We start from the raw sequence: 184,493 nt of genomic DNA, 5'->3' as shown, positions 1-184,493 counted from the left end.
CATGAGAAAGCGGGTCTCCTTCGAAGAGCTGGTCGGTGGTCAGAGACCACCAGCCTCGAAGGAGACCCGCCCTCATCGGCGGAGCCACACAGGTGGGGAAATTCGATGAGCGTCAGTGGGGAGTTTCAACGAGCGCCGTCATCGTCGGTCGCGGTCGCGACGAACTGGGCCAGGAGCGCCTCGAGCGACGTCACAACGACACCCTCTGGGCTGTCGCGATGCTCAACCACAGTCGAATCGACTGCTGAGCGCTGCATGACTTCACGTGACGCCCGACGCCTTCCATGACACAAATCCCTCGTCTCCCTGCTGACGGCACGTTACCCGGAGGCGGACACCACGCCGCGGTACACCCAAGTCAACGCGCCGAGAGGGCTCCGGTGGCGGCAGCCAGGACCCCATGGCGGCTCTCTTCAGTTCTCAGGCTGCGCGTGTGGAAGCCCTTGTTCGGCTCGGAGCGACCACGCATCCGCCGCCACCAACTGCCGCACTACCGCGGGCCGGCCGGCCGGCCGCCCAGGGAACGTGAAGCCCCGACCTCCCGTGTCCTTCGGGTGACAACCAGCCACGCGAAGGACTAGCTAAACGTGGTAGGTCGAGCCGGAGTCCTGGCGGTCCCTAGAGCATCTTGAGCCAGGTACGTAAGCACTTGGGAGCCCGTACCCAAGGGAAGACTTGCAAAGTTGTGCGCGAGCGCCACTGGGATGACCGCGTCCTTGTACAGAAGGGTTCCCACGCGGTCGAGAAGGCTGACAACGGTGCTGAGTTGCGGATACCTCTGAAGATCGATTCCGCCGGCGTCGTCCGTAGTCTCACCCAGGGGTAGGGGAGGTGTGCTGAAGACGATCATGCGCCCGTCGACGGTGTGATACATGAACCGGCGACCGTAGTCGGTGTCATACCCATACGCACGGTTCCCGCTGCGGTGTTGAACGTGAGTTCTGATGTAGGCGTCGGGAAGCGTCAGTAGGTAGCCCCTCGGCACGTAGTCACGGATCGCACGGGCGTGCTCGGCGAGCACTCCACCCTTCTCGATTCCAACCACCACCGGCAGGCCCGGGCCACCGTGCGCTAGAGACTCGGCGTGTATCTGCTGAAGGAACCTCAGTGCCGGCCGCTTGAGACCCGCAGGACGACCGAACATGGCCAAGGGGCCATCCATTAGGAAGGCACACTTCGGCAGCAAACGACCATGATCCGCATCTGCGAATATCCGGATCTGCCACAGGAAAGACAGAAGCTCAAGAACCGACATGAGCCTTCCCAAAGCCGTCTGGTTCGACCCGTCCTGAACGACTTCGTCGTGAGTGCTCGTCGCATCGGAGAAGTAGAGCGACGTGCCGCAGGCCTCGCAGCGCCCCCCGGCCACGGGGATCGTCAGATCTCTGGCATCGCAGTCTCGATCGTGTCGGCCAGGACACCGTTCAAGAGTCACCGCTTCGACGGCGGAGCCAGGTGCGCCCAGCAGCGCGGCGAGGATGTCCATCAGTGACGATGATTGGCGGCTCGGCCCTTCCAGGCGACTCTCCTCGAACATGAGCGACACGGCTTCCCGCCACGCCTCGTGCATCGTCTGTCCACGACGGATTGTCACGACGCTGGTTGGTACCACGCCCTTGACGATCGCCGCAGTGGTTGCCCGCGCTATTGCCACTGGGTCGACGAAACCCCCGGGCGCCGGCGGCCTCAAAGCATCCAACTGGCTGAAGACTCCAGCAACCTGCGTGAATCCGACTCGGGCCGAGGGGAAGTCGGGCCTGACTTCCACCTCCTGCACGGAGCCGTCCACGGAGATCGCGAAGGAGGGTGCCGGTAGGCCGCTAATGGGCAGGACGGCCGCCTCGACCAGCAAGTCGTCGATTGGCGGTGGACCAGAGGCAGCCGGCGGCAGGAAGTAGGACTCCAGGGCGTCACGAACGGAAGGATCCATCGCTGTGCGAACGTGCCCGAGTCGACTGGCTCGTTCCGGAGCACCCTGCGGCTTGATGTAGGGCACGCTAAATCCCGTTCGTCGCTGGCGGCAACGGATCCAGGCCGGCCTCGACGCGTGCCTCGTTGATCATCGATCGATCGAACTTCGCGACCTGGACTGGGACGATGTACTTGCCCGAGCGAGTCTTCATGCGGACGAAACCCCGGTCCTCGGCCGACAGGATGGCAGCTTCGAAGGATTTGAAGTCGTAGTACTTCGACAGCGTGCGGATCTCGTCCGTGTTGTTGAGATGCGCGACGATCCAATTGCTCGTGTTGGCCAGAACCGCCGGCGCTACTGCGGTGACCTCTTGCGTGGCGTAGATGAGCCCAATCTTCAGTTTCGCCGCTTCCTTTGCGAGCCGCACATATGGATTCGGACTATCAGAGTCATACGCCTTGCGGTCGAAGAGGCGGTGGGCTTCTTCGATGACGATCTGCATCCGGTGCGGCTCCTGGCCGGATGTAAAGCGTTCGGTTGCTTGAGCGAGGATGTGATTGATGATCCGCTCCGAGAGCAGCTGCAGGACCTGCTCAGTCCCGCGTGAAAGGTCGACGATGACGACGCGACCACCGATGAGATCCCGATAGATCCGGTCCGAGTAGTCCTCAGTCGCGAGTGGGCTATGGAACGGTGCCAAACGCCGCAGCCATCGCCAGCCGAGTCGGCTTCCCGTCGGGTTGTACAAGGCCAGGACGGCGTCGATTGAGGGGTCCTCCAGCCACCGCGAGGCGTCGCCGTTCCCACTCTCAGCTTCCGCCACCAGCCAGTCCACAACCGCCTGAGCGGCATCGACACCCCGCACAGTGACGCTTCCGCGACCACCAGACGTCATCGTGTACCCCGTGTCCGCACCGTTGAACGCCGTCACAAGTGGTGCGGTCATCACAGTCTGGAACACGGCATTCGTCGGAGTCGCGAATCCGGCCTTCCCCAACAAAGCGTAGAAGCACAATCGCGCCTTACGTGCGCGGTTCTGCCGCGAGTAATTGACCTGCCCGTCCGGGCCCGGCTGGGGATCGGACAGTTCCGCACCGATGAAGTTGTCGATGTAGGCACCCGAAGCTGAGCCGGCCAGCACACTGCCGATCAACTGCTGCGTTGCATCGATCTGCGCGGGGTCATAGAAGTTGATTTGCAGGGATCGAGCCCCATCACCGTCCCGCGCTGTCGCTCCGAATCGGTAAATCGCGACGTCTTCGCCCAGTTGGACGAGGGCGGTGTCGTCATCCTGTTCGTTGGGGTTCGCGTACTCGCCTTGAGGATCAAACAGCAGTTGCCCGATTGGCTGGCTGAGCAGTTTGCTGTGCCGGTAGGTCGCCACGGCGAGGGTCTTCATCGTGTTGGACTTGCCCATGCGAGTCATTCCGAACACGGCCGTCTTCATTTCGATGAAGTCAGCCACGCGAACGCTGACCGGTACCGCGTTCTCACCGTGATCGCGCGCCCGGCGCCGTGTGGAGGAGTATCGAACGCTCCCGATCTGCAGCAAGTGAGGGAGCGTCCCAGCGCGCACTTCGTCCTCGGTCAATTGTGGGTATGAAGCTAGGATCGACAACGCAGCTGGGGACGGTTTGTAGACGCGGTATCGGCTTGCCGCATAGATGTTGTCGATGTCCGCACCGAAGTCGAGCAAGGCACGACCACCGAGCGTGTCAGTCTGGTAGAAGGTGCCGAGGATCTTGCACTCAAGCCCTGACCGCTGCATCTCCTGCTGGGTGAGGGCGTCCACCGTCAACGAGCCGTCAGTCAGCATCTGCCGCATGGTGAACTCGCGCACTTCGATCAACTCAGTCTGCCGCGGCAGCACGCACGTGTCGTCGATGCGGAGGAGCATCACTTCTTCGTCTTCCGGATCACCTGGTCGATCCAGCGGCATCACCGTTGCGAGGAGGAAACTGTGCTGCGCGAGACCTCCCGCGTCGGCCTTCCACTTGTCGTCTGTGGAGACCAGCGCCGTGTGGTAGTCGAGGTGGTACACGCCACCGATCGGGCGAGCACCCGCCAGCAACAACTGGTGGAGCACCGACGACTCGAGCCGTGCCGTGTGCGTCAGGTCCGTCATGATTCCCCTTTTGTGGCTCTGCACCGATCTCCTGCGTGATGCTAGCCACGCGGACCGACAGCGCCCGGTTCATGGGCTCCACGATCTGCTGGCGCCCCCACCGTCAGTGGTCAGCGCTAGGCTGGGCGCTCGATCGGCGGCGGAGGGGTCCGGGCAAATGGTTCGCGTGGCACGCGCCGAACAGGCTGTCGGTACCGGCGGCCAACACGGCCTCGTCGCCGCGATCGATGCCCGCCCCCGTCCGATCCAGTTCCAACTTGACGATCTCGATCATCCCGGAGCCAGCGCGCGCTACCTCAGCCCGCTGCGCTACCCAGGAGCCAAGGCAGGATTGAATCGGGTTCTCCAACAGCTGCTCGCCAACGCCGACGCCCTGCTCGCACGCGAAGTTGACCTCCTCGTCGAGCCATTCGCGGGCGGTGCGAGCGCCAGCCTCCACATGTTGGCGAATGGTGCCGTGAAGCGTGCGCTGCTAGCAGACGCGGACCCCATGGTTTCGTCGTTCTGGCAGGTAGCCGCCGCACAGACAGAGCCACTTATCGCCCGGATGATGGAGGAGCACCACGACTTCGTCGCGCCTGGCGGCGACACCGCTCTCGACCGATGGGACTACTGGAAGAGCTGGACGCCCCGCGCAGGCATGCGACGCGGGTCCGAGCGCTTCGAGCTGGCCGTGAAGTGCCTCTTTCTCAATCGCACCACTTTCTCGGGGATCCTCCACGGTCGGGCCGGCCCGCTCGGCGGGAGAAGTCAGGCCTCCGTGTACACCATCGGCTGCCGGTTCTCTCCCGATGCGTTGGCAGAGCGGCTACGCCTCGTCGGTCACCTGTACGACACAGGCAGGATCCTCGACGTTTGGTGCTCAGACTGGCGCGTGACGCTGGATGAGGTGGCGTCCCGCTACAAGACACTCTTGCCCGACAACGTCGTGGCCTACCTGGACCCGCCCTACTTTGAGAAGTCTGAGCGGCTTTACGCGCTGCCCGAAGCTTCCAAGGGCTTCGACCACATTCGACTCGCTGACTACCTTAGGGAGTCAGCCCGGTACCGCTGGATTCTGTCCTACGACCACCATCCTGAACTCCTGCAGGCCAGCCACTTTGGCTTCCATCGGATGCGTTCTAACCCGCTGTTTGGCGTTCACGGCTGGCCCGTCTCGAAGCGTCTCGTGACACTGAACTACACAGCTTCCTCGGGTCGCGGTCGCGGCCCCAAGCAGGAGTTGCTCCTCACGACTCTCCCACCGTCAGCCGTGCCTACGGACGGTCCGTTCCAGCCTCTGCCGGGCGAAGTGGAGTAGACCAGTTGCGAAACGACCCGGCGCGACGAGTCCTCGAAAGCCGTTTACATCGTTTTCGCTGTCCGGTATTGCCCTGGACGTCTGGTCCGTTCGGCGAGTTGAGAATGAATCCGATACCCGCTATCCCCTACCTGCAAGAGGCGTGCGCCGGGTAGCGAGCTGGCTCGGGTCGGCAGATGTGGCCAGGGGCCAGATCTCATCGTCCGGCACTGTGCGAGCGAGGCCGTAGGACCGCTCGAGCGATTGGAACTGTTCAAAGGGGACGGGCACGAGGCTGTCATCGAGCTTGGCCCGCACCAGGGCGGGGCTTTCGCTCACTTGCTCCCCCGTGAGCCTGTGCCCCGGGGCGTAGATCTGGTCTGTGGCGGCGAGGTCACGGAACACGGTGGCGTTCCAGCCAGCGATCTGGGTGAAGACGCGCACCGTGTCGTGGGCCAGAGCACGAACCTCGCGTGCCGGCCCGCTTGCGTGGACACCGGCCGCGTCGCGACGGAGGGGCATGACGGTTTGACACAGATCACGCACCGCCGCCACCTCGCGCCGGAGGGCGACCGATCCAGGTGTGGCGGTCCGCAGCTCGCGTAGTTCCAGGTGGATCTGCGCCCACACTGCGCGGGCGTCCCGAGCCCGACGGGCCATGGAATGGACTGGGGGTTCCTCGCCGGGCTCTGCGGCGTCCATGGCCAGGTGGGCGGCGATATGGGTATTGACGATCACCGCTGCGGCGGCGTACTCGGTCAGGCAGTCGACGCCAACGTGGGGTTGGTGGGTGAGTTGCCACGCGTTCTGGCGGAGTCGGTCGATGCGGTCGCCGAGCTCGAGGACCGGGTCGCCGGTGCGGATGCCCGGGCGAGCCGTGACCAGGTCGGCGTCACGGGTCCGTCCTCCGGTGGCCAGGGTCGATTCGCGGGCCAGGTCCCTGGCCGTGGACGCCATGTCCTCGAGGTCGGGAAGGCGCCGGGCGACCTCGCGCCAGGGGACGCCGGCCTGGCCAGAGCGCAGGGCCAGGTCCCGGTCGGCTGCGGCGACCGTGATGGCCAGGTCCGCCAGGGTCGCGTACCCGGCGGCGCGGAAGCGGGGATCCTCGAGCAGCACGCCGTCGGGTGAGCGCAGCTGCCCGTGCGGATCACGGTGGGTCGCGAGTAGGTCGTTCGCGGTCCCGAGCGCGCGGGCCGCGGACAGCCACGAAGCGCCGGCACAGTCTGTCGCTGCCGCTGGGTCCCAGTCCGGGGAGTGGCGTGCGGCCCGGGCGAGGGTGTCGATGAACCGGACCGCGGCCCGGTCGGCGGGCTCCGGGGTGGTCGACGCGGTGATCCCTTCGACTCGGCGGGTGCCGCCGGCCAGCTGCCAGGCGTGGCCGTGGATCGCGCCCAGCAGCCTCCAGTACGCCTCGAGGTTCGCCCTCGCGGACGCCGCGTCGGCGAACCACTCGCTGGTGAGGGCCGTCGAGGCGGTCGCGACCTGCCGGGCGGCCAGGCTGGTGAGCTGGCGGTAGGTGGTCCTTCCGGTGATCGCGGTCATGACGGGCGACCGGTGAGCCGACGGTGCGTGGCGGCGAGCTGGTGGGCGGTGCGGGCCAGGCAGAGCACGTCCGCGGTGTCCAACGCCTCGGGATGCTCGCGCAGCATCCGTACCGCGGCGTCCAGTCCCCCGGTCAGCAGCAGGCCCAGCGCGGTGCGGGCGTCCCCGACGTCGTCTCCGGGCAGTTCCCCGAGGTCGACCGTGACGGCATCCGCGGCCAGGTCGGGGTGGACCCACTCGAGGTCCTCGAGCGCCTCGCCGAGGTCCATCGCGGCGAACGTGAAGGCCAGGTCCCGATCCAGCTCCGCGTCGGTTGCGCAGCGCAGCACACCGCGTTGCGCGGTGCGGATCAGCGACCACAACCCCGCCATCCCCGGTTCGACCCGATCGACCAAGACCCCCGCCGTCGTCGTCCACGGCACCGTCATGACGAGCTCCTCTCCTGCGGGACAGACCCCGCCGGCCAGTCCTCGATGTCTCGAACGTGGACCCGTCACCCACCTCGCGCTCGACCGTGAGCACCCGCGGTGGGCAACTCGCCCCCTACTAGGAGGAGTGCAGAAGCACCCCCTCAAACCGGGGTGCCGATCAAGATCATTTGTTCGGACTCGTCTGGCTCCTGCGGAACTCGGTGGCGCGCGACCCCGGTTTGACCCCCCTGTCGTGCACTCCTCCAGATATGGGGACTACTTCCGCGAGCGACCTCGACGGCCGCTTCGCGCTCGTCATGCGAGGTGGTTCGTCGTGATGTCGCTGCACCGGCTCTCGGCCGGCGCGGGCTACCGGTACCTGCTGCGCCACACCGCGTGCGGCGACGTGGAGCGCGACCCGGCGACCCCGCTGACCGCGTACTACACCGACGCCGGCTACCCGCCAGGTCGCTGGCTCGGCACCGGCCTGGACGGCCTCGGCGATGGCACCGGGATCAGGCCCGGGACGGCGGTGACCGAAGACGCCATGAGCGCGGTCTTCGGGGCCGGTCGCGACCCGATCACCGGGGAGCCGTTGGGTCGCGGGTACCCGACGTTCCGGACCCTGGCCCAGCGGATCACCGACCGCTGCGCGGCCCTCCCCGACGGCATGGACGCCGAGGCGCGGGCGTCTGCGGTGGCCAAGGTCACCGAGATCGAGACGGCGCGCCGGACCCGGGTCGCGGTGGCCGGGTTCGACCTGACCTTCACCGCTCCCAAGTCCGCCAGCGTCCTGTGGGCGCTTGCCGACCCCAAGACCCAGGCCGCTGTCGTCGCCGCGCACCGGGCTGCGGTGGACGAGGCGTTGGTGTTGGTGGAGGACCGGGGCCTGTTCACCCGGGTCGGGCAACGCTCCTGCGCCCAGGTCCCAACCCGGGGCATGATCGCCGCCGCGTTCGACCACTGGGACACCCGCACCGGTGACCCGAACCTGCACACCCACGTCGTCATCGCGAATAAGGTCCAAGGCCCCGACGGCGGGTGGCGCTCGGTCGACTCCCGCGCCCTGCACCACGCGGTCGTCGCCGTCTCCGAGGTCTACGACAACCTCCTGGCCGACCACCTGGCCCGCGACCTGCCGGTGAGCTGGTCGTGGCGACCGCGCGGACCCCGGCGGACCCCGGCGTTCGAGGTCGACGGTGTCGGCGACGAGCTGCTGACGGAGTTCTCCACCCGCTCCGCTGGCATCGGTGCCGCACTACAGGACGCCGTCGTCGACTTCCACGCCACCCACGGGCGCGGACCCAGCCGGGTGGAGATCCTGCAGCTGCGTCAGCGCGCCACCCGCGCCACCCGCCCCGAGAAGACCGCGCACCCCCTCATCGAGCTGCTCCGGTCCTGGCGTGACCGGGCCGCCCGCCTGACCGGGCGCACCCCCGCCCAGCTCACCGACGCCGCGCTGGGTGGTTCACGGCGCGGACGTGCCGCACGTCGCGGTCTGCGCGCAGGCGACCTGTCCGAACCGGTGGTGGCCCGGCTAGCCGGTGAGACGTTGGACGCGGTGATGGCCAGACGGTCGACCTGGACCCGGTGGAACCTGCTCGCCGAGGCCGCCCGCACCACCCGCGGGCTGCGCCTGGCCACACCCGCGGAACGCCACGCCCTGCACGACCGGGTCATCGACGCCGCCCTGGCCACCTGCGTGGCATTGGATCCCGGTGAGGTGTTCACCGTCCCCGCCGGCTACCGCCGCCGCGACGGGACCAGCGTCTTCGCCCGCCCCGGTGAGGACGCCTTCACTCACCAGCGCATCCTCGACGCCGAACAACGCCTCCTGCACGCCACCACCGACCCCGGTGCCCCGACCGCGAGCGAGGCCACCGCACGCCGCATCGAGAGCAGCGCGCAGCCCGCCCGCGACCCCGGTGGTGCACCGGTGCGGCTCGCCGACGACCAGGTCGACGCGATCATCGCCATCGCGACCTCCGGGCGTCGACTCGAGGTCCTGGTCGGACCCGCCGGCACCGGGAAGACCACCACACTGCGCGCCCTGCGCTCCGCCTGGGAGACCACCTACGGCCACGGCTCCGTCATCGGACTGGCCCCCTCCGCCACCGCCGCGCACGAGCTCGCCGACGCCCTGCACATCGGCTGCGAGAACACCGCCAAGTGGCTCCACGAAACCGCCGGCCCCGGCGCCCTGACCCGCACCGCGATCCTCGACGGGCTCACCGCACGCCGCGAACGCGCCGTCGCCGCCGGCGACATGGCCGCGCTGCGCACCATGGGCGAGGCCACCCTCGCCCTGGAACGCGAGCAAGCCCTCTGGGCGCTGCGACCCGGGCAGCTCCTCATCGTCGACGAGGCCTCACTGGCCGGCACCTTCACCCTCGACACCCTCACCGCTCAAGCCACCGCCGCCGGCGCCAAGGTGCTCCTCGTCGGCGACCACCGCCAGCTCTCCGCCGTCGACGCCGGCGGTGCGTTCGGGCTCCTCGCCGAACACGGCACCGCCCGCGAGCTGAGGTCCCTGTGGCGGTTCCGGCACCGCTGGGAAGCCGGCGCATCCCGGCTCCTGCGCCACGGTCACCCCACCGTCGTAGACACCTACGCCACCCACGACCGAATCCACGCCGGCGAGGCCGACACCATGGTCGAAGCCGCCTACCAGGCCTGGCAGCGCCACACCCAGACCGGACAGTCCGCGGTCCTGCTCGCCACCGACGCCCACACCGTCGACGCCCTCAACGCCCGCGCGCACGACGACCTCGTCACCACCGGGCACGTCGCACGCGACGGCATCCCCGCAGGCGGCGGCGTCACCGTCGCAGTCGGGGACACCGTGCTCACCCGGCGCAACAACCGCCGCCTACACGTCCCCGGCGGCGGGCACGTCCGCAACGGAGCCCGCTGGACCATCACCGCCACCCACCCCGACGGAGCCCTCACCCTGACCCCCGCCGTGCCCGGCACGCATCACCCGAGGAGCGAGCAGCGAACTGTGATAACCGTGCCCGCCGACTACGCCGCAGAGCATGTCGAGCTCGGATACGCAACGACGATCCACCGCGCCCAAGGCGTCACCGTCGACCACGCCCACGTCCTGGCCACCCCCGGCATGACCCGCGAAGCCCTCTACGTCGCGATGACCCGCGGCCGGAACACCAACCACGCCTACGTCGCCACCGACGCCGTCGACCCCGACTGCGACCAGCTCCCCGACCCCGCCGGCGCACCAGGCCCGCGGGAGATCCTCTCCCGGATCCTCGCCACCACCGGCGGTGAGCTCTCCGCGACCCAGACCCTGGCGCAGCGCCACGCCGACGAGACCTCTCTTGCACGGCTTGCACCCATCCGAACCACCCTCATCGCCGACCAGCAAGCACGTGAGCAAGGCCAACACGCCTCCTTCGACCACGCCGACGGCCAGTCCACATCACCGGATGCGGAGACGGCGGGGCAACTCGTCACGGCGTCGACCACCGACGGGTCGCAGCGGCCCGCCCCAGAGCGCAGACTCGAGCGGGACATACTCGACTGGGCCGAAGATGGCCGGCCAGTTCAGGACGCGGCCGCGATCCGCCCGCAAGAGAGCACGGACTCCGTTGCCAACGCGATCCGCGAGATCGACGACCTCCTCGGTGACCGGCTCAGCTCCTCCGCGACAACCGACGTCGCATCCCGTCCCAGCTGGATGCCCCCATGGCAGGGACCACCCGCCAACCCGAGCGACCGTCAGAAGTGGGGCGCGGACCTCGCACTCCTCGACCGCTACCACGGCCTGACGCCGACCAGCACCGTCGAACCCGGTCAGGCCCGACCCGACCAACTCCACGCAACTGGGCGGATCCGAGGACCCGAGCCGTACGTAGCCGAGGCCTCCCCCGACTCCCCAACACACGACCCCTGGGTGGTGACGCGATGAAGAACGAAGCCGACGTCGAACGCGCGTTCCTCGGAATCCTGCACCCCACGGGCAGGCCCAAACCAGCCGATCCCCAGTGCTGGCCCAGCATGGAGGGAACCGAGCAGGACGCGCTGTTCGGTTGGCTGGAGGACTGGGTGAACTGGGCGGTCGACCGCTACGAACTCGACTACCGCACCATCCCGCCCTGCTGGGCCTGCCACGGCGCCCTGGTCGAGGAACTCTCCGCCCTGCACTCGGCCTGGATCACCGTCTTCCAACCCAGCAGCCGCGGTGACGCGCCCATGGCCTGGCACGACGGGTTCGCGAAGGCCCGCCTGCGACTCGCCGACTGGGTGGCACGCAGCGGATGCCGACCCGGCGAACACCGCGGCGCACTCGGCGACAAGGACGGCCGACCCGACGGCGACCCACCCGCCTACCGCACCGGCGCCGGCCTCCTCGAGCCGAAACCGACGCAGGATGCGGAGTCACAGGCGTAGCGTCACGCGAGCTGGCCCCGGTGTGCGTCTCCCCCGTCGTACACCGGGGCCGCACCATGTCCTGCGGCAGCGGTATGCCGAGCAAGCCCACCCCAGTTGCTCTGTACTCATGCAGGCCACGCGGACCTTGCTCTGCCGTCCCTGCCGTGGACGCTGGCGGACTCCCAGCTCTCCCCGGACGTAACGGCCATCGCGCTCCCCCCCCACGTGCCGGCTCCGGCCGAATCGTGGCCGTGTGCTCGAGCCTGAGCACACGGGGGGTTGCATCTGCGACTATTCCGTAACAGAATGGTCGCATGAGCATCCTTCTGGAGAGCCTCACGGAGTCCCCTGGCCGGTACCTGGAGAAGGTCCCGGTCGGTACCTACGTGCGCGTCTCCGAGCTCCCCGGCTCGACCAGTGCCGCGAAGTCGGCCGCATCGCGGGCCGCCGCTCGCGGCGAGCTCAGTCACGTCAGCAAGGGCCTCTACTACAAAGGTGCCAAGACCCGATATGGCTCACTCACCCCGCCGGTCGAGGACGTCGCCCGCGAAGTTCTGGGCTCTGCGGGGGTAGGCCCCGCCGGGGTGTCCGCCGCTCGTGCTTTGGGCTTAACCACCCAGATCCCCGCCGTTACCGAGCTCGTCACGATCGCCCGTGTCCCCGAAGGCCTGCGCCACGTGCGAGTCAGCACCCGCAGCAACGTCGCACGGCTCGATCTCACCTACACCGAGATTGCGGTGCTCGAAGTGCTGCGGACCTGGCGCACGACCGTCGACGGCGGCTGGAGCGCCACAGTCACCGCGATAGCCGCCCTGGTCGCCGACGGCACGGTCCGCCTAGATGCACTGCGCCGCGCGGCCGCACGCGAGCACCACCGGGAGCTCCGAGACCGGATGCGCGACCTGCTCGGCGAGCTGGCAGCGACCGAGCGTTCGGCCGCGTAGCCCGTGTCCACGCCACCCCGGCTGCGGGAGGATCTAGACGCACTGTCCGTCCTGGTACGGCGCGCAGCCGACCACCTGGGAATCCTGGACACGTTCGTGGAGAAGGACTTCTGGGTCACCGAACTCCTACGCGCGGTTGCACCCGGCTGGGACATCGACGGACAGCACGTCGGAGCCGTGTTCAAGGGCGGGACGAGCTTGTCTCGGGTGTACCGGCTCACCGAACGGTTCTCCGAGGACGTCGACATCCTCCTCGTCTACCCCGACAGCCTCAGCACGGGGCTGCGCGAGCAGGCGCTCAAGGGCATCGCCGAACGCGCGCGGACGCACCTCGGCCTCGACCTCGAACAGGCCGTGAGCAGCAGCCCCACGCGCGGGGTCAAGCGCAACGTGTCCTACTACTACCCGCGCCGCTTCACCAGCCCTGCCGCCCGGGAGCACCTGCTGCTGGAGATGGGCTCACGTGGTGGACCCGACCCGCACCTGCCGGGGACCGTCACCTCGATGGTCGCGGAGTACGCCCGCGACGTCCTTGGGGAGGCCGAGGACACCTGGCAGGAGTGGGAGCCTGTCCAGGTTGCGGTCCTCGGCGCCGAGCGGACACTGCTGGAGAAGTGCGCGCTGTTGCACGACCTCGCGGTCCGCATCAGCGAAGGCGACGCCGACGCGCTCAGCAAGATGCACACCGCCGGTCGTCACTACTACGACCTGCGATGCCTCATGAACTCCCCGCAGGTACTCGCTGACCTCGCCGCCATGGGAACTGCCGGCGTTATGGCTTTGACCGCCGACATCGACGAGCGCAGCAGCGGCGCTGGCTGGTCGTTCCGAGCGCGGCCGGCTGGCGGGTTCGCGACGAGTCCCGCGTTTGACCCGTCGGGCGCGTGCTACGAGGCAGCTGTCACGTCGTACGCGACCGCGATGGCCATGGTGCACGGCGACCGGCCATCACTCGACGACTGCTTGGCCGCCATTACTGCGCACCCCCACCTGCTGTAGCCGTAACTCCGGCCAGGTGGAGATCCCCCGCGCCGAGGGGATCCGCGAGCACTTCCTCATCCACGTCGTCTGCGACCACCTCGATGACTTCTCCATCGTCTTCATCGTCGTCATCATCGTGATCATCCTGCTTGTGTCCTTCGTCGTGTACTTCGACGCGACCTTCTCGTACCCCCTACGCGCCGCGGTCGATGTCGCCGTCACTGTCGCTGTCGAGGACGTCGACGTCGACGTCGTAGTTGCTGCCCTCGATACGACCGTCGCGCCAGAAGCGGGGGAACTCCCTTAGAGCTGCCAGACGTCGACCATCGGCGGTTCTTGCTCCCGTGGCGCAGGCTGCCACCGTGGTGTGTTCCAGGCGATCGTCCGCGTCGTCTCGGCGCGGAGTTTGGTGAGCTCGTCGTCGATCTCGGTGGCCGTGGCAAGGACGAACGTGGCGGTCGAACGCAGCAGCGCGGGGTCGCCGCCGGACCAGCCTGCGACGTAGGGGACGGAGTAGCCGCCGGCGTCGACGCCCGCGGTGGTGGTGATCAGGTAGGCGATGGATTCGGCCTCGATCTCGGCGATGCCGCGGCAGTCCACTGACCGGTGGTAGGCATCGGCGAAGCGTGTGTCGTGGCCGGCTCGGATGTGCCCGAGCTCATGGGCGAGGGTCTTGACTGCCTGCGCCGGGTCGACGTCGTCGCGGATCCGCACGGTGCGGTCGTCGAAGCGGGTGTAGCCGTTGGCGCCACGGCAGTCACCGCGTTCCACGGTGAACCCGTCGGCACGGACCAGGGTGCTCAGCTGTTCCCAGAGCCGGTCCGGGGCTGCACCGGTGAGGAGATCGGGCGCAACGTCGGGGAGCGGGTCCCCATCCGTCTGAGTGACGTCGAAGACGTGGACGATGCGAAACCCGCGCAGCACGCGCTGTTCCGCCTCGTGCTCGGGCGTGACCAGAGGCGTCGCAGGCTGTGTCGCAGGTGTGGTCCCGGCCTTCTGGTAGAGGCAGGGCGCGAGGATCGCGATGCCCTTCTCCCCCTTGCACACCGACCGGCCCAGGCTCTTCCAGGTCCGGAAGCCGGCGACCCGGGTCGCGTCGGGTCGTTGCACGGTGATGAGCAAGACGTTGGACGGGCTGTAGGTCGGGAGCCGCGCAGCGACCTGGAGCATGGCACGCCACGCGTCGCTGTTCGCGAGGTCCTCGACCGCGGTCGTCAGTTGGGCGTGGAGTGCGACGAGCCGCTCGACGCGTTCGGCGCTGTGGGTGGGCACCATGGTTTCCTCCAGGCACCGGTCAGGTCCCGGCCGCGGTGGCGGCGGGCAGGTGGACACCCGCGCAGACGGGGTCGGACCAGCCGAGGTACCCGGCCCGGGAGACGAACCCGGACTCGATCTGGGCCAGCGTGACGAGGTAGACGCCGCCGTCGAATCCTGTGCGGTTGTTGAGGACGTCGTTGCTGACCAGCTTGATCCGTGACGGGTCGCAGCCCGGGTCGGTGGCGACCACGAGGGAGACGTGGCCGTCGGGTCCGTGGGTGGCCCAGAACACGAACGCGCCGACGGGTGGGCAGCGCTGGCCGGGGTGGGCGTGCCCGGTGGCGACCATGACCGCCCAGTGCGCGAAGGCCGAGTCGTAGCCGCTGTTGGCGAACCCGTAGGCCCGGCAGGCGAGCCGGTCGCACTTGTTGTTCCAGCCGGACCGTGTGCCGACGAGGTCGAGGGAGGTGCGGATTGCCGCGGCGACATCTGCCGGAGTGCCCGCTGGCACGACGACGCTGCCCACCGACCCCAAACTCGCGACGCAGGACGCGTCGACTGTGGACGGCGCTGTGGATGAGCCGGTGGACGGTGGCGTCACCGATGGGTTGGCAGCGACCGGGGCGGTCGTGGCCGACCAGGTGCGGGTGTCGGTGCGAACGACGCTGAGGTACTCCTGGGTCGAGGTCGGGAGCGCCGGGTAAGCCTCCAGCGCCGGTTGGCCAGCGTGGTGGAGGAGGGCAAGGTCCTCGAGGTCGGTCAGGTCTCGCGTCGAGGCCCAGTCCGGGTGCGCGGTGCGGAGTGCGTCGACCTGGTCGAGCAGGTTGCAGAGGTACTTGCCGGCGACGGCGGCGTGGATCTCAGGGTCGGCGACATCGGAGCTGCCGTTGTGGTTGAGGTCCGCTCCCCACGGCGCGCCGTAGGCCGAGGACCAGGTCGCGGCGTCGAGCGCGAACAGCCCCCGTCCGCCGTTCGTGCCGTGCGCGTCGGGGAGGAAGCCGGAGTCCTGGGCCATGACGGCGGCGATCCACGGCTCGGGCAGCAGCGTGCAGGTCGAGTGGGTCAGGGCGATCCACAGGCGTGCTGGCGGGGGCACCGGCGCGGTCGAGGACAGGGCGGTCGCGGGCAGCTGCGCGCAAGCGATCGCGTTGCTGCTCAGCCCGATCAGGGCGAGCAGCGCGAGGGCGGGTGCGGCGAGGAGTCCGGCGGCCGCGGTGCCGATCGCGAGGACTCTGCTCATGACGCCTCGACCAGGGTCGGCGCCTTCGAGCCTGCGGCGGTTGCCTTCTCGATCTTGGCCTGTCCCTCGCGCAGTGCGGCGGCGTCGGGCCGGTCGGGCCAGGGCGCCAGGTCGATCACGGCGGGTCGGGCCTGGCGCAGGAGCAGCACCCCGGTGCCGAACGGAAGTGTGCGCAGTACCGAGGGCGGCATCACCGGGACCTGCCGGAGGCTGGTCGAACTGGAGCGTTCCCCGGCACGTCCCTGCGACAGGGTCTGGGTGGGTTCGTCGATCTCGCCGAGGAGGCGGGAGACGTCCTCGAGGTCACGCAGCTTCGCCAACCCGCCCAAGACGAGCTTGACGGTCGCGGAGTCCCAGATCGCATCCGCGGCATGCTCACCCCACCGGTGGCGGGCCTGGGCCAGGGATTGCAGGACGGCCAGGGTCGTGATGCCCGACCCGCCACCCTCGGCCATCAACGACGGGAGCGAGGGCAGCGGGCTCAGGTTCGCGATCTCGTCAAGGGCGAGCAACAGCGGCGGGTCCAGCCGTGCACCCTTTGACCGGGCCGCCACGGTGCGCGCGGTCTCGGTGATGTCCTCGACGAACGCGGCCACCAACGGTGCGCACGTCCCCGAGGCCACCGCGGACGCGAGCAGGAACAGGGTCCCGGACTCGCTCAGGAACTTCGCCGGGTCGAACGCGTCCTTCGGGTCGGGGTCGACGGCGGCCAGCACAAGCGGGTCGGCCAGTGCGGCGAGGGACTGCCGGACGCCGAGCCACACGCTGTCGCGGGTGCGCGGGTCGCAGTGGATCGCCGCGTCCAGGGCGTCAGCCCAGCCGGAGGCGGCGTTCGGGTGGCGGGTCAGGATGCTGATCGCGTCCTCCGCGAGGACCGGGTTGAGTGACCACCGGTACAGGTCGAGGGCGCCGCGGCCGTCTAGGGCGGCGGCGTGGAGCAGGCAGCGCAGCGCGCTTTCGCACTGCCCGGCCCAGAATCCCGAGTCCGACACCGATCCGCCGAACCCGGCGCCGGACGCCATCCCGCGGGCCCGGACGAGTGCGACCCGGGGTTGCTCGCAGCCCCGCACCGGGGACCAGCGCAACCCGCCCTCGAGGCCGGCGAGGCGTTGCGGGTCGAAGATTGCCACCGGCCCCTTCGCTTGGCGGGCGTGGAAGGTGACGGCGAGGGTGTCCGGGCGGGTCGAGGTCGCCACCACCGGGCCCGGTGCGTCCAGGACCCACGGGATGACGACGTGCAGGCCCTTGCCCATCCGGGGTGGTCCGACCAGCAGTGCGGAGTCCTCGACCGAGCACCACAGCTCGCGACCCTGGACCCGCCCAAGTACGTAGCCGGCGTCGCGTGGTGTCAGATCCCGGTCGAGGGAGGGGCGGGCGTGCGCGGCGCGGGCCAGCACGGTCGCCGGCCCCGCGGCGGCCTGCGCCTCGCTCGACGTGGCAAGCCCCGGCAGTGACCGCACCCGGTCGGCGTCGGACCCCGTTCTCGCGGTGACGCGCCGCCACAGCACCGTCGCGAACCAGGAGACAGCGACGACGGTCGCGATGACGAACAGCGTCGCGGCCCAGTACACGACCGGGCCGGGGACACTCTTCGGGTCGGGCCACGCCCACCCGGGATCCCCGAGGTGCGCGAGTGCCTTCACCGCGGGGACGAGCTTCGTGGGCGGGAGCCCATGGCCGGTGAGGACGCTGGCCAGCGCGGCACCCAGCCACAGCACGACCGCAAACGCCAGGAAGACGACGAGCGCACCGAGGGCGAGGGACGTGTGGTCCCCGCCCTGTCCGAGCATGGCGCCGCGCGGGCGCACCAGAGGGCGGTGTCGGGGCGTCATCGCGACACCAGCCCCAGGTCGTGAGCCTGGCCCTGCGATGAGTGCGGGACGCGATCGGGGCCGAAGTCGTAGCCGGCGATCCCCAGGTAGGGGACCTCGTCGCGCGGTGCCGCCGGCAGTGCCAGGGCGCTCTCGCGTAACGCGGAGGTGAGCAGGTGCCCGGTGGCCAGGACGTCGGTGAGGTCCACGCCCGGGTTGCCCGCGGCCGCACGCAGCGCGTGCGCGGCCCGGTCGGCAGTGATCCGGACGTGGTCGCTCGCGACCGCGCGGGCCAGGTGGGCGGGGTCGGTGCAGGCGGCGGACTCGACCGCGTCGCGCAGTTCCCGGGTGCCCGGTCCCGGGCCGAGGCGGGAGCTGGCGCGGTGGACCTCCCAGGACACGGTCACGACGTCGACCGGCTCTCCCAGCTCGGCAAGCTGGATCACGGCCGCGTAGACGGGTCGCCAGGCGGTGTGGGTGAGCGCGTCGGGTCGCAACCAACGGGCGACCTCGCCGATGTGGTCGGGACGGGCGATCAGCGACGCAACCAGTGCCTCCTCACCGCGGCGCACCGCCGCAGGATCCAACGCGGGGTGCGCCTGCAGGAGCCGGTCCGCGCCCAGCGCCGACACCGGAACGCCCAGACCGACGACCTCGACATCGGTGCGGGTCGGGACGGGGTCATTCGTCGCGTAGCGCCACCGGAGCTCGGCGTTGTCGAGGCTGGCATCGACCTGCGCGACGACTGCCGTGACGGGGCGGCTGTGCTGCGACAACCCCGCCGAGAGTGCCGCTGCCTGCAGGAGCACGCCCTGACAGGCGGTGTCGCGACGCAGGGATGCTTCCAGCACCATCGCGGCGTAGCGGCGTCCGACCGGGCGGGTGGGTGCCGCTTGAAGCAGGTCGAGGAGATGCGGCAGTTCCGCGCGGGGTCCGAGCCGGTCCGTCAACGCGAGGCCGACTCGCTGCGGGTCCAAGGGTGCGTGCGCCGCGTGGAGCTCGCGAATGCTCGCGTAGACCGAGCGGTGCCACGGGTGGTCGAAGTCCTCCGCACGCAGCCACGCCGTGACGTCCGCGTCGAGCCCGCGTTCGAGCATCAGCGCACCCAGGGTTGCCTGCTCGGCCAGATGCACGGCGTTCACCGCCCCTCCCCCGACTCAGTCGCTGCGCGCATGGCGGCGTCGGTGTCGAACACCGCGAGCTCGTCGACGTGCAGGCGATGCCGCACGACGTACGATCGCCCGGAGACCTTCCACAGCCCGGTGCCGCGCGGCAGCGCGGGGAGCAGGTCGCGCTCGGTGCCCGTAAGCCCGAGGGAGGTCGCGGTGGCACCGAGCTGGTCGCTCTCCTGCCGGTAGACCACGCGGGTGGAGCAGTCCGCCAGCAGGCCGTCGGCGATGGCCCGCGCCTCACTGCCCTGGGAGCCGACGGCGTCGAGGTCGGACAGGCGGTGCAGGACGAGGAGGTTCGCGACGCCGTAGGCGCGGGACAGCTTCCACTGGGCCTGCATCCGGCGGATCAACGGCAGCGACCGCAGAAGTCGCCAGGCCTCGTCGTAGATCACCCACCGGTGCCCGACGGTGGCGGAGGTGAGGGCGGCCTCGAGCCACGACGACGCACACGTCATCGCGACGGCGAGGGCGTGGTCGTCGGACCCGAGCGCGGACAGGTCGAGCACCACCATCGGTGCGCCCGCATCCAGGGTGTGGGTCGATCGCCCGTCGAAGATGCCGGCCAGGTCGCCGCGGATCAGGCGACGCAGCGCGAAGGCCAGGTCACGACCTTCGGCAGCCCGCTGCCCGGTGCTCGTGTTGTCACGGGTGGCCAGCGCCGGGTCGGGGTCGATGAGCGCCTCCACGACGTCGCGGACCGTGGGGGTGGTGTGGCGCTCGGCCTCGGTGAGCGCGGCGTCCAGGGCGCCGTACTCGACCGGAACCAGCTCACGACCCAGGGTCGTCTCCGCGACCGTCGCGAGCAGCCGCAACCGTCGCCCCCGCACCACCGCACGCCACGCGACCGGATCGCCGCCGCGAGGCGGCGACCCGGGGTCGAGCGGGTTCAGCCGGGTAGACAAGCCCTGGCCCAGAGACACGACCGTGCCGCCCACGGCGTGGGCGACCGGCGCCCACTCCCCCTTCGGGTCACCAGGGACATACACGCGGCGGCCAGCCGCGATCGAGCGCACCGCGAGGGACTTCGCCAGCGCGGACTTGCCCTGACCGATCACCCCAGCGAGCAGCACGTTCGGGTTGGTCAGCGCCCCGGCGGCGTAGAGCGCCCAAGGGTCGAAGCAGAACGGGCCCCCCGTGAGGACATCCACGCCGAGGTAGACACCGACTTCGGCCGGTGCAGGGGCGAGGAACGGGTAGGCGCCGGCCAGGGTCGCCGAGCTCGCCCGGTGCGCTGCCACCCGCATCGGGCTCCCGGTGCGCCAGTGCCGGGCATCGGTAGCGAAGGCCGAACTGCCGGTGGCGCCCCGGGGCGCGCGGGCGCTCACAGCAGACCCCTCGCCAGCGGAAGGGCCGCGGCCGCATGAGCTTGCCCCTGCTGGCCGACCAGCAGTCGCAGCTCGCACATCGCTTGCGCTGCAGCGGCTTCCGTGGCGCGGCAGGCGGCTTCGAGCTCGACGCGGCTGCCCGCGGAGACGGTGATCAGGCCGGCGAAGCGCAGGTCACCATGCCCGCCTACGAGGTCCTGCTCTCGGCGCAGGAGATCGTCCGCCTCGGCACGGGTCGACGCGTCCTCGAGCCGCCCGATCCGGGCACGCTGGGCGGCGTCGGCGGTGTGCTCGACCTTCGCGCGTCGGATCTCCCGCAACGCCGCCGACGCCGACAACGGCTCCGCGATCAAGGTGAACGCTCGACGCGCCCCCGGGGCCAGGAGCAGCGGCTGAAGGAAACCCGGGTGGAAGTCGCTACGCGGCCACTCCGCCACCCAGTAGACGGCGTGATGCGCGGAGTCGGTGCGCACGAACTCCCAGAACTCCGCCACCCCCATCGGCCCGACCAGCCCGTCTCCCGTTTCCAAATGTGGGCCGTCCAGCGCCGCCATGGGGTCATACGCGGCGCGCAGCACCCCACGAAGGCGCGCCGGTGACACGACACTGCGAACGTCGACTTCAGCGGCAACGAGCGCGTCGGTGATCGCTGCCAGGTGCTGCTCCACCGCGTCGATTACGGCGGCGTTCACCCGTCGGGAACCGCGCGGGACCCGGACCGCCACCGCGAGGAAGCAGTCGCGCCGGTCGGTCAGCGTTGTCGACTCTGCGAGAAGGTCGGCGACCACCCGAGTCGCCCACGGCGCGTCCGCCAGCGCGTGCTCAAACCACCATCGGCGAACACCCGCAGCACCGTCCGCGCTGCTCCGGTGCAGCAGCTGGACCCGGACGATCTCCGGTTGCTGGCACAGCGAGGCCAGAACCCGACCCCACCCGCTGACCCGCAGATCCTGGGACCCGGGGTCCTCCAGCAGGAACCCGCGCCCGGTGAGCTCGAGGATCCCCGTCACGGTCCCTGACCGACGATGGAACACCAGCGCCGCACCAGTCGTCGGTGAGGCGGTGATGGTCAGGCGCCCCGAGAACCCGGGCAACGACAACGACTCTGGCCCGCTGTCTCGCAGCGGGCGTGCCACGTAGCGGGTCGCCCGGAACACCCGACGCAGCACCCACTGGCCCACGATCGGCAGCCACCTCGTGACGGGCCTGCCCGCAACGCTCACGAGTGCGACTGCGGCGAGCGTCCCCCACACCGGTGCTGTGACGGCGACCCCGACGGCGCCGGCGCCGTACTCAGCAACGACCAGCACGACCAGGGCGACGCCGAGCACGGTGAGCTGACCAGCGTCGAGGCCGAGCAGCACTCCGCGGCGCTCGAGGCGACCGAACCTGACCGACGTCGCCGGCGTCGCGGTCATGACCGATCACCGTCCCCGGAACGTCGAGCAGACCCGACCACGACACCGGACCGCTTCGTGCCGCTCGCCGTGGACGGCGCGACGGTGGGTGCAGACGTCGCAGCCGGAACCGGGTTGGCTGAGCCGCTCGCCCCGGCCGCGGCACCGTTTGAGGCGCCCGCCCCACCAGCGGCGGCGGCCGCCCCACCCGCGCCGCCGAGCAGCATCGTGGTGGCCGCGGACTGCGCCATGAACCTGGCCTGGGACCCCGTCGCCCGCATGGCACTCGGCACAGGACCGGCCGAGACAGCGCCGTGCATGACCGCGGCCGCTTCCATCCCGGACCAGTGCACGAAGCGCCAGGTCAGCCAGGGCGCGAATACCGCGATGCTCAGCAACAGCAGACCGACGAGCAGGTCCGACAGCGAACCCGAGGCGGTGCTCGACGCCGGTGCCGACCCGTCCCCCGAGACGGTCGGACCGATTCCGGCGAACGCGCTAGCACCCACGACGAACACGACGACGATGACGACCTTGCAGAACACCAGCGCGACGACGACCTCGATCCATCGCCGGGTCCACACCCGGGTGTGGTCCCACACCTGACCCGCGAACGCGATGGGTGCGAACACCGCGACGAGCATCAGCGCCGCCTTGCGGAACAGCAGCACCCCCCACATCAGGAGGAACCCGGCGATCATCGCCAGACCGAGCAGGATCTGAAGGACCGGCCCCGCCTGAGGGCCCGCGAGCCACGTGAGCTGGAGGAAACGAGCCGCAGCCCCGGTCACAGTCGTGTTCGCCGATGCGGCGATGAACGTGCAGATCTGATCGGCAGCGAGCAGAGCGGTCTGCGTGACCGCGATCGCGAGGGCAGCGCCGAGCAACGCCTGGCCCACCCCGACTACCGCCCGCACCAGGCCGCCGGGCTCGCGCCTCACGACCGCGGCGATCACCTGAAGCACGAACAAACCCACCACCGCCGGCAAGGTGATCGCGGCGATGACACCGAAGTTGCGGGTGAACCAGTCCGCCGTCAGATCGATCCCTGTCGTTGCATCAAGCGCCGCCAGCGCGGTCGCCGAGACCTGGTCGGCAGCCGTGACGAACGCAGAACCGAGACCGCCCAGGATCGCATCGGAGGCCGCACCACCCACCGAACCCGCCACTCCCCCAGCGGCCTGGCACAGCGGGTCGAGAGGCCCCGCACATACATCGACCCATGGCTGCGCCATGTCAGTGGATCCCCGCGCCGAGGCCGGAGAAGAACGCCACGATCGCGTTCGCCCCGCCGATCAACAACGCGCCGCCCGAGGCGACCAGCACACCGGTCTTCCCAGTGGTGGCCTGGGAGTAGTTACCGCCGTGATGACCCAACGCCCAAATCATCACCGAGATCACGAGCGCCGCCACGCACGCGACCAGTCCCCAAGTGAGCAGGGCCCCCACTATCTGCTTGAGCACACTGAGCCCGGGCAGGCCACCGTTGTTCGGGGTCACTCCCGGGTCCGCCGCCAGCAGAGCTGTCCGCACCCGCATCGCGATCATCACCACGTCTCCCAACGCAGAGTCACCTGGCTCGCGAATGAACGAGCCCTCTACTAGGAGGAGTGCACGGAAGGGGGGTCAAACCGGGGTGGGCGCTGAACTTCCTCGTGACGGCAGTGGTCGCGCGTCGTTCACCCGTCGGCTCACGTTGGATCCAGTCGACCGCGACGGACATGCCGCCCCTGCAGGTGGATTTGGTCGCGATGACCGGCAATGTCGCCAGGTCTTTCTGGGGGATGACGAATGGAGCGCAGTCCTGCGGGTGGCTCGACAAAGCCTTCGCAGCGCTGGCCGGATCGCCTTCGAAGCCACGGATCCATCGCGACTGGCATGGGAGTCCTAGTCCAAGCGGGACTCACTGACCCGCGCCCTCGTACCCCAGGTTGGTGTGGTTAAGAGCTGGAATGAAGTGCGAAGCATTGCCGGTCAACTCGTCACCTTTGCGACGACCTTCAACGTCGCAGGGCAGATTCTCACCTCCGAGTCGACGCTCAGGTTCCGCTCCCGCGACGACACCGAAGTGTCGCTCGACTCAGCAGGTCTTTCGTTGGTGGAAGTGCGAGACGCTCCAGCTCGACCGGGGCTCGAGTTTGTCTTCATCGCTGAACTCGGGGAGTGACCCCCGGGCAACTCAGAGCAGGTCAGCGACTTGTTCGCATGCCCAGGCGCTCACGGGTCCGCGCGAGGACACCTCGATTCCGTGATTGGCCGCGAGCTCGCGGGCGAGTGACGGATGCGCCTTGAGGTAGAGGGCTGTCGTGCTTCTCGGGAGCCGCCCGCGGTCGGAGGTAGGGATCTTCGTCGCCTTCGCCCATCGGCGCACGTCTGACGGGTCAAGTGCCACTGAGATTCCTTCGTCGGTTGAGTTGGTTCACGTCGACGCTGCGATAGACGACACCGAACCAGGGCGGGTTCGCCCGCCCCATTCGTTGGTCCCAACGTAGTTGATCGCGACGGAACCCATCGCATGACAACTCAAGACGACCGTTCCCCACCCTCTCAAGCGTTCTCATCGACGCCTCGCGCGTTGCGACTCGACGGGAGGTTAAGCACCGCTGAGGGTGCTGAGGAGTTCGATGATCTCGTCGCTGAGGCCGGCGTCGGGGTCGATGGCTTCGGTCTGCGCCCGCAGGCGACCGACCAGGCGATCGATCATGTCGGTCTGACCCTCAAGGGCGGCAGCTCTGATGGCGTGTCCGTAGAGGAGTTCTGAGGCTGGGTCGGCCAGTAGGCCACGCGCCGCGGCTCTCAAAGCGGCTCGGGTGTCGTGTCGGTCGAGTCGGATGACGCAGAGCTCGTGGGCGATGTCCACGATGGAACTGGTCATCTCCTGGGCGTCAGCCTCCGCCCAGATGTAGGTGGTGGGATCGATGCCGAGGAAGGGTCGGCCTCGCACGAGTTGGAGCGCCCGTTCCAAGTCTTCCGCTCCGCCGTGTCCCGCTGCGAGGCCTTCGTTCGCGAGGCGCAGGAAGTCATGCCAGTCGCAGCTCACGCCTGCACCGACCCGGTAGTCGCCAGCCTCGGCGACCAAGGGGAGATAGTGAGTACCGTTCGGTGCTGTTCCCAGCCAGGAGCGTGTCCGCGAGACGAAGGTGTTGCGGGTCTCGACGGTGACACGGCGTCCCGGCCACATGGCTTCGTCGATCTCGGGGGCGCTCGCGCCGGGGTGCAGCGTCAGGTAGGCGACGAGCTCCGCGGCTCGCGACTTGCGTTGATGCGCGTGCCCGGGCTGGGTGTTCTGCACCTCGACGCGACCGAGGACGCAGACACGCGGCCCCTCTGTCACGGCCGAGCCCACCGCGTTAGCTTCCCGCTCTGCAGCCGGCGGTGGGGACAGGGCCGCCGAGACGGCCGCGCGGTGAGCGTTCAACGCATAGATCGGCGTTCTGGGCGCGGACGGCGTCGCGACAGACTGCGGCTGCGGGAACACATCGGACACCACGACGTCGGTGCGGGCAGGTTCTGGGTCGGTGGCGAGCGTGAGGAGTCCGACGACGGAGTCGAAGTCCTCAGCCGTGATCCGCTGGGTCCGGATGACGAGCCCGAGGGGGTCCAGAATTCCGGTTCCGTCTGCATAGACGCGCAGGTCCCATCCCTGGCCACCGGGGGTCGCGGTGATGATGGCGACACCGGACCACGGCTGCGCCTCGGTGCGGACGGGTGTGATGAAGATGTGTGGCGTCCAGGTGTCCGGCGCCAACCCACGCGATCGCGCGACGTTGACGTCGGTGACTCCGGCGTCTTTCAGGATTTCGGACACCGCGGAGGTGGTCTTGTCGACCCGGGGTCCGGTCGCGTCGTCGAGGTCGCAGCCCTGGACCCGCCCGCTGTCGCTGACGGCGGCGAGGTCGGCGAACTCCGGAGACAGCACGAGCGTCGTTGCCGTGGCCAGCGCGCTGGTCGCCAGCTCGACAGCGAGCGCCCGAAGCACGTCGCTTGCACTCGCCTGATCGCCGGCAACCGTCAACGTTCCGGCCGCTTCGAGGTTGAGCAGGACCACGGAGTCGCCCGCCGTCCCGATGGTGACCAGTGCCGGGTAGGGGTTCAGCTGCTCGGCATCGGCGGTCGAGTCGATTGCGGTATCGCGGTTGAGCCTCCAGATGCCGGGGCCGGCGGGCATGAAGGGGTGCACGGGGTCACCCGGGTCGTCGGTGCTGAGGTCCAGGACCTCCGGGGACAGCGTGACGGCCTGCACCCGGGGCAAATCTCGGCCGCTTGCCCGGCACGTTGCCGCCAGGGCGGCGAGCGCCTGGGTGAGGGTCTCGATGGTGATGGGGTCTTGGTGGGCGCGCAGGGTCCGCTCGACGATGCCCGCCTGCGCGTCAGGCATCGGGAGGCGGTTGCCTGGTCGGCGTCGTTGTTGTTGGCGTCGGCGGCGGCGGGTCAGCTCGGCCACGATTCCGGTCGCCGTGAGCACGGTGAGACCCAGGGCGATCTGGTTGAGTCCGACGCTTGAGCTGTCCAGGTCGGCGGCATCCGCGGCCGGCACCGCGGCCGATGCCGACGTGGTCGGGCTCGGGTCGGCGGGTTGCGGTCTCGCAGTTGCTGTCGCAGATGCCGGCTCGGGCCGGGGACCAGAATGCAAGTGTTGGTGTGGTGCGGGCGCCGCGGGCGTAGTGGTTGAGGTTGATGGCCGAGCCGGGCGATCGGTGTTGTGGTGATCGACGGTGGCCGTGCCAGTCGACGTAGTCGGCGGCAGCTTCAAGATCCAGCCGGTGAGAATCACGTCGGGGTCCGTCAGTCGTCCACCCACATGCTGGTCTCGTCCGAGGTTGAGTTGGTAGATCTCGCGCCACCGCTGGCCGTCACCAAGGTGGTGTTCCGCGATACTCCACAGGCTGTCGCCGTGCCTGACCTGGTAGGTGCGGTCGGTGTGCGGCCTGCTTGCCTTGGGTGCCGGGTGGTGGTTCGGTGTTGCGGGTGTGCTTGGTTCGGCGTGGGTGGGGAGTAGGAGCACCCAGCCGGGGTAGATCCAGTGCGTGTCGGACAGGGTGCGTCCGTCGGGCTGGGGTCGACCGTAGTTCAGGCGGGCGATCTCGCGGAAGCGTGAGCCGTCGCCGAGGTACCTCTCTGCCAGGCCCCACAGCGTGTCTCCGCGGTGCACCGTCACGCTTCGGTGTGTTCCCTGTGCGGCCCGAGCTGGCTGTATGGCGTTGTTGGGCCGCGCGGCGTCGGCACGCGGTTCCGCGCGCGAGGGTGCTGCGGACCGATGAGGACCGGATGCGCTGATCGCTGGGCTGCTGGCCGCATCGAGGACGACGCTGACCCCGGTCGTGGCAGCGGCCGGCGCCGCTGTCGATGCGGGGTGAAGGGTGAGCAGGACGGCGGCGGTCGCGACCAGGGCGGCGGCGGCGTGCTGCGGGACGCTGAGAAGAGGGAGTCGTGGGCTGGGCAGCCCGCGCAGGATCGCGATCGCTTCCACGATGACGGAGAACGTGAAGGTCGCCCAGGCGAGCCAGGCGAGGACGGTCAGCGCGGCCAGGAACAGGTGACCGTCGTCGGGTCGGGTCAACGCACCCCACACCGTCGACCAGCTCGGCATCCCGACCACGTGCAGCTGCCCCACGACGAGGAGCAACGCGGGGATGCCGGCGACCAGCGCGAGCAGGAGCGTTGCTGCCCCGAGGCCTCGGACAAGGTCGCCCGCGGTGCGACGTGGCGCGGCCAGGACTGGTTCCGGGCGTGCCGCTCGCCGAGTGAGGGTGTCGCGTGAGCGCGGGTGGTGGGTCATGGTGTCGCTCCTGTGACGCCGCGGACGAGGGTGACGTGGGCGTGGCCGTGCACGGTCATCGTGGTGATCCCGATCAGGCCGAGAAAGACGGTGCGGGTCGTCGTGGTGACCTCGACGTCGAGGGACTTCCCGGCGTCGGTGACGCTGACGGTCCCGGTGACTCCGGCGCGGCGAAGAGACGTGTTCGCGGCGGCAACCGCGGCACGCGCATCTACCGTAGGCGTGGCACCGGTGATGGCCGCGGGCACGTTGATGGCCTGGCCGCCGGCTCGAGCCGCATCAGCGGCGACGGCGTCGGCGTGCTGCACGGCGCGGATCTTCGCCCCGCCGTCGACGACGAGCCCGAGGAGGACCAGGAGGCCGACGACCGTGATGGCCAGGAACAGCGTCACCGATCCCGCGTCCGACCCGGACGGAGTCTCGGTGCGTCGCCAGCGGGAAGACATCAGCGAGCCCGATACGTGTCGAGGACACTCACGGACTGACTGGTCAGCGAGCGGGAACCGGGCACACCGGGGACCGAGAGGTCCCCGAGATCCAGCGTGCAGGTGACGCGGGCGGTGACCTGGGCCGGGTTCCCGACCGCAACCGCGAAACCAGTGGTGTCCACGCTCACCGTGACACCCGTGCAGTGCAGGTTGTGGGCCGCGAGGTACTCGGTGGCGGCCCGCGTGGCGGCGGCACGGGCGGCCTGCGGGGTTCGGGCCAGGGACGCTTCGCGAGCCGCGGCCTGGGACGCGCCGTCGATGGCCTGGCTGGCGATCTCGATGCGACCCGCGACGATGACCAGCCCGAGCAGGAGAAGGACAGCCGGGGTCAGGATCGTCAGCTCCAACGTGATCGACCCCGTGTCCCGACGGCGAGGGGACGCACCGGCGGGGGTCATGGGGCGCCGTCGGTGGTGAACCGTTCGACAGGTCCCACAGCGATCGCGGTGACCTCGATGCCGGGGACGCCGGGCAGCACCGACAAGGACCGGCCAGTCACTGCGATGCGGACCACGGTGGGCGTGCTTCCTGCGCTGCTGATCGTGGTCGCGGTCAGCGAGTCGCCAGCCTGCTGGTCGAGGAAGTTGCGGGTTCGTGCGACGCCCGCGTCGGGTCGAGCACCGTAGGCGGCACCGGTGGTGACGCCCTCTTCGGCGGCGGCGAGGGCGAGGTTGTGGGCGTAGAACCACAGCCCGCCTTGCACGATGGCGAAGACGAGGAGCAGCAGGGCTGGGCCGAGGATCGCGATCTCGACGCTCGCCGAACCCGCGTCACCGCCGGGGCGGTCACGCTTGCGGGGGCTCGCGGGCGTATGCATGTGTGGCTACTTGATCTGTTCGGTGCGTCGGGTCACGGCCAGGGTGATCGCGGTGACCAGCAGCGTCGCAACGGCGATCAGCCCGAGGGTGATGATCACCATCTCCAGCGTCGACACACCAGCATCGCGGTCACCGCCGCGTCGTGCCGTGTAGGCGCGGCGGGCCCGGGCGCTGAGGCCTCCCGCGGCGATGAGGGCGGGTCGGATCAGGACGTCGCTCATGTCGGATCTCCTTGTCGCTGATGGTGCGGCCTGGTGGTGGGCGTGATCCTCGTGCGGGTGATGTGCCTAGCCGAACAGGATGCGGGCGAAGGCGGGGTAGCCGATGAGGGCCATGAACGCGATCCCCAGGAACGCGACGGGGACGATCATGTGTTCCGACGCCGCGTTGGCCGCGGCGGCGTTCGCGGACAGCAGCTGGCTGCGCAGCGACGCGGCACGGGCGCGCAAAGTCGCGTAGACGGCTGCCCCGTCCTCCCCGGACAAGCGCATGATGTCGGCGATGTCGGCGAGCTCCGGGACGCCCACCGCGTCCGCGAGCTGGGCCAGGCCCGTCCACGGCGGCTGACCGGCGAGCTCGGCGCGAGTCAACGCATCGCGGATCCGGAGGAACGCAGGAGAGTCTCCGACGGTCGCGGCGCGCTCGAGGGCCTCGACCGTGCCGGCATCACCGGCGCGTTCGAGTGCGACGAGTTCGAGGTACGCGCAAACCGCCTGGCGCAGCTCGTCGCGCGCCGCGCCGGCGCGACGTCGCAAGTCCAGATCGGGGACCGTGAACAGCACGGCTGCCAGTGCCAGCGAGGCCACGGCGGGGATCACGAACGGTGGGGACACGCCGAGCAGCGTCATCATGGCTGCCAGCAGGGCGGGGAACACCAGGCCGAGCAGCCCGTAGCCGAGCTTGCGTACTGCGAGATCCTCCGGGGTCTCCCCGACAAGGTCGAGGTCGCTGCGGTAGCGGCGCAACCCGAACGCCTGCACGACCGGGGGCACGGCACGGTCCCGCAGATGACCGAACCGACCGGAGCTGGGTGCCGTCATGGACGGTGTGGTCGCGGTGGCGTCCAGGCGATCCAGGGCGGCCGCGAGGTCGGGGGTGTTCGGGAGCAGGGAACGCACCACGAGCGTGACGCCGGCTCCGAGGGTCGCGCCCGCGAGGACGACCGGTGCGCTGATCACCGCACACCCCCTGGCCGCGCCAGGGCCGACCCGTTCGTGAGGTCGATGCTCGAGGAGCCGAGCGCCGAGGACCCGGGAGCCGAAGTCAGGAATCTCGATTCGGGCTTGGACAGCGTCAGGGCGCGCATCCAGGCCAGCGACCCGACGAACCCGAGCGTGATCACCACCAGCACCAGCTGCCCGAGCAGCGTGCGGTAGGGCGCGAGGTAGGTGCCGTTGAGCGAACCGACGGCGACCACGCCCAAGGTGATCAGGGTGACCGCACGTGCGGTCGCGCGTGGCTTGGCGCGTTCGGCCTCCACCTTGCGGCGCATCGCGACCTCCTCCGCGACCGAGTCCGCGACCGCGCTCAGCACGCGGGCGAGGCCGGGTCCGCGGCGGCGGGCACCGAGGATCAACGTGGCGACGATGAGGTCCCCGGTCGCGTCGTCGAGGTCGTCGGCGAAGGCCCGCAACGCGGTCTCCGTCGGCCACCGCGCCGCCAGCCGCGCCGCCAGCGCGGACACCTCATCGATCAACGGGCCCGGACACGTGCGCACGGTGGCGGCGATCGCCTGCTCGAGCCCGACACCGACAACGAGGATGTCGGACAGTCGTCGAGTCCACTCCTCCAGCGCCTCCACTCGGTCGATGGCGACGGCAGCGGTCCGGGACGTCGAGAGGATCACCGGCAGGCCCACCACTGTGACCGCGACGATGAGGCCGGCGACGAGCCATCCGCTGAGCAGCCACACCACGACGGCCGCGGTGATCGCGGTCGGCCACCGCCACCGAGACCACGACGTCGCCGCCACCCGAGTCCGCCGACGCCGGGACTCGGGTCGCCAGGACCGCGACGACGCGGCACGCACCGGGACCCGGCGCCACCCGAGCGCCACGAGAAGAACACCGCACACCACCGCGGCGCCGGCGAACGCGGCGAGCAACCCGGTCATCACCGCCCCCCCACCCTGCTCAGCCGCGTCGGCCACGTCCCCGACCTCGCGTCGAGGAACCCCGGGTCGAACCCGGCGCGGATCAGCTCCGACAGGCACGCCGGTGCGTGTGCGGGGACCGCTCGACCGTCGGGACCGGGGGTAAACACCGTCGTGGTCGCGGGGCGCCCGAATTCGCCCATCCCGTTGATCTCGAGGACTTCGGAGACGAACCGGTGCCGGCGACCACCGATCGCCGTCTCGTCGAGGAGGTTCACGTGCACGAGGAAGTCCACCGACCCGGCCAGCAGCCGGTAGGCGAAGACATCGGTCATCCCGATGTCCGCCGACAGGCACAGCGTGACGATGCGGTCCAATGCATGGTGCGCGGTACGGGCGTGGATCGTGCACAGCGACCCGTCGCCGGTGCTCATCGCCTCCAGCATCGGGACGGCCTCGCTACCCCGGACCTCGCCGACGATGATCCGACGCAGGTTCATCCGCAGCGAGTCCACAACCAGATCTGAGAGGGTGACCTCGCCGGCGCGACGCCCAGCGGCGTCCTTCTCGCTGCTGCCCTCCCGCGCCTCCATCGCCACCACCCGCGGGTGCCGGTCGGGCATCTCGTGGAGGTGGAGCTCGTATTCGCGTTCGATCGTGGCGAAGCGCTCCATCGGCGGGAACTCGTTGGCCAGCGCACGGATCAGAGTGGTCTTCCCGGCGTTCTGCAACCCCGTGACCACGATGTTCTTCCCCGCCCGCAACGCCGCACGCAGGAACGCCACCAACGTCGAGTCCACCGTGCCCAGTGCGACGAGGTCGTCGAGGTCGACGTCGCGGACCCGGTGTCGGCGCACCACGACCTGGGGGCGGGGCGTCGTCCACGCCATCGCAGCCAGGCGGGAGCCGTCCTCGAGGCGGATGTGCAGCCGCGGGTTCGCGGTGGTGAAGGTGCGTTCCGACCCGCCGACCCGCGCGGCGAGGAGCTGCAAGTGCTCGATGAGTTCCTCATCTGAGTCCGCGACCGCAGGTCCGGGCTCCTCCCTACCGTCGGCGTAGGACACCCAGACCCGGTCGTGGCCGTTGACCTCGATGTTCTCCACGTCCGGGTCATCCACCAGCGGCTGCAACCGGCCGAGCCCGAACAGGGCCGCCATCACCGCATCGGCCAGGGCGTACTCCTGCTCCACGCTCCACTGCGGTTCACCCGCATGAACGCGGTCCCGGGCCCGGGCCGAGAGGACGTCGGCCAACAGGGACCGGCACAGTTCGCGGCGAGCCGTCGCGTCGCTGACAGGGTCGGCCTGCAGCCGCGCGGCGAGCTGCTCCGCGACCTCACGGCGGACCTCACGCACCAAACCGTGGTCCAGCCCTCCGACAGTCTCGGCTTCGGACTCGGGCCAGTCGTGCCCGGCCGCTCCGGTCGGCCAGACGTGTCTGGCGTCCGGTGCGGTGAGGTCCTCGAGGTCCCAGATGCGAAGGGGTTCGGTCACGGCGTCGCTCCCGCCCGGTGATTGGCGGTCACGACTGGGGCCGGCACCGTGGGGACAGCCGACGCCCGGGTAGTTGCGTGGGCCAGTAGTTCGGTGGCGCCGGCGTTGGCGGAACGCATCAACGCCGAGCGGGCGAACCGCCACGACGCCGCATCTCCGTCGGACAGGACGGCGGCAGACGCGGGGTCCCAGGCCATCCGGGCGCGGACGGGAAGTCCGACTGCGGCTGCGATCTCACCGGCGCCGTACGGCTGGCCCTCCCCCACCACGACGCACCCCAGCGAGTCGGTCCCCCCGGGAAACCCGGTGCGCTCCTCGACCAGTCGTCGCCCGGTGGCACGCGCCGCTGCGCTCGCGCGCAGCGACGACCGCAGCACCAGCAGCACCAGGTCGGCCCGAGCACGCAGCGCCGCAGCCTCGTGGGCCGTACCGACCCGACCGAGGTCGACCAGCACATCGACCCTCGAGAGCTCCCCTTCGGGGTCGGCGAACACCTCGGCCAGAGCGAGCCACACCCCGGCCAGCGACCGAGCCTGCGCCGGATCACTGATCCCGGTCAGGAGCAGCCTGGTCGCGGACTCGTCTACCGCGATCAGGTGTTCCCACAAGCCGGCGCCCAGGTCGGCGGGGCGTGCGGCGGCAAGTCCGAGCACCCCGTCGGTGCTCGAGACTGCGCCCCTCAGGTAGCCGGGCGCGAGGTCCCCGCCGGCCATGTCCGCGTCCACGACCAGCACGCGGCGACCGGGTGCGACCTGGGGCCACGCCCACGCCAGGGCCAGCGCGGTCGTGGTGACGCCCGGGGACCCCTTCGCCGAGGTCAACGCGATGACGGTCATCTCAGCCCGTCCTCGGTTGCACGACCACCGCGATCCGTCCCGTCGCCGCGCGCGCGGCCAGCGCCGGCCCGTCACCGGTCGCGACGGTGACGTCCACGACGGTGACGCCGTTGACGTCCATCCCACCGACCCGGACCACCGTGGCGGGAATCGTCGCGGGCGCGACCGCGGACGGGTCCGCGTCGGCGGCGGGGGTGTCCACCACCAGCACCCGGTCGCCGGGCGCGAGCCCGCCCGCGGGCATCCGGGTCGCAGGGATCGCGACACCGACCAGCACCTGACCCGCGGCCGGGGGTGCCGACGCGGCGAGCTCGGCGCGGGACAGCAGAGATCCCGCTGACAACGACGCCGCGGCCACGCTGCCTACGACGGTGTCCAGCTCGGAGGCGGGAACGGTCGCGACGTTGGGATCGACCGAGACATCGGTCGTGGTCAGGTCCGCAGCGGTGATCGGTGACCCGTAGGGCACGTCACGGGCGAGCACCAGCACCGCAACACGCTGACTCGCCGAGCTCACCAGCCACACCGACGTCAGGGCGCCGACCGCGACCAGGGCGAGACCGAGCGCCAGCATCAGCGGACGGCGGCGACCCTTCGGCGCGGCCACTCGAGGCGCGACCGGCATCGGGCGACTCGCGCTCGCAGCGGCGGTCACCCTCGTGGTCGGGGTCGATCCGTTCGTCGCCGTCGTCATGGCGCCGCCTCTCGTGACTGCACGCTGGAATGGGTCAGGACACCAGGACCTGCAACTCGCCAATACGCACCGACGTCGTCGACGTCCGCGTCACGGTCAGCACGCCGGACTGCCCACCACCGGCCCAGGTCACCGACCACGTCGTCGTCGCCGTGACTGTGTAGACCGACCCCGGCTGCGAGGCCGACGAGCGGGTGTAGCGGTACCCACAGGTCGGCGAGGCAGCCGCACCCTTCGACGTCGTGTAAACGGTGCCCGGGTTCGTACAGGTCACTGAGTGCCCGTCACCCATGTCCCATACGATCTTCTGCGCCCGGGCCGTCGCCGTCACCGACAGGCCAGGCACCGCCGCCGTCGCCGATGTCGGTCCCCACGTTGAGGGCGACACGGTCGTCCAGAGCCACACCGGGAGCCCCACGAGGCCGGTCTTCCCCGCACCCGGGGCCATGCCGATCTCCGGACCCGTCAGGCGCATGGTGTCCAGGGCGCTCTGAGCCAGCATCGCCGGCGTCGCTGAAACTCCGCCGTAGCCTTCGGGCGGGTTCGGTAGCCACGCCCAACCTCCACCCGATCCGGGTGTGCCAAGGCATGTCGTCAGGTAGACGTGACCCTGCGGGTAGTGGCCATTCCATGCCGAAGAATCCGGCGCAGGCGGGGGCTCGACGAGCATGTAGTAGCAGCCATCGGTGTTGCTCCACCAACCGAAGTGACTGTCGAAGCACGGCATCACTTGCCCCGTGGCCGGAACCTTGCAGACTCGCTGGCCCGGCGTCCCCGTTCCGGGTGTTCCACCCGAGCCGGGGCTTCCCGGATCGGTAACGACGACGACGCACACAGGGGCATCGGGTGGGCAACTCACACCGCCCGAGTCAGCGACCGCCGGAACACCACTCGTCATGAGCCCGACGATCAGTATCCCAGCGAGAGTGCTCGCCAAGCGACGCCTCAGCACGGCTGATCCCGGTGCGCGACGGACCCACTGATGACCCACCTGCCGTCGTAGATGGTCGCAATAGAGTCCACGACGACGCGTGCCGATTGCCCTGGCGCCAATGCGGACTTGCCGGTGGCCGAATAGACGGGGAGCCAGCGCGTGCTGTCGAGGCAGTCTCGGATGGACACCATCGGGCTAGCGGTCAGCGTCACGGACGTGACCTCGGCGGAGTGTGCCGGCTTGCCTCGCATTTCGATTCCGCTGTGGCGGAAAATGAGGATGGCAGCCTGGGCGTCCGCGAGGGCCTTGTCGATGCTGTACCGCGCGAGCGCCACCGGGGGGCCTTGCGTCGGCTTGGCCTGCGATGCAACCTTCGCGTCCCAGAACGCGGCGTAGCTCGCCAGAGCTGCCGAGCTCGCCGATGCGGTGGGGTTCGGGGATGGACTCGATGTTGACGGGCTCGTGGACGGGCCCGATTCCGAGGTGGACGTCGAGACAGTCGGGCTCTGGGTCGCAGACGGGCCGCTGCATGCGCTCAGCGGGATCAGCACAGCGAGTGCCAGTCCCGCGTACACCGCCCGGCTCGGGCGGGTTCCCTCGTTCACGCCAATCACCGCCTCTAAGCGCGAATGGGACACTCGCTGAGCTGCGTGGCCAACGTCGTCGTCCGGCCTTTGTACCCCCACATTTCGAGGAGCGACACCGCTTCGCGCGATCTTGTGGAGAACTCGCCGGAGAACGGTCACGCGGCGCAATATCGGCTGAGGCAGCCGACTACGTTCCGTGTTGACGGCTGCATCCGAACGGATGACGGGAGGCATGATCACGCCGCCTGATTGGGGATCAGCGCGCTCGCGGCCCGGTTGGCCGCGGTGACCGTGCTGGGCATCCACGACGTCACGGTCGAGCGCATAGCCGCCTGCACACCCGCGAGCTCGAGGATCGCCGGACCATCGGTCGCCAACTGCTGAACCACGCCGGGCCAGCCGGGGACGCCCAGCACCGCCACAGCGACCCGGCGTACCTGCCACCCGGGGATCTGCAAGGCGGTAGCAAACAGACGCCAGTCCACGGCGTCCGACCCCACGCGACCTGCGGAGCACGCGACGGCCTCCACGACGCGAGCAGCTGTGCTGCGCGTCCACCCGACCTCCACGAGGGCGTCCACCACCAGCATCAGCAGCGGGCAAGCGTCGAGCCAGAGGAGTCCGACCTCGTCAGCGATCTCGGTGCCATCTTCGGGTAGGTCCTCAAGGCTGATCAGCGCAGCACTTGAGTCCGATGTGCTCCGAGGGGTCGACCCCGGGCTTGTCGGCACCGATCGGCGGCGCGCCCGCCAGCTCTTGCGGGCATCCGTCCCGTACTCGCACGCGATGATCTCGCCGAGCACCGAGTGGCGCGCGACCTGCCACAGAACGCCCCACGGCGACTGGGCCGTGCGCAGCGACTCGTCGAGCAACGTCTCCCACACCGCCTCCCAAGCGGTCGCCTCGGCCTGCTCCCGGGCGGCGTTGCACAGTCCGGTGCGGACCAGCTGGGGGCGTACGACCGTGGCCCTGACATAGACGAGCAGGGACTCCCCGACGACGGACTCCCAACCCAGTTCGTCGATGGCCGTCAGCGCGGACAGCAGGCCGGCGCGGTCACGAGTGATCTTCACCCTGGCGCCGACGGACGCCCGTCGGTGCTGGCTCGCCGGGGCGACTGGCGACGAAGCTGACATGGAGACCTCCGGGTTCGGTGACTGACACCCGAACGCTGCTCACCGGGGGTTGCCGCGAGTCTGGCCATGCGCCCGGCAAGCCCCTGACCTGCATCGACAGTCTCTTGCCACGGACAGAAGTCGAACGGGGGCAGGCCGATGGCCAGGGGGCCGCTGACTTCCCGGTCCGCGTGGCCAGGTCCGTGGCAAGGGTGGCGACAGTGCAGATCCACGGATCGGTCAGCGGGCTGGCGGGGACGACCGGACCGGCCACGACCGGCGGTGAGGGTGCGGAGACCAGGTGACCACCTTCCCGGTCGGAGGCAACCACCCGGTCCGGGGCTGACACCAGAACGCTGCTCGGTGGGGTTGCCGTGGGTCTGGCGCCAGCCGGACGACCCCAGTCTCAGCACGGACGCCGTGACGCGACACACGTGCATCAACGATGGCCAGGTCCGCGGCCAGGGGCAGCCGACGCCTCACCCAGCGATGTGTGGAACTCGTGAGTGCGGACCGGTGATGGCCAGACGCCTGGCAAGGGGGGTTACCCAGAGTGGGCCGGGCCCGTGTGAACGCAGGCTTCGCAGCCGGTTCAGCGTCCACACAATTCGACCGCCGTCGGCGGCCAATCCCGGGAGATGACAGCCATGACAGTGGACACCCACCAAGCCAGCGCAAGTCCCGCGACCGCGGCCACGACCCCGTGCGACCTCCTCGACGTCGATCAAGCAGCGGAGCGGTTGGGGACGCCCGTGCGCTTCGTCCGGCGTCTCATCGCGGAACGACGCATTCGCTTCTACAAGATCGGCCGCTACGTACGGATCGACCGACATGACCTCGACCGCTTCGTCGAGGACGCCCGGATCGATCCGCCCGAGAGTCCGCCCTGGGCACCGGCGCCCCGGTAGCCGCGTGTGTGTCAGACCTGCCGTGCCGGCCCGGGAGAGCCACGCAACCGATCGCAGCGCCAGTCGTGTACGACGATCGACGGCGACGCGATCGGCAGCGGTCGCGACGACAGATGGGCAGTGGCGGGGTGGAGCCGAAGCCGGCGGACCGGCACCAGCGACGAGTGAGTGTCAACGCGGTCGGTGCGTAGCTTGTGGAGGTCGGACAAGCGATAAGCGCGAAGGCCCAGCGAAGCGTCCCCGCGCCCCGGACTATGCCCGGCTGCGTTCCATGACCCCGACTGCCACCGCCGTTGCCATCGCCGCTCGCAGGAGGAGTTACGCCGGCGCCTGGCGGTTCCCGCCCATCCCACACCGATGAGACGCTGGCCTCTCGGCCACGAGCGAGCAACTCCTCTTGGCGTCGGCGCGCGAGGCGTGCACGAGAGGCCCAACACCGAGTTCGCGCCGGGCAAAACGCTCCCTGGGGCACCTCGTGGGCTGCGAGGCCGGGCGGCAACCTGGTGCCGTCAGCCGCAGCTTGGGAGATCGCCTGATCAGGTCGGAATGTATCTCCGTCGATGGCGGGTTCCCGTCAGGTCAGCATCAGCCCACGACGAGGAGGCCAGGCAATGCGACCTTTGGCGTCGACACGCGAGGGCCTGGTCACCCGCTTCGACGAGGTCCGTGCGCATACCGAGGCGCTCGCCGCGCCGCTCTCGCCCGAGGACCAGACCGTCCAGTCGATGCCCGACGTCTCGCCGACGAAGTGGCACCGCGCGCACGTCACCTGGTTCTTCGAGACCTTCGTCCTAGCCGACCACGAGCAGGGGTTCGCGCCGTTCCAGGACCGCTACTGGTTCCTGTTCAACAGCTACTACGAGACCCTCGGCCCGCGGTACTCCCGCCCCGACCGCGGGCTCATCAGCCGGCCCGGCGCGCACGAGGTCGCCACCTACCGCGGCAACGTCGATGCCCGCATGCGCGACGTCATCTCCTCCCTCGACACCGGCACCCTCGAGAAGCTCGCGCCGACCCTCGAGCTCGGCTTCCACCATGAGCAGCAGCACCAGGAGCTGCTGCTCATGGACATCAAGCACGTGCTCTCGCGCAACCCCCTGCAGCCCGTCTACGCCGGCCGCCCGGCCGCCATCGCCGCGCCCGACCGCCTCGGCTGGGTCGACGTCGAGGGCGGGCTCGTCGAGATCGGGCACGAGGGCGACGGCTTCAGCTTCGACAACGAGCAGCCGCGCCACCGCGTCTGGCTCGAGCCCTACCGCCTGGCCGACCGCCTCGTGACGAACGGCGAGTGGCTGGAGTTCATGACCGACAACGGATATCGCCGCCACGAGCTCTGGCTGTCCGACGGCTGGGCGAAGGTCAACGCCGAGACATGGCGCGCACCGTTCTACTGGCAGCAGCTCGACGGCGTATGGGTCGAGCACACGCTGCACGGCACGTTCCCGGTGGACCCCGCGCTGCCGGTGAGCCACGTCAGCTTCTACGAGGCCGAGGCTTACGCGACCTGGGCCGGCAAGCGCCTGCCCAGCGAGGCGGAGTGGGAGCACGCCGTCGCGGTCGACGGCGCGGGCACCGAGGGCGCCAACCTCGCCGACGGCGAGACGTTCCACCCGCGTGCTGCGGAGGCGTCCACCGGGCGGCTGCGCCAGGCGTTCGGCGACTGCTGGGAGTGGACGTCGTCGGCCTACCACCCCTACCCCGGGTTCCACCCCGCGCCCGGGGCCATCGGCGAGTACAACGGGAAGTTCATGTCGAACCAGATGGTCCTGCGCGGCGGTTGCGCGCTCACGCCTCCCGGCCACGCGCGCACGCCGTACCGCAACTTCTTCCCGCACGCAGCCCGATGGGCGCTGTCCGGCGTGCGCCTTGCGGACGGCGGGACCGCCGACCTGACTCGAGAGGTGACCGCGTGACCCGGACGAAGGAACCGCACATCGAGGTACTCCTCAGCAGCGACTGGGCGACAACCAGCCTCGTCCAGGACGTTCGACGGGGGCTCGGAGCCCAACCGCGCAGCCTTCCGCCCAAGTGGCTCTACGACGACCACGGCTCCGAGCTGTTCGACCTCATCACCCGCCTCCCGGAGTACTACCCCACCGAGCGCGAGCGCGAGGTCCTCAGCACCCACGCCCACCAGATCGCGGAGACGAGCGGTGCGTCGACACTCATCGAGTTGGGCAGCGGGACATCGGACAAGACCAGGACCCTCCTTGACGCGTTCACCGAGACGCGCCAGCTGAAACGTTTTGTCCCGGTCGACGTGTCGGAGGCGACCTTGCGCCGCGCCGCTGCCGAGATCTCCGCGGCGTACCCCGGTGTTCAGGTCGAGGGTCTCGTCGGCGACTTCACCCTGCACCTCGGCGATCTCCCCCCGGGCGGCCGCCGGATGGTGGCTTTCCTCGGCGGCACGATCGGCAATCTCTACGTCGAGGAGCGCGCAGCGTTCCTCGGCGCGCTCGCCGACTCCCTCGCCCCCGGCGACTCGCTACTGCTCGGCACCGACCTGGTGAAGTCCGCCGACCGCCTCATCGCGGCGTACAACGACCCGAACGGCATCACAGCGGACTTCGTCCTCAACTCCCTGCGTGTTCTCAACCGTGAACTCGGCGCGGACTTCGACCTCGACGCCTTCAGCTACGTCCCGTTCTGGGACGCCCACATGGAGCGGATGGACTTGCGCCTGCGCGCCGAGGCACCCCAGCACGTCCGCATCCCCGGAGCCGACCTCGAGCTCGACCTCGCAGCAGGCGAGGAGATCCGCATCGAGATCTCCACCAAGTTCCGCCTCGAGGGCATCGGCGCGGAGCTCGCCGCCGCCGGCTTCGACCCGACAGGTCAGTGGACCGATCGTCGTGGCGACTATGCGCTCACCCTCGCCCACCGGCGGCACCGATGAACGCGACGCACACGCACTCCAGGTCCCGGGAGGCTGCCTCCGCCGACGACAACTCCGTCGCTGAGATCAGACCCCTCCTGTCGCCCCCCGTGCGCTACACCCGAATCGGCGCAACGACATGAGTGTGGACGAGGACCTCGTGGTCCCCGCAGCGAGCTACATCCAGCCCGAAGTCGTGCTCGCCGTCATGGCTCGAGAGGGGGCCCATCGGCTCTCGGACCTCAACTCGGTGCGGGTCTTCGCCCTCGCCATGCTCGGCGGGGCGTTCATCACGGTAGGCGCCCTGTTCTCCGTCCTGCTCGCCACCGGCGCCAGCGGTTCGGGCGCGTTCTACCTGCTCGAGGGACTCGGCTTCTCGACCGGCTTCTTCTTCGTCATCCTTTCTCACGGCGTCCTGTTCACTGAGGCCAACGTGGTGCTGCCCACCACGCTCTCCCTGACCGGTGCCAAGGCGCTGCTGGTCGCACGGTTCTGGGGTCTCGCCTGGGTCGGCAACTTTGTCGGCGCCCTCATCACCGCCTCGGCGATCGGATTCGCCCAGCGATACTCCCCCGCCGTGCACACTCAGCTCAACGAGATCGTCGCCACCAAAATGTCCTTTCAGGCCGCCGGCGGAGCGGACTCCTGGATCCGAGTCGTCATCTCCGGGATGCTGGCCAACTGGCTCGTCGGCATGGCCGCGTTCTTCGCTCTGATGGGTCGCACCATCTTCGGGAAGTACATCCCCGTGCTGCTGGCCGTGACGGCGTTTGTCACCGCGGGATTTCAGCACAGTCCCGCGAACATGGGCTTCTTCAGCCTTTCCCACGCGCTCGGCGGCGGCCCCGACTGGGTCGACGCATTCGTCTGGAACCTGATCCCGGCCGGCATCGGCAACATGCTCGGCGGCGCCCTACTCGTCGCGTTACCGCTGAGCTGGGCCTTCCGTACTCGCCGCTTCTCCGCTCGGCCAGCACCGTCGGCCTCGTCGGGCGGGGCCCCGGTCGACCCCAGAACCGGAACAACCGCATGAGCGAGCCCCGCGCTGGCATCCATGCGGGCCTCGCGAGGCGACTCAGTCCCAGCCCTGCCACATCGCGGCGGACCGACAGCCGCACGTTCGTTGGTTCAGGATGAGCCGCCCGATCGAGGACTACGCGATGATCGGGGACACCCACACCGCAGCCCTGGTCAGCCGCGACGGCTCCATCGACTGGCTCTGCCTGCCCAGGTTCGACTCGGGGGCCTGCTTCGCAAGCCTCGTCGGCGACGACTCGCACGGGCACTGGACGATGCGCCCGACGGCAGCACCCACTCGCACCACCCGGCAGTACCGCAACGCAACCCTCGTCCTCGAGACCGAGTTCACCACCGCCACCGGGCGCGTTCGCCTGATCGACTTCATGCCGCACCGACACGCCCATCCAACTCTGGTGCGCATCGTCGAAGGCGTCGAAGGCTCGGTCCAGATGAGCATGGAACTGCGCCTGCGACTCGACTACGGATGGGTGGTCCCCTGTGTGCGTCGCGTCCCCGGCGGCATCCACGCCATCGCCGGTCCAGACGCCTTGTGCCTGCACACCCCGATCCCCCTAGAGGGACGGGACATGCAGACATTCGCCGACTTCACCGTCGAGGCCGGGCAGCGCGTCCCGTTCGCCCTGGCCTGGCATCCCTCGACGGACGAGCCGCCCGGCCCGGTCGACGCCGAGGCGGAGCTGGCCTCGCGCGAACAACGGTGGAAGGCCTGGTCGTCCCGGTGCACCTACACCGGCCCCTACGAGGCCGCGGTCCGACGCTCGCTCATCACCCTCAAGGCACTCACGTTCGACCCCACGGGCGCGATCGTCGCCGCACCCACCACATCCCTGCCCGAGCACCTCGGCGGCGAGCGGAACTGGGACTACCGCTACAGCTGGCTGCGCGACGCCACGTTCACGCTCCTGGCTTTGCTGTCCAACGGATACATCGACGAGGCCCGGGACTGGCGCGCCTGGCTCCTGCGCGCGACCGCCGGTGACCCCGCCCAGCTTCAGATCATGTACGGCATCGGCGGGGAACGGCGGCTTCCCGAACTCGTGCTCGACTGGATGCCCGGTTACGAGGGATCGACCCCGGTCCGGGTGGGCAACGGGGCCGCCGGCCAGTTCCAGCTCGACGTGTACGGGGAAGTCCTGGACGCACTGCATGCCGCGCGACTCGCGGGAATGGTTCCCGATGACGAGGCCTGGCAGTTGCAGGTCGCCCTCCTGCAGTTCCTCGAGCAGCACTGGCAGGACCCCGACGATGGCCTGTGGGAAGCCCGCGGCGCGCGCCGCCACCACACCTACTCCAAGGCGATGGCCTGGGTTGCCTTCGACCGGGCCGCCCACGCCGTCGAGCGCTGGCAGCTGCCCGGCCCGGCCGAGCACTGGCGATCCGTCGCCGCCCTCATCCACCGCGACGTCTGCGAGCACGGCTACGACGCGGATCGCAACACCTTCGTCCAGTCCTACGGCTCGACAGCTCTGGACGCCAGCCTGCTCCTGCTCCCACTCGTCGGCTTCCTCGCTGCGGACGACCCGCGCATGGTCGGCACCGTGGCGGCGATCGAGAACGACCTCACGGTCGACGGCCTGGTGCAGCGCTACCGCACCGACGACGAGACCGCCGATGGCCTCCCGCCGGGTGAGGGGACATTCCTGCTCTGCTCGTTCTGGCTGGTGGACAACCTCTCGCTGCAGGGACAGCACGACCGCGCGCGCGCACTCTTCGAACGGCTGCTCGGCCTCGCGAACGACGTCGGCCTGCTCAGCGAGGAGTACGACACAGCGACGGGCCGGATGCTCGGCAACTACCCCCAGGCGTTCTCCCACGTCGGCCTCATCAACTCGGCATGCCGCTTAGCCCAGTCGAAGGGCGCGTGAGGCCGGAAGGATGCGGAGACCCGATCGGGTTCCACTTAGACACGAGAGCCGCGGGCCCACCCCGAGGTTGGAGCGCTACCCGCACCCCGAGCGATGACCACACCGGAGCAAACCCCATGACCGAGCCCTACATCACCGACCTTGCGTTCCTCTCGATCCAGGACGCCTCACCGGAGGCCGCCGAGCTGCTCGAGCGCACCCGCAAGAACCTGGGTTCCGTCCCCACGATGTACGCCGCGATGGCCAACTCCCCCGGGCTGCTGGCGACCTACCTCGACGGCTACCGGCGCTTCAGGTCCGGATCCGGCTTCACCCCGGCCGAGCAGGAGGTCGTGTTCCTCACCATCAGTCGGGTCAACTCGTGCGAGTACTGCATGGCCGCGCACAGCCACATCGGCGAGCACTTCTCCAAGACCCCGTCGCACGTGATGGCCGCCATCCGAGATGACGAGCCGATCCCGGACCCCAAGCTGAGAGCTCTGGCGGCCTTCACCCGCTCGTTGCTGGACACCGCCGGACGCCCCTCCGTCGCCGAGGTCGAAGCGTTCCGGTCCGCCGGCTACTCCGAACCCCAGATCCTCGAGGTGGTCCTCGCCATCGCAGTCAAGACGCTCAGCAACTGGACCAACCACTTGTTCGCCACCCCCGTCGACGACACGTTCGCCGCGAGCGCCTGGGTAGCCCCACAGGACCGCTGAGACGGAGCGGAGGCAGCTGGCCGCCCGAGGGGGCGCGCCGATCGGCCTGTGAAGGACCGGGGAAGATCCAGGAGGAGCGATGGAGACCAGCAGGCCGACGGTGATCGTGTTCGATGTCAACGAGACACTCTCGGACATGACTCCGCTCACTGAGCGGTTCGTGGCCGTGGGAGCGCCCCCAGGTCTAGCCGCCACGTGGTTCGCCGGCCTGCTCCGCGACGGGTTCGCCCTGACCGCCACCGGGAGATCCGCTCGTTTCGTGGACCTTGCCGCCGACAACTTGCGCGATGCGTTGCGCGCCGACCTACCCGAAGCCGCCATCGACGCCGCCCAGGCCCATGTTCTCGACGGATTCGCGCAGCTCGACCTGCACCCGGACGTCCGGCCCGGCATCGTCGAGCTGCGGCGCGCCGGATTCCGGCTCGTGACGCTCACCAACGGGTCCGTGGCCATCACGGACTCGCTCCTCACCCGCGCGGGCCTGCGGGACTCCTTCGATCTCGTGCTCTCCGTTGAGGATGCAGGGATCTGGAAGCCGGCGCGTCAGGCGTATGCCTACGCGGCGCAGATGTGCGACGTCGACGCCCGCGACATCCTCATGGTCGCGGTGCACCCGTGGGACATCCACGGCGCTGCCGAGGCGGGCCTGCGCACCGCATGGATCAACCGAGACGCACGCCGCTACCCCCGCGCCTTCGCCGCACCAGACCAAGTCGCGGTCGGACTAGACCAACTGGCCGCACTGCTGGCGGGCGCGGCGTGAGCCGACGGATCGCGCTTTGGCCGTCCCGCGGTCCGCACTGGGCTGCGTGTGGCCTCGTCGAGGCAGCATCACAGACTCTGCGCTGACCCCGGGACCAGCGGCTCGTGCCAGTGATGCACGCCGAGGATCCGATCGGTCTCCGGCGGTCCCCAACCGCCCCGCGCATACGGGTAGACGGGCCCGGGATCGTCGAGCACGGGCTGGACGACCCGCCACGCGCTCTCGACCCCGTCCTCGCGCGCAAAGCGACGGTGATCCCCCTCGAGCGCATCGTCGAGCAGCCGCTCATAGGCCTCACTGCGCGGGCTCAGGCTGTCAGCGAAGTCGACGTTGAGGTGGACCGGGTTGGTGACCAACTCGCGCCCGGGCCGTTTGGCCTCGACCGTCATGGTCACCCCGTCCGAGGCTCCCAACCGGAATCGGATCACGTTCGGGTGCGGGCACGGCAATGACGCGTCGACGAACAGCATGCGCGGCGGTTCCCGTAGCTCGACGACAGCTTCGAGCGCGGTGGCAGCAAGACCCTTGCCCGCTCGCACGTAGAACGGGACTCCCGCCCACCGCCACGAGTCGATCTCGAGCCGGCATGCCAGGAACGTCTCGACCAGAGAGTTGGCGGCGACTCCGGGCTCGTTGAGGTACCCGTCGTACTGGCCGCGGACCACAGCGGACGCATCGAGCGGACGCATCGAGCGGAAGACCTTGACCTTCTCGTCGCGCAGCGCATCGGCGTCCGGACTCACCGGGGGCTCCATCGCGAGCAGCGCGACCACCTGGAGCAGGTGGTTCTGCACGACGTCACGCAACGCCCCGACACCGTCGTAGAAGCTGCCTCGTCCCTCAACCCCGAACGCCTCGGACATCGTGACCTGAACGCTGGACACGTAGTTCCGGTTCCAGATCGGCTCGAGGAAGGTGTTGGCGAAGCGGAAGACGAGCAGGTCCTCGACCGACTCCTTACCCAGGTAATGGTCGATCCGGTAGATATCCGACTCCGCGAAGTGCCGGTGCAGCACGTCGTTGAGCTCCACCGCCGACGCGAGGTCACGCCCGAACGGCTTCTCCACCACAATGCGAGACGTCTCGTGCAGCCCGACACGGGCAAGCCCCACGGTCACCGTCGGGAACAGCACGGGAGGAATGGCCAGATAGACCGTGGCGCGGGAGGTGCCCAACGCGGCCAAGGCCACCTGCAACCTCTCGAAGGTGGTCGGATCCGCATAGTCGCCGCCCACCAAGGTCGTCCGGGCGCACAGGCGATCCACCACACCATCGTCGGGATCAGTCACAGTCGACGCGATCGCCTCCCGGATGTGCAGGCGGAACCGGTCGTCGTCCCAGTCGGAGAGCGCAACACCAATGACGGGGACGTCGAGTCGTCCGCGGGCGGCCAGCGCGTACAGAGACGAGAACAGCTTCTTGCGGGCCAGGTCACCGGTGGCCCCGAACAGAACGAGCGCGTCGGATCGGTTCACTCCACTCCCTTCCTCCAGTTGATGAGGTGCTCCGCCGCCCAAGACAGTGACTACCTGGGAAGGGCGACAACAGTCGCCCTTCGTCGAGGCTCGCCGCGCGATGGGAACCCGCCGACTCCACCCGTTGATTCCCGGAGGGCGTCCGACCCAAGGCCGTCGCCGATGACCCGTCCCACCGACGGCGCGAGCTCGTCTCAACGGGAACGAACTGATCGTGCTTGGCGGGATGGAACTCCCGCAGTCACCGGGTTCCGTGAGCAGTCACAGCCGTGACCCGCACACGCCGGCCTGACGTCCGGTACTTCGAGAAGGAGAGCAAGATGGCCACATCACAGTCTGCAGGCCGCGCGAACATCACCGTCGGCCGCGACGAGCCCACCGACAGCCTGCTGCGTTCAGCGCTGCTGGGGGCTGGCTTCGGCGTCATCGCGTCATTGGTCATGGCGGCCTACGCGATGATGGCGTCCCTCACCTACCAGGGCACCGGGTTCTTCACGCCGCTGTATCACATCGCCTCGTTGATCGTGTCCCCGGAGACGCTGCAGACCTCGATGCAGCAGGCGATGGGCGGAAGCTCGTTCTACTTCTCGCTCGCACCTGCGCTGCTCGGTGCCGCCATCCACATGATGATCGGTGCGATGTACGGGGTGATGTTCGGGCTCGTCGTCGGCAAGCTGCACTGGCGCGGCGCCACCGTAGTCGTGGCTGGCGCGGTCTACGGCGTGATGGTGTTCGCGCTCAGCTCCTGGATCGCGCTGCCCATAGCGTCGAGCATCTTCAGCAGCGGCGACCAGATCAAGAACATGGCTCAGATGGTCGGGTACGGCACGTTCCTCGTGGAGCACGTCCTGTTCGGGCTCAGCCTCGGCCTGCTGTTCGCCGCCCGCGCCCGCTCCCGCGACTGAACGACCGGAACCCCGGATCGGCCCGACCGTCGGGGCCCTGGTGCGACTACCGCGTTCGTGCGGTCGCACCAGGGCCCCGATGCGTGGTGATATCGGCGGAGTCCCGTCACTGGTGGGCCGATCGACGATGCGACTCGGCCCACCAGGCGGTCAGGTTGACGAGCTGGCAGCCTCGTCCCCGCCGGTGTGCTCCCGGCGTGCTGACAAGATCTGCGCACCCCAGCCGGGGAGCCCGATGTAGAGCCCCTGGGCAGCCACCGCATCGCCGAGGAATGGGTACCTGGCACCAGTGAGCAGGTCCACGTGCAGGCCATGAGTGCCTGCCGCCACGTCGAGGTGGGCCATTCCATCGGCCGGTTCGCCATGAAGATTGACGACAACCAAGGTGTGGCCGACGCTGTCGGACCACTGCCAGGCGACCAGCGCCGCGGCACTGCCGTTGTCGGGCCACCCCGTCACCTCGCACAGCGACCAGGCGCCGTTGCGCACGGCGGCGGCAACGCCCCAGAGCCGGGCGTGGAAGCTGGCGAGATCCGCGTCGGGGGCCTCGTCGGGGCGTCGGCCAAGGAAGACCGGGAGGAACGTCGTCCGTCCCTCGGCTTGACCGTCGTGCCACAGCGTCATCCCCGGGAGGGTGGCAATCGCGGTGGCCAGGGCCTTGTAGCGTGCCGGCGGACCGAAGGTCGAGGCGGCGCGTGGTTCGTCGTGGTTCTCCAGGAACCGGACCATGCCGCGCTGGTAGTCCCGGTCCGCACGGAGGTGGTCTCGGACCGCGTCCGGACCCTCGTGCGTGAGTCGGTCGTAGAGCCTCTTGTCATAGCAGTGGTCGAAGCCCGCAGCGAGCAGGTCGGGCTCGCGGTCCCAGTACGTCTCGGCGACGAACCGGAAATCTGGGTGGCTGGATCGGACCGCCATGATCACGTCATCCCAGTACCCCCGCTCCGGCGGGGCACCGAGGCGCTGGCCCCAGGTGCGCAGCGCGATGTCATCGAGCATGAGCATGGCCATGTCGCAGCGCACCGCGTCGACGTGCTCGGCGATGCGGCGCAGCTCCTCGACGGCGAGCCCGCGACAGGTCGCGGAGAACGGGTCGAGCTGGACGACGTCGGGCCAGGGTGCGAAGTAGGGATCGCGGCCGCGTGCCAGCACGGTATCGCCGAGCTGGATGAACGCGGCCGGATCGGCCGCGAGATCGTCGGCTGTACCGGACACGAAGGCGTCCTGTGAGCTCGCGATCCACGGCGAGTCCGGGCCAGTGTGATTGGGCACCCAGTCCACCATGAGATTGGCGCCGCGCCGACCTACCTGCGCCCGGGCCGCATCGACGCCGTCCCATCCGCCGAACGCTTGGGCCGGTACGTACTCGCGGATGCTGTACGGCGAGCCGAGCACATCGGCCTCGGTCCAGTCTCGGAGGGCGTCAGTCCACGACTCTCGCAGAGAGGTCTCCCCCAGGGCTACCTGACGACCCACCTCACTGCGCTCCCAGATTCCCATCAGCCACACGACATCGATGCCGGCGGGGAGCACCGCGTCCCACTCATGGTCGGGCACGTCACCGAGCATGACCAACCGTCCGGCTCGACGCGACACTTCGTGCAACCACACCGCCGTGTTCAGCTCATGCACCGCCGGATGCTGCGACCACGTCGGCGACGGTGCCGATCCACGCTTGTCCATCGCGGCCTCCTCGAGTACGTCACGTCGCTGCGCTGGGAACCCCCTCAGCGCGCGGACTCATTCCGTTCACGCCGATCGACCAGGTGCCGACGTCAGCAACGGGGCTCGAACTCGGGTCGCGGCGGTCCCGCCGCGACGCGCGTCGTCCCGCGACTGGGGAATCCACCGGCATCACCACCGGGTTCCCCTCCGTCAACGACAGCGACCCTGTCGCGACCGGAGATGAAGGAGCCCAAACCATGCGTGCCATGTGGAACGACCTGGTCCTGGCGGAGAGCCCGGACACCATCGTCGTGGAAGGAAACCACTACTTCCCGCCGGACTCGGTCCACTGGGACCTGCTCACTCCCAGCGAGAAGACCACCCGCTGCTTCTGGAAGGGCCAAGCCCATTACTGGTCCGTCGCACGCGACGAGGTGGCCGGCGCCGACGTCGCCTGGGCTTACCCAGAACCGCTCCCCTCCGCGGCAGACATCAGCGGATACCTCGCGTTCTGGCGCGGCGTGCGGATCCACGAGTCGTGACGCCGCACCGGCCACGGTCCGGTCACCGCGTCGCCGAACGTGGGCGGGAACACAGATGTCAGCACCGCCGTTCACTAGGTTGGATCGATGCTCGTCGACTGCACCGCAGCGGAGGACCGCACGCCATGACGTCGGCCGGCCGAAACCACAGCTCGGCAAAGGTGCGCGTCCTGGTCTCGGGTGACTGTGCGTCCTGCGACCGTGCCGTCGAGGTCGTCGCTGCCGTGCGTCGCGTTCGCCCCGACATGACCGTCGACCTCATCGACGTCGATGTCGACGGTGTCCCCGACGACATCGCCTTCGTCGGCACTCCGATGTACGTGTGGGGTGACCGGGTGATCTCACTGGGGAACCCGGCTCCGCAGGATCTCCTGACGATCCTCGAGGGCGCACGCCCGTGACGCACCCGAGAGGTGACCAGTCCGCGGACGGCTGGTCCAACCCCGAGCGCACTTGGAGGCTGTCGGAGTTCGACATCTTCCAGGACCTGGCACCTGAGGACATGGACCGGATCGCCCGGTCCGCACCGATGCGCGAAGTGCCGGCCGGGACGTTGCTCATCTCCCCCGGCCAGCCCGGCGAGATCCTGTTCATCCTCAAGCGCGGCCGCGTCCGGCTCTACCGCCTCGCCTTCGACGGGCGGACCCTGACGACCGCGATCGTCGAGGCCGGACAGATCTTCGGCGAGATGGTCCTGCTCGGTCAGCGCCTCGACGACACCTACGCCGAGGCTCTCGACCCTTCCGTCGTCTGCCTGATGAGCCGCGACGACGTCTACCGCCTCCTGCTCGCTGACGCTCGCATCGCCGCCCGGATCGCCGAGAGCCTCGGTGCGCGGGTCGCCGACCTCGAACGTCGGCTCGGAGACACCGTGCTCAAGAGCGTCCCCGCTCGCATCGCGTCGGCACTGGCAGCGCTCAGCGGAGCCGACCACACGGACATCCGCCTCACCCACGCGCAGCTCGCCGACCTCGTCGGCACCACGCGGGAGACCATGACGAAGGTCCTCGGTGACCTACGCGACCGGGGCCTCATCTCGATGCGCCGTGGGCGGATCCGGGTGAATGACGCGACCCGACTCGGCGCCCTGTGCGACGACACCTCCCTCTCACCGGTCACCGGCGGGCATATCCCCCGCAACGACAACCAGTCGCGCTGATAGACCCGGCACGCAGCGACGCGACCACCAACCGGGAACACTTCGGGCGTCCCAGCGGGTTCCCCCACGTCGAACACGAGAAGGGAACTCCCGTGGCACATGCCGTGGACGTCGTCGTCATTGGAATGGGACCTGGCGGGGAGGACGTCGCCGGGAAGCTGGCGCAGTCCGGACTCGAGGTCGTCGGGATCGAGGCGGAGCTCGTCGGTGGCGAGTGTCCTTACTGGGGGTGCGTGCCGAGCAAGATGATGATCCGCGCCGCCAACCTGGTCACCGACGCCCGGCGCATCCCTGGCATGGCTGGCACGGCCGACGTGCACCCCGACTGGGCACCGGTGGCGCGCCGGATCCGAGACGAGGCCACCGACACCTGGGACGACACCGTCGCCGTCGACCGCTTCGTCGGCCACGGCGGAACGTTCGTCCGAGGTCGCGCGCGCATCACCGGCCCTGGCGAGGTCACCGTCGAAGACGAGTTGTACCGGGCGCGCCGCGCGATCGTGCTCGCCACCGGCACGTCCCCCACCATCCCCCCCATTCCCGGGCTCGCGGGACTGCCGTACTGGACTAATCGTGACGCCGTGGCCACCGAAGGGCCCCCGGAGTCGCTGCTCGTCCTCGGCGGCGGAGCGATCGGGGTGGAGCTCGCCCAGGTCTTCGCCCGGTTCGGCTCCCGCGTCACCGTCGTCGAAGGGGCACCGACACTGCTCCCGCTGGAAGAGCCCGGCTCCGGCCAGCTCCTCGCCGAGGTGTTCGAGCGCGAGGGCATCACCGTGGTCACCGGCGCCACCGTCACCGCGGTCCGACACGACGGCGCACAGTTCACCCTCACGACGCCAGCGGGTGACCTGACCGCCCAGCGCCTCTTGGTGGCGACCGGTCGGCGCGCCGACCTCACGACGCTCGGACTCGACGCTATCGGGGTCGACCCGTCTGCGCGGTGGCTGGAAGTCGACGACCAGCAGCGGGTCACCGACGGGGTGTGGGCGGTGGGGGACCTCACGGGCAAGGGCGCGTTCACCCACGTCGCGATGTACCAGTCAGCCATCGCCATCCGGTCGATCCTGGGTGAACCGGGACCGGATGCGGACTACACGGCGCTGCCTCGCGTCACGTTCACCGACCCGGAAGTCGCCTCGGTGGGCCTCACCGAGGCGCAGGCACGCGCCGCAGGGATCACTGTCCGGACCGGTCGAGCGGAGGTCCCCCACACCGCGCGCGGCTGGATCCACAAGGTCGGCAACGACGGGTTCATCCAGGTCGTCGAGGATGCCGACCGCGGCGTCCTCGTCGGGGCAACCAGCGTCGGACCAGTCGGCGGCGAGGTCCTCGGCCTGCTCGCGCTGGCCGTGCACGCGCGGATCATGACCGACGTCCTCCAGCGGATGATCTACGCCTACCCCACTTTCCACCGCGGCATCGAGGACGCCCTCCGTGCGCTGGCGTAACCCGCTGCGGGCGCGACGCGACGCAGGAGCTCCAGCAGGCTGGGCCACCCCCGCTCCACCCAGCGGCGACAGCGACATCGACACCGTGTCAGGTGCCGCGCCTGAACCGACGATCACCGTGTTCAGCACCAGCTGGTGCGGCTACTGCAGCCGGCTGAAGGCGCAGTTGACACGATCCGGCGTCACCTACGTCGAGGTCGACATCGAAAGAGATCCCGCTGCGGCGAGATTCGTTGAGCGAGCGAACCGGGGCAACCGCACCGTCCCCACCGTGCTCCTGCCCGACGGCACCACCTTGACGAACCCGCCTATCGCCATGGTGCTCAAGCGCCTCACCTCATGAGCTCGGATCGACGCCGAGGCCGGACACGACGTGCCGCGCCGGCGCCCGAATCGGAGACGGACCGTCTGAGAACTGCCGATGCTGGCGTCCAAGACTGGCGACGCTGGGGCCCCTACCTCGCCGAGCGAGCGTGGGGCACCGTCCGCGAGGACTACTCGGCGGACGGCAACGCCTGGGACTACTTCCCGCACGACCACGCCCGGTCTCGCGCCTACCGGTGGAACGAGGACGGCATGGCCGGGGTGTGCGACCTCGACCAGACCCTGTGCCTGTCCCTGGCTCTGTGGAACGGCGTCGACCCGATCCTCAAAGAGCGGATGTTCGGGCTCGCCGGCCCCGAGGGCAACCACGGCGAGGACGTCAAGGAGTACTGGTCCTACGACGACTCCACCCCGACCCACTCCTGGATGACCTGGCGCTACCACTACCCCCAGCAGGCCTACCCGTACGACGAACTGGTCGCGGGCAACCGAGACCGTGGACGCGACCAGCCGGAGTTCGAGCTCGCCGACACCGGGATCTTCGACCACGACAGGTACTGGGCGGTCACCGTCGACTACGCCAAGGCCGCACCCGACGACATCCTCATGCGGATCACGGTGGAGAACCGCGGCCCCGAGGCGGCAGTGATCCACGTGCTCCCCACGTTGTGGTTCCGCAACACCTGGGCGTGGGGCGACCCGAACCCGTCGATCCCGGTGATCCGGGAGCAGACGTCGCAGTCACTGCTCGCCGAGCACCCGGTGCTCGGTCCGATGACGTTGACGCACGCCGGCGTCGGCGAACCCCTCTTCTGCGACAACGAGACCAACGCCCACCGCCTCTTCGGAAGCGACGGGCGCTCCCCCTACCCCAAGGACGGCATCAACGACCACGTCGTCGGCGGTGCACCCACCGTGAATCCGGCGCTGCAGGGAACCCGGTCGGCGCTCCACCACGTCCTCGAGGTTGCCGCCGGTGGGCACACGGAGGTCAGGGTGCGGCTCACGGCCGGTCAGGCCATGGGGGATCTGGGCGCCGACTTCGACGACGTCCTCCTGCGCCGCAAGGCTGAAGCCGACACGTTCTACACGGACCTGACACCCGCGTCGCTGACCGACGACGAGGCACTCGTCCTCCGCCGGTCGCTGGCGGGCCTGTTGTGGGGCAAGCAGTTCTATCGCTTCGACGTCGAGCGGTGGCTCGACGGCGACCCCGGTGGCCCTCCCACGCCCCTGGGCCGTACCGGAGTGCGCAACGGCGAATGGCGGCACCTGTCCGCCCATGACGTGATCTCCATGCCCGATCCCTGGGAGTACCCGTGGTTCGCGGCCTGGGACCTCGCCTTCCATTGCGTGCCGCTGGCTCACATCGACCCGGCCTTCGCCAAGAGCCAGCTCCTGCTTCTGCTGCGCGAGTGGTACCAGCACCCCAGCGGTCAGATCCCCGCCTACGAGTGGTCCTTCGGCGACGTCAACCCCCCCGTGCACGCCTGGGCCGCCCTGCAGGTGTTCCACTGCACCGACTCATCCGATGTCGAATGGCTCGAGAGGGTCTTCCACAAGCTGCTGCTCAACTTCACCTGGTGGGTGAACCGCAAGGACTCACGCGGCGTCAACGTCTTCGGCGGCGGATTCCTCGGCATGGACAACATCGGTGCTTTCGACCGTTCCTCGACGGCTCCTGAGGGGCAGATCCTGGAACAGAGCGACGGGACTGCATGGATGGCGTCCTATTGCCTGGACATGCTGGAGATCGCCCTTGTCCTCGCCGAGCACGACGCGACCTATGAGGACCTGGCCACCAAGTTCGTCCAGCACTTCGCCTACATCGCCACCGCGGCCCGCACCCAAGGGCTCTGGGATGACCAGGACGGCTTCTTCTACGACCAACTGCTCTCGCCCGACGGAACCCGCACACCGTTGCGCATCCGATCTCTCGTCGGGCTGCTGCCACTCGTCGCCACCACGACGATCGGGCGTCAGACCCTCGAACGGCTGCCCGCCTTCGCCGCCCAGCTCGAGGAGTTCACCACCCGGAAGCCCGGATTCGCGGCACCGATCAGCGTGACGCATGTCCGCGACGGACACGAGGGGAGGTTGCTGAGCATGGTGGACCCGCAGCACCTCGTCCAGGTCCTCGGAAGCCTGCTCGACGAGGAAGAGTTCCTGACACCGTTCGGTGTGCGATCACTGTCACGACGCCACCAGGACTCACCGTTCGTCCTGCAGCTCCCGGGCCTTTCGGCCTCGGTCGGCTACGAGCCCGGGGAGTCGCCGACACCCATCTTCGGGGGGAACTCCAACTGGCGGGGCCCGATCTGGTTCCCGATGAACGTGCTGCTCGTCCAGTCGTTGAAGCGCTTCGCGCGGCTCTACGGCGACGACCTCCACCTGGCCTGTCCGACGGGATCGCCGAACCAGGCAACCTTGTCAGAGATCGCCGATGACGTGAGCCGACGCCTCGTGTCCATGTTCCTCCTCGGAGCGGACGGCCGGCGGCCCGGCCACGGTGCCGATCCGCTCTTCGCCCGCGACCCGGGATGGCGGGACATGGTCCCCTTCTTCGAGTACTTCCATGGCGACTCCGGTGCCGGCCTCGGTGCCAGCCATCAGACCGGGTGGACGGCTCTAGTCGCCGAGCTCCTGCTGCACCGCGAGAGCTGAGCCCACCCCACCGGTCACCGTGTCCGGTGGGCGCGAATCGCCCCAACCAGCTGGGTCACCGTGGGGACACCTGCGAGACCCTGCTCCGTCTGGTAGATCCGGCACGAGTACCCAGTCGGGGCGCCGACGGAGGCGAACGGATCGGTGCCGTCGAACCGGATCGTCGGCGAGCCCTGGTAGCCCTCGGTGACGGCCTGCTCGTGGCTGCCGATGACCCGGTGAACCGGTTCGACGTCCGTCAGTGCCGACAGGGCCAGCGCCCTCCGCACGCGGGCATCGGCGACATCCCGATTGGGACAGTCGGGAATCGTCACGATCTCGACCCTCATGTCACCTCCACACCGTCGTGCTGCGGCTCGGTATCGGCCGCAGGCAAAACGCGGACGACCCAGTCGCCTCCGAAACTCGGTGCCACGACCGACCCGAATCGTTCGTAGACATGCGACGGCACCGAGATGTCACCGACGTAGATCTCGCCGGCAGCGCCGCAGACATCAAGACCACGCTTGGGTGCCGCGAGGGTGAGCGTCGCAGTGGCCGTGACGTGCGCGGTCCGAAGCTGGCCGCTCGTGGCATCGAACCCGCTGGGGACATCGAGGGCCAGCACCGGGGCCGGCTGCGTCGTGGTCCAGGCGATCTGGTCCGCGACGACCCCTCGGGGATCCCCTCGAAGGCTGTAGCCGACCATCGCGTCGATCACCAGATCAGCACCTCTCGTGGGAACGTCCGGGCTGGTGGCGTCGACTCCCATCGCACGGAGGATGTCGCGTTGGCGTCGGGTCGCGTCGACCAGCTCAGCCGCCAGGCCGCGCACCTCGACGTCGACCCCATGGTTGACCAGGTGACGTGCGGCGGCGAGACCGCCCCCACCATTGCCGCCGCCACCGGCGAGGACCACGACCCTGCTCGGTGCGAATCGCTCGATCGCCAACCACGCAAGGTTACGACCGGCGTTCTCCATCATCTGGAGCAGACTGACGTGCAGCTCCTCGATCATCACGCGATCCACCTCACGCATCTGGTCGGCGTCGAGCACCGGCCAGTGGCTCCAGCCGATCTCACGCACGACGTGACCGCTGGGGGTTCCACGCCGACCGGGTCATGAGCTGCGCGACCGGCGGAAGCGGAGGAGCGCCTGAGTCGCCCGCGCCATCGCCGGCCGCTGCAGCCGCGCGCGGACGTCATCGATGGCTGCATTCCAGGGGCCGTCGGCGTAGGTCGGGTAGGCGTGGATCGCGCTCGCGAGGTCCCGCGTCCGCAGCCCCATCCGGACTGCGACCGTGAGCTCGGGCAGGGTCTCCCCCGCCCGAGGACCGACGACGGTCGCACCCACGACACGACCCTTGTTGTCCAACGCCAGCCGGGCGAAACCCGAGGTGTCGTCCTCGGCGACGGCACGGTCCACGTGGTCGTGCTGCCGGGTCACCGAGGTGACGCCGGACGGCAGGTCAGACTCGCCGGTGGGGACCCCGACGGCGGCGACCTCGGGGTCGGTGAACGTCACCCGAGGCACGGCCGTCAGGTTCACCTTGCGCCGAAGCCCGAGGACCGCGTTGCTGGCGGCCAGGCTGCCGTGGACCCCGGCGAGATGGGTGAACTGAGGGTGCCCGGTGAGGTCACCCGCCGCCCACACCCGCTTGTTGGTGGTGCGCAAGGCCTCGTCGACGACGACGAAACCTCGGGCGTCGAGTTCGATGCCCGCCGTGTCCAAGCCTAGGTCGCGGGTCCGAGGGCTGCGCCCGCCGGCGACGAGGAGCCAGTCGAACGCCACCGTGGCATCGGGGCCGTCGCCGACCGACAACTCGCCCGAGCCATCAGCGTTACCTCGCACGGAGGCGACGGGACGGCCCACCAGGACCGTCACCCCGTCGTCGGTCAGGGCGGCAGCAACAACCGCGGAGGCGTCCGGGTCTTCGCGGGGAAGGATCCGCGGCGCGGCCTCGATCACCGTGACGTCGGCCCCGAGGCGGGCGAAGGCCTGACCGAGCTCGCAACCGATACTTCCCCCGCCCAGCACGGCCAGCCGGGGAGGCAGCGCGGAGAGGTCCCACAGCGTGTCCGAGGTCAGGAACGGGAAGCCGTCGAGCCCCTGGATCGGCGGTACGGCCGGGGTTGCCCCGGTCGCCAGCAGGGCATGGCGGAACGTCACCGACGCGCCACCGACCTCGAAGGTCCTGGCCGAGGCGAACCTTGCGTCCCCTCGGATCACTGTGACACCGGCGGCCTCGAGGGCCTCCACGGAATCGACGGGCTCGATGGCGGCGATGGCGGAGTGCACGTGGCGCATCACCGTCGGGAAGTCGACGTCGACCCCGGCGACCTTCACCCCTAGACGCGCGGCGGCGCGCGCCTGGGCCGCGCTGCCCGCCGCCGCCAGCAGCGCCTTGCTCGGTACGCAGCCCGTCCAGAGGCAGTCTCCGCCGGTCTTGTGCCGTTCGATGAGCACGACCCTCGCGCCGAGTCCAGCCGCCGTCTTGGCCCCGACGATGCCGGCGGTTCCACCGCCGATCACAGCCAGGTCCCAGTCGTGCTCCAGCTCCGTGTCCACACTCACTCCTCGTCCAGTACGAGCTCGAAGCGTTGCTGAACGCGCTCGATGGTCGCCGCATCCGGCTCGCAGGTCAGCGACAGCCGGGCCAGCATCCCGGACACCGACCGGTACTCGCTGGCGAGTCCTTGACACTTCTCGCACGTCGCTAGGTGTGCCTCGAGACGACGCAGGTCGTCGTCGGGCAGCAGCCCAGAGGGATCTTGATCGAGATACCGCTGCAGACGACGCGCCGCCCATCGGCACGTGATCATGCGAGGCACGACCGTCATGGAAACCTTCACGATCGGAAACCCGGCGGTCCGCCGGGATCCTTCCCGGATCCCCGGCACATTCTCCGGCTCCGGCTTCGCCGGCAGAACTCCGGTCGTCGCCGTGTGCCGACGGCCCCGTCGACCGCCCGCGGCTGCACCGTCGGCGGTCCCCTGCGCGTGGAGTCCGCGGGCACCCTTCGCGGACACCACCGAGGCCGTCCCCACTCTGCGTCGCCTAGACCAGGCCGTTATGGGGCTGAGCCGCCGGGATCTCGCCGTCCATGCGGCGAGCCGATTCGACGCCGGTTGTGGAGCAGCCGCGCTGAGACGACCGCGACCACAGCCACGCCGATGACCGCACCGAGCGGTCGTGCGCCAAGCCAGCCGAGCACCGCGACCGCGCTGCCCGCCGACAGCGCGGGTCCCGCGCAGCAGACGAGGACCACGGTCGCGGCAACCATCCCCTTCATCGCCGTCGGCCAGCTCGACGGGCTCGGACGCAGCGCCGGTCGCGGACTCCGCCCGACCCGACCTATCGGCTCGTCTCGCAGGTGGTCGGTCCGGCGCATGATGCTCACCCCGCGCAGCAGGACATCGCTGCGACGTCGCTGTGGAAGCTCTGGGCCGCAAGCTTGAGTCCCTCGTTCATCGTCAGATAGGGGGCCCACGTGTCGGCGAGCTGCTCGACCGTCCAACCAGCCTTGATCGCGATCGTGGCGGCATAGAGCAGCTCACCCCCGTGATCGGCCAGCACGTGGACGCCGAGGAGTTGGTGGGTGTCAGCAGCGACCACGAGCTTGATGGCCCCCCGGGTGTCGCGGCTGACCAGAGCACGGGGCACCTGCTCAAGGCCCAGGGTCCGGGTCTCGACCGCGTGACCGAGTCGTATCGCTTCGGCCTCGTTGGGACCGCACCAGGCCAGCTGCGGACTGGTGAACGCCACGTGGGGCAGGCCGGTGTAGTCCATCGCCCGGGTTGTCCCGGCGATCGCGTTGTGCGCTGCGGTGCGACCCATCACCGCAGCCACATAGACGAACTCAGGCGCGGTCGTGACGTCCCCCGCAGCGAAGACACGCGGATGGGTCGTGCGCAGGGCATCGTTGATCCGGACCCTCCCCCGGTCGTCCACCGCGATGCCGGCGTGGTCGAGCTGGAGGTCAGCGGTTCGCGGCGTCCGCCCCGTCGCGACCAGGACGTGCTCACCCGTCACACTCGTGCCGTCCTCGCACCAGACCACGATGCCGTCCGGCGTTGTGTCGATACGGACAGCCTTGGTTCCGCACCGCGTGATGCCCTCATCGCGAAGGGATTGGTCCAGGAGGTTCGCCAGATCCGGGTCAGCGCCGGTGAGCAGAGGTCCGATGAGACTGACCCGGGTCCCCAGTTGGGCGAAGAGCTGAGCTTGCTCGGTGCCGACGAAGCCTGCACCGATGACGACGAGGCTGGCAGGGAGCACCTGCAGCTCCATCACCGTGGTGGACGTCAGGTAGTCCACCGAGTCCAGTCCGGGGATCGGTGGCACGGCAGGTGCCGCGCCGGTCGCGATCACCACCGAGTTGATGGCCAAGGTGAAGTCGGCGACGGCAAGGGTGCGGTCGTCGAGGAATCGGGCCTCCCCCGACAGCACGTCGAACCCATGAGCTGTGGCGACGTCGGCGTACTTGGTCTGGCGGAGGCCGGCGACCAGGTCGTCCTTACGCGCCACGACCGTGCCCAGGTCGACGTGGCGAAGCTCGGTCTCGACCCCTTCGAACGGGTGCGCGGAGGCCCGCGCTGCCACGTGCGCCGCCGCCAGCAGCGTCTTGGACGGGACACAGCCCACGTTCACGCAGGTGCCTCCCAGGGTGCCGCGCTCGATCAGCGCGACCGTGGCACCGAGGGATCGGGCCTCGATCCCTGCGGCGAAGGCTGCCGAGCCGGATCCGATAACGAGCAGGTCATAGTCCATGGACGTACCTTGGACCTTCCAGTCGACGGGAAGGTCAAGGTGGCGTGATGAAGATCGGTGAACTCGCCCACCGGCACGGGATCACGGCCAAGACGCTGCGGTACTACGAGGAAATCGGGCTCGTTCTGGCGGCGTCCCGAACCAGTAGTGGGTACCGCGACTACGACCAGAGCTCCGAGGCGCGGCTCACGTTCATCAGGAGCGGACAGGCGATCGGGCTCAGCCTGGCCGAGATTCGCGACCTGCTCGCGATCCGCGACGACGGCCGGACACCGTGTGCCGCGGCCACCGAACTGCTCGACGATCACCTCGACCAGCTCACCGAGCGAATCCGCGACCTGCAGTCGCTGCGCCGCGACCTGCGTGAGCTGCGGGCCCGGGCCGTCGACCTTGCCGCGGCCGACTGCCTGCCCGACACCGTCTGCCACATCATCAACCCGGGACCGTGCACGTGCTCGGACCACGGCCGCTCGTTCAGCCCCCGAGACGCGGCGGGCTGACCAGCAGCCGGCGCGTCGACGCGCCGGGGACGCCGCGATGGGAATGCCGCGGCGGAGCTCGCGGGTTCCCTGGCCAGGACATACGCACCACCGAACCGGAGGACGAGCAGTGTCGACTCGCAACGCGGCGATGACCATCTACAGCACGACCTGGTGCGGTGACTGCATCCGGCTCAAGTCCGCCCTGGACCGTTCGGGGGTCGCCTACCGCGAGATCGACATCGAGCAGGACAGCTCCGCGGCGGATTTCGTCGTGCGAGTCAACGACGGCAACCAATCCGTTCCGACGGTGGTCTTCGACGACGGCACGGTGATGATCGAACCGTCCGGGCGTCAGGTCCTCGAGCACCTCGATCGTGACCGGTCACGAGCCGCGACCGGCCGGCCGTGACCGAACGCCCCAGCGACGAGGCCCAGCGGTCATCATCCGCAGACGAGTGGTCGCGCTACCTCGAGGACTACCACGCGTCACATGCTGGGATCACCGAACGCGTGCTCACCCGAGCAACTCACCCGGATGTCGGGACGCCCTACCAGTGGCTGCGGGCCTCGGTGCGGGCGAACCCCGGTCATGTCCTCGACCTCGCGTGCGGGAGCGCCCCCATGCATCCGTTGCTCCTCGACGCGACCCACTATCTCGGCGTCGATCTCTCAGCTGCCGAGCTCGCCTACGCGGCCGAGCGAGGCCGGGGGCCGCTGATGAGTGCCGACGCCCTGGTGCTGCCACTGCCGAGCGCCAGTGTCGACGTCGTCGTGTGCTCGATGGCCGTGATGCTGCTCCGACCCATCGAGGTCGCTCTCACCGAGGTCGCGCGGGTCCTTCGCCCCGGAGGCATCTTCACCACCATCCGACCGGTGGGCACCCCCTTCAGCCTTGCGGATCTGCGACTGGCCATCCCGCTGCTCGCGGGACTGCGTCATCTTCCCGAGATGCCGCAGCGCTTCAGTGGCCGAGGATTGCGGCGGATTCTTCACGGGGCCGGTCTCGACATCACCTCGGACGCGGCGCTGCGCTTCGTGCACCCGTTGGAGTCCGAGGACGACGCGCTGCTCGCCGTCGACGCGCTCTACCTGCCCCACGTCGGCGACGACCGTCGGCGCGAGGCCGCGACGCGGTTGAGCCGTCACGCACGCCCCGGGGGCCAGCTCCCCCTGGCCATCCGTCGCACGGTAGCCGTCCGGCGCTAAGGGCTCGTACCGCCCCCGCGCCACGGGCTCATGACCGTGCGCCCTGACGCCGTCTCGCCAGGACCGCTGCCACGATGACGACGACGCCTACGCCAAGAAGCACAAGTGGCAAGGGGCCAACCGACGCCACCGCACGGGTGATCGCCGACTGGATCTGGGTGGCGGCACCGACCACCGGATCCGACGTCGCATCGCCGGCAAGCACCCGGATCTCGAACACGCCGTACCAGGCGACATACGCGCCGGCGACGACCAGCAGGAGCCCGCTGAAGCGCATGATGCGCGGCCCGGCTCGCCGCATCCGCGTCGCCGCCGACGCTCCCGCGGTCGCCACGCCGACGGCCAGGACGAGCACGACGATGCCCATCCCCACCGCGTAGGTGACGAACACCAGCACACCGGACGCGACGCTCCCCGACCGCGCGGCGGCAGTAGTGACGGCGAGGAAGGGCGCCAGCGTGCAGGACAGCGACGCGAGGGCGAACCCGACGCCGTACGCCACCTGGGAGCCCCACGCAGCCGTCGGGCCCTGCCCCCGCCCGGCCAGGGCGGGGATCCGCAGCGAGTGACCGGCCAGCAGCCACCCCCCGAGTCCGATCAGCCCGATCCCGATGACGACGGTGACGAAGGGCAGATACCGCTCCAGGGACAAGGCCAGCGGAGTGAGCACCAGACCGAACAGACCGAACACCGCGACGAACCCGATCGTCATCCCGGCGGAGAACCGCAGGGCGCGCAGCACGGCAGCCGACCGCTCTCCCCCGGCCCCGTCGGCGGGCCGTGCCGAGCCCGACTGGGCCACCAGCACGGTCAGGTAGGCGGGGAGCAGCGCGAAACCGCAGGGGTTGAAGGCCGCTACCGCGCCCGCTACGAGCGCTAGGGCCAGCAGCCCGGTCTCCATCGGGTGCCTACGCCGCGACGAGCTTGTCGAGCACGCTGCGCAGGTCGTCCGCGCTCATCCCGCCGATGAACCGCTGCGCATCGCCCTGCCGGGTGACGAAGACGAAGGATGGTTGAGCCGGGACCCCGAAACGCGCCCACAGCGAGCCGTCCAGGTCCGATACGTGGCTGAAGTCGCCGGTTCCGGTGTCGGACACGAAGCCCTTCATCTCCTCCACCGACCCAAGCCCCGGGATCCCGACGAACTGGACCCGTCCGGAGTACTCGGCACTGAGCTTGGCGATGTCGGGGCCCTCGCCGCGGCAGATGGTGCACCACGGCGCCCAGAACCACAGCACCACCGGCTTGCCCGCCAGGGTCGCACCGGAGAACGCGGCACCGTCCAGCGTGGCGCCGCCGAACTGGAGGGCGGCCGGAGCCTGGGTCGACGGAGCCGCAAGGGCCGTGGGACCGATGACCGGCGCGGCGCTAGTCGGCGGGATCGAATGGTCGCTCTGCCCGCTCGTCGAACCCGTTGCACTGCCGCAGGCGGTCAGCAACAGCCCCGACAGGGCCAAGGACGCCAGCAGAAGCCGTCGCCGCGATGCGGTGGTGGTCATCGTCATCCGCGCTCCTCAGGTTGGTCGGTCGATACCGAACCCGGCGAGCGATGCTCGGCATTCCCGGGATCCGGCCAGGTGACGCGCGTGCGGCACGCTGGACGTCCGGGTGACTCGACCTGTGGCGAGACCCGGACGCGATGCCATGGTGCGTCGACGCAGTTCCCAGTTCTGTGGGCTGCCACACACTCGCGGCGGATGTTCGCTGTCAGATCCCACGGACCCGTGATCCCAGAGCCGACTCGACGGATGAGTGGGCGGGGTAGTCGCCGATCCGGCGGCCCAGGAACTGCCAGCGCGGTACCAGCCCCGGATCGAGGATCACGACGCCCGGCGAACGAACCGTGTCTCGGGTGATCCGCTGGGGTCGGAACCCGTGCGTCATGGTTCGCGCGTAGGAGGCGACGCCACGGGGGTCGAGCATCCTCCAGCCCAGGGGGTCACCGAGCCCGACCGCGTCACGGACTCGTTGGTCGGGGTCGAGGAGCAGGGGCATCGTGACGCCACGTTCCTGCATCAGCCAGCGGGCCTGGTAGTCCGCCGAACCACCGATCGCGACGACGGTGGCGCCGTGCGCTTCGAACCGCGGTCTCTGCCGGTCCAGCTCGATGAGCCATTCCTGGCAGGGCAGGCAACCGAAGTACCGGACGAGCTGCGCCACGAGCCAGGACCCGCGGAACGGTTCGAGGGAGCTCGGCTGCCCCGTAGGGGTGAGCAGCGGGACGGCGCCCAGGTCAGGTGCGGTCGTCATGGTCCACGAGCGTCCCCTCTCGCAGGGGGATGACGGGGCAGCTCTGCTCATCCATCTCCGGGAAGGCGGCGCGCATCCGCAGGTCGTGTCGTGCGTCGACCGTGCACTTGTACAGCCGGACCTTGCCGCGCCAAGTGCCCACCGCCAGCAGGATCGGATAGGCGACGAGGGGGATGGCGATGATGAACTCGATGAGTCGCTCCACGAGGGCAGACTAGGTCGTGATCCGGTCGCCCACCGTGGGCCAGCCCACACTTGCTCGAGCGGAGTTCCCGCCCACCGCACGGGGCATACTGACCACCATGCAGGAGGTCGGCGCGACGCCCGAGAAGGATCGAGCGGCCGCGTTCGCGCTGTACGTCGAGCCCGAGATCCCGGTGCTGCTGCGGGTGGCCCGGACGCTCACCAGCTCCGCGGCCGACGCCGAGGATCTCGTGCAGGAGACACTGATCCGTGCCTACCGAGCCCTCGACCGCTTCGACGGCGCGCACCCTCGAGCCTGGTTGCTCACGATCCTGCGACACACCTCGTCCAACCTGCACCGAAGAACCCGGCCCGACCTGGTCGAGAGCTGGGACGTGCTGTCCAACCCGAGGCCCGCGTTCGGGGCCAACCGCCCCGAGACGGCCGATGAATCGGTCCTCGCCGAGGTGCTGGAACCCGACGTCGAAACCGCGGTGGCGTCCCTCGACCCCCGCTTCCGTGCCGTTCTGATCATGGTGGACATCCACGGACTCACCTACGCCGAATGCTCTGAGGCTCTGGGTATCCCGGTCGGGACGGTCATGTCCCGACTGAGTCGGGCTCGGGACCGCATGCGCAAGCACCTACGCTCCTCCGGGAGGTTCTCGTGATGTCGATGTCGATCCCGCGGATGCTCGAATGCCGCCGCACGCGGCGGCGCCTCCAGCGGTTCCTAGACCGTGACCCGTCGGCGCCGCTCACGACGGCCGAGGTGGCCCAGGTGGAGGAGCACCTGCGGGGCTGCGAGCGCTGCACCGGCCTGGCCGAGGAGTACCGCGCGCTGCACCGGTCGCTTGAGCACCTCGGCGCCACCCTGGAACCCGATGACGAGGCGGTCCGCCGGGTACGTCTCGCGCTGGACCGTGCCCTGGACAGCGAGGGCCCCTGAGCGGGTGAAGATGACCGAGCTGGCCGGGAAGGGTTGAGGCGCGTCGGCGGGTTTCGATGCAGACCCGACTCGGCTGGAGTCGACCTGCTGGAAGGCCCTGCATGTCCGAGGCACCCGGTCTGCTCGCTCGTGCTCGCCGCGCACTGCACCGCTGGGAGAACCTGACCCGCCCCGTGGACCCTGAGCGCCGCTCGATCATGGCCGAGCGGTGGGACGAGCTCCCCGACGGTGTGAAGACGGCGAACCAGCTGGTGGGCCGGTTCGCGATCGGCTGCGAGGGTACCCACGGCGTCTTCCCCCAGTGCAACCTCACGTGTTCCCCCTGCTACCACTCCAGCGACGCGAACAAGGTCCGAGTGGATGGCTCCCACACGGTGCGAGAGGTCGCGAAGCAGATGGCCTACCTGCGCAAGCGCCGCGGCTCGCGCGCGCACGCGCAGCTCATCGGGGGTGAGGTGTCCCTGCTGACCCCCGATGACCACGCCGAGACGCTCCTCGCCATGCGCGCCCATGGCCGTGAGCCGATGAGCATGACCCACGGCGACTTCGACTACGACTACCTGCGCAGTCTCGCTCTCGGCCCCGACGGGCTCCCGCGATTCGCCAAGCTCTCGTTCGCGGCGCACTTCGACTCGCTGATGCGCGGTCGACGTGGGATCCCGCGTCCGAGGTCGGAGTCGGAGCTGAACCCGTATCGGGCTGCGTTCGCGGACATGTTCACCCGGCTGCGCCGTGAGCACGGAGTGACCTCGTACCTGGCGCACAACATGACGGTGACGCCCTCGAACCTCGATCAGGTGGCCCAGCTGGTGCGTGACACCGTGCCGATGGGCTACTCGATGCTGTCCTTCCAGCCGGCCGCGTTCGTCGGCGATGACCGCCGATGGCGCGAAGGGTTCCGCGAGGTCACGGCCGATGCCGTATGGGCGGAGATCGAGGCCGGTGCGGGCACGCGACTGCCGCACGCCGCGGTCCAGATGGGTGATCCCCGGTGCAACCGGACCGCGTACGGGATCCTGGTCGGTGCCCGTTGGGTTCCGCTCCTCGACGACGAATCCGCCGTCGACCTCGCTGCCCGCGACGCGTTCTTCGCCCATCTCGGTGGTGCCGTCCTGGGCGGCATCCCGGCCTGGCAGGCCGCCATGAAGGCCACTCGTGCTGCCCTCAGTCACCCCCGCGCGTCGGGCGTCGCGCTCCGGTACGGCGTCCGGCTGGTGCGCCGCGCCGGAGGACCCATCGCCATGGTGCGCAATGGAGTGCGGCCGATGACCTTCGTCATGCACAGCTTCATGGACGCGAGCGACGTCGCCCCCGCTTGGCGGCTCCTTCAAGACGGTGTGATCAGCGAGGACCCGACAATCCGTGCGACGCAGGAGCGACTTCAGGCCTGCGTGTACACGATGGCCCACCCCGACTCAGACCTGCTCGTCCCCGCATGCGCGCAGCACTCGGTGCTCGACCTCGAGGAAAATGCCCAGCTGCGTCAACTTCTCCCGCTCATCGAGGTCAGGTCCGGCTCCGCCCCGGGATACGCAGCAACACCTCGCTGACCACCGCTCGGAGAAGTCCAAACGACGACCCGCTCCGACCGCGCAAACACCGACCCCCATGTGCGAGTAGCCAGCAGGGTCAATGGTTCTGCCCTCACGCCTTCGATCGTCCCAGCGATGGGGTGATCGCCGGATTCCCAACTCCACCAACGGGAATGGGGCGCCCTGCCCGACGGGTTCCCGTCGCGAGTTCCCACACGGTTGCTCGCCCGACTACCGAAAGGCCCGCAGAATGAACGGGAATCGAAGGCTCCGAATGTCTGCCCTGAAGGCAGGTCTCGTCGCGATGGCGCTCGTCGCCCCGCTCACAGCCGGCATCGCCACGGCGAGCGCGACAGACGACAGCGCGAAGCACAGCGAGCACCGGCAGGTGTCGCTCACGGTCGTCGAGCCCGCTGTCGGGGAGGTGGTCACGGATTCCGTCATGCCCATCTACGTGCGATGGGCCGGATTCCAGCTGGACGCGCGCTACGCCGGCACACCATTGATCCCGGGCGTCGGTCACTTCCATACGATCATCGACGGACACCTGATCGACATGTCACCCTCCGTCCGCAACGGCAACCGGGACACGATCTCCATGGTCGGGGTCCAGCCCGGAAGCCACGTGCTCACCGTCGTCCCCGCGTGGAACGACCACAGCGAAGTGATGAGCGCAGCCGTGAACGTCCCGTTCACCTACGCGGGACCGTTCCTGCCCGAGCCCGCGGGCTACACCGGCACCGAGGCAGCGACCATCGCGCTCGTGAGCCCCGCGCCAGGATCCACCATCCGGGGCAGCTCGTTCACGCTCACCGCCGATATCAGGAACTTCGTCCTCTGCGGCGACTGCTACGGGAAGCCGAACGTCGCCGGCGAGGGACACTGGCACATCTTCGTCGACCTGCCCATGGGTGCGATGGACCCGATGAGCATGATGCCGCACATGATGACCATGGCCAGCGACGCGACCCAGACCGTGTCTCTCAAGGGCCTGAACTCCGGCCCGCACACGTTCACGGCCGTGCTCGTCGGCAACGACCACATGCCCGTCATGCCGATGGCCATGGCGTCGGTGACCTTCAATGTGAGGTCCGGGCACCACGACCGCTGAGGACGCTCACGGCACGGTGATCGTGTGCGGAGAACAGCACGTGTCAACCGGCCGGGTCACCAGGCGGAATCCGCCCGGTGGCCCGGTCGTTCGCTGACGCAAACACAACGACGTCCCTTCGGCAGTGCAGCGATTCGCTGGGACGCGATCGTGGCAAAGCATGGCTAGGTCGCGATATGGATCCGCCGACACCGACTCGTCGCAGTTCGGGAGAGACGTCGCCGGGGTAATGCCACACTCGATGTGGACCGGTCATGATTCCGACTGGCCGTTCCGCGTGACTACCGCTTGTGATCGGAGCCAGGGATGCCTGTCGACGTGCTGACCCGGATCACCATCCACCGACCCCCGGACGTCGTGTCGGCCTTCGCAGCTGACCCCTCGAACGCTCCCGACTGGTACGCCAACATCGACGCGGTGGAATGGCTCACCCCATCACCGGTCGGTGTCGGGTCCCGGATGGCGTTCCAGGCCAGGTTCCTCGGACGCCGGCTGTCCTATACCTACGAGGTCGTCGACTACGTGGCGGGTGTGCGGCTGACGATGCGGACCAGCCAGGGTCCGTTCTCGATGCAGACCACCTACGAGTGGCACGACCAGGGCGACGGGTCGACCACAATGACCCTGCGCAACCAGGGCGAGCCGTCGGGTTTCGCGGCCGTCACCGGTCAGGCCATGGCCGTGGCGATGAGGAGGGCCAACCAGAAGGACCTCAGTCGACTCAAGGACCTGCTCGAGACCCGTGACGGACCAGCGACGCCAGATCGATGACTTCCGCTCACGCACGATCGCTGGTCGAGCTGTGATCGGATGCCAGTTCCGCGCCGGCCAGAACTTCGGTCTCATGCGAGGGCGGCCCGTCTCTGACCTGAGCGGCCGCGACGCGCTCGCGACGTGTCTCCCCTGACTCGAGAACGACCAGCCGCGCGGCCATCGGCAGGACGAGACCCACGACTGCGCCGACACCGACGCCATGTCCGGCCGGTAGTTCCGCGAAGAGCGGGCCAGCCGTCGTCGTGACCTCCAGAAGCGTTCGCGGGCCGCGCGGGCTCACCCGTGCAACCACGCCGACGACGTCGGCGTCCGGGTCATCAGCAGCGACCACTCCAACCGATTCTTGGCGGATCGCGAGCACGGCTGGTCCGTCATGGAAACCAACTGCTAGCGGCGTCGACAAGACCCCTAGTGCCGATCTGTGGCCAGCACCGAGCAGGACGCCGGGAATCTCGTTGAGGCCACCGAGGAACCGATACACCTCCAGGGACGCCGGACTGCCGAAGAGCTCCTGCTGCCCCGCGTGCTGGAGGAGGCGGCCCTCGACCACGATCGCGATCGAATCGGCCAGGGTCGTTGCCTCCTGCTGGTCGTGGGTGACGAGGAGGATGGTGGGCTCGAGGATGGCCCGGACCTCCATGACGAGCTGGTGCATGTCGGTGCGCAGCGACGGGTCGAGGGCGCTGAACGGCTCGTCGAGCAGGAGCACGGACGGCTCTGCCGCGAGTCCGCGTGCCAGGGCGACCCGCTGGGCCTGCCCGCCGGACAGCGTGGCCGGGCGCCGCTGGGCGAGTGCGCCGAGCTGGACGAGCTCGAGGTAGCGGGACGCTGCACTGCGCGCGGCGCGGCGTGACGCTCCGGCCATGCGCGCGGCGAACGCCACGTTGTCGAGCACGGTGAGGTGCGGGAACAGGAGCGGGCGTTGGGAGACCATCGCCATGCCGCGGCGCTCGGGCGGTAGTTGAAGGACGCTGACTCCGCCGACGCGTACGTCGCCACCATCGGGGGCATCAAGGCCGGCGATCAGCCGCAGCGCGGTCGTCTTCCCCGATCCGGAAGGGCCGAGCAAAGCAACACAGCTTCCCGAGCTCACGGTGAGATCCAGCCCGGCTAGCGCCGCCGCGGCCGAGCCTGGGTACTGCTTGCGCAATCCCGTCACGTGAAGCGTGGCGGTCATCGGTTGGCTCCTGTCAGCTCGAGCTCGGAAGGCGCAGTCGAGACAGTCTGCGCCGAACGTGGGGCGCGCGCCGGGCGGGCCAGGAGGCCCACGACCAAGAGCAGCAGGAGCGGCGGCCCCACTGCGGCGACCGACAGGGCCGCCAGCACCGCATCGTTGCCGGTACCGGACGCCGCGCTGGCGACCTTCAGCGGCACGGTCACTACCTGGCCGCCGCCCACCAACAGGGTGACGATGTAGTCGCTCCACCCGACCAGGAACGCCAGCAGAGCTGCCGCGCTCAGCGGCCTGGCGAGCAGCGGTATCCGCACGCGCAGCAGGACCGACCGCGGGTCCGCGCCGAGGGTGCGCGCCTCGTCCTCGATGGCGCGGTCGTAGCCGGCGTACGCCGAACGCATCACGAAGGTCGTGTAGGGGATCGCCGTCACCATCAGGATCAGCGCGATGCCGAACAGTGGTGGGACATGAGCCCGCAGCAGGACCACGTTGAGACCCATCACCACAACGAACGGCGGTACGAACACCGGGGCGAGCAGAAGGACCGTGATCGTGCGCGCCGCCGGCGGCGGGTCGACGGCGAGCGCGTGCGCGGCCATCGCACCTGCCGGGACGGCAAGACCGGCAGTGAGCAGGCCGAGGACCAGCGATGTCGCGAACGCCGGGCCCGCGCCATCGTTGAGGGCCGCGACGAACCCCTCGGGTCCCCATGAGGACGGCACCACGTCGGGGTAGGACCAGCGACGCGCCGCGGCCCACAGCAGCAGCGGGACGAGTGGCAGGACGAACCACAGCCCGAGAGTCGCCTGACCCGACCGCGCCAGCGCCCGGCCACGTCTCGTCCGCGGTCTCATACCGGCTCCATCGAGCGGCGCACTGCGGGCAGCGCTCCCGCGCCGATGATCGCGCAGACAAGGACGGTGATCGTCGCCACCGCGAGCGCCTCAGGTCGTGCGGTCAGATCAGTCGAGGTGAACAGGCGGTAGGCCAGGACGGGGAGGGGTTCTGGGTAGGCGCGGCCGAGCAACCAGGCCACCTCGTAGGAGCCGAGCACATACACGAAGGACACCGCCCCCGCGATGAGCAGTCCCGGTGCCGCCAGCGGGAGGGTGACGTACTTCAGCCGGCTCCACGGACCGGCGCCGAGCACGGCCGCCGTCTCGTCGAGCTGGTCGGCGCTGGACGCCAGGACGCTGACGACCACCAGGGCGACGAACGCGGACTCCTTCCAGCCGAACTCGAGGACCACCGCCGCCCACCACGGCCCGGCCACGATCTGCGGGAACTCCCCCGGCGCCGCTCCAGTCAGCCGGGCGATGATCCCCGAGTCCGACAGCAGCAGACCGATCGCCGCTGCGCCGATCAGGTGCGGGACGGGGATGGTCAGGGTCGCCAGCCCGGACAGGATCCGACCGCCGACCCGAGTGGCCCGAACGGCGAGCGCGGTGGCCAGGCCGACCGTGAGCGCCAGCACTGTCGCGGCCGTCGCGATCGACAGGCTGAGGAGCAAGGAGGACCACAGGCTCTCCGTCGACACCGCGTCGCGGTAGGCGTCCAGGCTCGGGCGCGCCTGCCCCACCACCGGCACCAGCCCGATGCTCTGCGCGACCACCATGCTCAGCCCGACCCCGAGGACCAGCGCCGTGGGGACGGCTGCGGGGAGGATCAGGACGAGGGAGCGCCTCATCCACCACCTGCCAGCACCTGGCGGCGCCACCCGTCATCGAGCTTCGCGACCCAGGCCGCGGACAGCTCCGGGTTCGCGTTGCGGGCCAGCACCGCGTACGCCGGGACGACCGGGGAGGCCGGGAGCGCAGCGAAGGCGGCCGCCTGCGTCGCGGGGAGCAGCGCCGGGTCGAGCACGGTGAACTGCCCCCACACGCTCGGGTCGGCCTTGGCGACCTGCTGCTCCGGGGACAGTGCGAGGTTCGCCACGACCTGGGCGGCGTCTTGATGACCGGAGGTCGACGGGATGGCGAGGAAGCTGGCGTTGCCGACCGTGCCCTCGTCCAGGTTCAGCACGCGCGTGGTCTTCGGGAACGTGCCCTTGGCGACCAGACTGGTCAGCGTCGCCGGACCGTAGGTCATGGTGAAGTCGACCTGACCGCCGGCGAAGAGGCTGTCGAGCTGCACGGAATCCTTCGGATAGGTCTGCCCCGCCCGCCACAGTGAAGGAGTGAGCGCCGACAGCTGCGTCCACAGCAGCGGCGTGACCTGGTCGTAGGCGGCCTGGCTGTAGTCGGCGGGGACCGTGGCGTAGCCGCCGGCGGTGGCGTAGAGCGCCTCCCGGACGAACACCGAGCCGGTGAAGTCCGGCGGCGCGGGGTAGGTGAACCGGCCGGGGTGAGCCTTGGCCCAGGCCAGCAGGCCGGCCATCGAGTGGGGCGGGTCGCTGACCCGCGCCGAGTCGTAGACGAAGGTGAACTGCGCCTTGCTCCACGGTGCCTCGCACCCGTCGACGGGCGTACCGAAGTCCCGGGCCAGCAGCGGGTCCCCCGGCGCGGTGAAGGCCGCATTGGGCAGGTGGTCCGCCCATCCGCACGCCCACAGGTCGGCCTGCCGGCCGGTGGCGAAGTTGTCGCCGTTGACCCAGACGAGATCCACCGCGCCATCCGTACGACCAGCCTGCTTCTCGGTCAGCACGCGGTTGATCGCGTCCTTGGTGTCGGTGATCGGGACCCGGGTGAGGGTGATGCCGAGCTTGGCGGCGGCCGGTGCCAGGACGTCATCGACGTAGGCGTTGCCTTGCGGGTCGCCTCCCCACATCCACAGCGACACCGTCTGCCCCTTGGCGGCGTCGAGCACCTGGGACCATGGCCGCGATGTCGGCTGATCCGGCGTGGCCACGGCGGCGGAGCACGCGCTCGCGAGCAGACCGACACCCGCGACGAGCACGACGAGCTGCAGCCGTCGGGCCTTGCCCTGGCGGCGAGCTGAGGCGGTACCGGGCACGTCGTGCTCCCTCGCGTGGAGATAGTCGGTCGTGTCGGGAACACGGTGGGCACCTCGAAGCCTTCCCAGCACGAACCATCGATATGGAAGGGATCCTGTGCGAACTTTGGGCCTCGGGGCGTGGCTGCGCCTCGCCCTGCTCACCGGACTGCTCGTCAGCGGCGTGGTGCTCGCGCGCTGGATCGGGATCCCGGACCCCGACGCGCTGCGGAGCTCCATCAGCACGAGCGGACTGCCCGGCGTGGCCGCCTTCGTCGTCGGCTACGTGATCTGCAGCCTGCTGGTCGTACCCAAGGGGGTGCTGAGCATCGCTGCGGGTCTGGCCTGGGGTCTGCTGCCTGGCGTGGGCCTGGTCATGGTGGGTGCCCTGCTCGGCGCCATCGCGGCGTTCTGGCTCGGCCGCTGGCTCGGCCGCGACACGGTGGCCCGCCTGGCCGGCAAACACCTCGACCGCCTCGATGACCTCGTCGACCGGCACGGCGTCGCCGCGATCGTCGTGGTCCGGCTGATCCCGGTCATCCCCTTCACCGTCATCAACTACGCCGCCGGCCTGACCGCCATCCGGTTCGGCCCCTATCTGCTCGGCACAGCCCTCGGGATCATCCCGGGCACGTTCGCCTACGTCGCGCTCGGCGCCTACGGCACCGAGCCCGGGTCCTGGGAGTTCGCAGCCGCGGTCGCGGCATTCCTCGCGCTCACCGTCATCGGCGCGATCGCCGCCCGCCGCCACCGCAGAGGGTCAATTGACGGCGTTGCCGAGCCCTCCCGCGCAGACAGCGCCGCCTGATGCTGGACACCCGCGCTCGCCGCGCCCTGGCCGGACCCCTTGATCGGGTGGCCGCGCTGCTCGACAGGCCCGGCATCACCCCAGACCGGCTCACCGTGCTCGGCCTCCTCACCGGGGTCGCCGGCGCGGTCACGGCCGCTCGCGCCGCGTGGTGGATCGCACTGGGGCTCTGGCTGGCGTCACGCCTCCTCGACGGGCTCGACGGACCACTGGCCCGGCGCCGCCGCGCCGCCGGCACACCCGACGACGGTGACGCCGGCGGGTTCCTCGACATCACCGCCGACTTCGTCGTCTACGGCAGCTTCGTCGTCGGCGTAGCAGTCGGAACCGGCGCGAGCATGCTGCCCTTCCTGCTCGTGCTGCTGGCCTACTACGCCAACGGCGCAGCCTTCTTGGCCTTCTCCTCCATCGCCGAACGCCGAGGAACGCCAATCGACGACGGACGCTCCCTGTCCTTCCTCGGTGGCCTCGCCGAGGGCACCGAGACAGTGATCGTGCACTCGCTGTGGTGCATCCTGCCCGGCTACGCCGGCCAGATCGCCTGGGTCTGGGCTGCCATCGTCGGGATCAGCGCCACCCAACGCGTCATCGCCGGGCACGTCACATTGCGCCGACCCCACCCGCCGACCACGGCGCAGCCCGACTCGGCCACTGGACCAACACCCCCGGTCGGGCCGGCCTCACGGCGCACCGCGGCCGAGCTGGCCTGGAGCACGCCCCTCGAGGCCACGCTGCTGATCTGTCGCGGCGCCACCTTCGCCACCGCCTCACGGATCGCCCTCGTGGTCGGCACCGTGCTCACCCTGGTCAACCAGGCGACCGTCATCGCGTCGGGCGATCTCAGCGCCCCGACTCTGCTGCGCGTCGCGGCCAACTATCTGATCCCCTACGTCGTGTCGAGCATCGGCTATCTGGCTTCATGCCGGGTCGCCAGGGACCCTGCCATGCCCGACGTGTGACCACCACGCAGCAGCAACGGGCCGCCTATCCGATTCGGACATCGCATCGGGAACACCAGGGACGCGCTCCCGGGTTCCCAGCACGTCCGGCGACCGAGTCAGCAGACAGCTGCGTGCGCCGAACGTGAGGGAGGGCGACGTGGCGGAGCGTGTCGAGTTCAACGGGTCGGGCCAACGCACCCTGGTGGGGCGCCTGGACATGCCGTCCGGTCGGCCGCACGCGTACGCGATCTTCGCCCACTGCTTCACGTGCGGCAAGGACAGCCTCGCCGCCACACGAATCGCTCGATCGCTGACCGAGAGTGGCTTCGGGGTCCTGCGCTACGACGTACCGGGCCTCGGCGAGTCACCCGGCGACTTCGCCGACGGCACGTTTAGTTGTGACGTGTCCGACCTCGTCGCGGCCGCCGACTTCCTCCGCAGCCGCGACCGAGCACCAGCCCTCCTCGTCGGACACTCCCTGGGCGGGGCGGCCGTGCTGGCCGCAGCGCCACGCATCGCAGAAGTGCGCGCGGTCGCGACCATCGGTGCACCCAGCGACCCCGCGCACGTGACCAACCTGCTCGATGACGCTCTCCCCGCTCTCGACACCGTCGGCGAGGCGCAGGTCGTGCTGGCTGGTCGACCGTTCCGCATACGCCGAGCTTTCCTCGACGACATCCGCGAGCAGCCACAGCTCGAGCGCATCGCTCAGCTGGGAGCTGCCCTGCTGGTCATGCACTCACCGCAGGACTGCGTCGTCGGCATCGAGAACGCCCGCACTATCTACGAGGCAGCGCGGCACCCGAAGTCGTTCCTCGCCCTCGACGGTGCCGACCACCTGCTGACCCGCCCGGCCGACTCTCGGTACGTCGCCGGCGTCCTGGCAGCCTGGGCGAGCCGCTACGTCGACGACGAGCCCGCGACCCCTGACCCCGCCCTCAGTGGCCACGGTCGGGTCCTGGTCAGGGAGTCGACCGATGGGCGCTATCGGCAGGACATCACCGCGGGCCGGCACAGTTGGGTCGCGGACGAACCGGTCGCGGTCGGCGGCGACGACAGTGGCCCTTCGCCCTACGACCTTCTCCTCGCAGCGTTGGGGTCGTGCACGGCAATCACACTGCGGATGTATGCCGATCGGAAGGGATGGCCGCTCGAGTCGGTCCAGGTGGTCCTCGAGCACGACCGCATCCATGCGTCCGACTGCGCTGACTGCTCGACCACGAGCGGCCAGCTCGACCGGATTCGGCGCGAGATCCTGATCGCGGGTGATCTCGACGACGACCAGGTTGCGGCCCTCACGGTCATAGCGGACAAGTGCCCCGTGCATCGCACGCTGACACACGAGGTCCACGTGGCCACCACGGTGGCCCGCGACGAGAAGGCCCTGGCATGACAGGCATGTTCAACCGCTGCGGCGATCGCCGGCGCAGCCCCGAGGGTCAGGTGCCGCGCGGGCCCGAATTCTCTCGTCGCGATCTCGGCTCGGCGACATGACGCAACGGACGGACGGGGCGACCGACGTCGAGGTGCTGTGGCGGCCGGGCTGCGGGTACTGCGCCCGGCTGCGTCGAGACCTCGCTCGGAGGGGCGTCCACGCCAACTGGCGCAACATCTGGGAGGACAACGACGCACGGGCGCTCTCGGCCCGGAACAACAACGGCAACGAAGTCGTGCCCACGGTTCGCGTCGGGAACACCTGGTTGACGAACCCCTCAGGCGCCCATGTGGCAACCCTCGCGCTATCGGGCGACGCGACCGGTATCCCGGCGCCGACCCGATCCCACTCCCGGCTTACGGCCCTGAGCTCCTGGCTCCCCGTGCTCGGACTCGTCGCCATCAGCGAGGTCGGTCGCTCCACAGGACTCCCGCTCCTGAGTCTGGGCGCAGACGCCCTGGCCGTTGCCGCCTGGTGGGCGACCCGGCCGTTGCGACGATGACGGCGGCGAAGAGGCGCGGGGGCAGCTGGCGTGGCGGCGTCCCCGATCGATTCCGCCCGACAGCGTCGGTCACGGCGACCTCAGCAGTCTTCTTCGTCCTCGCCGCCGATTGGTTGTCCAAAGAGTGGGCAAGGCAGCCCAACCGCGGCGGGCAAGCCGTCGGCTCACCTGCCGGGATCCCACTCGTGCTCAACACCGGCACCTCGTTCGGGTTCGCTGCCGATCACCCCGTCGTCGTCGCGGCTACGGCCGGCGGACTGACACTGCTTCTCCTGGTGGTGCTGGTGCGAACCACCCCGCTGCCGCTGAAGCTGGCGCTCGCGGTCGCCTTGGGCGGCGCGATGGGCAATCTGGTCGACCGGGCATCCCACGGTGCCGTCACTGATTGGGTCCACCTGGCCTGGTACGGGCCCTCGTTCAATGTCGCCGACCTGGCGATCCGTGGCGGGCTGGGGGTGGCCTGCTTGGTGTGGATCCGAGGTAGGCGCGGCACCGGTCTCCGCAACATGGGCACCCACGCCGTCGCTGCGGACTCGCGATGAAGCGATCGCGGCGTCGGATTCCGCGGCAGACCTTTAGGCCCGGGGTCGCTCGGGCCATCATCACTACGGTGCTTGCTGTCGCTGCTTTGATCACCCGGCTTCGATCTGGGCGCGCGGCGGAGGTGGTTGCGCTCGTTGCATTAGCCGTGTCGCCCTACGCCTTCCAGCGCGACCCCGGCCAAAGCCGCATTGGCCGGGGTCTGGATTGCCGGCCAGGCGCCGGTCGCGTCCATTCGCGCCATCCTCGGCCCGGTGCCGCTTCGCCTTCGTCGAGGGCCGCAAGCACAGACTCAATCCCGCATTGACGACAGCGACTACCCCGATCCATCCCCGATCACACTCTCGTTAGGAGCTGCGCATGCTGCCCGACTCGGTCCAGGCCTTCATCGACTCCGAGATCGCCGCCAACACCACCGACTACTCCGACCTACGAGCGGTCTTCCTCAACGGCACGCTCAAGCGATCCCCGGAATCCAGCCACACCGACGCACTGATCGACATCAGCGCCCACATCCTGCGCGGAGTGGGTGCCCGGGTCGACGTCGTGCGCACGATCGACCACGTCATCCCCCCGGGGGTCTACCCCGACATGCGTGAACGAGGGTGGCCGGGCGACGACTTCCCCGACATCTACCGCGAGCTGATCGAGCCAGCGCACATCGTCCTGCTCGCCACCCCCATCTGGCTGGGCGACCAGTCGTCGATGACGCGACTCATGATCGAGCGGCTCTACGGCTGGTCCAGCGACGTCAACGAGTTCAGCCAATGGTCCTACTACGGCAAGACCGGCGGTGTCCTCATCACCGGCAACGAGGACGGCGGGAAACACTGCGCTGCGCAGATGCTCTACGCGCTCTCGCACATCGGATTCACGATCCCACCGCAAGCCGATGCCTACTGGGTCGGCGAGGCAGGCCCGGGACCGTCGTACCTCGACGACAACCAGGGCGCCCGCAACCACTGGACCACGCGCAACACCGTCTTCGCGACGTGGAACCTGCTCCACTCGGCACGGCGCCTCGTCGACGGCGGAGGCATACCGGCCCACGGGAACCGGACCGCGAACTGGGATCTGAGCGATCCCACCCACCCCAACCCGGAGTACCGCGTCTGAGTGCGGTGCCATTCGTCCCCATCACGAGCGAGGGCACGCGGCCAAGGGCGGCACGCTAGTCGGGAAACCCGGCCGACGCTCGGGTGACTCCGCTTCAGGTCGAGTCGACCCGGCGAGGGGCGCGCCGACGCACGAGGGCCGTAACCACCACTTCGCCGCCACCGCCATCGAAACCGCCACCGCGGCTGCCCGGAGGCTCGTGCATACCGCGGATCTTGTCGCTCGCCGTCAGCGACTTGTGGTGCAGCCTCGAGCCGGCGAGGACCAACGCCGCACAGCCGAGCTAGGCGCCTTCAGGTCAGGTGTCTAAGGACCGCACGAGCATCCGATGGACCAGCAGCCACGGATGCAAAGAACGCGTGCCCAACTTCGTCCTCCGGATAGACCAGCTCCACGCGGATGTCGTCGGTGGCGACGTGACGTGGCGTGCCGAACCTCGCCAGGACGCTCACGGTGGGGATCCGCTGATCGCCGACCACGAACAATGGGCACATCGCGAGGTCGCTGCCGACCTGGCCCGGTCGCGGCTCGTTGCCGAGCACCTCGGACCCGAGCCGTACCAAGACGCGCAGAGTTTCGTCATCAGGCTCCTGAACGCTTTCGAAACGCAGCCTGTCCAGCACCGCCCACGCGACGGTCGACCAGTTCTCGATCATGTCGCGCCAGGCCCCGGCGAACAGCAGGCGCACCACGTTCGTCTCCTCGCCCGCGAACAGCGCCTCCGCGGCGCTGTTGGCCATGACGAGATCCCAAGACCGGTCGTAGGCGAAACCGGGGTAGGGCATGTGGCTGTCCAGCAACCTGCGCAGGGCACGCCGGAACGGCTCCATATGGGGGTCGTTCAGCGGCGCCGCCGAGTAGGGCCCACGCAGGCCGGCGGCCTCGAAGATGCGGTTGCGGTCCCGAACCGGCACGTCGAGCTGGTCCGCGAGCCGATCGACCATGCCCGCCGAGGGCCGACTGCGACCGGTCTCCAGGAACGAGATGTGCCGGCTCGTACTGCCTACCGCGATCGCCAGGTCGAGCTGGCTCATCCCCCGCACACTGCGCCACGTGCGCAGCTCCCGCCCGAATGGTGCTGAGGTCTCGGCCGCAGTCGTCATAAGCCACAGGTTGCCAGCACGCCGTACGAAGGGCCATTCCCCGGCAAGGAATCGCGCCGTGCACGACCTCCATCGTCCACTTGCGCTCCTACGAGAGAGAGGACGCGTCATGCGCATCAACCTGGAGTACACGATCAACGCACCGCTCGAGGCGGTGTGGCACGTTATCGGAGACGGCTTCGCCGACATCGGCGCCTGGGCAACCCCGATCCCCGCGTCTCGGGCCAACGCGACACCGGTCACCCTGCTCGGTGCACCGGTCGCCGGGCGCGCGTGCGACCTGTCAACGCCAGGCTTCTCAACCATCCACGAGACGCTGGTTGAGTACGACCCGCTGGCGCACCGGTTTACCTTCACGGTCGACCGAGGCCTGCCCCAGTTCGTCACAACGGCTCGCAATTCCTGGGCCCTCACCCCGCTCGATGCCACGACGACCCACTTCACGATGCGGGCAGAGGCCACCACCCACGGCGTCCTCGGATATCTCGCAACACCGTTCCTGTGGCTCAACCTGCGTCGAACGCTGCGCATCTCAGGCGAGGACCTCGTCCATTTCGTCGAGAGCGGCACCGTGTCCCCGCGCAAGGCACGACAGCTTGCTAAACGCGATGACCAGTATGCGGGAGCGTAATCACGTCGCGAGTCGGCCCGTCATCAACGGTGACGCATCGCCATCCGCCTAGGCCGGGGCCCGGCATCCGGACCGGCCCAACCACGAGTGGCGGATCGCGGTGGGATGGCTAGCTGCAGCCAATTCGCCCCTGGTCACGACGGTCGACACGCCGCCGTCGGCGCACATCCCAACGACGTCGGCTCTGCCTCGCCTCCGGTCAGCAGTGCACGGGCGCGTCGCGCGCCTCGCCCTGCTGCGGGACTCGGCCGGTCTCGCTCAAGAACTTCAGCACGCCCAACGTGTCGCGACCCATGCCGCGCGCTCGGCGGGCCAGCGCCTCGTCGAACAATCGACCAATGCGACCAGCCTTCAGCGTGACCTCGGCACGCGTCTCAAGCAGGGTCCGACCGTCAACCGCCGTCACCGTCCACCTGTTGGATGCCGCCTTGACTCCTGGCAAACCGCTGCCGAGGTAGGTGAAGGATCTACCTTCTTCCCAGTGCGTCCAGCGTTCAGTCAGTGTGATCCCGCCGCGCAACACGCAGATTCGCTCGGCACCGACGCCTCGATCACGACCCGGCGCGGTCACCGCCGACTGCACGGCGTCCGACCACAGCACGATGTCCTCGAGACGAGCAAGCACCGACCAGACAGCCTCCGGGGCGGCGTCGATGCAGACGGAGTCCGACACGGTGAACATGGCACATGTATACCTCGCTCGGCGCCCGCGGTTGCCCGATTGCCGATCCCCGCGCGACACCGGCGGTGCGTGCCAACTAGACACCGCCGACCGTCGGTGCTTCTGATCTTGGACGTCGGATCCGAACGCCGGGTGCAAGGCACGGCTGGACGTAGTCGTCGCGTGGTGCTCGATTCACGGTCCATCAGGCCCAGCACGAAGCCCACCGACCCCATCTGAGCTCAACAGAGACGATCGCTTCCTCGACGCACAAGTCGCCACGAGGCGTTCCAGCTGGTGGACGGCGGCGTGACGGCTGCCGTAGACAGCAGAACCGAGGGGGAGCACAGTGGCGTCGGCGTTGACCGGCGCCGCAGAGGAGAGGCAAGGCCATGCCCAAGTACCTCGTGCTCTACCGCTCCACGCTCTCTGTCGGCGAGCAGATGGCCGCCGCCACGCCTGAGGCGATGCAGGCCAGCATGAACGACTGGATGTCGTGGGGCGCGAAGGCGGGCGACGCCCTCATCGACTTCGGCTCCCCCACGCAGCCGGCCAGTGACGGCGATCCAGGACCTGCCGGGTGGGTCGGCGGCTACTCGTTCCTGCAGGCCGACAACCTCGACGCACTCAACGCCCTGCTCGAAGGTCACCCGCACAGGGCCATGGGCACCATCGAAGTTCTCGAGGTGCTTCCACAACCTGGCATGTAGCGCCCGTCATCCCGTGATCGGGGCTCATCCGGATCGGATCCTCGGGCGATATCGCATTGGGCGCCGCCCCTGAGTCCGGGCCACCCCGAGAGAGGAGTCAGGCATGGAGATCCCGAAGCCCAGCGACGAGGACAAGGCAGTCTTCCACTCCCTCGTCCCTGACCGACCCGACGTCGTCGTCAAGCCCATGTTCGGCAACCTCGGCGCCTACGTGAACGGCAACATGTTCATGGGACTGTTCGGCCCGTCGATCGGAGTCAAGCTCCCCGAGCCCGACCGAGAGGCTCTTCTCTCAGTCGAAGGCGCCGGTCCCTTCGGTCCCCCGGAGCGCCCGATGGGCGGCTACGTCTCCCTTCCGGCTCAATGGCGGAAACCCACGAACCAGACAGCAGCCTGGGTGAACCGCTCACTAGAGTTCGCCGCCGCACTTCCACAGAAGGCACCCAAGAAGGCCAAAGCACGCAAGCCCGCGTGACACACGCGACAGGGGCACCGCGAGCGCCCCGTCCGAGGTGCCTACGTCAGACGCCGGGCCATGGGGCGGATCGCCGCGGAAACGTGCATCTCATGTCCCTATCGTGTCCGTAGACACGGAAAACGACGGACACCGGCGGGTCACCGCGGTCAAGATCACATTGTAAAACCGCAGGTCAGAGGCACTATTGGGCACTCGGGGACATCTGGCTTTCGAGCCTTCCAAGCTGGTCATGCGGGTTCGATTCCCGTCACCCGCTCGCGTGCGTGAGGCCCGGGGCTGAACCCCCGGGCCTCATGCACGGGATCAGGGAAACACGCGGGAATCGGGAGGAGGGTCTCCGAGGGAGACCCGACGGATCCCGTCACCCGCTCGCGTCGAAGGGGCCCGGGGTTGATCCCCCGGGCCCCTTCGACGCGATCAAGGGAAACACGCGGGAATCGGGAGGAGATCGCCAACGGCGATCGACGGGTCCCGTCACCCGCTCGCGTCGAAGCACGGGACACGGCGAGCGGCCACGACGACGAGACGTCGCGCCGTGCTAGTGCTCCTCAGTGGCGCGCGAGTCGGTGAGCGCGAGCGACCCCCGCACGGCAACGGCGCCGACGAGCACCGCGAGGAGCAGGAACGCGACTCGCTCGCCGTGGAGGTACGACGTCACGAGCGCGTCCGGCCAGACACCGTCGGGCAGCGCCAAGGTGACCAGGACTGCGATCAGTGTGCCGATGAAGGCGGTGCCGATGCTGGCGCCGACCTCCTGCGCCGTGTCGTTGAGGGAGGTGCCGAGCGCGGTGCGGTTGTTCGGCATCGCGTCCACGAGCGCGACGGCGCAGGTCGTCATGACGACGCGCAAGCCGACCGTGAAGGTGACCATGAAGGTCGCGATCGCGAGGTAGCCGTGCTCGACGGCCCATCCCATGCCGGCCAATGAGGCGGCCAGCACCACACTGCCGATCAGGCAAGCCGCCCGGTGGCCCAGACGCGTGACCAGCGTCTCGGCCAGGGGCGAGGCCAGGAGCATCGTCACGATCAAGGGGAGGTTGGCCAGGCCCGCCTTCATCGGGCTCCAGCCGTATGCGTACTGGAAGTGCAGGATCAGCCCGAACATGACCGCGGCCATGGAGACCGCCGTGGCGAGCTGGGCGAGGAGCGCTCCTCGGATCGTGCCCAGGCGCAGCAGGCGCAGGTCGAGCATCGGTTCGGGCGTGCGCCGTTCGCGGACGACGAAGGCGACGAGGGCGAGGGCGGCGCAGACCGAGGCGGCGATCGTCTGCCAGGACAGCCAGCCGTAAAGCACCCCGCTGGTGAAGGTGAGACTGCCCAGGCCGATGGCGGCGATGCTGAGCAGGCCGGCCGGCACGTCGAGGCGGTCGTGCGTGAGGTCCTCGGGGTGGTCGGCGGGCACGCCGGCCCGGACGCCGATCCAGGCGACCAGGGCGATCGGCGCGTTGATGAGCAGCAACCACTGCCAGTCGACGTGGGTCAGGACGCTGCCGCCCAGCACCGGTCCGAGGATGAACCCGGTCATGCCGACCGTGATCATCACCGTGAACGCCTTGCGGCGCAGCCCGTCGTCGGCGAAGAGCCGGAAGACCAGCGAGTTGGTCACCGGCGCCATCATGGCCGCGGCGACCCCCAGGCCGGCGCGCAGCCCGATGAGCTGGCCCATGGAGCCCACAGCGAGGACCGCGAGGCTCACGACACCGAAGAGGGCGAGCCCTACGAGCAGCACCCGGCGGCGCCCGAATCGGTCGGCGATCGAACCGGCGGTCAGCAGCAGGCCCCCGAAGGTGACGGAGTACGCGGCGGTGACCCACTGCAGCGACAGGGTTCCACCGCCGAGGTCGCGGCCGATGGTGGGCAGCGCGATGCTCATCACGGTGTTGTCGACCATCTCCACGAAGAACGCCAGGCACAGCGCGAGCAGGGGGACCGCCGCTGCGCGCAGGGAGCTGTACGTGCGGGCCGGCTCGGCCTCGGTCGTCGCGGGAGCTGTGCTCATCGGCGCCTACCTCTCATCGAACATCGTTCGTTCCTCGAACATTGTTCGAGAGCATAGAACGATGTTCGATAGGATGACAACCCCACCGGAGGGAAGATGAACCGTGAGCCCATTGCGAGCCGCGTCCCCGCGCCAGGGCCGGCGCCGGACGTCGCACTCGATCGACGCCGTGCTCGGCGAGGCCGTGGCGCTGCTCGACGAGGGCGGCGAGCCGGCGCTGACCTTCCGAGCGCTGGCAGCCAGGCTCGGCGGCGGTGTCGCCAGCATCTACTGGTACGTCTCCAGCCGGGACGAGCTGCTCGACCGGGCGACCGACTCCGTCGCTGCGGAGCTCCTGACCGCCATCCAGGCGATCCCCTCCACCGATGACGCCGTCGACGACATCCGCAGCATCGCGGTGCGGTTGTTCGACGGGGTCGTGGCCCGCCCGTGGCTTGCGGCCTACTTCCTCCGCAACTCGAGCGTCCAGCCCAACGCGCTCGCCATCTACGAGCACCTCGGCCAGCAGACCCTGCGCCTCACACTCACTGCACGTCAGCGCTTCCACGCCGTCTCGGCGGTCATCGGGTACGTCATCGGCAGCGCGACCGACCTCGGCCAGGAGCCACCAGAGGCCGTGGTCGACGGCCGCATGACCCGCGAGGCCTTCCTCGGACGCGTGGCAGACCAGTGGCGCGAGCTGGATCCCGACGAGTACCCCTTCACCCACGAGATCGTCGACGAGTTCGCCACCCACATCGACGCCGACCAATTCCGAGCCGGCCTCGACCTGCTGCTGGCAGGCCTCCGCCTCCAAGCCTCCGGCACGAGCATCGACGACGCTCCCCGTCCCGGACGGCCCGCCCGTCGGTGACGGTGGCGCGTCGGCTCCGGGCGATGTCGCTGCAGTCGACCCGCCGGCCGCCACATGGCAGGACCCTCCGCCCTGTCATGCGACGGTGCGCCAGAAGGTGAGCCCGGCCGATGCGCGCCCCGGCACCAGGTCCGTCCCGGGACCGATCCTCGACCGAGGCGGCGCGGGGGACCCGAGACCCGCGCTCCGCGGCTTGGATCAGAAGGGCTCAGGGATGAGGTACGGCGTGAGGTCGTGCTCCTGGCGGGCCAGCGGGCGCTGGCGGCGCGGGAGCCGGACGTCGAGCTCGGGCTGCGGGTCGTAGGGGATCTGCCCGAGCAGGTGGCTGATGATGTTGAGCCGGCCGCGCTTCTTGTCGTCCGTGTGCGCCACGTGCCACGGCGCCCACGGACTGCTCGTCTCGGTGAGCATGTCGTCGCGCGACCGGGTGTAGTCGTGCCAGCGGCTGTACGACTTCAGGTCGAGCGGTGAGAGCTTCCAGGTCTTGCGCGGGTCGTCGATACGCGCCTGGAGGCGGCGGGTCTGCTCCTCGGGGCTCACCTCGAGCCAATACTTCAGCAGGATGATGCCGTTCTCCACCATGGCCTTCTCGACGGCGGGCGCCTGGGTCAGGAACACCTGCGCCTGCTCCTCGGTCGCGAAGCCCATCACCCGCTCGACGCCGACGCGGTTGTACCAGGACCGGTCGAAGATGACGACCTCGCCGGCGGCGGGGAAGTGCGTGATGTAGCGCTGGATGTACATCTGCGACTTCTCGCGCTCGGTCGGGGCGGGGAGCGCCACCACCCGGAACACCCGCGGGCTCACCCGCTCCGTGATGGCCTTGATGGTGCCGCCCTTGCCGGCCGTGTCGCGACCCTCGAAGACGATGCAGACCTTGGCCCCGCTGGACTTGACCCACTCCTGGAGCGACACGAGCTCCCCGTGCAGCCGTCGCAGCTCGCGCTCGTAGTCCTTGCGGCTCATCTTCCCGCGCGGCGCCGGCCCGGTGGCCGCTGCCGGCGCAGGCGTCCCCGGGCGCGCCTTGGCGCCGTCCTTCTTCTTGTGCGACTTCTTGGCCATCGCGGGCTCCCTCCCTCGCCGCCGTCCGAGCGTAGATCGGCTGCGGTCCCGAAGGCTGGCCGGACGACGCCTACCAGGACGTCAGCGCCACCGAGGACACCGTGTGGCTGTCCGCGAGGCCGCCGGTGGACGCCGTGAACCCGACGCGCAGGAGCGGGGGCAGCACCACCGCGGGGGCCATCCGCAGGCAGCCGTCCACCCACACGTACAGCCGGCCGCCCACATAGGCGACGTCGACGACGTGAGTGCCGTACGTGAGGTGGTGCCCCGGCGGCGAGTGCGCGACGTAGCGCAGCCGGTCGGCGACGCCGCGCGTGCCGGTGGCCACGCCGACGAAGTCGCGGCCGGGGTCGCCGGAGTTCGCGAACGTGTCGCTCACCACGGCGACGCCGCCGAGGCCCGACCAGCCGACGCCGCCGCCCGGGGAGCCCTGCGCCGTGTCCGCCACGGTCGCGGGCACGAGAGCGAGCGCCATGCCGTCGGCGCCGCGCCCGTCGACGATGGTCGCGACGTAGCGCAGCCGCAGCCCGGCGGCCGGGAACACGGCCCGGGTGAAGGTCGTGCCACGACGGCCGACGCGCGCGGAGGTGAGCCGCACGGCGCCGCGCGACACCACGGCGTCGCCGTTGCGGCGCCAGCCGCTGCTCGCGACCGCCGGCGCCGCCACCGAGCGCACGGCGCTGACGACCACCCGCGCCACGCGGTGGGCGTCGGTGGCCGTGCCGGTCGAGCCGGTGAACGCGACGTACGCCCGCGGCGGCAGCGGCGCGACCACGTCGAGCACGACCCGGCCGTCGACGCGTACGGACAGCCGCCCGTCGAACGTCCGGACCACGACCGCGTGGCTCCCCGCCCGCAGGCCGGGCACATGGGTCGTCGCGGCGAGCCGGTGCAGGCTGCCGCCGCGCACGCCGGTGGAGACGCTGACGAAGTTCGACGACGGCTCGCCCCGCTCGCGCCGCGTGTCGAAGGTGACGAACGTGCCCGCGAGCCCACCGGCCCCCAGCTGCGCACCCGCCCGGCCCACGGAGGCCGGCGTCGACGACGCGGGGTCGAGCAGGGCGAACGTCATGCCCTCTCCCCCGGTGCCGCCGCCGATGCCCAGCGTGAACGACGCCGTCAGCTCCGACGTGCTGCGCGCGGACGGGAGCACCACAGATCCCGCGACGCCGCGCACCGCGCGGTTGAGCGTGGTCCACGACCCGGACGCGAAGGCGCCGTGGTTGAACCGCCAGCCGCGCGTGCCGTGCACGGTGTCCGTGACGGGCACCCGGCCCACGACGACGTCGCGCACCGACTGCGCCGCCCCCGCCGGTCCGGTGGCTGCGGAGAAGGACAGCAGCACGGTGCGCGGGAGCGCCACGACGGCCGACGCCGACGGCGTCCCGTCGACGTCGACGTGCAGGACCCCGCGGACGTAGGTGACCGTGACCAGGTGCGAGACGGCGCCGGGGACGGCGGAGGTGCGCACGTAGTGGGGCGTGCCCGGCGTCAGGCTGGTGTCGTCGACGATCCCGACGAACGGCCGCGCGGGCTCGAGCGGGCCGTCGTCGTGCACGTCGAGCGTCACCGCCGCACCGTGCAGCCCGCCCACGCCCAGCCCGCCCCCGCCCTGGCCGAGGGACGCCGGGCTCTCCGCCGCCGGGTCGAGCAGGCCGAGGGCGACGCCCTCCGCACCGGCGCTGCCGGCCGGCACGGTCGTGCGGAAGCGCACGGAGAGCCCCGCGCTGGCCACCTCCGTGCCGAGCACCGCGTTGCCGACCGCGTCCGGCGCAGCGGGGGTCAGGACGAGGGACGGCCCGACCACCGCCGAGGCCCCGTTGAGCCGCCACCCCGGCCCGGTCACCGGCGAGGGCGCCGTCGCCGCGGCCGGCGTCGTGGCCCGGCCGCGCAGCAGCACGTAGTGCTGACCGGTCCCGTCGTCGCCGGTCACCTCGTAGTAGGCGGTGAAGAACCCGGCCTGCGTGGGCGTGAAGCGGACGTCCTGCCGGTAGGACAGGTCGACGCCGACGACGGTCCCCTCGCCGAGCGGGCTGTCGGCCGTGAACGGCGCGGTGGGCGCCTTGGCCTTGGTGACGGTGAGCGGCAGGTTGCCGGTGTCGGCGACGTCGAAGCCCATCGACACCGACTGCCCCACGGGCACGACGCCGAAGTCCAGCGTGGGCGGCGAGAGCGAGAGCTGGCTCGCGCCGGCGACGGCGGTGCCGGACACCGGCACCGTGACGGCTCCCGTCGTGGACGTCACGGTGAACGACGACGACGCCGGGCCCACCGTGCCGGGGTCGAACGTGACCCCCACGGTGATCGAGGCGCCGGCCGCGACCACGGTGCCGACCGCCGGCGGCCCGGACAGCGAGAAGGCCCCGCCGGGCCCGGACACCCCGGAGACGGTGGTGGCCGTGGCGCCGGTGTTCGTCAGGACGACCGAGCGCATGCGCGGCAGCCCGGTGGGCTGGTCGGCGAAGGCGACCGCGCCCGGTGCCGACGCGAGCCCGTCCTGGGTGCCGCGGCCGTGCAGCCCGGTCCGGAAGGTGCCGACGTCCGTCGTGACGACGAGCTGGCCGACCGCGTCGCCCGCGGCGCCCGGCTGGAACGCGACGCCGAGGGCGAGGACGTCGCCCGACGACATGGCCGGCAGCGTCGCCGGACGGGTGACGGTGAAGGGCGCGGTGGCGCTCACGTCGAGGACGTGCACCGCTGTCGTCGCCGTGAGGGTCGCGGTGCCGGACACGCGCACGCCCACCGGCGTCGCGCCGAGCTCCACCGGCGACGACGCGAGCGCCGTCGTCTGCGGCCGGCCGAACGCGAGCACGTGGCCGTCGCGGGTCCCGACGTAGACCACGCCGCGGTCCGTCGCGGGCTGGGAGAACTTCGAGGCGGTGCCGATCGCGGCGTGCCAGCGCAGCGTGAGCACGCCGGCGCTCGGGACCGCGTCGTACGCGCGCAGCTCCGCGTCGGCCCCGTTGGCCCCGCCGGAGTACACGATCCAGACGAGCGCGCTCGACGGGTCGGTGCCGTCGGAGGTCACCACGGGCGAGCCGGACGTGTACCCGAAGGACCCGGTGCTGCTCGCCACCACGGTCATCCGCGGGACGCCGGTGCCGCTCTCGACGCCGTAGGCCAGCGCCCGCAGCGGCTGCCCGCTCGGCGCGACGTACGCGTACCCGCCACCGCCGCCGAAGAACGCCGGATGCCCCCAGAGCGGCCCGACGTCCGACGTCGTGGACACGATGCGGTCCGTGCCACCCGGCCCGGTGCCGTAGCCGCCGAGGTCGTCGCGGTCGAGGACGAACATCCGCCCGTCCTTGCCCTCGACCAGCATCAGGTGCGGGTGCGCCGCGGTGCCGAAGGCGTCGGGCAGGGCGGTGGGCGCGCCGGACCCGAGGTCGGTGTCGTTGGCGTCGAGCGTGCGCGCGTCCGCCGGCGTGAACCAGTCGTCGGTCACCAGCTGCCCGGTGCCCGTGACGCGCAGCCGCACCACCGACTCGGCGAGCAGGCCCGGGGTGCCGGACCGGCTGCCGCCGAAGAACCCGTTGCCGGTAGAGAGCAGGATGCGTCCCGGCCCGTCGGACACCAGCGCGCCGCCGCCCTGCCAGATGCCGCCGCCGGACAGCGACGCGCCCACCGCGGTGGTCCACATCGACGTGACCGCGTGCGTCGTGGTGCTGACGCCGACGACGTAGCCCTTGAACGGCAGCACGTCGCAGTGGGCGCCGAACGCGGCGTAGACGACACCGTCGAGCAGCAGCAGCCCCGGCCGCTGCATCTGCGTCACCGCGGAGAACGTCGTCGCCGGGTCGTTGTCCGGCGAGCCGGCGATGCGCACCGGGAACCCGGGACGGTCCGCACCGGTGTCGACCGAGACGCCCTGCAGCCACCACGCGGCGTCGGAGTTGCCGACGGCGAGCTTGGTGGTGAAGTACCAAGTCCGCGTGGCGGGATCGACGACTCCCGTCGACGTCGAGCCGAGGTCCGGCACGAGGTCGCCGCACCCGATGGTGGTCGCCTGGAAGGGGGCGCCGAACGATCGGCTCCACGCCACCGCGCCGGTGAGGCGGTCGAGCGCGTAGGCGCGGGCCCGCTCCGTGGTGACGAGCACCGAGGAGTCCTGCACGAGGGGCTGGGCGTACACCTGGCCGTCGACCGTCGCGTCGAACAGGCCGCCGAAGTCCGAGCTCGCGACCGCGGCCGGACGCAATCCCGGCTCGGCGCTGTCCCACGAGGTCCGCAGCGTGTCCACCGACGCCGTGCTCTGCACGGCCGAGGCCGGCGCGACCGGCCCGGCCAACGGCAGCAGCGCGACGACGAGCGCCGCGGTGACCGCGAGCGCCGTGCGTGCACCCCGTGGGCCCACCGTTCCGCGACCTCCGTCGTGCCGTCGCGGAGACCCCCTCGGACGCCGCGTCTGCCCGGTCGAGTGAAGCACGCGACCGCGCAGCCGCCGGACGCCGCAGACCCGTGCGGAGCAACGGGATCGCACCCCGTGCCGGCCCGGTGACGCAGGGTCAGGCGCGCACCCCGAGCCCCGCGATGTCACTGGTGAAACGGTCGTCTCCCGGGCCGGGAAGCGACCGGTTCACCAGTGACGTCGGATCAGGTGGGGCGGCCGGCCGTGTCGCGGACGCGCTGGGCCAGGGCGGCGACGTCGGCGACGACGCGGTCGAGGACCACGTCGCGCTCGCGCGAGTGCAGCATCCCGTGGTCGAGCGCGGGGCGGTCGAGCAGCGCGAGCCGGCCGCTGCGCTCGAGGCGGCGGGCCATGCCGTAGCCGAGGCCGCGACGGAAGATCTGCGCCTCGCGCGGTCCCATCACGACGAGCACGTCGGTGCCGCCGTCGACGATGCGGCCCACAGTGGCGCCCGTGGTGTCGCCGAGGTGCAGGCTCGCGGCCGCCCGCCACAGGAAGTCCGGGCGCAGCGCCCACAGCCACGACAGCACGCGCGCCCCGAAGGCGCGCAGCCGGGCGCGGTCGGACAGCGCGCGCGACACCCGGGCGGTGAACATCTCGCGTGCCGGGTACGCGACGGGTCCCATCGGGGAGACCTCGCGGTCCCACACCCACGGGTTGAGCAGCAGCAGGCCGGCCGGCTTGACCTGCTCGGCCACCACCGCCGACGACCACGAGCCCGAGCACAGCCCCACCAGGGCGACGTCGCCGGACGACGCCGACCGCGCGGACTCGGCCGCCACGCGCAGGTCCTCGAGCGACTCCTCGTTGTAGTACACCGGCCCCGGCGGCTCGGCGACGTCGGGCCCGTCGCCGAGGTCGCGCTGGTCGATCCGCAGGCCGCGCACGCCGTGCGCCGCGATGCGCCGGGAGAGCTCCACCCACGACCGGGCGGAGCCCACGTGGTACGTCGTCGCGCTGTTCGAGAACACGACCGTGAGCGGGGCAGCGGGTGCCGGGCGCGGCTCGGTGAGGATCCCGAAGAGCCGGTGCGGGCCGAGCGACTGCACGGACTCGACCACCTGCGTGCCGTCCGGCAGCGTCGCCACGACGGCCTCGGGCTCGATCGACGGCGCGATCGGCACCGGTTCGTCGGGCAGCCGCTCGGCCACCCAGTCGACGATCCGCTCGACCGTGCCGAGCGGGACCTTCGACAGGAAGCCGGACACCTCGAGCATCGCCGCCTGCCCGGAGACCTCCTCGACCTGCACGCCGCGGCGGCCCGAGACGGCCTTCGTCGTGCGGTTGTCGGGCTTGTCGTCGCGCAGCAGCACGAGGCAGGACGCGCAGTCCTCGACGTCGTCGCCGCGCAGCGCGAGCTCGCCGAGCGCCGCGACGGTCTCGGCCGTGTAGACGGAGCCGGGCCCGTCCACCGAGCCGTCGGTGCGCGGCTCGGGCCGGCTGGTCGAGACGTTGAGCGCGAACATCACGCTCTCCTGGCGCAGGTAGGCCTTGCCCGTGGCGCAGGGGTCCCACAGCACGAGGGCGTCCGCCCCGGCCCGGGCCGACGCCGCGAGCGTCGCGCCGATGCGCAGCCCCACGAGCGTGACGTGCGGAGCCCCCGCCGCCCGCGCCGCGTCGACGGCGTCGCGCACGCTGCCCAGCCACGCCGGGACGCGATCGGGGTCGCGGTCGTCGCCGGCCGAGTCGCCGGTGCCGTCGTAGTCGAACCGCAGCACCGCGGCGCCGGACTGCGCCAGCCGGTCCGCGAGCACGCGCAGGGCCCGGTGGCCGAGGTCGAGCTCGAGGCCGATGCCGGGCGCGAGCACCACCGCGCCGCGGGCCGTGCCGTCGGCGGGAAGGTGCCAGACGCCGTAGAGCGGCCGCCGCGGCGAGCCGAACCAGCCGGCCCGCATGGTCACTCCGGGCACCGAGGTGGCGGCGAGCACCGGCTCGGTGCGCGGCCGCGGGACGGCGGCCCCCGGGGCCGCGGTGCCGCCCTCGGTGGCGCGCGCACCCGGCACGGACACGGAGTGCGACGCCACGGGTCGACCGTAGTCCGCGCGACCCCCGTCCGGATCATCCGGACGGCCGGTGCGCGGCGTGGCGGGTGTGCGCTCCTCGCCGGCCACGGTCACTGCCCGCCCCCGTTGAGGCAGCGGACCGTGACGGCGTCGACGCTCATCGGGCCGGCCGACGCGTCGACCGGCGCGAGCGCGACCGTGCGCGACTCCCCCGGCAGCAGGTGGAACCAGGCGTCGTCGGGCACGTGGCCCTCGGCCTCCACGACGACCCAGGCGGCCAGCCGCTCGGCGCGCACGCGCACGCGCCCCTCGCCGGCCGGCTCGACGACGAGCCCCGGGTCCGGGAGGTCGCGCACCCGCTGGTCCGGCAGCAGCCGCACGGCCGAGGCCACCTCGTGGCCGCCGACGTCGTGCAGGGACACGCGGAGGGCGGAGTACTGCGGCTCCCCGAAGCGGTAGGCGTGCGTGAGGTCGCGGAAGACGCCGAGGACGCCGTCGACGGTGCGCGACGCCGCGCCGTGGCCGGGCACCGCGATCTCGCCCTCGGCCACCTCGAGCGCGCCGTGCCGCCCGAGCGCCGAGACGCGCAGCACACCCTGCAGGGGGCCGGGGCCGTCGTGGCGCACGTGCGCGCGCACGCCGTCGAGGCCCTCGTCGGTGAGCAGCACCGCGGTGGGGGCGAGCACCCGGCGCAGCGCGTACCACGTGGCCTTCGGGCGGCCGGCGCTGTCGAGCAGCCCCCACCCGGGCCCGGGCACGCGGTCGCGCCACTCGAGCACCAGGCCGCCCGCGCAGCGCGAGCCGTCCCGGCGCCATTCGGAGAACACCTCCGACATCACGTGGGCCGCGGCCGCCCGACGCAGGTCGAGCCCGCGCTCGTCGCCGGCGGAGGCCGGGTCCTCCCCGAGCACCTCGCGCACGTAGTGGTCGGTGACGTCGAGGAAGTCCCAGTCGGCCCCTCGGTCGCGCGGGACGCCGGCCAGCCACGCCTCGCCGCCTGCGCCGTCGGGCAGCAGCCGGGCGAGCGACGCCCGCTCGGGCGGGGTGGCGAGGGCGAGGCACTCGGATGCGAAGCGCACGTCCGCGCGCCGCACGTCCTCGAGCGGGCGACGGTAGCCACCCACCCCGAACCAGTGCGCGACCCCCTGGCCGTTGTGCGTGGGCAGGTCGCCGCCGGACGGTGAGGACTCCACGTACGGCGTGCCCGGGACGACGGCCTCGACGACGGTGGGCAGCGTGGCCTCGATCACCGGCACGGCCCGACGGTCGCGCTCGAGGCCCATCATCGTGGGCTGCTGGAGGGTCTCGGTGCCGCCGCAGACGACCGCCAGCGACGGCCGCCCCTGAAGGCCGTGCAGCACGGTGCCCACCTCGTCGGCCACCACGGCGAGCCACTCAGGGTCGTCCGGCGGATCGAGCGTGGCGAGCATCGCGTCCTGCCACACGAGGATGCCGCGCTCGTCGCACAGGTCGAAGAAGGCGGCCGACTCGTACGCGTGGGTGCCGACGACCCGCAGCATCGTGACGCCGAGCGCGGCCGCGCGGTCGAGGTCGCGCCGCAGCAGCTCCTCGTCGTCGGCGAGGCCCACCGGGTCGACCGGCGACCAGGTCGCGCCGCGGGCGAACACCGGGACGTCGTTGACGAGCAGGGTGAACCCGCCGTCGGACCGGTCCGCGGACACGGTGCGGAAACCGATCCGGCGCAGCAGATGCCGGCGCCCGGGCACGGTCTCCACCGCGACGTCGACCAGGGGCTGCCCGCCGTAGCCGCGGGGCCACCACAGCGGCGCCGCGGGCAGCCGCAGCGTGGCGCGCACCTCGCCGTCCACGACCGGCACCGTCACGGAGACGGCGCCCGCGTGGACGGTCGCCTCCGCGACGTCGCCGACGCGCGCGACCACGTCCACCACGCCGTCGCCGTCCTCGAGGCGCGCGGTCAGGTCGAGCAGCCTCGGCGGCAGCTCGCGCGAGGCCCACAGGTGCATCGGACGCCAGGGGCCGGCCGGGGCCCAGGTGGGCGCGAGCGCCGGCATCCGGCCCAGGAGGGACGTGCGCACCCAGCGCAGGCCGGACTCCGCCACGAGCCGGGAGCGCCAGCGCGGGCGCGGCCGGCGCCCCTCGAGAACCGGGCGCAGCGCCGCGCAGCGCAGCACCACGTCGTGGGCGCCGGCGCCGAGGTCGAGCACCGCCTCGACCGGCTGCCACATGCTCGTGCCCTCGGCCACGGCATCGCCGTCGACGGACACCGACCACTGCGTGGCGACGCCGTCGAGGCGCAGCGTGTGCGGCCCCGGCGCGCCGACCTCGACGGAGGTGGCGAACCACCAGTCCCACGCGTCCACGTCGAGCTCGCGCGCGGCCGCGTCGCCGTACGCCGCGGCCCACGCGAGCGCCGCCGTGCCGGGCACCGCGGCCGGGATCCAGCCGGCGTCGTCCGGAGTCGGCGCGGGGGCCCCCGGCTCGCAGCGCGCGAGGCGCCACGCGGCGGGGGCGAGGAGATCCGTGCCGGTCACGCCGATCCGCGCGCGGGCTCCGCCCACGCCACGACGTCGGCCATGGCCGCGCCCCAGGCCTCGGCGACCGGACGGACCAGGGCGGGCACGTCCATGTCGCGTCCGGACACCGCCCGGGCGACGCGGAACTGGAGGGTCTTGGCGCTCGAGGAGGCCTCGCGGAACAGCGACGCGGCCCGGCCGAGGTCGCCCTGGCCGTGCTCGGTCAGCCAGTCGACGACGTCGGCGGCCAGCTCGGCGGTGACCCCGCACTGGCGGATCATGCCGAACGCGTACTGGTGGAAGGTCTCCAGGCCCTGCTCGCGCAGCCACGGGAGGTCCGCGACGAGCCGCGCGGCGAGCCGCTCCACCGGGTTGTCGTCCGGACGCCGGGCCACGTGGCGACGGGCCAGGGCCGCGGTGCGCTCGGGCAGGTCGTCGGGATCGGCGAGCCGGTCGAGGCGCACGACCTCCATGTAGGGCGGCAGGCCCGGGCCGCCCGCACCGGCGCGCAGGTCGAAGACGTGGTCGAAGTCCTCGCCCTCGAGCACATGGTGGCCGGCGCTGTGCAGGTAGCGCATCCGGCGGCCCTCGACGTCGACCGTCGTGGGCACGATCGTCGTCTTCACGTGCTCGAGCCGGTAGGAGACGCCGGCGGTGTCGGGCAGCCACCACGAGTCGACCTCGACTGTCGTGCGCCGGCCCATCGCGAGCTGCTCCACGACGTGGTCGCGCACGGGACGCCACACGTTCATCTCGCCGACGGTGATGCCGTAGAGGTCGCGCAGGTCCTCGGTCTCCACCTTGAGGAAGACCCACTGGTCGCCCTGGAAGTCGGCCGAGAGCGCGGAGACGAACGCGGGGACCGGGTCGAGCCCCAGGTCGTGCAGCAGCTCGATCCAGACGTCGGCGTAGCAGTTCGTCTCGGTCCACGTGCGGGTGCCCGAGTGCATCGGGTGGCCGACCAGCTCGGCCTGATCCTGCGCGGTCACAGCCCCAGCACCTCCCGCACGCCCGAGGGCCACGAGTCGAGGTCCGGCCCGTGGTGGCGGACCAGTCCCACCACCATGCGCTCGATCCCGAAGCCGACGCACGACGAGTGCGCCACCTCGCCGTCGGGCGTGGTGATGCCGAAGTTGACCCCGAAGTGGTCGCGGTGGCAGTTGCTGGACACCAGCGCGGTGCCCGGCTCGTCCGGCCCGTACAGCGGCACGAGCAGCTCGATCTTGAGCGCCTCCTCGCGCTGGTTGGCCGCGAGCATGCGCCCGGCCCGGCCGAAGAACGGGTCGTTGGCGATGTCGGCGGTGGCGGGCAGCTCGAGCTGCTCGAGCACCGACAGACCGCGCTTCACCCACTCGTCGCGATGCGCGAGAGCGCCGTCCGGCGTGCCGATGTAGACGAACTCGCGCTGCCGGAAGGACTGCGCGCGGGCCGGGTCCGGCGAGGGCTCGCGGCGGAAGCACCACCCCTCGATGTCGAGCAGCACCGAGTCCGTGCCGAGCTCGCCCGCGAACAGCTCGTAGGACGGGTGGCAGGAGGCCGACACGAGCATGAGGTCCGTGGTGACCAGCGACAGCCCCCAGTCCTCACCCGCCTCCTGCTGGGCCAGCAGCGCCGCAGCCTCGCGCTCGGTGCCCTCGAACGTGTGCACCGAGCCGGTGAGGTTGGGGAACGAGGCCAGGTAGTCGGTCTTGAGGTAGGACTCCCGCGGGAACACGGGCGGGAACCGCAGCACGAGCGCGTCCTGGTCGGCGCCGGTACGGGTGACGAGCGCGTCGATGCCGCGCTCGACCCGCACGAACGGCTGGGTGCGGGCGATGACGCCGTCGACGGCGGTGCGGCGCAGCCACCCCGTCTCGACGAGCCGGTCCCGGAAGGCGACGTGGTCCGTGACGTCGACCATCGGTCAGTCCTTGCTCACGAGCAGGAGCTGGGCGTTGTTGCCGAGGATCCGGTCGTTGTTGACCATCAGCGGGGCGCCCCACGCGTCGCGCAGGACGCGGCCCAGGGAGTACGCCGAGTCCTCGCGGTAGCCCATGATCCCGACGATGACCAGCGCCTTGCCGACGATGTCGATGAGCAGCGAGGACGCCGACACCTTGAGGGAGTTCATCGCCACGGCGAAGGAGATAGAGCTCTGCGCGTCGACGTCGTCGTAGGTGGCCTCGTAGCGGGCGGCGGCGCCGCGGACGAGCTCGGCCATCTGCTGGTGCACGACCATGAGCTCGGCGAGGCGCTGCGCCCCCGGCGGGACCGTCCCCGGCTTGGACCTCGCCGCGGCCCGGACGAAGGCGCGGGCCTGGTTGACGGCCTGCGTGGCCATGCCGAACCAGAGGTGCCCCCACAGGATGTGCGCGCTCGGCAGCATCGACCGCGCCGAGATGTCGCCGTAGGGGTCGTCGAGGATGAGGTCGGCCGGGCCGTGCCCGCGCACCACGAACCCCGGGCTGCACGTGCCCCGGAAGCCGAGAGTGTTCCACTCCCCCACGCGCTCGAGCTCGATGTCCTTGATCCGCATCACCGTCAGGACCTGGTCGTTCGGCGGGGAGTCCGCGTTGCGCCGGGCGGTGAGGAAGAGGAGGTCGGCCTGCTCGCCGTACGAGATCACCGGGGCCTGCTTGGTGACCCGGAAGGTGTCCCCCTCCAGCTGCACGTGGCAGCTCGAGGAGCGCACGTCGCCGCCGATGCCGACCTCCGTCGTCGCCGACGCGACGAGGAGCTGGTCGCGGCAGATCTCGCGCTTGAGCTCGTCGAGCGCGGCGCTGCGGCCGTGCCGGATCAGGGAGTTGATCTGGATCTGGTGCATGGCGAACACCATGCCCGTGGAGGCGCAGGCCATGCCGAGCTCCTCCGTGACCGCCGCCATGTCGGACACGGTGGCGCCGGCCCCGCCCAGCTCGACCGGGATCATCGCCGAGAGCAGGCCCTCGGCCCGCAGGGCGGCGAACGACTCGTGCGGGAACCGGGCGTCGCGGTCCACCTCGGCGGCGGCCGGGGCGGCCACCTCGGTGGCGATGCGCCGGGCGAGCGCGCGGTAGTCGACGGCGGCGGGCGCGTCCAGGTCCAGGGTCATCAGGACCCTCCCTCGCTGAGCTCGGTGATGGCGTCCTCGATGGACGCGATGCTGGAGAAGGTCGACTTCTTCAGCAGCCTGTCGGGGAACTCGAGGTCGAAGGCGTCCTCGAGCGCCAGCATGATGTTGACGCTGGCGTGGGAGGTGAGACCGGCCTCGTAGAGGTCCGCGTGCCGGTCGAGCCCTGCGGCGTCGACGGCGAGGCGGCCGTGATCGGCCAGCACCTTCCGAATCGTGTCGTCCACGGGAGAGATCCCTCGTTCCTGGTCGTCCTGGGTCCTGGTCGCGCTCATGTCCTTGCCCCCGTCCTCGTGCTCCGCGCCCGCCGGTGGGCAGGCTCAGCGCGGCTCGTCCGGCCGCCGGACGCCGGGGTCGCACACCGCGACCACGACCGCCATGGCGACGTCGTCGTCGTGGGTCATCGACACCGAGGCGTCGAGCAGACCCACGTCCTCGGCGAGGCGCCGGGCCCCGCCGTGCAGCGCGAGCTCGGGCCACCCGCCGGCGGTCCGTCGCACCTCGACGTCGCGCCAGTCGATCGCGGCGTCGGCCACGTGCAGGGCCTTGAGCAGGGCCTCCTTGGCCGCGAAGCGCGCCGCGAGCCCCCGCTCGGCGACCTGCCCCGCACCGGTGCACGCCGCCAGCTCGTGCTCGGTGTACACCCGGCGCAGGTAGCGATCCCCGAAGGCGGCGATGCTCTCGCGGACGTCGGACGCCCGGGCGAGGTCGACACCGACGCGCGTGCTGCCCATCCGCCCGCCTCCGTCCCGTGCTTCTCCTGACCGGTCTCCCGTGTCCCCCCGGGCGACCGGTCGCCCTCGACGACTATGCCAGCCTCGGGTAACTCTGCGTAACCTCGGTGACCCAACGGACGAACCAGAACCACCCGATGGGCCGACCCCGTCCGGCGGCACCGGACGCCCGCGGTCGCGCGACCCCGGCCCGTGCGTGCCGGTGGCCGCCGCCGGACGGGCCCTCCGCCACCCCTCCGCGGCGCCGGCGCCACTGGGCCGTCCGGGTGACGCCGGACCCGCCGTTACACGGCATCCGGGTGACGGGGACCTCCCCCGGCTCAATCCGCCCGGGCACCGGCCGAAGCCGGATCCATGACGGTCGGCACCCACTCCCGGCGCCCCGCGCACGTCCTGCCCGACGAGCGCCCTGGCCGCCCCGCGCGGTGGTCACCCAGCGTGTCGCGCCCCTGGCGATTCCCCGCGATGCTGGCCGTCGTCACGGTGCTGCTCGGGCTGCTGGTGGCCGGCAACAGCCAGGCGAGCGCGTCCGGGCCGGACCTGCCCGCACCCGGGGTCCGCACCGACACCACCACCGTGGCTCCCGACGTCTCGGCGCGCGTCGTCGCGCGCGGGGCCCGCATCGTCTCGGTCAGCGGCCGCTGGGCCCGCAGCAGCAGCGGCCGGCTGCACCGCTACGTCACGGTGCGCGTCGCCGCCTCGAGCAGCGCCTCGGCCACCGCGACCGTGAGCGACGGCGTGATCAGCACCACCGGGTCGCGCTCGGCGTTCGCGAGCCGCACCGCGGCGCGCAGCGTCATGGTCACGACGACGCTCACCGCGGCGCTGCGGGGCGCCCGCCGCCAGTCGCTGGCCGCCGCCCGTCCCTCCGCCGACTCCGCGGCGGTGGCCTCGGCCACGGCCGCCGCGGTGGACGCGGCCAACCGGTCCTACCGCTCGCACCGCTCCAACGTGCCCTCCCCGACGCCGACGCCCACGAGCGCGTCGCCCACGCCCACGGACACGACGTCGCCGACGCCGGCCCCCGAGCCGACGAGCGCGACCCCCACCACCGCCGCGCCCACGACCGCCGCGCCGACCACGGCCGCCCCGACGACCTCGGCGCCGTCGGCTCCGGCGCCGGACCCGAGCGCGATGCCGAAGGGCGACCTGCCGGGCTGGACCCAGATCTTCGCCGACGACTTCAGCAAGGACGCGGCGCTCGGCTCGTTCCTGTCCGCCTACGGCACGCGCTGGACGGCCTACCCGTCGCCGTGGAAGGACACCAGCGGCAACGGGACCTACGACCCTGCGCGGACGCTGTCGGCGTCCAACGGCCTCATGGACATCTGGGTTCACACGGTCAACGGCGTGCACTACGTGTCGGCGCCGATGCCGAAGCTGCCGAAGATGACCTACGGGCGCTACTCGGTGCGGTTCCAGGCCGACTCGACCCCGGGGTACAAGGTCGCGTGGCTGCTGTGGCCGGACTCGGACTCCTGGCCGGCCGACGGCGAGATCGACTTCCCCGAGGGCGACCTGAGCTCGACCATCTCCGCCTACGCGCACTACGCCTCCTCGAGCGGCGGCCAGGACGCGTTCGAGCTGTCGACGACGTTCTCCGGCTGGCACACGAGCACCGTCGAGTGGAAGCCCGGCAAGGTCGTCTTCTACCTCGACGGCAAGGTGATCGGTACCTCGACGAAGCTGGTCCCGTCCAAGCCGATGCACTGGGTGCTGCAGACCGAGACCCGGCTCAGCGGCGGCGCGCCGTCGAACAGCGCGAGCGGTCACGTGCGCGTGGACTGGGTGACGGCGTACAGCTACACGCCCTGACGTCCGCGCCCCCGGGGAGCGCCCGGCTCAGCCGCCGGTGTAGCCCTGCACGGTCACCCAGTCGACCTCGAGGTCGGTCTGGGCCGGGGTGGTCGAGTCGGGGCACTGGGCGTAGGCCAGGCCGCAGTCCCATGTCTGCGTCTGCAGGGCCAGGTGCATGGGCACCGACGGCACGGCCGCGCCCTCGTCGGTCGCCCACACGTGGCCGTCGACCAGGTAGTCGATGCGGCCCGGCGTCCACTCGATGCCCAGGGTGTGCCACTGGCTGAAGTCCCCGGACAGCTGGTGCTGCTCGATGCTGTTCTCCGGCCCGTGGTGCAGCGTGGCCGTCGTCATCGTGCGGTCGCCGCCGCCGTCCTCGCCGAAGTCGATCTCGGGCGGCCACACCTCGTCGTCGGGCCACATGAGCAGCGCGTAGGACACCCCGCGCGCCTCGGCCATGCGGAACCGCACCTGGATCTTGCCGTACACGAGGGGCTTGGGCGCCGTGCGCGCGAGCCCGCCGGACACCCAGCGCCCGTTCTCGTACGTCGTGCGCAGGTGCAGCACGCCGTCCTGCACGATGTCGTGGCTGGGCGACCAGAAGCCGCCGGGGCCGCTGGAGGGCGCCCCCGAGTAGAGGTACCAGCCGTCCGGCGACGTCCCGGTGAAGTCGTCGACGTACACGGGGGTCCAGCGCGGGTCCGGGTCGAGGGCGGGGGCCATGCCGGAGGGGTGGGCCGGGTCGTCGACGCCGGGGAAGCGGGCCAGCGCGTGCTCGCGGAAGCCGAGCACGCCGACGAGCACGGCCGCCGTGAGCCCACCGCCGACGGCGGCCAGCCGAACCCTCCGGGACTTCACGCGCACATCGTGCCTCCCCGCGGCGCGCGCCGCCCCCGGTGTGCCCGGACCGCGACGCATGGTCGCGACCCGTGCACCGAGCGTCAGCCGCCGCGGTAGGGCTGCACCGTCACCCAGTCGACCTCGAGGTCGGTCGTCGCGGGCGTCGTGGCGTCGGGGCACTGCACGTCGGGGACGCCGCAGTCCCACGTCTGGGTCTGCACCACGAGGTGCATCGGCTTGGTGGGGACGCCCGCGCCGATGTCGGACGCCCAGACCTGCCCGTCGAGGGTGTAGTCGAGCCGTCCGGGGGTCCACTCCACGCCCAGCGTGTGCCACTGGGAGAAGTCGCCGCCGAGCAGGTGCGGCGGACCCGTGCCGCCCGTGGCCGTGTGCAGAGTGGCCGACGTCGTCGTGCGGTCGCCGCCGCCGTCCTCGCCGAACTCGACGTACGGCGGCGCCTTCTCGCTGTCCGGCCAGAGCAGCAGGGCGTAGGACACCCCGTGCGCGGGCGCCATGCGGAACCGCACCTGGACCTTGCCGTAGGTGATCGAGCCGTCGGCCTTGTGCGCCGCGCCGGCCGAGACCCAGCGGCCCGCGTCCCGCGTGGTGCGCAGGCGCAGGACGCCGCTGGCGACCGTCGCGTGCGACGGCGCCCAGAAGCCGCCGTTGCCGCCCGCCGGCACGCCGGCGTAGAGGTACCAGCCGTCGGGGGCGCTGCCGTCGAAGTCGTCGACGAACGCCGCGCCCCAGCGCGGGTCCTTGTCGACCGTGGGGGCGAGGCCCGACGGGTGCGTGAGGTCCGCCGTGGAGACGGGCGCCGGCGTGCCCGGACCGGACCCGCGAAGGAGGTACACGGCGACCAGTGCGGCCGCCGCGACCGCGAGGACCGTCACCACGACCCGAGTCCTCGTGACCACCACGCGCCCATGGTGCCCGGTCGTGGGTCGGTTGCCCTCACCGGGCCGGTTAGGCTGGCGTGTCGGACGGGGGAACGAGCCCCCGCCCGTATGGGCACGACCCGGAGGCCACGGAGGCGGAGTGCGGCGGTTCCCGACGGCCACCGTCCCGTGGGGTCTGCTGTCGGCCGCTCTCGCGCTGTCCGTGCTCCAGCCGCTGCTGGTCGTCGCGGACGTCCCGCTGTACGGACGCACGTGGACGGCGCTGGCCTACGTCTTCCTCATCCCGGGCGTCCCGGTCGCGCTGTGGCTGCGGCTCCCCTCGGTGCTCGCCACCGTGGGGCTCGCCGTCGCGACCAGCGTGGCCGTGCAGATCCTCGTCGCGATGGTGATGCTCCAGACGGGCTGGTGGCACCCGGTCGCCTCCGTCACGGTCCCGAGCGTGCTCGCGTGGGTGTTCGCCGCGCTCGTCCTGCGCCGGGGCAGACCGCTGCCCGACGCCGGGCCCGAGCCGGTGGCGACCCCGTGGCGGCAGCGCGTGGTGGACGCCGGCCCCACGCCGTGGCTGCTGCTGGCCGCCCTGGTGCTCTACGCCTTCGCGGTCACCCACACCGACCAGGACCTCATGTCGGCGTACGCGCTCATCTCGGTGATGCCGCTGAGCTACGTGCTGGCACTGGGCTGCATCGGCGCGGCGGCGGGCATCGAGCTGTCCGCCGAGCGGCAGCGCGAGCGGTGGCTGCTGCTCACCACCGTCACGCTGGTCGTGGTGCTGTTCACCTACCAGAACGGCTCCGACGACGTCGCCGGGTTCCCCACCGCGTGGCTGCACGCCGGGTTCTCCGACTACATCCACGAGCACGGCGCGATCCTGCCCAGCTACGACGCGCGGTTCTCGTGGCCCGGCTTCTTCGGGGCCACGGCCAGCCTCACGACCTCGGCCGGCCTGCCCGACGCCACCGGCCTGCTCCGGTGGGCGCCGCTGGTGTACAACCTGCTGTTCCTGACCCCGCTGCTGCTGCTGGCCCGGCGGGTGGGGCGGCGCCGGCGCTACGCCTGGCTCGCCGTGATGCTCTTCTTCTGCGGCAACTGGTTCGAGCAGGACTACTTCGCCCCGCAGGCCACGAACTTCGTCCTCTACCTGGTGCTGCTCTCGGTGCTCGTGTGGCTGGGGCGCGCGGCCGGCACCGACGTCGAGGTCCGGGTGCGCGACCGGGTGCGCCGCTGGTGGCACGACGGGATCGGCCGCAGCGTGGTGCGCCTGGCCCGCGCGGTCGCCGCCGTGCGGCCCGAGCGCGTGCGCGGCGTCGAGGCGTGGCAGTACGTCGCGGTGGGGGCCCTGCTCGTCGTGGTGATCACGGCGAGCGTGGTGAGCCACCAGCTGACGCCGGTCGTGACGATCCTGGCGCTGGCCGTGCTCGCGCTCACGGGGCGCACCCGCCTGCGCTTCCTCTGGCTCGCGGCCGGGCTCATCTTCTCGCTGTGGTTCTCCTACGGCGCCACGGACTTCTGGCTCGGGCACCTCCAGGGGCTCCTCGGCGACGTCGGCCAGGTCGGGTCGTCGCTCGGCAGCGGCGTGAGCAAGCGCGTCACGGGCTCCCCCGAGCACCTGCGGCTGCAGTACCTGCGCCTGGCCACCTCGGGCGGCTTCCTCGTCGCCGCCATGATCGGGCTGGTCGTGCGCCGCCGGTCGGCCTGGGTGCTCACCTTCGTGGCGCTCACGCTGCTCCCCTTCAGCGTCATCGCGGGCCAGAGCTACGGCGGCGAGGTCGTGGTGCGCAGCTTCCTGTTCGCCATGCCGCTGTTCGCGGTGTTCACCACCGACGCCGTCGCCCCGCTGCTCGTGCGGCTGCGCCCCGCGGCCCGCGCGTCGGTGATCGCGGTCGCGCTCACCGCGATCGCGACGTCGCTCGTGGCCTCGCGAGGGGCCAACCAGCGCTACGAGCGCGTCACGCCGGACCAGGTCGCGGCGGTGCGCGCGCTCTACGCGGTGGCACCCCAGGGCGCGACCATCGCGGACTTCTCGCCGTTCAACCCGCTCTCGCTGGGCGGCATCGGGAAGTACAACTACCCCTCGCTCAGCGACGACACGTGCTTCAGCGACACCGACCCGGGCGGCTGCATCGCGGGCGTCGCGCCCGACTACATCTACGTGAGCAGCGGTCAGCTGTACTACGGCACCGACGTGCTGGGCCTCTCACCCGACTGGTCCGACCGGGCCGTCGCCTCGGCGGAGAAGCTCGGCTACCGCACCATCTGGTCCAGCGACCACGCCCAGGTGCTCGCCGCGCCGACCGCACCGGGAGGCACCGCGTGACTCTCGCCATCACCGTCCCGAAGCTCAGCGGGCCGCTGGCCGACCTGCTGTCCGGCCCGTTCGGGCTCGTCCTCGTCCTGCTCGCGCTCGCCGTCGTGCTGTTCGTCGGATGGGCCTGGGAGGCCGAGCCCGCGTGGTTCACCCGCCGTGTGGCCCGCGTGATGCGCTACGGCGTCGTGCCGGCCCTGGTGATCGCCGCAGGGGTCACGACGGTGACCCGCCTGCTCGCCCTGGCCTGACCCGGGGCGCGTCGCTCCGCATCGGCGACGTACCGTGCGCGAGTGGGCACCGGGACGGGCGGGCGGAGACGTGCGCCGGCGCGACTGATCGCCGTTGCGCTCGGCGCGGCCCTGCTGGCCGCCTGCTCCTCGACCTCCGCTCCGGCGACGTCCGAGGGCGCCGCCTCCCCGGCCACGAGCCCCGCGACGCCCACCGGCTCGTCGGCCGGCGCGACCCCGGCCCCGACGCCGACGCCGTCCCCGAGCCCGTCGCTCTCCCCCGTCTCGAAGGTGCTCGTGGTCGTGGAGGAGAACCACTCGCTCGACCAGATGCGCGCCGGCATGCCCTACCTCGCGAGCCTGGCCGAGCGCTACGGCTACGCCACGCACTGGACCGCGATCACGCACCCGAGCGAGCCGAACTACCTCGCCATCGCCGGGGGATCCACCTTCGGGGTGACGGACGACGCGGGCGTCGACGCCAACGCGCCGAAGGTCGGCGACGCCGTGTCGGTGTTCGACCAGGCCATCGCGCACGGGCGCACCGCGATGACCTACGTCGACGGGATGGACCGCCCGTGCTCGACGTCGGAGTCGGGGACGGCGCCGGTCAAGCACAACCCCTGGGTGTTCTTCCGCCGCGGAGCGGCCGACTGCGCGCGCTACGACGTCCCGGCGGGGGACCCGGTGACGGGCCGGCTCGCCACCGACATCCGCGACGGGCGGCTCCCCGACGTGGGCCTGGTCGTGCCGGACCTCCAGCACGACGCGCACGACGGCTCGCTCGCCACGGCCGACACGTGGCTGCGCACCCTGCTCGCGCCGCTCCTGCGGTCGCCCGACTTCACCTCGGGCCGGCTCCTCGTGGTGGTCACCGCGGACGAGGACGGCGACGACACGCCCGACAACCGCGTGCTCACCGTGGTGCTGCACCCGAGCCTCGCGCACCGCGTCGTCGACGTGCCCCTCGACCACTACAGCCTGACCCGGCTCTACGCGCAGGTGGTCGGCGCGCGGCCGCTGCGCCAGGGGGCCGGTGCCCCGGACCTCGCAGCCGCGTTCGGCCTCACGATCGGCTGACCGCGGCACCGTCGCGGGATCAGGTGGCGCGCAGGAGCATCCCGGCCGAGGTGAACGTCTGCTGCGGCCCGGTCGTCGACGGCGTCACCGTCGAGTCGACCGACACCAGGTGCACGACCTGGTTGCCGCGCGCGTCGGTCTGGTACACGGCACCGGGGGTGCTGCCCTTTCGCACCCACGACGGGATCGCGAGGTAGCCCACGTAGGCCTCGTGCGTCGACGTCGGAGCCAGGGTGGGGTACGTCGGGCTCGAGGTGGACACCCCGGTGTCGACCCGCCCCGTCGCGTCGAGGGACCACACGGTGGCGGCTCCCGACGAGGACGCGAGCTCCTGCACGTCGACCGAGGTGGCGCTCTGGGAGCTGCCGGTCGCCGAGCCGGATCCGTAGGTGACGGTCAGCGACGTGGCGCCGGGCGAGGAGACGACGCCCCACCACAGCTCGACGCCGTGGGTGCCGTCACGGGTGTAGAAGGCCGACGCGCGCTGCCAGGCCGTGACGCCGCCGCCGCTCACCGAGGAGACGAGGAATCCCTTGCCCCAGGCGAACTTGGTCTCGATCGCCAGGGTCAGGACGTTCCCGGCGGCGCGAGGGCGCACCTGCACGGTCTCGGTCGCCAGAGATGGCTGGTTGGTGTGCGTCACGAGCGACCCGACCGCGCTGACGGTCGCCGGCCCCGGAGGCGGCGCGGGGCTCGAGGTGCTCGGGCTCGGTGCCGGGCTCGACGTCGAGGGGCTCGGGGCGGGGCTGGACGTCGTCGGGCTCGGGGCCGGGCTCGAGGTGGTGGGGCTCGGCGCCGGGCTCGACGTGGTCGGGCTCGGGGCGGGGCTCGACGACGTCGGGCCGGGCGACGGCGCGTCGGCCGCCGCGCGCAGCAGCATCCCGATCGAGGTGAAGGTCTGCGAGGGGCCGGTCGTCGACGGCGCCAGGGTCCCGGACACCGACGTCGCGTAGACGACCTGGTTGCCGCGGGCGTCGGTCTGGTAGACGACGCCGGGGGTGCTGCCGCGGTAGACCCACGAGGGGATCGCGAGGTAGCCCACGTAGACCTCGCCGGCCGAGGCGGCCGTCAGGGCGGGGTAGGTCGGCACGGTCGTCGTCGTGCCGTCGTCGACCCTGCCCGCGACGTCGAACGACCACGAGGCGGAGCTGCCCGCGCTGGAGGAGAACTCCTGGACGTCGACCGACGTCGCGCTCTGGGAGGTGCCGGCCGTGGCTCCGGCGGTGTAGGCGACGGTGAGCGGCTGCGTGCCGGTCGTCGTGACGACGCCCCACCACAGCTCCTGGGCGTGCGTCCCGTCGATCGTGAGGAATCCCAAGGCTTTCTGCCACGTCGCGACACCGCCGCCGCTGATCGAGGCGCCGGTGAAGGCGGGCGTGCCCACGAACTTCGTCTCCACGGCCACGGCGAGGAGGTTCCCGACGCCGTGCGGGGCCACGGACACGGTCTCGGTCGCCAGGGCCGGCTGGTTGGTGTGCACCACGAGGCTGCCCACCGAGGCCACGGCCACGGGCGCGGGGTCGGCGGCCTGCACGGGGGCGGTGGCCGCAGCGAGCCCGACCCCGCCGATCGCGGTGGCCGCCACGGCGACGGCGGCGACGTGGCGCAGCACGGAGACGGGACGACCGGCGTGACGCGGACCCGGGGGCGGCGCGAGATGACGCGGAGGACGTGACGCCCGGTGACCTTCGACCCGCAGCTCGTTCATGCTGACACCCCGGTTCCCCTGCCCGTTCGTACGACGTCGGATGCCCGCCCGTCGCCGTACGCAGCCAGCGTATGCCCGCGACGCCCGTGCACGGGTCGTCCGACGTGACGATGCGCCACCGTCCGACCGGGCAGTACGGTCCCCGGCACGACCGTGCCACCCACCCACCCGCCCGACCGCCCGCTCCGCGCGCGACCGGCCCACCGGTGCTGACACACTGACCGCGCTTGCAGCGCACACGAGGGGGGTGCCGACGATGGCGACCGGGCAGCCGTCGCGCCACCCGGGCCCACCGGGCCGGCAGCGGTGATCCATCCACTCCTCGGCGACCTGTTCGCCCACCTCGACACCGACGGCGTGCGCTGGTGCCTGCTGCGCCTCCCCGCTGTCCCCGAGGCACCCACGGGCGACGTCGACGTCCTGGTGTCACCCTCGGATCTCCTTACGTTCCAACGCATCGCGCAGGAGCACGGCTTCGTCCCGGTTCCCGGGTGGGACAGCGCGCCGACGCTGCTGATGATGGCTCTCGACCGCCCGACGGGACGGTTCCTCCTGCTCGAGGTGACCGACCGGATCGTCTTCGGGCACGGGCTCGCCACGGGGCACACGGCGACCGTCCTGGGTCGCACCCGCGGCGAGGACGGCGTGCGCCTGCCCGGCGCGGACGACGAGTTCTGGCTGCTCGTGCTGCACTGCCTGCTCGACACCGGCGCCGTGCCCGACAAGTACCGCGAGCGGCTGCGGTCGCTGGCGCCCGGCGCCGTCGACGACGGTGAGCTCGGGCGTGTCGTGACGGCCCACGCCCCGCCGGCGTGGTCGGCGCACCGTGTGCGCACGAGCGCGGAGCGTGGCGAGTGGGGCGCGCTGACCACGCTCGCACCGCAGCTCGCCGAGTGGTGGCGGCGCGACCGCTCGCCGCGCCAGCGGCGCGCCGACGTCGCGGCCCGCGCGCGCCGCCGCCTCCGCGCGCCCGCCCTGCTGCCGCGCCGCTACGGGGTCAGCGTCGCGCTCCTCGGTCCCAACGGCGCCGGCAAGTCCACGCTGCGCCGCGCGATCGAGGAGTCCTGGCCCCTGCCGGTCGACAGCGTCTACATGGGCCTGTGGAAGAGCGGCGACGGCAGCGTGCGCGAGCACCCCGTCGTGGCGCCGCTGCTCCGGGTGCCCACGGCGTGGTCGCGCTGGCTGCGCGGCACCTCGTCGCGGCTGCGCGGGCGGCTCGTCGTCTACGACCGCTACGTGCACGACGCCCGCATCCCGCCGGCGCCGCCCCTGGTCACCCTCAAGCGCGCGTACTTCTCGGTGCTGGCGCGCAGCGTGCCGGACGCCGACGTCGTCGTCGTGCTGACGCTGCCGGCCGAGGTCGCGCACGAGCGCAAGCCCGAGGACTCGCTGGAGTCGGCGCGCCGCGAGGAGGCCGAGTACCGGCTGCTCGGCTCGGTCATCCCGCGCGCCGTCGTGGTCGACGCCGCGCGACCCGCGGCCGAGGTCCGCACCGAGGTGCTCGCGACCCTGTGGGACCGCACGCTCGCCCGCTGGCGCGCCCTGCCGTCGGGCCCCGTGCGTCCGGTGCCGCCCGCGCCAGCGGACGGCGAGCCGCTCGGTGCGGCCCGGTGATCCGGCCCGAGCCCCCGGCCTACCTCGCGGACGCCGACCCCGCGAGTGGACCCGCCACGCCGGTGCGGCCCTGGTCGTCCCGCGCGCGCGCCGCCCTCGACGCCGCGCTCGGACTGGTGCCGTCGGCGCTGGCCGCCGTCCCGCAGGCCGATCCGCGCGCCGGCGGCTGGGAGGTCCTCGACGCGGACTGGACGAGCACGGGCACTGCCGTGGTGCGCCTCGGGCCGCCCGGCGGGCAACCCGTGGCGCTGCTGCGGATCTCACCGAGCGGGGCGGCCCGGCTGCCCCACGAGACCCGTGTGCTGCACGAGCTCGCGGCCGCGAAGCTGCCCGCACCCATCGCCGCCGCGCTCCCCCGCCGCCTCGCGGCCGGCACGGTGTCCGGCAGCGCCTACGCGGTCGACGCGCTGGTCCCCGGCGTCCCCGCGGACACGCTCGAGACCGACGCGGAGGCCTGGGCCGCCGTGTCGGGGACGACGGTCGGGCTCCTCACGTCGCTGCACCAGGCCACCGCCACCCGCATCGTCTGCGACGACGACCAGCTGCACGCGTGGGTGGACGCCCCCCTGGACGTGCTCGCCCAGGGTGCGGCGCGGTGGCACCTGCTGGCGCCGACGTCGCGGATCGCCGCCCTCCGCGAGCGGCTGCGCGCAGCGCTGCGCGGCGTCGTGGTCGAGGCGGGCTGGGTGCACGGCGACCTGTGGTCGGGCAACCTGCTCGTGGACCCGTCCACCCGAGCGGTCACCGGCGTCGTCGACTGGGACCTCGCGGCCTCGCCCGACCTGCCGCTGCTCGACGTCCTGCACCTGCTGCTGCACCACCGCCGCGCCGTCTCCGGTCAGGAGACCGGTCAGGTCGTCGCCGACGTCGTCCGGGGCCGGGCGTCATGGGACGCCCACGAGCGCGCCCTGCTGGACCGCAGCCGGTGGTGCCTGCCCGACGGGGGACCGGCCGACGAGGACCTGGTGCTGCTCGCCTGGTTGCGGCACGTCGCCGCGATCTCGCTTCAGCAGAGGCGCTACGTCGCCCACTCGGTGCGCGCCTGGGAGCTACGCAATGTGCATCGCGTGCTACGCATCGTGTGACGCGAGGGCACGGCGACGGCCCCGATCCCCTGGCGCCATCGGATGTTCAGCCGACGTTCATCAACGCCCGCCCCGACCTAGACTCGCGACTGTGGCTGGGGAGCACGCGGGCGCTGGTTCGGCGTACCCGCGCGCGGTGCGCAGCGCCCCCGGCGCCGCGACGGCCGTGCCCGTGCTGCTCTACCACGACGTCACCGACGAGCCCGGCGATCCCTACGCCGTCGACCATGCGACGTTCCTTCGGCACATGCGTGCCGTCGCCGCCTCCGGGCGCGACCCGCTGACCGTCGACCATTACGCCGACGCGCTCGCGGGCCGCGCGCCGATGCCGTCGCGACCGGTGCTGGTGACCTTCGACGACGGCTACCCCGAGTTCCCCCGCGCCGTCGACTCCCTGGCACGTGCCGGCGTCGCGGCCGCCACCGTGTACGTCACGACGGGCGAGGCGGGGACGCCGGGCCGCGTGCGCTGGGCCGACCTCGCCGCGCTGCCGGAGTGGGTCCAGGTCGGAGCGCACAGCCGCACCCATCCCCAGCTCGACGTGCTGCCCCGGTCCCGTCTCCTCGACGAGGTCGCCGGCTCCCGCGACGACGTCGAGCAGCGCCTGGCCCGCCCGTGCACCTCGTTCGCGTACCCGCACGGCCACCACGACCGGTCGGTCCGCTCCGCCGTCGTCGAGGCCGGCTTCGCCTCCGCCTGCGGGGTCAAGAACGCCCTCTCCCACCCGCACGACGACGTGTTCGCCATCGCCCGCGTCACCATCACGCGGACGACGGGAGACGACGAGCTGGCGCAGTACCTCGAGGGCACCGGAGCCCCGATCGCGTGGAAGCGCGAGCGCCTGCGCACCAAGGGATTCCGCTACTACCGACGCGCCCGGTCGAGGGTGGGGGCCCATGCCTGAGCTGCCCGACGGCCCGGTGTGGCTGGCCACGGTCGACCTCGTGGGCGACGCCGTCCACGACGACGTCGTCGTGCCCGCGGCGAACGCGTCGGGCGAGCCCTACGAGGCCGTGCGCCTGCTGGTGCGCGTGCACGGGCACCCCGTCGGCGAAGTCGTGGTCCCGTGCCGCGACGGCCGGGCCGCGGCGGACGACGTGCAGCGCGAGGTGCGCCGGCGCCTTGGCGCCGCCCTCGACGCGCACCTCGAGGCCGACGGCCTGGCCGCGGCCGACGTTGACCTGCGTGCCGACCCTCCCGACTGCACCTGGTCCGCGCGGCTCGACGCGCTGGGCACCGGGACCCCGCTGGTGAGCGTGGTGCTCGCGACCTTCCGACGGCCCGAGCGGCTCGCCCGCACGCTGCGCACGCTGACGGCCCAGACCTGGCCGCAGCTGGAGATCGTGGTGGTCGACAACAGCCCCTCGACCCCGGGGGCGCGGGAGGCCATCGACTCGGTCGGCGACCCTCGGGTGCGCCTGCTCGAGGAGCCGGAGCGCGGCGCGTCGCGCGCCCGCAACACCGGTCTGCGCGCCGCCCGCGGCGAGTACGTCGCGTTCACCGACGACGACGTCGACGCCGACCCGGACTGGGTCGCCAACCTCGTCGTCGAGCTGCTCGCCGACGACGGCACCGCGTGCGTGACCGGGCTGATCCTGCCGGCGTCCCTCGACACCGAGGAGCAGCGCACGTTCGAGAAGTTCGGCGGGTTCTCCAAGGGCTTCGCGCCGCGCGTGTTCGCCCTGACCGACACCGACCACGGGCCGCTGTTCCCCTACACCGCCGGGATGTTCGGGTCCGGCGCGTGCTCGGCGTTCCGGCGCGACGTGCTGCTCGAGCTCGGCGGCTTCCCCGTCGACCTCGGCCCGGCCACCGCCGCGCGGGGCGGCGAGGACCTCAGCGCCTACCTGTCCGTGCTGTTCGCGGGCTACCGGCTGCGCTACCAGCCCGCGGCGCTCGTGCGGCACGAGTACGCGCCCGACTCCGCGGCGCTGGCGCGCCAGGTGTTCGGCTACGGCCTGGGCATCAGCGCCATGATCACGCGCCGCGCGCTGGCCTCCCGGTCCGAGCTGCGCGCGGTGCTGCGCGCCGTCCCCACGGGGATGTCGTACGTGCTGTCGGGCGACTCCCCCAAGAACGCGGGGAAGCGGACGGGCTACCCGCGCGGGCTCATGGTGCGGGAGGTCGCCGGCATCGTGTGCGGGCCTGCCGCGTACCTCGTCAGCCGACGTCGGGTGCGCGCCCTGGGCGCGGCCCGCACCGGCTCAGCGGACGGTCGCGAGCAGCGGACCCCGGCGGCCACGTCGTGACTCGTTACCGTGGTGGGCGTGGCCGAGGCTGAGCCCGGGACGACCGACCCGGACGCCCGCGCGCGCGGAGGGGGGCTACCGCTGGCGCGGTGGCTCCGCCTCGGCGAGCGCAGCCACCTCATGCGCAACTCGTTCTACCTCATGGCCACCACGGCGGTGTCCGCCGCCGCCGGCTTCGTGTTCTGGGTGGAGGCCGCGCGGCTGTACTCCCCCACCGAGGTGGGCGAGGCGAGCGCGCTGCTGTCGGCGGTGAGCCTGTTCACGTACTTCAGCCTCCTGGGCTTCAACTCCACCCTCATCCGGTTCCTGCCCTCGAGCGCCGACCCGGGCCGGCTCGTCGGCACCGCCCTCGTGGTGGTCGCCCTGGCCGGGGCGCTCATCGCGGTCGTGGGCGGCCTGGTGCTCCCGCGGGCCGCCCCGGACCTGCGGCACGTCCTCGACACGTCATGGCGCGCGCCGCTGTTCGTCCTGCTGACCGCGGGCGCGAGCGTCAACCTGCTCACCGACTCGGTGTTCGTGGCCCGTCGCCGGACCGAGTACAACCTGCTCGTCGACGGCGTGCTCATGGGCGTCGTGCGCGTGGCGCTGCCCGTGCTGCTCGTCGCGGTGGGCGCGTTCGGGATCTTCCTCTCGCACACCCTCGCGGCCACGGTCGCCGCCGTCGCCAGCATCTGGCTGATCCAGCGCCGGCTGGGCATCCGGATCCACCGCGGCCTCTCGCGCGACCTCATCCGCGAGACCTACCGCTACTCCGGCGGCACCTACCTCGCCGGCGCGCTCAACCTCGTGCCTCAGCTCGTGCTGCCGCTCGTGGTCCTGCGGGCGTTCGGGCCGGTGGACGCGGCGCTGTACTTCGTGGCCTTCCAGATCGCGAACCTGATCAACGCCATCGGGTTCGCCGTGGGGCAGTCGACCTTCGCGGAGGGCAGCCACGACTCCGCGCACCTGCGCCAGCTGGCACTCACCTCGGCCCGCGCGATCGCGTCGCTCATGGTCCCCGCGATCCTGGTCGTGTCGCTGGTGTCCGGCCCCGTGCTCTCGCTGTTCGGCCCGACCTACGCCGACAGCGGCCGGCCCCTGCTGATCGTGCTCTCGGTGTCGGCGCTCGGCGTCGCCTTCAACTCGTGGTCCGGCGTCCTGCTCAAGATCACCGCGCAGCTGGGCTGGCTCACCGCGGCCAACGCCGCGTTCTGCGTCGTGGCGCTCGGCCTCGCGCTGATGGCCGACGAGCACGAGCTGCTGTGGGTCGCCTGCGCGTGGGGCCTGGCCAACGTCGTGGGCGGCCTCGTGGGGCTGCTCGGCGTGCTCGCCGGGCGACGGGCGCGCGCCGCCTGACGCTGCGGGCTCAGCCGCGCCGCGAGACCCGGGGGCGCGAGGCCGCCTCGGTCGTGACGAGGGCGCCTTCGAGCCCGTCGACCATGCGGTCGAAGGAGAAGCGCTCGCCCACCCAGGCCGCGCACTGCTCCCCCAGCCCGGGACGCTGCTCGCGCCAGTCGAGGTACTGCGAGATCCGCTCGGCCAGGCCGGCCGGATCGCTCTTGTCCACCAGCAGGTCGGACATCGGGCCGCAGAGGATCTCGGGCATGCCGCCGGACCGCGACCCGATCACGGGGCGGGCGGTCGACATCGCCTCGATGAGCACGCGGCCGAACGGCTCCTCCCACACCGACGGCGCGACCACGAGGTCGGCGGCGTGCAGCACGGGGACGACGTCGGCACGCGGGTCGAGCCAGATGACGTCGGGCGGCTGGTTCGCGCGGATGGCGAGGTCACGCTGGGGGTCCGGGTTGCTGCCCATCACGACCAGGCGCGCGTGCGACGGATCGGGGGCCAGCCGGCGCCACGCGTCGAAGAGCACGTCGACGCCCTTGATGGGGTCGAGCCGGCCGTAGTACAGCGCGATCCGCACGTCCTGGGGCAGGCCGAGGGCCTCCCGAGCGGCGCGCATGGCGGCGACGTCGCCCGGGGGGTAGTCGTCGGCCGCGACGGCGTTGTGCAGGACCTCGAGCCGCTCGGCCGGCACGCCGTCCTCGACGTAGACGGACTTGAGGTACTCCGACACCGCGAGGTAGTGCGGGACGCCGGACTTCAGCACCGCGGGCAGGTGCCATCGCAGCTTGTGGTGGAAGTGGACGAGCAGGCGGGCGCCCGCCGCGCGGCTGACCACCTGCGCCCACGCGATGTACTCCGGCCGGTTCAGCCACAGCACGTCGGCCGGCCGGTTCCACACGGCGCGGGAGGCCTGCATCGACGACCGGGTCATCGAGAACGGCTTGAGCGGCTCCATCGAGGCGACCTGGTGCACCTCGGCGAACTGCTCCCACTGCGCGCGCAGCGGGCCGTCGACCTCGAAGAACACGCGGATCTCGTGGCCGCGCTCGGCGAGGGCGCGCGAGGCCTGGAGCACCCCCACCTCGACGCCGCCGACCGGCTGGAACGACCAGGCCGGCACCAGGACCCTCATCGGTCGCTCCAGGGCAGGGCGCCGTTCTCGGCGTCGAGCGCCTGGAGGCTGGCGTGCTCGCTGCTGAGCTCGCGCAGGCGCCGCACGAGGAACGGCGAGCAGGCGATCGCGACGATGATCTCGGACACCAGGTAGGCCACGCCGATGCCGTTGAGACCCAGGCGGCCGAGCAGCACCACGGACCCGACAATCGTGATGAGCGAGGCGCTGCCCTGCACCAGTGCCAGGGTCCACAGCCGGCGGTCGAGCCAGAGCAGGGTCCCGTAGAGCACGACCGGCGCGGAGAACGGGAGCGCCAGGGCGAACAGCCGCACCAGCCCGGTGGAGTTCTCGGCGTACGCGGAGCCCAGGATCGACAGCGCGAAGGGTGCGAGCAGCAGCAGCAGGACGGTGGCCAGCAGCACCGCGCCGAGCCCGAGCGAGATCGCCTTGCGCAGCAGCACCGCGGCGTGCTGGTCGCTGCGCTCGCTCTCGACGACGAGGGCGGACGACACGTTGCTGAGCATGATCGACACGACGCTGAGGATGAGCCACGGGACGGAGAAGTACGCCGCCTGCTCGAGACCGAGGACGTGGGCCACGAGGAGCGGCAGCACCAGCGTGACCGCGGAGGACAGCATGCGCCGGACGTACTCGGCGGCCGCGTAGCTGACCACGGCCCGGCCCCGCGGGAACGCCGACTCGCCCTGCACCACGTCGGAGCCGGCCCGCAGCACCACGGCGACCAGGTAGACGGTGACCCCGATGACGGCCAGGAGCACCGGCAGCACCCAAGCCATGATGATGCCGTTGACCGAGATCAGGCTGAGCCCCACCACGACCAGGACGACCTTGGCCACCGAGAACGCGATGTTCTCGACGAGCACCGCCGGCGCGCGGCCCAGCCCCGTGAGCACCGCGTCCTGGAGCGCGAACACCACGAAGAGCACGACCATCGCGACGAAGAAGACCCGCTGCGACGTGGAGTCGGGGATGTACGCCGAGCCCAGCCCGAGCGCGACGAACCCCGACGCGACGACGAGCCCGGTGACCGCGGCCACGGCGTAGGCCCGCGCGATGATGACGCGGGTGCGGTTCCCGGCGGTGGCCAGGAACCGGATCATGATGGCCGACAGGTAGTCGCCGCTGAACCCGCCGAGGACGGTGGCGGCCGAGATCGTGGTGGTGGCGCGTCCGACGTCGGCGTCCGGGTAGTGGCGCGCGGCGAGGGTCCAGAAGAGGAGCCCGAGGACGGCGGTGACGCCGGTGGTGGCCACGAGGGACCCCGCGTTGCGGACCAGCCGGTCGCCGGTGCGCGGGGGCACGTCCCCGACGCCCTGCTCCGTCACGGTCACGCGTCCTCTCCTCGGCTCGCGGCGCGACGCACGGCCGCCCGTCCGGGCTCGAGGCTCCGGCGCGACGACGCTAGCAGCAGCCCGACGGGCTCGCCCACGCGCACGGGCCAGGACGGACGGGGTGTCACCCGGTCGTGGCGGCGGGCTCGGACAGGGTCGAGCTCCCGCGCAGCCGGACGGAGAGGTAGCCGGCTCCGGTGGCGGCCAGGCCCACGGGGACCAGACCCGCCCGGGCCGCGCCGTAGCCGTCGCCGCGCAGCGCCGAGCGCAGGTGGGCGAGCATGCCCCGCGGGAGCACCCGGGTGGCGTAGGCCCGCTCGCTCGACAGGCCGTCGGCCGCCCCGACGCGTCCGGAGAGCACCGCCTTGCTGCGGCCCTCGTGGTAGCACCGGCTGACGAAGTAGGAGACCTTCTGGCGCTGCACCGGGACGAGGTGGTCCACCTGGGCGGTCGTGTCCCGCAGGATCACCGCGCCCGGGTCGGCCTGGCGCACCCGGATGGCGAGGTCGGTCTCCTCGCAGCCCACCGGCAGCGTGCCCACGCGCCCCACGAGCTCGGAGAACCCACCGACGGAGACCAGCGCGCTGCGCCGCACGGCCATGCTGGCGCCGATCGGGTTGCGGATCGGCTCGCCGTCGCCGGGCAGGCCGATGTAGTCGCAGCCCACGACCCAGCCGAACTCGGGCGGGAACCAGCGCGGTGCCGCGCCACCCTCCCAGGCCGGCCGGATCGAGCCGCCGACGGCGACCACGGCCGGGTCGGTGAAGCGGGCCCGGTAGGCCTCGACCCAGCCCGGCGCCGGGCACGCGTCGTCGTCGAGGAACACCACGACGTCGCCCGACGCCGCCGCGACCCCGGTGTTGCGGCCGCCGGACAGCCCGCGGGCGCCGGCGTTGGGGATCGCGGTCACGCCGAGCTCGTCGCGCACCCGCTCGAGGAGGGCGTCGTTGTGGTCGACGACGACGAGCAGCTCGTCACCCGCACGGAGCTGGGACCGGGCCGCGTCGATGCCGGCCGCGAGCTCGGCCCAGCGCAGTGCGGTGTAGGTGCAGACCAGGACGGTGACGGTCGGCCCGGAGGCTGACGCCTGCGTCACGCAGTCTCCTCCGTGATGGCGACGGACTCGTCGGCCTCGGACTGCACGGGCTCGCGCAGCCGCACGACGTCGGCCTCGCGCTCGCGCAGGTCGATGACCACCTCGCGCTGGACCGGGACGTCGGACTCGGCCCGGCGCTCGGCGCCCCCGACGGCGAGGGCCTCGAGCTCTGCGAGGGCCGCGCGCTTGGTCTTCATACGCGTGCGCTCGCTGAAGATCGTGCGCAGCACGCGGAAGCCGTCGCGGACGGCGTGGAGGTTGGACTCGCCGAAGATGCGCAGGCGCTCGACGCTGGGCACCTCCGTGATCCGCAGCCCCGCGGCGGCGACCCGGCAGTTGATGATCGTCTCGATCTCGAAGCCGTCGCCCCACAGCTTGCCGCCCTCGACGTCCGGGATGGACGGGTCGGCGAGGTCGAGCACACCGACGATGTCGCGCCAGAAGGCGTTGTAGCCGTAGCAGAGGTCGGTGTAGCGAGTGCCGAACGACACGTTCGTCGTGGTGTTGAGGAACCAGTTGCCCATCTTGCGGATGCGCGTGATGTCCTCGCTGCCGCCGTTCTTGACGAACCGGGTGCCCTTGGCGAAGTCGGCGCCCTCGACCAGCGCGGCGACGAAGCGCGTGATCTCACGCGGGTCGGCCGAGCCGTCGGCGTCGAACATCACCACGATGTCGCCGGTGGCGGCCATGAAGCCGCACGCGAGGGCGTTGCCCTTGCCACGGCGGGTCTGCTGCACCACGCGGATGTCCGGCATGACACGCCGGGCGGTCTCGATGGTGCCGTCGGTGGAGTGGCCGTCCACGAGAATGACCTCGTGCACCTCCGGAAGCTCCGGCAGGACGACCTCGAGGTTCTTCGCCTCGTTGCGCGCCGGCACCACGATGCTGACGCGTGGCGTGCGGCTCCGGTTCGGACGCTCCCCGGCATCGAACTCGGACTTGATCGACCACGTGCTCATCAGCTTCTCCCATCCCGGCGCGTCGGCCTGCCCAGGGCCATGCGGTGCCTGTCGCCTGCCCGGCGAACCCCCAGCACCATGCGCACGGTGAGTAATCGTAGCGGCAGTGAGTGTCCGCGAGGTTTCCACCAAACGACTGATTCCCCCTTCATATCTGATACTCAGCGCGACATTCTCGGTCGCCGACTGATCACGGAGAGTCACAGGATCCCCCAGGTGGCGGCATGATCACCGTCGTCGCGCTGTGCCGCTGCGGACACCCCGAGGAGATGCACGAGCACTACCGCCCCGGACGTGACTGCGGGGCCTGCGGGCCGACGGTCTGCCCGCGCTACTCACCCGACCACGGGATCCGCGTGGTCGACGACACGGTGTCCGTAGTACGTGCTGCCGGATGGCTCGCCCGCCTGCTGCCGAGGCGGCTCAGACCTGGCAGCCGGGGCACCAGAACAGGCGACGGCCGCTGAGCTCGCGGGCCGCCACGGGGGTCGAGCAGCGCACGCAGGCCCGGCCCTCGCGCCGATAGACGTACGTGCCCGTCTCCCGGCGCCGGCGGCGCATCGCCAGCGTGTCGTCGCCGCCGTCGAGCTCCGGGTCGTCCGCGGGCGGCCGGTCGGCGTCGAGGGCGGCCAGGCGCGCGACGTCGGCACGGGTGACGGTGACGATCCGCCCGCGGCGCACGCCGTCGCGCATGAGCACCCGCAGGTCCTCCCACATCGCGTCGAGGACGTCCGGTGCGACTTCGCGGCCCTCGCGGAACGGCGAGACCCGGTGCCGGAAGAGCAGCTCGGCCCGGTAGATGTTGCCCACGCCGGCCACGACGGACTGGTCCATGAGCAGCGTCGCGACAGGCGCCCGGCTGGACGTCACGCGCCGCCGCATGGGCTCGGGCCCGACGTCGCGGCGCAAGGGGTCCGGCCCGAGCCGGGCCAGCACGGCACGACGTCCCGCCGGCTCGAGCACCTCGCAGGCGGTGGGGCCACGCAGGTCGGCGTAGCTCGTGTCGCCCTCGAGCCGCAGGCGCAGCGCGCCCTGCGGGGCCGGCGCCGGCAGGGGCGCGGTCAGGAAGGTGCCGTAGAGCCCGAGGTGGACGTGCACGACGTCGCGGGTGCCGAGGTGCAGGAACAGGTGCTTGCCCCAGGCCTCGGCGCGCTCGAGGACATGGCCGTCGATCCTGGCCGCGCCGTCGGAGAACCGGCCCTGGGGGCTGCTCGCGCGCACCGGGCGCCCGCCGAAGTCGCGCGCGAGGCCGCGCGCGAGCCGGTGGATGCTGTGTCCCTCGGGCACCTCGCCCTCCTCCTCCTTCGGTCCGTGCGGCCGCAGGCGTACCGTCGTCGCGTGCCCCGGCCCTCCGACCCGCGTCGCGACGACGAGCACGTCGACGACCGCGCGCTCGACCGGCTCGCCGACCGCGGTCCCTCGCGCGTGGGCGTCGAGGGCGCGATGCGCGCCCGCGACGTCTCGCGCCCCGCCCCGGCGGCGCTCGCCGCGGCCGGCAGGTCGGTCACGGTGCGACGGGCCCGCCAGGTCGAGCGCTGAGGCGCTCCCCCGCCGGGCGCCGCACCGCGCCGGTCAGACCGACCCGGTGGTCTCGTAGGCCGACACCTGCGCGATCCGCCGGACGTGCCGGGGGTCCTGGCTGAAGGGCGTGCCGACGAACGCGTCCACGATGTCGAGCGCCGTCTGCCGGTCGTGCATGCGCGCCCCGAGGCCCGCCACGTTGGCGTCGTTGTGCTCGCGCGCCAGCGTGGCGGTCTCCACCGACCAGGCCAGCGCGGCGCGGACCCCGACCACCTTGTTCGCCGCGATCTGCTCGCCGTTGCCCGACCCGCCGATGACGAGTCCGAGGCTGCCCGGGTCGTCGGCGACCGCCCGCGCCGCGGCGATGCAGAACGCCGGGTAGTCGTCGGCGGCGTCGTAGGTGTCGGCGCCGTGGTCGACGACCTCGTGGCCCTGCGAGCGCAGGTGGTCGGCGAGGGCTGCCTTGAGCTCGAACCCGGCGTGGTCGGCGGCGAGGTGTACGCGCATGCGCGCATCGTGCCAGGCCCGGGTCCGGCCGGACGACGCCCCCGGCGACCTCCTCCTCCCGATGGCGGACCGCCGTCCGCCCCCGCCCCAACAGCAGCGGCGGATCCGCCGCCCCGTGCGAGGATGTCCGGGCCCGGCGGTCGACCGCGGGCGGACCAGCGCGTCATCCGGAGGATCCCGGCCGCGCGCCCCACGACGAAGGAGCCCGACCGGTGCCCGACACCAACATCACGCGTGCCGAGGCGCGCGAGCGCTCGGCGAACGTCCGGGTGACCCGCTACGAGGTCGAGATCGACCTCACCCGCGCGTCCGCCGAGGACTCGGCCACCTTCCCGAGCACCACCACGGCGCGGTTCACCGCGACCCCGGGGTCAAGCACCTGGATCGACCTCGTCGCGCCGGGTGTGCGCCGCGCGGTGCTCAACGGCACGGACCTCGACGTCACGACGTTCACCGGCACCCGCCTCCCGCTGCCCGGCCTCGCGGCCGACAACGTGCTCGTGGTCGAGGCCGACTGCGCCTACATGCGCACCGGCGAGGGCCTGCACCGCTTCGTCGACCCGGTCGACAAGTGCGTGTACCTCTACTCGCAGTTCGAGGTCGCCGACGCCCGCCGCGTCTACGCCTGCTTCGACCAGCCCGACCTCAAGGCCGAGTTCGCGCTCACGGTGACCGCGCCCGACGACTGGCAGGTGGTCTCCAACGCGGCCACGCCGCAGCCCGAGCCGGACGACGCCGCGATGGCGGTGTGGCGCTTCGACCCCACCCCGCGGCTCTCGACGTACGTCACGGCGCTCGTCGCCGGTCCCTACCACGTGGTGCGCGACGAGTACGCCGGCCCGCACGGCACCTACCCGCTCGGCGTGTTCTGCCGGCAGAGCCTCGCCGAGCACCTCGACGCGGACGAGGTGCTCACGGTCACCAAGCAGGGATTCGAGTTCTTCGAGTCGGCGTTCGGCACGGCGTACCCGTTCGGCAAGTACGACCAGCTGTTCGTCCCGGAGTTCAACGCCGGCGCGATGGAGAACGCCGCGTGCGTGACCATCCTCGAGGACTACGTCTTCCGCAGCCGCGTGACCGACTACTCCTACGAGCAGCGGGCCAACACCGTGCTGCACGAGCTCGCGCACATGTGGTTCGGCGACCTCGTCACCATGACGTGGTGGGACGACCTGTGGCTCAACGAGTCGTTCGCCGAGTGGGCCTCGCACCACGCCAACGTCTCCGCCACCCGCTACCGCGACGCCTGGACCACGTTCCTCATCGTGCGCAAGGGCTGGACCTACCGCCAGGCGCAGCTGTCCTCCACCCACCCGATCGCCGCCGACATGGTCGACCTCGAGGCGGTGGAGGTGAACTTCGACGGCATCACGTACGCGCAGGGCGCGGCGGCCATCCGCCAGCTCGTCGCCTGGGTGGGCGAGAAGGAGTTCCTCGACGGCCTCAACGCCTACTTCGCCACGCACGCCTGGGGGAACACCCAGCTCTCCGACCTGCTCGGCGAGCTCGAGCGCTCCAGCGGGCGCGACCTGTCGACGTGGTCCGGCTCGTGGCTGGAGACCGCCGGCGTCACGACGCTGCGGGCCGAGGTCGAGCTCGGCGCCGACGGCACCTACTCCGGCGTCACGATCGTGCAGGAGCCGCCGTCCTCGCCCGAGGGGATCGCGCCGATCCTGCGCCCGCACCGCATCGCCATCGGCCTCTACGACGTCGTCGACGGGTCGCTCCGGCGTGGCCGGCGCATCGAGGTGGACGTCGTGGGGGCGCGCACCGAGGTGCCCGAGCTCGTCGGCGTCGCCCAGCCGGACCTGCTGCTCCTCAACGACGACGACCTCACCTTCGCCAAGATCCGGCTCGACGAGCGCTCGCGCCGCACCGCGGTGGAGTCCATGGCGACGCTGCAGGACTCGCTCGCCCGGGCGCTGATCTGGGCGGCCTGCTGGGACATGGTGCGCGACGCCGAGATGCCGCTCGGCGACTTCCTGTCGCTGGTGGAGTCGGGACTGCCCACCGAGTCCGACATCAACGTCGTCACCACGCTGCTCGCCCAGGTGCGCACCGCCATCGAGGTCTACTCCGGCGTCGGCAGGCGCGAGGGCTACCGCGACCGCTGGGCCGCCGCCGCCCTGGGCCTGCTGGCCGGCGCCGACCCCGGCAGCGACCTCCAGCTCAGCTTCGCCCGGGCGTACGCCGCCGCCGCGCGGACCCCGGAGCACGCCGCCGTCGTCCGCGGGTGGCTGTCCGGCGACGCTCCCGTGGGGCTGTCGGTCGACACCGACCTGCGCTGGACCCTGCTCCAGCGGCTCGTCGCGCTCGGCGCGGCCGACCCCGAGGAGATCGAGACCGAGCTGGTGCGCGACGACACCGCGACCGGCCGGCGCCAGGCCGCCACGGCCCGCGCCGCCGTCCCGACCCGGGAGGCCAAGGAGGAGGCGTTCGCCGCCGCCGTCGACAGCGACGAGCTGCCCAACGCGATGCTGCTCGCCACCGTCGCCGGGTTCAGCCAGTCCGACCACCGCGAGCTCCTGCGCGGCTTCGTGGACCGGTACTTCGACGCCGTGCCGCGCGTGTGGGAGACCCGGACCAACGAGACGGCGCAGACGATCGTGCTCGGGCTCTACCCGGCCTTCCTGGTGGAGCCCGCGACGCTCGAGCTCACCGACCGCTTCCTGGCCCGCGACGACGTGCCCCCGGGGGCGCGCCGCCTCGTGCGCGAGGGGCGCGACGGCGTGGAGCGTGCCCTGCGCTGCCAGGCGCTGGACTCCTGAGAGTTCCGCCCGCGACTGCGCGCCGCGGGCGGGCCGCCAGGCCGGTCAGGCCCGGTCGAGGTGCAGCACGCGCTGACGACGGCCGTGGTCGGCGATCACCTGGAGACCGTTGACCAGGCCGCCCACCAGGTCGCCCGCGGTGAACGACGACGTCATGGCGAGCGCGGCCAGGCCGCACGAGCGGTCGCTGAGCTGGGACGCGGCCCGGGTGCCGGTGACGATCTCGAGCGCGCGCGCACCGGGGTCGACGGCCACCACCACGGTGTCGGCCGCCGCCGTCCCCTCGGCGACGAGCAGCGCCTCGGCGCCGGCCCGGCCGTCGGCCAGCGGGCCGAGGTGCAGGCGGATCCGCAGGCCGGTCGCGGCCTCGGTCGCGACGATGGACTGCTGGAGGCGGGCCCGCTGCGCGGCGGAGAGCGCCTCACCAGGTGGCACTGGTGCCCCCGGTCTCGTCGGACTCGGCGTCGGTCTCCCGGCCGGCCGACGCGATGGCCGCGCGGTCGGCCTCGCCCTCGCCGCCCATGACCACCGGCGTGCCGCTCCACGCGTCGCCGGAGTCGGTGCGTCCCGACCGCGTCCACGACGGCGCGGAGACCAGCAGGTAGATGAGCGCGATCACGAGCAGGGGGATCCCGCCGAAGACCAGCACCGCCTGCCCCGCCGACATCGCGCCGTCCGAGGCGGTGTTCGAGGAGTCGGCGGCCGACGCGGGCCCCGCGAGCGCCAGCGTGACGAGGGCTGCGACGCCGGTGACGGTCAGGGCTCGGGTGCTCGCGCGTGGTCGCATGTCCGCGATCCTACGGCGCGGCCCCGGCGCCGGTCCGCGCAGGCGGGCGGCACCGCGCGAACTCTCAGCCGGAGACGGCCGAGACGAGCCGGCGCAGGAGCGGGATCGTCGGCAGGTCGTCGAGGAGCACGGGCTTGCCGGTGGCGTCGGTGAGCGGCACGCGCCAGTTGGGGTACTCCTGGTCGGTGCCCGGCTGGTTCTGCGCCCGGCGGTCGCCCACCGCGTCCGCGAGCGACACGCCCAGCAGCCGCGACGGGGTCATCGCGAGGTAGCGGTGCAGCGCCTCGACGACGTCATCCGTGCTCGCGCCCTCGCGCAGCAGACCGGCGCCGCGCAGCGCGTCCATCCACCGCGCGAGGTCGCGCTTGTGGTCGGTCAGCTCCTCGTCGTAGGTGGTCGCGAGCAGCCCGAGCTCGTGGCGGAGGCGCACGTGCTCGCCGTCGAGGAAGCCGGCGGTGGGCGGCAGGTCGTGCGTCGTGACGCTCGCGAGAGTGAGCTCGCGCCAGCGCTCCGGGGGCAGCGGGCCGCCGTCGTGGTCGGCCTCGAACCAGAGGATCGACGTGCCGAGGATGCCGCGGTCGCGCAGGAACTCCTGCACCCACGCCTCCACGGTGCCGAGGTCCTCGCCGATGACCACTGCCCCGGCGCGCTGCGCCTCGAGCGCGAGGATGCCCACCAGGGCGTCGTGGTCGTAGCGCACGTAGGTGCCTTTGTCCGCGCGCATGCCGCGCGGGATCCACCACAGCCGGAACAGCCCCAGGACGTGGTCGATGCGGATGCCGCCCGCGTGCCGCAGCACGGTCCGCAGCATGTCGCGGTAGGGGATGAACGCCTGCTCGGCCAGCGCGTCGGGCCGCCACGGCGGCTGGGACCAGTCCTGGCCGATCTGGTTGTACATGTCCGGCGGCGCCCCGACCGCGACGTCGGCGGCCAGCACGTCGCGCAACGCCCACGCGTCGGCGCCCTCGGGGTGCACGCCGACGGCGAGGTCGTGCATGACGCCGATCGCCATGCCGGACTCGCGGGCCGTCTCCTGCGCGGCGGCGAGCTGCTCGTCGAGGACCCACTGGAGCCACTGGTGGAACTCCACGCGGTCGGCCAGCTCGACCCGCGCCTTCTCCGCCGCCGGCCCGTGCGCGTCGGCCAGCTCCTCCGGCCACGCGGCCGGCTCGCCGTGCTCGTCCCCGAGGGCGCACCACAGGGCGAAGTCCGCCAGGCCCTGGCCCTCGCGCCGCACGAAGGCGTCGTAGGCGGCCTGTCGGCCCGGCGTGCGCGGCACGAGACGGACCAGCTCGAGCGCCGCCCTCTTGGCCGCCCACACCGGGTCGCGCTCGAGGAGGTCGGCCGTGGTGTCGGCCGGGCGCACCGTCGCCGCGAGCTCGGCCACCCGTTCGCGGCCGGGCTCGGGCAGGTAGGCGTACTCGGGCACGTCCTCGACCCGCAGGTAGACAGGGTTGGCGAAGCGGCGCGTGACCGGCAGGTAGGGCGAAGGGGCCATCGGGGGGACGGGCGAGGCCGCGTGCAGCGGGTTGACGAGGAGGAAGTCGGCGCCGAGCTCGCGCCCCGTCCACGAGCACAGGTCGGCGAGGTCGGCGACGTCGCCGAGCCCCCACGACCGGCTCGACCGCACCGAGTAAAGTTGGGCCGCGAAGCCCCACCCGCGGTGGGACCGCAGCGCCTCCGGCAGCTCGAGCCCGCGCGGGGTGACCACGAGCACGGTCTCGGCACGCGAGGTGCTGCCGTCGTCCGCGGCGAGCTCGGCGTGCAAGCGGTGCCAGCCGGTCGGCAGGTCGGTGGGCAGCGCGAAGGTGGCCTCGCCCACGAGCCGGCCGTCGACCTCGACCGGCTCCACCCAGCGGTCGACCTGCACCACGTCGGAGCGGGTGCCGCCATCCTCGAGCTCGACGTGCAGGCGGGCGGCGTCCCCGTGCGGCAGGTGCACCCAGCACTGCGCGGGGTCGCCCTGCCGCGCCACGAACACCGGCGGAAGTGTCCTGCGCCAGTCGCGCATCCGGCGCTCGGCCAGGGCCGCGGCGATGGATGCCGGCGTCGTCGCGTCCACGCCGAGCGCGGCCAGCACGGCGACCACCGTCTCCTCGCCGACGACCTGGTGGGCACCGGCCTGGTCCCAGAACTCGGTCGCGACGCCGTACGCCGCCGCGAGCGCGGCGAGATCACTGCTCACCGGGTCATCTTGGCGGCAACCGGGGGGCGTGACCACCCTCGCGTCCGCCCGATGTAACCGCTGTCAGGAGCCCGGGTGGCCGGGCACCGGCCCCCGGCGGTCCGGGACGGCGTCCTCGCCCGCCTAGGGTGTCGCCGTGCCGACCTACCCCGACGCCCCCCGGCTCGACCTGGCCGACGACTACGCCGGCGTGAGCGTGCCGGACCCCTACCGCTACCTCGAGGACCCCGACGACGAGCGCACCCGGGCCTGGGCGGCGGCGCAGCGCGAGCTGCTGGAGGAGGAGCGGGCCGGCTGGACCTCGCGCGAGCGGTTCCGCGAGCGGCTCACGGCGCTCACCGGCGCCGGCGTGGTCTCGCCGCCCTACTTCCGCCGCGACCGCACCTTCTTCATGCGCCGCGAGGGCGACCAGCAGTTCGCGGTGCTGTGGACCGTCGACCCGGACGGCTCCGAGCGGGTGCTCCTCGACCCCATGGAGCTGGACCCCAACGGCCTGACCACCCTGGACCACTGGCAGCCGAGCAAGGAGGGCGACCTGCTCGCCTACCAGCTCTCGGAGGGCGGCACGGAGGAGTCCGTGCTGCGCGTCATGGACGTCGCGACCGGGGAGGTCGTGGACGGGCCGATCGACCGCACCCGCTACTCCCCCGTGGCCTGGCTGCCGGGCGGCGAGGCCTACTACTACGTGCGCCGGCTCGCCCCCGAGCTGCTGCCCGCGGACGAGCGGCAGTTCCACCGCCGCGTGTACCTGCACCGGCTGGGCACCGACCCGGCCGACGACGTCGAGATCTTCGGCGCCGGCCGCGCCGTCACGAGCTACTTCGGCGTCAGCGTGAGCGTGGACGGGCGCTGGCTGCAGGTCACCGGGCAGGAGGGCACGGAGCCGCGCAACGACCTGTGGCTCGCCGACCTCACGACCTCGCCCGCCGAGGCGCCGCAGCTGGTCGAGGTGCAGGTCGACGTCGACGCCAACGTCTCGTTCCACATCGGCCGCGACGGGCTGGCCTACGTCGGCACCGACCGCGACGCGCCGCGCGGCCGGATCGCCGTCGTGGACCCCACCACCCCGACCGCCGAGCACTGGGTCGACCTCGTGCCGGAGGACGACGAGGCGGTGATCGAGGACCTCGCCATCGCCGACGGCGATGATCTGGACGCGCCGCTTATGCTCGTCGCCCGCACCCGCCACGCCGTGGGCGAGCTGACGGTGCACGACCTCGCGACCGGCGAGCTGCGCGCGACCGTGCCCCTGCCGAGCGTCGGGACGCTGGGCGGGCTGGTGGAGCGCCCGGACGGCGGCCCGGTGGTGTGGTTCGTGCACACCGACCACACCACGCAGCCCCACGTCTACGCCTACGACGCCCGCACCGGCGAGGTGACGCTGTACGCCTCGCCGCCCGGCACGGTGGAGGTGCCGCGCATCTCGGCCAGGCAGGTGGCGTTCACCTCCGCCGACGGCACCACGGTGCGCATGTTCGTGCTGTCGCCGGCCGAGGAGCCCGACCGGCCCAGGCCCACGATCCTCTACGGGTACGGCGGCTTCGGGATCTCGATGGCCCCGGGCTACTCCGCCACCGCGCTCGCCTGGGTCGAGGCGGGCGGCGTCTACGCCGTGGCCTGCCTGCGCGGCGGCGGGGAGGAGGGCGAGGACTGGCACCGCGCCGGCATGCTCGCCCACAAGCAGAACGTGTTCGACGACTTCCACGCCGCGGCGGAGTGGCTCGTGGCGGGCGGGTGGACCACGCCGGAGCAGCTGGCGATCAACGGGGGCAGCAACGGCGGCCTGCTCGTCGGCGCCGCGCTCACCCAGCGCCCGGAGCTCTACGGCACCGTGGTGTGCGCCGCCCCGCTGCTGGACATGGTCCGGTACGTCACCTCGGAGCTCGGCCGCACCTGGACCGTCGAGTACGGCGACCCGGCGGACCCGGAGGAGCTGGGCTGGCTGCTGGGCTACTCGCCGTACCACCACGTGCGGGAGGACACGGCGTACCCGGCGACGCTGTTCATGGTCTTCGACAACGACACCCGGACCGACCCGATGCACGGGCGCAAGATGTGCGCGGCCGTCCAGCACGCCACGTCCTCCACCCGGCCGGTGCTCATCATGCAGCAGGCCGACGTGGGGCACGGCACCCGCTCGCGCGACCGGGCGATCGACGAGGCCGCGGACATGCTCGCCTTCACGGCGCGCTGGACCGGCCTGGACGCCGGGTAGTCTCCGGCCGTGGTGCACACGCTCGTCCTGGCCGGTGCGGCCGAGCCCACCTGGTGGCAGACCGCGCTGGCCAACGTGACCGTCTACGGCGTCGCCGTGGTGCTCACCATCGCCGTCTCCGTGCTCATCTGGTGGCTGCTCATCCGCCTGATCCGCCGGGTGACCGACAACGCGAAGCAGAAGCTCAAGCAGGAGCGGCCCGGCCAGATCCGCAGCGCCGAGCACACGGCCGAGCTCACCGACGTGCTGATGTCGGCCCGCCGCGAGCAGCGGGCCGAGGCGCTCGGGCAGCTGCTGCGCAGCATCACGACGTTCACCATCGCCAGCCTCGCCGTGCTCATGCTGCTCACGGAGCTCGGCGTCGACCTCACGCCGATCCTGGCCAGCGCCGGGGTGCTCGGCGTGGCGCTCGGCTTCGGCGCCCAGACCATGGTGAAGGACTTCCTCTCGGGCATCTTCCTCGTGCTGGAGGACCAGTTCGGCGTGGGCGACTTCGTCGACCTCGGCCCGGCGACCGGCGTCGTCGAGGAGGTGACGCTGCGGGTCACGCGGCTGCGCGACCTCAGCGGCGTCGTCTGGTACGTCCGCAACGGCGAGGTGCTGCGCGTCGGCAACCGGTCCCAGGGCTGGACCCTGGCCATCGTCGACGTCCCGATCGCCTACAACGAGGACCTCGACCGGGTCCGCCGCATCGTCGAGCAGGTCGGGGCGGCGATGGACGCCGATCCCGCCTACGACACGATCCTGTTCGGCACCCCGGCCTTCGCCGGCGTCGAGAGCGTGAGCGGCGACGCGGTGTTCATCCGCGTGACCGCCAAGGCGGCACCGGACCAGCAGCTGTCCGCGGCCCGCGCGCTGCGCGAGCGGCTCAAGCTCGCCTTCGACGAGGCCGGCGTGCGCGTGCCCGTCCTCGTGCGGCAGAACCTGCCCGGCACCCCGCCGGGCGCCCCCGGCAGCGGTCCGTCCGGCCCGCGCATCTGAACCGGCCCCGGCAGGCGGGCCGGGGCGAACGACAGGAGACTGTGCGGGTGCGCTGCCTCGTGACCGGTGCGACCGGGTACATCGGCGGTCGGCTCGTGCCCGAGCTCCTGCGTGCGGGGCACGAGGTGCGCGTGCTCGCCCGTCACGCCGAGCGGCTCGCCGACCGGCCGTGGCTGGACGACGTCGAGGTCGTCGAGGGCGACGCGTCCGACCCCGACGTCGTGCGCCGCGCCCTCGCCGGGGTCGACGTCGCGTACTACCTCATGCACTCGCTCCAGGCGGGCGACGGATTCCACGAGCTCGAGGTGCGCATCGCGCGGCTGTTCGCCTCGGCGGCGGCCGAGGCCGGCGTCGGGCGCATCGTCTACCTCGGCGCGCTGCAGCCGGACGTTCCCCCCGACGAGCTCAGCGAGCACGTGCGCAGCCGCAGCGAGGTCAGCCGCATCCTCCAGGCCGGCGCGGTGCCCACGGTCGAGCTGCGCGCCGCGGTGATCATCGGAAGCGGGTCGGCCAGCTTCGAGATGGTGCGCTATCTCACCGAGCGGCTGCCCGTGATGGTGACGCCGGCGTGGGTGCGCACCGCGACGCAGCCCATCGCCGTGCGCGATGTCCTCTACTACCTCGTGCGCTGCGCGGAACTGCCCGCCGGCCTGCACCGCGTGTTCGAGATCGGCGGCCCCGACGTCATGACCTACGAGGGCATGATGCACGGCTACGCGCGCGCCGCCCGGCTGCGGCGCAGGCTCGTGCTGCGCATGCCGCTCGGCACCCCGCGGCTCTCGACGTTCTGGGTCGCGTTCATCACCCCGGTGCCGAGGGCGGTCGCCAGGCCGCTCGTGGAGAGCGTGACCATGCGCACGGTGTGCCGCGACCACGACATCGCGCAGTACATCCCGGACCCGCCGCAGGGGCTCGTGCCCTACGAGCGGGCCGTGACGCTCGCCCTCGCCAAGGTGCGCGAGGCGGACGTGAGCACGGCGTGGTCGAGCTCGAGCCTGCCCGGCGCCCCGAGCGACCCGCTGCCGTCGGACCCGCAGTGGGCCGGCGGCTCGCTCTACACCGACACGCGCGAGGCGGTGGTGCACGCCGAGCCGGAGGCGCTCTGGAAGGTGGTCGAGGGGCTCGGCGGCGACCGCGGCTACTACTCGTTCCCGCTGGCCTGGGAGGTCCGCGGCTGGATCGACCGCCTCTCCGGCGGCGTCGGCCTGGCGCGCGGCCGGCGCGACCCGGACCGGCTGCGCGTGGGCGACCCGCTGGACTTCTGGCGGGTCGAGGAGCGGGTGCCGGGCGAGCTGCTGCGGCTGCGCGGCGAGTTCCGGATGCCCGGGCTGGCCTGGCTCGAGCTGCGCATCGCCGACGCCGGCACCAGCGGCGGACGGCCGGTGTGCGTGTACTCCCAGCGGGCGCTGTTCCACCCCCGCGGCCTGGCCGGGCACGCGTACTGGACGGCGATGCTGCCGTTCCACGGGATCATCTTCGGGTCGATGCTGCGCAACATCCGCGCCCGGGCCGAGTCCGCACCCGAGCCGGAGTCGCCGTCCGTGCAGCGCCGGGCCTCCTGAGCCTGACGCCGCCGACGCCCCGTGGCCGGCGCGTTCGCGGCGACGGGCACAATGGCGGCCATGCCCGAGCAGGACCCCACGCCGTACGACGCCATGGGCGGGGCCGCGTTCTTCGACGCGCTCGTCCGCCGCTTCTACGAGGGCGTGGCCGACGACCCGGTGCTGCGGCCGATGTACCCGGACGACGACCTCGCCCCGGCCGAGCGCCGGCTGAGGCTCTTCCTCACGCAGTACTGGGGCGGCCCCACCACCTACGGCGACGAGCGCGGTCACCCGCGCCTGCGCATGCGCCACGCGCCGTTCCCGGTGGACGACACGGCTCGCGACCACTGGCTCGCGCACATGCGCGCCGCCCTCGATGCCACGATGGCCGAGCAGGGCCTCGACCCGGCGTGGGAGCAGCAGCTGTGGCGCTACCTCGTCGGGGCGGCCATCGCCATGGTCAACACGGAGAGCCCCGCCCAGACCGGCCCCGCGCAGTCCGACCCCGCCCCGATCGCCGACGTCCAGGAGCGCCGATGACCACCGCCGACATCCCGGTCCGCGAGGGGAACGCCGGCGTCCCGCCGCGCGAGGTGCGCGACTGGTGGCGCGACGCGGTCGTCTACCAGATCTACCCGCGGTCGTTCATGGACTCCGACGGCGACGGCATCGGCGACCTGCCGGGCATCCGGTCGCGGCTGCCCTACCTGCGCGAGCTCGGCGTCGACGCGATCTGGCTCTCGCCGTTCTACCCCTCGCCGCTGCTCGACGGCGGCTACGACGTCGCCGACCCGCGCGACGTCGACCCGCGCCTCGGCACGGTGGAGGACCTGCGCGGCATCGTCGAGGACGCGCACGAGCTGGGCCTGCGGGTGTTCGTCGACGTCGTGCCCAACCACTTCTCGTGGGACCACCCCTGGTTCCGCCAGGCGCTGCAGACCGAGCCCGGCTCGCCGGAGTGGGCCCGGTTCCACGTGCTGCGCGGCCGCGGCGACGACGGCGAGCTGCCGCCGAACAACTGGCCGAGCGCCTTCGGCGGCCCGGCGTGGTCGCAGGTGCCCGGCCACCCCGGCTGGTGGTACCTGCACCTGTTCGACTCCTCGCAGCCCGACGTCAACTGGTCCAACCCCGAGGTCGTCGCCGACTACGACGCCACCCTGCGGTTCTGGTTCGACCTCGGGGTCGACGGCTTCCGCATCGACGTCGCCCACTCGCTGGTGAAGGCCGAGGGCTACCCGGACGGGCCCGAGCCCGACCTCACGCAGGTGATGGCGGGCAACGAGCAGGGGCCCGCCTGGGACCAGCCCGGCGTGCACGAGGTCTGGCGGTCGTGGCGCCGGCTGGCCGACTCCTACGACCCGCCGCGGGTGTTCGTCGGCGAGGCGTGGGTGCGCAGCGTGGAGCGGCAGGCGGCATACACCCGCCCCGACGAGCTGCACACCACGTTCAACTTCCACTTCCTCAAGGTGTGGTGGGACGCCGAGCGCATCCGGGAGGTGGTCGGCACCTCGCTGCTCACCTCCGCCGCGGTGGGCGCGCCGCCCACCTGGGTGCTGTCCAACCACGACGTGTGGCGGCCGGTGACCCGCTTCGCCCCGGTGCGCCACGACCAGACGCACGACCTCGAGACCGGGCGGCGCCGGGCCCTCGCGCTGTCGCTGCTCTCGCTCGCGCTGCCCGGCTCGGCGTACCTCTACCAGGGCGAGGAGCTCGGGCTCCCCGAGGTGCTCGACCTGCCCGACGACGCGCGCCAGGACCCGTCGTTCTTCCGCACCGCCGGTGCCGTCAAGGGCCGCGACGGCTGCCGCGTGCCCCTGCCCTGGACGCCGGACGACCCGGCGTACGGGTTCTCGACCGGCCGGCCGTGGCTGCCGCAGCCCGACGACTGGGCCGGCCTCAGCGTGGCGGCGCAGGAGGCCGACCCGCACTCGACGCTGGCGCTCTACCGCCAGGCGCTGCGGGTGCGCCGCGAGAGCCCGGCGCTCGGCGACGGCGAGCTCGTGTGGGTCGACAGCGGGGCGCCCGACGTGCTCGCGATGGAGCGGCCCGGCGACCGGCCGGTCGTGGCCCTGCTCAACGCCGGCGCCGAGCCGCGCGCGGTGGGCATCGACGGCGAGGTGCTCGTCGCCACGCGCGAGGTGACCCGCGACGCCTCCGGCCGGCTCGTGATCGCCCCGGACAGCTGCGCCTGGGTCGCCCGGCGCTGAGCGCCGTCGCCGGCACGCCCGGGCCGGGAGGCGGCGTCCGGTGGTGGTCGTCGTCGACGGCGGGCACCCGCAACCGTGCTACCGTCCATGCAGGTTGTCACAGCTGCTCCTCGAACGTCCGTCGGACGCCCGCGGATCGACTCCGCCCGGCGTCGTCGCTCTCTCGCTGATCCCCACGCGATGGAGGGCACCCGAGCGGCAACCGGCAGAGGCGACGTACGCCTCCGCATCGGTGCTACCGAAGAGGAACAGTCATGGTCAACGGCACAGTCAAGTGGTTCAACAGCGAGAAGGGCTTCGGCTTCATCGCGCCGGAGGACGGGAGCGCCGACGTGTTCGTGCACTTCTCGGCCATCGCGTCGTCGGGCTACCGCTCGCTCGAGGAGAACCAGAAGGTCACGTTCGACATCACGCAGGGCCAGAAGGGCCCGCAGGCGGAGAACGTCACGCCTCTCTAGGCGACTCGTACACCAGGCGGCCCGGCCGCCCACCACGTGGACCGCTCCCTCGGGGGCGGTCCACGTCGTCGTCGGGGCCCCCGCGCCGGCCCCGGCCGGCCGGCGAGCGGTTCAGGGGCACGAGCGAGGTCGCGCGGGGGGACGCGGACCGCTGGTCGTCGCGACGCCGTGCGCGGCAGTCACCTGCTCGGCGCCCGCGTGAGGTCCTTGCGCAGGAACACCAGCCAGGCGGCGAGGTCCGGGGGCAGCTCGTGGGCCGGCTCGGCCGGCTCGAAGCCGAGGCTGCGGTAGAGCCCGAGCGCCTCCACCTGGCGCACGCTGGTGTCGAGCCACATGCTCCGGTAGCCCGCTGCCCGCGCCTCGTCGACCACGCGCTCGGCCAGGGCCCGGCCGACACCGAGGCCGTGGAACCGCGGGAGCACGAACATCCGCTTCATCTCGCAGTCGTGCTCGCCCAGCGACTTGAGCGCCACGCACCCCGCGGCGCCGCCGTCGACCAGCGCCAGCAGAAGCCTGCCCTCGGGGCGCGCGTAGGCACCGGGGAGGCCGGCCAGCTCGGCCTCGAGCGCTCCGGTGTCGAAGTAGGCGTCGACCAGCGCGCGGTCCTCCACGTGCCGCTCCCGGTGCCAGGAGACGAAGGCCCGGACGAGGGTGCGCACGTCGTCGAGCCGGCCGGGGGTGGTCGCCTCCACGACGACGGTCCCCAGGCCCTCCGACGGGGCCTGGCCGCTGACGTCCACGCCCGCATGGTGCCGCACACCGCGGTCCGCCGGGGCGGCGTTCGGGCGGGTCAGGCCGGCTCGAGCACGCGCGGCGCCACGCCGAGCGCGGCGGTGCGCCGCCGGCTGAGCTCGACGAGGCTCACCACGGCGTTCGTCGAGAGCGCCATGAGCGCGCTCACGACGACAGGGACGTCCGTGGTGAGCAGGGCGAAGCTCAGCCAGCACAGCTGGGAGCCGACCTTGAGCGCGTTCGACGTGAGCGAGAGCGCGGAGGGGCCCATGCCGCGGCGCAGCCACACGGTCTCGATCACCTGCGGCCACATGCCGACCAGCCCCAGGCCGAAGGCGAGGAAGCCCACCAGCTCGGCCGGCAGGTGGGTGGACACGGCGACCGCCGTCGTGACGCCGGCGAGCAGGGCCACCGCCCGCGTGCGCCGCGGCCAGGCCGCGGGCACGAGCAGCACGATGGTGACGGCCCCGCTGATCAGCAGCACGTTGCCCGGGATCTGGGGCAGCGACCCGGTCCGGACGCCGTAGGTCAGCCACGTCGAGCACGCCACGGCGGTCATCGCCCACGCCCACGGCGAGACGCCCGGCATGCTGGGGTGACGGACGATGCGCACGATCTGCGGCACCACCATGGCGACGCCGATCGCGGAACCGAGGTAGGCGAGCAGGAGGGCGACGGTGTGGAGGGTCACGGGCGGGCTTCCGGCGAGGGGCGGGTTCGTCGGCGGACGACCCTCTGTATGGATACAGTCTGGAACGATACAAGATGGTTGAAGGCTGAGCAATCGAGGGGGTCGGCATGACCGCCACCGGCTCGGGCGGCCCCTCGGCGGGCGCGGGCGGGCCCGACGAGGACCGCCTGCCCGAGCGGCCGACGCTCGACACCGTCGCGCGCGCCGCCGGCGTCTCGCGCATGACCGTGTCCAACGCCTACAACCGGCCCGACCAGCTCTCCGCGGCGACCCGCGAGCGGGTGCTGGCCGTCGCAGAGCAGCTCGGGTACGCCGGCCCCGACCCCGCGGGCCGGTCGCTGCGCCGCGGGCGCGCGGGCACGATCGGCGTGATCCTCACCGAGAGCCTGTCCTACGCCTTCACCGACCCGGGCCTGGTGTCGTTCCTGCTCGGCGTGGCCGACGAGATGTCCGCCGCCGGCCAGGCCCTCCTGCTCGTCCCGGCCGACGCGGACGACGACGGCGCGCTGGTCCGCAACGCGATCGTGGACGGCTTCATCCTCTGCTCGATCCACGACGACGACCCCGCGGTGGCGGCCGTCCGCTCCCGCCGCCTCCCCTACGTCGCGTCCGGCTCCCCCCGTCACCCGCCGGCGCCGTACGTCGGCATCGACAACCGGCGCGCGGCCGGTCTCGCCGCGCAGCACCTGGTGGACCTCGGCCACCGGCGGATCGGCGTCGTCGGGCTGCCGCCGGACATGCCGGTCGAGCCCTCGGCGCGGGTGGTGCGCACCCGGCAGGGCTTCGCCGAGCGCGTGACCGGGTTCGCCGACGTCGTCTCCGCGGCGGACGGCGGCCCGGGGGTGGTGACCGTCGAGCTGGCCGCGAGCAACTCGGTCGACGCGGGCGCCGCGGCGGCGGCGGCCCTGCTGGCCTCGCGACCGCGGCCCACCGCTGTCTTCGCCGTGAGCGACGTGCTCGCCCTCGGGGTGCTGCGCGCGGCCGCGGAGTCCGGCGTCGCGGTGCCGCAGCAGCTCTCGGTGGTGGGCTTCGACGACATCGCCGAGGCGGCCCGGGCCCGGCCGCCGCTGACCACCGTCGCCCAGGACTTGCGCGAGCAGGGACGGCGGGCCGCCCGCATGACGCTCGACCTCGTCGAGGGCCGCACCGTGCGCTCCTCGGGCCGCACCCCGCACCTCGTGGTCCGGGAGAGCACGGCGCGCGCGCCGCGGCGGCGCGGAGCGGCGGCGGCGCCTCCCCCCTGACGCGCCGGGAAGTTAGTTTGCTCAAGACAACTAAATGCCGGAGGATGGCGGCCATGACGGAGACCGCCGACCCCCGGACCGGCTTCGGACGGGTGCACCGCGACCACCCGCGCTACAAGTGGGTCGCCCTGTCGAACACCACGCTCGGCATGACGATGGCCACGATCAACGCCTCGATCGTGCTCATCTCGCTGCCGGCCATCTTCCGGGGCATCGACCTCAACCCCCTCGACGCCGCCAACGTCAGCTACCTGCTCTGGATGCTGCTGGGCTTCCTGCTCGTCACCGCGGCCCTCGTCGTCACGTTCGGACGGCTCGGCGACATGTACGGCCGGGTGCGGATCTACAACCTCGGCTTCCTCGTCTTCGCCCTGTCGTCGATCGCGCTCTCACTGGTCCCCTGGGTCGGCGAGGCCGGCGCTCTGTGGCTCATCGGGTGGCGGGCGGTGCAGGCCGTCGGCGCCGCGATGGTCATGGCCAACGCGACCGCGATCCTCACCGACGCCTTCCCGCTGCACCAGCGCGGCACGGCGCTGGGGATCAACCAGGTGGCGGCGATCGCCGGCTCGTTCCTCGGCCTCGTGCTGGGCGGCCTGCTCTCCGAGTGGCACTGGCGCGCCGTGTTCTGGGTGAGCGTGCCCTTCGGCGTCGCCGGGGCGATCTGGTCCTACCTCTCGCTGCACGAGGTGGGCCAGAAGCACAAGGGCCGCCTGGACGTGCCGGGCAACGTCACCTTCGCGCTCGGGCTCGGCCTGCTCATCGCGGGGGTCACGTACGGGCTGCAGCCCTACGGCGGCGCGACGATGGGCTGGACCAACCCGTGGGTGCTCGCCTCGCTGCTCGGCGGGATCGCGCTGCTCGGCGTGTTCGTGCTGGTGGAGTCCCGCGCCGAGGACCCGATGTTCCGGCTGTCGCTGTTCGGCATCCGGGCCTTCTCGCTCGGCAACCTGGCGGGCCTGCTGGCGTCCATCTCCCGCGGCGGCCTGCAGTTCATCCTCATCATCTGGCTCCAGGGCATCTGGCTGCCCCGGCGCGGCTACTCCTACGAGAGCACGCCGCTGTGGGCGAGCATCTTCCTGCTCCCGCTCACGATCGGCTTCCTCGCGGCCGGCCCGCTCTCGGGGTACCTCAGCGACCGCTACGGCGCGCGGCGCTTCGCCGTGGGCGGCGCCCTGCTCAGCGCCGCGTCGTTCGTGGGCCTGATGGTGCTGCCGGTCGACTTCGCCTACGGCGCGTTCGCCTTCCTCATCTTCCTCCAGGGCGTGGGCAGCGGGATGTTCAGCTCGCCCAACGCCTCGGTGGTGATGAACTCCGTGCCGGCCGCGCAGCGCGGCGTGGCCTCCGGGATGCGCATGACCTTCTTCAACTCCGGGTCGGCGCTCTCGATCGGCGTCTTCTTCTCGCTCATGGTCGTCGGCCTGGCCGCACGGCTGCCCGAGACCCTGTCGAACGGGCTCACCGCGCAGGGCGTGCCGAGCGACGTCGCCGGCTCGCTGGCCTCGCTGCCCCCGGTGGGGATCCTGTTCGCGGCGTTCCTCGGCATCAACCCGATCGCGTCGCTGCTCGCGCCCACGGGCCTGCTCGACTCGCTGCCGGCCGGCAACGTGGCCACGCTGACCGGCAACGACTTCTTCCCCGGCCTGATCTCCGACCCGTTCCGGGCCGGGCTCGTGCTCGTGTTCGCGATCGCCGGGCTCATGATGGTGGTGGCTGCGATCGCCTCCTGGTACGCCGGCAAGGCGCCCGGCGACCAGCGGTCGCAGCCGGACGCCGGCGAGCGGCTCGGCGAGGAGCCCGACACCTACGCCCCGGTCGAGGGCGAGCCGGCGGACGAGCACGTCGGCCGCGTGGGAGCAGCGCTCGGCTTCCCGGCAGGCCCCCGTTCGACGGGCACCGCGGCGCCGCGCACCGCCCTCCCCGAGGAGGCGTGATGGCCGCGGCCGGCACCCGCGCCCGCTCCGGCGCGCTCGCGCCCGAGGAGTCCGAGCGGCTCGGCGAGTGCCTCGCGCGGCTCAACCGCACCCTGCGCCGCGAGGTGGCGCTGCCGCTGGGCAGCAGCGCGATCCAGGCCCTCGGCACCCTGCACGACGCCGGCCGCCTCGGGCTCGGCGACCTCGCCCGGCACGAGGGCGTGACGCCGGCGACCCTGTCGCGCGTCGTCGCGCTCCTGGAGGAGGAGGGCTACGCCGTGCGCACGACCGACGAGCGCGACCGCCGGGCTGCCTTCCTCGAGATCACCGACGCGGGCCGCGAGGTGGTGGCGCGCATCCGGCGCGACCGCGCCCGGGTGCTCGACGCGCGGGCCGGGGGCCTCACCCCGCAGCAGGCCGCGGCCGTGCGCGCTGCGCTCGACGCGCTGGAGGCGCTCGCCGACGCCTGACCGGTGCGCCGCTCGGTCAGCGCACGACCGACAGCCGCACCGGGCCGGCGCTGCTGCGGACGAACACCTGCCCCGCCGGGGTGGTGAAGCGCTTCCACCCGGGAGCGGTGCCGGTCTCGATGCGCGCACCGGGATGGGTGAGGAAGCCGACCAGGCGCGCCGCGTGCAGCGCCCGCATGGGGATCCCGCCCCAGCCGGGGGCGTCCCAGGTCGCCTCGGCGAGCAGCTCGGCCTGGAACGAGCCGGTGGCGGGGACCGACGCGCGGAACCGAGCGACCGCCTCGTCGACCCGGGGGACGACGTCGCCCGCGATGCCCTTCTCCCCCGGCGACCACGGCGAGCGCGGCGGCAGCACCGCCAGCGACGCGGACCCCGTGACGGCGTCGGGCAGCACGAGGTCGGCCTCGGGCGGCACGCGCGCGACGTCGCCGACGACGTCGCGCAGCCGGCCCGCGGACACCGTGGTGTCGACGGTCTCCTCGACCGGCACGGCCAGCGGGAGCGCCACGAGCACGAGCACGTCGAGCGGGCAGGGCGCGAAGACGCCGACCACCCCGCCGCGGGCTTGGACGCGGACCGCGGCGCGCTCGTCCCAGCCCACGATGCGGCCCAGGAAGGCCGCGAGGTGCAGCAGCTCGTCCTTGCGCAGCCGGAGCGTGGTGGGCACGGGCGCGCGCCTAGTCGCGGGTGAGCTTGCGGTAGGTGGCGCGGTGCGGACGCGAGGCCTCGACGCCGAGCCGCTCGACCTTGTTCTTCTCGTAGGAGTCGAAGTTGCCCTCGAACCAGAACCACCGCGACTCGCCCTCGTAGGCGAGGATGTGGGTGGCGATGCGGTCGAGGAACCAGCGGTCGTGCGAGGTGATCACCGCGCAGCCGGGGAACTCGAGCAGCGCGTTCTCCAGCGACCCGAGGGTCTCGACGTCGAGGTCGTTGGTGGGCTCGTCGAGCAGCAGCATGTTGCCGCCCTGCTTGAGGGTGAGCGCCAGGTTGAGGCGGTTGCGCTCGCCACCGGAGAGGACGCCCGCCTTCTTCTGCTGGTCCGGGCCCTTGAAGCCGAACGCCGAGACGTAGGCGCGGCTGGGCATCTCGACCTGGCCCACCTTGATCCAGTCGAGGCCGTCGGAGACGACCTCCCACACGTTCTTGCTGCCGTCGATGCCCGCACGGCTCTGGTCGACGTAGGACAGCTTCACCGTCTCGCCGACGCGGATGTCGCCGGAGTCCGGCAGCACGTCCTTGTCGTCACTGCCGCCCTCGGAGGCGGCCACGATCATCTTGAACAGCGTGGTCTTGCCGACGCCGTTGGGACCGATGACGCCCACGATCCCGTTGCGCGGCAGCGTGAACGAGAGGTCGTCCATGAGCAGGCGGTCGTCGAAGCCCTTGGTGAGGTGGCTGGCCTCGACGACGACGTTGCCCAGGCGCGGCCCCGGCGGGATCTGGATCTCGTCGAAGTCGAGCTTGCGCGTCTTCTCCGCCTCGGCGGCCATCTCCTCGTAGCGCTCGAGGCGGCTGCGGCTCTTGGTCTGGCGGGCGCGCGCGTTGGACCGCACCCACTCGAGCTCGTCGGACAGCCGCTTCTTGAGCTTGGCGTCCTTGGCCCCCTCGACCTTGAGCCGCTCCTGCTTCTTCTCCAGGTAGGTGGAGTAGTTGCCCTCGTAGGGGTAGGCGCGGCCGCGGTCGAGCTCGAGGATCCACTCGGCCACGTTGTCGAGGAAGTAGCGGTCGTGCGTGATGGCCACGACCGTGCCCGGGTAGCGCTCGAGGTGCTGCTCGAGCCACTGCACGCTCTCGGCGTCGAGGTGGTTGGTCGGCTCGTCGAGCAGCAGGAGGTCGGGCTGCTGGAGCAGCAGCTTGCACAGCGCCACGCGGCGCTTCTCGCCGCCGGACAGCACGGCGACGTCGGCGTCCGGCGGGGGGCAGTTGAGCGCGTCCATCGCCTGCTCGAGCTGGGCGTCGAGGTCCCAGGCACCGAGGTGGTCGATCTCCTCCTGGAGGGTGCCCATCTCGGCGAGGAGCGCGTCGTAGTCGGCGTCGGGGTCCGCCAGCGCCGCGGAGATCTCGTTGAACCGGTCGAGCTTCGCCTTGGTGGGGGCGACGCCCTCCTCGACGTTCTCGAGCACGGTCTTCGACTCGTCGAGCCCCGGCTCCTGCGCCAGCATCCCGACCGTGTAGCCGGGGCTGAGGATCGCGTCGCCGTTGGACGTGGTGTCGATGCCGGCCATGATCTTGAGCAGGGAGGACTTGCCCGCGCCGTTGGGTCCGACGACGCCGATCTTGGCCCCGGGCAGGAACGACAGCGTGACGTCGTCGAGGACGACCTTGTCGCCGTGCGCCTTGCGGGCCTTGCGGAGGGTGAAGATGAACTCAGCCATGGGTCCTGACCTGCGGGGACTCTCGTGCGGACCACACCACCCTATCTGCCGCTGCGGCACCCGCCCTCCGGCCGCGGGACGGGGACCGCGGACCGGGCGCGGGAGCGGTCAGCCGACCGGCTCCCGCTCCGCCTCCACCGCGCCGTCGAGCGCCGCCGAGTCCTGCGGCACGCCGGGACCGGGCCCTCGCCACGGGGTCGCCCCGGGCCCGGCACCGTCCGTCTGGTGCGGCCCCGCAGCCCCTGGGGAGCTCGGGGACCGTCCGGCCCGGTCGCCGTCGCGCTCGAGCACCGTGGCCACCTCCGAGGTCTGCGGGCCACGGGCGCGGCGCACGAAGGAGGCGGTGCCGGCACCGAGGTCGTGGCCCACGACGTCGGCGTCGAGCTCGATCTCGGAGTGGCGCTGGCCCTCGCGCTCCCACTCGTGCTGGCGCGGCCGGCCGACGACCACCACCGGCTGGCCGCCCCGGACGCTGGCCGCGACGTTCTCGCCGAGCCGGCGCCACGCGCAGACGGTGACGTAGGTGGTGCGCTCGACCCACAGCCCGGTGCGCCGGTCGCGGTAGCCGTCGTTGCACGCCAGGCGGAAGCGCGCGAGCACCCCGCCCGCGGTCTCGCGCACGGTGACGTCGCGCACGACGTTGCCGTAGAGGGTCATGGTGGACTGCGGCATCGCTCCTCCTGGCTCGCGGCGGTGGCCGGTGCGCCCCGGCACGCCGTCACCGTCGTGCGCCCTGCCGACGGCACCGGGAGCCACCGGCGCGAGCTGTGGACGACGCCGTCCGGCCCGGGGCTGTGGACCCCGGTCGACCTGGGCTGTCGGCGTAACGCGGGGTTCCCTCACCGCACGGGAGGGCGAGGCGGCACAGTGGACCGGTGACGCCCGAGGACGCCGTGCTGCTCGCCGCCGAGGCGGCGCTCGCCGACGGCGACGTGGTGACCGACCCCGACGTGATGGCCTCCTACAGCGCCGACCGCTCCACCGGCTCGCACGTCGGCTCGCCGTTCGCCGTCGCCTTCCCGCGCACCACCGAGCAGGTGTCGGCGCTGCTGTCCGCGGCCCACGAGCACCGGGTGCCCGTGGTGCCCCGCGGAGCCGGCTCCGGGCTGTCCGGCGGGTCCAACGCCGTCGACGGCTGCCTGGTCGTGTGCGTGGAGCGGATGCGGGCCGTCCTCGAGGTCGACGAGGGCAACGGGTACGTCGAGACGCAGCCCGGCGTCCTCAACCAGGAGCTGCGCGAGCACGTGGCGCGATCGGGCCTCTGGTACGCCCCGGACCCGGCGAGCAAGGACTTCTGCAGCATCGGCGGCAACGTCAACACCAACGCCGGCGGGCTGTGCTGCGTGAAGTACGGCGTCACCCGCGAGGCCGTGCTCGGGCTCGAGGTGGTGCTGGCCGACGGCCGGATCACCCGCCTCGGCCGCCGCACCGTGAAGGGGGTGGCCGGCTACGACCTGTCGGCCCTCGTCGTCGGCAGCGAGGGCACGCTCGGCGTCGTCACGATGGCGCGGCTGCGCCTGCGCCCGCTCCCGCCGCCGCCCACCACCGCCGTGGCGGTCTTCGCCGACGTCGGTGCCGCCGGCCGAGCGGTCGAGGCGGCGATGGCCGTCGCGACCCCGAGCCTGCTCGAGCTGATGGACCGCACCACCGTCGCGGCGGTGGAGGCGTTCCGCCCCATGGGCCTGGACACCTCGGCCGAGGCGCTGCTGCTGGCCCAGAGCGACCTGCCCGGGGCGGCGGGCGAGGCGGAGGCCGACCGCGTGCTCGAGGCCTGCGCGCGGGCCGGCGCGGTCGAGACGTTCCGCTCCGAGGACCCCGAGCAGGCCGACCTGCTCCTCGGCGCGCGTCGTCTGGCCATCCCGGCGCTGGAGTCGATGGGCGACTGGCTGCTCGACGACGTCTCGGTGCCGCGCCGCCGGCTGGCCGCCGCGGTCACCGCCATCGAGGAGGTGGCGCGTCGCCACGACGTACTCATCGGCACCTTCGGCCATGCCGGCGACGGCAACCTGCACCCCACGATCGTCACCCCGCGCGGCGACCACGAGGCAGCGGGCCGAGCCCTGCGGGCCTTCGACGAGATCCTCGACGTCGCCCTCGACCTCGGCGGCTCCGTCACCGGGGAGCACGGCGTCGGGCTGCTCAAGCGCAGCGCCACCACGCGCGAGCTCGACGCCACGTCGATCGACCTCCACCGGCGGGTGAAGGAGGCCTTCGACCCCCGCGGCATCCTCAACCCCGGCAAGGCGCTCCCCCACTGGTGACGCCGGGCGCCCGCGCGAGAGCACGTCGGACCCGTCGCGGACGGCACAATGTGGCTGCGGCCCCCGGGCTGCGGCGCCCGTAGCTCAACGGATAGAGCCGCCGGTTTCTACCCGGCTGGTTGGGGGTTCGAGTCCCTCCGGGCGCGCCGATGCGACGTCCCGGTCCACGACGACCAGGAGCGCCCTGGCCGTGGGCGGTGGCCGGGGCGCTCCTGGGTGGTGACATCGGTCCCGGGCCGGGGGATGGGGGTCCTGCTCCGGGACGCGGAGGACCAGTATCCGGGTGACCAGGGTCCTAGGACCCCTGCTTGACCGAATGTTGACCCTGGTGCCGGGGCGGACGACGGGGGCGCGAGCCCGCGGACGTCACCCCGAGCGGCTCCACGTGCAGGTCCCAGGCGCACGCGACGAGGTGGGCGTCGCGACGTGGCGGCTCACCGGGACATCGCGAGGAGGTCCTCGTCGGCCACCTCGAAGTCCGGCCGCAGGCCCGTGGCGTCGAGCATCACCTGCGTCGTGCGCGGCGGGTCGAGGAGCACGATGCGGCCACCCCTGGCCCGGGCGAGGTTCCGCAGCTCGATGAGCATGGCCAGGCCGTAGCCGTCCATGAACGGCACGGCGCGCAGGTCGACGCAGACCTCCCTGCGTCCCGCCTTGGCGCACGCCCTCACCACGGCCTCCATGTCGCGGCGCCGGGTGATGTCGAGATCACCTGTGAGTCGGATGATGAACGGGCTCACGGCACACCCCCGAGAACGGTCCTCCGATCCCGAGGTGGGACCGGGTCGTCGACCGGGGGCCGGGCCGAGCACTGTGTGCGCCCGAAAGGTCCGAGGGCCCCGCGCGAAGCGGGCTCCTTCGACGGTAGGCGCGGCGTCGACCGGCCGCAAGGTCGCACGACGGACGGGGCTCGAACCGGCCGCTACCCGGTGCAGCGGGGCGTGCGTGGCCTCGGGGCCGGCACCGGAAGCGGACGCGGCGGTCACTGCTGAGCCCGTCGGATCGCGGCCCGGTTGGCCGCCTGCAGCACCCAGGCGACGCCGATGCAGGCGACGAGGGCGAGGACGGCGAGGGATCCGACGACGACGAGCAGGGCGCGCACGGCCGGCACGCTAGGTGGGCCGGGTGAACGAGCGGCGACCGGGGGGCGTCCGGTCGATGACGGCTGCCCCGTGCCGTCGAACGCGCCATCCTGCGGTTTCGGGCCGCAGGACGGCATCGCGTCCTCCACCATGAGCGCGTGCCGCCCACCCTCGGGGAGACCGTCGACCCGTCGATCGTCGGGGCCACCGACATCCTCGCGCTGGCCGTGCTGCTGATCCTCGGCGTCGTGGGCGCGGCCGGCGTCTACCGCGCGATGCAGCGCCCGCGCCTCGTCCTCACCGAGGTGGCGCCCGGCACCTGGCGGGCCCGCCGGCGCGACGTGGTGCTCTACCTCGTCTCCATCCCGTTCCTCGTCACGGCCTGGGACCTGTTCCTCGTGCTCGTGCTGGTCATCGGTGCCAACACGCTCTCGGCCCGGCAGATCATGATCGTCGCGTCCGCGGTGATCGTCGCCGTGCGCGTGCTGGCCCACGTCACCCGCGAGCTCTCGCACGAGCTGGCGAAGTCCATCCCGCTCACGCTGGTGACCCTGGTGCTCATCAACGGCCAGCTCCGCAGCTCGGACTCGGTCTCCTCCGTCCTGGACGACTTCGCCCGCACGGTCGAGAGCGGACCCGCCGGCTGGCTGCTGCCCGTGGGCGACGTCGTCATCACGGCGTGCTGGTACTGGGTGGGCGTGCGGTGGCTGGCGGCGCGGGGGCGGACGGTGCCGGGCGCCGCGGGCGCCCGCGGGCGCACGAGCGCGGGGGGTCAGGAACCCGGGGTCAGCACCTCGACCCGGTCCGGGCCGTAGCGGTCGACGAGGGGCTGCAGCAGGCGGCGGGCGTCATCGCCCTCGACGACGATCCGCAGGCGCAACGACGGCTCGGAGTCGAGGAGGAACGACCATGTGCCGACCGGGTCCTGCACTCCCCCGGCGGACACGATCGTGAGCACCCGGTCGATCGGCAGCGTGAGCACGCCGCCGAGACCGGCCGCGGTGCGTCCCGCCTCGAGGCTGTACGGGTCGGAGAACACGTCGCCGGGTCGAGCCCCGCTGATCTGGGCCACGGTGACCCAACCGCCCGAGCCCTGGTGCTCCGACGCCGTCACCACGACCTCGCCGCGGGACACCGCGTGCGTGGTGGCCCGCACGCGCTCCACCAACGCGTCGACGCCCTGCGGAGGCAGGCGAGGAGTGCTCACCGTGGCGAGCAGCACCAGCACGAGGCCCACCACGCCGGCGAGCGAGAGCGCCGCGACCCCGCGCCGGCGGGCGACCCACGACGACGGGACGCGACGCAGGCCCCAGCGGACGGCGAGGGCGACCGCGGTCGGCAGCGTGACCAGCATGAGCGCGTAGACGATCTTCAGCGTGTAGTACGACTTGTCGAGGGCGACCCCCGCCGCCACGGCCTGCGCCGCGAACACCACCGCGACGAGCGCGCACGCGACCATCGGCCCGAGCAGGCCGGCGACAGCGGCCGTCCCGATCCGCCGGCGGGCGCGCACCAGGACGACGGCCACGACGGGCGCCGCGACCAGCGTCGCCCACAGCTCGAACCCCGGGATGCCGCCGCCGATGGAGCCCGGGTCGCGCCCGTCGAACGGCGTCGTGAGGAACGAGATGCTCGGCAGCGTGGCGAGCAGGCACACGACGCCGACGGCCGCCATCGACACCGCGTGCTCGAGCCTGTGCCGCAGCACCACCACCAGCACGACCACCGCCGCGATGGCCGTGCCCCCGGCCAGCGGCGGATAGAGGTACGCCGTCGCCACCACCGCGAGCGGCATCACGAACCAGCCGACGCGCGTCATGGCCTCGCGGCTGCGCACGCTCACCGCGACGGCGGACACGCAGAGCGCACCGGCGAGCAGGAAGTTCGTGAACGCGAAGTCCGCCATCAGCGTCAGCGACCCGAGCACGCACCAGGCCGCGGTGACCGAGGCCGCGACCACGGGCACGGCACGGGTGCGCGCCGGCTCGGGGTCGTCGCGTGCGACGGCGGAGGCCACCAGCCCGGTCGACCACACGAGCAGGGCCGCCACCAGGCCCGTGGTGATCGAGAACCAGCCGACGTAGGGGCGCACGAGGTCGATGCCCGCGACGTCCGTGCCGACGCCGCCCACCCACTCGCCGACCGACCAGAGCCCCACGTGCAGCATCGGGTAGTCGTCGAACATCAGCTGCGGGGCCAGCCTCCCGACGTCCCAGCTGCCGGTGTGCATCACCTGCACGAACATCGGCAGGTGGCTGCTGTGGTCCCACCACGTGAGCAGCGCGGCGAGGGTCTGCGGCGTCGAGGCCGTGAGGTAGGGCAGCCCCATCATCGCGGCCACGGCGACGCCCGTCGCGATCCCGAGCAGGTCGCCGGCCCGGACCCGGGGCCACACGGGGGCGGCGCGCGGCAGCACGAGGAACGCCGCCAGCAGCAGGAGCGCCAGGCTCACCAGGACGCGCCACCCCACCGGCGGCAGCGCGAGGCCGAGACGGGTGAACGCCGTGAGGAGGACGGCGACGCCGCCGGAACCCACCACGGTGGTGATGACCGCGCGCTCGCCCAGTGAGCGGCCCCACGGCGCGAGCAGCCCGGAGACCACGAGCGCGACCGCGACGCCGGCCGGCGGCCAGGCCCACAGCAGCACCAGGGTCACCGCGAGCGCGGCCAGCGCGGCCGGGCGCCCGGTGCGCACCGGTGACGGCGTCGGCGGGGGGCGCCGCCCGACGTCCGGCTCGGCGACGGTCACCCCCTGAGGGTAGGTCGCGCGTCCGCTGGTGGCGCCGTCGAGGGTCCGGCCCGTCCGGTCACGCGGTGAGGCCGGCGGCGGACTTCGCCGCGAGCACTCGCAGAACGGCCGCCTCGACGACACCGGCGAACCTCGGATCCGTGCGCGCGCGGTCGGTCACCGCCGACACCATCGCGCGCAGGTCGGCGCCGGAGACGTCGAGCAGCATGGTGCCGCCGGCCGCCAGGAACCGCACCGCGCGCTGTCCGGGGCTCACGCCGTCCAGCGCCCGCGCGTCCATGCTGTCGGACACGATGACCCCGCCGAAGCGGAGCGTGCCCCGCAGCAGCGAGCGCATCACCTTCGAGGAGAAGCACGCCCGGTGCCCCGGGTCGATCGCCGGGTAGGTCGCCGAGGACACCATGACGAACGGCGCGCCGGCGCGGATGCCCGCGCGGAACGGCCCGAGGTGCTCGTCGTCCGCGCGCGTGGGGTCGGTGACGCCGCTGTCGGTGTCGGTGTTGCCGCTGGCCCGGCCGAGCCCGGGGAAGTGCTTGAGCGTGGTGCCGACCTTCGCGGCCGACATGCCGCGCACGAACGCCACGACCGACGTCGCCACCTCCGCCGGCGTGTGCCCGAACTCGCGGCCGTAGCGGCCGATCGGCGCGTTGTCCCTCGCGTGGGCGCTCGGCACGGTGTCGGCCACCGGCGCGAGGTCGAGGTTGATCCCCGCGGCGGCCAGCTCGCGGCCCCAGCGGGCGGCGTCGCGCCGCAGCTGCGCCGCGCCCTCGCCGCCCTGGTGCAGGGCGCTGGGCATGTCGCTGAAGCCCGGGCCGCGCAGACGCTGGACCGATCCGCCCTCCTGGTCGACGGCGACGAACGGTGCCACCGCGGCGTAGGTGGTCGCGGCCGACGCCTCCGCGGTGGTCTCCCCGACCTCGTCCACGCTGTCGTCGGTGTTGCCGCCGAGGATGACGTTGCCGATGCTCAGGTCGCGCAGGGCCACCAGCTGCTCGCTCGTGACGCCCGACGACGGGATGCCGATCATGAACAGCTGGCCGATCCGCTGCTCGTCGCTGAGCGAGTCGTAGGCCGCGCGGGCGGCCGTCGCGAGGTCGCCCGGCAGGGCCGGACCGCCGTCGCCGGCGGACCGGGTGGGCGTCGCGCTCGAGGTCGGCGTCGCCGCCCGCGATGTCGTCGCCGACGTCGGGGGCGCGTCGGGCGCGGCCGCCGAGCAGCCCGACACCGCGGCGACGACGAGCAGCACCGAGGCCGTGAGGGCGGCCGGCCCACCGGCCGTGCCGCCCGGGCCGAGCCTGGCCATCGCACCCTCCCACCGCGTCCTGGGACCGTACCGGAGCACGCACGTCGCGTGGGGGACGCGGCCGGCCCCCCACCCGCTCCGGGTGCCGAGTGACGCGTCCCGATGTCGCCCGCAATTCACCCGGCCTTCACCGCGGGGTCGGCCGTTACTCCGGTCGGGCGACGAGCCTCGGGCCCTGCCCGCGCGGCGGCGCGGTGCGCCGCAGCCCGCCCGAACCGGAGACCGCCCGTGGCCGAGCCCATCCCCCGGCCGAGCACGCCGTACCTCGCGCGGCAGCCCCGCGCCTGCGAGCCGCTGCCGGTCGCGCCGTCGCTGCTGCCGTCGCCGTCCGCGGCAGCGCCTCCCCCGGCGTCCGCTCCCCCGGCGCCCGCTCCCCCGGCGCCCGCTCCCGCTGCGGCGGTTCCCTCGGCAGCTGCTCACCCGGCACCGTCCCTCCCGGCGCCGGCTCCGGCGGCCGCAGGCCCACGCCCGGGCGGCGCCCCCGGGGCCCCGCCCTCACCGCGGCCGCCCTCCGCGCCGTGGCCGGCCGGGCAGCGGTCGTCGGGGAGCGCGCCCCGCGCGCGGTCCGCGTCGGGAGCGCACCTCGGCGCCCCGGCCGTCGGCCGGCACCTCGCCGTCTCCTCGGACGTCGCGCGCGTCGGCCGGCACCTCGCCGAGCCGGCCGGCGCCACGGTCGCCTCCGGTGGCGGGCGCCACGCCCGTCCGGCGGCTCCGTGGTCGGCCACGCAGGTGGTCGCACCCGTCGCGCTCGCGGGCGTCCTCGCGGTGGGTAGCGTCGGTGCCGTGGCCGTCCCCGCGCTGCACGGCGGATCCGGTGCCGCCACGTCCGCCCGCCCGGCGGCGGAGGGCGGCAGCGCCGCCGACTCGGGCGGCCCCGGCGGGCCGGGACCCTCGTCGCACGGCCGCTCGCGTCCGCCGACGTCGGAGGCGCTGCTCTCGGACGTCCAGGCCCCCGTGCCGACGGTCGCACCTGCTGGCGACCGCGGCGCGACGTCCGCCGCCGCCCTCCCCGCCGACGACGGCCCGTCGGTGCCGGCCGCCCTCGCCGTCGGCCCGCTCGGGCCCCGGCCGACCGGGCCGTCCGCCGCTGCCCCTCCGGCGCCGCAGCCCGCTTCTGCCGCGCCTGCTCTGACGCCGTCCCCGGCCGCTCCGCCCTCGGCCGGAGACACGACCCCGGGCGCCGGCCCGAGCACGGACCCCGCAGCACCCACCACGGACGCCGGCGCCTCCGTCCCGGCAGCCGCGTCGCAGCCCTCTCCGCCGGGCACACCCGCCGGGCCGGTCACCGGCCCCGAGGCGGGACCGGCTCCGCACCCCTCCCCCGCGTCGAGCACCCCGCCGGCGTCGCCCGCGCCGGAGCCGACGGCGCCCGCGCAGCCCGCGCCCGCACCCTCCGCCACGGGTCCCGCCACCGCGCCGGTGCCGGTCCCGGCGGCCACGGCGGCACCGAGCCCGAGCCCGGCACCGGCCGTGGCACCTCCCGCCCCGGGTGCCACCGCAGCCACGGACCCCGCGGCCATGCCGCGCGGCGACCTGCCCGGCTGGCACCAGGTGTTCGCGGACGACTTCACCACCGACGCGCCGCTGGGCTCGTTCCTGTCCGTCTACGGCGCCGGCTGGTCGGCGTACCCCTCGCCGTGGCGCGACACGAGCGGCAACGGCGTCTACGACCCCGCGCGCACGCTGTCCGTGCGCGGCGGCGCCCTCGACATCCACCTGCACACGGAGAACGGCACGCACTACGTCGCGGCACCCACCCCGCGGCTGCCCGCGATGACCTACGGCCGCTACTCCGTGCGGTTCCGGGCCGACGCCGTCCCCGGTTACAAGACCGCATGGCTGCTGTGGCCCGACGACGACCGCTGGCCGCTGCACGGCGAGGTCGACTTCCCCGAGGGCGACCTCGACGCGCGGATCTCGGCCTTCGCCCACTTCGCCGACGCGAACGGAGGCCAGGACGCCTTCCCCACCACGGCGACGTACTCGGACTGGCACGTGGCGACCGTGGAGTGGACGCCGGGCCGGCTGGTGTTCGTCCTCGACGGCGCGGTGATCGGCGTCAGCACCACCGAGGTCCCGTCGACGCCGATGCACTGGGTGCTGCAGACCGAGACACGGCTCTCGGGCGGGCCGCCGTCCGGCACCGCTGCCGGCCACGTGCAGGTGGACTGGGTGACCGCCTACACCTGGGCGCCCTGACGGCGCCCGTCAGCCCACGGTGTCCAGCAGCGCGCCGAACGCGCCGATGACGGCGATCGACTCCTCGAGCGACGCCCGGTTGATGCCCGTCATCGACAGGTAGCCGTGCACCAGCCCGCGGCCGCGGCGGCGCACGACGGGCACGCCGGCCGCCTCGAGGGCCTCGGCGTACGCCTCGCCCTCGTCGCGCAGCGGGTCGAGGGCGGCGGTGGCGACCACGGCGGGCGGCAGGCCGTCGAGCCGCTCGGCGCAGAGCGGGGACAGGCGCGGGTCGGTCCGCGACCCGCCGGCGGAGTAGGTGTCCCAGTACCAGTCCATGCGCTCGCGGGTGAGGTAGAGGCCGGAGAACAGCTGCTTCGACGGCCGGTCCACGCTCGCGTCCGCACCGGGGTAGACGAGCAGCTGCGCGACCGGTCCGGGCATGCCCTCGTCGCGGGCCACCTGCGCGACGACGGCCGAGAGCGTGCCCCCGGCGCTGTCGCCCGCCACCGCCACGCGGTCCGGGTCGGCGCCCAGCCCGGCGGCGTGCTCGCGCGCCCAGGCGAACGCCGCCACCGCGTCCTCGACGGCGGCGGGGTAGACGTGCTCGGGCGCGAGCCGGTAGTCGACCGAGAGCACGTGCACGTCGGCGTGACGGCACAGCAGGCGGCACGGCTGGTCGTGCGTGTCGAGGTCACCCACCACCCAGCCGCCGCCGTGGAAGAACACGACGAGCGGGCGAGGACGGGCGGACGGCGCGAGCGACGGTCCCGGCGGCGTGTAGAGCCGGGCCAGCAACGGGCCCGCGCCGCCGTCGACCTCGAGGTCGCGCACGTCGCCCACCGGCACGGGTGGTCCGGCGGCCGCCCGCGAGGCCGTGCGGAGGGTGCGGCGGCGCTGCTCGAGGGTGAGGTCGTCGTCGGAGCCGCGCAGCCGCTCCTCCACCGCGAGGATCACGCCGAGGTGGGGGTCGAGCCGCTCGCCGTCGATCACCCGCGGGCCGCCGGCGACGCGGGTGGCGAGCGAGGCCGGGATGCTGTCCACCAGCCGGCCGAGCCGGTGCTGCGCCTCGGCCGCGAGGCGCTCGGATGACACGCGCATGAACGGCAGGGTACGGCGCCGCCCGCGGATCGCAGCCCCGGGCCGACGGGGTTACCGTGCCAGGACGACACGACACGGAGACGAGGACTCGATGGAGCAGCGCACGCTGGGTCAGGGGCTCGTGGTGGGGGCGCAGGGCCTCGGCTGCATGGGCATGAGCGACTTCTACGCCGACCGCGACGAGGCGGCCGCGATCGCCACGATCCACCGGGCGATCGAGCTGGGGGTCACGCTGCTCGACACCGCCGACATGTACGGGCCCTTCACCAACGAGCAGCTCGTCGGCCGCGCCGTCGCCGACCGGCGCGAGCGCGTGGTGATCGCCACGAAGTTCGGCAACCAGCGCAACCCCGACGGCTCGTTCGTCGGCATCAACGGCCGCCCGGAGTACGTGCGGGCCGCGTGCGACGCCTCGCTCCAGCGGCTCGGCGTCGACGTCATCGACCTCTACTACCAGCACCGCGTGGACCGCACGGTGCCCGTGGAGGAGACGTGGGGCGCCATGTCCGAGCTGGTGCACGCCGGCAAGGTGCGCCACCTCGGGATCTCCGAGGCGTCGCCGGCCACGATCCGGCGCGCGCACGAGGTGCACCCGGTGACGGCGCTGCAGACCGAGTGGTCGCTGTGGACCCGCGACCCGGAGGGCAACGGCGTGCTCGACACCGTGCGCGAGCTCGGCATCGGGTTCGTGCCCTACTCGCCGCTGGGCCGCGGCATGCTCTCCGGTCGCATCCGCTCGCTCGACGACCTCGCGCCCGACGACTGGCGTCGGCACAACCCGCGGTTCCAGGGCGAGAACTTCGCGCGCAACCTCGCGATCGTCGACCGCGTGCACGAGCTCGCGGCCGAGAAGGGGGTCACTGCGGGGCAGCTGGCCCTGGCGTGGGTGCAGGCGCAGGGCGACGACGTCGTCCCCATCCCCGGCACGAAGCGGGTGGCCTACCTCGAGGAGAACGTCGCCGCCCTCGACCTCGAGCTCGACGCCGACGACCTCGCGCGCATCGACGAGGTCGCGCCGCCCGGCGCCGCGAGCGGCGACCGCTACCCCGACATGTCCACCGTCAACGCCTGAACGCGGCTCGACGCCGGGGTCAGCGCCAGGACGCGCCGGCCGGTCGGCTTCCGTGCGCCTGCGTCGCCGCGAGGTGGCGCCACGCGCGCCGGCGGGCGACGGCGCCGGCCAGCCAGAAGGCGGGCAGCAGCAGGAAGAGCGCGTGCGGGCCGACCGCGACCGCGAGCAGCACCACGAGCGTCACGAGCACGGGCAGCACCGGGAACGGCGGGCCGTGCCGCCACGCGCGACGCGACGCCGCCCGGTCCCGGCGGGCCCGCGCCGGCGCCGGGGTCGCGGCGCGGCGGGGCAGGTCGACGAACAGCGGGTCGAGGTCGTGCAGGAAGACCGCCTCGCTGGCCGCCTGCATGCGCACGTCGAACTCCGCCTGGTCGAGGCGGCCCTGCGCGAAGTGCTCCGAGAGCGCGAGCACAGCCTCGTGCCGGTCCTGGTCGCTGGCCCGCATCCGCGGGGCGCCGTAGGGCGTGCTCATGCCTCGTCCTCCGTCCCGTCCTCGGTGTCGTCCTCGGCGAGGAGCAGGTACAGGTCGCGCCGCGCGGCCGAGAGCACGCGGCGTGCGGCGGCCACCTGGTCAGGGCTGCCGGTCGTCACCACCTGCACGGCTGCGGCGCCCACGGAGAACAGCAGGGTGCGCAGGTCCGTGACGTCCTCGTCCTCGGTCCCGGCCGAGTTCGCGTCGAAGACGTGGGCGAGGTCGTCGGCCCGCTCGGCCACGTGCGCGCGGCCGGCCTCGGTGAGCGAGAAGACCCGGCGTCCCTCGACCTTCTCGTCGTCGACGAACCCCTCGTCCTGCAGCGCGGAGAGCGCGGGGTAGACCGAACCGGGGCTCGGCCGCCACGCTCCCCCGCTGCGCTCGGTGATGTCCTGGATGATCTGGTAGCCGTGCCGCGGCTCCTCCCACAGCAGGGCGAGGATCGCCGTGCGCACGTCGCCGCGCCCCGCCCGGGGGCGGCGCGGGCCGGCCTCGGGGCCGAACGGCCATCCGCCGGCACCGCCCGGCGCCCACGGCGCCCAGGGCGCGCCCCGGCCCCACGGCCCGCGAGGGCCGGGGTGGCCGCGGCGTCCGGTCATGTGCGCGCGCAGCCGGCGGACGGCGTCGTCGAGGTCGGGTCCGGCGAAGCCCCGCACGGACTCGTGCGGATCCGCGGTGCCGCGGGTGGCCGGGCCGGCGAAGGCCGCGAGCAGGCGGGCCAGCGGCGGGACGGGGGCGGCGTAGCCGCCGAGGGACGGCCCGCAGGGGCCGGCGTGTGCGGTCATGGGCGTGCTCCTCGCGCTCGGGCCGGGCCGTCGGCCTCGGCGGCGACGAGTCCGGCGGCCGACGTCGTGGGCGGCACTCTCAACCGATCAGGTCGCGATGGCTCGACGATATATCGGCGACACTCGCCCGGCAAGGCCGATCCGACTCCGTCGTTACTGCCCGAATGCGCGGAGACCGGCGCCCGTCCCGGTTCTCCGGGCAGTGACGACGCCCCGGCGGGTCGCGGGTGCCCGGTCAGGCGTGGCGGGGAGCGGTCTCGCGGATGGCGGCGACGAACGCGTCGACCTCGTCCGGCGTGGTCGACCACGAGGTCATCCACCGCACCTGGTGGCGCGCCTCGTTCCACACGTAGAACAGGAACCGCTCCTGCAGCTCGGCGATGGCCGCGGGCGGGAGCACCGCGAACACGGCGTTGGCCTGCACGGCGTCGGTCACCTCGACGCCGGCCACCCCCGCGACGCCGTCGGCGAGCCGGCGTGCCATCGCGTTGGCGTGCTCGGCGTTGCGCCGCCACAGGTCGTCGCGCAGCAGCGCCACGAACTGCGCGGAGACGAACCGCATCTTCGAGGCCAGCTGCATGGCCTGCTTGCGCACGAAGGGCATCGCGTCGACCAGCTCCGGGCGCAGGACCACGACGGCCTCGGCCCCGAGCGCACCGTTCTTCGTCGCACCGAACGAGAGGACGTCGACGCCGGCGCCGCGGCCGAGGTCGCCGAGACCGACGCCCAGTGCGACCGCCGCGTTGGCGATCCGGGCGCCGTCGAGGTGCAAGTACATCCCGCGCTCGTGCGCGTAGTCGGCCAGCGCACGGATCTCCTCCAGCGAGTAGACCGTGCCGAGCTCAGTGCTCTGGGTGATGGAGACGACCTTCGCCTGCACGTGGTGCGGGTCGCCCACTCCCCAGCGCGCGGCGTCCACCAGCTCCGGCGTGAGCTTGCCGCCGGGTGCGGGGACGTCCACGAGCTTCGAGCCGATGAAGCGCTCCGGCGCCGCGCACTCGTCGACGTTGATGTGCGCGGACTCCGCGCAGATCACGTTCTCGAACGAGCGCAGCATCGTCTGGAGGCCGACGACGTTGGCGCCCGTGCCGTTGAAGACGAAGGAGACGTCGGCGTCCGCGCCGAAGTGGTCCCGCACCAGCGCGACGGCCTCCTGGGTGAGGTCGTCGTCGCCGTACGCCGGGGCGCTGCCCTCGTTGGCGGCGACGACGGCCGCGAGGACCTCGGGGTGCGCGCCGGCGTGGTTGTCGCTGCCGAAGCTGATGGTGGTCACGGTGCTCCTCGGGACGGACGACGTCCCGCGGCGGCCGGACGCGTGCCCATCCTGGCGGACCGGCTCCCGGACCCGACGAGGTGCCTCGCGCGTCAGGCCTGCGAGACGACCCCGTCGATGCCGAGGTGCCCGCGGGCGCCACCCGTGAGGTTCACGACGCGCACCGTGTGGGCCGAGTACGTGCCGAACGTCGCCGTGTAGGCCAGCTGGAGCGTCGAGCGCGGCCCGTGCAGGTTCAGCGTGGCCACGCGGTGGCCGTCGAGGTACACCGCCACGGCGCCGTACGCCGGACCCCTCGCCAGCAGCACTCCGATGGACCGGCCGGTGATGTGCAGCGCCGCGGACTGGCCCCGCAGCGTCGAGACCATGACGCGGCCCCCGAGGGCACCCGACTGGCGCACGCTGTGCCACCCGCGCGAGTACGACGCCACGCTGGCCCGGTACTCCGGCGCGTAGTGGGCCTTGAGGTGGCCCACCGCCGACACGAGGGACCCGTCGGACGCGCGCGCCGCGGCGCGGAACGGCGTCGAGGTCCACCCCACCAGCGGGGCGCGCACCTTGCCGACGCGGTAGCCGTTCGTCACCGTCGCCGGGGAGACGCCGTCGGCGGCGGGAGTCGTCACGGACCACGCCCAGCGCACGGGCACGGCCGGTCCGGCCCGGCCCACCGCGGCGGTCCCGCGCGTGAGGTGGCCGACCGGTGTCGAGACGGTGGGTCGCGGCGGCGGCGCGTAGCGCGGGTCCGTGGACGGCAGGCCGAGGCGGTAGTCCACCACCGCGCCGGCGGCGGACTCCGAGGTGACCCGGATGCCCACGCGCTGGTCGGCCAGGTCGATCCAGACCCCCGTGGGCATGGTGACCGACAGGTTGCCGAACGACGGGTCGGTGGTGGCCGGGTCGCCGTCGAGCACGTAGGACTCGATGGCGTTGAACGACGACGTGCCCGGCTGGCTCAGGTCGAACTCCCGGCGCACCGTGACCCCGGGCGATCCCCAGCCGGGGTTGGACGACATCCAGGCGTCCTGCCCGGTGGGCTGACGGAACTCCACGACGTACTTCGTCGCGCCGTCGTCGAGCGTGAGCGCGCGAAGGCCGGTGCCGCCCTCGAGCGGCGCGATCGTGGCAGTGCCGCTCGTCGTCGGCTCGAGGTCACCACCGCCGGCGAGCAGGCCGAGCCGGCGCAGGTGCGAGGCGTTGAGGAAGCCCTGGTGGCTCCACGACACCGCCATGATGTCGTTGGTGTCCCAGTAGGAGCGGGCCGAGCAGCTGCCGGCCGGGGCGTCCGTCACGCGCACGCCGCCGACCGTGCAGTCGAGCTCCTGGGAGTGGCCGAGACCGAGGTTGTGCCCGAGCTCGTGGCCCAGGACGCCGACGTGGTTGAAGCCGTTGCTCCACACCATGCCGCCGGAGCCGGTGCCGTTGCCGACGCTGCCGAGGCCGGCGATGCCGCCGCACGCCGTGAACGTCGGGAAGTACACGAGCAGGTGCTTGGCGGCGCCCGGCGTCCAGTGCGTCGCGGTGGCGATCTCGGACCAGAACGCCGACGACGTCCCCACGTTGCCGCCGGTGGTGCAGGGCACGTTCGTGGTGGGCACCACGCCGGGGTAGGCGGTCGCGGCGAAGCGCACCACGCCGCCGGTGACGGTCGACCAGTAGGCGTCGACCCCGTTGTCGACCGTGGCCGCGATCGTCGACGACGTCACCCCCGGCGCGGCGGAGCCGGCCGGCTGCGCGACGACCACGAGCACCGAGTGCGTCACCGTCGTCGCGGCCGCCGTCGTCGTCCCTGCTGCGGTCGCGCGCGTGGACGTCGTCGGCGCCACGAAGCCGCTGCCGGTGGCGACCATCCCCGGTGCCGGGGCCGAGAGCACGCTGACCGAGGCCACGCTGGCCCCGGCGGCGGGGTCGTGGGCGGCGGAGGCCGGCAGGGCCGAGACCAGCCCGCCCGTGGCGGTGCGCCGCATGCCGAGGGTGGAGCGCAGCCCGAGAGTCACGACCGAGCCGTTGGGCACGTGGGCGAGGACGTCGCCGGGCACCTGCACCGGGCCGTCGGCGGTCCGCACGTAGGTGATGGAGTCGGCACCCGCCGGGAGGGGGTGGGAGAAGTCGTCGATGTCGTAGCGCTCCACCGTGCCGGTGACGCTCACGGCGGACGAGCCCGCCCCGCCGACGGCGGCCGCCGCGGGGACGAGGGACGCGACGAGCACCCCGGTCGCACCGGCCAGGACCAGCGCACGACGAGCAGACCGGATCATCGAGTCCCTCCCATGCCAGAGGGATCGGCACGCCCGGGCGGAGCCCTGAGCCGCGCCGGTGACGGGCGGGGCCCGCTGCTCCGAACGGGTGAGTGCCCTCCCACCCGGCGCCCTAGGGTGGCGGTCATGAGCTCCTCCTCCCCCGCGCCCGAGAGCGGCGACGCACCGACGGCGCTCACCGGCAAGGTGGGCGACCGCATCGTCTGGGTCGACTGCGAGATGACCGGCCTCGACCTGGGCTCGGACGCGCTGGTGGAGATCGCGTGCGTCGTCACCGACGGCGAGCTCACCGAGCTCGACGAGGGGATCAGCATCGTCATCCGGCCGCCGGACGCCGCCTTCGCGGCGATGCCCGAGGTGGTGCGCGAGATGCACACCGCGTCCGGGCTCATCGACGAGATCCCCCACGGCACGACCCTGGCGGACGCCGAGGCCCAGGTGCTCGAGTACGTACGGCGCCACGTGCCCGAGCCGCGCCGGGCGCAGCTGGGCGGCTCGAGCGTCTACGTCGACCGCGGCTTCATCGCCCGCGACATGCCGGCGCTGGACGCCTACCTGCACTACCGGCTCATCGACGTCTCGAGCGTCAAGGAGCTCGTGCGCCGCTGGTACCCGCGCGTCTACTTCGCCTCGCCGCCCAAGACCGGCAACCACCGGGCGCTGGCCGACACCCGCGAGAGCATCGCGGAGCTGCGCTACTACCGCGTCGCCGTCATGGTCCCGGCTCCCGGCCCCACCACCGACGCCGCGCGCACCATCGCCGCCGAGCACGTCGTCGAGCACCGCCCGCTCGACCCGCCCGGCCCCTCGGGCGGCTGACCCCTGCGGCGGGACCCGCACGCCCGGTGCACCGAGGCTGCGGACGGCCGGCGCCGGCGGGCCGCTGACCGTGGTCCGGGGCAGGCGTCCGGCACCGGTACACTTCTCGTCGGCCGTCGAGCGGTCGGGCTCCCACCCGGCGCACCGACGGTCATGGTGGGTGTAGCTCAGCTGGTAGAGCACCTGGTTGTGGTCCAGGTGGCCGCGGGTTCAAGTCCCGTCACTCACCCCGACGTCAGGGCCCAGGGCTGATCCCCTGGGCCCTGACCCGTTCAGGGTCGGGCGGCGTCGGCGGGCGTGCTCCCGGATACTGACCGCGTGTCGCAGCCCAAGCCAGCCACCTCGTTCATCGTCGAGCAGCAGGACGCCGTCCGCGCGGCCTTCCCGTTCGCGGACACCCAGGACTTCGAGGACGCCACCCGCGGCTTCCTTGCCCGGCTCGAGCCGTGCGTCGTGCGGAAGCCCGACGGGACGGTCGTCTGGGACAACGACAGCTACGCGTTCCTCGAGGGCGACGCGCCGGACACGGTCAACCCGAGCCTGTGGCGCCAGTCGCAGCTCGCGTCGATCCAGGGCCTCTTCGAGGTCACCGACGGCATCTACCAGGTGCGCGGCCTCGACCTGTCGAACATGACGCTGGTCGAGGGCGACACCGGCGTCATCGTCATCGACCCGCTCATCTCCACCGAGACGGCCGCGGCGGCGCTCGCCCTGTACCGGGAGCACCGCGGCGATCGTTCGGTGACCGGCGTCATCTACACCCACTCGCACGTCGACCACTTCGGCGGCGTGCGCGGCGTGGTGTCGCAGGAGGACGTCGACTCCGGTCACGTCCCGGTGATCGCCCCCGCGGGATTCGTCGAGCACGCGGTGGCCGAGAACGTCTACGCCGGACCGGCCATGGCCCGGCGCGCCGGCTACATGTACGGCGCGGCGCTGGCCCGTGGTCCCCAGGGGCAGGTGGGTGCCGGGCTCGGGCAGACGACGTCCACCGGCACCGTGACCCTCATCCGGCCGACCGTCGAGATCACCGCCACGGGCGAGGAGCACACGGTCGACGGCGTGCGGATGGTCTTCCAGATGACGCCGAACTCCGAGGCCCCGGCGGAGATGCACTTCCACTTCCCGGACCGCCGCGCGCTGTGCCTGGCGGAGAACGCGACCCACAACCTGCACAACCTGCTCACGCTGCGCGGCGCGCTGGTGCGCGACCCGCGGGCCTGGGCCTCCTACCTCACCGAGGCGATCGACCTGTTCGCCGCGGACACCGACGTGGCGTTCGCATCCCACCACTGGCCCACCTGGGGCACCGCGCGCGTCGTCGAGTTCCTCGAGGTGCAGCGCGACCTCTACGCCTACCTCCACGACCAGACCCTGCGCATGCTCAACACCGGCATGGTGGGTGCCGAGATCGCCGAGGCCATGCAGCTGCCGCCCGCGCTCGAGCGGGCCTGGAGCACCCACGGCTACTACGGCTCGGTCAGCCACAACGTGAAGGCCGTCTACCAGCGCTACCTCGGCTGGTTCGACGGCAACCCCTCCCACCTCTGGCAGCACCCGCCCGTCGAGTCGGCCACCCGTTACGTCGAGTTCATGGGCGGGGCCGACGCTGTGGTGGCCAAGGCACGCGAGTCCTTCGACCAGGGCGACTACCGCTGGGTCGCCGAGGTGCTCGGGCACGTGGTGTTCGCACAGCCCGGTCACGCGGCGGCGCGCGAGCTGCTGGCCGACACCTACGAGCAGCTCGGCTACGGCGCGGAGAACGGCACGTGGCGCAACTTCTACCTCTCCGGCGCGACGGAGCTGCGCAGCGGCCGCTTCGGCACCCCCGCCCGCACGGACTCGCCGGACATGGTGGCCGCGCTCACCCCGCAGATGCTCTTCGACGCCCTCGCCATCCGCGTCGACGGTCCCCGGGCCTGGGGAGAGCGGCTCACCCTCGACGTGCGGCTCACCGACGCCGCGGAGACCTACCGCCTGCGGCTGGCCAACGGCGTCCTCACCTACAGCAGCGCCCCGAGGGCGGACGCCGCCGACGTCACGCTGTCCGGCCCGCGCGCTGGCCTGGCAGCGCTCGCGGCCCCCGGCGACCGGGCCGCGGCCCTGGCCTCGGCGGGCTTCGAGGTCAGCGGCGACGTGTCCGTGCTGGCACGTCTCGCGTCGCTGCTCACCGAGCCGGACCCGGACTTCGCGATCGTGACCCCGGACGGCGACTGACGTCGTCGGACCCCCATCTGGGTCGCCGCACCGGGGTTCGACCGGACGACCGAGGGCGGCACCGGGTGGCGGGGTGAGCCCGGGCGGTCGGGCCCTCGTTACCCTGGCGCGGTGCAGACCCGGCGCCACGCGTCGAGCCCGGTGCGACTCGTGCGCGGGCTCGCACTCGGCGTGGTCGCCGTCCCGCTCGCCGCGGCTGCCCACGTCCTCGGGGGCGGTACCACCCCGTCGCTCGGGCTGGTGCTCGGGCTGGTCGCCCTCCTCGCCGGCGGCGCCGGGGCCCTGCGGCGACGCCGGGTGTCCCCGCTGCAGGTCGTCCTCGTCCTCGTCGGCACGCAGGTGCTGCTGCACGCGGTCTTCGTGCTGGCGCACGTCACCTCGATGCTGCACGGGGCCGGATCGTCGCTGCGGGCGACAGCGATGCCGGGGATGCCCGGCATGGGCGCGGTCACGGCGGGGACGTCCTCGTGGCCCGTGATCGGCGCCCACCTGCGCTCGGAGATCTCCACGACCAGCGGGCTGACGATGCTCGCCTCCCACGTCGTCGCCGCCGTCCTCGTCGGCCTCTGGCTCGCGAGCGTGGAACGCCTCGGGTGGTCGTTGCTGTCGCTGCTCACCGCCCCGCGCGCCGCAGCCCTTCTGCGCCGCGCATCGGAGGCGCCGGCGGCGCTCCTCGTCGCACTGCGGGCGCTGGCCGGCTGGGTGGGTGCGCCTGCCCGCACCGCCCCTTGGCGACCGCACGCGTGGTTGCTGCACGCCCCGTCGCGACGACGCGGACCGCCTGTCACGCCCTGCGCTCTCGTCGGCTGACGACGCGACACGCCGCCCCGCGGCGACGTCGCGACGAGCCGTCCACGTCGGAGTCCCCTGCGGCCACCCGACGGTCACCGCTCACCCCCGCGGCCTGCCGCGTCCCGTCGGGCGCCCTCGCGGCCCCGGCACCCCCACAGCCACCGCGCGCCCTGCGCGCGATCGTCCCAGGAGACCAGCATGTCCAGCTCCCGCACCCGGGCCGGTGCCCGGTTCGCCAGATCAGCCGCGCTCGGCGCCGCCACCGTCGCGCTCCTCGCCGCCTGCGGCACGGCCACGGCCGACCCCCAGGCGGCGTCCACCTCCGCCGCAGCCGTCGTGTCCGGCAGCGCCAGCACGTCGGCGCTGGCGTACCGCGACGCCTGGGTCAAGACCGCCCCCAGCGGCATGACCGCCGCGTTCCTCACGCTGACCAACACCACCGACGCCGACGACCAGCTCGTGTCGGTGTCGACCGCGGCGTCGCGCATGGTCCAGCTGCACGAGATGGTGATGAAGGACGGCGCCATGGTGATGCAGCAGAAGTCGGGCGGCATCGTCGTCCCGGCGCACGGCTCGGCGGTCCTCGAGCCGGGTGGCGACCACATCATGCTCATGGACGTCGCCGCGCCGATCGTGGCGGGCGACGACGTGGTGCTCACGCTGACGTTCCGGTCCGGCTCCTCGCTCGAGGTGCACGCCGTGGCGAAGGACTACACCGGGGCGGGCGAGTCCTACCAGGCGTCGCCGTCCGCATCCGCCGCGTCGACGGACGACATGGACATGTCCGGCTCGGACTCCATGTCGTCGGGGTCGTGACCGGCTCTCCGGCCCGCCTGTCGCGCCGTCAGGCGCTCGCCGTCGGTGCCGCCCTCGTGGGCGGCACCGCGGCGGGTGCCGCGATGGCGACGGCGGCTGCGGGCGAACCCGGACCGGTGCCCTCGACCTCGACGTTCGGCGCGGACGTCGTCGCGTTCCACGGCGACCACCAGGCAGGCGTCGACACCCCGCAGCAGGCGCACACCTGGTTCGTCGGGCTCGACCTGCGCCCGGGGTCGTCCCGCGAGGACGCGGTCCGGCTCATGCGCATCTGGACCGACGACGCCGAGCGCCTCACGGGGGGCGCTCCCGCCCTGGCCGACCACGCAGCCCAGCTCGCCGTCTCGCCCGCACGGCTGACGGTGACGCTCGGTCTCGGCGAGCGGTTCTTCGACAGGCTCGGGCTCGAGCGGCGCCGCCCGGCATCCCTCGGCCCGCTCCCCGATCTCGCGATCGACCGGCTCGAGGAGCGCTGGCGGCAGACGGACCTGCTGCTGCAGGTGGGCGCCGACGACCTCGTCACCCTGTCGCACGCGGTGCGCGTGCTCACCCGTGACGCGACGTCGCACGCGACGGTGGTCTGGGTCCAGCGCGGGTTCGTCCCCGCACGCGGCTCGGCACCCGACGGCACGACGCCACGCAACCTGCTCGGCCAGGTCGACGGCACGGAGAACCCGCGGCCGGGCACGGAGGACCTCTCCGCCGCGGTCTGGGCAGAGGGTCCCGACTGGTTCCGTGGCGGCACCATGCTGGTCCTACGCCGCATCCGGATGGACCTCGACTCGTGGGAGCGGCTGTCGCGCAGCGGCCGCGAGTTCGCCGTAGGCCGGACCCTGGCCGACGGGGCGCCCCTCACGGGAGGCACCGAGCGCACCCCGCTCGACCTCTCGGCGACGGACCCGCTGGGCTTCCCGGTGATCTCCGAGAACGCCCACGTGCGCCTCGCGCACGCGCAGACCCCGGCCGAGCGGATGCTGCGCCGCGGCTACAGCTACGACGACTCCCCCGGGGCCGGCACGATCAGCGACGTGGGGTTGCTGTTCGCGGCCTACGTGGCCGACATCGAGCGGCAGTTCGTGCCCGTGCAGCGCCGCCTGGCGGACGGCGACCTGCTCAACCGCTGGACGACACCGGTGGGCAGCGCGACGTACGCGATCCCGCCCGGCGTGCGGCCGGGCCACCTCTGGTGCGAGGACCTCCTGGGCCCCTGACCGAGGGCCCGCGTGGCCGATCGCCGCGCGACCGGGCACCCGCCTTCGGGAGGATGTCGGCGTGCCCGTGGCGCGGGGTGCGGGCGCGCAGTCTCGGGAGGTCCGCATGGCCGATCACTGGTACGCACAGACACAGGACGAGGTGCTCGCCGCGGTCCGGGGCGACTCCGATCGCGGCCTGACGTCGGCCGAGGCCGGCAGCCGGCTCGCGTCCGTCGGCCCCAACGAGATCCGGGGCGAGGCGCCCCCGTCGCTCCTCGCGGTCGCGGGGGTCCAGCTGCGCGACCCGATGAACCTGATGCTGGTGGCCGTCGTCGTGGTGAGCATCCTCATCGGCGAGAGCTCCACCGCCGTCCTCGTCGGGTTCCTCATCGTGGTCAACGTGGTGCTCGGGTCGCGCCAGGAGCTCAAGGCGCGGGCCAGCGTCGACGCGCTCGCCAAGCTGCAGTCGCCGCAGGCGAAGGTGCTGCGCGACGGCAGCATCGGGCTGGTCGACGCCACGGCGATCGTGCCCGGCGACGTCGTGGCGCTGGACGCCGGCGACATCGTCCCGGCCGACGGCCGCGTGCTGAGGTCGGCCACCCTCGAGACGCAGGAGGCGGCGCTCACCGGCGAGAGCGCCCCGGTGGCCAAGGACGCCGGCACGATCGAGGGCGACGACGTCTCCCTCGGCGACCAGTCCAACATGCTGTTCCAGAACACGTCCGTCACCCGGGGCACCGCGACGATGGTGGTCACCGAGACCGGGATGGCCACCCAGATGGGCCGCATCGCCACGATGCTCTCGTCCGTCACGCGCACCCGGTCCCCGCTCCAGCGCGAGCTGGACTCGCTGACGAAGGTGCTGGGGCTCATCGCCTGGGCGGCCGTGGCGTTCATCGTCGTCGTGGGCCTCGTGCGCGGCATGGCGTTCTCGGAGCTGATGCTGCTGGGCACCGCCATGGCGATCTCCGCCATCCCGACAGGGCTTCCCGCGTTCGTGTCGGGCCTTCTCTCGATGGGGGCCAAGCAGCTCGCCGACTCGCGCGCCGTGGTGAAGAACCTCACCGACGTCGAGACGCTCGGCGCCACGAGCGCCATCAACACCGACAAGACCGGCACGCTCACGATGAACCAGATGATGGTGGCCACCATCTACGCGCACGACTCGTGGTTCACCGTCGAGGGTGAGGGCTACCGCAAGCAGGGTGCGATCCGATCGGTCGCCGGGGTGCCCGTGCCGGACTTCACCCGGCTCGCCTACGGGCTCTGCCTCGACAGCGATGCCACGGTGTCCGACGCCGGCGACGTGGTCGGCGACCCCACGGAGGCGGCTCTCGTCGTCCTGGCGGCGAAGCTCGGCGTCGACGCCGAGGAGACCCGCCGGGCCTACCCGCGACTGGCCGAGGTCCCGTTCGACTCGGACTACAAGTTCATGGCGACCGTGCACCGCGTGCCCACCGATGACGGGCCGCAGGTGGTCGTGCTGGTCAAGGGCGGCCCCGACGTCGTCCTCGCGCGGTGCAGCCGGTCCGGAGCCGCACTCGGCGCCGGCCAGGTGCCGATCGCCGAGGCGCGCACCGGCATCGACGACGCCAACGAGCGCATGGGCGAGAAGGGCCTGCGGGTGCTCTCCTTCGCGGCTCGCGTCATCACCGAGGACGAGCTGCAGGCGAACCTCGGCGACCCCATGCAGCTGGTGGGCGACCTCACGTTCGTCGGCCTCGTCGGCATGATCGACCCGCTGCGTCCCGAGGCGAAGGACGCCGTGGCCACCGCGCTGCACGCGGGCATCGACGTCCGCATGATCACCGGCGACCACGCGGTGACCGCGCACGCCATCGGCGAGTCGCTGGGCCTCGGCCCGGGTGCCATCAGCGGCACCGAGCTGCGCGCCCTCTCGGACGACGAGCTCAAGCGCAGGCTCCCGCAGCTGCACGTGTTCGGCCGGGTCACCCCCGAGGACAAGCTGCGGCTGGCCAGGACGCTGCAGGAGCAGGGCAGCATCGTGGCGATGACGGGCGACGCGGTGAACGACGCCGCCGCCCTCAAGCAGGCCGACATCGGCGTCGCCATGGGCAGCGGCAGCGAGGTCACCAAGCAGTCCGCACGGATGATCCTCACCGACGACAACTTCGGCACACTGGTCTACGCGGTGGAGATCGGGCGTCGTGTCTACGACAAGGTCGTCGCCTACGTGCGCTACCAGATGACCCAGCTGCTCGCGCTCGTCATGCTGTTCGTCGCCGCGACCGCGTTCAACGTCAACGACGGCGTCGCCCTCACCCCGACGATGGTGCTCTACCTGCTCTTCTTCATGACCTCGGCGGGCGTGGTCATCATCGCCGTCGACCCGGGCGACCCCGACGTGATGTCGCGGCCCCCGCGCGACCCGAAGCTGACCATCTCGCACCGCGGCGCCGTCCTTCAGTGGGTGGTCTACGCGATCGCGCTGTTCGTCGGCGCGTTCGTGCCGCTGGTGTGGGGGCCGGACACGCCCTCGACCGAGACCGCGTCGGCCTCGCTCACCATGACCTTCGTCGTGATGGCGCTCGGCACGGTGCTCAACGCGCTGGTCAACCGTCGCGACCCGGCGAGCGGGCTCTCGGCGCCCCTGCTCAAGGCGCTGGCGATCGCCCTCGTGCCGGTCGCCATGACGGTGCTGGCCACCGAGCTGCCGCGGCTCCAGTCCGCCCTGCTCACGAGGTCGCTCACGGGCGGGCAGTGGCTGGCGTGCATCGGGCTCGCCCTGCTGCTCCCCGTCGTGGTGGAGGCGGGCAAGTGGTGGCGCCGCCGCCGCACTCCCCCGCCCGCGCTGCTGCCCGTGGAGGCCGTCGTCGAGCCGGCCCGGGCCCACACCACCGTCGACCTCACGGCCGAGCGGACCCCGGTCGCCTGATCGGGTCACCGGCCCTGCGCCGCGCCGTCGATCCGGCGTGGGGCCGCCGGCCGGAGCTGGTTCCGTGGGATCGGCTCCGTCCGGCACGGCCGGTGCCGTACCGTGTGCGCGCGCAGGACCACACGGGGGACACATGATCTCGGCACGTCGGTCGGCCGCCCTGCTCGTCGCAGCGACGGCCCTCCTCACCACGCACCTCGCCGCGGCCGCACCGGCCTCGGCCGTCGCCGGCTATCCCAGCGTCGCCATCACCTCGCCGGTCGACGCGTCGACGGTCGCCGGTGCCGTGGCGGTCTCCGTGTCCGGCAGCCTCGACCCGCTCGGGGCCGCCGTGGCCACGACGATGACCCTGTCGGTCGACGGCTCCCCGGCGTCGTCGCTGCCGTGCGCGGTGCCCGCGACCACGGACTGCGCCGTCACGTTCTCGTGGGACGCGAGCACCCTGACCGGCACGCACACGCTCCAGGCGGGCATGGCCGACAGCCTGGGCGGGACGACGGCCAGCGCCGTGGTGACCGTGACCGTGACGCGGACGTCGGCCTTCCTGGCGGTCACCTCGCCGCACGCCGGCAGCGCCGTCGCGCGGCAGAGGACCGTCGACGTCGTCGCCACGGGAGGCATCCCCGCCGACTCGCCGGCCACGGTGTCCGGCATCTCGCTGTACCTCGACGGGCACTACAAGACGGTGTTCAGCTGCGTCGGGCAGCCCGACGACCACACGTGCACCGCGACGTTCCCCTGGACGACCACCGGGCTGGCCGGCGGGCACGTGCTATCGACCGTGCTCACCGACAGCACCGGAGCGACCGTCGCCAGCGCCCCGGTGCGGGTCTTCGTGCGGACCGTCCCGAAGGTGGAGATCACCGTGCCCACGGTGCGCACCGGCACCACCGCCACCGCCCGGGTGGTGGTGCGGGCCGAGGACGGGCGCACCATCCCGGGCGTCGCGCTCACCGTCACGTTCACGCCGCCGCACCTCATCGGCCCGCCGAGGGTCTACCACGTCACGACGGCCCGGACCGGCGGCATCCAGTGGAAGGTGCCGGTGCGGACCACCTCGACCGTCAAGGCCACGATCGACACGCCGGGCCCGTGGTGGAGCGTGTGGACCGGCCACGGCCTCTCGGAGGCGATCCCGCACTACTCCTGCACGTGGACGCACACCGCCCGGCTGAGCGGCTACGCCACGGTCACCTGCTCGGAGCCTTACATCCCCAAGGGAATCTGGTCGGCGCTGCAGGTGAAGCAGCGCAGCACGTGGCGGCGCATCGGGCAGACGAGCTCCGTCCCCCACAGCTGGACCTACCACGTGCGATCCACCACCCGGAGCACCTACTACGTCCGCATGCTCCTCAGCAACAGCCCCTACTGGGCGAGCCTCTTCACCGCGCCGATGCGCATCACGTTCACGTGAGGCGGGGACGCATGGGTCGCGTCTCGCGACTCGTCGTGGCCGCGGCCGCGACGGCGTTGCTGGCCCCGGCGATCGCGGTGACGTCCGCGTCGAGCGCATCGGCCGCTCCGTCCGTGACGATCCTGTCGCCGGCCGACGGCGCCACGGCCTCCGGCTCGGTCGACGTCACGGTCACGGCCACCTCGCCCTACGGCACGCTCGCCGCGAGCGTGTACGTCTACCTCGAGCAGGCTGACAGGGCGACCGAGGTCCCGTGCCCGGCGCCGCTGTCCCGCACCTGCTCGGTGACCACGACGCTCGACCTCGTCCAGATCACCGGAGGCACCTACGCCCTCGGCGCAGCCCTCCGCGACAACAACCTCGGCACCACCTTCGCGCAGCCGCTGTCGATCACGGTCGTGAACGACAGCGGGAGCATCACGATCGAGTCCCCCGTCGAGGGGGCGACCCTCTCGGGGGTCGTGCAGACGACCGTCACGGCCACGCTGGGCCCCTCCGCGCCCATCGCCTCGCTCGAGGGGGCGTGGATCCAGGTCCGGGACGGCGGCCGCCTCGACCAGTCGCAGCAGTGCAACGGACTCGCCGACCCCACCACGTGCAGCGTCACGGTTCCCTGGGACACGCGCTGGGACGACGGGCCCCACGTCCTGTCCGCGGCGCTCGGCGCGGGCTACCCGCAGCCGCTGCTCGGGCTGGTCAGCCGTCGCGTGCCCGTGGTGGTGGCCAACCCGCCGGCCACGATCGACCTCACCGCGCCCGCGCCCGGCGGCGTCGTCACCGGGATCACGGCCGTGCTCACGCACTCGGCGATCCCGGCCGCGCTCGGGACCACCCCCGAGCACGTCGAGCTCGACGTGGACGGCTTCTCGGTGGGGAAGACGTCCTGCGCCCCGTCGACCGACGGCACCTGCGACGCCACGACGATGTGGGACACCGACGGGCTCGCGGGGGCGCACGTGCTCGAGCCGGTGCTGGTGGACTCCGTCGGGCACCGGATCCCCGGAACACCGACGACGGTCTACGTGCACACCGTGCCCGTGGTCTCCCTGGTGCTCCCGGCGTCGCACGCGGGGTCGACGGTGGCGGCGCAGGTGATCGCGAAGGCCTCCGACGGCCAGCCCCTGAAGTACACCCCGGTGACCGTCACGATCGCGCCGGCCGTCGGCCCGGCGACGGTGCTGCACCTCACGACCACGCGCGCGGGCGGCGCGCGGTTCAGCTTCCCGGCCACCACCAACGCCCGGGTGACGGCCGATCTCGCCGCGGGCGTCTGGTGGGAGGCCACGAGGAAGGTGGCGGCCGCCGCCGTCATCGCGCCCTTCCGCTGCACGTGGACGCGCACCGTCAAGCCCGGCACCTACGCGAGCGGCACCTGCACCGTGCCGTACATCGGCTCCGGCACGCCCGTGTCGATGCAGATGCGCCGGGGCGCGGCCTGGCCCAAGATCGGCTCCGGGCGCACCGGCCGGCACTACTTCCGGTTCCGCGTGCTGTCGAAGTCGCGCGGCATCTACTACATCCGCTTCGCCCTCTACTACACGCGCTACTACACGCGCTCGATCAGCCAGTCGCTGCGTCTGGTCTTCCGCTGATCCTGGCGGCACGTCCGTCATACCCCCTGGGGTATGGTGGTGCGGACGCCGCGCTGCCGGGAGGACCCACGTGAGCACGACCGACGAGCCGGGGCCGGTCCCGTCCCGCATCGCCGTCGACGCCGTCCCGGCCCCGGCCCGCGCCGGCGTCCTCGCCGCGCTCAGGGGCTGGCCGCCCCGCCGCTGGGCCATGGCGGCGCTGACCGCGGTGGCGACGGTGCTCGTCGTCGGCGTGCCGACCGTGCTGGTGCCCAACCCCGTGTTCGGGCGCGAGGTCGCGGTCACGTGGTGGGCGTGGCCGGTGCTGCTCGCCACCGCAGTCCTCGCCGGGCTCGTGGCCGCCACGTACGTGCGCCGGCCGGGCACCAGCGCGCCCGACGTCAGCCGCAGCAGCCTGCTCGGCGGCTTCCTGGGCTACCTCGCGGTGGGCTGCCCGGTGTGCAACAAGGTCGCGCTGCTGGCGCTCGGCTACACCGGTGCGCTGCGCTGGTTCGCCCCTGTGCAGCCGCTGCTCGCCGTCGCCGGGATCGCGCTGCTCGGCTGGGCGCTGCGACGCCGGCTGGCCGGCGAGCTGAGCTGCCCGGTGCCGTCGGGCGGCCAGCCGTGAGCGCCACCCTCGACGAGCGCCTCGACGCGCTGCTCGAGCTGGCCGCCCGCGACATGGACCGCCTCGCGGGCGGGGCCGCCGTGTGCACGTTCACGCGGGCCGGCGTGCCGGTGCCGGGGATCAAGTACGCCGAGGGCCGCTGGGCGGCGCTGCGCGAGCTGCACCGGGCCCGGCGCCGCTCGCCGGACGACGGCTCCCTCGCCGATGGCATCCTCGGGACGTGGCGGGACCAGCTCGCCGCGCTGCGCGAGCGCGGCGCCGGTCCGGACTGGATCGCCTACCGCACGGGCGGCGTCGACGCGCTCACCGAGCTGCTCGAGGCCGCCCCCGACACCGCAGGGACGAGGAGCGAGCCGTGAGCAACGTGATGGGCGCCGAGGCGTGGGACCAGCGCTACGCCGCGAGCGACGCCGTGTGGTCGACCACCCCGAACATGTGGGTGGAGCAGGTCGCGGCCGACCTGGCGCCGGGCACGGCGCTCGACCTCGGCGCGGGCGAGGGCCGCAACGCGCTGTGGCTCGCCGAGCGCGGGTGGCGCTCCACCGCCGTCGACTTCTCCGCCGTCGCGCTCGAGCGCGCCCGCGCGTGGGCCGCCACGCGCCTGGGCGAGCACGCCGACCGGCTCACCACCGTCGTGGCCGACCTCACCGACTACGCGCCGCAGGCGGCGTACGACCTCGTGCTGGTGGTGTACATCCAGCTGCCGGCCGAGCCGCGCCGCACGGTGCTGCGCTCGGCCGCGGCCGCCGTGGCCCCGGGCGGCCGGCTGCTCGTCATCGCGCACCACACCGACAACCTCGCGCACGGCCACGGCGGCCCGCAGGACCCGGCCGTGCTCTACACCGCGGACGACGTCGCCTCCGACGTCGAGGGGCTCGGCCTGCGGCCCGAGCGGCTCGAGACCGTGCAGCGGCCGGTCACCGTCGAGGGCCGCGAGGCGCACGCGCTCGACGCCCTCGCCCTGTTCACCCGCCCCTGACCCCTCCGTCGTTACTGCCCGAAAGCGCGGATCCGGGCCGGATCTCCGCGCTTTCGGGCAGTAACGTCGGGGTCAGGCCGGGGGGACGAGCCAGCGCAGGTGCTCCCGGTCGCCGAGCAGCTCGAGCCGGCGCCACAGCACGCTCGAGGGCACGGCCTGGCTCGGGTGGCAGGTCACGGCGACCCGCTGGCGCTCGCGGTCGACGTCGAGCACGACGTCGACGAGCCCCTCGCCGGCCCCCGCGAACGGTGCGCCGGACTCCGCCCGCAGCTGGTCGGCGACCGCGCCGGGCAGGGTCCACGCCAGCACGCCGAGCCCGCGGTCCGCAGCGCACCGGACCGCGGCCTCCGTGGCGCGCACGTGGTCGGGATGACCGGTGACGCCGGTCGTGTCGAACACCAGCAGCCCGTCGGCCGCCTGCTCCTCCACGGACTCCGCCACCCGGGCGGCCAGCTCGTCGACCGGCGTGCGCTCCAGGGCTCCGTCGGCGTAGCCGAGCAGCCGCACCGACCCGATGCCCAGTGCCCGCGCCGCCGCCTCGAGCTCGCCCTCCCGCACCACCGCGAGGTCGCCGTCGACCCCGTGCAGCGTGGACGCCTCGCCGTGGGTGAAGCACAGCACGGACACGCGCGCCCCGGCACGCACGAAGCCGTCGACGACGGCGCCGAGCCCGAAGGACTCGTCGTCCGGGTGGGCCACCACGACGAGCACCGACGACCAGGCGGGCAGCGAGCGCCCCACGTCCCTCGACGTCGTGCCCACCGATCCCTGCGTCATCGCCCCTCCTCGACTCGTACCGCCTCGTCCGTGCGACGACGCGGACCCGCGTGAGCAGCACCACACCGCCGGCCGGTATCCCTGCGCGGGCCCGGCCCGTCCATGGCGGGCCAGGTCCACCACGAGGAGGAAGCCATGACCGTCAACGAGAGCCCGCTCGACCGCATCCTGCGCACCGTGCTCGCCGTCGCCGCCCTGGTCGTCGCGTTCGCGACGGGGGCCGGCAGCGCGCTGGGCATCGTCCTCATCGCACTGTCCGCCATCCTCCTGGTCACGGCCGCGATCGGCTACTGCCCGCTCTACCGTGTCCTGGGACTCAGTACCGTGCGGGCCGCGGCCCGGACCGGGGACCGGTCCTGACCCGATGTGACAGGAGGATACCCCCGGGGGTATGCTCGAGTCCTCCCCACCACCCACGGAAAGAGGTTCCCTCCATGTGCAGCCCCGCCGTCTGTCGTTCCTGCGGCAAGGTCACCTACTCGGGGTGCGGCATGCACGTCGACCAGGTGCTCGGCTCGGTCGCCCCGGAGCAGCGCTGCACGTGCCGGTGACCCCTGCGGCCACCGCCGCGGAGCACCACGCACGGCCGCTGGCCGACCAGCTCACCGACGAGGTCCCCGGCCTGCTGCGGTACGCGCGCACCCTCGTGCGCGACGCCGCGGCGGCCGAGGACCTCGTCCAGGACACCGTGGTCCGGGCGCTCGAGCGCGCGGACGGGTTCCGCGGCGACTCCTCGCTGCGCACCTGGCTGCACCGGATCCTGCACAACCTCGCCGTCGACGCCGCCCGCGCCCGGCGGGAGACCGTCGTCGACCCCGGAACCGCGTACGCCGACGGCGTCGAACTGCTGTGGCAGGACCCGGCGTACTCCGTCGACGCGGCCGAGGTGGTCGAGCGCGCCGAGCAGCGCGAGCTGCTCGAGGACGCGCTGCTGCGCCTGCCCGCCCTCTACCGCTCCACGGTGGTCCTGCACGACGGGTGCGGCCTCACCGTCGGGGAGATCGCGGACCTCGACGCCATCGGCGTCCCCGCGGCCAAGGCCCGCCTGCGCCGCGGCCGGATGATGCTGGTGAGCGAGCTGTCCGGCGCGCGCCGCCGCCCGGCCTCCCCCGACGTCCCGCTGCGCTGCTGGGACGCGCGCAGCCTGGTGTCGGACTACCTCGACGACGACCTCGCCCCCCGCGAGCGGGGGCTGCTCGAGCGCCATCTCGCCGCGTGCCCCACGTGCCCCCCGCTCTACGCGGGGCTCGTCGGCGTCCGCGACGCGCTCGGCGCACGGCGCGACGACGACGCCGCCGTCCCCGTGCCGCTGCGCGAACGGCTGGCCGCGATCACGTCCGCCGCACGGCCCTCCGACGTCGCCGGGGAGGCGTGATGGACCAGACCCTCACCCTCGTGGTGATCGCCGCAGTGCTCGGCCTCGTCGTGGGCCTGCTCGGCGGCGGCGGGGGCATCCTCGCCGTGCCGCTGCTCGTGGCGGTGGGGCAGCCGTTCCTGGTCGCGTCCTCGCAGTCGCTGGTCATCGTCGCGGCCGCGGCGACCGCCGCCCTCGTCCCCCACCACCGCGCCCGCCGGGTCGACTGGCGGGTCGGTCTCGTCTTCGGTGCGCTGGGCTCGATCGGCGCCGTCGTGGGCGCGCGGCTGGCGCAGTACGTCGACCCCACCTTCCTGCTCGCCGGCCTGGTGCTGCTGCTGGTCGTCGGCGCCGTGATGATGCTGCGCGGTGCCGCGCGCGAGCGCAGCCGCGTGCTCGCGCACGCCGCTGTGGGCGCCGACCACCTGGAGATGGCCGGCGGGGCCAGCGTCCCCGCGATCCCGCACCTCGACGGGACCGCCCCGGTCGGGCAGGGCGGCCTGGCCGGGCGCGTGCGGCTCGTCGCGCTCGCGTCGTCGGTCGGCCTGGTGACCGGCCTGCTCGGCGTCGGCGCAGGCTTCGTCGTCGTGCCGGCGCTCGTGAGCGCCATGCGTCTGCCCATCAAGAAGGCGACCGCGACCGCGCTCGTCGTCATCGTCGTCAACAGCGTGGTGGCCGCCGCCGTGCGCCACGACTCGCAGGGCAGCCTCGGCGTCACCGTCGCGCTGGCTGCCGCCAGCGCCGCGGCGGCCGTGGTGGGGGCGCTGCTCTCGCGCCGGGTGCCCGGCTACGCCCTCTCGACGGCGTTCGGCGGCCTCATGGTGCTCGTCGCCGTCTACACCGTGTTCCACGCCGCCACCGCCTGAGCCGCCCTTGCGCGACGTCACTGGTGGAACGGCTGCTTCCCGCCGTCGGACACGACCGTTTCACCAGTGACATCCGCTGAGAAGTCGGCGCGGGTCACGCGCGGGTGCCGGCGGGGCCGGGCTGCGACGACAGCGGCAGGCGCACGGTCATGCGGGTGCCGCTGTGCCCGTCGGAGGCCGCGGCGACCGTGCCGCCGTGGGCCACGACCAGCTCGCGCACCACGGCGAGCCCGATCCCCGAGCCCGCGACGTCGGAGTCGGCCCGGCCGCGCCAGAGGCGCTCGAACACCGAGGGCAGGTCGGCCGGATCGATGCCCGGACCGGTGTCGGCCACCTCGAGCACGGCGCCCTCGGAGTCGCGCCCGACGCTCACGAGCACGTCGTCGCCCGACCGGCAGTGCCGCGCCGTGTTGAGGGCGAGGTTGGACACCACCTGGTGCAGCCGGTCCGCGTCCCCGTCGACGACGACGCCGGGCGCGATCGCGGTCCGCACCGTGAGCCCGGCACCCGTCATCGCCGGGCGCGCCGCCTCGACCGCCTCGGCCACGAGGGCGCCGAGGTCCAGCGGCGCGCGGCGCAGCTCGAGGCGCGCGGACTCGGCCGCGGACAGCGACGCGAGGTCCTCGACGACGCGCCCGAGACGCCGCGACTGCTCGTGCAGGGCGGCCAGGCGCGCCGCGTCGGGCTCCACGTAGCCGTCGCGCAGCTCCTCGAGCCCGGCCTGCAGCGCGGCCAGCGGCGTCCGCAGCTCGTGCGCGAGGTCCGAGGCCATGCGGCGACGCGAGGCCTCCGAGCCGGCCACCTCGTCGGCGGTCGCGTCGAAGGCCCGCACCAGCTCGCCGATCTCCCCCGGCGCGTCGGCGTCCTCGGGCGCGGACCGGGCCTCGCGGTCGCCCGCGGCGAAGCGGCGGGCCGTGGCGGTGAGCCGCACCAGCGGCCGTGTGATCCGGCCGCTGACGAACCACGCGACCACGACGGCGGTGATCACGGCGGCCGCCGCGGCGAGCAGGATCCAGGTCCAGGCGACCTGCTGGGCGCTGCTCGTGGTGGAGGAGCCGAACGCCAGCACGGCCGTGCCGACGGTGGTGCCGTCGACCACCACCGGCGCGGTCACGACGTCGGTGCCGGCGATGCCCATGCCCGCCATGCCCATGCCGTTCGCGCTGCCGTTCCCGTTGGCGCTTCCGTTGCCGTTCGCGCTGCCGTTCCCGTTCGTGCCCCCGTTGCCCATGCCGTTGCCCATCCCGACCGCACCGGACCCGTCGCTGGGACGCACCACGAGACGGGCGCCCGCGTCCGCGGCGATGGTGTCGGCTGCGGTGAGGTCGGCGTCCGTCCAGCCGCCGGCGGCGCGGTAGGCGCTGCCCGCGGCGGCCGCGGCGGACGTCGCGGCGGTGCTGCGCGAGGACTGCTCGCTCGTGGCCAGGCCGCGCGCGGTGCCCAGCAGCGCCGCCAGCGTGAGCACGCCGACCGACGACAGGGCGACGACGAGGAACGCCAGCAGCAGTCGGCGCCCGAGCGGGCTGCCGCTGCCGGCGGCGCGGGGCTCAGGCGTCACGGCGCAGCCCCAGCCGGTAGCCCGCACCCAGCACCGTCTCGAGGATGCTCGCCCCGTCCGGACCGAGCTTGCGGCGCAGGTTCTTCACGTGCGAGTCCACCGTGCGCTCGTAGCCGGCGTACTCGTAGCCGCGCACGCGGTTGACCAGCTCGGCGCGGGAGTAGACGCGCCCCGGGGCGTCGGTGAGCGCGAGCAGCACGCCCCACTCCGTCGGCGTCAGCTCGAGCTCCGCGCCGTCGAGGGTGGCGACGTGGCGGGCCCGGTCGATGGCCAGCCGTCCGCCGCCGAAGGAGGTGGACCGCTCCCGGTCGTCGAGGTCGTGGCGGCCGAGCACGGCCGACACGCGCAGGACGACCTCGCGCGGGCTGAAGGGCTTGGTGACGTAGTCGTCCGCACCGCGCTCGAGCCCGGCGATGCGGTCCTCGACCGAGCTGCGCGCGGTGAGCGCGATGACCGGGACGCGCACGGTGGTGGCGAGGCGCAGCACGTCGAGGCCGTCGATGTCGGGCAGCCCGAGGTCGAGCAGGACGAGGTCGGCCGCACCGGACTCCAGGTGCGTCATCGCCTCCGACCCGGTGCCCGACGTGATCACGACGTGGCCCGCCCGCTCGAGGTAGCGCCGCAGCAGGTCGCGGATGTCGCGCTCGTCCTCCACGACCAGCACCGTGCTCACCCGACCATGGTGCTCGATCGGCGGCGTCGCAGTCGCGCGCTCACCCTCCTGCGCGCCGATCTCCACGCCGTCTCCACACCGAACGCACCAGGCCTGCACCTCCGCCGCCGAGCCTGGTCGCGTCACGGACCGACGAGGTCCACCGGTCGAAGGAGACTCCGATGCGTCGCACCACCCTCGTCACGAGCGGCGTTGCCGCTGCCGCCGCCCTGTCCCTGGTGGCGGTCCCCGCCATCGCGCAGGGGGGCGCGCCCTGGACCGGGACCGCCCCAGCCGCGGCGAGCAGCACCCCCGACCCCGACGCCTCGGCGGCGGGCGACACCACCTGCCCGATGGCCGACGACGCGACCGGTGCCGGCCGGGGCTACGGCGCCGGGCCCGGCTACGGCATGGGCGGGATGCGCGGCCCGGGTGCCGCGGGGACGGCGTCCGGGGGCGCCTACGGCATGCGGGGCGGCAACGGGAACGGCTACGGCTACGGGATGGGCGGGGGCATGGGGGTGGCCGCCAGCGGTGTGACAGCGCCGTCGGGCGAGCTCACCGCCGAGCAGCGCACCACGCTGGCCTCGATGGCCGAGGAGGAGAAGCTCGCGCACGACCTCTACGTCGCGCTCGCCGCGCGCTACCCCGAGCTGCGGCAGTTCCCGATGATCGCGGTCGCCGAGACTCGCCACCTCGAGCTCGTGCGCACCGTCCTGGAGCGCTACGGGATCGACGACCCGACCTCGGGGCTGGCCGAGGGCGCCTTCGCCTCCGCCGGGTTCCAGTCCACCTACGACCGGCTCCTGGCGGGCGCGACGACCGCCGACGCCGCCCTGGCCGCCGGCGTCACGGTCGAGAAGGCCGACATCGGCGACCTGCAGTCCGCCACTGCGGGCCTCACCGCCCCGGACGTCCTCCAGGTGTACGCCGCCCTCCTCGCCGGCTCGCAGCACCACCTCGCCGCGTTCGGCGGCTGACCACCCCGGCCCCGTCCGATGCCGCTGGTGGAACGGTTGCTCCCCGCCCCCGGAAGCGACCGTTCCACCCGTGACGTCGCCGCTCGAGAAGGCGGGAAATATACCCCTGGGGGTATGTGTTACTGTCGTACCACTACCCCCGAGGAGGAATCCGCAGCATGGCCACCGTGCAGCTGACCGGTCAGAACTTCGAGGAGAAGGCGATCGGCGACGGCATCACTCTCGTCGACTTCTGGGCCTCCTGGTGCGGCCCCTGCCGCTCCTTCGCGCCCGTGTTCGAGAAGGCGTCCGAGAAGCACCCCGACATCACCTTCGGCAAGGTGGACACCGAGGCCGAGCAGATGCTGGCGGCATCGGCGCAGATCACCGCGATCCCCACGCTGATGGCGTTCCGCGACGGCATCCTGGTCTACCGCGAGGCCGGCGCGCTGCCGGCGTCCGCGCTGGAGGAGCTCATCACCGCGGTCCGCGCCCTGGACATGGACGACGTCCGCGCGAAGGTGGCCAACGCATGATCGTCCGCCTCGCCTCCCTCGACGAGACCGACCAGGCCCGCGCGCTGCGCCGGGGCACCCTGCTCGACGTCCGCAACCCCGACGAGTTCCACCGCGGCCACATCGACGGCGCGGTGCTCATGCCGCTGCACCTCGTGCCGCTGCGCGCCTCCGAGCTCGACCGCCGGGAGACCTACTACGTGGTCTGCGAGTCCGGCGCCCGCTCGGCCCAGGCGTGCTCCTACCTGGCGCAGCAGGGCTACGACGTGCGCAGCGTCGAGGGCGGCATGTCCTCGTGGCGCGCCGCCGGTCAGCCCGTCAGCACGGGTCGCGAGCAGGTGGCCCCGTGGTGAGCCCCGACGACGCCGGGATCCCCGAGGTCGACGCCGCGCGCGCCCGCGCGATGGTCGAGCAGGGCGCGCTCCTGCTCGACGTCCGCGAGCACGACGAGTGGGACGCCGGCCACGCACCGCAGGCGGTGCACGCGCCGCTGCGCACCCTGAGCCTCGACCACGTCGACGGCGCCGAGCAGGTGGTGGTCGTGTGCCGCTCGGGACGACGGTCGGCCGCCGCCACGGCGGCGCTGCGGGAGCACGGCGTCGACGCCCACAACCTCGCCGGCGGGATGCCCGCCTGGCGCGACGCGGGCGCGCCCCTGACCACCGACACCGGCCGTCCGCCGGCGATCATCTAGGAGAGACGTGAAGAAGATCCTGGCCCTGGTGGCCGTGCTCCTGGGCCTCACGGTCCTCACGGGGTGCAGCTCGAGCAGCGTGCAGACCGTCGACCCCCAGGCGTTCCTGAGCACCGCGTCGCAGAACGGCGTCGTGGTCGTCGACGTGCGGACGCCGGCGGAGTTCGCCGCCGGGCACGTGGCGGGAGCCGTGAACATCGACGTCGAGGCCCCCACCTTCGACTCCACGATCGCGACGCTCGACAAGAACGCGACGTACGCCGTCTACTGTCACAGTGGGCGACGTTCCTCCGTCGCGACCGACGCGATGGCGAAGGCCGGGTTCGCCCACGTCTACAACCTCTCCGGCGGCTTCCCCGACCTCGTGTCGGCCGGCGCAACGGTGGTGACCTCATGAGCGAGCTCGACGTCGTCTCGATCGAGACGCCCAACCTCGGCGACCGCAGCTACGTCGTCGGCCGCGCCGGCGGCGCGATCGTCATCGACCCCCAGCGCGACATCGACCGGGTGCAGCAGGTGCTCGACGTGCGCGGCTGGAGCGTCTCGCACGTCCTCGAGACGCACTTCCACAACGACTACGTCAGCGGCGGCCTCGAGCTCTCCCGCGTCCTGGGGGCCGAGTACGTCGTGCCCTCCGGCATGGACATCTCGTTCCCGGCTAACCGCGTGGGCGACAAGACCGAGCTGGAGTCCGGGGCCGGGCTCGTGCGGGTGATCCACACCCCGGGCCACACGCCGAACCACATCTCCTTCGCGCTCAACCTCGACGGGCAGGACGTCGCGCTGTTCACCGGCGGGTCGCTGCTCTTCGGCAGCGTCGGCCGCCCCGACCTGCTCGGGCCGGAGCTGACCGAGCCGCTCGCCCGCTCGCAGTGGGAGTCGATGCGCCGCATCGCCAGCGACGTCAGCAGCAGCGCCGCCGTGTACCCCACCCACGGGTTCGGGTCGTTCTGCAGCGCCACCGCCACCGTCGGCACGGCGTCCACGGTCGCCGACCAGATCCGCACCAACCCGGCCTTCACGGTCGACCAGGACACGTTCGTGTCCGAGCTGATCGCCGGCCTCGACGCGTTCCCGGCGTACTACGCCCACATGGGGCCGGCCAACCAGGCCGGCGCCGGCCCCGTCGACCTCTCCCTGCCCCAGCGCGCGAGCGCCGAGGACATCGCCCGGCGCATCGCCGCCGGCGAGTGGGTGGTCGACCTGCGCCACCGGCGCGTGTTCGCCGCCGAGCACCTCACCGGGTCCCTGTCGTTCGACGTGCACGGCAACGCCATCACCTACCTCGGCTGGCTGGTCGACTGGGGCACGCCGATCACGCTCCTCGGCGCCAGCGAGGACGAGGTGACGCGGATGCAGCGCGAGATGGTGCGCATCGGCATCGACCGCCCCGCGGCGTACTCCGTCGGCTCGCCCGCCGACTGGTCGCCCCCGGCGACGACGTCGTCGTACCGCGTGGCCACGCACGCCGAGATGGCCGAGGCCCGCGCGGCCGACCCCGAGCTGCCGATGCTCGACCTGCGGCGCAACAGCGAGTTCGACGACGGCTACGTCTCCGGCGCCAAGCACGTGCCGCTGCACGAGCTGCGCGGCCGGCTCGACGAGGTGGCGGCGTGGGCGAAGGCGGCCGAGCCCGAGCACGGACCGGTGTGGGTCTACTGCGGCAGCGGGTTCCGGGCCTCGATCGGCGGCTCGATCCTCGAGGCCGCCGGCGTCGCCCTCGTGCACGTGGACGACGACTTCCCCAACGCCGCCAAGGCGGGCCTGCCGATCACGACACCGGAGCACGGCCACCGGCTCGGCGCGACCTACGCCGACTGACGCGACCGGACGCGGTCCCCACCCCGGGCGGGCGTGGGGGCCGCGTCGGCGCGAGAATGGGCAGACCGACGATCGACACGAGGAGACCGGAACCTATGAGCATCAGGCTGGGCGACGTCGCACCCGACTTCACCGCCGAGACCACCGAGGGCACGATCAGTTTCCACGAGTGGAAGGCCGGCTCGTGGGCGGTGCTGTTCAGCCACCCCGCCGACTACACCCCCGTGTGCACCACCGAGCTCGGCCGCACCGCGGCGCTGAAGGACCAGTTCGCCGCCCGCGGCGTGAAGCCGATCGCGGTGTCCGTCGACCCGATCGAGGACCACAAGGGCTGGGCGCCGGACATCGGCGAGGTGGGCGGCACCGAGCTGAACTTCCCGATCATCGCCGACCCCGACCGCACGGTCTCCGAGCTCTACGACATGATCCACCCCAACGAGGGCGACACGTCCTCGGTGCGCTCGGTGTTCATCATCGACCCCGCGAACAAGGTGCGGCTCACGCTCACCTACCCGAAGTCCGTGGGCCGCAACTTCGACGAGATCCTGCGCGTCATCGACGCCCTTCAGCTCACCGACTCGGCGCCCGTGTCGACGCCGGTGGACTGGACCCCGGGCGGACGCGTCATCGTCTCGCCGCAGATGTCCACGGAGGACGCCAAGGCCCGGTTCGGCGAGGTCGAGGAGATCAAGCCCTACCTGCGCTGGACGCCGCAGCCCCAGGGCTGACGCCTGCGTCGAGGGCCCCGTCCGCAGTCGCGGACGGGGCCCTCGTGCGTTCGGGGAACGGCCGAGCGACCGCAGGATGCGCAGACCGCCGGGGACGAGACACGGCGGCCGCCTCGGGCAGGGCGGCCGCCGTGGGTCTCGGGGGGCGAGGGCTGGTCAGGGAGCGCAGCCCGTCGCCGCGGGGGTCAGGGGTGGCTCGGGGTGGTGGACGGCTTCCCGGGGATGCGCGTGGCGTTGCCGTTGCCCGGCGCCGTCGTCGGCTGGCCGTGCGTGCTCGGCTTGCCGGGCGGGGCGGTAGGCCGGTTGCCCTGCGACCCGGGCGAGGCCGGGCGGTGCGACTGCCCCGGCGGTGCCGTCTTCGTCTGCCCCGGTGGCGTCGTCGGCGCGTTGCCGTGCGAGGACGCCGGCCCGTGCGACACCGTCGCGCACAGATCGGCGATCGTCATGTTCTGACCCTCGGCGTAGGCCTGCAGGCTCGCGTAGGCGCTCGAGCCGGTCGCCGGCACGTCGCTCGGGCGGGCGGCGAACGCCTGGCACAGGCCGGGCAGCGCGGCGGCCGCAGCGGTCGAGAGCGGCGGACCTGCAAGGTGCGTCGACGACGCCGGGCCTGAACCGCCCGACGCCGCGCTCGAGGTGTCACCGGCCGCGCCGGACGAGGAGTCCCTCGTGGCGTCCGCGCTGCGCTGTGCCTCGGCGGCCTCCTGCGCCTGGGTCGCGGCAGAGCCCGGGACCACGTGGAACACGTGGTGGACGAAGTCCTGCACGGGGTCGGGCAGCGATCCGGTCGCCGCGGCGGCGACCCCGCCGGTGAACAGCACGATCGCGGCCGTGGCGCCCGCGGCCACCGCCGCGCGTCGACGTGCGCGTGGGGCGAGGGGGACGACCTCGGCGACCGGCTCGGCCTGGGTACGGGCAGCCGCGGCCAGCGCGGCCACCGCCTCGTCGGCGCCGCGCAGCTCGGACTCCGTGCCGGGCGCCTGAAGCGCCGCGACGAGCTCGGCCGCTCGCATCTCGTCCTCCGTCCGGGGGCCGCGCAGGCCCAGCAGCAGGTCCTCCCACGCGGACATGCCGATGTCCTCGTGTCCCGGGGGAGGAACGTCGGAACCGCTCACGGCGTTACTCCCCTCGTCCGCTGGCTCAGCCGGGTCTCCAGCCGCCGCAGGCCGCGGTGCACCAGCACGCGGACCGCCGCGGGCGAGCGCTCCATCACCTCGGCGACGTCGGCGTACTCCAGCCCGGCGACCACGCGCAGGATCACCGCCTCGGCCTGGTCCGGCGGCAGGGTGCGCACGAGCGCGAGGGCGCGGTACGTCGCGTCGTCCTCCAGCACCCGGTCCGCGACGTCGGGCTCGGTCGGCCCGTCCTCGACGCCGGGCTCCCAGGCGGCGGTCGGCCGGCGCGCCTCCCAGCGCACACGGTCGATGAGCTTGCGGCGGGCCACGGTGAACACGAAGGAGCGGAACTGCCCCTCGGAACCGGAGAAGGTCGTCAGCCCGCGGGCGAGCTCCAGCCAGGTCTCCGACGCGGCGTCCTCCGCGTGCTCCCAGGCCAGGGTGCGCAGGTAGCGCAGCAGCGGGGGGTGCACGTCGCGGTAGAGGTCCGCGAAGGCGACCTCCTCCCCCAGGGCAGCACGACGCAGGACGTCGTCGAACCGGTCGCCGAGCATCCACACCTCCTCGCCCGATGGTGGCATCGACCGGTCGGGGCGCACGCTCAAGGGTCCGGCGCCGTCCGTTCGCCGCGCCGGGACCGGGCTGGCAGGCTGTGCCCGTGACCCAGGCGCTGCTCGTGATCGACGTCCAGAACGAGTACGTCACGGGCGGCCTGCCCATCGTGCACCCGCCCGTGGAGGAGTCCCTCGCCCGGGTCGGCGAGGCGATGGACGCCGCCCGGTCCGCCGGGCTGCCGGTCGTGGTGGTCCGGCACGCCGAGACCGACCCCGCCGGAGGGCTGTTCGTGCGCGGCACGCCGGCCTGGGAGCTGCACGCGACCGTGGCCGGGCGCCCGCACGACCTGGTCGTCGACAAGACGCTGCCGGGGGCCTTCACCGGGACGGAGCTCGGCGCCTGGCTCGCCGAGCACGACGTCGACCACCTCGTGGTCGTGGGCTACATGACGCACATGTGCATCGACACCACCACGCGCCAGGCCGTGCACCGGGGGCTCGAGGTCACCGTGCTGGCCGACGCCACCGGCACCATCGACCTGGCCGACGACCTGCCGTCGGCGCTCGTGCACCGGGTCGAGCTCGGCGTGCTCGGCGACGGCTTCGCCACCGTGACGAGCACCCGGGACTGGGTCGACGGGCTCGTCCCGGCGTCCGCAGAGCGGGCGTAGGGGTCCGCGGCGTCCCGCGTGGGGGTCCTACTTTCGGAGGATGGACACCCACCGTTGGGCTGATGGGGCGACCTGGGGTTTCCGTCCCGGCCCGGGGGCGCATCCTGGTCCCGGAGGTCAACGAGAAGTAACTGAGCGGCCACGGAGAGCGACACGCCGACGAGCGGCGCAATCCGCCGATCAGACCACCCGTACGGCGCACCATGTTCCCGTCGCAACATCCGACACCTGATCTGTGCATGCGAGGAGGTGGACCACCGTGACGACGCAGACCCTGTCCGACCGTGAGGTCGACGTGATGGACCTGCTCGCGCAGGGAGTGCCGCTGACGCTGCTCCTGGACCTGGCGGACCCGCGCGGCCCCCACTCCGACGAGCTGTACCTGATGGAGGGCACGGCCGCCTGAGGGCGCCGGCGACCCCCGTCGACGCCTGCCCGCTCCCCCGCGACCCCGCGTGACGACGACGCCGAGCCCGGCTCGTCCGAACGGCCCGGCGCGATTTCACCGGCCCGACCGACCCGGTGTATCCTCGTCGGGCACCATGCGCCGCTAGCTCAACTGGCAGAGCAGCGGACTCTTAATCCGCGGGTTGTAGGTTCAAGTCCTACGCGGCGCACTACGCGGCGTACGTGTGCAGAGGCTCGGTCTTCGGACCGGGCCTCTGCTGTTTCACCTGCGGGGATACCCGATTCGGGCTCGTCTTCTGAACCCATAGACAGAGCCTCCAGAGCCCCTGCTTCGGGGGCGATTTCGGCGGACCTGGGTTCATTCTGGGTTCGGCGGTCCGTGCGGGGCACGAGTGCGGCTGCAGCGGTGGCGGCCTGCTGGCCGACGCCTTCCAGCAGGTGCGAGTACGTGTCCGAGGTGATCGCGAGCGAGCTGTGACCGAGTCGCTTGCTGACGACGGCCATCGGGACGCCGGCGGCGAGCATGAGGCTGGCCTGCCCATGGCGCAGGTCGTGGAGTCGAACGGGGCGCAGGCCGGCCGCGTCGGAGAGTTCGCGGAATCTTTTGGTGACGGTCTCGGGGTGCAGCGGTGAGCCGTCCTCCTTGGTGAAGACGTGGCCACTGTCGACCCAGGCGGTTCCCCACTCGTCGCGTTGCTGCTGCTGGCGAAGCTGGTGGCTGAGCAGTGCACCGATGGTGGCTTCGTCGAGGTCGACGACGCGGTCCTGGCCGCTGGCGGTCTTGACCGGGCCGAGGTGGGTGGCGTGACCGAGCTGGACGATCTGGCGGCGTACCGTGAGCCGGGACCGTTCGACGTCGATGTCGTCCCACCGCAGGCCGAGGAGCTCACCACGGCGTAGGCCGGTGAACGCGGCGACCTCGTAGAGAGGGCCAAGGGGGTCGACGGCGCAGTGGTCGAGGAACGCGCCGAGCTCGTCGGCTTCCCACGGTTGCACGTGGGGTCGGGTGACCCGCGGTAGTTCGACGTCGACGGCGGGGTTGTACGGGATGTAGCGGGCGCGCTTGGCGCTGGCGAACGCGGAGCGCATGGTGGCGTGGATGCGGCGCACCGTCGCCGGCCCCGGCGTGCGCCCCCTCTCCTTCGGCAGGGCCGCGAGGCGCAGGACTTCCTCGACGTGCGGAGGCCGGACGTCACGGAGCCGCAGGGGGCCGATGACGGGGGTGATGTAGCCGGTGATGTGCCAGCGGTAGGAACGCTCGGTCGTCGGGCGCAGGCCGTTGGCGACCTTCTTGGCCAGCCAGTCGGTGAGGAACTCGCTCACTGTCAGGCTTCGGTCATCGGTCCACGCCCCAGTGTTCTGCGCCTCCGCGAACGCGGTCAACGCGGCCTGGGCGTCGGCCTGCGTCGCGAACCCGCCCCGTTTGACCTGGCGGCGTCGCCCGTCGGTGCTGCGCGTCTCGGCCGCGAAGTACCAGCTGCCGTGCTTGCGCTTGCACGCCAACACCTTCCCGGCCTCGTTCGTCACCGGCGGGCAGGGGCAGCGCTTGAAGGTGAACCCGCCACTCATCCGACACCCCTCCTCGAACCCCGAACCACCGGCACCGGCACCGGCGCCGACCGGTGGACCTCTATGTTGATTGTCGGCTCCGCCGCCGACACCGGCAACGGCGCCCGGCTCATCTCGTGGACTCCCGTGGCGCTCACGCTGTCTCCCGCTGACGGCGCTCGTTGAAACTCCCCACTGACGCTCATCGAATTTCCCCACCTGTGTGGCTCCGCCGATGAGGGCGGGTCTCCTTCGAGGCTGGTGGTCTCTGACCACCGACCAGCTCTTCGAAGGAGACCCGCTTTCTCAT

Annotated in this window: 165 protein-coding genes, 3 tRNA genes and 2 pseudogenes; 87 read left to right on the top strand and 83 right to left on the bottom strand. The window is 72.3% G+C overall.

What is annotated here, in order from left to right; all coding sequences use genetic code 11:
* Nucleotides 1-577: 577 nt before the first annotated feature.
* Both GC157_00850 and GC157_00845 read right to left on the bottom strand, forming a co-directional pair.
* Nucleotides 578-1,996 (bottom strand): hypothetical protein, encoded by a 1,419-nt coding sequence (locus GC157_00850; protein ID MBI1376024.1) that lies wholly within the window; start codon nt 1,994-1,996, stop codon nt 578-580.
* Between the two features lies 1 nt (nt 1,997).
* Nucleotides 1,998-4,037, bottom strand: coding sequence for a DUF87 domain-containing protein (locus GC157_00845; GenBank protein MBI1376023.1), 2,040 nt, complete (start codon nt 4,035-4,037; stop codon nt 1,998-2,000).
* On the opposite strand from GC157_00845, the gene GC157_00840 reads away from it, so the two are divergent.
* Nucleotides 4,018-5,337: a hypothetical protein gene (locus GC157_00840; GenBank protein MBI1376022.1), complete on the top strand. Its 1,320-nt coding sequence runs from the start codon at nt 4,018-4,020 to the stop codon at nt 5,335-5,337. The genes GC157_00845 and GC157_00840 overlap by 20 nt on opposite strands.
* Nucleotides 5,338-5,457: 120 nt before the next feature.
* Here GC157_00840 and GC157_00835 read toward each other — a convergent pair whose 3' ends face one another.
* Together GC157_00835 and GC157_00830 are read right to left on the bottom strand one after the other, a co-directional pair.
* Complete coding sequence (locus GC157_00835; protein MBI1376021.1) at nt 5,458-6,858, bottom strand: hypothetical protein; 1,401 nt, start codon at nt 6,856-6,858, stop codon at nt 5,458-5,460.
* Nucleotides 6,855-7,286, bottom strand: coding sequence for a hypothetical protein (locus GC157_00830; protein ID MBI1376020.1), 432 nt, complete (start codon nt 7,284-7,286; stop codon nt 6,855-6,857). Before GC157_00830 ends, GC157_00835 begins: the two co-directional genes overlap by 4 nt.
* Between GC157_00830 and GC157_00825 the strand changes: the two genes are divergently transcribed.
* The 5 genes from GC157_00825 to GC157_00805 all read left to right on the top strand — a co-directional run bounded on the left by GC157_00825 (nt 7,285) and on the right by GC157_00805 (nt 13,889).
* The gene (locus GC157_00825) at nt 7,285-11,193 is read left to right on the top strand and encodes a relaxase domain-containing protein (GenBank protein MBI1376019.1); all 3,909 of its coding nucleotides are present in this window, start codon (nt 7,285-7,287) and stop codon (nt 11,191-11,193) included. The two genes, GC157_00830 and GC157_00825, sit on opposite strands and share 2 nt — an antisense overlap.
* Nucleotides 11,190-11,675, top strand: coding sequence for a hypothetical protein (locus GC157_00820; GenBank protein ID MBI1376018.1), 486 nt, complete (start codon nt 11,190-11,192; stop codon nt 11,673-11,675). Before GC157_00825 ends, GC157_00820 begins: the two co-directional genes overlap by 4 nt.
* 296 nt (nt 11,676-11,971) lie before the next feature.
* Complete coding sequence (locus GC157_00815; protein ID MBI1376017.1) at nt 11,972-12,601, top strand: hypothetical protein; 630 nt, start codon at nt 11,972-11,974, stop codon at nt 12,599-12,601.
* Nucleotides 12,602-12,604: 3 nt separating this feature from the next.
* Entirely contained in the window at nt 12,605-13,600 is a 996-nt protein-coding gene (locus GC157_00810) for a hypothetical protein (protein MBI1376016.1), read from the top strand.
* Nucleotides 13,601-13,616: 16 nt separating this feature from the next.
* On the top strand, nt 13,617-13,889 hold the full coding sequence (locus tag GC157_00805) for a hypothetical protein (GenBank protein ID MBI1376015.1): 273 nt from the start codon (nt 13,617-13,619) through the stop codon (nt 13,887-13,889).
* On the opposite strand, the gene GC157_00800 is transcribed toward GC157_00805, so the two are convergent.
* The 8 genes from GC157_00800 to GC157_00765 all read right to left on the bottom strand — a co-directional run bounded on the left by GC157_00800 (nt 13,886) and on the right by GC157_00765 (nt 23,323).
* Nucleotides 13,886-14,914, bottom strand: coding sequence for a hypothetical protein (locus GC157_00800; GenBank protein MBI1376014.1), 1,029 nt, complete (start codon nt 14,912-14,914; stop codon nt 13,886-13,888). The genes GC157_00805 and GC157_00800 overlap by 4 nt on opposite strands.
* Nucleotides 14,877-15,350 carry a hypothetical protein gene (locus tag GC157_00795; protein ID MBI1376013.1) on the bottom strand — a complete coding sequence of 158 codons (474 nt, stop codon included), beginning with the start codon at nt 15,348-15,350 and terminating at the stop codon, nt 14,877-14,879. Before GC157_00795 ends, GC157_00800 begins: the two co-directional genes overlap by 38 nt.
* Nucleotides 15,351-16,075: 725 nt before the next feature.
* Nucleotides 16,076-17,869: a TraM recognition domain-containing protein gene (locus tag GC157_00790; protein ID MBI1376012.1), complete on the bottom strand. Its 1,794-nt coding sequence runs from the start codon at nt 17,867-17,869 to the stop codon at nt 16,076-16,078.
* 38 nt (nt 17,870-17,907) lie between these two features.
* Nucleotides 17,908-19,032, bottom strand: coding sequence for a hypothetical protein (locus GC157_00785; GenBank protein ID MBI1376011.1), 1,125 nt, complete (start codon nt 19,030-19,032; stop codon nt 17,908-17,910).
* Nucleotides 19,029-20,306 (bottom strand): ATP-binding protein, encoded by a 1,278-nt coding sequence (locus GC157_00780; GenBank protein ID MBI1376010.1) that lies wholly within the window; start codon nt 20,304-20,306, stop codon nt 19,029-19,031. The genes GC157_00785 and GC157_00780 overlap by 4 nt, the downstream gene beginning before the upstream one ends.
* Before the next feature lie 77 nt (nt 20,307-20,383).
* On the bottom strand, nt 20,384-21,805 hold the full coding sequence (locus GC157_00775; GenBank protein MBI1376009.1) for a hypothetical protein: 1,422 nt from the start codon (nt 21,803-21,805) through the stop codon (nt 20,384-20,386).
* Entirely contained in the window at nt 21,802-22,941 is a 1,140-nt protein-coding gene (locus GC157_00770; protein ID MBI1376008.1) for a hypothetical protein, read from the bottom strand. Before GC157_00770 ends, GC157_00775 begins: the two co-directional genes overlap by 4 nt.
* 79 nt (nt 22,942-23,020) lie before the next feature.
* The gene (locus GC157_00765) at nt 23,021-23,323 is read right to left on the bottom strand and encodes a hypothetical protein (protein ID MBI1376007.1); all 303 of its coding nucleotides are present in this window, start codon (nt 23,321-23,323) and stop codon (nt 23,021-23,023) included.
* A gap of 397 nt (nt 23,324-23,720) precedes the next feature.
* On the opposite strand from GC157_00765, the gene GC157_00760 reads away from it, so the two are divergent.
* Nucleotides 23,721-23,951 carry a hypothetical protein gene (locus GC157_00760; GenBank protein MBI1376006.1) on the top strand — a complete coding sequence of 77 codons (231 nt, stop codon included), beginning with the start codon at nt 23,721-23,723 and terminating at the stop codon, nt 23,949-23,951.
* 12 nt (nt 23,952-23,963) lie between these two features.
* Here GC157_00760 and GC157_00755 read toward each other — a convergent pair whose 3' ends face one another.
* The 14 genes from GC157_00755 to GC157_00690 all read right to left on the bottom strand — a co-directional run bounded on the left by GC157_00755 (nt 23,964) and on the right by GC157_00690 (nt 36,578).
* A complete protein-coding gene (locus tag GC157_00755; GenBank protein ID MBI1376005.1) occupies nt 23,964-24,182 on the bottom strand; it encodes a hypothetical protein in 219 nt (72 codons plus the stop codon).
* Between the two features lie 195 nt (nt 24,183-24,377).
* Nucleotides 24,378-27,563, bottom strand: coding sequence for a LysM peptidoglycan-binding domain-containing protein (locus GC157_00750; protein MBI1376004.1), 3,186 nt, complete (start codon nt 27,561-27,563; stop codon nt 24,378-24,380).
* Entirely contained in the window at nt 27,560-28,009 is a 450-nt protein-coding gene (locus GC157_00745; GenBank protein ID MBI1376003.1) for a hypothetical protein, read from the bottom strand. Before GC157_00745 ends, GC157_00750 begins: the two co-directional genes overlap by 4 nt.
* Complete coding sequence (locus tag GC157_00740) at nt 28,009-28,449, bottom strand: pilus assembly protein (protein ID MBI1376002.1); 441 nt, start codon at nt 28,447-28,449, stop codon at nt 28,009-28,011. The genes GC157_00745 and GC157_00740 overlap by 1 nt, the downstream gene beginning before the upstream one ends.
* Nucleotides 28,446-28,868, bottom strand: a complete 423-nt coding sequence (locus tag GC157_00735) for a pilus assembly protein (protein ID MBI1376001.1) — start codon at nt 28,866-28,868, stop codon at nt 28,446-28,448. Before GC157_00735 ends, GC157_00740 begins: the two co-directional genes overlap by 4 nt.
* Before the next feature lie 6 nt (nt 28,869-28,874).
* Entirely contained in the window at nt 28,875-29,090 is a 216-nt protein-coding gene (locus GC157_00730; GenBank protein ID MBI1376000.1) for a hypothetical protein, read from the bottom strand.
* 66 nt (nt 29,091-29,156) lie between these two features.
* On the bottom strand, nt 29,157-29,987 hold the full coding sequence (locus tag GC157_00725; protein ID MBI1375999.1) for a hypothetical protein: 831 nt from the start codon (nt 29,985-29,987) through the stop codon (nt 29,157-29,159).
* A gap of 56 nt (nt 29,988-30,043) precedes the next feature.
* Nucleotides 30,044-30,982, bottom strand: coding sequence for a hypothetical protein (locus tag GC157_00720; GenBank protein MBI1375998.1), 939 nt, complete (start codon nt 30,980-30,982; stop codon nt 30,044-30,046).
* Nucleotides 30,982-32,331, bottom strand: a complete 1,350-nt coding sequence (locus GC157_00715) for a CpaF family protein (protein MBI1375997.1) — start codon at nt 32,329-32,331, stop codon at nt 30,982-30,984. Before GC157_00715 ends, GC157_00720 begins: the two co-directional genes overlap by 1 nt.
* A 119-nt stretch (nt 32,332-32,450) precedes the next feature.
* Entirely contained in the window at nt 32,451-33,290 is an 840-nt protein-coding gene (locus tag GC157_00710; protein MBI1375996.1) for a hypothetical protein, read from the bottom strand.
* 1 nt (nt 33,291) lies between these two features.
* Nucleotides 33,292-33,984: a hypothetical protein gene (locus tag GC157_00705; protein ID MBI1375995.1), complete on the bottom strand. Its 693-nt coding sequence runs from the start codon at nt 33,982-33,984 to the stop codon at nt 33,292-33,294.
* 34 nt (nt 33,985-34,018) lie between these two features.
* Complete coding sequence (locus GC157_00700; GenBank protein MBI1375994.1) at nt 34,019-34,711, bottom strand: ATP/GTP-binding protein; 693 nt, start codon at nt 34,709-34,711, stop codon at nt 34,019-34,021.
* 218 nt (nt 34,712-34,929) lie between these two features.
* The gene (locus GC157_00695; GenBank protein ID MBI1375993.1) at nt 34,930-35,523 is read right to left on the bottom strand and encodes a hypothetical protein; all 594 of its coding nucleotides are present in this window, start codon (nt 35,521-35,523) and stop codon (nt 34,930-34,932) included.
* Nucleotides 35,524-35,741: 218 nt separating this feature from the next.
* Complete coding sequence (locus GC157_00690; protein ID MBI1375992.1) at nt 35,742-36,578, bottom strand: hypothetical protein; 837 nt, start codon at nt 36,576-36,578, stop codon at nt 35,742-35,744.
* A 689-nt stretch (nt 36,579-37,267) separates the two neighbouring features.
* On the opposite strand from GC157_00690, the gene GC157_00685 reads away from it, so the two are divergent.
* The 7 genes from GC157_00685 (at nt 37,268) to GC157_00655 (ending at nt 44,770) form a co-directional block, all read left to right on the top strand.
* Nucleotides 37,268-37,528, top strand: coding sequence for a helix-turn-helix domain-containing protein (locus GC157_00685; protein MBI1375991.1), 261 nt, complete (start codon nt 37,268-37,270; stop codon nt 37,526-37,528).
* Nucleotides 37,529-38,139: 611 nt separating this feature from the next.
* Nucleotides 38,140-39,441 carry an ergothioneine biosynthesis protein EgtB gene (egtB, locus tag GC157_00680; GenBank protein ID MBI1375990.1) on the top strand — a complete coding sequence of 434 codons (1,302 nt, stop codon included), beginning with the start codon at nt 38,140-38,142 and terminating at the stop codon, nt 39,439-39,441.
* Nucleotides 39,372-40,424 carry an L-histidine N(alpha)-methyltransferase gene (egtD, locus tag GC157_00675; GenBank protein ID MBI1375989.1) on the top strand — a complete coding sequence of 351 codons (1,053 nt, stop codon included), beginning with the start codon at nt 39,372-39,374 and terminating at the stop codon, nt 40,422-40,424. Before egtB ends, egtD begins: the two co-directional genes overlap by 70 nt.
* 118 nt (nt 40,425-40,542) lie before the next feature.
* Nucleotides 40,543-41,436, top strand: a complete 894-nt coding sequence (locus GC157_00670; protein MBI1375988.1) for a formate/nitrite transporter family protein — start codon at nt 40,543-40,545, stop codon at nt 41,434-41,436.
* Nucleotides 41,437-41,536: 100 nt separating this feature from the next.
* Nucleotides 41,537-43,309, top strand: a complete 1,773-nt coding sequence (locus tag GC157_00665; GenBank protein ID MBI1375987.1) for a glycoside hydrolase family 15 protein — start codon at nt 41,537-41,539, stop codon at nt 43,307-43,309.
* A gap of 116 nt (nt 43,310-43,425) precedes the next feature.
* Nucleotides 43,426-44,007: a carboxymuconolactone decarboxylase family protein gene (locus tag GC157_00660; protein MBI1375986.1), complete on the top strand. Its 582-nt coding sequence runs from the start codon at nt 43,426-43,428 to the stop codon at nt 44,005-44,007.
* A 79-nt stretch (nt 44,008-44,086) separates the two neighbouring features.
* Nucleotides 44,087-44,770, top strand: a complete 684-nt coding sequence (locus tag GC157_00655) for a haloacid dehalogenase type II (GenBank protein ID MBI1375985.1) — start codon at nt 44,087-44,089, stop codon at nt 44,768-44,770.
* Nucleotides 44,771-44,838: 68 nt separating this feature from the next.
* Here the strand turns inward: GC157_00655 and zwf are convergent, their stop codons facing one another.
* Nucleotides 44,839-46,287: a glucose-6-phosphate dehydrogenase gene (gene zwf, locus GC157_00650; protein ID MBI1375984.1), complete on the bottom strand. Its 1,449-nt coding sequence runs from the start codon at nt 46,285-46,287 to the stop codon at nt 44,839-44,841.
* 362 nt (nt 46,288-46,649) lie between these two features.
* Between zwf and GC157_00645 the strand changes: the two genes are divergently transcribed.
* Entirely contained in the window at nt 46,650-47,150 is a 501-nt protein-coding gene (locus GC157_00645) for a hypothetical protein (protein ID MBI1375983.1), read from the top strand.
* A 150-nt stretch (nt 47,151-47,300) separates the two neighbouring features.
* On the opposite strand, the gene GC157_00640 is transcribed toward GC157_00645, so the two are convergent.
* Nucleotides 47,301-48,830, bottom strand: coding sequence for an alpha-amylase (locus GC157_00640; GenBank protein MBI1375982.1), 1,530 nt, complete (start codon nt 48,828-48,830; stop codon nt 47,301-47,303).
* A gap of 239 nt (nt 48,831-49,069) precedes the next feature.
* Between GC157_00640 and GC157_00635 the strand changes: the two genes are divergently transcribed.
* The 6 genes from GC157_00635 to GC157_00610 all read left to right on the top strand — a co-directional run bounded on the left by GC157_00635 (nt 49,070) and on the right by GC157_00610 (nt 54,949).
* Nucleotides 49,070-49,354, top strand: a complete 285-nt coding sequence (locus tag GC157_00635; protein ID MBI1375981.1) for a DUF427 domain-containing protein — start codon at nt 49,070-49,072, stop codon at nt 49,352-49,354.
* 125 nt (nt 49,355-49,479) lie between these two features.
* Nucleotides 49,480-49,755, top strand: a complete 276-nt coding sequence (locus GC157_00630; GenBank protein ID MBI1375980.1) for a hypothetical protein — start codon at nt 49,480-49,482, stop codon at nt 49,753-49,755.
* Between the two features lie 101 nt (nt 49,756-49,856).
* On the top strand, nt 49,857-50,513 hold the full coding sequence (locus GC157_00625; GenBank protein MBI1375979.1) for a cyclic nucleotide-binding domain-containing protein: 657 nt from the start codon (nt 49,857-49,859) through the stop codon (nt 50,511-50,513).
* Nucleotides 50,514-50,605: 92 nt separating this feature from the next.
* On the top strand, nt 50,606-51,961 hold the full coding sequence (locus tag GC157_00620; GenBank protein MBI1375978.1) for an NAD(P)/FAD-dependent oxidoreductase: 1,356 nt from the start codon (nt 50,606-50,608) through the stop codon (nt 51,959-51,961).
* 85 nt (nt 51,962-52,046) lie between these two features.
* Complete coding sequence (locus GC157_00615; protein ID MBI1375977.1) at nt 52,047-52,304, top strand: mycoredoxin; 258 nt, start codon at nt 52,047-52,049, stop codon at nt 52,302-52,304.
* Nucleotides 52,301-54,949, top strand: a complete 2,649-nt coding sequence (locus GC157_00610) for a glucosidase (GenBank protein ID MBI1375976.1) — start codon at nt 52,301-52,303, stop codon at nt 54,947-54,949. Before GC157_00615 ends, GC157_00610 begins: the two co-directional genes overlap by 4 nt.
* A 14-nt stretch (nt 54,950-54,963) precedes the next feature.
* Here GC157_00610 and GC157_00605 read toward each other — a convergent pair whose 3' ends face one another.
* From GC157_00605 to merA, 4 genes are all read right to left on the bottom strand, one after another.
* Nucleotides 54,964-55,278, bottom strand: a complete 315-nt coding sequence (locus tag GC157_00605) for a thioredoxin family protein (protein ID MBI1375975.1) — start codon at nt 55,276-55,278, stop codon at nt 54,964-54,966.
* Nucleotides 55,275-56,015, bottom strand: a complete 741-nt coding sequence (locus GC157_00600; GenBank protein ID MBI1375974.1) for an NAD(P)H-hydrate epimerase — start codon at nt 56,013-56,015, stop codon at nt 55,275-55,277. Before GC157_00600 ends, GC157_00605 begins: the two co-directional genes overlap by 4 nt.
* Nucleotides 56,016-57,499: 1,484 nt before the next feature.
* Nucleotides 57,500-57,781, bottom strand: coding sequence for a zf-HC2 domain-containing protein (locus tag GC157_00595; protein ID MBI1375973.1), 282 nt, complete (start codon nt 57,779-57,781; stop codon nt 57,500-57,502).
* Nucleotides 57,782-58,325: 544 nt separating this feature from the next.
* Nucleotides 58,326-59,699, bottom strand: coding sequence for a mercury(II) reductase (merA, locus tag GC157_00590; protein MBI1375972.1), 1,374 nt, complete (start codon nt 59,697-59,699; stop codon nt 58,326-58,328).
* A 47-nt stretch (nt 59,700-59,746) separates the two neighbouring features.
* Here merA and GC157_00585 point away from each other — a divergent pair, with 47 nt between their 5' ends.
* The 3 genes from GC157_00585 (at nt 59,747) to GC157_00575 (ending at nt 61,387) form a co-directional block, all read left to right on the top strand.
* Complete coding sequence (locus tag GC157_00585; protein ID MBI1375971.1) at nt 59,747-60,199, top strand: MerR family DNA-binding protein; 453 nt, start codon at nt 59,747-59,749, stop codon at nt 60,197-60,199.
* Between the two features lie 130 nt (nt 60,200-60,329).
* Complete coding sequence (locus tag GC157_00580; protein MBI1375970.1) at nt 60,330-60,590, top strand: mycoredoxin; 261 nt, start codon at nt 60,330-60,332, stop codon at nt 60,588-60,590.
* The gene (locus GC157_00575) at nt 60,587-61,387 is read left to right on the top strand and encodes a methyltransferase domain-containing protein (GenBank protein MBI1375969.1); all 801 of its coding nucleotides are present in this window, start codon (nt 60,587-60,589) and stop codon (nt 61,385-61,387) included. The genes GC157_00580 and GC157_00575 overlap by 4 nt, the downstream gene beginning before the upstream one ends.
* Before the next feature lie 28 nt (nt 61,388-61,415).
* Here the strand turns inward: GC157_00575 and GC157_00570 are convergent, their stop codons facing one another.
* From GC157_00570 to GC157_00555, 4 genes are all read right to left on the bottom strand, one after another.
* Entirely contained in the window at nt 61,416-62,288 is an 873-nt protein-coding gene (locus GC157_00570; protein MBI1375968.1) for a cytochrome c biogenesis protein CcdA, read from the bottom strand.
* Nucleotides 62,289-62,295: 7 nt separating this feature from the next.
* A complete protein-coding gene (locus GC157_00565; GenBank protein MBI1375967.1) occupies nt 62,296-62,892 on the bottom strand; it encodes a redoxin domain-containing protein in 597 nt (198 codons plus the stop codon).
* A gap of 202 nt (nt 62,893-63,094) precedes the next feature.
* Nucleotides 63,095-63,688 carry a redoxin domain-containing protein gene (locus GC157_00560; GenBank protein MBI1375966.1) on the bottom strand — a complete coding sequence of 198 codons (594 nt, stop codon included), beginning with the start codon at nt 63,686-63,688 and terminating at the stop codon, nt 63,095-63,097.
* A complete protein-coding gene (locus tag GC157_00555) occupies nt 63,621-63,842 on the bottom strand; it encodes a hypothetical protein (GenBank protein ID MBI1375965.1) in 222 nt (73 codons plus the stop codon). Before GC157_00555 ends, GC157_00560 begins: the two co-directional genes overlap by 68 nt.
* Nucleotides 63,843-63,939: 97 nt before the next feature.
* Here GC157_00555 and GC157_00550 point away from each other — a divergent pair, with 97 nt between their 5' ends.
* The 5 genes from GC157_00550 (at nt 63,940) to GC157_00530 (ending at nt 68,183) form a co-directional block, all read left to right on the top strand.
* Complete coding sequence (locus GC157_00550; GenBank protein ID MBI1375964.1) at nt 63,940-64,491, top strand: sigma-70 family RNA polymerase sigma factor; 552 nt, start codon at nt 63,940-63,942, stop codon at nt 64,489-64,491.
* The gene (locus GC157_00545; protein ID MBI1375963.1) at nt 64,491-64,769 is read left to right on the top strand and encodes a zf-HC2 domain-containing protein; all 279 of its coding nucleotides are present in this window, start codon (nt 64,491-64,493) and stop codon (nt 64,767-64,769) included. Before GC157_00550 ends, GC157_00545 begins: the two co-directional genes overlap by 1 nt.
* 119 nt (nt 64,770-64,888) lie before the next feature.
* Nucleotides 64,889-66,319 carry a radical SAM domain-containing protein gene (locus GC157_00540; GenBank protein MBI1375962.1) on the top strand — a complete coding sequence of 477 codons (1,431 nt, stop codon included), beginning with the start codon at nt 64,889-64,891 and terminating at the stop codon, nt 66,317-66,319.
* Nucleotides 66,320-66,605: 286 nt separating this feature from the next.
* Entirely contained in the window at nt 66,606-67,412 is an 807-nt protein-coding gene (locus GC157_00535) for a hypothetical protein (GenBank protein ID MBI1375961.1), read from the top strand.
* A gap of 306 nt (nt 67,413-67,718) precedes the next feature.
* The gene (locus tag GC157_00530; protein MBI1375960.1) at nt 67,719-68,183 is read left to right on the top strand and encodes an ATPase; all 465 of its coding nucleotides are present in this window, start codon (nt 67,719-67,721) and stop codon (nt 68,181-68,183) included.
* Nucleotides 68,184-68,190: 7 nt separating this feature from the next.
* Here GC157_00530 and GC157_00525 read toward each other — a convergent pair whose 3' ends face one another.
* From GC157_00525 to GC157_00510, 4 genes are read right to left on the bottom strand one after another with little or no spacing between them, the layout of a single operon-like run.
* Entirely contained in the window at nt 68,191-69,363 is a 1,173-nt protein-coding gene (locus GC157_00525) for an ATP-binding cassette domain-containing protein (GenBank protein ID MBI1375959.1), read from the bottom strand.
* Complete coding sequence (locus GC157_00520; protein ID MBI1375958.1) at nt 69,360-70,214, bottom strand: ABC transporter permease subunit; 855 nt, start codon at nt 70,212-70,214, stop codon at nt 69,360-69,362. The genes GC157_00525 and GC157_00520 overlap by 4 nt, the downstream gene beginning before the upstream one ends.
* Nucleotides 70,211-71,047 carry an ABC transporter permease subunit gene (locus tag GC157_00515; GenBank protein MBI1375957.1) on the bottom strand — a complete coding sequence of 279 codons (837 nt, stop codon included), beginning with the start codon at nt 71,045-71,047 and terminating at the stop codon, nt 70,211-70,213. The genes GC157_00520 and GC157_00515 overlap by 4 nt, the downstream gene beginning before the upstream one ends.
* A complete protein-coding gene (locus tag GC157_00510) occupies nt 71,044-72,531 on the bottom strand; it encodes an ABC transporter substrate-binding protein (GenBank protein MBI1375956.1) in 1,488 nt (495 codons plus the stop codon). Before GC157_00510 ends, GC157_00515 begins: the two co-directional genes overlap by 4 nt.
* On the opposite strand from GC157_00510, the gene GC157_00505 reads away from it, so the two are divergent.
* From GC157_00505 to GC157_00480, 6 genes are all read left to right on the top strand, one after another.
* A complete protein-coding gene (locus GC157_00505; GenBank protein ID MBI1375955.1) occupies nt 72,344-73,099 on the top strand; it encodes a TVP38/TMEM64 family protein in 756 nt (251 codons plus the stop codon). The two genes, GC157_00510 and GC157_00505, sit on opposite strands and share 188 nt — an antisense overlap.
* Complete coding sequence (locus GC157_00500; GenBank protein ID MBI1375954.1) at nt 73,099-74,058, top strand: hypothetical protein; 960 nt, start codon at nt 73,099-73,101, stop codon at nt 74,056-74,058. The genes GC157_00505 and GC157_00500 overlap by 1 nt, the downstream gene beginning before the upstream one ends.
* A 199-nt stretch (nt 74,059-74,257) precedes the next feature.
* The gene (locus GC157_00495; GenBank protein ID MBI1375953.1) at nt 74,258-75,433 is read left to right on the top strand and encodes an alpha/beta fold hydrolase; all 1,176 of its coding nucleotides are present in this window, start codon (nt 74,258-74,260) and stop codon (nt 75,431-75,433) included.
* Between the two features lie 97 nt (nt 75,434-75,530).
* A complete protein-coding gene (locus GC157_00490) occupies nt 75,531-75,977 on the top strand; it encodes a hypothetical protein (protein MBI1375952.1) in 447 nt (148 codons plus the stop codon).
* Nucleotides 75,974-76,519, top strand: coding sequence for a lipoprotein signal peptidase (locus GC157_00485; protein MBI1375951.1), 546 nt, complete (start codon nt 75,974-75,976; stop codon nt 76,517-76,519). Before GC157_00490 ends, GC157_00485 begins: the two co-directional genes overlap by 4 nt.
* 358 nt (nt 76,520-76,877) lie before the next feature.
* On the top strand, nt 76,878-77,633 hold the full coding sequence (locus GC157_00480) for a flavodoxin family protein (protein MBI1375950.1): 756 nt from the start codon (nt 76,878-76,880) through the stop codon (nt 77,631-77,633).
* Nucleotides 77,634-77,926: 293 nt separating this feature from the next.
* Here the strand turns inward: GC157_00480 and GC157_00475 are convergent, their stop codons facing one another.
* Nucleotides 77,927-78,979, bottom strand: a complete 1,053-nt coding sequence (locus tag GC157_00475; GenBank protein ID MBI1375949.1) for a helix-turn-helix domain-containing protein — start codon at nt 78,977-78,979, stop codon at nt 77,927-77,929.
* On the opposite strand from GC157_00475, the gene GC157_00470 reads away from it, so the two are divergent.
* Nucleotides 78,618-79,367: a hypothetical protein gene (locus GC157_00470; protein ID MBI1375948.1), complete on the top strand. Its 750-nt coding sequence runs from the start codon at nt 78,618-78,620 to the stop codon at nt 79,365-79,367. The genes GC157_00475 and GC157_00470 overlap by 362 nt on opposite strands.
* A gap of 199 nt (nt 79,368-79,566) precedes the next feature.
* Here the strand turns inward: GC157_00470 and GC157_00465 are convergent, their stop codons facing one another.
* On the bottom strand, nt 79,567-80,049 hold the full coding sequence (locus tag GC157_00465) for a hypothetical protein (GenBank protein ID MBI1375947.1): 483 nt from the start codon (nt 80,047-80,049) through the stop codon (nt 79,567-79,569).
* Nucleotides 80,050-80,420: 371 nt separating this feature from the next.
* Between GC157_00465 and GC157_00460 the strand changes: the two genes are divergently transcribed.
* On the top strand, nt 80,421-80,738 hold the full coding sequence (locus tag GC157_00460) for a hypothetical protein (protein MBI1375946.1): 318 nt from the start codon (nt 80,421-80,423) through the stop codon (nt 80,736-80,738).
* Nucleotides 80,739-80,841: 103 nt separating this feature from the next.
* On the top strand, nt 80,842-81,213 hold the full coding sequence (locus tag GC157_00455; protein MBI1375945.1) for a hypothetical protein: 372 nt from the start codon (nt 80,842-80,844) through the stop codon (nt 81,211-81,213).
* 541 nt (nt 81,214-81,754) lie between these two features.
* On the opposite strand, the gene GC157_00450 is transcribed toward GC157_00455, so the two are convergent.
* Nucleotides 81,755-83,215, bottom strand: a complete 1,461-nt coding sequence (locus GC157_00450) for an MFS transporter (protein ID MBI1375944.1) — start codon at nt 83,213-83,215, stop codon at nt 81,755-81,757.
* A gap of 160 nt (nt 83,216-83,375) precedes the next feature.
* On the opposite strand from GC157_00450, the gene GC157_00445 reads away from it, so the two are divergent.
* Nucleotides 83,376-84,068, top strand: coding sequence for a TetR family transcriptional regulator (locus tag GC157_00445; GenBank protein ID MBI1375943.1), 693 nt, complete (start codon nt 83,376-83,378; stop codon nt 84,066-84,068).
* Between the two features lie 198 nt (nt 84,069-84,266).
* On the opposite strand, the gene ppk2 is transcribed toward GC157_00445, so the two are convergent.
* The 9 genes from ppk2 to GC157_00400 form a co-directional block, all read right to left on the bottom strand.
* Nucleotides 84,267-85,130, bottom strand: coding sequence for a polyphosphate kinase 2 (gene ppk2 / locus GC157_00440; GenBank protein MBI1375942.1), 864 nt, complete (start codon nt 85,128-85,130; stop codon nt 84,267-84,269).
* Nucleotides 85,131-85,200: 70 nt separating this feature from the next.
* Nucleotides 85,201-89,484, bottom strand: a complete 4,284-nt coding sequence (locus GC157_00435; GenBank protein ID MBI1375941.1) for a choice-of-anchor D domain-containing protein — start codon at nt 89,482-89,484, stop codon at nt 85,201-85,203.
* Between the two features lie 239 nt (nt 89,485-89,723).
* A complete protein-coding gene (locus GC157_00430) occupies nt 89,724-91,562 on the bottom strand; it encodes a hypothetical protein (protein ID MBI1375940.1) in 1,839 nt (612 codons plus the stop codon).
* A gap of 89 nt (nt 91,563-91,651) precedes the next feature.
* Nucleotides 91,652-94,054, bottom strand: coding sequence for a hypothetical protein (locus GC157_00425; GenBank protein MBI1375939.1), 2,403 nt, complete (start codon nt 94,052-94,054; stop codon nt 91,652-91,654).
* Nucleotides 94,051-94,986, bottom strand: coding sequence for a DUF1839 family protein (locus tag GC157_00420; protein ID MBI1375938.1), 936 nt, complete (start codon nt 94,984-94,986; stop codon nt 94,051-94,053). Before GC157_00420 ends, GC157_00425 begins: the two co-directional genes overlap by 4 nt.
* Before the next feature lie 35 nt (nt 94,987-95,021).
* Nucleotides 95,022-95,936, bottom strand: a complete 915-nt coding sequence (locus tag GC157_00415) for an amino acid--[acyl-carrier-protein] ligase (protein ID MBI1375937.1) — start codon at nt 95,934-95,936, stop codon at nt 95,022-95,024.
* Between the two features lie 3 nt (nt 95,937-95,939).
* Nucleotides 95,940-97,106, bottom strand: coding sequence for an acyl-CoA dehydrogenase (locus tag GC157_00410; protein ID MBI1375936.1), 1,167 nt, complete (start codon nt 97,104-97,106; stop codon nt 95,940-95,942).
* Nucleotides 97,106-97,399: an acyl carrier protein gene (locus GC157_00405; protein MBI1375935.1), complete on the bottom strand. Its 294-nt coding sequence runs from the start codon at nt 97,397-97,399 to the stop codon at nt 97,106-97,108. The genes GC157_00410 and GC157_00405 overlap by 1 nt, the downstream gene beginning before the upstream one ends.
* A gap of 45 nt (nt 97,400-97,444) precedes the next feature.
* Nucleotides 97,445-97,858, bottom strand: coding sequence for a 4'-phosphopantetheinyl transferase superfamily protein (locus GC157_00400; GenBank protein ID MBI1375934.1), 414 nt, complete (start codon nt 97,856-97,858; stop codon nt 97,445-97,447).
* Nucleotides 97,859-98,992: 1,134 nt separating this feature from the next.
* Here GC157_00400 and GC157_00395 point away from each other — a divergent pair.
* Complete coding sequence (locus tag GC157_00395; protein MBI1375933.1) at nt 98,993-99,673, top strand: family 16 glycosylhydrolase; 681 nt, start codon at nt 98,993-98,995, stop codon at nt 99,671-99,673.
* A gap of 27 nt (nt 99,674-99,700) precedes the next feature.
* On the opposite strand, the gene GC157_00390 is transcribed toward GC157_00395, so the two are convergent.
* On the bottom strand, nt 99,701-100,513 hold the full coding sequence (locus GC157_00390) for a family 16 glycosylhydrolase (protein ID MBI1375932.1): 813 nt from the start codon (nt 100,511-100,513) through the stop codon (nt 99,701-99,703).
* An 83-nt stretch (nt 100,514-100,596) separates the two neighbouring features.
* Nucleotides 100,597-101,646: a family 16 glycosylhydrolase gene (locus GC157_00385; protein ID MBI1375931.1), complete on the bottom strand. Its 1,050-nt coding sequence runs from the start codon at nt 101,644-101,646 to the stop codon at nt 100,597-100,599.
* Here GC157_00385 and GC157_00380 point away from each other — a divergent pair.
* The 3 genes from GC157_00380 to GC157_00370 are packed head-to-tail and all read left to right on the top strand — an operon-like array spanning nt 101,597 to nt 105,006.
* The gene (locus GC157_00380; protein MBI1375930.1) at nt 101,597-103,708 is read left to right on the top strand and encodes a hypothetical protein; all 2,112 of its coding nucleotides are present in this window, start codon (nt 101,597-101,599) and stop codon (nt 103,706-103,708) included. The genes GC157_00385 and GC157_00380 overlap by 50 nt on opposite strands.
* The gene (locus tag GC157_00375; GenBank protein ID MBI1375929.1) at nt 103,705-103,947 is read left to right on the top strand and encodes a hypothetical protein; all 243 of its coding nucleotides are present in this window, start codon (nt 103,705-103,707) and stop codon (nt 103,945-103,947) included. Before GC157_00380 ends, GC157_00375 begins: the two co-directional genes overlap by 4 nt.
* Nucleotides 103,948-103,989: 42 nt before the next feature.
* Nucleotides 103,990-105,006 carry a phosphoesterase gene (locus tag GC157_00370; protein ID MBI1375928.1) on the top strand — a complete coding sequence of 339 codons (1,017 nt, stop codon included), beginning with the start codon at nt 103,990-103,992 and terminating at the stop codon, nt 105,004-105,006.
* Between the two features lie 19 nt (nt 105,007-105,025).
* Here GC157_00370 and GC157_00365 read toward each other — a convergent pair whose 3' ends face one another.
* Nucleotides 105,026-106,618, bottom strand: coding sequence for a hypothetical protein (locus GC157_00365; GenBank protein MBI1375927.1), 1,593 nt, complete (start codon nt 106,616-106,618; stop codon nt 105,026-105,028).
* 908 nt (nt 106,619-107,526) lie between these two features.
* On the opposite strand from GC157_00365, the gene GC157_00360 reads away from it, so the two are divergent.
* The 4 genes from GC157_00360 to GC157_00345 all read left to right on the top strand — a co-directional run bounded on the left by GC157_00360 (nt 107,527) and on the right by GC157_00345 (nt 112,997).
* Entirely contained in the window at nt 107,527-109,413 is a 1,887-nt protein-coding gene (locus GC157_00360) for a phosphotransferase (protein MBI1375926.1), read from the top strand.
* 91 nt (nt 109,414-109,504) lie between these two features.
* Nucleotides 109,505-110,317, top strand: coding sequence for a polysaccharide deacetylase family protein (locus tag GC157_00355; protein MBI1375925.1), 813 nt, complete (start codon nt 109,505-109,507; stop codon nt 110,315-110,317).
* The gene (locus GC157_00350) at nt 110,310-111,662 is read left to right on the top strand and encodes a glycosyltransferase (GenBank protein MBI1375924.1); all 1,353 of its coding nucleotides are present in this window, start codon (nt 110,310-110,312) and stop codon (nt 111,660-111,662) included. The genes GC157_00355 and GC157_00350 overlap by 8 nt, the downstream gene beginning before the upstream one ends.
* An 18-nt stretch (nt 111,663-111,680) precedes the next feature.
* Nucleotides 111,681-112,997, top strand: a complete 1,317-nt coding sequence (locus GC157_00345) for an oligosaccharide flippase family protein (GenBank protein MBI1375923.1) — start codon at nt 111,681-111,683, stop codon at nt 112,995-112,997.
* Between the two features lie 10 nt (nt 112,998-113,007).
* Here the strand turns inward: GC157_00345 and GC157_00340 are convergent, their stop codons facing one another.
* The 5 genes from GC157_00340 to GC157_00320 form a co-directional block, all read right to left on the bottom strand.
* Nucleotides 113,008-114,126 (bottom strand): glycosyltransferase, encoded by a 1,119-nt coding sequence (locus GC157_00340; GenBank protein MBI1375922.1) that lies wholly within the window; start codon nt 114,124-114,126, stop codon nt 113,008-113,010.
* Complete coding sequence (locus GC157_00335; GenBank protein MBI1375921.1) at nt 114,123-115,460, bottom strand: hypothetical protein; 1,338 nt, start codon at nt 115,458-115,460, stop codon at nt 114,123-114,125. The genes GC157_00340 and GC157_00335 overlap by 4 nt, the downstream gene beginning before the upstream one ends.
* A gap of 124 nt (nt 115,461-115,584) precedes the next feature.
* Nucleotides 115,585-116,556 (bottom strand): glycosyltransferase, encoded by a 972-nt coding sequence (locus tag GC157_00330; GenBank protein MBI1375920.1) that lies wholly within the window; start codon nt 116,554-116,556, stop codon nt 115,585-115,587.
* On the bottom strand, nt 116,553-117,515 hold the full coding sequence (locus tag GC157_00325; GenBank protein ID MBI1375919.1) for a glycosyltransferase: 963 nt from the start codon (nt 117,513-117,515) through the stop codon (nt 116,553-116,555). Before GC157_00325 ends, GC157_00330 begins: the two co-directional genes overlap by 4 nt.
* Before the next feature lie 423 nt (nt 117,516-117,938).
* Entirely contained in the window at nt 117,939-118,802 is an 864-nt protein-coding gene (locus GC157_00320; GenBank protein MBI1375918.1) for an Fpg/Nei family DNA glycosylase, read from the bottom strand.
* A 51-nt stretch (nt 118,803-118,853) separates the two neighbouring features.
* Here GC157_00320 and GC157_00315 point away from each other — a divergent pair, with 51 nt between their 5' ends.
* Complete coding sequence (locus tag GC157_00315) at nt 118,854-119,054, top strand: hypothetical protein (GenBank protein MBI1375917.1); 201 nt, start codon at nt 118,854-118,856, stop codon at nt 119,052-119,054.
* Between the two features lie 33 nt (nt 119,055-119,087).
* On the opposite strand, the gene GC157_00310 is transcribed toward GC157_00315, so the two are convergent.
* Entirely contained in the window at nt 119,088-119,543 is a 456-nt protein-coding gene (locus GC157_00310) for a ribose-5-phosphate isomerase (protein ID MBI1375916.1), read from the bottom strand.
* Nucleotides 119,544-119,755: 212 nt separating this feature from the next.
* Here GC157_00310 and pepN point away from each other — a divergent pair, with 212 nt between their 5' ends.
* Complete coding sequence (gene pepN / locus GC157_00305) at nt 119,756-122,311, top strand: aminopeptidase N (protein MBI1375915.1); 2,556 nt, start codon at nt 119,756-119,758, stop codon at nt 122,309-122,311.
* Nucleotides 122,312-122,356: 45 nt separating this feature from the next.
* On the opposite strand, the gene GC157_00300 is transcribed toward pepN, so the two are convergent.
* The 3 genes from GC157_00300 to malQ form a co-directional block, all read right to left on the bottom strand.
* On the bottom strand, nt 122,357-122,746 hold the full coding sequence (locus GC157_00300; protein MBI1375914.1) for a DUF5130 family protein: 390 nt from the start codon (nt 122,744-122,746) through the stop codon (nt 122,357-122,359).
* Nucleotides 122,733-123,098, bottom strand: a complete 366-nt coding sequence (locus tag GC157_00295) for a hypothetical protein (protein ID MBI1375913.1) — start codon at nt 123,096-123,098, stop codon at nt 122,733-122,735. Before GC157_00295 ends, GC157_00300 begins: the two co-directional genes overlap by 14 nt.
* 64 nt (nt 123,099-123,162) lie before the next feature.
* Complete coding sequence (gene malQ, locus GC157_00290) at nt 123,163-125,283, bottom strand: 4-alpha-glucanotransferase (protein ID MBI1375912.1); 2,121 nt, start codon at nt 125,281-125,283, stop codon at nt 123,163-123,165.
* A gap of 136 nt (nt 125,284-125,419) precedes the next feature.
* Here malQ and GC157_00285 point away from each other — a divergent pair, with 136 nt between their 5' ends.
* The 6 genes from GC157_00285 to GC157_00260 all read left to right on the top strand — a co-directional run bounded on the left by GC157_00285 (nt 125,420) and on the right by GC157_00260 (nt 132,688).
* The gene (locus tag GC157_00285; protein MBI1375911.1) at nt 125,420-127,498 is read left to right on the top strand and encodes a prolyl oligopeptidase family serine peptidase; all 2,079 of its coding nucleotides are present in this window, start codon (nt 125,420-125,422) and stop codon (nt 127,496-127,498) included.
* A gap of 66 nt (nt 127,499-127,564) precedes the next feature.
* Nucleotides 127,565-128,479, top strand: a complete 915-nt coding sequence (locus GC157_00280; protein MBI1375910.1) for a mechanosensitive ion channel — start codon at nt 127,565-127,567, stop codon at nt 128,477-128,479.
* A gap of 41 nt (nt 128,480-128,520) precedes the next feature.
* On the top strand, nt 128,521-130,041 hold the full coding sequence (locus tag GC157_00275; GenBank protein ID MBI1375909.1) for a DUF2867 domain-containing protein: 1,521 nt from the start codon (nt 128,521-128,523) through the stop codon (nt 130,039-130,041).
* 51 nt (nt 130,042-130,092) lie between these two features.
* A complete protein-coding gene (locus GC157_00270) occupies nt 130,093-130,563 on the top strand; it encodes a globin (protein ID MBI1375908.1) in 471 nt (156 codons plus the stop codon).
* On the top strand, nt 130,560-132,230 hold the full coding sequence (locus tag GC157_00265) for a DUF3459 domain-containing protein (protein ID MBI1375907.1): 1,671 nt from the start codon (nt 130,560-130,562) through the stop codon (nt 132,228-132,230). The genes GC157_00270 and GC157_00265 overlap by 4 nt, the downstream gene beginning before the upstream one ends.
* Nucleotides 132,231-132,484: 254 nt before the next feature.
* Complete coding sequence (locus GC157_00260) at nt 132,485-132,688, top strand: cold-shock protein (protein MBI1375906.1); 204 nt, start codon at nt 132,485-132,487, stop codon at nt 132,686-132,688.
* A 790-nt stretch (nt 132,689-133,478) separates the two neighbouring features.
* On the opposite strand, the gene GC157_00255 is transcribed toward GC157_00260, so the two are convergent.
* Entirely contained in the window at nt 133,479-134,111 is a 633-nt protein-coding gene (locus tag GC157_00255) for a hypothetical protein (GenBank protein MBI1375905.1), read from the bottom strand.
* Between the two features lie 107 nt (nt 134,112-134,218).
* Between GC157_00255 and GC157_00250 the strand changes: the two genes are divergently transcribed.
* The 3 genes from GC157_00250 to GC157_00240 are packed head-to-tail and all read left to right on the top strand — an operon-like array spanning nt 134,219 to nt 137,735.
* Nucleotides 134,219-135,355: a substrate-binding domain-containing protein gene (locus GC157_00250; protein MBI1375904.1), complete on the top strand. Its 1,137-nt coding sequence runs from the start codon at nt 134,219-134,221 to the stop codon at nt 135,353-135,355.
* A 44-nt stretch (nt 135,356-135,399) separates the two neighbouring features.
* Nucleotides 135,400-137,286, top strand: coding sequence for an MFS transporter (locus GC157_00245; GenBank protein ID MBI1375903.1), 1,887 nt, complete (start codon nt 135,400-135,402; stop codon nt 137,284-137,286).
* Nucleotides 137,286-137,735 carry a MarR family transcriptional regulator gene (locus GC157_00240; GenBank protein MBI1375902.1) on the top strand — a complete coding sequence of 150 codons (450 nt, stop codon included), beginning with the start codon at nt 137,286-137,288 and terminating at the stop codon, nt 137,733-137,735. The genes GC157_00245 and GC157_00240 overlap by 1 nt, the downstream gene beginning before the upstream one ends.
* Before the next feature lie 16 nt (nt 137,736-137,751).
* Here GC157_00240 and GC157_00235 read toward each other — a convergent pair whose 3' ends face one another.
* From GC157_00235 to ssb, 3 genes are all read right to left on the bottom strand, one after another.
* Nucleotides 137,752-138,402, bottom strand: coding sequence for a hypothetical protein (locus GC157_00235; protein ID MBI1375901.1), 651 nt, complete (start codon nt 138,400-138,402; stop codon nt 137,752-137,754).
* Between the two features lie 10 nt (nt 138,403-138,412).
* The gene (gene ettA, locus GC157_00230; GenBank protein MBI1375900.1) at nt 138,413-140,110 is read right to left on the bottom strand and encodes an energy-dependent translational throttle protein EttA; all 1,698 of its coding nucleotides are present in this window, start codon (nt 140,108-140,110) and stop codon (nt 138,413-138,415) included.
* A 108-nt stretch (nt 140,111-140,218) separates the two neighbouring features.
* A complete protein-coding gene (gene ssb / locus GC157_00225) occupies nt 140,219-140,782 on the bottom strand; it encodes a single-stranded DNA-binding protein (GenBank protein ID MBI1375899.1) in 564 nt (187 codons plus the stop codon).
* A 281-nt stretch (nt 140,783-141,063) separates the two neighbouring features.
* On the opposite strand from ssb, the gene GC157_00220 reads away from it, so the two are divergent.
* Nucleotides 141,064-142,371 (top strand): FAD-binding protein, encoded by a 1,308-nt coding sequence (locus tag GC157_00220; protein MBI1375898.1) that lies wholly within the window; start codon nt 141,064-141,066, stop codon nt 142,369-142,371.
* 73 nt (nt 142,372-142,444) lie between these two features.
* Nucleotides 142,445-142,517 (top strand) — tRNA-Arg (locus GC157_00215).
* A gap of 288 nt (nt 142,518-142,805) precedes the next feature.
* On the opposite strand, the gene GC157_00210 is transcribed toward GC157_00215, so the two are convergent.
* Complete coding sequence (locus GC157_00210; GenBank protein ID MBI1375897.1) at nt 142,806-143,420, bottom strand: anti-sigma factor antagonist; 615 nt, start codon at nt 143,418-143,420, stop codon at nt 142,806-142,808.
* A 191-nt stretch (nt 143,421-143,611) separates the two neighbouring features.
* On the opposite strand from GC157_00210, the gene GC157_00205 reads away from it, so the two are divergent.
* Nucleotides 143,612-144,268 carry a hypothetical protein gene (locus GC157_00205; protein ID MBI1375896.1) on the top strand — a complete coding sequence of 219 codons (657 nt, stop codon included), beginning with the start codon at nt 143,612-143,614 and terminating at the stop codon, nt 144,266-144,268.
* On the opposite strand, the gene GC157_00200 is transcribed toward GC157_00205, so the two are convergent.
* Together GC157_00200 and GC157_00195 are read right to left on the bottom strand one after the other, a co-directional pair.
* Nucleotides 144,226-146,202 carry a hypothetical protein gene (locus GC157_00200; GenBank protein ID MBI1375895.1) on the bottom strand — a complete coding sequence of 659 codons (1,977 nt, stop codon included), beginning with the start codon at nt 146,200-146,202 and terminating at the stop codon, nt 144,226-144,228. The two genes, GC157_00205 and GC157_00200, sit on opposite strands and share 43 nt — an antisense overlap.
* A 58-nt stretch (nt 146,203-146,260) precedes the next feature.
* Entirely contained in the window at nt 146,261-147,505 is a 1,245-nt protein-coding gene (locus GC157_00195; GenBank protein MBI1375894.1) for a glycoside hydrolase family 3 protein, read from the bottom strand.
* Between the two features lie 1,518 nt (nt 147,506-149,023).
* Between GC157_00195 and GC157_00190 the strand changes: the two genes are divergently transcribed.
* Nucleotides 149,024-149,704, top strand: coding sequence for a family 16 glycosylhydrolase (locus GC157_00190; GenBank protein ID MBI1375893.1), 681 nt, complete (start codon nt 149,024-149,026; stop codon nt 149,702-149,704).
* Between the two features lie 9 nt (nt 149,705-149,713).
* Here the strand turns inward: GC157_00190 and GC157_00185 are convergent, their stop codons facing one another.
* The gene (locus tag GC157_00185) at nt 149,714-150,532 is read right to left on the bottom strand and encodes an alpha/beta hydrolase fold domain-containing protein (GenBank protein MBI1375892.1); all 819 of its coding nucleotides are present in this window, start codon (nt 150,530-150,532) and stop codon (nt 149,714-149,716) included.
* Between the two features lie 343 nt (nt 150,533-150,875).
* Here GC157_00185 and GC157_00180 point away from each other — a divergent pair, with 343 nt between their 5' ends.
* On the top strand, nt 150,876-151,856 hold the full coding sequence (locus GC157_00180; GenBank protein ID MBI1375891.1) for an aldo/keto reductase: 981 nt from the start codon (nt 150,876-150,878) through the stop codon (nt 151,854-151,856).
* A gap of 19 nt (nt 151,857-151,875) precedes the next feature.
* On the opposite strand, the gene GC157_00175 is transcribed toward GC157_00180, so the two are convergent.
* From GC157_00175 to GC157_00160, 4 genes are all read right to left on the bottom strand, one after another.
* Nucleotides 151,876-152,328, bottom strand: coding sequence for a DUF1707 domain-containing protein (locus GC157_00175; protein MBI1375890.1), 453 nt, complete (start codon nt 152,326-152,328; stop codon nt 151,876-151,878).
* The gene (locus GC157_00170; protein MBI1375889.1) at nt 152,325-153,113 is read right to left on the bottom strand and encodes a PadR family transcriptional regulator; all 789 of its coding nucleotides are present in this window, start codon (nt 153,111-153,113) and stop codon (nt 152,325-152,327) included. The genes GC157_00175 and GC157_00170 overlap by 4 nt, the downstream gene beginning before the upstream one ends.
* 235 nt (nt 153,114-153,348) lie before the next feature.
* Nucleotides 153,349-154,386 carry an aminotransferase class V-fold PLP-dependent enzyme gene (locus tag GC157_00165; GenBank protein ID MBI1375888.1) on the bottom strand — a complete coding sequence of 346 codons (1,038 nt, stop codon included), beginning with the start codon at nt 154,384-154,386 and terminating at the stop codon, nt 153,349-153,351.
* 92 nt (nt 154,387-154,478) lie between these two features.
* The gene (locus GC157_00160; GenBank protein ID MBI1375887.1) at nt 154,479-156,641 is read right to left on the bottom strand and encodes a hypothetical protein; all 2,163 of its coding nucleotides are present in this window, start codon (nt 156,639-156,641) and stop codon (nt 154,479-154,481) included.
* Between the two features lie 186 nt (nt 156,642-156,827).
* Here GC157_00160 and GC157_00155 point away from each other — a divergent pair, with 186 nt between their 5' ends.
* The 12 genes from GC157_00155 (at nt 156,828) to GC157_00100 (ending at nt 169,966) form a co-directional block, all read left to right on the top strand.
* Complete coding sequence (locus GC157_00155) at nt 156,828-157,460, top strand: oligoribonuclease (protein MBI1375886.1); 633 nt, start codon at nt 156,828-156,830, stop codon at nt 157,458-157,460.
* A gap of 156 nt (nt 157,461-157,616) precedes the next feature.
* Nucleotides 157,617-157,689: transfer RNA gene (locus GC157_00150), tRNA-His, on the top strand.
* Nucleotides 157,690-157,778: 89 nt separating this feature from the next.
* The gene (locus GC157_00145; protein MBI1375885.1) at nt 157,779-159,677 is read left to right on the top strand and encodes an MBL fold metallo-hydrolase; all 1,899 of its coding nucleotides are present in this window, start codon (nt 157,779-157,781) and stop codon (nt 159,675-159,677) included.
* A gap of 111 nt (nt 159,678-159,788) precedes the next feature.
* Nucleotides 159,789-160,487 (top strand): hypothetical protein, encoded by a 699-nt coding sequence (locus tag GC157_00140; protein ID MBI1375884.1) that lies wholly within the window; start codon nt 159,789-159,791, stop codon nt 160,485-160,487.
* A 180-nt stretch (nt 160,488-160,667) separates the two neighbouring features.
* The gene (locus GC157_00135; GenBank protein ID MBI1375883.1) at nt 160,668-161,285 is read left to right on the top strand and encodes a copper chaperone PCu(A)C; all 618 of its coding nucleotides are present in this window, start codon (nt 160,668-160,670) and stop codon (nt 161,283-161,285) included.
* An 83-nt stretch (nt 161,286-161,368) separates the two neighbouring features.
* Entirely contained in the window at nt 161,369-162,496 is a 1,128-nt protein-coding gene (locus GC157_00130) for a Dyp-type peroxidase (protein MBI1375882.1), read from the top strand.
* 106 nt (nt 162,497-162,602) lie between these two features.
* A complete protein-coding gene (locus GC157_00125; GenBank protein MBI1375881.1) occupies nt 162,603-165,374 on the top strand; it encodes an HAD-IC family P-type ATPase in 2,772 nt (923 codons plus the stop codon).
* A 133-nt stretch (nt 165,375-165,507) separates the two neighbouring features.
* Nucleotides 165,508-166,788, top strand: coding sequence for a hypothetical protein (locus GC157_00120; GenBank protein MBI1375880.1), 1,281 nt, complete (start codon nt 165,508-165,510; stop codon nt 166,786-166,788).
* Between the two features lie 11 nt (nt 166,789-166,799).
* Nucleotides 166,800-168,380: a hypothetical protein gene (locus GC157_00115; protein MBI1375879.1), complete on the top strand. Its 1,581-nt coding sequence runs from the start codon at nt 166,800-166,802 to the stop codon at nt 168,378-168,380.
* Nucleotides 168,381-168,570: 190 nt separating this feature from the next.
* Nucleotides 168,571-168,987, top strand: coding sequence for a hypothetical protein (locus tag GC157_00110; protein MBI1375878.1), 417 nt, complete (start codon nt 168,571-168,573; stop codon nt 168,985-168,987).
* Nucleotides 168,984-169,346, top strand: a complete 363-nt coding sequence (locus GC157_00105) for a hypothetical protein (protein MBI1375877.1) — start codon at nt 168,984-168,986, stop codon at nt 169,344-169,346. Before GC157_00110 ends, GC157_00105 begins: the two co-directional genes overlap by 4 nt.
* Nucleotides 169,347-169,354: 8 nt before the next feature.
* Nucleotides 169,355-169,966 carry a methyltransferase domain-containing protein gene (locus GC157_00100; protein MBI1375876.1) on the top strand — a complete coding sequence of 204 codons (612 nt, stop codon included), beginning with the start codon at nt 169,355-169,357 and terminating at the stop codon, nt 169,964-169,966.
* 72 nt (nt 169,967-170,038) lie between these two features.
* Here GC157_00100 and GC157_00095 read toward each other — a convergent pair whose 3' ends face one another.
* Nucleotides 170,039-170,743, bottom strand: coding sequence for a PIG-L family deacetylase (locus GC157_00095; protein MBI1375875.1), 705 nt, complete (start codon nt 170,741-170,743; stop codon nt 170,039-170,041).
* A 135-nt stretch (nt 170,744-170,878) separates the two neighbouring features.
* Here GC157_00095 and GC157_00090 point away from each other — a divergent pair, with 135 nt between their 5' ends.
* The 3 genes from GC157_00090 (at nt 170,879) to GC157_00080 (ending at nt 172,963) form a co-directional block, all read left to right on the top strand.
* Nucleotides 170,879-171,103, top strand: a complete 225-nt coding sequence (locus GC157_00090; protein MBI1375874.1) for a DUF2892 domain-containing protein — start codon at nt 170,879-170,881, stop codon at nt 171,101-171,103.
* Nucleotides 171,104-171,179: 76 nt separating this feature from the next.
* Complete coding sequence (locus GC157_00085) at nt 171,180-172,118, top strand: sigma-70 family RNA polymerase sigma factor (GenBank protein MBI1375873.1); 939 nt, start codon at nt 171,180-171,182, stop codon at nt 172,116-172,118.
* Entirely contained in the window at nt 172,118-172,963 is an 846-nt protein-coding gene (locus tag GC157_00080; GenBank protein ID MBI1375872.1) for a TSUP family transporter, read from the top strand. Before GC157_00085 ends, GC157_00080 begins: the two co-directional genes overlap by 1 nt.
* Nucleotides 172,964-173,057: 94 nt before the next feature.
* Here GC157_00080 and GC157_00075 read toward each other — a convergent pair whose 3' ends face one another.
* Nucleotides 173,058-174,521 carry a HAMP domain-containing protein gene (locus GC157_00075; GenBank protein MBI1375871.1) on the bottom strand — a complete coding sequence of 488 codons (1,464 nt, stop codon included), beginning with the start codon at nt 174,519-174,521 and terminating at the stop codon, nt 173,058-173,060.
* Entirely contained in the window at nt 174,511-175,185 is a 675-nt protein-coding gene (locus GC157_00070) for a response regulator (protein ID MBI1375870.1), read from the bottom strand. The genes GC157_00075 and GC157_00070 overlap by 11 nt, the downstream gene beginning before the upstream one ends.
* A gap of 341 nt (nt 175,186-175,526) precedes the next feature.
* On the opposite strand from GC157_00070, the gene GC157_00065 reads away from it, so the two are divergent.
* The 7 genes from GC157_00065 (at nt 175,527) to GC157_00035 (ending at nt 179,890) form a co-directional block, all read left to right on the top strand.
* Nucleotides 175,527-176,153 carry a DUF2202 domain-containing protein gene (locus GC157_00065; protein ID MBI1375869.1) on the top strand — a complete coding sequence of 209 codons (627 nt, stop codon included), beginning with the start codon at nt 175,527-175,529 and terminating at the stop codon, nt 176,151-176,153.
* Between the two features lie 158 nt (nt 176,154-176,311).
* Nucleotides 176,312-176,668, top strand: coding sequence for a thioredoxin (trxA, locus tag GC157_00060; protein MBI1375868.1), 357 nt, complete (start codon nt 176,312-176,314; stop codon nt 176,666-176,668).
* Nucleotides 176,665-177,000 (top strand): rhodanese-like domain-containing protein, encoded by a 336-nt coding sequence (locus GC157_00055; protein ID MBI1375867.1) that lies wholly within the window; start codon nt 176,665-176,667, stop codon nt 176,998-177,000. Before trxA ends, GC157_00055 begins: the two co-directional genes overlap by 4 nt.
* 50 nt (nt 177,001-177,050) lie before the next feature.
* A complete protein-coding gene (locus GC157_00050) occupies nt 177,051-177,341 on the top strand; it encodes a rhodanese-like domain-containing protein (GenBank protein MBI1375866.1) in 291 nt (96 codons plus the stop codon).
* Between the two features lie 7 nt (nt 177,342-177,348).
* On the top strand, nt 177,349-177,738 hold the full coding sequence (locus GC157_00045; GenBank protein ID MBI1375865.1) for a rhodanese-like domain-containing protein: 390 nt from the start codon (nt 177,349-177,351) through the stop codon (nt 177,736-177,738).
* Complete coding sequence (locus GC157_00040; protein ID MBI1375864.1) at nt 177,735-179,162, top strand: MBL fold metallo-hydrolase; 1,428 nt, start codon at nt 177,735-177,737, stop codon at nt 179,160-179,162. The genes GC157_00045 and GC157_00040 overlap by 4 nt, the downstream gene beginning before the upstream one ends.
* Before the next feature lie 95 nt (nt 179,163-179,257).
* Entirely contained in the window at nt 179,258-179,890 is a 633-nt protein-coding gene (locus GC157_00035) for a redoxin domain-containing protein (GenBank protein MBI1375863.1), read from the top strand.
* A 185-nt stretch (nt 179,891-180,075) separates the two neighbouring features.
* On the opposite strand, the gene GC157_00030 is transcribed toward GC157_00035, so the two are convergent.
* Nucleotides 180,076-180,957: a hypothetical protein gene (locus tag GC157_00030; GenBank protein ID MBI1375862.1), complete on the bottom strand. Its 882-nt coding sequence runs from the start codon at nt 180,955-180,957 to the stop codon at nt 180,076-180,078.
* Nucleotides 180,958-180,998: 41 nt separating this feature from the next.
* Nucleotides 180,999-181,583, bottom strand: a complete 585-nt coding sequence (locus GC157_00025; GenBank protein MBI1375861.1) for a sigma-70 family RNA polymerase sigma factor — start codon at nt 181,581-181,583, stop codon at nt 180,999-181,001.
* Between the two features lie 77 nt (nt 181,584-181,660).
* Here GC157_00025 and GC157_00020 point away from each other — a divergent pair, with 77 nt between their 5' ends.
* Both GC157_00020 and GC157_00015 read left to right on the top strand, forming a co-directional pair.
* Nucleotides 181,661-182,227, top strand: coding sequence for an isochorismatase family protein (locus GC157_00020; GenBank protein ID MBI1375860.1), 567 nt, complete (start codon nt 181,661-181,663; stop codon nt 182,225-182,227).
* Nucleotides 182,228-182,771: 544 nt separating this feature from the next.
* Nucleotides 182,772-182,844, top strand: a tRNA-Lys gene (locus tag GC157_00015).
* A 223-nt stretch (nt 182,845-183,067) separates the two neighbouring features.
* On the opposite strand, the pseudogene GC157_00010 reads toward GC157_00015, so the two are convergent.
* Nucleotides 183,068-183,724 (bottom strand): annotated as a pseudogene (locus tag GC157_00010) (tyrosine-type recombinase/integrase).
* Between the two features lie 261 nt (nt 183,725-183,985).
* Nucleotides 183,986-184,204, bottom strand: a pseudogene (locus GC157_00005) (hypothetical protein).
* Nucleotides 184,205-184,493 lie beyond the last annotated feature (289 nt).

The organism is Frankiales bacterium (assembly GCA_016125335.1).
Taxonomy (GTDB): Bacteria; Actinomycetota; Actinomycetes; order S36-B12; family CAIYMF01; genus Longivirga.
This window is presented reverse-complemented; position numbering and strand designations above follow the sequence as displayed.

What these genes read in the sequence shown, in the direction of transcription:
- GC157_00845 (MBI1376023.1), bottom strand. Translation starts at nt 4,037, where the DNA reads ATGACGGACCTGACGCACACGGCACGGCTCGAGTCGTCGGTGCTCCAC.
- GC157_00835 (MBI1376021.1), bottom strand. Translation starts at nt 6,858, where the DNA reads ATGACCGCGATCACCGGAAGGACCACCTACCGCCAGCTCACCAGCCTG.
- GC157_00825 (MBI1376019.1), top strand. Translation starts at nt 7,285, where the DNA reads ATGACGAGCTCCTCTCCTGCGGGACAGACCCCGCCGGCCAGTCCTCGA.
- GC157_00830 (MBI1376020.1), bottom strand. Translation starts at nt 7,286, where the DNA reads ATGACGGTGCCGTGGACGACGACGGCGGGGGTCTTGGTCGATCGGGTC.
- GC157_00820 (MBI1376018.1), top strand. Translation starts at nt 11,190, where the DNA reads ATGAAGAACGAAGCCGACGTCGAACGCGCGTTCCTCGGAATCCTGCAC.
- GC157_00815 (MBI1376017.1), top strand. Translation starts at nt 11,972, where the DNA reads ATGAGCATCCTTCTGGAGAGCCTCACGGAGTCCCCTGGCCGGTACCTG.
- GC157_00790 (MBI1376012.1), bottom strand. Translation starts at nt 17,869, where the DNA reads ATGCTCGGACAGGGCGGGGACCACACGTCCCTCGCCCTCGGTGCGCTC.
- GC157_00780 (MBI1376010.1), bottom strand. Translation starts at nt 20,306, where the DNA reads ATGCGGGTGGCAGCGCACCGGGCGAGCTCGGCGACCCTGGCCGGCGCC.
- GC157_00775 (MBI1376009.1), bottom strand. Translation starts at nt 21,805, where the DNA reads ATGACCGCGACGCCGGCGACGTCGGTCAGGTTCGGTCGCCTCGAGCGC.
- GC157_00765 (MBI1376007.1), bottom strand. Translation starts at nt 23,323, where the DNA reads ATGCGGGTGCGGACAGCTCTGCTGGCGGCGGACCCGGGAGTGACCCCG.
- GC157_00750 (MBI1376004.1), bottom strand. Translation starts at nt 27,563, where the DNA reads ATGACCCACCACCCGCGCTCACGCGACACCCTCACTCGGCGAGCGGCA.
- GC157_00745 (MBI1376003.1), bottom strand. Translation starts at nt 28,009, where the DNA reads ATGTCTTCCCGCTGGCGACGCACCGAGACTCCGTCCGGGTCGGACGCG.
- GC157_00740 (MBI1376002.1), bottom strand. Translation starts at nt 28,449, where the DNA reads ATGACCCCCGCCGGTGCGTCCCCTCGCCGTCGGGACACGGGGTCGATC.
- GC157_00735 (MBI1376001.1), bottom strand. Translation starts at nt 28,868, where the DNA reads ATGCATACGCCCGCGAGCCCCCGCAAGCGTGACCGCCCCGGCGGTGAC.
- GC157_00730 (MBI1376000.1), bottom strand. Translation starts at nt 29,090, where the DNA reads ATGAGCGACGTCCTGATCCGACCCGCCCTCATCGCCGCGGGAGGCCTC.
- GC157_00720 (MBI1375998.1), bottom strand. Translation starts at nt 30,982, where the DNA reads ATGACCGGGTTGCTCGCCGCGTTCGCCGGCGCCGCGGTGGTGTGCGGT.
- GC157_00710 (MBI1375996.1), bottom strand. Translation starts at nt 33,290, where the DNA reads ATGACCGTCATCGCGTTGACCTCGGCGAAGGGGTCCCCGGGCGTCACC.
- GC157_00705 (MBI1375995.1), bottom strand. Translation starts at nt 33,984, where the DNA reads ATGACGACGGCGACGAACGGATCGACCCCGACCACGAGGGTGACCGCC.
- GC157_00700 (MBI1375994.1), bottom strand. Translation starts at nt 34,711, where the DNA reads ATGCCGTGCTTCGACAGTCACTTCGGTTGGTGGAGCAACACCGATGGC.
- GC157_00685 (MBI1375991.1), top strand. Translation starts at nt 37,268, where the DNA reads ATGACAGTGGACACCCACCAAGCCAGCGCAAGTCCCGCGACCGCGGCC.
- egtB (MBI1375990.1), top strand. Translation starts at nt 38,140, where the DNA reads ATGCGACCTTTGGCGTCGACACGCGAGGGCCTGGTCACCCGCTTCGAC.
- egtD (MBI1375989.1), top strand. Translation starts at nt 39,372, where the DNA reads ATGGGCGCTGTCCGGCGTGCGCCTTGCGGACGGCGGGACCGCCGACCT.
- GC157_00670 (MBI1375988.1), top strand. Translation starts at nt 40,543, where the DNA reads ATGAGTGTGGACGAGGACCTCGTGGTCCCCGCAGCGAGCTACATCCAG.
- GC157_00665 (MBI1375987.1), top strand. Translation starts at nt 41,537, where the DNA reads ATGAGCCGCCCGATCGAGGACTACGCGATGATCGGGGACACCCACACC.
- GC157_00660 (MBI1375986.1), top strand. Translation starts at nt 43,426, where the DNA reads ATGACCGAGCCCTACATCACCGACCTTGCGTTCCTCTCGATCCAGGAC.
- GC157_00655 (MBI1375985.1), top strand. Translation starts at nt 44,087, where the DNA reads ATGGAGACCAGCAGGCCGACGGTGATCGTGTTCGATGTCAACGAGACA.
- GC157_00640 (MBI1375982.1), bottom strand. Translation starts at nt 48,830, where the DNA reads ATGGACAAGCGTGGATCGGCACCGTCGCCGACGTGGTCGCAGCATCCG.
- GC157_00635 (MBI1375981.1), top strand. Translation starts at nt 49,070, where the DNA reads ATGCGTGCCATGTGGAACGACCTGGTCCTGGCGGAGAGCCCGGACACC.
- GC157_00630 (MBI1375980.1), top strand. Translation starts at nt 49,480, where the DNA reads ATGACGTCGGCCGGCCGAAACCACAGCTCGGCAAAGGTGCGCGTCCTG.
- GC157_00625 (MBI1375979.1), top strand. Translation starts at nt 49,857, where the DNA reads ATGGACCGGATCGCCCGGTCCGCACCGATGCGCGAAGTGCCGGCCGGG.
- GC157_00610 (MBI1375976.1), top strand. Translation starts at nt 52,301, where the DNA reads ATGAGCTCGGATCGACGCCGAGGCCGGACACGACGTGCCGCGCCGGCG.
- GC157_00605 (MBI1375975.1), bottom strand. Translation starts at nt 55,278, where the DNA reads ATGAGGGTCGAGATCGTGACGATTCCCGACTGTCCCAATCGGGATGTC.
- merA (MBI1375972.1), bottom strand. Translation starts at nt 59,699, where the DNA reads ATGGACTATGACCTGCTCGTTATCGGATCCGGCTCGGCAGCCTTCGCC.
- GC157_00585 (MBI1375971.1), top strand. Translation starts at nt 59,747, where the DNA reads ATGAAGATCGGTGAACTCGCCCACCGGCACGGGATCACGGCCAAGACG.
- GC157_00580 (MBI1375970.1), top strand. Translation starts at nt 60,330, where the DNA reads ATGACCATCTACAGCACGACCTGGTGCGGTGACTGCATCCGGCTCAAG.
- GC157_00570 (MBI1375968.1), bottom strand. Translation starts at nt 62,288, where the DNA reads ATGGAGACCGGGCTGCTGGCCCTAGCGCTCGTAGCGGGCGCGGTAGCG.
- GC157_00565 (MBI1375967.1), bottom strand. Translation starts at nt 62,892, where the DNA reads ATGACGATGACCACCACCGCATCGCGGCGACGGCTTCTGCTGGCGTCC.
- GC157_00560 (MBI1375966.1), bottom strand. Translation starts at nt 63,688, where the DNA reads ATGAGCAGAGCTGCCCCGTCATCCCCCTGCGAGAGGGGACGCTCGTGG.
- GC157_00550 (MBI1375964.1), top strand. Translation starts at nt 63,940, where the DNA reads ATGCAGGAGGTCGGCGCGACGCCCGAGAAGGATCGAGCGGCCGCGTTC.
- GC157_00545 (MBI1375963.1), top strand. Translation starts at nt 64,491, where the DNA reads ATGTCGATGTCGATCCCGCGGATGCTCGAATGCCGCCGCACGCGGCGG.
- GC157_00535 (MBI1375961.1), top strand. Translation starts at nt 66,606, where the DNA reads ATGGCGCTCGTCGCCCCGCTCACAGCCGGCATCGCCACGGCGAGCGCG.
- GC157_00530 (MBI1375960.1), top strand. Translation starts at nt 67,719, where the DNA reads ATGCCTGTCGACGTGCTGACCCGGATCACCATCCACCGACCCCCGGAC.
- GC157_00525 (MBI1375959.1), bottom strand. Translation starts at nt 69,363, where the DNA reads ATGACCGCCACGCTTCACGTGACGGGATTGCGCAAGCAGTACCCAGGC.
- GC157_00520 (MBI1375958.1), bottom strand. Translation starts at nt 70,214, where the DNA reads ATGAGACCGCGGACGAGACGTGGCCGGGCGCTGGCGCGGTCGGGTCAG.
- GC157_00515 (MBI1375957.1), bottom strand. Translation starts at nt 71,047, where the DNA reads ATGAGGCGCTCCCTCGTCCTGATCCTCCCCGCAGCCGTCCCCACGGCG.
- GC157_00510 (MBI1375956.1), bottom strand. Translation starts at nt 72,531, where the DNA reads ATGGAGCTCCGCAGCGCGTCGGGGTCCGGGATCCCGATCCAGCGCGCG.
- GC157_00500 (MBI1375954.1), top strand. Translation starts at nt 73,099, where the DNA reads ATGCTGGACACCCGCGCTCGCCGCGCCCTGGCCGGACCCCTTGATCGG.
- GC157_00495 (MBI1375953.1), top strand. Translation starts at nt 74,258, where the DNA reads ATGCCGTCCGGTCGGCCGCACGCGTACGCGATCTTCGCCCACTGCTTC.
- GC157_00490 (MBI1375952.1), top strand. Translation starts at nt 75,531, where the DNA reads ATGACGCAACGGACGGACGGGGCGACCGACGTCGAGGTGCTGTGGCGG.
- GC157_00485 (MBI1375951.1), top strand. Translation starts at nt 75,974, where the DNA reads ATGACGGCGGCGAAGAGGCGCGGGGGCAGCTGGCGTGGCGGCGTCCCC.
- GC157_00480 (MBI1375950.1), top strand. Translation starts at nt 76,878, where the DNA reads ATGCTGCCCGACTCGGTCCAGGCCTTCATCGACTCCGAGATCGCCGCC.
- GC157_00470 (MBI1375948.1), top strand. Translation starts at nt 78,618, where the DNA reads ATGTGCCGGCTCGTACTGCCTACCGCGATCGCCAGGTCGAGCTGGCTC.
- GC157_00465 (MBI1375947.1), bottom strand. Translation starts at nt 80,049, where the DNA reads ATGTTCACCGTGTCGGACTCCGTCTGCATCGACGCCGCCCCGGAGGCT.
- GC157_00460 (MBI1375946.1), top strand. Translation starts at nt 80,421, where the DNA reads ATGCCCAAGTACCTCGTGCTCTACCGCTCCACGCTCTCTGTCGGCGAG.
- GC157_00455 (MBI1375945.1), top strand. Translation starts at nt 80,842, where the DNA reads ATGGAGATCCCGAAGCCCAGCGACGAGGACAAGGCAGTCTTCCACTCC.
- GC157_00450 (MBI1375944.1), bottom strand. Translation starts at nt 83,215, where the DNA reads ATGAGCACAGCTCCCGCGACGACCGAGGCCGAGCCGGCCCGCACGTAC.
- ppk2 (MBI1375942.1), bottom strand. Translation starts at nt 85,130, where the DNA reads ATGGCCAAGAAGTCGCACAAGAAGAAGGACGGCGCCAAGGCGCGCCCG.
- GC157_00420 (MBI1375938.1), bottom strand. Translation starts at nt 94,986, where the DNA reads ATGCACTCGGGCACCCGCACGTGGACCGAGACGAACTGCTACGCCGAC.
- GC157_00415 (MBI1375937.1), bottom strand. Translation starts at nt 95,936, where the DNA reads ATGGTCGACGTCACGGACCACGTCGCCTTCCGGGACCGGCTCGTCGAG.
- GC157_00410 (MBI1375936.1), bottom strand. Translation starts at nt 97,106, where the DNA reads ATGACCCTGGACCTGGACGCGCCCGCCGCCGTCGACTACCGCGCGCTC.
- GC157_00405 (MBI1375935.1), bottom strand. Translation starts at nt 97,399, where the DNA reads ATGAGCGCGACCAGGACCCAGGACGACCAGGAACGAGGGATCTCTCCC.
- GC157_00400 (MBI1375934.1), bottom strand. Translation starts at nt 97,858, where the DNA reads ATGGGCAGCACGCGCGTCGGTGTCGACCTCGCCCGGGCGTCCGACGTC.
- GC157_00395 (MBI1375933.1), top strand. Translation starts at nt 98,993, where the DNA reads ATGCCGAAGGGCGACCTGCCGGGCTGGACCCAGATCTTCGCCGACGAC.
- GC157_00350 (MBI1375924.1), top strand. Translation starts at nt 110,310, where the DNA reads ATGCCTGAGCTGCCCGACGGCCCGGTGTGGCTGGCCACGGTCGACCTC.
- GC157_00340 (MBI1375922.1), bottom strand. Translation starts at nt 114,126, where the DNA reads ATGAGGGTCCTGGTGCCGGCCTGGTCGTTCCAGCCGGTCGGCGGCGTC.
- GC157_00325 (MBI1375919.1), bottom strand. Translation starts at nt 117,515, where the DNA reads ATGAGCACGTGGTCGATCAAGTCCGAGTTCGATGCCGGGGAGCGTCCG.
- GC157_00310 (MBI1375916.1), bottom strand. Translation starts at nt 119,543, where the DNA reads ATGCGCGTACACCTCGCCGCCGACCACGCCGGGTTCGAGCTCAAGGCA.
- GC157_00295 (MBI1375913.1), bottom strand. Translation starts at nt 123,098, where the DNA reads ATGCGACCACGCGCGAGCACCCGAGCCCTGACCGTCACCGGCGTCGCA.
- GC157_00270 (MBI1375908.1), top strand. Translation starts at nt 130,093, where the DNA reads ATGGCGGCCATGCCCGAGCAGGACCCCACGCCGTACGACGCCATGGGC.
- GC157_00265 (MBI1375907.1), top strand. Translation starts at nt 130,560, where the DNA reads ATGACCACCGCCGACATCCCGGTCCGCGAGGGGAACGCCGGCGTCCCG.
- GC157_00260 (MBI1375906.1), top strand. Translation starts at nt 132,485, where the DNA reads ATGGTCAACGGCACAGTCAAGTGGTTCAACAGCGAGAAGGGCTTCGGC.
- GC157_00250 (MBI1375904.1), top strand. Translation starts at nt 134,219, where the DNA reads ATGACCGCCACCGGCTCGGGCGGCCCCTCGGCGGGCGCGGGCGGGCCC.
- GC157_00245 (MBI1375903.1), top strand. Translation starts at nt 135,400, where the DNA reads ATGGCGGCCATGACGGAGACCGCCGACCCCCGGACCGGCTTCGGACGG.
- GC157_00240 (MBI1375902.1), top strand. Translation starts at nt 137,286, where the DNA reads ATGGCCGCGGCCGGCACCCGCGCCCGCTCCGGCGCGCTCGCGCCCGAG.
- ettA (MBI1375900.1), bottom strand. Translation starts at nt 140,110, where the DNA reads ATGGCTGAGTTCATCTTCACCCTCCGCAAGGCCCGCAAGGCGCACGGC.
- ssb (MBI1375899.1), bottom strand. Translation starts at nt 140,782, where the DNA reads ATGCCGCAGTCCACCATGACCCTCTACGGCAACGTCGTGCGCGACGTC.
- GC157_00220 (MBI1375898.1), top strand. Translation starts at nt 141,064, where the DNA reads ATGGCCTCCTACAGCGCCGACCGCTCCACCGGCTCGCACGTCGGCTCG.
- GC157_00195 (MBI1375894.1), bottom strand. Translation starts at nt 147,505, where the DNA reads ATGGCCAGGCTCGGCCCGGGCGGCACGGCCGGTGGGCCGGCCGCCCTC.
- GC157_00190 (MBI1375893.1), top strand. Translation starts at nt 149,024, where the DNA reads ATGCCGCGCGGCGACCTGCCCGGCTGGCACCAGGTGTTCGCGGACGAC.
- GC157_00180 (MBI1375891.1), top strand. Translation starts at nt 150,876, where the DNA reads ATGGAGCAGCGCACGCTGGGTCAGGGGCTCGTGGTGGGGGCGCAGGGC.
- GC157_00175 (MBI1375890.1), bottom strand. Translation starts at nt 152,328, where the DNA reads ATGAGCACGCCCTACGGCGCCCCGCGGATGCGGGCCAGCGACCAGGAC.
- GC157_00170 (MBI1375889.1), bottom strand. Translation starts at nt 153,113, where the DNA reads ATGACCGCACACGCCGGCCCCTGCGGGCCGTCCCTCGGCGGCTACGCC.
- GC157_00160 (MBI1375887.1), bottom strand. Translation starts at nt 156,641, where the DNA reads ATGATCCGGTCTGCTCGTCGTGCGCTGGTCCTGGCCGGTGCGACCGGG.
- GC157_00135 (MBI1375883.1), top strand. Translation starts at nt 160,668, where the DNA reads ATGTCCAGCTCCCGCACCCGGGCCGGTGCCCGGTTCGCCAGATCAGCC.
- GC157_00130 (MBI1375882.1), top strand. Translation starts at nt 161,369, where the DNA reads ATGGCGACGGCGGCTGCGGGCGAACCCGGACCGGTGCCCTCGACCTCG.
- GC157_00125 (MBI1375881.1), top strand. Translation starts at nt 162,603, where the DNA reads ATGGCCGATCACTGGTACGCACAGACACAGGACGAGGTGCTCGCCGCG.
- GC157_00120 (MBI1375880.1), top strand. Translation starts at nt 165,508, where the DNA reads ATGATCTCGGCACGTCGGTCGGCCGCCCTGCTCGTCGCAGCGACGGCC.
- GC157_00115 (MBI1375879.1), top strand. Translation starts at nt 166,800, where the DNA reads ATGGGTCGCGTCTCGCGACTCGTCGTGGCCGCGGCCGCGACGGCGTTG.
- GC157_00110 (MBI1375878.1), top strand. Translation starts at nt 168,571, where the DNA reads ATGGCGGCGCTGACCGCGGTGGCGACGGTGCTCGTCGTCGGCGTGCCG.
- GC157_00100 (MBI1375876.1), top strand. Translation starts at nt 169,355, where the DNA reads ATGGGCGCCGAGGCGTGGGACCAGCGCTACGCCGCGAGCGACGCCGTG.
- GC157_00095 (MBI1375875.1), bottom strand. Translation starts at nt 170,743, where the DNA reads ATGACGCAGGGATCGGTGGGCACGACGTCGAGGGACGTGGGGCGCTCG.
- GC157_00090 (MBI1375874.1), top strand. Translation starts at nt 170,879, where the DNA reads ATGACCGTCAACGAGAGCCCGCTCGACCGCATCCTGCGCACCGTGCTC.
- GC157_00080 (MBI1375872.1), top strand. Translation starts at nt 172,118, where the DNA reads ATGGACCAGACCCTCACCCTCGTGGTGATCGCCGCAGTGCTCGGCCTC.
- GC157_00065 (MBI1375869.1), top strand. Translation starts at nt 175,527, where the DNA reads ATGGCCGACGACGCGACCGGTGCCGGCCGGGGCTACGGCGCCGGGCCC.
- trxA (MBI1375868.1), top strand. Translation starts at nt 176,312, where the DNA reads ATGGCCACCGTGCAGCTGACCGGTCAGAACTTCGAGGAGAAGGCGATC.
- GC157_00055 (MBI1375867.1), top strand. Translation starts at nt 176,665, where the DNA reads ATGATCGTCCGCCTCGCCTCCCTCGACGAGACCGACCAGGCCCGCGCG.
- GC157_00050 (MBI1375866.1), top strand. Translation starts at nt 177,051, where the DNA reads ATGGTCGAGCAGGGCGCGCTCCTGCTCGACGTCCGCGAGCACGACGAG.
- GC157_00040 (MBI1375864.1), top strand. Translation starts at nt 177,735, where the DNA reads ATGAGCGAGCTCGACGTCGTCTCGATCGAGACGCCCAACCTCGGCGAC.
- GC157_00035 (MBI1375863.1), top strand. Translation starts at nt 179,258, where the DNA reads ATGAGCATCAGGCTGGGCGACGTCGCACCCGACTTCACCGCCGAGACC.
- GC157_00030 (MBI1375862.1), bottom strand. Translation starts at nt 180,957, where the DNA reads ATGTCCGCGTGGGAGGACCTGCTGCTGGGCCTGCGCGGCCCCCGGACG.
- GC157_00025 (MBI1375861.1), bottom strand. Translation starts at nt 181,583, where the DNA reads ATGCCACCATCGGGCGAGGAGGTGTGGATGCTCGGCGACCGGTTCGAC.